Here is a 230,686-nt window from a genome sequence, read left to right on the forward strand (position 1 = left end):
CGAGGTGTAATGACACCGTATGCCAGTGATGACATTTGCGCGTTTACCAAAACATTGGGTACAGAAAAAGTTATTGTAATGGCCAATCTTAGAAATGCTGCCAAAACTTTTGTAATACCAGCTGGTTTTGCGGGTACTTATAAAGATGCTTATACAGGAACTACAGTAACTTTGACATCGGGAGCTACGCAATCGTTTGCAGCGTATCAATATATAGTTTTGACCAATACAAATGTCGCAGTTGTTGCTGTTACGGGAGTAGCGGTTAGTCCAACCACTGCCACAGTCGCTATTGGATCTACACAACAACTTAGTGCAACACTAATACCAGCTAATGCTACCAATCAATCCGTAACTTGGACTTCTAGCAATACAGCCGTTGCAAGTGTAAATGCTACTGGTTTAGTTACGGGAGTTGCCGCAGGAACAAGCACCATTACAGTAACCACTGCAGATGGAAATAAAACAGCCACCGCTGCAATAACTGTAGCAATAATTCCTGTAACCAGCGTAAGTGTTTCACCAGTATCGGCAAGTCTTTATGCAGGCAATACACAACAACTTACTGCAACGGTTGCACCCGCAAATGCTACCAATAAAGCAGTTACTTGGAGTTCAAGCAATACAGCCGTTGCCACAGTAAATGCTTCCGGATTGGTTACTGCAGTTGCAGCAGGAACGGCCAATATTACCGTGACCACGCAAAATGGAAGTAAAACTGCCGTTGCTTCAATTACTGTAAATGCCAATGTTACTTTTACAGTTAATTTCTATAAACCTACTGCTTGGGGAACAGGCATCAAAATATACTGGTGGAGCGCTCTGCCTACTGGAATATTAGCTGATGGTTCATGGCCGGGTGTTGCTATGACTGATGCCGGTAATGGTTGGTATAGTTATACTTTTACTAATGTAACCTCAACGAATCTAATTTTCAATGATGGAACCAATCAAACGGTCAATCTAAACAGAACTAAAACAGGTTGGTACATGAATGACATTTGGTACGATACCAATCCAGGAACAAATATAGCCGTTACCGGAGTTACCTTAGCTCCAACAACTGCAACTTTAACGGTGGGCGGAACACAACAATTGACACCAACAGTTGCTCCTGCAACAGCGACCAATAAAACAGTAAGCTACAGTTCTAGCAATACAGCAACCGCTTCTGTAAACGCTACAGGTTTGATAAGTGCTTTAGCTTCGGGTACTGCAACAATTACGGTAACTACTCAAGATGGATCGAAAATTGCAACTTGTACTTTAACTGTAAACACAGCAAATGTAGCTGTAACAGGAGTGTCGCTTAGTCCAACTACAGCAACATTAACCGCTGGTGCAACCCAACAATTGACACCAACAATTGCTCCTGTAACAGCTACCAATAAAACAGTAAGCTACAGTTCAAGCAATACAGCAATTGCGTCTGTGAACTCAACAGGCTTAGTAACAGCAATAGCGGCCGGAACTGGAACAATTACGGTAACTACTCAGGATGGCTCCAAAATTGCAACTTGTGCTGTTACGGTAAATGCAGCAAATGTAGCCGTAACTGGAGTAACACTTAGTCCAACAACTGCAACATTAACTGCAGGTGGAACCCAACAATTGGCACCAACAATTGCTCCTGTAACAGCTACCAATAAAACAGTAAGCTACAGTTCAAGCAATGCAACAATCGCGTCTGTGAACGCAACAGGATTAGTAACAGCAATAGCGGCGGGAACTGCTACAATTACAGTAACCTCTCAGGATGGGGCTAAAACAGCGACTTGTGTAGTGACCGTAAATGCAGCCACCGCAGGAACTTATTATACCATTAAAAACAGATGGAAAGGAACTTATCTTTATGATGCTGGAGCCAATGTAGGATATGGTGTAACCATAGTAGACAATAGTTACAAATGGCAAAAAATTGCAATCGACGCCACCTATTTTGTACTTAAAAATGTAGCCACAGGAGAATTAATGCATATTGAAAATCAAACAGGATCTGTACAATGTAATGGTAATGATTCGACTTGGTGGAGTGCTCAATGGTCTAGTGACTATATTGATGGTACTTGGATTAGAATCAGAAACAGATGGCAATCAGGAAACATCATTCATGTCGAAAATCAAACAGGAGCTGCACAATATGCAAATGCCCAAGACGGTTGGTTTAGTGCCCAATGGCAACTGGAAACCACTTCAACAGCCAAGTTGGGAACTTCCAAAATAAGTGTTCAGGCCGAAAACAGATCAACTTCGGTGACTATTTACCCAAATCCTTCTACAGACAATGAATTTTATATAGTAGTACCCGAATTGAACGCCAATGATTTGGCAACAGTAACAATAACAGATCTGAATGGTAGAGTTGTACATGTAACACTTATAAAAGGTCCAGCAAAAATCAATCACAATTTACCTTCGGGTTTGTACCTTGTGACAATTCGTTCGAACGAAATTAACGTTACCAAAAAACTGATTGTAAAATAATTTAATAATTAAAAAAGGAAAGGGTGTATGAAAATAATTTTCATACACCCTTTTTTATAAAATAAATTCGACGAATACATTTATGGAGAACTTCATTTACGAATTTAGTTTCCTTATGACAAAGGGTTAGGTACTAGATTAATCCCTATTTTCGGGATTGCCACTCGAGATAGAACATGCGAAGCAATCCCGATAGCTATCGGGATCCAAATACAAAATCCACATTACATTATGCCAACTGTCCTATTTGTACCTCGCCATTTATTAATCATAGTAAAAACTGGGTCGTTAATCTTTTATAGAAAAATTCACCTATTAAGCCAAACAGGATATTGATATAATTTTTAATGCTGTTGGAAGATGCAAAATATAAATGTTACATTAAGAAAAAGGACGCTGCCAAGTGGGAAGATTACATTATATCTTGATTTTTTCCCTCCAATCTATAACGCTAAAACTCGAGAATTTTCGCGCATAGAGTATTTAGGTTTATATCTGGTTTCAAAACCAAAAAATAATATTGATAAAGCAATGAATTCAGAAAATTTGCACAAGGCCGAGGTAATTTGTGCAAATAGGCTTAATGAATTGAACAAGCAGCAAATCTATACACCATTTGAACAAGAGCGGCTTCGTCTGCAGGAAATAGGAAAAAAATCATTCCTGCAGTATATAAAACAGACAGCAGAAATCAAGACTGGCAATAACGCTGAAATCTGGAAATATGCAATTATCCATTTTGAAAAGTTTCTTAAGAACGAGGACATATTAATGCAGGAAATTGATGTAACAGTTGTTGAGGATTTCAGGGAATACATTTTGAAGGCAAAATGTTTAAAGAAAAAAGGCCAGTTTTTGGCTCAAAACACTGCCCTATCCTATTTTAATAAGATCAAGGCCACCTTGCGAAAAGCTTACAAAAAAGGATTACTACAAACGGATGTTAATGCTGCGGTCGAAAGCATCAAGGAACAGGAGTCCCAAAGGAACTTCCTTACTATGGAAGAAGCTACAAGACTGTTTAGGACACCTTGTAAAAAGGAGATTGTAAAGCGTATAAGCTTTTTTTCTCTGCTAACAGGCATGCGTTATTCAGACATATCAAAACTTACATGGGAAGAAGTGCAATACAGTGCGGATGAAGGTTATTATATAAGATTTAAGCAGCAGAAAACTGACAGGCCCTTGACCCTTCCAATTTCTGAGGAAGCGCTTGAATTCTTAGGGGAACAAAGAATGGAGCATGGGAAAATTTTTTTAAATTTAAAAAAATGGGATTTTGACCGTTTGATACCCATTTGGATTAAAGATGCAGCTATTGAGAAGCATATTACTTTTCACTGTTTTCGACATACTTATGCAACACTGCAGATGGCAGCTGGTACCGACATTTTTACGGTATCAAAAATGCTGGGGCACAAAAATATAAAGACCACTCAGATATATACGAAAATCATCGACGAGAAAAAAAGAGAAACAACTAATAAAATTTCATTTAAATAATAAATTTTTAATACTGGTAAAAAAATAATTCTTGGCTTTGACTTTAAGGCGTTTATTTCAGTCGCTTTAAAGTCAAAGGGAGGTGTTATTTTGATGCATTATTATTCACGTAATGACTGAGGAATCTTTTTAGACTTGCGTTTTTTCGTCTAAAATAGGTTTCTCATAAGTCAAACCTCTAGAGATGTTAAAGCTACATCGTAACCGATTCATTTCAGAGCTCAACGTGTAAAATAACAAATACCGTCAAAAGACCACTCACCGCTCGTGAATTGCACACGCTCGAAAAGATCTGTATTACCAATCATAAGACTCCAAACTGTTCAGGACATCTCCGTCTTTCAGTGCTATATGTTTTACTTGCGAATTGAACACACATAGAGCCAAACATACTTGGTATCGAAGTTACTCATTATGGTTATATGAGTATTTATGCAATAAAACAGATGCTGGAACACCTGTCAATCCACCCGACTGAGTCGTATACAAATACTACAGAGCAATCAATTGGACTGGAGATGAATAACTTGGGTAGCAGGCTGGGTAAGGTCAACTCTACCATTCCAGATGAAGCAATGTCTATCTGAATTTTTACTATTTTGATTTACTATTATATTCCTGATCCGTTACAAGATCAAACCAAATTGTTTCTCCTTTTTCTCTTCCTGTTATGGCTATTTGAATAAAATTTGAATCGTTGCTGGCACCATGCCAATGGGGAATGTTAGCTGGACATTTTACAACATCTCCCTTTCTAACAACAATTTTTTGATTCCCTTTTTCCTGATAATACCCGATGCCCTCAAGTACCAGTATAATTTGTCCTGAAGGATGACTGTGCCATTTGGTTCTTGCCCCTGCCTCAAAGGTTACGTTTCCAACTGCATTTTGATTAATACTATCTGCCTGAACCAAATTATTCAACCATACATTACCTGAAAAATTAGCGTTAGTAACTTTATCTCCTTTTGGAAAAATCAGAATTGCATCTACTTTTTCAGTATCCGAATGCTGTACTTTACCATTATTACATGATATTAACCCAATAGTTATACAGGTAATAAAAGCAAATAGTATTCCTTTTTCAAAAATTATTTTCTTCATGTTTTTTTTATTAAAGATTGGATTGATAAAAACCCACCAATTTATTAACAGCTTGTGATACATATTCAGGTTTCCAATAGGTCTGTATATGAGTAGCTCCTTCAATAATAAAAAGTTCCTTACTTTTGGCGTTGACTGCTTTAGGAAATGCTTCATCTGTCATATATTTTGTATCCGCTTTGCTTCCGGCTATCATTAAAAGGGGTTGATTGATTAAATCCATATTTGTAGCAGCATCCCAAGTCATTAAGTCCATTAGGCTGCTCATTGTATATAAAAAAGTGGAATTTGGGTGTGCATGAGTTCTATAATAGTACTCATATCCTTCGCGATAAAGATCAGTTTTAGTCTTAGCGATTTCTTCATCTGTTATAGTCGCTACTCCTGCATAAATCATTTTTCCACCATTGGCCTCTTGAGCACGGGCATCTGACGCTTTCTTTAAACGTTCCTGCACAGTTGCTAATTGGGAATTCTGAAAGCCATTACGCCTTACCTCACCTGAATTAAACATACTCAGCGTTGCAACGGCTTTAAAGCGTTTATCACTCTGCACTGCTTTTAAAGTATAACCACCTCCGCCGCAAATACCTAAAACACCTAAACGGTTTACATCTACTCCTGCGTACTGAGTAATAAAATCGGCCATACCACGGATGTCTTCTATGCGGTTTGCAGGTTTATCAGTATGCCGAGGCTCTCCACCACTTGCACCTTGATAGGCTGCATCGGCAGTAATAGTGATATAGCCCGCCTCAGCCAAACGTTGCGAATACAATCCGGCTGTTTGTTCCTTAATACCACCGTTAGGGTGTGCTACCACTATAGTAGGATATTTTTTTGAAACATCATAATTTGCCGGTGTATAGACATTGGCAGCGATTTCACTTCCATTGAGTTTATACTTTACAGGATGAATATTTACTTTTCCTTTCTCATTTTTGGTTATGGCTCCGTCATATACCAGAGTAAAAGGATTTTGCTCATATCTCTTTTGGATAGATTGTGCATTTGCCATGTTTATAATTAGTATTGTTGTTACAATGAATGCTATTTTTTTCATCCTTATTATTTTAAATTTTACTTTTTGCTTTTGAGTACTTCGTTCAAAACTTCCTGGGCAGCAATTGCTTCTTTATTTCCGACTGATGATTTTATAACTCCTATAAACTCCTGCAGCTGATTTGGACTCAACCCAACATTCAGGCATATTTTTAGATGAGAATTCAGCATAGGCTCCACACCGCCAATACTGCTGAGAACCGATATTGTAATAAGTTCCCTTTCGGAATAGGTCAAAACATCACGCTCAAAAACATCAGCAAAAAGATGCTCTTTCAGAAAAACATCCATCTCGGGCGCAAATGCTAGATAGCCCGATTTTGGACCCTCTTGTGATACTCCTGTAAGTTCTGTCAAAATTACTTTTCCGCGCTCATATTTACTGTTTTCCTCTTTTATTATTGATGCTTCGGTTCCTACAACATCATTAATCCCTTTGGCTTTGCGTTCCTCCAACACAACCATAAAAGTCTGCAGCCCCCGAATACTGCGTGGAAAACCACAATAAGCATATAAATGCACCAAACTTTCCTTGATCTGGTTTATTGTCAATCCGGCATCCAGTCCGCTATTGAGTTCCGTTTTAAGTCTGGTTAAATCTCCTTTGGCTGTAACTGCAGCAATTCTTATGATAGCTTGTTGTTTTTTATTCAGGTTTTCAACAGCTTCCGTCTGTGCATTCACAGTCGAAACATTTGCGATTATGACTACTAACATTATTAATTTTGAGAGTGCCCTCATTCCGAGTTTCTTATTTAATTAAACTTAATTTTTTCAACCAATTTTGAATTTCTACATCAACCTGTTTTTCCTTTTCGCCTTCCATTACAAATAAAATTCCATCTCTTTCTATCCCACCTTTGGTAGAAAATCCCTCCACAACTGTGCTTTTAGGACAAAGCTCTTTTACAGTTTGAAAACTGCTTCCAATTCCATAACCCGCATTGGTATTAAATGGGACAATTGTTTTTCCTTCTAAATTGTATTGCTTCAAAAAACTTTTCATAGGTGGTGGCAATTGCATTCCCCAGGTTGGAAACCCCACAAATACAACATCGTACTTTTTAATATTGGCAATTTTTGTTTTAAGCGGAGGCAGATATCCCGTTTCGTTTTCTTTTGCAACCTGACTCACTATCATTTTGTAGTCTCGAGGATATGGTTTTTCCAATTCAAGCTCCACTAATGTACCCCCAACCTTTTTATGAATAATCTCTGCTACAACTTTGGTATTTTTAGTTCGTGACAAGTAAACAATCAATACATTTTTATCCGTTAGGGATTCATCATTATCTGGAATTGTCTCTTGCGCTTTACTACAGCTTGAAAACATACAAACAAGTAAAGTTGTGATAAACCAAAATGTCGTTAACTTCTTCATTTTATATCTAAAATTACTTATCCAGCCCTTTTTCATTCAACCATTTAGACATAAGATCGGCAATTTGAATATTATTCAAATCTGAAAAGGGAAAATGGGTATTTCCTTTAATTCCAATTTCAGGAAGATGAATTACAGTAACATCCCCACCATACTTATTTACCTTATCTCTCCACAATTTTGCCATTTCAAGACGAACCCTCCAGCCATCCTGTCCTGGATTTTTAATAGGATCAGAAGGGATGTTGTCACCATAATAGATAATGATTGGAATTTTGGTAAGTTTCATAAAATCTGCCATTGAAATTCCAGATGCTTCAAGCGTACCGCCTGCACTAGGTTTTGGAGCAGGGACTTCACCTTCGGGGAAAAGGAATCCGCTTCCGGGTTCATAAGAGACTATGGCCTTTACGTTTTGATTTTGAATAGCTGTTAGCCAACCCATCCCACCTGAATGAGAATGTGTAACAAGAATAGCGGGGCCTATTTTAGTAAATAATGCGGATACTGCACTCGTCATAATAGGTATTTCGATTGGTCCAATACTGGGCGTCATTGATCTGAAATATTGATTGAGTGTCGCTGGATCTTTAGCGAATTGAACACCTTCAAAATAATTGGGATAAATACCAATTCTAAAAGTCCCAAACCATTGCTGCTCATCCGGAGTAGCAGTTATTGTTGCTGTTACCGTACTGCGTCCGGCATCACCTCTTCTTGGCTGATCTATTACATACACACCGAAACCTCTTCTTAAAAATATATTTTGATATCCTTCACGTCCGTCCGGAGTTGTTTCCCATGTTTTGGAAAACTGACCGATTCCGTGCCACATGACCAAAGGGAATTTTCTCACGGTAACTGGAATTTGATAAAAAACATAGGCATGATCCCCTCGCAATGTCTGTCCGGCTGGTGTCGGGTTGTATGGATCAAAAGTACCCTGATTCTCAATTATTGTACCTCCAACAGTAAAACTTCCCTGTTGTTCTATAATTAATGGTTTTTGTTTTTCCTGTGCTAAAATGGAGCCACTGGCCAGCATCAATAATAGACAGACACTATTCCGATAACTATAAATTTTGTTTTTCATCTTACTTTCTTTATTTCTATATAAAAATACTATTTTTTCTCATCTGCCTGTTCCATAACATCGAGTCGTGCTTTCCTATTGTCATCAATAATGCCCGCCGATCCATCTTGCCCAAACTCGAAAACCTCATTCTTTTTTGTGTTGTAAATAGTCCATTGCGGCAAACCTTTCGCATTTGGATTTCCAGTTTTGGCGAAGTTGACCCAATAGGCATTCATTATTTTTGCAACTTCTTTGTCTTTTGGAGAAATTGCAGAGCCATTGCTTTCAATCAGATTATCAAACACATACGGAATCTCAGATCCGTGAGAAGCTCCATATTTCATCCTTTCTTTCATGGATAAAGGCACGTATGAGAATAGATACAAATAAGCAGGTGTTCCTTTATCTGAAAGAGTTCTTGCTATAAAGCGAGCCGGTTCTGCCCAAACTTTATCTGTGTTGACAAGTGTGAGCATCATGCCGAAATCGCCTTTACCATCAGTATCATAGGCCTTGGAAAATGCATCTTTATGATTGTCAAAAATCAAAAGCAACTCTTCCTTCGAGCCAGCATTCACAAAGCCTCCCGGTACTTCTGCACTATTCGAACCAATAATTAACGGAACTTTATGTTGCCTCCCCGCTTTGTAGGAACTCTCAGCTGTTTCGGTGACTAATCGTCCATCAAGAATAGGTCCCGAATAAGTTGGTATCCCATTAACAGTTTCTTGTCCATCGTCAACAATTTCAGAAGCACTTAGTGATCGCAATTTATTTAGTACTTCAGCATCCGTACCTTCAATACCATATCTTTTGGCAAAATTAATTCCGATACTTTCAGCGGAAACAGGATAATATGGGTCAGCATTTTCTTTGTCAATCGGTCGAGCTGTAAGTACTCCATCTCGGCCTCCTCCAGATTCAATAATTGCCTTTTGAAATAATCCCTTGGCTGAGGGAATAGTCATTAACGAATGTACCGATACCCCACCTGCGGACTCTCCGAAGATAGTTACGTTCTTTGGGTCTCCACCAAAAGCAGCAATATTTTTCTGAATCCATTCTAATGCAGCAATCTGATCCATATAGGCATAGCTTCCTTTAAATTCATTTGGATTCTCTTTGCTTAAAGCAGGAAATGCAAAAAAACCTAAACGACCCAAACGATAATTGATGGAAACAAGTATTACCTCTTGTTTTGCAAATGCAGTTCCTGAAAGACCTGCACCGCTCCCAAACACAAATGCCCCGCCATGAATCCATACCATAACAGGTAATTTTGATTTTTTTGTTGCTGTGGCTGACTTCCATATATTCAGAAACAAGCAATCTTCAGAGGAACTTTTAGACATACCAGAACCTCTGGGCCAACCAGCCTGTGGGCAGTCTGCACAAAATTTACTAGCATCTCGTACTTCTTTCCATGGTATTACTGGCTGCGGTGGACGCCAGCGATTTACACCAACAGGTGGCGCTGCATATGGGATACCTTTGAAAACAGAAACACCATTTTCAATTATTCCGCGAACGGTTCCTGAGGCTGTATGGACCTCTGTAGGATCGATAGTCTTTTGTTGTGCATTTAAGTATAAAGTCATACAGAGCAAAATAATGCTAGCAAATAGTTTTTTCATATTTTATAATTTAATTATGGAATGACAAGATTAACTTTTAGCCCTTACTGATAATCTGCTCATTTGCCTACTCTATCCTGTAATTGCTGAGGGTAACGAGCACCAATAATTTCTATATTTTTAAGTGCTGAGTCGATATTGTCCAATTCTTCTTTACTTAAATAAATTTCTACTCCTCCAATGTTTTCCTCTAAGCGATATAATTTAGTTGTACCAGGAATTGGTACAATACAAGGTTTTTGGGCCAGCAACCATGCTAAAGCAATTTGAGATGGCGGGCAATTTTTTCGACTGCAATTGATTTTACTAAATCTACTAATGTCTGATTGGCTTTTCTATTTTCTTCTGAAAATCTTGGTACAATATTTCGAAAATCCGAAGCTTCAAATTTTGTTTCTTCATTTATGGCTCCTGTCAAAAAACCTTTACCCAACGGACTAAAAGGCACAAATCCAATTCCCAGTTCTGCTAAAGTTGGGATAATTTCTTGTTCCGGTTCCCTATAGAATAATGAATATTCGCTTTGCAATGCTGCTACTGGCTGAACTTTATGGGCTCTGCGAATGGTTTCTACACCAGCTTCCGAAAGGCCAAAATGCTTTACCTTTCCCGCTTGGATCAGTTCCTTAACTGTTCCGGCAACTTCTTCGATAGGCACATTTGGGTCAACCCTATGCTGATAAAGCAAATCGATACAGTCTGTTTTCAATCTTTTTAGCGAAGCTTCAACCACTGCTTTTATCCTAGCCGGGCTGCTGTCTAAACCTTTGGTAGAATCCCCGTCCTGAAAGCCAAATTTGGTGGCAATGACTGCTTCTCTGCGAAATGGTTCCAATGCCTCTCCTACTATTTCTTCGTTTGTAAAGGGACCGTAGCATTCTGCTGTATCAAAAAAAGTGATGCCTTTTTCAAATGCCTCCCTGATTAGCGCAATGGCTTCTTTCTTTTCAGTCGGCTTGCCATATCCAAAGCTTAACCCCATACAGCCTAATCCTAATGCGGATACTTCAAGTCCGTTATTTCCTAAAATTCTCTTTTCCATTTTCTTAATTTTTTAAACATTTAGAATTACTTCTTTCACCGAACGTGAATCCAGTAGTACTGTAAATTTCTCCTGTTAGATTTGTTTATTACCTAATTTTCATTCGGATAAACATTTAATGTGGTGCGTCATTAGGAGTAAGTACTTTGGTAAATGATAATGATCCTAAGATCCATTTATTTTTCTCTTTTATATATACTTCAGTCACAATAAATGGATTGGTAACTTCATTACCTCCAACGACAGCTAGTAATGTAATTCTGTTTAGAAGTATAGCCGTATTCCCAATGATATTTACTGACACTTCATGAATATCTGCTTTCTTGTAATGAATTCCTCCACTTTTAATGACATTGATTTCTTGGGTTTTTCCCCAACTTCCTCCCATGTGGACAAAAACAGATTTATCATCAAACAAAGGTGTAAGTTTATCGACATTTTTATCAGCCATCCATTGCCATTTGTCTTTAGAGAGCTGAATAACTTCTTGTTCCTCTTTTGCATAATTTGGAACTATATTACTTGTTTTATTTTCTTGAGCTGATGAATATTGCACACTTGCCATTACAAACAGTCCTATAATAAACTTCTTCATATTATATAGTTTAGGGTTAAATTGTATTTAATAATTTTAATATTACTTCTTTAGCGGAGCTTCAATATCAGAAAAAGCTTGGACAAATGAAGGTAAACGCTCTCCCAAAATTGGAATAGCATCCAACTGTTTATTGAATTCCATTAATTCAGCGGCAGTAAATTTTACATTTTCAGCTCCAATATTTTCGATCATATGTGCCATCTGCGTAGTTCCTGGAATTGGCACAATCCAAGGCTTTTGAGCCAATAGCCAGGCCAACGCAATTTGGGCAGGCGTGGCTTGTTTTTGTTTACTCCATTTTTTTAATAAATCTACAAGTGCCAAATTTCTGGACAGATTCTCTGGTGAGAAACGAGTCTCATTGCCACGGATATCCCCTGCAGCAAAACGCGTATCAGCATCGATGGCTCCCGTTAGAAAACCAACTCCAAGCGGACTCCAAGGAACGAATCCTATACCTAATTCTTCGCAAAGCGGTATGATTTCCTTTTCCGGGCCACGACACAACATTGAATATTCATTTTGAATGGCCGTAATGGGATGAATTTTATGTGCTCTTCTTACGGTTTGAGATCCTGGCTCAGACAATCCGTAATGCAATATTTTACCTTCTTTTATCAAATCCTGAATAGCTCCAACTACATCTTCGATAGGAACTTGCGGGTCTACACGGTGCTGATACAATAAATCTATTCTGTCGGTACGAAGTCTTTTAAGCATTCCCTCCACTACTATTTTGATGTGTTCCGGACGGCTGTTCAATCCAGGCAATCGCTTACCTGTTTCCTGGTCAATATTCCATCCAAACTTCGTTTCGATTACTATTTTATTTCGAAAAGGGGCTACACCTTCTCCAAGAATTTTTTCCACTTCAAAAGGACCGTAAGCCTCGGCAGCATCAAATAGTGTTACTCCTTTATCAAATGCCGTCCGAATGATATTGAGCATTTCCGGGCGAGAGGGAACTGTAGTCTGGTAAGTTCGGCTCATGTTCTGAACACCCAGCCCTATACTGGAAACTTCAAGCGAGGTACCAAGTTTGCGCTTGCCAGGAACGGGCTGTAATAAGTTGTCATTATGAAAAGGTTTAATTTCCGAGTTTGAGGATAAAGCAAAAGAAGATAAAGGTACTAATGCACCTCCAGCAATTGCAAGTCCTGCAGTTTTTAATAGATTTCGACGATTCATAATTCAATTTTTAATTAGATAAAAGTTTTAATAATTATAAGTCCAGTTTTCTTTCACTCAACCATTTTGCCATATTTGGATCCCGGTGGTCAAAAAACAAACTTGCTTTTTTGTCCAGAGTCTGAATTTTCTTCATATCCTGTGCCGAAAGCATAAAATCAAAAACATTGAGATTCTCAAGCATTCTTTCTTTACGAACTGATTTTGGAATAGCAACAATATTTCTTTGAATCAACCAACGAAGAATAATTTGTGCAACACTTTTATCATGTTTATTGGCAATACCCATCAATAAATTATTGTCAAAAATGTTATTTTTCCCTTCAGCAAAAGGGCCCCAGGATTGAATTTGCACATGGTTCTGTTCTAAAAAATTTTGAGATGCGAGCTGTTGATGAAACGGATGCGTTTCGATCTGGTTAATCGCAGGTGTGAAACCACTATTTACAATAAGATCTATTAATCTATCGGGATGAAAATTGGCTACACCAATGGCTCTAATCTTTCCTTGTTCATGTAATTCTTGCATGGCCTTCCATGAACCAAATACATCGCCATACGGTTGATGAATCAGATACAAATCCAGATAATCCAGCTGCAACTTGTCTAAAGATTTTTGAAAAGCAGCCTTTGTTTGCTCATATCCCGCATCCTGTACCCAGAGCTTGGTTGTGATAAATAACTCTTCCCGGGCAATGCCACATTTTTTTATTGCATTTCCAACAGCAGTTTCATTTTGGTATGATGCAGCTGTATCTATTAAACGATACCCAGTTTCAACAGCATCCAGTACAGCTTGCTCACATTCCGCTGCATCTGGTATTTGAAAAACGCCGAAACCTAAAATTGGCATTTCAACACCATTATTTAATTTAATATTGAACATATTACAATCACTTTAAAGTTTTAAATTATTCTTTTACAGCAAATTTCAGAACTAAATACGAGGGCAATGGTATACGGATTACTGAATCTCCTACCAAGATTACTGATTATAAACAAACAGCTATTTAAACTAATCTTAAATACCTAAATTTGTGTAATAAACAACAAAAGACATGGAACAAGTATTTAACTTTGAGACCATTAACGACTACAACGTTTTTAACAATCATGAGACATTACATCCTTTAGTAAGTGTGATTGATTTTTCTAAAGCAAATCCAAGGACTGGTTCCAAAATGAACTTTGGGCTTTTTTGCATAGTTTTGAAACAAGTGAACTGTGGAGACCTAAAATATGGCCGTAATTATTACGATTATCAGGAAGGAACCTTAGTGTTTATTTCGCCAGGCCAGACAATTGACGTAGAAAACAAAACAGATTTTTATCAACCGATGGGGTATGGATTGGTTTTCCACCCTGACTTAATTCGGGGTACTTCGCTTGCAAAAAGTATTAATGATTACAATTTTTTCAGCTATAACACCAGTGAAGCTCTTCATTTATCCGAAAAAGAAAAACAGCTTGTCTTTGACTGCTTCGCAAAAATCGAAGCTGAATTAAAACAATCTATTGATAAGCACAGCAAAAAACTTATTGCTTCCAATATTGAGCTGTTTTTGAATTATTGTGAAAGATTCTATGACCGTCAATTTATCACCAGAGATACTACCAACAAAGGAATTCTTGAAAAATTCGAAGAATTGTTAAATGGTTACTTTTCTTCTGATAAACCTAATATTTTGGGATTGCCTTCTGTTGCTTATTACGCAGCAGAGCTTAATCTATCTGCCAACTATTTTGGAGACCTGATTAAGAAAGAAACAGGAAAATCTGCTCAGGAGTACATCCAAAATAAAATCATTGACGTGGCGAAAAATAAAATATTTGACTCCTCCAAAACAATTAATGAAGTCGCTTATGAACTGGGATTTAAATATCCGCAGCACTTTACTCGTTTCTTTAAACAGCATGTTGGTAATACACCTAATGAGTATAGGAGCTTGAATTGATTAAAGCACTTATACTATTTTACAAAAAGAAGGCAGTTTCAAATTAAAAACTGCCTTCTGCTTCTATAGTAGTATTAAACAATTATAAAGGGGTATAATTAAATTTTTTAAAAGTTACACTTCCCTTGCCAATTGAACAAAGAGCAATTCTAAGGCCTAAAAAGCCACTCAGCGCATTATGGTTATAAGAAGAAACTTCAGCTGAATTCTCTGTTTTAAGCCACTGCTTGCCATCAAGACTGTAGAACATATCCACATTATTGTTTATATTTTTAAGTCGAAGGTACACATGTCTTTTATGCACTTTTTTTTCTGTTTCAAATTGCCATCCCCTAAGATTTGACAATATGTTTTCCTGATCAGCCAAAATTCCCGAGTAGTAGCTTCCGTTATAGAAGAGTACCAGTCCACCTACTGCATTACCTTCAATTTCCATCTCTACGTCAGCAGTATAGGAATGACCTGAGGGTACACAAACTAAAGGTGAGCTGTCACCTACTCCGTTTCCTTTACCTTTAATTGTAAGACTGTTATTAGCTACTTTAAAACGAGAATTTTCTACCCCTTGAAAAAATTTCCATTGTGGCTTAAGAGTACTGCCGGAAAAGTCATCGCTTTGCGAAAAACGAGCCACTTCGGTTCCTATAGGTTTTGTAATGGGCTTATCAGTCTGGATAGTATCAGGTACTTTATACCATCCATCTTTAGTCCACTCCACTGGCTGTAAAAGAGTTTGGCGCCCTAAATTATAGAACCCTTTTTCATAGGCATGTAGCACCATCCACCATTTGCCGTTATAATCTTCAAATACCGTACTGTGACCTTTCGACCACCAGCGTTCATCGCTGCTTTGAGTCCTCACTACCGGATTGTACGGAGAATTTTCCCATGGACCGAATGGGGTTTTAGAACGTGCTGAAATAACCATATGACTTGTTGAAGGTCCTGCGGTGCCGCCCTCGGCGACAGTTAGGTAATAATAGTCGCCTCTTTTAAAGAGTTTTGGCCCTTCCATACAAAAACATTCAATAGACCATTCTCTTGGAATTGCCCAGCCATCATAAGCATGTTTTACTGCTCCGGTTGTTGCCAGACCATTTTTGCATAAACCAATATAATCACCATTGCTGAAATACAAAAAGCGGTCACCTTTGTCATCTGTAACATGACCAGGGTCAATATTGCCAATTTTAAGGTCTATGGGATCGCTCCAAGGGCCTGCAATATTATCAGCAGTAACTACAAAGTTGGTTTTATTGGCTGGGAAATAAATGTAATATTTGCTATTGTATTTTACCAGATCAGGCGCCCATACATCCCCAACATATTTTTGCAGTGCACTAACAACAGGTGTCCAATTGATTAAATCCTGTGAATGCCATATTGTAAGTCCTGGATAGTAATCAAAAGATGAATGTACTATGTAATAATCCTTGCCTTCTCTCAGTAAACTAGGATCTGGGTAATCCCCTCCGAAGATAGGATTTTGATAGGTTGACTTATTGGTTGATTGCGGCTGGTTTTGTGCTGAGATTTTAATTGCACAAAACAATATGATCATCAAAAATAATAACTTTTTTTTCATTGGTTAAAGTATATAGATAGAAACACAAATATACAATTTGCAGGTAACTTATAGTCTATTTAACCATAAGAATTCATACTGTAACTACATCTAATATTATCAATCAATAACTCCATCAGCAGCAGTTTAAGAAAAAATTTTAAACATCGATTTATAGATCTTGTCATAATTGATGAAATTTTCTGATCTATTAGCACTATTTCCTAATCTCTTCGCTGCTTCCCCCTCCTTTTTGTATTCAAAGAACCTGTATGCTTTTGTCTTATTTCAGGAGCAAAGGTAATTCCGTGTTCTTAACGCAATAGCAAGGCCGGGTCCTGCGGATTTGCCAAAAAATCTCCACCCCTCCGGGTTGTATTTTTTGTCAAAGCCTTGCCATTGCTAAACACTAACCTTTTTATGCTCATGAAACAAAACATAGCATACTCCGGCTCTTTAGACGAATAAAAAAAATGTCAGCAATGAAAAATAAAATATTAAAAATGGTAATGATGAAACAAAACAGCACCTCCTCTCATTGCCAAATAAATAAAATTTAAAAAAAATTAATTCACTAAAAAAAGAGAAATCATGAACATTATCGGAAGAGTGACAAAAGATGCGGAGGTACGCACATTGTCTAACAGCAAACAGGTAGTAAACTTTTCAGTAGCAACCAACGACAACTACCGAAATAAAGCGGGCGAACGTATAGAGCAGACAACCTACTTCGACTGCGCTTACTGGATTAGCCCAAAGGTGGCAGGTATACTCACCAAAGGCACTCTTGTGGAACTCACAGGTAGGGTTAGCGCAAGAGCGTGGACAGGCAATAATGGAGAAGCACACGCAGGTCTGAACTTCAACACCTCGCAAATCAAAACGCATGGCGGCGGTAAAAAATTGGAAACGGTACAGGCTACCACAGGAACAACTTCTGACAAGCCAGAGAACGACCTCCCATTTTAACAACTAGCATCAACCTTTTTTAAACTTTTAAATCATTATATCATGGCACATAATATCAATTTCAACGAGAAAACAGGAAACTATTCATTCTTTAGCGTAAACCAAAAAGCTTGGCACGGTTTGGGGCAGATTGTAGAGCAATACCCAACAAGTGAAGAAGCCATAAAACACGCAGGCTTAGACTATGAAGTCATCAAAACACCTTTATATACCAAAGGTTCGGGCATTATTGAAACGGCAAATGGTATAGAGATAGGCAGTAACGAACTGTACGTTCCCAACTACTTTGCTAATATCCGCACCGATAACAATGCCGTATTGGGTGTGGTAGGCAAAGATTATCACATCGTACAAAACCGTGAAGCGTTCAATTTCTTTGATGCTATTGTAGGCGGTGACGAGGGTATTCTCTACGAAACCGCAGGAGCATTGGGACAAGGCGAACGCATATTCATTACAGCCAAACTGCCCGATTATATCCGTGTGGGCAATGGCGATGATGTAACAGAAAAGTACATTTTCCTAACCACTTCGCACGATGGCAGCGGAAGCATAACAGCAGCCTTCACCCCTATCCGCATTGTTTGCCAAAATACCCTTAACGCCTCGCTTCGTAATATGAGCAACGTGGTACGCATCAAACATACTTCGGGAGCAAAACAGCATTTGGAAAATGCCCACAAACTTATGGGCTTGGCGGATACCTTAAGCACACAGTTAGAGGGAATATTTAATGAATGGACTAAGGTAAGAGTTACAGACAGAGAAGTAAAAAAGCTAATCCAATTAGCACTTTGCCCTAACAAGGAAACATTGGATTTGCTCAAAAAGGGTGCGGAAGATGAAGTTTCCACCGTGTTCAAAAATGTGGTGCAAGATGCCTTTGCATACGCTATGACAAGCGATACCCAACAAATGGACACAACCAAAGGCACATTGTTTGGGGCGTATAATGCTGTGACAGGCTACTACCAAAATGTACGCAGTTACAAGGATGATGAAGCCAAGTTGCAAAGTATTGTAATGGGTGGAACGGCTCAACTCAAATCACAGAAAGCATTTGAATTATGTACTGCCTTTTCAATAGACGGTGCGGAAATCTTAAATCTCAATTAATAATTACAGGCGACTGCCTGCACAGGTGGTCGCCTATTTAAAAATCGCAATCATGACAAAGGAAAATAAGGACAAAAACGAATTTGCAGACTACCTTTTTAACCAATTTGTAGAAGCAGAACGCAGAGACAAACAAGATTGGTCGCTGAATTATTGGAACGTTTTAAACCAATATGCAGAGATTGAGCTGTCTGAGGAGGAACACTCTGAAAAAAGATTATACGTATTTAAACTTGATATTATAATTAGGGAAGCTATGACAGGCTGGAACACACACCTATTGATACTGCGTGGAAAAGAAGCCGAGCAGGATTACAGGGAGAGAATGGAAAAATATGAAGAACGCTTACGTGCCATTGGACATGACGAAGCTACAATTAAACAAATGTTAGACTATAAAATCAAACTAAATTATGGAAACGACTAATTTTTTCAATCAGATAGCCCAAATGGGCATTACAGGAGATTTACAGCTAACTATTTCAAAGGGTATAGCAAACAACTTTATTGTTTCTATAATACTTTTAAATGAGCAATGTGGAGATAACGCAAAACAACTGATACCACCACTTAATCTTAGGGGAACGGCAGAAGAATTGGACGAGGGATTTTTTCAGCAGATAACAGCTCCTTTGCAAACCGCTTCAGGTTTAATGGTAAATATGGAAGCCTTTATGAAACAATTGGAAGAAGCTAAAAAGCAATCGGCAATGGAAAAGGAAAAAGGCGAAAAAGAGAAAAAGGAACAGGAAGCCAAAGACAAGAAATTTAAAGAGGGAATGGCAAAAGCGGATGAATTGGAAAAAGAAGGCAAATTCCGTGATGCGTGGATGAAAGTACCCGAAATGACGGAGTTCCCCGAAAAGGCTGACGAGATACGAAAACGCAAATCGGAACTATCAGACAAGTTTTCTTCAACAGGTCTGTTTGCAACAGAGCAACCTAATGTTTAATACAAAATCCAAGAGTTATGTTATTAGCAACACAGTTAGAAAGAGTATTTATACTTAAAGATAAAGGACAGGACATCAGACTGACCGACCCCGAACCAGGTTGGAGTGTGGAAGCGGTATTGAATTTTTACGCCAATACGTATCCCATACTAACCACGGCAAAAGTATCTGCCCCAATTATCCGTGATGATAGGATAGAATACAAATTGGAAAGCGTAATGGGGACAAAAGGTTAAACCAAAAATCAAAAACGATGAACTATGCAACGCAATATCCTATCGGGAACTATAAGCATACCCCAGCAGAAAATACAGCGGCAACTGCACCAGCAATTAAGCGAGTTCGCCCATTGGATGCAGAGAGCCAAAGATGCAAACGAGGTTCGGAAAGACAAACAGAAATCCGTACCAATAGCGATGCTACCAATGGTTTTCTAAAGTGTACGTTTCTGCCTAAACTGAAAGCAGTGCAATCCGTACAGGCTTGTAAGAGAACTGCAAAAACGGAGAGGGATTTTTACAAGTCCCTTTCACAACTTGCAGAACATTATGGCATCAATCCGTTACAAACACAGGATTATGGCTCCCCCTACAATATGGCTTTGGCTATGTGGGATGCTGAAACCAAATTAAAACAAATCAATGTAAATTGGGATAATTTACGTTTGGTACAGGATAGTAAGAAAACATTTTTCACAAGCGAAGAACGATACAGTACAGGCACAACCCTGTACTATATTCCAATTGTACCACTCTTTCAAATGCTCCATGACCCAAAGCGCAAAAAAAACGCTCAATTACTTGTTTCGGTTTGCAGTTATCTGTACCATATTGTTGACATACCCTATTACAGACAGGAAAACAGCTATCTGTATTGGATGTACGAAATGATGAACGATTGGATAGAACAAGATGATTATACAGATGAAACAGATAGCTATATTGCAGAGATTGCAAGAGCCGAATGGATAGGCGAACGAATAGAACAAAAACTGTTCAACCGTATCAATTTACAAGTTTTTGAACAGCGTTTAAACCATTTTAAAAGCAGTGATACATTCGACCAAGAGTGTCAAAAAGTGGCTTGCGATGCCCTTGCCCTTTATGCACAATATCCACACGAGAGCATTTTCCGAAACGCACCAAGACCCCAAGAAGACCCCTATAATGATGAAAACGACTCCGAAACCGTTGGAATGGAAAAATACATCTCCTTTATAGCAGATACCACAGGTTGGTTGTATGAGAGACTTGCCGACAGTATTAACAATGAGTTTAACGAGTATGGAGCAATGGAAGAACCAACCATTTGCAAATGCTTTGACGGAAGCAACATTACACAAACCAATCTTGATTTTGAGAACCGCCTGTTTGCTCTTTTGAACGAACTATGCACGCTACTGTATGACTATAAAACGACAAGAAAATGAACAATGTAAACGACATAACCGAGAATTTTGGAACGCTTTACCACCCAAAATCCGCATTGGTTTTTTACCAAACTAAAGAAACGAATACCGATATGTACGTGGAGCATTTTGATATGGACAAAAACGGAAATCCTATCAATGCCCATCCACTAACCGTAAATGAAGCTAAAATATTGGCGAAGGCTTTACAATCCGATAAAGAAAAAGATAAAGCCTTTTTAAAGCCAAAAGGGATTTTGCCGACCAATATACTGCATATCAATCCGAGCGAAAAAGGCACGGTACTTTGGTACACCAAAGCACAGGAACAACAATTATATTTTGTGAACGGTTTAGGAATACCCAACGGCAAAGCGTATGTACCGCCAATGCTTTGGTATGCCAGCAAAAACAGCCTTGCGGTATTTGCTCTTGCAACCGACAGAAGACCAACAGAAAATACAGTATTGTATTATGCTCCTTTCTTCAATATTTATGAAGATGGCAAAGTATGTATGGGAACTGTAAGCATAGATATTAAAAATTCCGCTTCTGTGGAGGAATTTGCAACTACTTGGGAAAACTACTTTTTCAACAGCTATTTTAGTCATTTATTAGTAAAACAAAATCCCATAAAAGGGAATTGCGTAAGCCTTTGGAAAAAACTGATTGAAACAAACGAAGTCTTTCCCAAAGATGTATTAAAAAAGAACAACAAAACCCTTAAAAATATTTTGTGATGAATACCGAGATACCAAAAGTACATTTTACAGACAATTATCTGATAAGTCCAACCAATCCCATTACCCTAAACCTAATCGGTGCAGGTGGCACAGGCTCAAAGGTTTTGACCGCTTTAATGGAAATGAACCATAGTTTAATCGAATTGGGACACGCAGGATTGAACGTCCGTTTGTGGGATGATGATATTGTGACTAATGCCAATTTAGGAAGACAGCGGTTTGCTGAAAGTGAAACAGGCCTGTACAAATCCATTGCCCTCATCAACCGTGCAAACCGCTTTTCAGGTACAAATTGGAAAGCCGAAACCGCAAAGTTTGAAAAGGACCGTTTGGGCAGAATACCCGAAAATGCACAGGCGACTTTATACATTACCTGCGTGGACAATGTACAGGCGAGGTTTGGTGTTGCTGAAATACTGAAAGAAATATGCAACCGCAGACACCACAGGGACATACCTAAATATTGGCTGGATTTTGGAAACAGCCAGCATACAGGGCAAGTGTTACTGTCTACCATAGGAAACATTCATCAACCCAATTCGGAGAAATACGAAACGGTGGCAAGCCTGCCAATGATTACGGAAGAATTTGGAGAAATATTGAAGCAGTCCGAACAGGACGACGACACGCCGAGCTGCAGTTTAGCGGAAGCATTGGAGAAACAGGATTTGTTTATCAATTCCTCTTTGACCCAAATGGGCTGTTCGCTTTTATGGAGCTTGTTTCGGCATGGTATGACACCGTACAGGGGATTTTTTCACAATCTGAAGGACTTTCGCACCCACCCCATAAAAGTCGCCTAATAGCCATAATCGGGCGCAAAAAGACACTCCCTCCTATGGTCGGGACAGTCTTTTTGCGTCAAATCAGTGCAACCACTTTGGTAAAATATATGTCAATCCATAAATTTCTCTAATATATTTTACCAAACAGGCTGCAATCTAATTTCAAAGGGATATTCATTATCCCTTTCGTTGTTTTAGAGGACTTCTTTTCTTTCCAAATCAGCGACCTAAGAAAAGAAGCAAAAGAACGCCGCTTGGTTAGAGTTGGATTTTAATCTTTTACTGTTTAAGGTTTTATTTCTTAAATTTATTAACCAAAAAAAGTTATATATGAATTACCAAATGTTCCTATGCCCATGACAGATAATTAGATTCTAAACATCTAAAAAATAATATTTTAGATGTTTTTATTAAAAGTAGGTATTTAGCTATTTACTATACATCTTTTAGCCAATTTTTTTTGCTAGTTTAAATATTAGCGGTACGCAGACTGCTCTGTTTTCGCTTCTTGCTGTTGTTTTTCCTTATCCTTTTCAGACTGCTCTGTTTTCACTTCTTGCTGTTGTTTTTCCTTATCCTTTTTCATCCTTGAATATGACCACAGCGTAAGAATAGCAAGTACAATTAAGCCATATGCAAGCCACTTACATATTCGTTCCAAAAAGCGGACAAACACAGATGCCTCAAAGCTCGAAAAACATTCCAAACTAGCCACATTACGTCTGTAAAACTTTCTGCGGCTTACCCAGTAGATAAGTCCTATACCTATAACAAGGGGTATAATACCCAGTAACAATTGAGAAGTAACTGCATCCATAATTATAAAGATTATAATCCAAGTAAATTAAAACAAAATCATCTTATGAGAAAAGTTGAAAATCAAAAAACCGACTTGCATAAATGCAGGTCGGTTTTCATTTATTCCATTGTAACTTTAGTCACTGCTGTTAAACTCAAAGCTCAACTGCTTTTCGTTCCCAAAATTATCCGAAATCCATACTTCAAAGGATTGGGAGACGGTGGATTTCGAAGTATAATACAACCTGAATTGTTTCGTTGGTAATTGGTACAAATCGTTGGGCAGATACGGCAGCTCATTATAATACTGCAAAGTCCCTTGTCCATCAAACTGAAAGTAGCGAAGATAGTATTGCGTGTTAGTATAACTATAGGTTGGTTCTATCTTTAGCCTGATCTCTAAGGTATTGCCATTGACAATTTCTTTAGGTATGGGCATCACCTTTACCTCAAAAGGGAAATCATTTTGTATTTCAAGTTCGTCTTTGCTGCAGGATGTAACGGAACTTATCAGGATTGCCAGCAATACATATATTCGCAGCAATCCTATTCTGAATTTATTGAAAAATGCTATCATTGTTTTATATTTTATAAGTTAATCCTTAATCCCAGACCTACTGAAGGCCGGAGCTGTTCCAGATCCGTACCACACAAAACTTTTGTGCGTCCTTGAAGAATCAGTACAAAATAGTCAGAAAGGTATGTTTCAAAAGACAGTCGTCCGCCTGCACCATAGATAAAATTGTCTTCAGTCAGTATTTTTGCCCCATCATACAACCAAGCTTCTCCACGGTTAATGCTTTCATAACCCACCACACCTGTTATAGCTAAATTCAGGCTAATGTTCTTACGGGCATCGCCCAGCAGGAAAAAACTGTAACCACCTTCTGCTGTGTAGGTTTCCCGTGGTAAGCGGAAGTCTTTGTACACATCATACTGCTTCGTATATTCCAAAGCCCAAACCTGATAATTACCGTTTTTAGCATTCACGGTCATACCCACATTGAGGTAGTAGTTCCTACCAAGATGGTCATCGGACAAGATTCCCGCGTTTACTTCCAGTCCTTTCTGATTAGGCAGCATGCGTTGCGCCTGGGTGATAGTCATGCCTATTAATGCAAACACCATCGTATAGATATACATTTTCATTTTTCTATTATTACTTTTAATAAATTATTAAAATTTCAGGTGCATATCGTTAATCAAACGAGCCTTTATCAAATCCGAATTTTCTATCTGTAGCGTTTGTTTTCTGCCACCGTTCTTCTCGAAAACCTCAATCAGTAACATCTTGTCATCGGCAATGGTAAATTGATCCAGCAGGAACACATTCTGCTCCGTTGTCTTTCCGCCAATCTCGCCCAGTGGCTTGTAAGTACGCAGTGGTATCATTGGTCTTTCCTGTATCACGGTTCGCTTAGCAATCTTTTTATCCACCACTTTGAAATTGATAAAATCAATCTGGAAAGGAACATTGGTACGGTTTGCGAGTTCGGTATGGAAATAATATTTACCATTATGGATATAAATTCCTTTCAGAATAAACTGTATGCCAAAACTTTTCGCCCCAATATGCTTTACAATGCGCTTATCATTTTTGTAAATGGTTTCCAATAACAAACCTGCCAGAGATGGTGAGTTATTTCCCAACTCTTCAAAAAGAACATCGTTTCCGCTGGCCTTGTCTATAGTTTTTTGCATCGCCTGCAAGTCATAACTTAACGTCTGTGGGCAGGAACTGTAATTCACATTGAAGCTGTAAAATCGGCCGTCATTTGTAATCACTGAAAAATTGGTTTCTGGTTCAAACTCCCTTACCAATGCTTTTACACGAAGTACATTTTCCGCATCTTCAGCTTTTCCCGCAATCAGGTATTCACTACCCAGATCCACATAGCGGATAGCGGTTGGGAAAATCAGATGCGAAGTCTTGTCATAAGTAACTTCCATACAGTAGGGTTCTATCTTGCCCAAAGCAAGAGGAGTTTTTGCGCTGTCTTGTGCAAAAGAGGATACGGCAAAGCCGATGATCAGGGCAAATGCCCACAAGGTTCTAAAATGATTTTTCATTGTTTAATTCTATTTATGTTTTACATTATTTTTTGGAGACAAGAAACAGTTGATGACCTGCCTTTAAGGTAACTTTCGGTGTCTTCACTTTTTTGGAGAAATAGCCCGAAATGCCCTGTACTAAACCACGGCTCAAATCAGCGGCAACCTGTTGTCCTGCTGATTGGGTAAGCATCAGGCTTGTTCCGGATTGCTGGCTCATATTCCCTGCCATTTCGCTAAGGGCATTCATTTCGGGCGAAAAAGGCACGTACAAACCCTGCTGACCGTCCAGATCATAAATAGTAATATCAACCGGGATGATGTTTCCGTTCAATTCTATGGAAGTTACCTGCATCTGTAAACGTCCTCCCTCAAGTTTTGCGTTAGCCGTTAAAATTGTTCCTTGGGGAATGGCCTGATTAGGCGTTTGGGCGGATTCCAGTAACCGCAATTGTACTCCGCTTTCACTGATAATAGTTTGTGTTTCCTGTACACAGGCTTTGATACTGTTTTTGGGTTGTACCACTTGCTCTAATGTACCAGCTGTATAAAAACGGCTGTTCTTGTTCTGGCCCCAATCAGCTAAAAAAACACTATCGCTAGGCTCACGATACAAGGCGGATATGGTGTTCTTTCTTGTAGTTGTGAATGCCACAAACTGCTCTTTTTGAGTAGAAGGTGAAGACTTAGAAACAGGACCATTGGCAGGCACTGCTTCTCCCCTATTTGTAACTGAAGGAAGATATTTTGCAGCCATCTGATAGGATTTCTCCATCATTTCCAATTGGTCATCTACCGTTACTTTGGCTGGATCATCTTTCTCAGCCAGTTTTCCCTTTACTTCTTCCAATTGCTTACGGAGTTCCTTCGTTTCAGAATTATCGTCCTTATAGAAAGAACCTAATGTGCTTTGCACGTTGCGGTAACTGTTCAAAGCGCGATTACTGTCTTTTTCAGATCTGTTGGCACTACTATAGCTTTCTTCCTCTTCAGGCAACTCGCCTCCCTCCTCTCCTTTTTCGTCTTCATTCCAGTAATCAGAAAGAGATGTGAGATCGTTCCGTTTTTCCTGATTCTTACGTTCCAGCATTTCCTCTTCGTATGCCTTACCCTTATCATCAGGCATTCCTGCACCCGTAGCCTGAGGCACGACTTCGTTCAGTCCGATTTTCTCGATTTCCTTTTTCTCGGAAGAGGGTTTAAAAATCAGGTACATACAGCAGAGGAACACAACACCCATCAAACCGAATATAAGAGGTTTTTTAAGCTTTTTGACTTTGTTCCTGGTACTGTCTTGCAAGACATCATCGATTGCTGATGGGTTACCTTCCGTTACCCGAACAACCGTTTTTTTGTTCTCATTTAATTTCATACATCTTATTTTTTAAAATTGTTGTTAATGTATCCTGCAATTTTGTAGGACTTTCATTTTTTTTGTGGATGGGGTTCTCGATATGCTCAATGCCTATATCGTTGCGGGACTTTGAAGTTTCATACCATACTTTGCCAATGATCCCCGCGGTAAGTAGCAGATAGCCCACAAAGAAGTACAGCAGGCATTGATGCTGTTTTTGTATGGGCAATACCCGCCAACGTTCATCCAGCTTGTCAAAGTACCTGTCCATAGTTGTTCTTAATTTTTTCATAGCCTTCTAATTTCTTTTTGTTATAGCTTGAAACGCTTTAGACTTTTTTCTGCCTCTTGCTTCGGCTCTTCACTAACCAAAGCGATTGAAGCAATTGCTTTGGGTACAGTTAGTATAGAAAGCTCTGTCAAAGTTGATTTTTTCATCAGTTGTCCGAAACCATCTTTTTTTGCTACCTCCATTCTGTTGAGAGAGAATTTGCCGTTCAGGTATTCTATCCACATATTGCATTCTACACGAGGCTTATCTTCTCCCGACCATTGCAGATAGCTTGTCAGCAACAATTCCTGCTTAGGCAAATTGTCGGCATCTTTTTGGCAACTTTCGAGGTATTCACAGATACTGTCTTTTAGGTTTCCGGGATACGCGCCCTGCGTGTGGAAATAACCGCTATATCCTTTTTCGGTAAGGGTTATAGCGAAGGTGTTTAAATCTGAAAATGTTTCCATACGATTATTTTTAGCGTTCGATAACTTCAATGTCCTTGTTTTCGACCACCGAAAATTTTTCTATATTAAAGCCCTGCGGGTTATTGTCCGAACGGACGGAATTGACCAGATAGCAGGAAGTAATCAGATTACGTTTGGTCACATTGCTGGAACGGATGATGAACTGTTTGGCATAGGTGCGGACCGCATAAGGATAGGTGTCAAAATTGCCGACCACACTATCCACTTCGATACGTTGCTGCACATTACCTGATATAATGCGGTTGTAGTATCCCTTTTCCGAAAGGTCTTTGTAATAATCAAAGGCACTTTTATCGGCAAGATTAAACGCCCGTCTCATATTACTTTCGATAGCATTCTTATCGGGAGCCAGCGTAAAGAACAATTCATGAAAGTGTCTTACGTGTTCCCTCGCTTCGACCGGACGGTTGATGGAGGCATCCTGTGCAAGTGCCAGCATCAATGATTTGCCATTGTCCAGCACATAGATCTTTTGGCGTTGTTCTTCTGCAAAGTGGTAGGATTGCCATACGGCATATGCTGCAACACTGGTGCAGAGAACAGCAAATACAAGGGCATACAACCTGATTTGGCGAAAACTGTTTTCGATATTTCTTAGCGTTTTAAATTCCATTTTTTCTGATTAATCGTTTTACATTATTTAAGTAGCTGACCTCCGATATTTCCTGCTGCAGAACCAACTCCGGCACCGGCAATATTTCCTGATTTCATTGCCGTTTGATTGACATTACGGGTAAAATTCCCTGCACCGCCAGCCTGAATAATCCAGCCTGTCACGGTTGGAACGGTAAAGTATCCGACAATGCCTATAATCATAAAGATGATATACACAGTGTTTGACGTGTCGGGAATGAATGTCGGATCAGACAACATGGCGATATCCCGTTCTAATATCAGGGATTGTATCCTTGCCAGCATGGAGCTGAACAAATCTGAAACAGGAAGCCACAAGTAAACACTTATGTATCGTGTGAACCACTGTGTGAGCGTGGACTGAAAGCCATCCCACACCGAAATGGCGAAGGCTATTGGTCCCAGTATGGAAAGGACAATCAGAAAAAACGTCCGTATGGTATCAATTACCAGTGCTGCCGCCTGAAAAAGTACTTCCAGCAGATTGCGGAACCATTCCTTCAACGCTTTCTCTATCCTGTATTCCTGCCTGTCCATATACATTCCTGCCATTGTTCCGATCTCGGAAGGCGACCAGCCGAGTTCGTCCAGTTTTTTGTCGAAGACCTCATCAGAAGCCAAATAGGCGGTTTCGGGATTTCTAACCATTGCTTCATATTCCAATTGGTCTTTTTGCTGCTGCAATTTATTCAGGTCCAGCACCTGGTCTTCGAGTATCGCATGAGTTCCCGTGACAACAGGGCTTAGTACTGCGTTGATGGTTCCCAACACGATAGTCGGAAAAAACATAATGCAAAGTCCCAAGGCAAATGGGCGTAATAATGGATACATATCTATAGGCTCAGCACGGCTTAAGGCCCCCCAAACCTTTAATGAAACATAGAACAGGGCACCCAAGCCAGCTAGGCCTTTCGCCACCGCCGCCATATCCCAGGCGAGCGGCATCATATCGTCATACAGCGAACGCAGGACTTCATGAAGGTTATTCCATTCCATGGCTTACCAGTATTTTTGGTTGGATGTCCCATAAAGTTCCAGCACTCTTTTGGAATCGTCTTTTTTCTTCGCTCTGAGGTAGCTGACCGAAATGTTCTTGTTGGTGTAATAGCGGACAAGGCTGTGGTACTCTTTTACCTCTTTATACACTCGGTCGATAATATCCATACGCTCTTTGTCATTTAATGAAAGCTTGGTAGAAGATACTATCTGCTTCAATTCCTTCAGCAGCTCCGTACTTTCATTTAGCAGTGCTGAATAACCATTGCCGATAGCTGCCAGTTCCTGAGGTGTGAAATTGGGATCATTCATCATCTTACCGAAATTGGTAACATACATCTCGGAAACATCACCTACCAGTAAGACCGTCTGCTGCACCTTGCGCGCATCTTTCACTAGATTATTGACCGCCTGAAGCTTGTCGTAATATTCTTTACCCTGTTTGTATACCTTCTCTACTTCCTTGAAATTTTTGATAACATTCGATACAGTGGATGAAGTCTGTACGATTTCATTGGCACTGTTCAGAATGCCCGAAGCCAGGTTAAAGGGATCGGTAACTACAAATTGAGCTTTTGCGGAGGGTGCGACAGCCAACATTACTGCTGCACACACCATTAAAATTAATTTTTTCATGATTTCTAATTTTTAATTGTTACTAACTATTGATTGGATTGGTCACGCCGAGCGATGGCGATGTGCTTTATGGCGAGTTCCACATTGCCGCCCAATTCTGCGGCAAGTTGCATGACTTCCATTTTTTCGGTTTCTTCAGTGGTATAGGCGAGATACTCTTCAATGCTGACTTCTGTGGCATATACCGCCGAATGGATTCCACCCAAGCCTATCCATACCTCCTTGTAAAGTCGCGAGGGATCGTTGTTCATATTAATGGAAAGCACCTGCGCCTTCTCCTTGTCTGTAAGTCCGAGCATAGCCTGTATATCATCAAACTTGTTCATGTACTTGCGCTGGTCCAGCAGAATTTTACAATCGGAATTGTTGATGATACTTTCCTTGACGATGGGCGACTGGATGATATCATCGACTTCCTGTGTTACCACGATGGCTTCACCGAAAAACTTCCTAACCGTTTTGAAGAGATACTTTATATATTCTGCCATTCCTTCCTTGGCAATCGCCTTCCAAGCCTCTTCAATAAGGATGAGTTTGCGGATACCCTTTAGCCTGCGCATCTTGTTGATGAACACCTCCATAATGATGATGGTCACGATAGGAAAAAGGATTTTGTGCTCTTTGATGGCATCAATTTCAAACACGATGAAGCGTTTGGAAAGCAGGTCTAACTGTTTATCGGAATTGAGTAAGTAATCGTACTCCCCTCCTTTATAGTACGGTTCCAGTACATTCAAAAAATTAGCGATGTCGAAGTCTTTTTCTCGTACCTTTTTTTCTTCCAATACTTTCCAGTAATCGATGAGTACATAATCATAAAAATCATTGAAGGAAGGCTGGGATTCAGCCTGTTTGATTCTTTCAATATAACCACTTACCGCATTGGACAATGCCACTTCTTCGGAACGGGTTGGTGGTTCATCATCCCTCTTCCATAGTGTCAGAATCAGTGTTTTGATACTTTCTCTTTTTTCTATATCATATACACCATCATCGGTATAAAAAGGATTAAAAGCAATGGGATTGTCTTCTGTGTAGGTGAAATAAACCCCATCTTCTCCTTTGGTTTTTCCTTTGATAAGTTCGCACAACCCTTGATACGAGTTACCGGTATCCACAAGCAGGACATGTGCACCTTGTTCATAGTATTGCCGAACCATGTGGTTGGTGAAAAAAGATTTACCACTCCCCGAAGGACCGAGTATAAACTTGTTTCGGTTGGTAATAATCCCTCGTTTCATAGGCAGGTCTGAAATGTCCAAATGGATGGGTTTTCCGGTTAGACGGTCTGCCATCTTAATACCAAATGGCGATGGCGAATTGTGATAGTTAGTTTCTTCGGTGAAGAAGCATAAAGCTGGTTCAATGAACGTATAAAAGCTTTCTTCACTTGGAAAATCTCCCGAATTTCCCGGTATACCCGCCCAGAAGAGTGTAGCCACATCGGTTGTATTATGACGGGGTTTGCATTCCATCAATGCCAAAGCACTACCGCTGTCGTTCTTTAGCTGTTTAAGCTCACCAGGATCATCCGACCAAGCCATGATGTTAAAGTGTGCCCTGATGGATGACAGTCCAAAACTGTGTGCTTCGTTCAGATAGAGTTCTATCCATTCTTTATTAATTTGATTGGCACGGCTGTAACGAGCCAGTGAGTGCATATTCCTTGCCGACTTCTCAAACTTTTCCAGGTTATCTTCGCTGTTATCCAAAAACAGATATTGGTTGTAAATGTGATTGCAGTTTAGTAACAATCCAACTGGAGCAGCGAACGACAAACGGCAATCGCTCCGGTCGGTAGATAGTTTTTCGTAACGGGTATCTGCTGATACTGCTGAGGGCAAGTCGTCCGTATCGGATAAGGTGTGCAGGCACAATCTTTTGTTGCCGACACGTACCTCTTCTCCTCCGAGTGCGATGTCCTGCATCGGTGTTCCGGCCTCCCTTGAAAGTGTAAGGTATTGTTCCAGTAGACCCTGCTTTTCTTCCGTGCCAATAATATCATCTTCGGTCAGGCGCTGCAGTTTTATAAAGCCACTGTCATTAATGATACGTTCAAACTGCGTTACCGCCTCCATAAAGCGCTGGATCGCTTCGGAATCCCTGATTTCCTTCGGTATCAATGTACCTTTGCAAAGCGAAGAGAAATTGCTTTGCATCCTCATGCGTTCTTTACTGGTTTTTGTCAGGAACAGGTAGCAATAATGGTTCAGGAAAGGACGTTCGTTAAAATGCTGCTGGTAGGATTTACCCAAAAAACTCAAACTATCCCCCGCAATGTCTGGGGCATAGTTTTCCTTGATGTACCAGTCTTGCTTATGGATTACTGTATAATCGGGCAAAGTCTTGATGGCTTTGTGCCAAGCGGAATGAATGGCTTCATATTCAGCGGATGCTACCGTGAACAGTTCGGGCAACCGCACTTCAAAACAAGCGGTGATGTCTGCATCTTTTGACAGAATACAATTATTTTCCACTGCCAGTAAAGGAAACTTATTTTCCAGCGTAGTGATCTTGGCTGCATTTCTCATACGGCATTCGATTTAGAGATGAACTTTAAATAACGATGTACCGGCTTGCGGCAGATGATGTATCGTGGGTGTCTTTTTCTTGCCCCTATTTTCATCAGCCCATGTTCCTCATACTTTTTGTTCAGTGAAAAGGTTTGCCATACAATCAGCGAAGCGCCGCCTGTTCCGAGGAACAGGCAGACATAGGAGTTTACGCCAGCTATATATAGTATCATGACTAGGATCAGTGTACCAAGCAGTCCGCCTGCGAAAATGAACAGGTATTGCGCTTTCAGTCCTTTAAATTCTACCGTCCTTCCGATGCCTTTGTTGATATTGTAATTCATAAGGCAAGGGATTAAAGGAAGAAGGAACGCAAAATGGTAGCCGCAACAATCAAGAAGATACAGGCACCAAACCAACTTGCTGCAGTCTTGCTTGTGTCGGGGTCACCACTGCTGAATTTTCCGTACACTTTAACACCTCCAATGAGACCTACCACGGCTCCAATAGCGTAGATGAGTTGTGTGGCAGGATCGAAATAGGACGTAACCATTTGAGTGGCTTCGGTGATACCAGCTGAACCGTCTCCTTGTGCGATCGCTCCCAAACCTGTCAGCATTACCATTGTTGCCAGCAGGGCTTTTTTTCTTTGTTTTTCCATGATTAAAACATATTAAATTGTTATGTCTTCCCGCACCTTGCGGGCTTCAGGGAACAAAGGTCTTATGGAAAAGGAGGTGTTATATCAAAGTGGCAGTGTGAGGAATAGTTTGGACACAAGTGGCATTTACAAATAACATTTTAATATCATAGTGCTCTAAAATAATTATGTAGCTAATGTGTTCACTGAGATCAACAAGCATTTAAATTTACACTTGATATGATTTTACATTCATTATCTTAGCGCGGTCAATAAATTTAATGATAATAAAAATGATGGGAATTATAGTTAAGTATTCGGAATTCTTTGGACAAGCCGCTCTTGCTGACTCGATCTCATTATTAAATTCTATACCAAAGGAAGAATTAATTACCACCTTTTCAGCTATTAGTGCACATTTGAATCCAATAAACGAAATCACAGCGTGACGACTCTAGAAAGACACAGTCGGTATGCATAAGAGTGATCTTTCTTGATACTAAAACTCTCTCCGCAATTCCTTTTGCGCCCAAATTCTTAGTCAGTACTCTCAATTTCCCGAAGAATATGCACTATTTACCAGGAGTGCTTGTCTCTATGCCATTTAAGAAGTATTGGCAAAAAATGATTTTACCTTAAAAACGCCTGAATATAATTTTGATTTACGTGAAAGGATTTTTAAATACCTTTTCGACCAAGTGCGCCACGATCTTGCCACGAAATAAAAACATCAATTTATAACTATGACAATTTGTTATAAATGAGTGCCATAGTTCTATTTTGAAATCAAATTTCAATAATTCTTTTTGATAAAAAAATAAAATAAACAGTCTTAACTTTTTTCTAGCAAAAAGGTATCTTTCCATTTATATTTATTATGATAACTGCAATTCTATGACTTCTATACTATTACTGGTTCCATTGATATATTCTGGAAATATCAGGAAACATTTAGATAAGGTTTTGTGTAATAAGTAAGCTTCAATAGCTTGTTAAAGGGAATAGGCTTGTAATGTTTTTCTTGCCCATTTTCCCCAGTCTTTCAAAGCATCCAAAAGTATTTTGTTTAGTCCTTTATTGTCAGTAGGTTTACCATTAATTGGCGGGGCTAAATCTTTGTCAGAAACTGGAATTTCTGTAACTTTTGTAGCAAACCATGTCATATTTTCGTGTGGCATAGCCAATCCCAAAATTGTTCCGGGTAATCCTGTAAAAGATTCTGGGCCACCAGCAAATGGAATTTGAATAGTGTAATAGGCAACAACATAAACAGAATCGAGAACTATAGCATTTGCTCTGCGGCATTCATAACCTGCAATTTCTCTTGTTTCATCGGTAATTTTCCAATCAATTTTGCGTAAACTGTCTTTAACTAAGTATAAATCATCGTAAACGTTTTTTTGGGTAATGCTGGTTTGGGTATCTAGATCTGTGGCGATAACATTTTTTAAATTAGCCATTGCATCGTCAGCAATCCAACTGTTGCTTGCTGATTGATTTGTTTCAACCCATTTGTATAAACTCTTGTTTTTTGAAAAACTGAGAATGCTTTTTGTAGTTTTAAATTGTGGATTGGTTTTTTTATAACTTTCAAAAGCAGCTTGATAATAACTATCAGTTTCTCCTTTTATTTTTTTTGTAATCAAAGCATACATATTCGATTTTTTCTCAAATTCGATTATGCCATTTTGTACAAAGTGGTTATTTTGTGCAAAAGTATTGCAGCTGGTCAATACAATTATTAAAATTAAGATGCGGTTTATTATTGTTTTCATGGTTTTAGTTTTGTTTAATTTCTCCTCCGCCCATTTTGCTGAAATCCCAGCTTACAGAGAACATAAAGTATCTTTGGATAGTGGTATAAGTACTTTGGTTGATATTTCCATTTAATGCAAAACGATTAAATCCTACATTTTGATTCAAAAGATCTCTTCCCGTTATAGAAACTCTTAAATTATCTGATTTTAAAAATTTTTTTGTGATAGAGGCATTCCAAATAAAACGTTCAAAAGTTTCCGGAATCACTTGCGTTTTTCCATTATATTGGTAATTACCATCTGTGCTGATTTCTAGTTTGAAAGGTAATTGTATACTGGACCAGAAATTTCCATTAAAACCCCAGCCATTACTATGACTATTTTCGTTGATGCTTGCATCAGCAACATTGTAAGTAGGTCCGAAGCTAGTATTAAAATTATATTTTTTTTCTTTATTCTTTGATAAGTTTAAATTAAAAGAATAAATTGAATTTTTAGTTTGATTCAGTTGTGTATTGATGTAATTATAGTTTAAATTTTTGTTGGCGCTTAAGCCAATTCCTGCTGTCATGTCTATGGCTTTGATTGTTTTGCCAAAATTACCGTTTAAATTATAACTTGTTGCAGCTTTGTTTTTTAGGTTTACAAATTGTGATATACTTTGTCCTCTATCATTTGTAACCACATTACTTATTATTGGATCTAGCGTGAAATTATACGATCCATTAACCGAAAAATATTGATTGCTAAGTACTTTATACGAATAATAATTTCCCCTAAAATTATTTTTAAAAGATGGATCTAAATTTGGATTACCCACAATCGTATTTAATTGGTTTTGATTATTTGCTATCGGCTGTATTTGATCTAGTGTCGGCTGATCGGTGTTTCCGTTATACGATAGACGCAGTACTTCTCTTTGTTTAAAATTATATTGATAGCTTATCTGAGGCATGTAGTTGACAAATTTTTGCTTAAAAGAACTATCTGTATAAACATCATATTGTTTAAAGTTTACACCGCTAAATTTAGAACCAAAAGAAAAAACAGTTTTATTTTTTTTGTAATTAAAAATCGCTCCAAGCTGGTTTATCGTTTGGTCTAATTCATAATTATTACTAAAGATGGGATCCAAAACATTATAATCGCCATTTGAAGACTGATTAAAAGATTTACGATCAGCTTTTCCGCTGCTAGCGCTGAATCCATAATTAAGAATTGCTGTTAGACTTTTGGATAGGGGTTCGGTATAGATTAAATTTGATTTAAAAGCTGTATTGCTAATATTATTGACTTTATTTTGATCGACTACTTTGGTACTATCTGGACTAATTACCGATGTTGTATAAAATTCAGCTCTAGAATTTAAATATCCATCACTTTTGCTATCTGTACTTGATTGGTTTAAATTAAGAGAAAATGTTCGGCCCGTTTTTTTAAGTCTTTTGGTTAATAAAAAATTCATATTGAATATTTTATCATCAACATCGTTTGTAGTTGTCTGTTTCGAATTATTCAATTGGTTACCTTGTTCGTCGGTACCTTTTCGCATTTCTGCATCACTTGAATTACTATTTTTAAATAATCCATCTACATTTAATTTTAAAGTTAAAGTAGTATCAATTTTAATTTCATAAGCGAGGTCAAGTTTATTTTTAGTCATGTTTTTCTCAAAAACCTTGTCTGCAGTATTATAAATACTGGTTGAACTTAAATTTTGCTGGTTAATATCAGTGCGATTTCCTGAAAGTTTGATATCGCCAATTTTATAATTTACATTGATAGACTCTTTATCGTTGTTCCATTTATTGTCAAAATGTATTCCGCCGGTTTGAGCTACTGGAATTCCTTCACCATTAAATTGTCCATCCCAACTTTCAAATTCATCATTTCCATTGTTTGAAAAATTAATACCGCCGTCATCAGTTACTTGATAACTGCTTTGGCCATATTTATCTTTATCTCCCCATCCTAATCCTACTTGTCCTGTGTTGCCTACGATGCCATAAGCTGCTATTTTTTTCTTATCCCAAAACTTATTAAACATGGCTTGCCCTTTGTAAAAATTATCAGTTCCTTCTCCTAGTTCTACTTTCCCGAAATGACCATTCTTTTTGTCTTCTTTAAGTTTAACATTTAGAGTTTTGGTTTTCTGACCATCATCAATTCCTGTAAAAGCGGCTTGGTCACTTTTTTTGTCGTACAATTGTACTTTATCAACCATGTCCGCACGTAAATTTTTTGTAACTAAAGTGGGATCATCACCAAAAAATTCTTCACCATCAACCAAAACTTTGGTTACAGTTTCGCCTTGAGCGGTAATTTTTCCGTCCTTATCAATTTGTATTCCTGGGAATTGTTTTATCAGATCTTCCACTTTTGCATTAGGTTCTATTTTAAATGCTTTTGGATCAAATTCTAACGTATCTCCTTTGATTTTCATGGCGGCTCTATTGCCTTTTATAATTACTTCGGATAGTAATCTTCCTTTATCAGCCAAATTAATTTTACCATAATCTTGGATTAACTTTGTGGAATCAACAGAAAATTGATCTACAAAATCAGCATATTTGGGATAAGTAACCAGTAAAATAAATTTACCGGCCTTAATATTATTCAACTCAAAATAACCATTTTCTTTGGCTCGGGTAAATTTTACTAAAATGGAATCTTGTGCTCTTAACAAAGAGACTGATGCATTCGTTAAAGTAGAATTGTTTATGGTATCTGTTACATATCCTTTAACTGTGCCTGATATTTGTGCCTGTAAAGTATTTGATAAAAAAAGAAAGCAACATAATGATAATAGAATTGTTTGTCTCATTAATTGGTTGTGGTTTTTTGAAAAGAGGCATTATAGTTCGATTCTATTTTTGAGAAATAGAAATAAAATGCTCTTGTTGTGTAATTTGTTTTTTAAGTATGCACGATTGTAGACTCTAAAATAGAAATTGAAATAGCACCCTTTGATACAGGATTGCTGAAGTATAGTGACATGATTTTATAAAATTCATAATTTTTTTTGCGAGGTTTTGATTGTTAGCGGTGTAAATTTTAACGATTTTAATTAATGATTGTTACTATAATAGTAAATATAAATATGGTTCAAAAATAGATAAAAATACTACAATATTAATAAAGACTTTACTTTTATTATCATGATTAATTATTTATTTTTAGAATCATTTTTTTGTAATATTTTCAATGTTAAGCTGATCTTAAATTCTTGAATGGAGGTTCATCTACGTTGATTACGATTTCGTCCTGATTATCTGCAGAGTGCTGCTGGAACTACTACTATTATAGTTGGCTATGTTTTTCCATTTGATCTATAAAATTACATAGTATGATAATGGACATCCAAACAAAAAGTAGAACTAAGGTAAAAAGTATATTTTTACTACAAAAAATAATGATCCTTGATGGAGTTCGAACCGAAATTGCCCTCAAATACTGACTTTGTGAAATAGAAAAAATTTCGAAAGGATTTTCGAAACATAAAAAAAGCCTGAGGATCTATGTTCTCAGGCTTTTGTTTTTTTATAGTGACCATGGAGAGATTTGAACCTATTAATTTTATTTACAACTTATTCACACAAAATCTCCAATATCAAAATCCTCCCAATCATTTTTCAGCAAAAAAGAAGAACCGGAATTAGTTTCAGAAGAAAGACAACCATCCAATAGCTCAGCTATTTTACGAGAAGCACTTTCCATAGAATTTTCCAGTAGGCTGAATAATTCGGTTCCCTGTATTTTCTGAACTATGGCAACCGCTGTTTCCTTTTGAGATGGCTCCAAATTTTCTTTTTGCAGCAACATCCCCACAGAGCTTAGTTCTTCAAAGGTAACCCCTTGGGCAAAACCGTTATTTCCATCAGATATTCCATACTTGTTCCATTCTTCTTCCTCTTCCTCAAAATCAGGTATATTTCCAAAAACTTCTTCCAGCTCTTCCTGCGGAATTTGCATATCAACATCTTCATCGTCGATTTCAAAATCAAAATTATCATTTTCCTGCTCCTGCTCTTTAATTAGGCTTTTAGTGACGCCCTTTGGCACTGATAGACTTCTCATAGGTTTGGGTTGCCCCATAATATCGGGTAGGTTCGGATTAATTTTTTCCTGCATTGTTTTTTCCTCCGCCCTTTTCATGATAACAATCTTATCCTGTAACAGCAAAACAATAATTAGGAGCAGGCATATAACGATTACTGTTTCCATAATTATAAGATAGGTTTGTATTTAGCGTTGTAACTTGTGGTAATCTGCTCTCCAAATTCCTGAAAATGATATTCGAGAAGATTGTCCAGGTAGGCGTAAATGGTAATCTTGTCCTCCCCTATTACCTGAACAATCCGAGAGAGTTTCTCATGAAAGTCCGGTCGGATATATACCGTTTTGCCATCACGGGCATTGGTGTCAGGCCTTTTGAAAAATATACTTTCGTAATCCTGATCATTTACTTTTTTGCCTTTGTTCCGTTCCTTCAATAAAGTCTTTTCCTGCAATGGTTTTATCGGAGTTTCGGGTTCTTCCTGTGGAAGTTGTAATCCCTCCTTCTTTATTCCCTCTACCATCAAATTCATCATTAACTCTTCGTTGATTTCTGGAATTGCTTTTTTCTTATTGTCTTTTTCCATGCTATTACAATTGAACGATTCTTAAAAATTCCGTCATGAACTGGTCTAAGCGGCAAGCATTCATCAACCGTTCATCGGGAGGTATTAAAGTTGACCGAAAAACAGTTTTGGCACCCGCTTCACTCTCCTTGCGGAAACGTGTGCTGTTCATAATCTGACATTGCATCAGACTTAAGCCCAACTCATCAATCAATTTATTATAAACATCGTACAGGGGCGAGCGTTCACGACCATCTACCTGATTCCAAAACAGATTAATGGTTTCAATGGAGGTTTCTCCTTTTTTCATAATAACATCCTTCATCAGCTGGGTAAAAATGAGCGTACTTTCCATAACTACACGATCAGCTACAATAGGCGTGAAAATATGGTGCATCCCCGCCAGAGCTTTCAAAATACCGGGAGTGTTTACTGTTCCCGGAAGGTCAAAAAAGATAAAATCAATTGGAACGGAATTGGATTCTAAAAAATCATGCGCAGCCTCCAATACACCTTCAGCTTTATGCTGAATGATCGGATAAGCTTTTTTGTTAATTGTCGTAAATTGTTTGAATGCCGCTCTTTTTAAAAACTCATTTTCCATCACCATAGCCAAATCACGAGTCTTCATTTTCATTAAACTATGTTGTGGAAAGTCGGCATCAAATACTGCGACATTGTAGCCCAAACGATAATGCAGCGTACTGGCCGCAAGAGCTGTAAAGGTGGTTTTGCCTACACCTCCCTTTTGGGAAGAAAAAGCAATGAATACTGTTTTGTGTTCTGTTTTCATTTTTAACTGTATTTAATTATTTACTTAGATCACTGCACATGTACATATTTATATACGATTGTTGATATGTATGTAATGCTTTAGAAAGCTATGCACCCATTCAAGCAGCTATTGCTCTGCTTGAATACTGACATATGTAGGTCTATCTTTAGATAGCTATACCTATAGCTTTGTATCATCAGACCTATCTATGTACAAACCCAAGTCTGTAAATTGGCACTTATGCAACTATGTAATTTTATAACCTCATCTGCATTTATCAACATCCATACGCTTGTATATACATAAGCGGTCGCATACCTAATTGAGGAATTACGTACCAACATAGTTACCTGATTACATCCGCTGGCAGATACAAAGAAATGCAGATATATACGTCCTTATATTAAGGTGGAACCCATTAGCCTTCATTGGCACAATTTGGCACTGGCACACAGTGCAGTACTCTTGTAAAGAGATATTTACTTTGCAATGTGATTTTTACTAATGAATTTATGCAAAAGCATTTCGAAAGATTAGGTTATAAAGTGAACGGCCCAAAGCCGTTTTTCCCTGCTTCATTTAATCCGTCCCGCAGGGCGGATTTTTGTGTTCGCCAGAACACGGCAAGTTGTGTTTTGAGGCACTCGAAACCGAGTTCGTGCCTCAAAACAACTTGCCCTGCTGGGGGCTGAAAACCCTTCCGAAGTCAGGCTTTTTTGCTGGAGTTAAAAATGGAATAATGATGAAAGAAAACAATATTAGAAAACAGAATAAAGGCGGACGAATACCAAAGAGTGATCCGAGTATTCACCGCCACGTTTTTCGTCTTACGGAAGAAGAGAATGCAAAATTTTTATCCCTTTTTGAAGCGTCGGGAATGACCAATAAAGCGAAATTCATCATTTGCGTACTGTTTGGAAAGGAGATTAAAACAATCAAAATTGACAAAGGGATGTTGGATTTTTATATGCGGTTGACTTCTTATCATAGTCAGTTCCGCTCCATTGGCGTGAATTACAACCAGATTGTAAAGCTATTGTACCGTAATTTTTCAGAAAAAAAGGCGGCCGCATACCTCTACAAATTGGAAAAACAGACGGCTGAATTGGCTGTATTGTGTCAAAAAATCATTCAGATCGCAGAAGAATTTGAAGCAAATCATTTGAAAAAATAGTATTGAAATGATAGCCAAAATCGGAAGAGGGAGCAATTTATATGGAGCTTTGGCTTACAATCAGCTCAAAGTGGAAAAAGAAAATGGACAAATTCTTTTTACAAACAGAATTATAGAAACACATCACGGGAATTATTCGGTTGCACAATTAGCCCAATCTTTCGAACCTTATCTGATAGCCAACCGTAATACTGAAAAGCCGACCTTGCATATTTCTCTCAATCCCGATCCCAAGGATAATATAAATGATGAAAAGTTCAAACTGATGGCCCAAGAGTATATGCAGGAGATGGGTTACGGAGAACAGCCTTTTGTAGTATTCAAACACACAGATATTGATCGCACCCATGTCCATATTGTATCGGTCTGCGTGGATGAAGATGGCAAAAAGATTTCGGATAAATTCGAAAAAAGACGATCTATGAGCGTATGTCGTGAACTTGAAAACAAATACGGACTGCAATCCGCTACGGAGAAAGGACATCGACAGAATGACAAGATTTTCCGTCCCATAAATTACCAAACAGGAGATATAAAAAGCCAGATTGCCTCGGTTGTCCGTTATCTGCCAAAATATTATCAGTTCCAGACTTTGGGTGAATACAATGCCTTGCTTTCCCTGTTCAATATTACCACTGAAAAAGTGGAGAGCGAGTTTCATGGAAAAATGCAGCACGGTTTATTATATATTCCTTTAAAAGAAAATGGAGAACGAGCCGGACATCCTCTCAAGGCATCCCTATTCGGTAAAGGTGCAGGACTGCCGGCTTTGGATTTGCATAGTGCGAAATGCAAAGAAACCTTAAAAGACAGCGGAGCAAAAACCATCCTTAAAACTGCCATTACTATTGCAGTGCAATCAACAGACAATGAAAAGGATTTTAAAAAGCTGTTAGCAGAACAGGGCATCAATACAGTAGTTCGTAAAAATGAAACAGGGCGCCTATATGGCATCACTTTTATTGACCATAATTCCAAAACAGTTTGGAACGGCTCCCGTTTGGGTGCAGCATTTGCCGCCAATCCTTTTAATGATTATTGGAACCATAACATTAAACCGTTTATAAAAGAATCTGAAGAACACCAGTCTAAATATTTTCAGCAAAACACTGCAAATGATCTACCGGCAGAAAAGCTCCACGAATTGTTCGACTTTCTGAATAAAGAAACCACCACTTTCAATTCAGAGGAAACTCATATCATAGAAAGCTTGGGAGGATTGTTCCCCGAAGCACTGGGCGAAGATTACGAGGAACAGTATTTTGCTAAAAAAATGAAGAAGAAAAGAAACCGCAAAAGAGATCACAAATAACAGACAGCCAAGTACTGCCACTGACCGCCATCAACTGCCGCTTTTCCAAAGACAGTCTTTCAGCCTTTATATTCACGCCCGAACATTAAATATTTTAAAATGCAGGGAGAAGACGATTTGAGAGGTTTAGCCAAGATAATGGCATTTATGAGGGCAGTAAGTATTCTTTTAATACTAATGCATCTTTATTGGTATTGCTATGGTTTCTTTTTGGAACGTGGTTGGACATTGAAAATTATCAATAAAATATTAAGTAATTTCCAACGGACCGCTGGTCTATTTTCACATACTCTTTACACAAAAGTTTTTTCAATACTATTGCTGGCCTTAAGCTGTCTGGGAAGCAAAGGCGTGAAAAATGAAAAAATAACCTGGTCTAAAATTTATGTGGCTTTAGGCATTGGCTTTGTGCTGTTTTTTCTAAACACTCCATTATTAAAACTAGCGCCGATTATAGGAACATTCTTTTATATCCTCACACTTGCTGTGGGATACATAGCCTTGCTGATGGCAGGCGTATGGATACACCGCCTGTTGAACCATAACCTCATGGATGATGTTTTCAACAGCGAGAACGAAAGTTTTATGCAGGAAACCATACTAATGGAAAATGAATATTCAGTTAACCTGCCCACCAAATTCTGGTACAATAAAAAACAACATAACGGTTGGATCAATATCGTCAATCCTTTCAGGGCAACGATTGTGTTGGGAACTCCTGGATCAGGCAAGAGCTATGCCATTGTAAACAACTACATCAAGCAACATATTGAAAAGGGTTTTTCGATGTACATCTACGATTTCAAGTTTGATGACCTTTCCACGATTGCCTACAACCATTTGCTAAAGCATGCGGACAACTATAAGGTAAAACCCAAATTTTATGTCATCAATTTTGACGACCCAAGAAAAAGCCATCGTTGCAATCCCCTCAATCCCGATTTCATGACGGATATTTCGGATGCTTACGAAGCGGCTTATACCATTATGCTCAACCTAAACAGGAGCTGGATACAGAAACAGGGAGATTTCTTTGTAGAAAGCCCGATTATCCTATTAGCGGCTATTATATGGTTTCTTAAAATCTATGAAAACGGCAAATACTGTACGTTTCCTCACGCCATTGAATTACTAAATAAAAAGTATTCCGACGTGTTTACTATTCTGACTTCCTATTCTGATCTGGAAAATTACCTATCCCCTTTTATGGATGCCTGGCAAGGCGGAGCGCAAGACCAGTTACAAGGGCAGATAGCCTCGGCAAAAATTCCTCTGTCAAGAATGATCTCACCGCAATTGTATTGGGTTATGACAGGCGATGATTTTTCATTGGACATCAATAATCCTAAAGAGCCTAAAATATTATGCGTAGGAAACAATCCAGATCGACAAAATATCTACTCTGCTGCGCTGGGATTGTACAATTCACGTATTGTAAAACTCATTAATAAAAAAGGACAGTTGAAAAGTTCGGTTATCATAGACGAGCTGCCTACTATTTACTTTCGTGGATTAGACAACCTGATTGCAACTGCCAGAAGTAATAAAGTGGCAGTATGTTTGGGCTTTCAGGATTATTCGCAATTAACCAGAGATTATGGAGATAAAGAGAGTAAAGTAATTCAAAATACGGTAGGTAATATTTTTAGTGGTCAGGTTGTTGGCGAAACTGCTAAAAACTTATCAGAGCGCTTCGGGAAAGTATTGCAGAAAAGACAGAGTATAAGCATCAACCGCAACGATACATCTACCTCAATATCTACTCAATTGGATAGCCTGATACCAGCTTCCAAAATATCCACATTGACACAAGGTGTTTTTGTCGGTGCTGTGTCGGACAATTTTGATGAACGTATTGAGCAGAAAATCTTCCATGCTGAAATTGTAGTGGATAATGAAAAGGTTGCTGCCGAAACCAAAGCCTATCACAAAATACCTGAAATTTTATCTTTTCTAGATGCGCAAGGTGATGATAAGATGAAGCATGAAATTGAAGCCAATTACAAACAGATCAAACATGAGGTTGTCTTAGTTATTGAAAGTGAATTGGAACGTATCAAGAATGACCCCGACTTACAACATTTGGTGCAAAAGGGATAATTAATAAAAAACATCCATAAATGTAATCTCTCATTTGTCTAAAGTGCAACATTCCTTTTAAAAAACACCAAAGATCTTTTTTGAGTATCTCAATTTTGATTTTTTTTCTTGTTTGTTCTGCTTTCAAGCTGCACATGGTCATAATCAAAAAGCTATTCTCTCGGTTAATTCTAACACAAAGTTCGGTTCATGGTTGCGGTTCGCTACAAAAAATTCCCCCATAAATGCCAGGTGTGCACCTGACTTTATTGCGTTGCTTTTTGCGCTCGCTTCCCATAAACCGGTATTGGTGCTATTATTAATCTTAAAATATAGTACCATGAAAAATTCAGCAAAATCTCCAAATTGGCAAATCGTTTCAGAAATTGAATTGAGCTACAAAACAAAAGTAAAAGCTGCCGATCGGCCGAAAATTACCTCTTCACTAGCTGCTTATAATATAGCACTGCAACTTTGGAATCAAAATACTTTAGAATACTTTGAAGAATTCAAAATCCTATTGCTAAACAACAGCAATAAAGTTCTTGGTGCCTATGAAGTTTCCTCAGGTGGCATCACAGGAACTGTGGTGGACATTAGAATTATATTCACCGCAGCCTTAAAAAGTAACGCTACAGGCATTATCATGATACACAATCATCCCTCAGGTACACTAATTGCCAGTCAAGCCGATATAGCAATTACCCAAAAGGTTAAGGAAGCTGGTAAACTATTGGAAATCGCTCTCTTAGACCACCTGATTATAACTCCGGAAAGTTATTTTTCCTTTGCAGATGATGGGGCTTTATAGCCTCATCATTTTTACTTCCAATACTAATTCCATGATGCTTGCCATTTCATTCAAATGCAACTGAATTTATGATAGGTTTCGTATATTTGAATCGAAAAAGGTATTGGTGACCCTCGTAATTTTCTAGTCTTATTATTTTATGAAAATAAATGAATTAACCAATTTTTTCCAATTCCAGACTTTATCTTTTAACCAAATAACACAATGACGAGAATACTATTTTTTTTAATGGTTCTTTTAAATTTCAACAGTTATTCCCAAGCAATAGTAAAAGAATTATATGAATATGATGTAAATGACAATTTAATTAAAAAAGATGAAAATTTAAAGTTTTGGCTAGATAATTTGAGCAATAACGTCTATTATGTCGGTCATAATTTTTCTCAAAGTTATAAGCATGATCAAACTTTCACTAAATTTAATTTAATTAAAAAAGGCACTAAAAATAGTGTCGAAAGTAAGGATACGATATTAATTACAATACCTAAGTCTCCTTTAAAACTTTCATTTCAAACAATTGAAAAGACTGCCAGAGGAAATGTCACTCAAGATATTTTAGTAGAATATAACTTGCCATTTTATTCATTTAATCATGGTGCGTTTGATCCAAATACTTTTCAATATAAAACTTTGGATTACTTTTTACTTGGATTAAAAGCATATCGAATAAACAATGGACAACTTATTGCCAATGTGCTAAATAGAATGGTGGATGATAATTACCAAAACAAAATGTCTAAATTTGACATTCTAATAAATGACATCAATAAAAGTAAAAAATACAATGTTCCCTTGCTGTTGGAAAAGGAACAAAATATTGAAGGTGTCATTTGGGCTCTTGGTAAAGTATCAAATGACATTCCAACATTAATGTATGATGTATACATCCATAACAAGAAGAGTGAAGAGAAATCTTGGGCCAATATGCAAGAGTTTTTTAATTTTAATAATGACAATATTAAAAAATATTTAAATGATCAAATAAATGATTATTTAATCCTAAAAATGGAAAAGCCTGAATTATTGTTATTTCCTAGGGATTGGATTAAGGAAAAGCAGAATGTTACCGCTCCAAAAAGCACGCCCAATAGTTTACATTTTAATAGAGTCACATTTAGAAAGAATCAATCTGAACATTGCTTTGAGATAACTTTTGAAATAACGAATGCAGAGCAAGTACAATGGTGTTTCGGATTTAAAGAAGGCTATGTTGCCAAGAAAGGAAAAACAGGAATAACAAAAGCCACACTGGAAAATCCTATATTGATTACTCCTGAAGAAGTTAAAATTTATGTTTACACAGATAGAATAAAAGGTGTGTTAACAGGCTCGGAATATGAAAAAATTGAACTTTTTAATTCCAAACTAAGTTTTAACTGATCTATATAGTTCAATAACTTAACTTAGATTTCAGTTTGGATCGACCAATCAAAACTGGATTATTTATTTGAATATTTAAATTTTTCAAATTCAAAAGAGCTTTCCGTTTTATCGTTCAATACAATATAGGCATCGAATTTCTTTCCGGATTTACTTTTCATTCCTTTAATGAGAGAAGTTCTCCCTTTTTTGACAAGACTTTCAATATCGGCTATACCAATTTGCACACCACACACATTTCGGAATTGAACCCAATTACAAACCTCATCAGGACATTTGACAATTTTATCCCTAATAATAAGTTGCCTATTTTTGCATTTGGGACATTCAAGCATGGCCAGATTTTCTTGTGCAATGGCAGTGTGCAACAATTCATTGGTAATGGATCTAGCATAGTTTTCCATTTCTTTTTGGAAAGTATCTGCATTGCTTTCGTTGTCTTCAATTTTCTGCAAAGTCAACTCCCATTGGGCGGTCATCGCTACATCCGCAATCTTTTTATCTTTAATAAGTTCATATACCTGCAATCCTTTTCCGGTAGGTATCAGGGATTTATTTTCCCTTTGAATATAGTTACGGCTAAACAGGGTTTCAATAATTGCGGCTCTTGTGGCAGGTGTACCAATACCTATATTTTGTAATGCTTTTCGCTCCTCTTTATTTTCAATCTCCTTTCCAGCGGTTTCCATAGCCGATAAAAGTCCTGCTTCGGTAAAAAGCACAGGTGCTTTGGTTTTCTTTTCTAGAATTAAGGCGTCCTTGATTTTCAACTCATCACCTTTTTTGAATTCAGGCAGTTCCTGAACAGATTCGGTGTCATCATCTGAGAAACTACCTTTGATAAAACGCCAGCCGGGTTCCAGTATCTTACATCCTTTGAGGGCAAAATCATAATGCAAAGCCTGTAAAGTAATATCGGTTATCTCTTTTGTACAAGCTTGTGAAATGGCTTCCAGTAATCGAAAGGCAATCATATTGTAAACGGCATTTTCCTTTGCAGGTAATGCCGAAGGAATTTTGTCCGTAATGAGCAGACCATGATGATCTGTAACACGAAGGTCATTCAGGATACGTTTATTGCAATACCCCCATTTCACTTTTGCTATTGCTTGCTTGAAATCTCCCATTTCCTGCAAAGCCCTAATAAGGTTAGGAATCTCTGTCCACATATCTTCAGGAATGTATTTACTACCAGTACGAGGATAGGTAATAAATTTCTTTTCATACAGGCTTTGGGCAATAGTCAAGGTTTCTTCAGCAGACAGGTTCAATTTTTTGTTGGCTTCTTTTTGCAAGCCTGTCAGATCAAACAACAAAGGCGGTTGTTCCGTCACAGTTTTGATTTCTACAGATGTAACTCTAGCGATATTGCCGTTTCTTGCGATAGACTTTAACGCACTTTCTGCCCCCTTTTTATCTTCCCATTTGTTTATGGAAAGGCTTTTAAAGTCCATGAACTCTTTTGTATGGGACAACTGCAGCTGCCAGTATTGCTGCACCGAAAAATTTTTGTTTTCCAAATAACGCCTGCATATTAAAGCAAGTGTAGGTGTCTGCACTCTTCCAAGCGAATAGATGCCGTTGCCTGCAGCAATGGAGAGTGCCTGCGAAGCATTGATACCCACTAGCCAGTCAGCTCGGCTCCTACCCTGCGCTGCCAGATATAATCCGTCAAAATCACTTCCGGGTTTCAGATTATCAAAGCCCAGTTTTATAGCTTTTTCGGTAAGCGAACTAATCCATAGACGCTCAAATGGTTTATTGCATTTTAAGTATTCGTAGATGTAACGAAATATGAGTTCGCCCTCACGTCCAGCATCGGTTGCCACAATAATTTTTTCACTACTGCCAATGACCTGTTCAATTACTCTCAGTTGCTTTAATGCACCTGAATCGACGGTATAGCCCTTGTCTTTTTTTACTTTGCGTACCGTCAGGAAAAAGGGATTGGGTAATATTGGCAGGGATGATTTCTGAAATCCGGAAATGCCATAATCTTCCGGCATACCCAACCCCACTAAATGTCCAAAAGCCCACGTAACAAAATAACCGTTACCAGTCAAATACCCATCCATTTTTTCGGAGGCTCCCAACAGGTTGGCTATTTCTCTGGCTACGCTTGGTTTTTCTGCAATAACTACTTTCATGGCACATTACATTTTACGTCCTTTGGATCTGGCAGGTTCTTTGGCTGGTTCCTGTTGCTCCTGCTGTTCCTTGCTATCGGGATTTTTTTGCCCTGATTTTAACGGCTCTTTGAGATTTTTGGTCGCTTCATTGGTTTTGCCGTCAGAATTGACCGCTGTCTGCGTTTTATGAGCTTCAGTGGGTTTTGCCTGTTCTTTGATTTTGTTCGGATTTTGGAAAGAGAAATCTGTTTTATTGGTTTCCTTGTTGAAAGTGATATACCCATTATATTCCTTCCCTTTCTTATCTACCAATCCACTGACATAGACAGTCTGTCCATCTTTGAACTTTTGGTATTGCTCGTTATCCAGCTCTTTGTCTCTAAATGTTTTCGGAGCTTCCTTAGATGGGTATTGCTGATTGTCTTGCCCCTTTTTATTAGAGTTACCCCTGTCAAAGAGGAACTCTACAAAACGTTTATCAGCATTGAATTGTACGGTAGCATCAAATGGGGTGCCATTCTTAGAGACCATCCCTTCTAAATAAAGTGGCTTGCCTTCTAGTAAGGTTTGCTTTTGCTCTTGATTCAGTTTTATGCCTTTGATTTCGTCAGGGATTTTGATGAAATCTGCTTTTAGTGCTACTAGCTCATTGGTCAGCCTATCCACGCTGACAATGGACGGAATACTCTCATCCGTTTTTGGATTGATTAGATTGACCACTCGACCCATATTGCCAGTCTGGAGTAGATTTTCTTTATCTTCTTTAGTGAACTCATGTCCGAAAAAAGGAAATTTCAGGTTAGGTTCTTTTCGGATACCATGAATTGCTACCACAACCGACCCATCATCATGTTGTTGCAAAGACAGCCGTGCATCCATACGGGTAACCGCTGTTCCTACATTAAAACTTACAGGTACAAGTTCATTGGTTTTAAACCCTCTCAATAAAGGATCAAGGAGATTCATCTTTTCCAGTTTTTCTTTGTTCAGTCCGAAATTATTCATTGTTTTCCAGTCAATTTGTTCTGATTTGTAGCGATACTCACTTGTTTCCGATGGTGTCTGTGTTGTTTTCATACTATTTTTATTTTCTTGTTTATAATCTTGTTGTGATTCCGTTTTAAGCTCGAATTGTTTCATCAGTTGTTCCACTTCGGGAGTTGGTTTATCGATCAGTTTTTGCATTTCCTTTGCCATATCAATAGCCAATGGTGCAGCAACTTTGAAAAAAGAAAAATTGGTAGGGTCCTTCAACTGGCTGAAGAAATTGGAGAAGAAGTTGGAAAAGAAATCACCCTGCTTATCCACACGCATAAACTGGTTTTGGTTTTTCTTTGTAGGGTCAATAGTTTCCAGCTTACCATTTTCGTCAATGTCCTTTACAGCCTGAATTTTATTTTTATTTTTATCCAGCACCAATAATATCTCGGATAATTGTTCAGGAGATCGTGGTTTATCTAAAGTTGGTTCGTTCATATTTTGAGATTTTTAAGTTTGACACCGAAATTAGAAGAGGCTTTCGCTTTTTTTCACTAATTGTCATTCATTGGCACCATTTATCATCCATTGGCTTTTCCTTTGGACATGGGAACAGTAAAACTTTCTCTGACGAACTGATGAACATCTGAAAGCTTATAATAAATTTTTCCACTAATTGTGTAATAGGGCAGCTTGCCAGAAGAGCGGTAACGCTGCAAGGATCGCGCACTTATCTTCAGCATCTGCAAAATATCCTGATTGTCCAGCAGCTCTTCTCCATCAATAATAGCAAGTTGGTTTTTATCTCCGTTTATTAATTCCATAAGGATATCAAACCGCTCCATGATTCGCTCCATCCAAGCCATAAATTCTATTCTATCCACATTCATAATCAATATTTTAGGTTCAATACGCAGTAGGTAGCAATTCGTTCAGGTAGTGGTACCTTTTAATATGCTTTTACAAAATTCAGTTGCTTTTGTTGGATTTTATCCCAATGGCTTTCGTAGTACTGAAAAAGTTTAACATTTAAAATTCGTAAAGCCTTGGTTTTACTAGAAAATAATTCTCTAAAAAATGAATGCACTTATGATTTCTGTTTAAGATTGATACTGGTCAGTCTATTTAGCGGTAATTATTGGGTTTATCTCAACAACCTTCGTAGTACGAAAAAAATTAACAATTAAAATTCATGAAAAATTTAATTTTTACTATGAATTATTCTTTTGATTGATTCTAGCATAAAAAAAGCAGTATATCCTTTTAAATGTGGATGTACTGCTTGTAGACTTTCGTAGTTACGACTTTACTCTTGGTCTTCTCTGGACATTTTTTGTTGTAGATTTAAGGTTAATTCTTCTAAAAATTTTGTCTTACTACTTTTACGGGCTTTGATTTCGGTGTAGGTTTTATAGATGTTATCTAATTTGATGTTGAAAAAATCTTCAAATGATGCTGTTATCGTATTAATATCTGCCGCACCATAATTAATCGCACCATTAGAAAACAAGGCATAAATTAATTCTGTTAAAGCTGTTTTTGGCCCTGTCCATAACAATACTTTGTGTTTTTTTTCTTCAAATATTTCAGAATCATCCACTTTCAGTCTTTTGAGTGCTTGCCGGATGTAATGAATGAATCGGTACATCGCTTTTACTTTTGCCCAAAGCATGTCTTGCGATGTTGAAAATTCCGGAAATTGGTAGTAATCGGTCATGGGGGTAAAGGGAAAATTATCCCGATGGTTTCTGGTAAAAAATTGATGGTCTAGGTAACAATATCCTTGTTCCATATAATGCACAAAATCGGCATTTCTGTAAAAGAATTTATTGATTTTCCGCAATTCTTTCTGAAGAAATTGAACTTTATAGGTTTTACCCGCCTTAGGCATTCTTAGTTCACAGGAACGTACTTCTGTAAAATAAATCAATAAACTCATAGGAACGGGCTTGATGTTTTTGAAAAAATCAATCTCTTCCGGAACAGTGTTAAAATCATTTTTATCCACTATCTCTTTCAAGTTCGTTAATGTTTTATTACACAATACAATTCCATTGCAAGCCTTATTTTGCATCGTTTCGTCTGCCTCTAAAATTTCATTGCAGATAGCATTAAATGATTCAATCGCTTTTTCAAACATTGTTTTCAATATTAGTTATCAATATGCTTTCATTCTTTTACAATTGATTTGTAATCATTTTGCAAAGTATTCATAAGTTCCATTGCATAATTATCTCTTGCCTGAACATAGGCTACTTTTGGAATTATCCGAGCTCCTAATTTTCTTTTTTCAAAGGAAGCAGACACGCCAAAGTCTATTTTTTGAAACTTCAGTGCATTGGCTCTTTTTATGGTTTGAAACAACAATTGCCTGTAGAGTTGGTATTCTTTTGCCCATTTATAATCCATCCCTATTAATTCCGGAACATAGGTGTGATTGTTGTTTTTGTAACAAAACATGATTCCGACAAATGAATTTTCGGAATCTGCTTTCAATGCTAATACTATGAACTCCCAGTTAGGATTTTCGTTCATGTTTTCAAAAATATCTTGAGTATATCGGAATGTATTAATAGCGTAATTATTATCTTTTACATTATTGTAGAGTTGGTATGCTCTTGCTATTTCCGATTTACTTAATTTATCCTTTATTGTAACATCAAAGTACTTCTCATAAGGTTCTATTTCTTTATTGAAATGTTTACGGGAACGAGATGATAGTCCATTTACAAACTCTTCATTAGAATTCCATGTTTGATTTTGCACTACACAGGATTCCGGCATATCTATTTTGAAATAACCCTGGTCCAATATCGTTTTGTTATATTTATTCTCTTCTTCAAAATCCCTTAACACCAACATATCAGCATTTAATATATTGTATTTTTCTTCTATATTATCCAATAAAAGTTTTATTGCTTTTTCGGCTAAAGGATGTTCTTGATTGATGAAACAATGTTTTCCTTCTGTAAATAGCGATCCCATACTGAATACTTTTGAGGTAAGGTATAAAGGATTGGTCTTTCTTATTTCTTCCAAATACTTAGATACCGATTCAGTTGCCAACATATCGTCTTTCCAAAGACCATAGGTAAAAAAGGTCATTAGGATTATATTGCCGGTGCTGTCTTTAATGATGTAATAGTAAAAATCCCATTGATTAGTTGGGTCTGGATGCTGGCTGAATGTTTTTTCTAAATAAAGCATTCCTTCCCAATCGAAAATATTTTGTTTCCCCATATATTGGTTCCATTCTGATTTTTCTATCTCCTGTATCGTATTTTTTTCTTCGATAAAAAGCTCCTGCTCTTTTGATTCTGAAATCTTTACAGTTTTTCTGCTCTCTATTCCAAAAGCCTGTTTGATTTTGTTTTCGGTATTATTTGTTTCTTCCAAAGCTTTGGGGAAGTGATATTCCATCGCTTCGGCTAAGGCAGTAATGTCCTGTTGTTGGTTGTGACTGGATAACGTTATTCTTATTCCCGTATTCTTGATTGGTACAGCGGGATAAATTCCTAAATTCAGAAAAAAACCTTCCTTGAATAATCGTTGAACAAAATTATAAGCCGTTGCGGGTGTACCCATTCCCAAAAAGAAAACTGGTGAATCATTTTTTGAAATTATTGGAAGGTCTCCCTTTGATAACAATTGGTTAAAATAGCCGATTTTATCAGCTAAGCCTTTTTGTTTCAATCCAATTTCAGGAGATAAATGGATGTCTGCAGAGGCGATTGCAGCTGCTACGGATGCAGGTTCTAACTGAGCAGAAAAGGTTAACGGTCCACCGAAATTTTTAATTTTTTCTCGCAGTTTTTGATTCTTGCAAAACACTGTTGCTCCGCTGGCTCCAAAGGTTTTACTTAGTGTGCTGACAATAATGCAATTTTCAGGTAGTTCATTGATAGCCTCAAAAATAAAGCCAGTTCCGTTTTTGCCTTTCCAACTCATCCCATGAACATCGTCAAAATAAAGGTTCAGTTGTGCATATTTTTGAGTCAAAGCCAATAATTCCGGAATTGGTGCATAATCACCGAACATGGAATATACACCATCAGCCATGTACCAAATTTTGTTGCATTTGGAGCTTAGTTGTTTAATTTTATCCTCCAACATGTCCAAATTACTATGTCTAATCATTTCAACTGGAATTCCTCGCAGTTTTAAAAGTTGACACGCATTTTGAACACTCCAGTGTACTTGATGGTCCATTATTACAGCATCTTCGTCTCTAATAAGTGTTGGGATAACTGCTAAATGCCCTAACGTGCTGTTCTTGGTTATAATGGGTGGAATACCATACATTTTTTCGATTTTACGCTCTAGTTCGCTGTATAGTGGATGTGAAATATAGGATTTTGAAAGGGGGAATTGCGTACCATAATTATGTATGGCAGCTATTGCTGCCTCTTTCAATCGTATATCTTGCTCGAGTCCCAAATACCCTGTTGTCCCAAAATGAAACATTCCTTTTCCCTTAATCTGGATTGTCCTGCCTGTTAAAACTTGGTCTTCTGCATATAAATGCAAAACACCTTCCTTTTTTGCCCCAGATAAAACCTCATCTACTGTATCGATGAAGTTGTTGTGTTTAATTTTTGCCATTTTATTGTTGTTTTAATCGTTGGTGAAAAATAGATTTATAAAAGTCATTATAAAAAATGAAAGTTATTTCATCTACTTCTTTAATACTCCCAAATTGACAAGTCATATTCCCGAATTGACAACAAATACTACAAAAAGCAACAAATAATCCCAAATCGACAACTGCACTATTAATAAATGTTTATATTTTTGTTAAATTATAACACTTTAATTCATAGAACATGATTGCAGCACATGATTTTTATGAGAATGACTATGCCCGGTTTTGGATTACCGATGGCATTCTCTTTTGTGAATATAAACCCAATACTACTATTGATCTGAAGGTAGCACAGTGTGTTGTATCCGATAGAATTGATTTTCAAAATGAAAGGTCTTACCCTATTTTGTGTGATATTCGAGGTATCGTTGCCACTGAGAAAGCTGGAAGAGATCATTTGGCACAATCGGGCTCCATATTGACACAAGCAGTAGCACTTATTGTACACGAAAAAATTTCATTAATTATTAGTACTTTTTATGTAGAGATAAGTAAACCTTCTGTACCTACACAAATTTTCACAACAGAAGACGAGGCTTTGCTTTATCTGAAAGTGTTTGTTTAAAATTTAGTTTATAGAAAGAGAAATTAAGAGTTGAACCTTATGAAAAAAGTATACAACGAAGAGCGTATTGTTACCATTCATCAAATGTTATTTGAGATGGCACGTGGTAATTTTAACAGTCGCATTCCCTTAAGTTCCAATGATGAAGAATTGGAAACGCTAGTTGTTTTAATTAATATGGTTGCGGAAGAAATGAAAGAGTCGATTTTTAATGTCGGCTATGTTAATGCCCATAAGACGCTTCAATTTATAGCTCAAAGTGCATTTGTTTTGGATGCCTCTTTTTTTATCAAAAGTTTTACTCCAGAAGTCACTTCCTTTTTAGGTTATTCGGAATCGGAGTTGATCAATTTGCCTTTATCAGGCATTATTACTGCAGCTTCTTTTGAACAACTTTACGACGAACTCGATGTAAATGTTTCATTGCCTACAACTATTGCATTGGATTTTACACCCAAAGAACATTTACCTGTTTCTGTTTCATGTACTATTGGAAAGTTAGTTAATAGTTCGGAAATCATATTAAATCTTGTTACTCCTACACGTCAAGATTCCTACAGGCCTTTAGCATACGAAAATGAAAACGAAAAACATAATAAAACCCGAAAGGCAGACGCCCTTTTGATTCAGAAACTTTATGACTATATATTAGCACATCTTGAAGAACCGTTGCCGTCTTTAAAAGTGCTTTCATCTGAATTTGGCACTAATGAACATAAATTAAAAGATGGATTCCGTCATTTTTTTAAGACCAGTATTTACCAGTTTTATAATGAGGAGCGTTTGAAAAGAGCTTATTTTATGATTGAGCATACAGGAATTCCTTTAAAGAATATTTCGGCCATGAATGGTTTTAACAATTATCCCAATTTTTCAAAATCCTTTAAAAAAAGATTTGGTTTTTCACCGTACGAATTGAAGCGCAATGAAACTGGTATAACATCTCTATTAGAAGATTAAATTTTAGTCTTTAAATTATAATCCGTTTTGGTTAAATTTTGCTCCCAATAAGACAAGTGTTTTGGTTTTTGAATTCAGAATTTTGCTTTGTAGAACTGAAATCTATAAAGCTATGAGATTGAATATCAAAATACAAAACCTGTTTATAGAGTGTACTGGTTTAATCTACATTATACTTTTTGTTTATGCAGCAGGTAGCAAAATATTAGATTTTCAAAACTTCCAGGCCCAGTTAGGACAATCCCCACTTTTAAGTCCATTTGCCGATTTAGTTTCTTATATCGTAATTTGTATCGAACTGATTATTGCTGTTTTATTGAGTATTCCCAGACTTAGATATTTTGCTTTATGGGCAGCAGTAGCCTTGATGGGTATGTTCACCACTTATATTGTCATCATACTCCATTTCAGTTATTTTGTTCCTTGTTCGTGTGGTGGCATCCTGGAGAAACTAGGATGGAAAGAACATCTGATTTTTAACATAGCGTTTTTGCTTTTGGCTATAGTCGCTATTCTAATGCAATCCTTCAGCAAACGTACTCTTGTTCGGCTATCGATTTTAGTTTTAGGAAGTGTTTTGGTCATTACAGCATTGTTTCTTTTTTCGGAAGACATCATGCAAAAAGAAAACCCTTTTATCAGACGATTTCCTCAAGCAACGGCGGCCAAAGTGGCAAGTATTGATTTGAGAAATTTATCGTACTACGTTGCCGGTACCGACAAAAACAAAATCTATTTAGCCAATCGTCTGGCTCCTCTTGAGGTTCTTGAAATAGATTCCAATTTAAAAAACAAAAAGAAATACACCATAGAGCTGGATCGTGAGAATTTCAATTTTAAGGCAGTAGAGATCCAGGTCTGCCCACCTTATTTCTATGTCACTGATGGAACGGTACCAGTCATTTACAGAGGTTTGATTTCCGAATGGAAAGCGTCAGTTATCATGGTGAATACATTTTATTTTTCAGACATTGTTTTCATCAATCCGGAGCACTGGGCTTTTCGGACGCAAAAATCGGATACCAAAGAAAACATCATCGGAATCGCCACCAGCTATGACAGTTTAAAAATCAAATACAGCCCACGGGTATTGCAAAAGCAAATGGACGGAATTTTTGACACCGATGGGACACTGCAATATAGCGCAACACTGCACAAATTAATTTACACCTACTATTACCGCAACCAATACAGTATTACCGACGAAAATCTTACCGTCGAGCACCGTGCCAATACCATTGATACCACGACCAAAGCAAAACTGAAGATTGTCAAAATAAAGCAATCGGGGGATATCAAATTGGCGGCACCACCGTATATGGTCAATCGTCATACAACAGTGCGGGGCAACTTACTTTTTGTCAATTCACAGTTAAGGGGCAAATATGAAGAGATTGATGTCTGGAAGTATGCCGCTGTAGTAGACGTTTATGATCTGTCAAAACGAATTTATCTTTTAAGCTTTTACGTGTATGATGAAGAAGCAGGGCGAATGAAAAACTTTTTCGCTGCCGACTCTGCCCTGTATGTCATTTCGGGGCACTATTTACTCAAATACGGTTACGGAAAAAGAATTCAGTCCAAAATTAAAGAACACAAACAATAACAAAAAGAGATACCGGCCGGTAACAGGAGTAACGATCGAAAACCTGTAGAAAAGAGTAGATCAAATTCTATTAATTTAAATTTTAGCATTATGAAAACAAGCATTTTAAGAGCGTTTGTGTTGCCTATGGCAGCATTTGCTCTAGCAAGTGCAGGTGCTGTAAGTACCAACACTTCAAATGTAAGCAAAGCCGATGTTTTGATTCCGGCTTTTATTCACAGTCCGACAGCGAACGACTGTCTGAAAGTTCCTGATGTGAATTGTAGCCCAGGTGCGGGACCCGCCTGTCTTAGCAGTGGCGTTACAGCTTATGGCGGAAGCCAAACCTCCTGTAACCAACAATTGCACCGCAATTAGGACCATCATTTTTCAATGAAAGGTAATGCAGTTTCTTTTTACGAAACTGCATTATTTTTTTTGCTTATTCCTTATTCTGCTGAAGTTTCTTTTGATATTGCTTTGGATTCAGCTTCCCCTTTCAGCCAATAATCAAACCATGCCATCATCCGTCTGCTGAGATCCTTTTGATTGTCCGCATTCTCCATTGAATGGTCTTCGTCAGGATAAATCAACATCTCGGTGGCAACCCCCAATTTTCGGAGTGCCAGATAATAGCTTATGCTTTGATTCCAGGGAATGATCCTATCATTTTTGCCTGCCCACAGCAGCAGGGGTGTTCTCACGTTTTCGGCATGCATAATCGGAGAGTTGCTGACGTAGGCTTCTTTGTCTTCATACAGTGATTTTCCGATGCGGAACTGCTGGTTTTCAAATCGCCACATATCGGTCTGAAAACTGCCATTCCTGCTGATATTAAAGTAATAGGAAATAATGTCACTCACTCCGGCTCCGGAAACGGCGGCTGCAAAAATGTTGGTCTGTGATAGAATAAAATTGGTTTCATACCCGCCGAAAGAATGCCCATACAGCCCTATTCTGTGTTTGTCCACCACACCCTTTTCGACAACGGCATGGACTCCGGCAGTTACACAAGCAACGGCCGAGCTTCCCGGATTGCCCATCTGATAAATGATATCGGGCAGCAATACCAAATAACCATTTAGCGTATAATTAGTGACATTAAAACCTTCGGGATTCAGCAAACTGGGATTGACATACTGGTACAGTTCATCGGACATCACATCATAGATGTGCACCACCATCGGGTATTTTTTTTCGGGATCATAATCGGAGGGATAAAACAGTGCTGCCTTTAATTTTTGCCCTTTGGCATTGCTGTAATAAAGCAATTCCGATTTCCCATAGGAATACCCCTTTTGCTTGCTGTTTGACTCAAACAGGACTTTGGAAACGGTCCCGTTCTTTTTCCGGAACTCCAGTCGTGGCGGCTGGTTAAAAGTTTGATTCCTGAAAATATAATTGCTGTTTTTGCTCTTTCGGATTTCATCGATTTTACTGGGGCCGTATACCAGCGGTTTTGCTCCCGTATGACTGTTGTAAATAAAATAGCCTGTTGACCAATCGTTAGTGTTTGTTGCTTCAAGCAGCAGGTCTTTTGAAAGGTTAAAAATGGTGGGTTTCCTTCCGTCAAAGTTGCCCTGCGATCGCCAGTCGTATTCCATGGGAGCGATCCTGTACACCACATTATTCTCCCGGCCCCTGGTCAGTCGGGTGCATTGTGAACCGTCGGTGGCCACCAGCCAGATATCATGGGCATCATACAATAAAACATTCCTGCCGTCACAGCTCCAGCCCGGATTGCCATAGGCTCCAAATTGGTGGGGAGCATCGGCCGTACTGCTATTGTCCCAGCGGGTGGTTGCAGTTTTAGTTAGGTTGGTATGTGTTTTTGCTTCTGGATCATAGAGCCACCAATTGCTCTCACGGTAGTAGAGTATTTTATTGCTGTACGGGTCAAATCCCATTTGGTTCAAATCAACAGTTTGCTTTTTCAGCAGCAGCTCTTTGGATCCGTCTTTTAGACGGGTCAGATAAAAATCGGCTTCCTCATAATATTTGGATTGCAGGCCATAGGCAAAGGTATTGTACGATAGTGCATAGTCCTGTTGCCCACTCAGCATCATTTGTGGCAAATCATCATTGTTGATTTGGAAACACGAGTTAATTTCAGGATACCACACCACCACTTTGGGGATGTCCCCCTCGGCCTGCTGCCGCTGCCGGTCTATGTACAGCCATCTGTCGGTACCTTTCCAGATTTCAGGTGTATTTGGATTTTTTATGGCCTCCTTCTTTTTGGTCACCCTAAAGAATACTTTTGTCCCGTCATCCGAAATAACAAATGGGATTCTTTTGAAAATTTCCATGGTCTTTGCTTCCACTTTGGCAGCATAGTCCAGAGAGAATACCTTTTTGTCGGCCATTCGGTAATAATTCACTACTGTAGCATTCGATACGGAATCTGTTTCCTTTAGGAAAGCCATCGCTTTGGATCCTTTATCCCACGTCAGGTTAAAAAAACGGGTATTGGTTGCCGTTGACACCAGCTTGCGCGAATACGGTGTAAAATGGATAATCCCCACTTCATGATGTCCCGACTGACTGCTGGCATACACCAGCGCCTCGCTGTTGGCATCCAAAACATATTCGGTGACCCCTGCTATGCTGTCAATGACGGTCCCGTTTGAATTCCGAACCTTCATCCCGCTTTTTTGTCCATATCCCTTATCGAAGGTGACAATATACTGCCCATCCTTTGCCAGTGCATACCGCCTGACCTGATGGTATACCGAAATTTTGCCTTTCCGCAGCTGCAGCACCTTCAATTGCGATTCCGGGGCTAGAAAAGCAAAGAGTTGCTCTCCCCCAAACTGCCCGTCAATCCCTTTTGGGAAAGCATAGCTTTTGCTTTGATCGGTCCGCTGCACAAATAGGGTATCGCTGTGGTTTTCATAGCGCATCGCATAACTCGCCCATTTTCCGTCGTCGGAAAGGGCGTTTACCTCCAGTGTTCCCCACCTCTGGTAATCATCCTCCGTTACTGGCTTCTTTTGTTGTGCCTGCCCAACATAAGGGCAGGACAGCAACAATAAAAGAAATGCCAACACCAGGCTCGAACATTCGAAGTCCATTTTTATTTTGAATAGCATCATAGCGTTTGGCATTAATTAATAGCCCGGATTTTGCGGATTCAAATTCGGATTGGAATTCAGTTCGAGCGCAGGCAAAGGCCATAGGGCATCGGTGGTATTCCATCCCACTTTGGATGTGGATAAAGTTTGATCCAGTTTTCCAGTTCGTTTCAAATCAAAAAAACGTTGCCCAAATTCAGTAAACAGTTCAAAGCGTCTTTGCTCCAGAATATCCGCTACAATCTCCACTTCAGTCACAGCGGTGGTTGGGGCAAGCCCGGCCGTGGTGCGAATCAGGTTCAGATCTTCCTTGGCACCGATCAGCTCGCCCTGATACGCCCTGGCTTCGGCGCGGATCAGGTATTGCTCCGCCAACCTCAACACTATGGAATATTCAACCGAACTTACAGTGGGATACTGCTCTTTGTATTTGGAGGCATGGTACCAGATCGAAACTCCGTCGGTCACTTCGGTGACCCAATGGGCTTTTCTCTGGTCACCCGCTTCAAAGGCATGCACCAATTCGGGTTGGAGTCCCACTATGTTGGGTGGCCCCGAAATAAAAATGTACAGGCTTCCCTCAATTGTATTACTGTCGGGAGTGTTGGGCATAAATTGCCAGATCGTGGTACTGCTGTCCTTAAGGAATATTTTATCCAGATCGCTCTCCCAGACATACAGTGGGTTATTGATCACGGCCGAAGCGGCATTAGAGGCTTCCGCATACAAGCCCATATACAGGTAAACGCGTGCCAACAGAGCACTGGCCGTACTGCGGTTGGGACGGATGCGTCCGGGCGCAACGTAATCTTCCGCCAGCAATCCAACCGCTTTGTTCAGGTCCGTTACAATCAGCCCATACACTTCGTTGACTGGCAGTCGGGTGACTTTGCTGTTCTGCGTGTAATCCGTCGTGGTGATATACGGTACGGCGCCATAGAGATTCACCAGATAAAAATGAAGCAAGGCCCTAACAAAAAGGGCTTCCCCCTGGAACTGATTTTTGTCCGCTGCCGCGATGGCAGTCGAATTTTCCAAACCCTCCATCACCGCATTGGCACTATAGATCTGGTTGTAGCTTTTGTTCCAGATATCGCCGACCCCCGATTCCCCGGCAAACAGCGAATTGGTATAAAAATAACTGGGGGAATAGGGATAGTAATAATCCAGTTCATCGGCGTAGAGTCCCAGACTGCACGAACCGCCGCTAGAACTGCCGTTCAGCACACCCCCATCCCTCATTTTGGCATACAGCCCCGCCATCGCGGCATTGACCGTTCCGGTATCTTCAAATACAGTCTGGGCGGTCAATTGCGAGGCGGGAAGGTCCACTTCGACAAAACTGTCACAGCTCCCCAGTGTCAAACAAAGGGCAAGCAGCAAGCGATTAGGGGTAGTCAAAGCTTTGGCACTTTTGCCAAGCCGCTTTTTAAAAACAGTACGTATCTTTATCATAACTATAGGTATTAAGGTTAAAAAGTAAGTGTTACCCCTGCCGTGACTACTTTTAGCGGAGGCAGGTAGGCAGTGTATTTAAATTCGGGATCACCTCCCTTATAGGGCGTGAAGGTCAGTAGGTTCTGCCCTAGTAGCGATAGCCTGCAATGCACCCCTTTGCTTGTTGGCAACGGCACATCATAACTCAACGCAATGTTTTTCAGGCGTATAAACGACGCATCCACAATGGATTCATTACTGTCCAGATAATTATAGTAGGCATTGACGGCCTCCCCATTCTCGCCCGACGTATTCATCTGATACGGAACCTGATCCCCCGGCTGCTGCCAGGCATGAACCATATCAGTATGCTGGTTGAAATTGCTGCCCCCCGGAACACTCGGATTGTAATCATAATTCTGTTGCTTGACAAACTGGAACAAAAAATCCAACTGCCAGTTGTGGTACTGCAGCTGATTTTGCAGGCCACCAAAATACTGCGGACTAAGATCTACAACCGTTTTTTTGTCATCCGCTGCCGTAATCATTCCGTCCCTATTGACGTCCTCCACCTCATAGAGTCCCGTTTGCGGGTTCACGCCATTGAACTGATACACCTTGACAATGCTGGTCGATTCCCCAATCACGTATTTGTTGGCATACGTTGAGCCCTCGAGTCCGGGAAAGGAAAGCAGCTTGTTCTCCAAAAAGGAGATATTGAAATTGGTGGACCATTTAAAACGATCGGTTTCTATGTTTAAAGTCCGCAGCGTAAATTCAAAACCCGAATTTTGCACCGTGGCATTCAGGTTGGCGTTGATCGAACTGAATCCTGTCGTCCCCGGCAGCGGGATCCCCACCAGCTGGTTGGAGGACCGGTTGCGGTACCACGCAGCAGTCAGGAAAATACGATCGGCAAAGAAACCCATATCGAGCGCGGCTTCGAGTTTTTGATTGGTTTCCCAACTGAAATCCGGATTGTACAGCCGTGTGGGGTCTACCCCAATCACGCCATTGTAGTTCAGTCCCGAAGAGGAATAGGTATCCATATATTGGTAATCGCCAATCTGGTCGTTGCCCGAACCCCCGTAACTGACCCGCAGTTTCCCAAAGCTCAAAAGCGTGCTTTCTTTCAGGAAATTTTCTCTGGAGAATAGCCATGCCGTACCAATAGCCCCAAAAGTGGCAAATTGTTTTCCGGGACCAAAACGGCTCGAACCGTCCCTCCTGCCGGTGAGATTGACGATGTATTTTTGGTTCAAGCTGTAATTAAGTCTCCCAAAAAAGGCTTGGTATTTATAGACCGTTTCATCGCTGGCAAAAATGGATTTCTGCGTGGCCGATGCCAGATCGGTAATCTGGCTGTTGCTGGCAAATCCCCTTCCAAACTGATAGAGTCGTGAGGTCGTTTGCTGTTGCGCTGTTGCACCCAGCAGGATATCAATTTTGCTGTTTTCAAAATCACGGTACCAGCGCAGCTGCGGTTCCACAATCCAGGATTGCCTTCCTGTCGTGTTCGCATACATCGCCGAGCGGTCACTGCCCAGATGATAGGCGGGATCGTACATGGTCGAAGGCAGCAAACGCTGTTCTGCATTGTTCAGGTCGGTAAGTCCTAGATTGGCCTTCAGCTCCCATTCAGGGGCAATCTGATAACTCAGCACGGTATTGGCGACCAGGTCATTGGTTTTGGCCGTGGTGATGCCGCGCAGTGCCGCCAGCGGATTCTGAAAGGTGCTGTTCTCAAAATTCAGGTTGCCATCGGCATCATATAGCGCGGGTGCATTGGGCGCCAGATTCCGCGCCGTACGGCTCACGTCCTCCTGTGGCTGTAAATTGTTTTGGGTGGTATACCCAGTCGAGAACGTAAGCTTAAACTTCTTGTCGGCAGTGCTGTGGTTCATGCTGAAACGCACCGTGGCCTTGTCGTACTTGAAATCCCCCGGCACTACCGTGGTTTCTGTATAGTAATTGCCACTTAATAGGTATTGGGTCAAATCCGACCCACCCGATACCGATGCCTGAGCATTGGTAATCACGGCAGTGCCGCCCAGCAGTTCCTGCTGCCAGTCGGTGTATCGGTTGGGGTCCCACGTCCCGTTGATGTCGTACGCCCAGTCAGGATAGGCCGTAACACCGTCATTGGCATAACCCTGTCTTCGCATCTCCAGATACTGCTGTGTATCCATCAGGTCGATCATTTTGGTGACTTTCCCAAACCCCGAAGAGGCCATAACCGTCACCGTGGTTTTTCCCGCCTTGCCTTTTTTGGTGGTCAGCAACACCACGCCATTGGCACCACGAGAGCCATAAATAGCGGTGGCATCGGCATCCTTGAGCACCTCGATACTTTCGATATCATTGGGATTGATGCTGTTCAGCGGACTTGTTGGCGTGGGCATCCCGTTGTTGGTATCACTGTATCCGATGGTTTCCGACGAAAAGGGCACCCCGTCAATAATATACAGCGGTTCGTTTCCTTCTGTCCGCAGGCTGTTCATCCCGCGTATGTTGACCTGAAAACCACTTCCAGGCGTTCCCGCATCCTGGGTGACGCTGACGCCCGCCATTCGTCCCTGCATCGTGGCTAGTATATTGGTCACGGGTTGTTTGTCGATATCTTTTGAAGTAATTTTGGAGATACTACCAGTACGCTCGCTGTTTTTTACCGAGTAGTAACCCGCATTGATCTTGACCTCCTGCAGTTTGGTGGTATTCTCCTGCAGGCTGATGTTGATGGTGCTTCGCCCCTGCACATACACCGTTTGGGTCCGGTATCCCATATAGGTAAAAACTAAAATAGCATCGGGCATTGCAGCAAACGAGTAATGACCACTATAATCCGACACAGCCGCAGTACCCGATTTTCCTTGTCTCGAAATGCTTACGCCGGCCAAAGGACTGTTACCATCGGTGACAACACCTTGTATTTGATGTTGTTGGGTTGTGGCAATGGGTATCCGAAGAAGATTTTTGGCTGTAACAGGTAAAAAAGACAGCATCGCTCCCATAAAAAACAAGAAACAAAAAGCCTTTCCACCCCTGGATAATGAAAAATTATTCATAATATTGGGTTGGTTAAGTGAAACGTTAGTTTTATTAGCTACGGTCCTCTATTCGTCCGCCAAGAAGAGTTAGAGGGCCATTTTTTTGTTAGTCAAAAGACTTAAGTCTTAAAGTCGAAAGTTTGATGGATGACTGAAAGAGTGGATGCAATTTTTTTATTTCATAGGCATTTTATTTAAAGGTTTATTAAATAGGAAAGCCAACTGCCGTTGCCTGTTGCAGCCAGACGGTGGCAGTGCCTTTCCCGACTAATTCAGTAAGCTAATTGTATTGCGAAACTTAAAAAGAAGCGTTGCTAAGAATAAAAGCTGGAGTTTTTACCTAAAATAAAAGGCATAAAAAAATGGCATGGGACTCAGCTTATTGACTTTGAGGTACTGGTATACCCTGCAACAATAAGTGAGCCCACGCCATAGGACGTGAGCATCTTACTTATTATCTCGTTGCAAAAATTACCAGTTTTCAAAGTCGAGATTCTAAGCGAATGCTTCAATATTTTGATATGAAGAATCGCAAATTTAATATTATTTGATAGTAATATCATGACAAATATATAAAAAATAAGAACATACATGTTGTTGTGTTGTTATTTTTTTCTGTGTCAATTTGAAATTGTTATGAAAGAGATAAAAAATAATGAATTATTGGCAGCAATGCGAAAGGTTTTTAAAGAACTGAGAGCTGAAACTAATTTATCACAGGGTGCAGTTGTTGCTGATATTTTTGATGCAAAGAATATAACAATTAATATGGCACGAATAGAAACTGGAGACGGAGATATTTCATCAAGTACAATATTTCTATTATGTGAATATTATAAAATAAGTATTTCAATTTTTTTTAAAAGAGTTGAAGAATTTGACAAAAAATTAAAAATAAATGACCAAAAATAAGATTTGACCTAAATCCAATACCACCCAAAAGATGCTGTAAAGCATCTTTTTTTGTTTTATAACAATTTTAAAATACTTATCAAATCGGGATTAAAAGTTGTCAATTCGGGAGTAATTGATTTAATGATAAAAGTGCAACTTTCTAGACGTTCTATATTTGAGGTATGGAATGGTATGAAATCATAGGGTTTGCTCTGTTGTGGCTTGTTGGACTTTACCTTAGAGGGAAGTTTTATGAGCGATTGAGGAATCGGTATTATAATGGGAGTTGGAGGAAAAGGAAATAGGGAGATTCTGTATGCATTTTTTAAATAAAATTCTTTTTTGTTTATTTAAATTTAAAAAAACACTGTAATAGTTTAGTATGTAATTCGCGAATTACACACTAAACTATTTTTTTGGGGACAGAAATTAATCGTGAAGAGCTTAATACTACCTAATCTACGAATTAATTTGAAGTGTTCAATTCCGGAATTGAACACTATATCATGCGATGTAAATCTAACATGATTCTTATTTTGAGTTTAAATCTATAGTGCTTAATCACTTTGTCTACTACAAATTATTTCTTTTTCTAAAAATCAATAAATTTCTTGTTTCAACTAGCTTTAAAAAACCAAAATTAACTAAAAAAGCATAAATTATAGGAAAATAAATATAATAGTCATGCAAATATCACCAAAAGTGGGTATTGTATGTTTAAATAAAATGTAGCAATTTAGCAAAAATATTTTGTTATAAAAATGTTAAAAACAAAAATTATCACAAATCATTATTCTTAATAACTTTACTAAAAATGAATAAATACTTTACTTTATTATTATTCTTATGCGGGATTTGGTGTCATTCCCAACAGTTATCATTTGGCTACGATAATGCAGGAAATCAAAAGAGCCGCAGTCTTTGTATAATAGGATGCATAGGTAAAAAAAGTGATGTTAAGCCTAAAGAGATAGAAGCGTTAGTTCCTGATGATTTGCAAAAATTCTTTCCTGAAGATGATATTTCTTATTATCCCAATCCAGTGCGAGAAGAGTTATACTTAAAATGGGAACTTGTCGATGGTAACCATGTCAAAGTTTTGCAAGTTTATAATTTTAATGGTCAGTTGTTAAGATCCTATTCACAATCAGATCAAAATAACTCACAAACAATTCCTTTTCAAATATACCCTGTAGGAGCCTACCTTATTGTTTTAGAATATAGTAGTGGAGATCAAAAAACTATTAAAATCATCAAACAATAATTTAGTATGAAGAAATTTTACTATACACTTACAATTTTCGCATATAGTTTATATATTACTGCACAAACAACTGCTCCGACTGGAACTTCCAATGAAGTTGGTATAACCGAAGGACAACTTTCTGTCTCGCTTTCTGGAGGTGCTACTTATGCTGTTCCTATAGCCGTGCCACCAGGTATTAATGGTATCGTTCCACAAGTTAGTTTAGTTTATAATAGCCAAGGCGGAAATGGTATGGCTGGATATGGCTGGAATATTTCAGGGGTATCAACAATTACAAGAATTTCTGCTACCAAGTTTCATGACGAGACTATTGATGCCGTCGATTTTAATAGTTTAGATCGTTTTGCATTTGACGGACAGCGATTGATTGCGAAAAGCGGCACTTATGGTGCAAATTTAACAACCTATGAAACAGAAAATTTTTCTAATATAAAAATTACTTCTTATGGTGTACACCCCAGCGGTGCAAATTATGGTCCAGCTTATTTTATAGTTGAATATCCTGATGGATCCAAAGCTCAATATGGTAATTCTACCGATTCTAGATCCATTACAGATTGGGCAATTATGTATTGGGAGAATCCGCAAGGAGTTCGTATAAGTTATAGTTATATATTGGCCAATAATAATTTGAGTATTGAATATATTAAATACGGCGCTACCACTACAAATACACCAATCAACCAAGTAAAATTTGTTTACAGACCAAGACAAAGACCTGAACAAGCTTATATTGGAGGGCAAAGTGTCATTAGAAATAATATACTAAGTGAAATCCAAGTAACTGGCAATGGTGGAGTTGGTTTTAGATATTATGTTCTGAAGCAGGATCCTACTTCTCTATTGTATGAAAGATTGACTAGTATTACCGAAAAAAGCAGTACGGGTATTAGTTATAATCCTACTGTTTTTACTTATGGTGTAGCAAATGATTCAATAACATACACCAATATATTTTCAAATACAAGTACGGAAGATATCTCTCTGTATAATAATGCAACTGTTTCCGGAGATTTTGACGGGGATGGTTCTATGGATTTTATATCATATCCAATTACTGGCACACAAACCAAATCGAAATTTAGACTTTATCCCAATCTAAATAATGGAGTGAATTCAAACACAAGTGTTTCATACACCAGTGGCCTATTTGAAGATATTTTTGCATCGTCTCTAATAAAAGGAGACATAAATACGGGTTATAAGTTAATGCAAAAGCAAGGTTGGACACTAATTAAAAAAAGTGGATTGGCTACTATATTTTCAAACTATAGTTCTGAAATAGCTAATCCAATTTATTTTCAATACGAAAAGAATTATCAATTTCCGCAAGCTGTATATGGATATCCAAAAGTTTGTGGGGATTATTCTACATGGACAAATGTTTATTATGATATTCCTAAAAGTTATGTAAATGGTGATTTTAATGGTGATGGATTAACAGATGTAACAGTTATAGAAAAAGAAATTAACTACAATCCCAGTAGCTGTAGTAGTTTTGGTATACGTAGTGGAGGAAATAGTTATTTTGTTAACTTGGACAAAAGGATAACAAACAATTCTGTTGTTTCGTCTGGAACTATTATAAGCTCTTCATTTAGTAAATTCATGGTTGCCGATTTTAATGGCGATGGTAAGTCTGATATTTTTGTTTTTGATACAGGAAAAGTACAAGTTTATTCATTAAATGATGCAAACCAATTTGTCTTGCTTACTACTAGGCAAGATTTAGAAATAACACTAAATGATAAAGTTATTCTAATTGGGGATTATAATGGTGATGGTAAGTCCGATTTTTTAATGCCAAAATATGCTTCAAAAAATGACGGTCATACAGAATGGTACAAATATACCTCAAACGGAATCGATTTTATAAAAGAAGAACAAAATTATCCAGGTACAACATATCCTCCAAATACAGCTAATTTTGTCTATAGATATATTCCCATGGATTATGATAATGATGGGAAAACAGATTTAATTTCACTTTCTAATTATTCTCCAAATGCACAAACAAACTATGGTTCTGCGCGGCTTGCTGTTAATTATAATAAAAATGGAACTTTTAATTATAACGAGACCCTAAATGTAACAACTGTAACAGCAGTTGATTTAGTCAATTTAGACCCTTATGCAATTCCGATTTTTTACAATTCGAATCAACCAAATAAGAAATTAGAAATAGCTTGTGTTCGAAAAAATGTAATTGTCTATTTTCAGTCGAAAAGGGATTTTAGTGTAGAATCTAACTTAAAAAGTATAACAACTGGTAATGGTGTCAAAGAAACTATTACTTACAGTCCTTTAGTCAAAGATCCCTGTACTTATAATTGTCATCCTCTATATTTAGCGAATGAGGGAATTGAAAATTATCCCAATGTAGACATATCAGTCGCACCAGGTTTTCAAGTTGTATCTATGTTAGAAAAAGAAAGTAATTCAGTCAAAAAAAAGCAATTATATGCTTATAATGGAGCTGTATCTAATATGGAAGGTTTGGGCTTTCAAGGATTTAGATCAACGATGAGTACTAATTGGCATGATGATACAAAAATAATTATATCAAATATTTCTAAATTTGATATGACCAAAAGAGGAGCCAATTCTGAGAACTATTCTGTTCTTTATTTATTCTCTCCTTCCAGTAGTTTTGCTCCGACAGATTTTATCTCAAAATCAATTCTTACCTATAATAGCGTTGCTGATGCTTTGCAAACTAACAAAGTTTTTAAACTGAAGAATATTTTTTCAGAGCAATTCAATGGCTTAGACAATACCAGTAGCGAAACAACACCATTATATGATTCTGATAATAATATTATTCAATCAACCACTAAAGTCAAAAATGGAGTAACAGTAGAACAGACCACTGTTACAAATTTAACCTATGACAAACAAACTACAGGTACGTATTATATAGGTCGGCTTATAAATAGAACCCAAAGTGTAACTGTAGCAGGTGATGTAATGACTAGTGAAGAAAAATACATTTACACCAATCATTTACTAACGCAAATAAAGAAAAGAGGCAATGATCTAAATGATTATATTACTGAGGACAATGTATATGATGCTTTTGGAAATATTATCAAAAAAACAATAACCGTTCCAGCCGTAGCTCCCAATCCAGCACCAGATCCACGAGTAACCAGTTACCAATACGACACTTCGGGTAGATTTCTAATCAAAAGCACCGATATTGAAGGACTGGCAACAAATTTCGTTTATAACACCAGTAGTGGTGTGCTAACTTCTGAAACCAATCCGTATGGATTGACAACTACTTATGGTTATGATGTTTGGTTCAAAAAAATAAAAAGTACTGATTATTTAACTAAAAGCAATACGTATACTTATGTCCGCAGTACCGAAAAAACAATTGTCACAACGACAGGTGACGATGGCAGCGGTAGTGAAGAGACTTTTGATGATTTGGGCAGAAAAATAAAATCTGGAGTTAAGAATATAAATGGTACGTTCTCATACGTTGATTACCTGTACGATATTTACGATAGGAATTACAAAACAAGTGAACCGTATTTTGGAGCAAGCGCAACCCAGTGGAATGAAACTTTATACGACAACTACGGCAGACCAACTCAGAGTACGTCTTTTACAGGAAAAAAGATAGATATTACATATGCAGGATTAACAACAACAGTAGACGACCACATTAAAACTAAGAAATCTACCAAAAACGCCATAGGCAACGTGATCACCATGATTGATACGCCAGGAGGCAAAATAGACTATACCTATTTTGCCAATGGAAATTTAAAAGAATCCAATTACGATACTGTAAAAACTACCATTACCCAAGATGGTTGGGGGCGAAAAACGACTCTGACTGATTCCTCAGCAGGGTTGTATTCCTATAAATACAATCTATTTGGTGAAACAACATCAGAAACTACACCAAACGGTATAACATCCTATAATTTAGATAAATTTGGAAAGTTAGAAAGTAAAACTATAACCGATCCCAATATTGGTGCAACCAATAGTACTACAGCATATACTTATGATGGCATAAGCAAATTGCTAATAAAAACAGAATTTAATGATATCATTTCGAATACTAAAATAACGACTGAATATATTTATGATACAAAGAAGCGTCTCTCAAAAGTTACAGAAACTAACTCGATGGGGCCTGTTTTTATAAAAGACATAAGCTACGATTCTTTTGGAAGGACAGATGTTACGAAAAACACAGCCACATTAGGCAGTAATAGTATCGTAGCAAATCAAAATTTTTACAAAAACGGATATTTATGGCAAATTAAAGACTCGCCAAACACAAAAGTATTATGGGAAACCAAAGATACAAACGCAAGAGGTCAGTTAACAAGTGCTGTGCTGGGCAATACGATGACTATAACCAATACGTATGATACTTATGGTTATGTAACCAAAATGCAACATGATCTGGGAACTACTAATGTGATGAAGTTGGAAACTGCCTTTGATGTCCAAAGAGGTAATTTGACAACTAGAAATAATAGTCTTTTTGGGTACAAAGAAGCTTTTCAATACGATAGTCAGGATAGGTTAATTAGTACTATTACAGACGATTCTTTTCTTAATAATACCTTTAGTACCACAGATACTGAAGGATATCAAACGGAAGGTGGAGCAATTATAAGTAGTTCTGGTGGCGCACTTCAAACACAAGCTACAGCTAGCGGGGCTACAGTAAAGAAAATACTACTTACAGGAGCGACAATAGGCGATAAAATAACCCTGAATTTTACTTTGCAAAAAATTCAGGGAACAGATGTTCTAAACGTCTACATTCAAGAACAAGACCCAAGCTCGGGAACAGTGGTTAAATACTTAAAAACAGTAGCAACTGGAGGAGCGATTAGTATAACCCATACGGTAACACAATACAGTATTCTAAACCTAAGAATAGAAAAAGCCAATACCACCGCTATAAACGTTTTTATTATAGACAATGTTACGGCTGCAAAACAATCTACAACGACACAAGACTATGATAATCGTGGAAGAATAACCAAAAATGATATTGGGACTTATAACTATAAGGATCCCGATGCCCAAAAAGCATACAGAAACACTTCTGTAACCTTGACACCAAATGCATTAACCTATTATCAGGGGAAACAAAACCAAAACATAACTTACAATACCTTCAAGAGTCCTATACAAATTGAGGATGTTGGAATTGACAAACTCAGTTTTGTTTATAACGATAACAACGATAGAAGTATAATGTACTATGGTGGTACACAAAATGATAAACTATTACGTAAGTATAGAAAATACTATTCTGCTGATGGCAGTATGGAGATTAAACAAGATATAACAACTGGAGGGCCTATAGAATTTGTAACTTATATAGGTGGAGACGCTTACACAGCTCCTCTACTGGTAAAAAGTGACGGTACAACCCAAAAATATTTATATTTGCATCGTGATTACCAAGGTTCGATACTTGCCATAACAGATCAAGCAGGAGCCGTTATAGAAAAACGCCTTTTTGATCCTTGGGGTAGTATTGTAAAAGTACAAAACGGAGCTGGAGTTGCTTTGGCTGGATTAACTGCTCTCGATAGAGGATATACTGGTCATGAGCATTTGCAGAGTGTTGGGTTAATCAACATGAATGGTCGTATCTATGACCCTAAATTACATCGTTTTTTACAACCAGATAATTATGTGCAGGAGCCGTTTAATACTCAGAACTATAACAGGTATGGGTATTGTTGGAATAATCCTTTAAAGTATGCGGATTATAGCGGAGAGTTTATATGGTTTGCTGTTATTATAGGTGCTGTTATTGGAGCCTATAGTGGGGGTGCAATGGCAAATAATGGAGAATATAATATAGGAAATTGGAATTTTAATTCAAGTAAAACATGGGGTAATATGCTAGGAGGTGCTATTGTTGGTGCTGTATCAGGATATATAGGAGGTACAATTGCTACTGCTGATATTCCCTTTGCAAACACTTTAGGTATCGCTAGTGCTTCACTAACAAATTCTATTGCTAGTAATGCTTATTCTGGAGGGCATACAGATATTTCTGTCGGATTTGGATTTGGAAGTTTTAATTTTAGTACAGGAGAATTTGGTTATCTTGGTAAAAAAGGTAATTCATTTATGGAAAATTTGGGTTATGGGTTAGGAGCTTTAGCGAATATTGCGGATATAAATCAAGTTATAAATAGTACAGAAGCAACTCTAAATACAGATAATAGTGATTTTATTTCTCATAGTTCCATTAAAGATAAAAATACAGGAAACTCTTTAATGTCTTATGGGCCAGATGACAATAAAGTTCCAAGTACAAAATTGGGGTTTGCTCTTAAACTTAGGAAAAGTACATCTGATTATCATCTTGCTGGAACACTACCAGTAGACGTTACTGTAAACAAGTATGCAGTAAATCTTGTTCGGACTTTAGGTAAAATATTACCATATCAAGGTGCAACAACAAATTGCGTTAATATGTCTTCATTATCTCTTTGGCTTAATGGTATACCTAATATTGGATTACACCCATATTTTTTATATGCTACAACATGGGCTTATACAGCAGGAATCAGACCAGATTTATTTTCATATTATCTTCAAAATCATTAAAAATGAAACTATTAATAATTACAGTACTGATGCTTTTTAATTCGTATAAAAGTGAAAGCCAAAGTTATTCAACTGACGATAAAAATCTATATATATTCGAATACTATCCTAAAATTTATGGACAAGCTATTCTATGTTTTCTTGAAACACAAGATGCAAATGCATTACAAATTTCTTTTAAAATTTACTATACAAAAGATAAAATTTGTAAAGTAATAAAAACCATAGGCAGTAGTGAATATAAGTATCAGAAAAAAGAAGATGGAAATGTTTATGTTTACGGGCTGAAAATGAATTGTTATAGTAGTAAAGATTTTAAAGATAAAAGAATTAATAACGATAATTTTTACAAGTTACTATCATCAAATTTTCTTGATATAAATAATAAAGATAGATTAGCAATCCTGAATAAATTTTTGAAATAAGAAATCAAAAAGTTAGATATGCAAATACCCCGTCGTGCTGTGTGAATGTCTCCGACTTCGCACCCGTTCCAATAATCCAAATAGTTAATCAGGCAAAAAAAATGTTTATTTGTAGTAAAAAACTATTGTATTTGAATAAAAAAAAGTATGTCAGACGGATAAAAATAAGAGATCTGTTGGCACGAGTAATTTTTACATTTTTCAAAAACATAATGATAATAAAATACACAATTAATCTAAATCCTATTTTAGAATATAGATTCTATGAAACACAAATTACTTTTTACTATACTTTTATATACATCGCTGGCTTTCTCCCAACAGGAAGCTAGTAATTGGTACTTTGGAGAAAATGCAGGAATTAAATTCCACGCTGATGGTTCTGTAACCCCACTTATAGATGGGCAATTGAATACTATAGAAGGTTGTGCCACATTGTCGGACAGTAATGGTGATTTAATGTTTTATACAGATGGAATAACAGTTTACAATAGGAAGCATCAAATTATGTTAAACGGCACTGGTCTGAAAGGACATACTTCAAGTACCCAGTCGGCAACAATAGTCCAAAAACCAGGTTCTTCTAATTTATTTTATCTTTTAACAATAGATGCCATTGCTGGAACAAATGGATTAATGTATAGCGAAATTGATATCACTCTTGATGGTGGTTTGGGAGGTATTACAGCAAATAAGAATATCCAGATATTAACTCCTCTTTGTGAAAAACTTTCTGTTGTAAAGCATGCAAATGGAATTGATTATTGGGTTGTTTCACATGGTTGGAAAAACAATACGTTTTATGCTCACCTACTATCTTCCTCTGGCATAAATTCAACTCCCGTAATTTCAAATTCAGGTATTGTGGTTGATGATTCGTCAATAAATAATGTAATGGGTTATATGAAAATATCACCCAATGGAAAAAAAATAGTTTTATGCCATTTTTTTTTAGATCAAACACAGCTATTTGATTTTGATACAACAACAGGTGTAATATCAAATCCCATCGATATAAACGATGGACACCAACCTTATGGAGCAGAATTTTCACCAAATAGTGAAGTGTTGTATGTTTCTCTTCAACTAAGTCGTGAAGTTTTCCAATATGATTTGAATGCATCAGACATAGCTTTAAGCCAAAATTTGATTGTAACTTCTCCTTATTATTTAGGTGCATTACAGTTAGGACCTAACAATAAAATTTATATAGCAAATTTTAACACTTCGAGCCTAGGTGTAATAAACAACCCTGACATTTTAGGGGTAGGTTGCGATTTGCAAACCGGTTTGGTGAATTTGGGAGGAAGAAATTCAGTCATTGGTTTACCTGCGTTTTGCCAATCTTATTTTAATCCTTCATTCACGGTCAAAAATGTGTGCCACGGCAATACCACTGAGTTTACTGTTAATTCATCCGAAAACATAACTTCAGCAACTTGGGATTTCGGAGACGGTACTACTTCAAACACTATTAATCCAACTCATGTATATGCAAATACAGGCACATACAGTGTCACGGTTACCGCAACAAATGCAAACGGTACCAGTTTTAAAACTAAAGAAATAACTATTTATCAAGTCCCAACCTCATCAAAACCTGCTGATATGTTGGTTTGCGACGACAATAATGACGGTTTATATACTTTTGATTTAACAACGCAAAATACAGCCATTTTAAACGGCCAGGATCCTAGTTTATTTAAAGTAAACTATTATGCTAGTAATGTGCTTATTGCTTCGCCAACAACATATACTAATTCATTAGCCTATCAACAGGAAACCATCACCGCCGAAGTCTCCAACAAAGCCAATGGCGAATGCAAAAGCACAACCACTTTCAATATTGACGTATTTGATACGCCTTTGCCCAATTTACCAACTGCTATTATAAATTTAACGAGTTGCGACAACACCAGTGTTGGAACTGATAGTGATGGAAAAGTTATTTTTGATTTAACGCAAAAAGCAACTACGATATTAAACGGTCAATCGACTACTCAGTTTTTGGTTTCGTATTTCAAAGATTTGGGATTCACACAACCCATTTTGACACCAACGACCTATCAAAATACCAATCCAACAGAAACCATTTTTGTAAAAGTGGCCAACAAAGACAATCCTAGTTGTACAGCGACTACTTCATTCCAAATTGAAGTTTTTGCTTTGCCAGTCATTACCAATGTAGTCGACTTGAAACAATGTGATGATGATATCGATGGTTTTAGTGTTTTTAATTTGGAGGAAGCCATCAGCAAAATAACGGCCAATACAACAGTTGAAAACATTGCTTTTTTCAAAACGGCATTAGATGCACAAAACAATACTAACCCAATTCTAAACCCAACGAACTATACCAATCAAACCGTCAGTATCGACAAAATATTTGTTAGAGTGTCTAATGCTAACGGCTGTTACAGAATTGCTCAACTGAACCTTATTATTTCAACCACGCAAATTCCATTGGATTTTATAGAAAATTTCACCCAATGCGATGATGCTATTTCCGGCACCAATACAGATGGAATTGCTTCATTTGATTTTAGTGGTGTAACCGCTAAAATACTTAAGATAATGCCTGTTGGACAACAATTGGATATTACCTACTATAGAAATTTAGCAGATGCACTGGCAGAGAAAAATAGCATTTCGGATATTTCAAATTACAGAAATATAGGGTATCCAAACACTCAAAACATTTACATCCGTGTCGATAGCAGACTGAATAACGATTGTTTGGGATTGGGAAATCACATTACACTCACCGTCGAACCCATTCCTATTGTACAGTCAATGAAACAAAACCATTGCGACGACAATCAGGATGGGCTATATGCTTTTGACACATCTGCAATTCAAACTAACTTGCTGAATGGATTGTCCAATGTCTCTGTTTCTTATTTCGACCAAAACAACAATCCATTGCCAAGTCCGTTGCCCAATCCATTTATAACAGGTTCTCAAACGCTAAAAGTGGTTGTAAAAAACAATACCGCCAACGCCTGTTCATTTGACACCACATTGCAGTTTATCGTAGACGATTTACCCGAGGCCTTTCCAATACCCACATCACGAACAACCGTTTGCGATGATGAAACAGATCCTGTTTTACAGGACGGTAAATTTGCTTTTGACACTTCCGGTTACCAAACTGCAATTCTGGGAGGACAGACGGGAATGACAGTCAATTATTTTGATGGGAATAACATTGCGCTATCCAGTCCGTTGCCGAATCCTTTTGTAACCGCTACACAAACTATAAAAGTGGAAGTGGTCAATCCAATAAATCCAACTTGCACGGCGACAATAGTAATTCCATTGGTTGTTAATCCAGTTCCGAAGATTCAATTAACAGGAGACGAACTGGTCTGCAGTGACTTGCCCACTTTTACCAAAATTATCAATGCGGGGCTACTGGACGAAAGTCAAAAAAATAATTTCACTTATACTTGGACACTCGATGGAAACCTCATTACAGGAGAAACGAATTATGATTTGACGGTCAATAAAAAAGGAATGTACAAAGTAGCAACAACCAATAGTCAGGGCTGTTCCAGAACAAGAACTATCACGGTAAACGCATCCGACAAAGCAACTGTAAAAGTAGACATTGTTGATTTGTCTTCAGAAAACAGCATAACCGTTTTGGCAACAGGTGCTGGCGACTATGTTTTTTCTCTGGATAATGAATATGGAGACTATCAAAACAACAATACATTTGTCAATGTTCCTGCGGGAATTCACACTGTTTTTGTAAAAGACCTGAATGGTTGCGGAATAGTTCCTCAGGAAGTCGCCCTTTTGGGAATTCCAACGTATTTCACGCCCAATCAGGACGGGTACAATGACACCTGGAACCTGAAAGGGGTAAATACAATTTTCAATGCAAAAACTACGGTTCGAATTTTTGATCGTTACGGAAAATTGATAAAAGAAATTAATCCAATGGGCGACGGTTGGGACGGTACATACATGGGTCAGCAAATGCCCGCCACAGATTATTGGTATTCGATTCAGCTACAGGATGGCAGGGCCTTCAAAGGGCATTTTGCATTGAAAAGATAGGGAATTTATAGCCACTTTAATTAATTAGATTTAGTTGATTCAATAGTTGAATTTTTTAATGCAAATTTATTTCTTAAAACCATCATATCCTCACTCACTTTTTTGTCTAATATCTTTGCATAATGCTGTGTGGTTTTTAAATTTTTATGACCTAGCATTTTGCTTACGCTTTCTATAGGAACACCATTTGTAAGGGTCACAGTCGTTGCAAAAGTATGTCGAGCAATGTGGAAAGTTAATTCTTTTTCAACATCACAAACAGTTGCTATCTCTTTTAAATATCCATTCATTTTTTGGTTGCTTAAAATTGGAAGTAATTTACCCTCATTGATACTCTGTGGATGGTTCTCATATTTATCGATAATCATTTGCGTCACTGGAAGGATTGGGATTTAAAGATAGAAAAAAGATTACAAAATACGATGTGAGAAAGATATTTAAATCCCGATGGCGGATAAGTATCTAAGCACGATAATCCGGATGGGGCGGATTTGTAATCCATGCGCACAAAGTAGATCAACAATCTAAAACACCCGAGGCTTTATCCGAACTGACGAAGTTGCCACTCGCAAGGATTTGCCCTCAAACGAAGGAAAGTAAAGAAGTAATCGATGCACACACAGTAATTAGACAACCCACTTCCCCCTCGTTCTCAAAATCAATCCAAAATTATTCTATTGATATTTTGTAAGGATTAATATGTATATTTGATTTTAAGAAAGGGTAATATAAACATTATATCCCTTTTTTTGGAGGATGTGTTTGACGAAGTCACACGTATATATTAGTTATGCCATTTTAGAAATCTCATTAAAAACAAGAACCTATGCCTGTTTTAGTTGATACACTTTTTAAAGAATTTAATTTGGAATATTCAAAGCCCTATAAATGGAATGAAAAGCTTGATGCAGATTTTAATGGTGTTTATATAATATCGACATCAAATAATCCAAAATTACCCAATCAAAGTAATATTGGATTTAACATCTGTAACAGAGCGTTTGAAACTTGGCTTATTGAAGCACCAGATTTAGAAATTGAAGGACAAAAGGTGACAGATATTGTTCAAGTTAAAGAATACTTGACAAAATTTTGGAATGTTAATGAAAACATACTTTATATCGGAGAATCAACTTCAAAAACGAATCCAATTAAGAAAAGAGTTAATCAATTTTATATTCATAAGGTCGGTCAAAAAGGTCCACATACTGGAGGTTATTGGATAAAGCTTCTAGCGTGTCTTGAAGATTTACATATATTTTTTGCGAAAAGTTCTAATCCAAGAGAAACAGAATTTAAAATGATAATGAAATATGTAGAATTAAGTTCCGGTAAAAGTTTTTTTGACCTTGAGAATTTAAGTAATTATTTTCCTTTTGCTAATTCAAAAGTTGACATATTGAAAAGTAATTCAATCAAAAATCATATAAACAAAAATACTAGAGCCAAAAAGAAAAACGGCGGATAACAGGTACAACGAATTTGGGCAATTGACTTAATGGAAATATAGTTTTGTATTTGGGAGATTTGGCAAATCCGAAGAATAGGCTTAATTTAGTACCAAACCCGCTGTAGTAGTGGGACATTAGCGGTAATCCGCCGCCCCCATAGTCCGCGTGCCTTACCTCCCGAAGCTAACGTCAAAAAGTGAAAAATGAAATGAATTATTAAAGAAAAACAATATATTAAAAATACTTGATTTTAAAAGCATTATAAAAACGTTAGTTAGAATTTTAAAAACTAAAAGAAAAATAAGATGTTTAACCAAATAATATCCCAGAAAAGTGGAAAAATCTATATTTATAAAACATCCGTCAAAATTATTAAGTGACCTTTACTCTAAAAAAAATTATCAAGGAGCAAATCCATTTGATGCAAAAATTTTATTTGTCGGAAGAGACCCAAATTGGGCAATTGATTTAGAAAGTAAAGAAATGTTCAATTTTGTTTCTGAATATCTAACTGATGGAATATCTTTTTGGAAAACGCACAATATTCATCACCCTTTTTTATTGCCAAATTATAAAGGTGATGGCAAACGATATCATAAAATTTTTTCTAAACTAAAAGTTGACAGTAATGAATCAAGTAAAATTTCTTTCGTAGAATTACTTGGTTTTCCTACCACAGGAATGGCTAAAAAAAATAATAAGATATTTTTAGAGTATTTAATTTCAGAAGAAAATCGAAATCACTTAATTGAGCTGAATAACTTATTAAACGATTTTGAAAAAACTATATTCATTGCTTGGGGACTGATAGAAGATTTTAAATTCTTAAACCGAAAAACTGGATTATTTAAAAAATTTGCTGAATTAGATAAAAGTGAAATGAATATAAGTGACTTAAATGAATTTGAAAATATTTATATTCATCGACATTTTTCCGATGCAATTAGTAATATAACGCTTGAGAAAATGGAAATAAAACTTAAACAGCAACTGCAAAAAACTACCGCTAACACACGCTACAAATAATTTGGGTTTTAGGCTTAATTTGAAATTGGTTTTGCATTTGGGTCCCGATAGCTATCGGGATTGGCAAATCCAAATAATGGGTTTAAATTAGTCCCAAACCCGTTGTAGTAAAGGGACGTTCTGCGCTACCTATTAACCGAAAGGGGACTATTAAAAAGTACCAGTTAATTAGAGCAAAAATTCATTAATACTAGTTTCAAATTTTTGGATATTTTAAATGAAGAGAAATGAAGCATATTTTATCAAAATGAGGAAAACCGTAAGATTGAATAATATCCAAGCTGTAAATTTGATTTTTGTACTTTCAAACTAATTTGAAATATATAAATAAAGTTTTACAGAAAATACCTCAAAACTCATTCAATATTTTTATAGGATATTTAGCCAAAAACAATTAGATTTACAATTCGTACTTGCAGTTGGAAACTTTTATAAAACAACAGAATGTACATAAAGTTAATAACACACAAAAATGGCATTCAACGAAGATTCTCGTGTTAAAATCCCTACTATACTCCATTTAACCCGTTTAGGATATAATTACATATCATTGAAAAATGCCGTTTGGGATGAAAACACAAACATTTTCAATACCGTTTTTATAGACAGTATTTCTAAAATCAATCCAACTATTGATTTATCCGACTGCCGCAGACTATTAGATGAAGTTTCTTTATTGCTCGATAATGAAGATTTGGGAAAAGCTTTTTATGAACGGATTACAGAAAAATCAGGTATTCGATTAATCGATTTCGAGAACTTTGACAACAACACTTTCAATATAGTAACAGAGCTGACTTGCAAAAAAGATGATGAAGAGTTTCGCCCAGATATTACACTTCTAATCAATGGAATGCCTTTGATTTTTATTGAAGTAAAAAAACCAAACAATCAAGATGGGATTTTAGCGGAGCACAAACGCATTCAAACTCGTTTTGAAAACAAGAAATTCAGAAAATTTGTCAACATCACACAATTAATGATTTTCTCCAATAATATGGAGTATGACAATAGTTCTCCGATGACAATTGAAGGGGCTTTTTATGCCACAGCATCATATCAAAAACCATCCTTTAATTATTTTCGAGAAGAAGATACTTTTGATTTGAATGCACTTCTGACTGAAATTGATGATGCCAATGAAACGGCTATTTTAAAAGACAATAACGTAGTTGGAATCAAAAATTCTCCGGAATTTATAACCAATAAAAATCCTGATACACCAACCAACAAAATCTGTACTTCTTTGTTCCAAAAGGAAAGGTTGCAGTTTATGCTTCAATATTCAATAGCTTATGTTAAAGGAAGTAAGGGCTTGCAAAAACACATTATGCGTTATCCACAGCTTTTTGCCACCAAAGCCATTGAAAAAAAGTTAGAAGAAGGGATCAAAAAAGGAATTATTTGGCATACACAAGGAAGCGGAAAAACAGCCCTAGCATATTACAATGTTAAATACTTGACGGATTATTTCCAAAATAAAAATGTTGTCCCAAAATTCTATTTTATTGTAGATCGATTGGATTTGCTAATTCAGGCTGGAAAGGAATTTAAAAGCAGAGGATTAGTGGTTCATAATATTAATTCAAGAGAAGAATTCGCAAAGGATATTAAATCGACTAGCGTTATTCATAATAACTTAGGAAAAGCTGAAATAACCGTTGTCAATATCCAAAAATTTCAAGACGACCCTGATGTGGTCCGGAATACCGATTATCAATTGAATATTCAGCGGGTGTATTTCCTAGATGAAGTACATCGTAGCTATAACCCAAAAGGGAGTTTCCTGGCAAACCTAAATGAATCGGATACCAATGCTATTAAAATTGGATTAACTGGAACTCCATTATTGGGAAACGATTACAATTCCAAAGCATTGTTTGGTGGTTACATTCACAAATATTATTACAATTCCTCTATTGCTGATGGATACACACTTCGATTAATTCGTGAGGAAATTGAAACGAGTTACAAACTGACAATGCAACAAGCATTAGAAGATATTGAAATTCTAAAAGGAAATGCCGACAAGAAAATCGTTTATGCACATCCGAAGTTTGTAGAACCAATGCTCGATTATATCGTTCAGGATTTTGAAAAAACGAGGATTGCAATGAATGATAATACCATTGGTGGACTGGTGGTTTGTGATTCATCCGAACAAGCTAAAATGTTGTTTGAAATATTCGAATCCAAATATTCGGAAAAAAAGACAAATAACGAAACGCTCTTGTTGGCTGCCGAACCTTCAGAAAGCTACGGAAGCAAAAAGAAAACAGAAAGTAAAGTAACTTCCGCAGCCGTGATTCTTCATGATGTGGGAACGAAACAAGAACGCAAAGATAAAGTCGAGGAATTCAAAGACGGTAAAATTGATTTCCTATTTGTGTATAATATGCTACTAACCGGTTTTGATGCGCCACGATTGAAGAAATTATACATTGGCCGGGTCATCAAGGCCCACAATTTATTGCAAACTTTAACACGTGTTAATAGAACTTACAAAGAGTTTAGATACGGTTACGTAGTAGATTTTGCCGACATTCAAAAAGAATTTGACAAGACCAACCAAGATTATTTCAACGAATTGCAGGAAGAATTGGGAGACGAAATGGTTCATTTTGAAAACCTATTCAAATCGGCAGAAGAAATTGATTTTGAAATCAAAGAAATCAAAGATGTCTTGTTTCCTTTTGATATTAAAAATGCGGAGATTTTTTCCCAGCAAATCACTCAAATCAATGACAGAAGTGAAATGTTGAAAATCACACGAGCTCTAAACAATGCAAAGTGTTTGTATAATTTGATTCGTTTATCTGGCAATTATGAAATGCTTGATGAATTAGATTTTCATAAACTTACTGTATTATCAAGAGAAGCCAATAACCATTTGGCTCTCATCAATACCAAAGAAGCATTAGAAAACAATGTAGATACTTCGAATTTGTTGAATATCGCTTTAGAAGACGTTTATTTTGCTTTTGTAAAAATTAAAGAAAGTGAAATGGTATTAGCAGATCAACTAAAAAACACCTTGCAAAAAACTAGAGAAATGTTGGGCGGTAATTTTGATAAAAATGATCCTGTGTTCATCTCGTTAAAAGAAGAATTGGAACGTCTTTTCAAAAAGAAAAATTTGAGCGAAGTGACAAAGGAAGAAATGGAACGCAACATTGCAGCATTAGAAAAAATATATGCCAAAGCCAGAGAACTGGAACGCAAAAACCTATTGATTAGAGCCAAGTATGATAACGATGAAAAATACGCTCGCTTGCACAAACGCTTAATGGAAAAAGATCCTTTGACCGACAGCGAAAGTAAATTGTTTGAAGCTTTGCAAGGACTAAAAAAAGAAATTGATTTGCATATTATTCAAAACTCAAAAATGCTCGAAAACGAAAGTTTTATTGAACGAATGATGATGCGATTGGTGATTGACCAATTCAAAAACAAACAACATATTCCGCTGGATGCTGCTGCGACAAAACGCATCAACGGAATGATAGTAAAAGAATACATGAACGAATTTTATGGAAGAGTGGCCTAAACCCTCTACATTTGCAATAACATATTAATTATATGACCACAACAAGACAGTTTGAAAAGCAAACCAAAGCACTAATCGATGATTTAAAAAGTGTTTGTGCCAACTATGGTTTGGGAAATGACGGAAACGAATTCAAAATTATCACGCAAGTATTTTTATATAAATTTCTGAACGACAAATTTGTTCACGAAGTAAAACAACTCGACGAAAAAGTTGCGAAAGCCGACAATTGGGAAGCAGTCCTAAGAGAATATAATAACAACGACTACGAAATGTTGATGATGCAAATGAGCGAAAGTACCGCTCGACTGCAACCCAAGCAATTTATTTCAAGCTTGTTCGAAAGACAAAACGAAGCCAACTTCTCTGACATATTTGACAATACTTTACTGGATATTGCCAAAGAAAACAGCGACTTGTTCTCGGTTTTGACTGATGGTGGCGAAAAAATTATATTGTTCGAAAACATCAGCAAGTATGTGACTGACAAACGGGACGATTTTTGCAGAGCCATTGTAAACAAACTTATCAACTTTAGTTTCGAGAATATCTTTCACGAAAAATTCGATTTCTATGCCACGATTTTCGAGTATTTAATAAGCGATTACAACACAAATAGTGGCGGTAAATATGCCGAATACTTCACGCCGCACGCCGTAGCCAAAATTATGGCACGTTGTTTAGTCAACGGAGAAGTGAGCAATGTGACTTGTTATGACCCAAGTGCGGGATCAGGAACGTTGTTGATGAACTTGGCACACCAGATTGGCGAAGAAAAGTGCACGGTTTATTCTCAGGATATTTCGCAAAAGTCTTCCAACTTGTTGCGACTGAATTTAATCCTAAACGATTTGGTACACTCGATTCCAAATATTGTAAAAGGGAATACTATTCTCGAACCGTATCATAAAGATAAAAATGGCAAACTACAACAGTTTGATTATATTGTCTCGAATCCTCCGTTCAAATTAGATTTTTCCGATTTTAGTGGGGAATTGGACACCAAAGAAAACCACAATCGCTTTTTTGCAGGAATACCTAATATTCCCAAAGCAAAGAAAGAAAGCATGTCTATTTACCTGATGTTTTTGCAACATATCATGTTTTCACTTTCTACCAAAGGAAAAGCAGCTATTGTAGTACCTACTGGATTTATAACCGCACAAAGTGGTATAGAACGCAAAATACGTGAGCAAATGGTAGAACGCAAAATGTTGCGTGGCGTGGTGAGTATGCCCTCTAATATTTTTGCCACAACTGGAACCAATGTTTCTATTTTGTTTTTGGATAAAGAAAACAGCAAAGGGGATATTGTCTTGATGGATGCCTCAAAACTGGGAACCACTGTAAAAGAAGGCAAGAACCAAAAAACACTTTTGTCGCCAGCAGAAGAAGATTATATCATTGACACCTTTAACCAACACGAAGCCAAGGAAGATTTCTCTGTGGTGGTTTCGTATGAGGATATCAAAGCAAAAAATTACTCTTTGAGCGCAGGTCAATATTTTGAAGTAAAAATTGAATATACTGATATCACTTCAAAGGAATTTGAAGACAAAATGAAAACTTTTGAAACCAATTTAAGCACCCTTTTTAACGAAAGTAAAGCTTTGGAAATCGAAATTCAGAATAATTTGAAAGGGTTGAGATATGAGTAATCGGAATGTAACAATAAAAAAAATTTGCAAATTAAATAGAGAAACTATTCGCTCTAATAACCAGCCAGATTATATAAATTATTTAGACACTGGAAATATTACAAGAAACAAAATAGATGAAATCAAAAATCTCATTAATGGAATTGATAAATTTCCAAGCAGAGCTCAAAGAAAAGTTCAAAAAAACACAATTATATATTCTACGGTAAGACCAGAACAAGAGCATTTTGGAATAATTGAAAATCCAATTGAAAATTTAATCGTATCAACAGGATTTACCACATTAGATATAATCGATGAAACCATTGATGCTAAATATCTATACTATTCTATAACAAATAAAAGCATTACAGATTATTTAAATACTATTGCAGCTAATAATGTTACTTCATATCCATCTTTAAATCCAAGTGATATTGGAGATTTGATTCTACAAATCCCTTCGAATAAAATTGAGCAACAAAAAATAGCCAAAGTTCTTTCGGATTTAGATGCGAAAATCGAATTAAACAATTCGATAAATGATAATTTATCGAAGAGAAATTAACTGTATTAATCTTGTATTTTTACCTGTCCATTCATCAACATTGGCAATAGCCAATCGCGAAGTGATGCTAGTTGTTGGTTTTCTAATTCTACAGAATCTTGTTTTCTGAATATTGGTTTTATCAAACTATTGAATGCTAATAATACTTCATTGGTTGGTAAAATAGTTTTTATTGTTTTCAATGTTGAAGTCGAAACTTCTTTAAATGTTGAACCTGATGAATTTGCTTCGATTTCTGGAATCAACGTCTGAATTGTAAAAAAAATGTATTCTGATGAGAAAATACTTTTTGGAACAAAAGATTTAAACCCTTGATTTGTTGTAACATTTGTTCGTGCTATTGCCAAATATCCAATAGGAGCTCTGGAACTTAATAGTATTGTTCCTGCTGGCATTATTTTCAATGATGCTTCTTTTAATCCACGTTTTGTTACATCGTATTCACCACGTGTTATATATTTTTTTTCCTTTATTATTAGATAAATCTTTTGGAGTTATCCATGGAGTACCTTCTCCATAACAAAAGTTATCATCAATTGCTTTTGAAGGCGTACTTCCTCCAATAATATCTCCAATTGAATCTAATGTTCCAACCTCCCAATCCACAGGAATATCTCTATTCAACTCGGCATTCCAAATCATTTTACCTCCTGAAGTTTTATACGGTTTTCCATTCGCATCTGGAAAATCAAACTGCACAAACCAATAATCATAAAGCGTTTTTGCTATTTGCTCTAAATTATCATTTATTTTATTGTTTAGTTGAATTTTTCTTTCAATATTCCATAAAATGGCAGAAACCGTGTTTTGAATAGCTAATGAAGGTAAATTTATTACAAGATTATAATAACTATCGAAGGTCATACTCGGGACACCAGTTCCTGTATTTAGGCTTTCTAAGTTTAATATTTTTAAATAATTATAAAGATAAAAAGGATTACACAATTGTGTATTGACTTCGGTATAATACAATGTATCAACCGTCCAAAATGGAACATTTGAAAACTGTATATTACTTAAAGACCCCTTCCGAGGAAGCAAAATACTTTCTTTTTCATAAATAGCTTTATTTCCAAAACGCATTATACCACCACTTCCTAAAATAGGAATATTTCCTTCTTTTAGATGTTTATGGTCTTTGCCGTTTTTTATTTTTATCAGGTCTTTTAGTTTGAGTAATTTCATCTTATCCTATAAATTTTCTATGAGAGTTTTTGACATTCGTTTGGTTTACCATTGCATAATGCATAGTGGTGTCTATTTTTACATGCCCGAGTAACTTTTGCACTTGTTCTATTGGCATACCTTTGTCAATTGCCATTGTTGCTAGTGTTCTCCTAAATTTGTGAGGATGTACCTTGTCAATTTGAGCCTTTTTGCCCAAGGTACGCAATCGCATTTCAACTCCTCCAATAGAAAGTCTGCCATTAGGCTTTGATAAAGAAACAAACAAAGCTTTATTATCATCTGTTCTCGTTTCAAGATACTTTCTCAGATGAATTTTTGTGCGTGCATCAAAATAAACCTCCCGTTCACTATTTCCTTTTCCAAAAACTACAATTTGTCTTTCGTGAAAATCGACATCGGAGCGGTTTATTTTTACCAATTCCCCTACCCGCATTCCGGTTGAAGTAAGCAATTCTATCATGGCTAAATCTCTGATTTCAGAACAATTATCCCTTAGTATTTCGAGCTGCTCATCGCTTAAAGTGTCTTTTATAAGACGGCCTGTTTTTACTTTATGAATACGCCTTACGGGACTTTTTAAAATATAATCTTCATCTTCTAACCAAGAAAAAAAACTGGAAAAAATTCGTCGCATGTTATCGATTGTTACCCTACTGGATTTTTTTAATTCCTGATATTCGGATAAGTAGGCTCTCAAATCGTTAGTAGAGATATATATAACTGATTTGTTTAATTTTTGGAGCAACTTTTCAATCGTATTGATGTAATATTTCAATGATTTATCGGAGCAACCTTCTACTTTTTTTGATGCAATAAAAAAAGACAATAGTTTATGGTTATTGGTTTTGTAGCATTTAATTTCAGTATCAACTTCAGTAACACACAGATTATCAAGACTCCTCATGAGAACTATATTTAATAATTCCATTTCCTGCTGGCTAATTATTTCTGACATTGCGGTTTTTATTTCCAAAATCAATTTCTCTTTCATGTGGTTTTATATTTTAAAATTATCAAACCGCAAATAAAGAGGAACAAAAGTAATCAATCAATAAGGTAAATGATAATTTATCGAATAGAAATTAACTGTATTAATCATGTAATTTCACCTGACCATTCATCAACATAGGCAACAACCAATCACGAAGCGAAGCGAGTTCTTGGTTTTCTTCTTCTAATTTTACTTTCTTTTCTAAAATTGGTTTTAGAATTTCATCTAATTTATTTATTAAATCAGTTGATGGAATTGTTATTCGGCTTTCTCTCAAATGGTCTTGTGTGATATGCCCCATGGTAGTTTTACGCAATTCAGCTTGCATTTTAAAATGTTGCAAATAATTTAGAAGTTCAAAATAATAATAGCTTTTGGGATATTTTTTAGATGTTACTTTGAATATATGTTGATTTAAAGCTCCAGGTCCTCCAGTCCATATTTTTACATCTAATGTTGCTGACCAGGAAAACAATATATCTCCATTATAAACAACCACTTTTTCAGGAATATTTAAACTTACAAACTCAGAATTTTCGGTAAAACCATCGCCCATTTCTCTAATTTTGATAACTCGATAAAAGTCTTCATTGTCTTTGGGTCGGAATTTTTGACACGCCAAACCATTTGTAAAGTTTGCAATATCTAATAACGTTTTCATCTCCCAACCCTTAGGGATTTCTCTATTCAGCTCGGTATTCCAAACCATTTTGCCTCCCGAAGTTTTATAAGGCTTTCCATTCCCGTCTGGAAAATCAAACTGCACAAACCAATAATCATAAAGCGTTTTTGCCATAAGCTCTAAATTATCATTTATTTTATACGTATAATTGAATATTACGATTGTGACATGTAATTAATCTATCATATTCTCGAAAGTATAATCTTATCTTTAACATAATGTTATACCCTACTCTTCAAGAGTTTCTTACCTCGAAACAATAATTCAATTTACGTCATTTCGGTAAGAACTATTTTACATCAATTATGACCAAATGAAACATTAGTTTTCTATTTTTGTTAAATGCTTTTGAAAAACCTACACAATACAATAAACACCATCCCCGATATTAAGTTAACCATCCAATCTGGAGGAAGTATTGAATTTGTAAAAACAGGAATTCTTCCAGAATTTTTAGTATTTCATTCCCCACACCTACACAGAACTTGGCGTTTAAAACTGAAAGAAGATAAGCGAAACGGTGTTTTGAAAGTAAATGGTCAAATAGCCTTTTATTACTTTTTCAACGATTTGGGTTGCAAAATGCAAAGTGTTTCAAACGGAGTTGTAACCGCTGAATGGGAAATTGAGGAGATTTTGATGGAGTTAAGGGATTAAGTAGAATAATGCAAAAACTCGCTTCTCTTCATGATTTGTCCCTCCTATTTTGAATGGTTTGGTAAGTGTGGAATAGATTAAAAATTGAGTTGAAAGGCTTTTATATTACAAAAATATACTATGAACCAAATCAAAAGAGAACACAAAATAGCGATAAAGAGATCGATAGAGAAGGAATTAGATTTCTAAGGCATTCTAGCACTTCTGCAAATAGTCGTAGAATATAGTGCTTCCAATTCAAAAATGATAAATGGAAAAATTTTGAATATTGTTATTTTACTTTAGTTAATAACTTTGATAAAAAAGAACAGGAATAATTCAAACAACCAGTAAAGTATTAATATAATTGAAAATAGTAATTTCATATGAGAACATCATTATTCATTTTAATTTTTATAATTATGGTTGGCTGTAAAAAAGAAACCAATTATGAAATTGCAGTAGAGTTTTTCAATAAGGGAGAATACAATAAAGCATCAATTTATCTTAATATAATAGATTCCAACGACGTTGATTTCCAAAATGCAAAAATAATAACGACATAGTTTGTCGTAGTGGCAATTTACTTTTACCTCAAATAAAAAATACAACATATGATATTAGCCGAATTTGCAGCCCAATTTAATTCAAAAAGCACAATTATTCTTTTGGAAGGAAAACGAAACGTTTTAGAATCGGATAAAGAAAAATTAATTCATTTAGGAAATCTTTTAGCAAGTCAATTGCCTTTGGCTATCTTTAGAAGTGGCAATGCCGATGGTGCCGATTTTTATTTCTCTCAAGGTGTTTTACAAGTTGATCCCAAGCGATTACAGGTCATAACACCTTATGTTAATCATCGCCAAAAACTGAATCAGGCGTATGAAACGATTTCTTTGGATCAAATCGATCTGGTAAACGAACCCAAAGTGGTTTATCAATCCAAAAACAACAAGAAAACAAAATCGCTGATAGATAAATATGTTGGCGGTGCAAAAGACCGTTTTTCGATAAAAGCCGCTTATATTATCCGTGACACAGTTAAAGTTACTGGGACTATTTCAGGAATTCCAGCCACTACCTTTGCTTTCTTTTATGATGATCCAAGTTATCCAAAAACGGGCGGAACAGGCCATACAATGGATATTTGCGATAAGAATAGTGTTCCATATCTTACCCAAGAAAATTGGGTAAATTGGATTTAAAATTGGTTGCAGAGAAAACCATGAATGCACGTTTCAAAGAAGTCTTTGATTGAAGTTTAAGAATATGAAAATAGAAAGAATTAAAGCGGAAATACTCAAAATATATCCAAAATGGAAAGAATTAGGTCATTGTTTTGATGATGATAAATATGCTGAAATGTACGAAGGTAGTGTTCGGGATTTGATTATCTCATATTGTGAAAGCAAAGGTTATGAAGTCGAAGGCTATCCGTTTCAAAAAAGAATATTGGGTGAAACTGATGACTATTATGATGAAGATTATTTTTGTTATGAGCGCAATTTAAAATACCTGGATATTTTAGCTTCAACTCATGATGGTATATTGGAATTAATGTATTTTTATAGCAAAACCTTTTGGCCAGACCAAGTAGGAACGCGGGAAGAGTATAGAAACTATATTTTGGAAAATATTAAGAGCAATAGTTACGACATAGAATTTTAGAAACTTAAATAGTTTAATTTAAAATTTAAAAATGTAGAATTAAAGTAAGATAACTTATAATACCTGTTAAATTCTTTAATTGTAGGTATTTAAGAATAAATTAGAATTAATAAATGAAAATTATCCTAACTTGAAACAAGAATTATTCATCAGAAATGCCATTCTTGAAATTTTTAATTCTGATAGAGAATTAGGATTAAAAGCTTTTGCAGAGCATCCTAGAGTTAATTTGACAAGGATAGATATGAGTATTGTAAATAATAGAATAAAGGAACAGCCCTTTAAAATTGAATTAAAATACCAATTTACAAAAGACTCCAAATACATATCAGACTATGGAAAAACTTTTGAGAAAGATTTTGTAAATAGTTTGTTAATAGAGAAAGTGAGATGTTTATCTTAATTACTGCAAATTGGGAAAGAAATGAGAAAAAGAAACATGATAATGAATGGGGAATAGTTTCTAATCTTAATAAATATTTATCAAACAAAAATGTATGGGCAAAATATTGAAAATGAATTAAATAAAATTAATGATTCACAACTTGAAAAATATAAAATAGAAATTGATAATCCTTATCCGACCGAATATTACTTATGTATTTTAAAGAAATCTAATTAATTCACTCAAATGGCTATAAAAGTCATAACGATATCAACAATCATAAATTAAAAATTATTCCCGATATTAAAGATAAAAACACAGAAAAACATCTGTTGCTAATGTTGACATCTTAACTGTTACAATTTTCCGAATAGCAGAAAAAATAATCTACGCAGATTAAAATAAAATGATGAAAGCAATCTTCGTTAGAGAGAAAAAGTAACAATTATATCAAACAATTTCCATTCACCCACACTAAACATACAAAACAGCAGAACAAAAAAAATTAACCAATATATTAATTTTAGACCGCCTTATTTTGTCGGACTAAACCACTACTTTAGCTAAAAATAAATAATTATTATGGCAAAAGTTGGATTTTACAAACGCTACTTATACATCGTCGACAGACTAAGATCAGTTCCAAGTAATTTTCAGGATTTACATGAACATGTAATGACTAAATTGAAAAATGATGATTTGTATACTAATTTAAAAAATACTAGTACATTTTTCGAATTTTCAGCTCGTACATTCGACAGAGATAAAAAGGATATTTTAGATTTGTTTGGCATTCTGGTCCAATACAATCGAAAGGACAAAGTCTATTATATCGATGAAGAAGAAATAGAAGACCAATCCGTAACCCGAATGATGGATGCTTTTTCGATCCATCACGCACTGCAAAAAGGAAATAAATTGTCTCCAAGTGTGTTTCTTGAAAAGCGAAAATCATTAGGAACCGAACATATTTATGGCATTATTCACGCCATACAAAATGGTTGTGTTTTACAATTTACGCATCAAAGCCATTGGAAGGAAAATAGTACCCAACGTGAAGTAAAACCAATCGCTATCAAAGAATCCCAACAACGATGGTATTTGGTCGCTTTGGACAAAAAAGATGACACTGTAAAAACTTTTGGTTTAGACCGAATCTCCAACTTAAAAATCACCGATACCAAATTCAAACCAATTGTTTATAATGTAGAAAAAGAGTTTCAACACGCTTTCGGAGTCGAAACTTATGAACCTGCCGAAAAAGTGGTTTTGCAATTTCCAAAACAACAAGGAAACTATATTAAAACTTTTCCGTTACACGAATCCCAACGCATTCTGGATGAAAACGAGAATATCGTCATATTGGAAATTTACATTCATACCACCAATGATATTAAAATGGAACTTTTGAAATACGGCAGTGATGTAAAAGTAATCTCTCCTATTTCACTTCAAAATGAAATCAAAAATAGAATTTCGGAAATGTCAAATCTTTATAAATAATTATGGAAAAAGAAGAATTTGTGCGCTTGTTTTCAAAACGCATTGATAAGCTAGAGTGTACTTTTAAGGAAAAATTCCCTAATGGAATAGATGATATATCAACAGCGTCTATTCCACTGGGGTTTCTGAATCGATTAGTAATTGATGGTAGATTATATAAGATAGAGATTTCAGCGATGAATATTACAAATTGTAATGAATAGCAATTAAATTTTTATGGATTCTTTTACAGCCCTAGATTTTGAAACAGCAACGGGTTATAGAAATAGCATTTGTCAGGTTGGATTGGTTAGAGTAGAAAACGGAATTATAGTCAAAGAAATTAACATACTAGTTCAGCCCCCCGATAATTATTATTGGAGCCGTTTCACGGAAATTCACGGAATTACCGCGAAAGACACTGCCAATGCTCTTACTTTTGCCCAAGTTTGGTGTCAAATCGCTCCTTATATCGAAAACCAAAATGTAATTGCTCACAATGGTTTTGGATTTGATTTTCCTGTATTGGATAAAACTCTTGAATACTATAATTTACCAACTCCTAACTATAATAAAATTTGTACTTATAGGATTTATAAGTCAAATTTAGCTACATTGTGCCGAAAATTTAACATTCCGCTGAATCATCACGACGCGTTGAGCGATGCTAAGGCATGTGCGGACTTGTATTTAATGAGTTTGTAAGTAATATGGAGTTTTTCATTTTTTTATAAAAACTCTTAACAAAAACATTGATAAATAAAAAACATGAATAAAGAAGAATTATGAACCTTTAATAACCTAAAAGATTCTATTGTGACTATATACAAGATATCTGATATAGAATAAATGAAAAACATTTATATTAAAAAACAACTAAATTAAAATGGAAAAATCAATAACAATACAAACTTCAGCAGAAGATTTTACAAACACATATAGTGGTGAATATTTTAATTATTTTCAAATACACATTTATAGTGTTCCCGAAATCATTTCGAACTATTACAATCCAGAGCTTTGCAGTAAAGAAATTATAAAAAGTACAGCAGAGAACCTGCTAAAAAAAATAAAGGATCGAAGCAGTACCAGATCAAATAAAATTACGATGTTTGAAAATAATGGCAAATATTTAATTTGTGAAGATCCCGAACTTTTTGATGAAGGTGAAGTATTATCTTTTGATATACAAAGATCGCTTTATGAATATGATTTTGACCTAGATATAAATAATATAGATGTTTATTTGGGAGATGTAAAAGTAGATGATTTTATTAAAAATGGTCTGATTACTATCGGTGCCGGTGATTTATATGAAGTGATTGAACCAATTGCGATAAATAAACGAGCAATGAATGACAGATATTTAGAAAGATGTGAAGAAGAAAGAAGCCTCAATTTCTCTGATCCAAAATTTAATCTGGAAATCTATAGAATCGAACGAGATTATAAACCAGTTTTGATTAATACATTTCAATTGCATAAACACGATTCAATGTACTTACCTGAATATTCCTCTTTAATTCAATCTAATGAACGGATTACTTTTTTAGTTAAAGATATCGCAACAGGAAAAATTATTGAAGGCAATCTGAATGAAGATATTGAAAGTTTAAAGGATCGTAAATGGCAAAAAAAGCATCCATCAATTATCGATGCAGATGACTTGCAAAGAATGGAACTAGATGATGACGATCCCGATTTTCTGAGTTGGGAGGACTATGTTGATAATGATGATGAAGTGGAAGAAGGCGATGAAGACTACCAACCCGGATTTTAAATAAAATAAAAACAAAAGGTGATAAATGTCAGGATAGGTTAATTATGCTTTATCTAAATTTAACATCAACCTTCTATAGAAATATTTGAAAAATAAAAAGGAGCATAATTATTTGGCTAAATTATGCAAAGAATACAGCATTTTGTTGAATCATTATGATGAGTTGAGTGATGCTAGGGCTTATTCGGAGTTGTATTGATGAGTCTACAAATAAATAATAAAAACATAAAAAATATACGTAAATGAATATAAAAGAATACTTTAAAAAAGGTCCTTTCATAATTCCTAATTATCAAAGAGGTTATAAATGGGGAGTTCCAAATAAAGATAAGGAATGTGCAGTTAGCATATTAATGGACAGTTTAATTAATGCTTACAGTAAATTACCTGAATATTATGTTCAGGGGGTTACAGTTTATAAAGAAGAAGATAAAGTAGTTTTAATTGACGGTCAACAGCGCACTACAACGTTCTATTTATTGTTAAAATATTTGAATTACCATCTTTTACCAAAAATCAACTATGATATTCGAAAAGATTCGGATTGGTTTTTAAAAAACTCAAAAATTAATTCTGACACAATAGAATATCTTGGAGACATCGAAATAGATGAAAACGCTCAAGATATTTTTTATTTTAAAAAAGCAATAGAAACCATACATTATAAATTAATATCTCACAATAGTGAAAAATTTAAAGAATATGTATTAGAAAAGGTCAAACTCTTTTTTATCGAAATAAACAAAGAAGATGCTACTAAGGTTTTCTCAATGATGAATGGTCAAAAAGCTATTATGAAAGATGCTGAATTAATAAAAGCATCACTTTTAACTAAAGCTTCTAGATTATCAAAAAGTGGAAACAACGAAATTTCATTAGCTGAAGAATGGGAAATAAATTCTTTGAGAAGTAGATATGCCCGTGAGTGGGACAAATGGCTGTATTGGTGGAACAAAAAAAGTGTTAAAGAATTTTATGGTGGCGGAAATAACCCAATGGGCCTGCTATTGGAGTATTTCCATTATTTAGAAGACTCAAATAAAGAATACAACTACAAGCATTTTAATGAGCTATTTTTTAAAGATCTTACAAATGCAAAACAGAATTATAAAGCTATCAGGGATTTGCAAAAAACATTTGAAGATTGGTTCAATGATTATAACTATTATAATTATTTAGGATTAATTTTCAAATCTGGGGGAAATAAAAAAGATGCTATTCTTTATTTCCTAAAAAGTAAATCTTCGATTGAAGATATTAAAGAATATGCTAAATGGTCATTAGTTGGTGCAACCCATAGAGAAATAACCAAATCGAATGAACTAGATGAAAAAGAAATTAATAAGGAGACAAAAGCATTCTATACCTTAAAAAATCTAAGTTCACAAGAAGTTTATAATAATTTCAATTATTTGGCATTAAAACAACTTTTAAGGCTAAATGTAGAACTTGATTGTAAACTCAGTAGAAAATTTGATTTTAACCTTTATGGATTAAAATCTTTAGAGCATATCTACCCGAAATCTTGGGAAAATGAAGAAAATTCCAAATTGAAATTTCCTGAATCTGACAAAGAAAAATACAGCGTACACTGTATAGGAAATTTAGTTTTATTGGACAGCAATACAAATTCAAGTTTTAGTAATAACTCTTTTGAAGATAAAAAGAAAGCATATTTCAATTTAGAAAATGTGAAATGGAGTTTGAAATTATTACATACGGTCGCTGTTTTTACCAAAAAGGAATGGAATGAAAATACAATTATTGAAAATCAAAAAGTATTTTTAACTGAGTTAGAAAAATATTATAACCTTCAAAATAATTAAGATGGAGAAATTAAAAAGTGGAGAAACTTATAAAATTACGGATTTATTTACAGACAAGCGACATATAATAATTCCTGATTTACAAAGAGATTATTGCTGGGGAGATAAAAAGCATGGAGACAATAATATTGAATTGGTAAGTGGTTTTTTAGATAGTTTATTTAGTATTTTTAAAGAGAATCAAAATAAGTCCATTAAATTAGGTATGATTTACGCTTATGAATACCCCAAAGATTCTGAACGGATTTATTTGTGTGATGGTCAACAAAGGATTACAACTTTATACCTATTGTTAGGAATGCTTTATAGAGAAACAAAAAACGAAGCTGTAAAAAAATGCTTGATATCCGAAATTGAGCTTCAAGACGATCAAGAACCGAGGTTACAATATGCTATAAGAGAATCGACATTGTATTTTCTTAGCGATTTAGTATGTAATTTCTTTTTAGAAAATAACGAGACGAAAGTTTTTGAAATTAAAAAACAAAGTTGGTATTTCAAAGAATATAATCTGGATCCTACCATACAAAGTATGCTTTTAGCTCTTGAAATAATCGAAAATAAATTAGGCCTTTTTGAGAACAAAAAATCACTTTCTGATTTTCTCTTAAATAATATAGAATTCTTCTATTTTGAGATGATTGACAGAGAAGCAGGAGAGGATATGTTTGTCGTAATCAATACAACTGGTGAGCCGTTAACTCCAACCGAAAGCATCAAACCTATATTAATTGGAAATATTGACAATTTACAGTCGCAAAAAAATGCAAGTGATCTGTGGGAAAAATGGGAAAAATGGTTTTGGAACAACAAATCAGCATCAGAACATGAAGCGGATCAAGGCTTAAATGCTTTCTTTGTTTATTATTGGCAAATTAAATTACTCCAAGAAAAACAGTGGAAAGGAAAAAACTCTTTTCCACTAAACCCGATTCAATTATTTTCAAAAAATTCAGAAATCGAATCAAACGAGGAAAGTAACACCGTAATATTAGTTGAAGAATTAAATAAAGCCAAATCTATTGATGAAATAGAAAAGTATTTTTTTGCTTATCAAAACTTATTTGAGGACTTTAAGAATGAGGATAATCAAAAAGTATTGAAAAGTATTAAATCTTTAGATTTCAAAAGCGCTAATTTTTTGAGAGAAATACCAATAAATATTATTCTTCCTCTCATCGAATTTAAAATCAAATATTCAGAAGAATCAATAAATTCATTTCTCAGAAGATTACGAAAAAATTATTTTGATGAACAGAGGAATGAACGAAAAGAAAATTATATCGATTGGAGACACTTGGTTCAGTTAGTTGATAAATCAAAAAATATTGATGATTTATTTTGTTTTACGGATGATTCTAATTTTAAAAATATTTCTAATGTTCCTAACAATATTAAAAATTGGTACAACATTGAAGAACAATTAAAATCAGAATTAAAAAAGGAAAACAAAGTAATAATTGAAAATATTGAAGACCATCAAGATTTTATGGGAGATTTGAGTTTTCTATTTCAAGTTTTTCTAAAAAAATATCTAGGCAATAAAAACGATTTTTCTAGTTTGAACGTTGATTTAAATGATATTCAATTATCAATTTTTGATTTTGAATATTTAAAAACAAAAAAAAGTATAGACATTGAATACTGTTTCAATTTATACAACGAATTAATTTCAAATAAATTATTAAGTGTTTTGGAAATAAGATTTAATAGACTTAATCATTTGTGGTCAGGTACATGGTCTTTAAGCAGAGAATATTTTCAATATGGAAGATGGCATAAAAAAAATAAAGAATTAATCTATCAAAATTGGTTTTACTTTGTTATGGGAGAATTATTAAATAATGAAATTACTATAGAATCATTACTTAAAGAATATTTAAAAACCATATTTTATCAGTCATCAAAAAAATTCTTTGAAACTGACTTATGTATTGAAAAAACAATTGATTTTGAACAATTTAAAATGAATTTAGAAAACAAATCTAATTCTGAAAATAACAACGGATTTTATCATTGGAATGGGTTTTTATGGTATTATTTATTAGCCATCAATGAACCTGAAAAAAACATTGATTTCGAAATAGTTTTTGATTTATTTGACAGAGAAAACAATTCTTTTAAATTAGGAAATCAGTTTATTTGGTCTAAAGGTTATTATGATAAAACAATTAAAACTTATGATTCTTTTGGAGATGTTAATTGGAATGAATGGAGAAAAATAGAAAAAAAAGAACCACACATAAAAGAAGATTTTATAAATAAGAGAGAACTGAAAATAAAAGAATTATTTGAAAGTTCACTTGTATAGCAATGCAACAAAACGACACTCCCATCTGAGTGTCGTTTTTTTTTATAGAAACATTTCCACAACGACATACTTTGGCTTTTGTCAATAATAATTTTACTTAAAGTAAAATTATGCAACATGAAAATAGACAATGAACTCGAACTAGATTACATTAGAATCATTCAAAAAACATTTTCCGAAAGAACAATATCCGAAGAAAGCAGAATCAAAAAAAGAAACCATCTCATAGAAAGTCAATTTGAATGGAAACCGAAAATCAAAGAGAAACTAATCCTTTTAAACGAAAAACTCCGCGAGGAAGAAAAACGAGTTTTCGGTCAATACCGATTGATTGAAAAGCAGTCAAAAGAAATGGTTAAAAACAAAACAATTGACGATTATGAAATCGATATTAAAGTGAGTTATTGGAAAAATAAGTATTATAAAAAATATTATCCATCCATTGAAGGCAATCCTTTTTTCTTTATTTCAATAGACGACTTTATGAGTCATCAGCTAGATGAAGCAGAATATGATCCTAGTCCAAATAACGAGCATCATGAAAACGCCCGCCTACCTGAAATCAGTCATTGTTATACCTTTCATAGCCTATACGATCATTGTCATGAATTAACCTGGTTCGACATTTACAATATCGACGAATTTTGGATGGAAATTAAGGTACACTATCAGTTTCTAAATGATCTGAATCCTCAAAACAAACTACCCAAAACAGAAACAGTGCCCCGCAAAACTATAAAAGACACATTGAATAAAAACTACCGTTTTGACAATCTTATCAAGGGAGAGTCCAATCATCTTGCCAGTTCTACCGGTTTATGGGTTACACGCAATTTAGCTAATCATTCATTCAATCCTTTGATTATTGTTGGAGGAATAGGATTTGGGAAAACCCATTTGGCGAATGCCATCGGAAATGAAGTCCAAAATTGTTATCCAGATAAAAATGTAAGATATGTTTCTACTTCCGATTTTATCCAAGAACATGTCGGGTCAATAAAAAAAAATAAACGCAATAAACTTAAAGAGCGTTGTTTATCGGCGGATTTGTTGATTATGGAAGATATTCAGCTTCTTTCCGGCAAATTCGGCACGCAGGAAATAATGATAGAAATAGTAAATCATTTTATCCAGAATGAAAAACAATTCATTTTAACTTCTGATAGGGCATTAATTGAAATGACCGATGTCAATCCACAATTACTCTCAAGTTTTAAAGGTGGTCTGATGGTTGAGCTCTCCCTGCCCAATTATGAGATGAGAATTGCAATATTAAAAAACATTTTTGCAAATGAAAATATAAAAATAACCGAAGAAATTATGGCATACATAGCCAAAAATATTGTTTTGAACACACGCGAAATTCAAGGGTTTTGCACTCGTTTGGTGGCTGATTCAAGCGTTAACAAGGAGAAAATAACTTTTGCATTAGCAAAGACATTAATCGAAAAACTAAAAAACTAATATGCACGCTGAAGTAATACTTATTGAAGTAAAAAATGCAGTCACTAAACAATGGGAATTTCTCCCAGATTCAAATTCTGCATTCGGGAACAACACTATGGGTATCCCGGAAAAAATAAACCAGAAGCTTAATATTTGTCATTGCAAACTATTTGATTGCTGTGGTTCGTATTTTCATGAATTGTTTTCTGCAATAGAAAAGAAAGCTAATACCTCATCCATTTTTAAAGGCTTACCGGTTGATGTTTCGAAAAAAACAGCTTTTCAACATAATATATGGTTCGAAGATATCAAAATGGGACAGGATGCTTCTTATCTATATTTACAGGATTTATTGGCATTTGATTATAACCAAACCATTGATAAAAAATCAGGATGGGAAGAAATTAGCGGCGTACATTGTACACAATCGTGGTCAAGAGTAATTAAAAATTCACATGATGAGAATCTTACATACAGAAAAGTACTTGGAGAAAAATTCTTTATTGATTTAGACTTTTTGCAAACCATTGGCAAGCATGATGAAGTAAGAATCGTTTATTGGTTTTGGGACAATACTAATAATGATCCTGAAATAGAAGATATCCTGAAGGACTGGACATCTTAGATTAATCTCAAAAGGCTTCTAGTTTATATAATTCTATCGGCAACAGCTTGCCTTTTTTTTATAAAAATAAATTTCGCCCGACACATTCTGGCATTGACTACTGATAAGTTTGTATATCTAGTAAATTAAGAATTAAAGAAAGATGACCACAAACGAAATTAAAATCATAGGAGTTGGCGGAGGTGGAATCAACGTTCTGCAGTCTATTGCAAAAGGTAACATCAAAAATATAGATTACATTGTTTGCAATACCGATGCCCAGTCTTTGGGAAATAGCCAAATACAACATAAACTACAGATAGGGACTGCAACGACAAAGGGGGCCGGAACTGAGGGAAATATTGAACTCGGAAGGCTTTCAGCAATAGAAAGTAAACAGCAAATTGAGCAGTTGTTTGATGAGAATTCGAAAGTGGCCATTTTTATTGCTGGCTTAGGAGGAGGAACCGGAACCGGAGCCATTCCACTCATGGTAAAGATTGCCAAAGACAAAGGGCTATTTACCATTGTAATCGTTTATACACCATTTACGTTTGAGGGCAAAAACCGTGATAAAATAGCAGAAGAAGGAATTGCAGAACTAGAAAAACAGGCTGATTTTACATTTGTCATACACAATAATAAAATTTTAAAAGCCTATGGTAATCTTGGTTTTAAAGCAAGTTTTGGCAAACCAGATAGAGCTATTGGACAATTAGTAAAATTGTTGATACCATCTGGCTCTTCAAAGATTGATAATATTGATTTGAAAATCATTACAAAAAAAATACAGCAAGGCCAATCTGTTTTCTTTGGATTTGCAGAAGCTCATGGGGAATACAGGGAGAAAAAAGCAATTGATGAAGCTTTGAAAAATGCTTTATCTGATAGAGAAAATATTTGTGGTGTCAAAAATATCTTTGTCAATTTTGGTAGTGGCACAACCGAAATCACTATTGATGAAATAGCTGAAATCAACGAAGTTATTCAGCACAATGTAGGAAGCAACGCCAATATAAACATGACGGTTGAAGAAGATATCACTCTCGGTGATTCTATTTCAGTGGCGATAATTGCTTCTTAATTGCGTTCAATACTTGAATCTTTTTTAGCAAAAAGTTCTTTGTTTTAATCACATAACACAATTAAAAGAAAGATTGCTTTGTAGAAAGAGATAGAACAAACGAGTTTTTTACAACGTAATCTATGAATCTACACAAAGCTTCTTTCTATACGACTTTCAATTTTTGGACTTATATTTTTTCTCTCTGTCGTCTCTTGGCAGAGTACCAAGATACTTTTGCTGTACTAATAATTTAAAAACACTATTTTATGGGACTTATGATTTCTAGGGGAAAGGAACTAATCCGAATTAACCCTGCCAACAGACAAAAATTGGAGTATTCAACCAATGAAGGTAGAAGCTGGATGCTTCGTCATTCTGGTTCCTCCAACGGAGATTTTATCGAACTAAATGACAACGGCAAAGAAATTCTGGCAACCACCACAAAGGGAATTTACTATTCCACTAACGACGGTAGAAGCTGGATGAGGAGAGGATAATCCAATATTCTTTTGAGAGAATATATTATTGTAATAAAGTCCAAATCGTCATAATATGCTATTGCGGCGGTTTGGCTTTTATATGATTTTTAAATAAATCATTGACCACCATAACTAGGACAGCATCACTATAATATTTAGTTTTATAAAGCCTATTTTTTCAAGCTGTAATTTCAATGCAAAATCTCAAAATCAATCTTCACGGGGAAAGTTGGACACTCACAAAATTCGAGTGCAGTGAGGCTGATTTAAACGAGTGCTTAAAAGTAGCGGGTAGAATGAAAATCCGATTAGTAGAAGCTTTATTAGATCCATTTTTCTATTACAATCTAAAAATAAATTCCATTCCATCGGTAGAGTATTTGCCAGGCAATAAAATTAGTGGCTTATTAAACTCTCCTAAAAACCAAATCGAAATAGTACTAGATGGCAAAAAGATAAAAAAACTTCACTTCAAAGATCTAAACCAAGAATTATTGCTTTTTCCATTGTACAATATCAATAAAACTGAAATTATAGAAGAGTACAGTCCGGGAATTTACGTAGAACAAAAAGCTATTGGGTTTATCGCCAGCTATGAAATAAAATTGGATAGCTTTGATATTGATAATTTACAATTCAATTTATTGCAATTCAACGACAAACAGTTATTGCAACAACCTATCTATCAAAATAAAAATTTCCGCTTTAGAAAAAAAGAAACATTGCTTATTTATCAAAATAGTTTTGAAATCCTTTAAACAAAAACAACAACTTCACGTTTACATATAACACGGGCAATTTAGAGATCACTCTCCAATCGTTGGCTTTGTTGCGTTTGCCTATTCCAGTCGTTCGACTGCAACAAACCTATTTTCTACCCAAACTTGCTTAAACGCTTTAATCTTGATTATTCATAACTTTTTCAAATCTAGCATAAAATGATTCATAAGCAAAACCTTATGGACCACCAAAAATGGTAAACCTCCAAAGTCATTTGATTTTGGAGGTTTTTTTATGGTTCGAAAAATTAACCAATATTTATATCAAATCCCTAAACACCTTAAATTAGTAGTGATGGAAGGTTCTTATAACGCAAGGTTACTTTGTTTTATTTGACATGATTTTATCATCATCGTCTAAATTTATTCACTTGTCTAATAAAAATATAGAAGTCAAGAAATAAGAATTTGAATTAGAGAAAACTTGCAATTAGTCATTCTCATATTTCCATTTCAATTTGAATCGGCTATAATCATATCACATATCAGTTACTAACCTATTTAGCAGTCTATTAATCAGCACCAGCTCCTAATACCTGCAAAACACCAACTATCCACATAATAGGTCTCCAAAGCACTATGAAACCTATAATTGACAATATTGAAAAAACAGACCAAAACCAAAAACCTCCTTCTTGGGTAAACACTGGAAACCATTTATGCAATAACATAAGGATACCAAATGGAATTCCAGCCAATACTACTACAAACCAAACAAGGCATTTTATAAAAAAAACGATAATATTTAACAATACTTGAAATAACATAATTTTAGATGTGTTGTGACTTACGTCCGATTAAAAATAATTTAGTACTTTAGCTTTTAGAATTTTAGGACGAAGTTTCATCTTCTAAAGCCGTCAATAAACCGGTTACTAATAATGACAGGCCAACACCTATGATGCCTCCTGTTTGCGGATTTTTACCCAAATGATTTGAAATTGCCATACCAACGGCAGCTCCAGAAGACAGAATCGTACTTAAACTACTAAAGTCCAGTTCTGTGTTTGATTTTTTAAATGGATTTTTCATAATGATTTGTTTTTAAAAGTTTATACTGCAATACTAAGTCAGCGGACTGTCAAATTGTGTCAGCCATAAATTATTTCTTAAAATAAAATGACTGACGTATTTTGTCAGTAGAACACAATACGTTTGTAATGTAAAAACAAGTCGTATGAAAGAAAATCAGAGTTTAAACTTAACCCAATTGCGAAGAATAATTCTATTGTTGGCTTATTTAAAACGGCATCCTTATAAAAGCAAAAATGAAATTTTAGATTATTTTGAAGATAATGATAAAGGTTTCAATGAACGTACTTTATACAGACTTAATGAAACATTGGCTAGAGATTTTGGGATAGAAATTGTATTTGATTATACTAATAATGGGTATTTCTTTGACGAAGAAAACAGCAGTAATCCAGACTCATTCTTGAGTTTATTAGAAATTCTCACGACAGCTGAACTTTTCTCTACCAATTTCAAAGAAAAAAACAATGCTTTATCTTTTGTAGAATTCGAGAACAAAGCCGCAATAGAATTCATTCCTAATTTTAAAATCGTTTTGGATGCAATTCAGCAACAATTGCCTATAACTTTCAATCACAATAGCTTTTATCATTTAAAAGAGGAAGAATACACCCTAAAACCCTATTTCCTAAAACAATATCAAAACCGTTGGTATGCCATTGGCGAAACTGAAAAAGGCTATCGTACTTTTGGAATTGACAGAATAGATAACATTTGTATTGGCACTAAAAAATTCAAACCAAAAACCGAAGAAGCCAAAGACAAATTCAGCCATGTGATAGGTTTGAACTACGTGGATCACATAATGGAAAAGATACATTTGTCATTTCATAGTTCGCAGAAACTTTATGTTCTCTCGCTTCCTTTGCATCATACACAAAAGCAAATCAACACGAATAAAGAAAATACTTTTGATATTGAATTGCGCATTCATCCTAATTTTGAATTCAGACAGCAGGTTTTGAAATATGGAAGCTTAGTTAAAGTATTGGAACCAAAATGGTTGGCGGATGAAATTAAAGGGGAGTTGAGAAAAGCGTTTGAGTGTTATTAATATTAAAACACCAAAAACAGTAATTTTTTATATTTTTTTTAAAATTAACCCAACTCCATTAATAACTAACACTTAATAAAAGCTAGACCTTGCATAAAAATAAAGTTTGATCTTTTAATTTTGCAGGCAAACATTATAAATCTGAAGTATTTGGCTTCAATCCTGCAATCATTTTTTTAATATTTGGAAGCATCTTGTCTATGTTTGAGTTCATCTCTTGACAAATTGTCTCAATATTTTTTGACAACTTCTTTTCTGTATCTTCTCTTCCCCAAATTGCGAGTGAAATTAAATTAGTTGGAAAATACCACCAACAATTTCTGCTTTCAAAGGTTATGTTATCTAAAAAGGTGTTATTATGATTATTTGCACTTAATGTATTTATTTTATTGCTAAAAAGACTATACATTTTTAAAGTTTTATTCACTTCATCAACAACTAGAAATCCTTTTGTTATGGTATCAAAAAAATCTTTTGATTCATTTTTTATTTGAGAAGATAAATCAGAACCATTAAAATAACCTGCTTTCTTTTTAATAATATCTACTTGTTTTTTATGAAATTTCTCAACTTCTTTTTGCATTATACTAATACATCGTTCAGGTAATCTTAAAGATATTGAATTCCAAAAATTTGAAAATATATTATCAATAAGCTCTTTCTTTCCAAATGTTTTTGAAAATGAGCCATCCCTTCTTATTTTTTCTTCGCTACAGACCTCTAAACAATCTACTTTATTTCCAAATTCATTTGACAAAACTTTTTTTAATTCATACAATTCCTCTTCTGTTACATTATCAGATTTGGTAAAGATTACTGTTACTTTATAATTTTCTTTGATAAATCTGTTCATTATTATTATTTCGAAATCTTCTATTCTATGCCCACTAGCTTGAATACAATAAAAAACAGAATGAAACCAATGTGTCGGGTCTGATGCAGTAGAACGCTTTATTAGTTCAGTATTTAATTCCCTTAACCATTGTTCTGCTTTGTCAGCTTCAATGCCCCAAGAATCAAAAACCGTAACAGGCAAACCCTGTAAATCAAATTCAAGAGAGTGGAAACCATTGGAAGTAACCGGTTTTCCCGTACCTGTTTGAAATTTATTGTTTCCAAAAAGGTAATTACCTAAAGTGCTTTTACCTACACCTGTTTTACCCATTAGGACAATGTTATATCTTGCCATATATTTTGTGCTTTTTTTAGATTTTTGAATTGTCTTTCATCAATTGTTTGAAAATTGGCATAATATTTTTTAGGTAATCTTCTAATTTTACTTCTTCCCCATTTATAGCAAATTTCAAAATAGTAAAACATATTTCAGAAACTGAGTAACCTATCGCGGCTGTAACTGAGGCTGCAACAGCTCCAGTAATTAGTCCACCAGCAACGGTGCCTACTCCAGGAATAAGTTTAAATAATTCCCCTACAATCCATTTTCCTCCTGTCGAAATTAATGAACCAATACTAACTGTTTTTAATAACGTTGGCATCAAATCTCCATAACCGTTCAAATCATACACATATAATATTCGAGCTACCATTCCTGCTTGACTAGCGAGTAAAATAGGTGCATCAGAAAATGGAATTGGAGAAAACCCAACAGCTGCATTTCCTGTTGTATGCTGCAAAATAATATTTCTAGCATTTTTTCTCTTCTCTTCTAAATTAACCTTCTGCGATTTAACAAATGCTAATTTGAGCGCTGGTTCTAAATTATCAGAAGACCATTTAATCAATTTTTCTAAATCAAGATACTTTGGTGTTACTTTTTCATTTGTTGTAACTTCAAAACAAGGAGTATTTGGTATCTCTTCAGCCAACAATTTCACTTCTTGTTCTGTCACTAAATCGCATTTAGTAAAAACTACGGCAATAGGAATATTGAGAGATTTAATTTTACTTATCAAATTCAAATCCCATTCAGTAACTCTATGACCAGATGCTTGAATATGATACCATACCAAATGAATTTGCTCATCTACATTATTACTTTTAGATGCAGAAGCAAATTCTACTATTTTATTAATAAATTCATCGTTTGAGCTTATACCACTTAATTCATACCCAACTGCATCGTAAAGAACAACAGCAGAGTTTTCTATTGCATATCTTATAATTTCTTGTGTAAATGGTTTTCCTATTCCAGTTTTAGCAATATCTGTTTTAAAAATTAAATTAGTTAAAGAACTCTTTCCTACACCTGTTCCTCCTAACAAAAGGATATTAGGCTTTTTAACAGACTGTTCAATTTTTTTTAATTCTTCATTTAATTTTTCTTGAAATGAATTTTCCATTTTTTTTATAATTATTAATTTATTTTTTCTAAATATACCACATCAAACTACCGTTTTATGTCAGTATAAAATTTATTTCGTAAAACTTCTTATTACTGCTTTAATCCCCTCATCCGCTTTTTTACAAAATATCCATAGTGAATTTATAATCAATTCCATTTTCAACGATGTTAGCAGGATTATCAATCAATCTTCTATTTTTCTTTTACCTTTAGATTTGTTTGAGAAAGTAAGGGTTACTCCTATGTTTTTAGTACAAATAACTATCAATACGGCAACTTCTAAAGCGATCATTCATCTCACCCTATTCTGTTCAAATCATCGATTTGTTCAAAAATAAATTCATTATGTACAGCAATTCTTCTGGAAAGGGTAACCAAATCTATAACAGACCAAACTCCCATGCCTCCTAAGGTAATCCAATACAAAAATTGAATTTTCCATTTGCCCAAATAAGCATAATGCAACCCAAAAAAGAACCACAATCGATAAGCGGTATCCAAAGATTTAATCTGTGATTCCAAATGATTTTTAATCATTTTTAAAATTAATTTAGTTCTAACTATTTCCTTTTTTCAAAAATAAAAATTAAATTTCTCCTAAATTACTTAACCTACGAAAGCCTCTTTTTGCAGAATGAACACATCATTCTAAGCCATAAACGAGAAATGCTCTTACCTAAAATAGATAAGAGCATTATTCGTTTAAGTCAAAAAAATTATACTTCTAAACAAATGGTAACGGTTGTTCCTTCATTTATTTTGTGCTGAATGACAATCGTATTCTCAAAAGTTCCATCTAACAAAGACAAACGTTCTTTTGCTAATGCTACACCCCTAGAATGATGTGTTTTTTGCTTGTTGGGCGTTACAAATCCAACACCATTATCCCAAATTTTACATTCTAAAATACCTTCAGTCACCATTGAAAATGAAATAATCAATTTTGGATCTGTGTGAGTGTAATCAAAAGCATGGACAAAAACATTCTCCACAAAAGGTTGTAGCAGCATTGTTGGGATTTCGAAAAAATCTATATCCACTTCTGGATCAATTTGAAATTCAAAAGTAATTCTATCGTCAAATCGCATGTTTTCAATGGTCATGTACAATTCTAGGTAAGCAATTTCATCTTCTAGCGTAATGGTTTGTTTTGAAGAATTCTCCAATGTTTTTCGCATTAATTTGGCAAACGCTCCAATGTAGCGCAATGAATTATCCACATCATTACTCATAATATAATCTTGAATTGCATTCATGGCATTAAACGTAAAATGAGGATTCATTTGGCTCAACAACGCTTCAAGTTTGGTTTCAGCTATACGTTTTTGTATGCTTGTCTTTTCCTTCTCTTTCTTTTTAGTAACCCAAATCCAGTAATAGCTCATTCCTATAATAAATAGAATAACAATAAGTATAAACCACCAAGTAAACCAGAAAGGGGGTGCAATACAAATTTTAAGAATATTGAAAACAGTTGAATTTCCTGCATTCATATCAAATACTTCTATTTCAAGATTGTATTTACCAAAAGGCAGATAGGGCAAAAACAAATTAGTTTTATCACTATACGGACTCCAGCGGTTTTTACTGTTAAGTCGATATCTGAACTTTAATTTATGTGGAAACGTTTGTCCGATGGGTATAAAGTCGATTGAAAAAGAATTATGTTCATAATCACATTTCAATTCCTTTGCATTGAAATTAAACCATTTGTAATTTGAAGTAGAAATAGGAATAGTATTGATTACAATTTTGCTGATATCAATTGAGGAAACTGTAATTTGCCTGGCAATAAGTTTTTTTAAATCAATCGTATAGTACCCCTTTTTGGTTCCTAACCATAGCTGTTCTTTGAAAATCTTGGAAGTCGTTACGGCACAATCTTTCAATCCTTGTTCCTGATCAATCAAACGAACGATACCGTCTTTATAAATATTGATTCCTTTTTCGGTTCCAATAAGCACGAAGTCTTTATAAGCTTCAAGAAATAAAATGGTGTTTCCAATAAGTTGTTTTTTGGCAATTGTTTTTATAATTTTAAAAGATTTACTGTCATCAACAATAAAGACATTCCCAAATTCGGCAGCTAATACCAGTTGCCCTTTATCATTTACGGTAATGTGTTTAAACTTTTTTTCCTTCCAAATTGCATCAGCCAAATACGATTGAAATTGATTATTTTTATAGACATACAAACCATTGAAAACAGACAAAAGATAAGTCTTGTCTTTGTGATTTAAGATTTTGACAATATATTGCGGCGTGTTCTTTTCGAATTTAGAATAATGACGACTCTTAAGACTATATACATCATCATAAACTCGTGTTCCTGCATAAGTTATCGTTTCAATGAACTTATCATTATAGGAAAAGCCAATTTTCAAACTATGTTTGGGTATATAACCAATAATTTCAGCGTCAGAATTAATTTCAAAAATCCCAATATTACTTCCTATCCAAAATGAATTCTTATGTTTTACCATTTCATAAAACTCAATTCCTTTCGCCGGAATAGTAAAATTTAATTTAAAATCCCTGGATTCAACACCTTGTATAGATTCTAAATTTTTATTGCTTTTTAAATAATCCAATTCAAAAATTTTAAAATCGGTAAGCGATACAGTCTTTGAAATTTTATCCTCTTCGTTTAAAAAAGAAACACCCTGATTGTGCAAAATGATTTTTTGATTCCCTATATTTTCAAAATCAATGATTGCTTTTTCATCAAACTTAGTATAATCAATCATTTTATCCATTCGTACTTCATAGATTCCCTTGTCATTTGCACCTACGTACAAAACGTCCTTAACAGAATCATATACTACATTTAACAATATCTTGGAATCAATCCCATAGCAATCAGAGACATCAATCATCTGGCTGTTATCGATTCTAAAAAGCCCTCCATCCGTATTATAAACCCCCCACGCAGCGGCAAAAATGGTATTCCTTTTATCTCTTGCAAATTGCCAAACAAACGATTTTCCAAATTTAGTAGAAGACAAATCTCCTTTTTTTATTTTTTCTATGTCATACTTATCAATAAAACCCTCATTACCACTATAAAGTGTGGTTCCAAACATTCCTAAACTATAGGAATTTTTATGTAAGACAACTGGCAAAATTTTAGGTATTCCTCCTGACTCATCTATTTTAAAAAGGCCTTTAAAATTGGAAGTGAAATAAACTTCTCCTTTATATTTCATAAATGAAATACATATAAAATCCTCCTCGTGTGGTGGCACTTTTGGGCTAATCAGTGTATTGGTTTTAATGTCAATTATGGATACGCCTTGCTCTGTACCAACATACATTTTATTTTTATAAGGAAAAACTTTTCGAGTTTTATCGGCTAACAATCCATCCTTCACAGTAAATACAGTAAATTTTTTTCCGTCAAATTTACTCACACCACCGCCATAACTGGCAAACCACATATTGCCGTCACTATCTTCCGAAATATCCCAACAACTGTTATGTCCTAATCCATCCGATTCATCAAGATTGGAAAAAGAACCATTCACCATACGGGAGACTCCATTTTCTGTACCAATCCACAAAACATTTTTAGAATCTATAAATAAAGCACGTACAGCATTATTGGGTAAACCATCTGTAGTTGAATAATTTCTGGAGGGAAAATATTGGCCGAATACAAAAAAAGGAATAAAAAAGAAAAATAAATAATAAAAAAAACTATTTCGTAATGGCATCTATAAGTTCCTTTTTATTCATAATTGCTTTAGATACTGGTATCAAATCACCGGTAATCAGTTCGAGTTGAGAATTGCTTGTCTTAAAACTTGAAATGTAATTGGTATTTACCAAATAGCTCCTATGCACTTTTATGAAAGACAGGTTTAGCAAAGATTCATAGGTTTCTTTAAACGATTTTGTGGTATAGTAATCCTTCTCAATTGTACTAACTATAGTGTTTTCACCATCTGCTTTACAAAATACAATACTGTTGGCTTGAACGATTTCGAAACCAGTTTTAGAAGGGAAAACAATTTTTTGTTTATCGGTAAATTGATTGTTTATATTTTCTATAAGCAACTTAAAACGATCAAAACTTACTTTTTTTAATTTATTGGCTTCAAATCGAGATATAGAAATTTTAAATTCGTCCAATCCTATTGGTTTAAGCAAAAAATCCAAAGCACTATTTCTGATAGCTTCTATGGCGTATTTTTGATGAGCTGTTGTGAAGATAATTTCAAATTTAATAGTATCAAAATAGTTAAATAGTTCAAAACCATTCTCTGGCTTCATATCGACATCCAAAAAAACAATATCAGGATTGTATTTTCTAATTGAAACTACGGCACTTTTAACAGAATTACATTCATCTACAACCTCAATGCGATCATTAAGCTCAAAACAATACTTTCTTAAAATATTTCGAGCACGAGTTTCGTCATCAACAATAATCACTTTTAATTTCATATCGGGGGAATTCAAATAATAAATGCGTGAAATTACTACAATATTTTAAATCATAAAGAATATTAGAATAGGAATTTAAACCTATTTTTTACGTTTTTTTTTATTTTTAAAGTGGAACCCATACGCTGTCATCATCTACTTTCCGCAACATATTTATTAAGCTAATTATTGTAACATAATGATATTGAAAGTTTAAAAAATACTCCTGCTTCCATGAGCGCTTTATTACTGTAAACAACACGGGCAATCAAGCGGTCTCTCTCCGGTCGTTTGCTTTGTTCCGCTAGGCTGTTCCAGTCGGTCGTCGGCCGAAAAAGCCTCCCGCCCTTCCTTCCACAGTCCACTCGTCAGCATAGCGTCGGCCAGCCCCGAAAATAGAGCAGGCCACCGCTACGCTTTCTCGCCCTCATCTTCACACACTCTCTTCCTGCGTTCGGCGGGGCTCCTACATCCACAATACCGCTTCATTCCGTTTCACTTCGCAAGCTACACTACACTGCATTCCAGCCGTATCATGTCTGTCGCCCCTGGTTGTTTCAGCGCTGGCGCTGTTCGCACACCATCGTGGTTGGCGCCACCCACTACAACTGCTTTTTCAATATCTATGAACACTATTGCAAAAACAAAACCTATTCCGCAATAATCCCGTTTTCATTTGTATTCGTAGCTCGCTTTTCCCTAAATCAAGTTACGCCCCACAGAAAAGCAGTGCTAATTTTTTAGTTACCCCGCTGTTTCACGATCATATCTGCTTCGTTTCGCTCCGAGCCTGCACTTAACGGCCGCGTTTACGGTAGCTGTTCGATTGCCACAACCCCGCTACTGCACTCCTCGAAAATAAAAACCTCCGCTAAAGTTACACTTATTATTTTTTGCGGTGTTTGGGGGGATAATTACCGATTGCATAAGAACTCCCCAAAAAAGTGCTAAACAACAGCAACAGCCTTCGAAAAAAAATAAAAATAGAAAGTAAAAGGTAAGTTCCGGTTTTATAAAAAACACAGGTTCATTACCTATAGTTTTTTTGAACATATTAGAATAATAAACTTTTCTGATTTAAAGTTAAAAACCGTTCTCTGTTTAAGAAAACGGCTTCTGAACTTGTCAAGCTCAACTAATAACTTTTAATTAAATTTAATTTCTAAACACTTTATCAGTACAGTGCCTGACTCATTTGAAATTTTGAACATATAAACTCCAATTGGCAAATTGGATATATCTAATATAGTTAATTTCTCTTTTAACTCTTTCGAAAAAAGAAAACGGCCCATAACATCAAAAATGCTCAATTGTAGATTCTCTAATAAGCTATTTTCAATTGTAACATTTTCAACTGTTGTTTTGGATGTAATTTGACAGAATCATTCATGTTAAAATGATCTGTTCCCAAAATGTCTTTTTTTAATGTGTCACAGTAAATGCATGGCTGTCTTCAGAAATGTTTTCAGCAGCATCTTTTGCTTTAACAGTAAATGAATAAGTTGTATTAGGACTTAATTCGGTAATGGTATAAGTTGTTTCGGTTATAGTCGCCAACTGAAGGTCGTCTTTATATATATAGTAAGTTATAATGCCTACACTTTTCTTTTTAACCGAGATAGCGCCTACATTTTCTGAAGCAGTCGCAAACTATAATTATTTCTTCTGTCTATTCCCAGATGGTAAGTAATACAGCCAGCTAAAACCTATAAAAAACAAAATTAAAGAGGCAATAAAAGCTGGAATCAATATTTCACGATTGTTTTCTAAAGCATTGTTCAATGAGGCGTACAACAACCAAATCTGAATGGTCACATTCAAAATTAATATAAATATTAAAGTCGAAAGAATGTTGTTCAACTTATTGGGATTCGCTTGGTTTTGACTGGTTCTAAAATTACTCATATTCTTATATTTTAGTTTTTATACTGCGTGTTCTTCGTGCTGAGACGCTTTTACGTAAATATCATTTTCCTTAAAAAACACATACAAACTCGGTAAGGCTCTTGGTGGCGGGCCTCCTAGAACATCCCCCGTTTTGGCGTCAAACGATCCTTCGTGACACGGACAATGAATGATTCCGGTGCCGGGTTTGTAAAAAACGGAACACGACAAGTGTGTGCATTTTTGCTCATAGGCCTTAAAATCTCCATTTTCGAGGTGAATCAAAATATAGGGAATGGTACTGCCCTCGATTACAAAAGCTCGGGTGCCACCAACTGGAATTTCACCTTTTTTACACACAAAATGCTCTCCCTTGACTTCTTCTTTGGGCAGTAAATAGGCTTTGGCGGCTACGAGTCCGCTACCAACCATTAATCCGCCCGAAACGAGTGTAAGGAATTTGGCAAAATCACGACGACTTACATTGGTCGCTTGTTGCTTAAGGATTGGAAAATCTTTCTTCCAATTTTTATTTAAATTATCTTCTTTTGACATTTATTTATGTTGTAAAAAGTTTGAGGTTTAAGGATTAAAGTTGTACCAAATCAATATATAATCAACTGCGTACTTCCTTTTGGCATCATAATATTGACTTTCGTGTTAACAGTTTCCTTACCAAAAATAAAAGTATTGATTGGCGTACTGTTAGGACGCATTTCTTCAATTTCGGTTCTTGTACCAAAAAACAAAGCACCGCTTGGGCAAACTGTAGCGCACATTGGTTTTTTACCAATACTGGTTCTGTCATAACACATCGTACACTTCATCATCAAGTCGTAGGACTCCTCTTTTTTGGGTACTCCAAACGGGCAGGCCATCACACAATTCGAACAGCCAATACATCTTTCGGTATTGGCGGTATGCACGATTCCATTTTCGTCTTTGGATATAGCATCCGCAGGACAAACATTCGCACATACAGGATCGTCGCAATGCATACAAACCTGCACGGTAGTTTGCACAGTAGAAGCCCTGTCCACATAATTCACGTGAATCAAGGATTCCTGACCGTTCGTCTCACATTCGGCGCAAGCCATTTCGCAGGCTTTACAGCCAATGCAACGCTGCATATCTACAAAAAATTCCTCGTTTTTATTGAAACTGGTGTAATTCATTTTTACTTTTTATAGATTAAACGCTTGCATAAGCTTTTGATTCTGTTGAAGGTGCCGCTATTTCCTTGAGCGGTTCCAAGTGGCAGGCGCATACCTTGAACTCCGGTATTTTGGAAATTGGGTCTAATGTTCCCGGTGTTAACTGATTCGCCGATTTTTTACCAGACCAGTGGTACGGGATAAAAACTGTGTCCTCCCTAATGGTTTCCACAATATTAGCAGGAAAAATTCCTTCTCCGCGTCGGGTGGAAACTTTTATTAATTCTCTTTGTTTGATTCCATATTGCTGTGCCAGTTTAGGATGAATTTCCAATAACGGTTCCGGATACTGGTCGACTAATTTACCGATTCTGCGGGTTTGTGTACCACTCAAATATTGAGACACCACACGGCCTGTTGTCAAAATCACAGGATAATCAGCATCGGTTACTTCGCCCGGAAGCTTGTACGGAGCGGGATTAAAATGTGCTCTCTCATCAGGTGTTTTAAACTTTTTGTCTTCCCATAATCTTGGTGTTCCGGGGTGACCTATTGTTGGACAAGGCCAAAAAACACCCATTTCGTCTTCAATTCTTTGGTATGTAATTCCGTAATAATCTGCCGTTCCTCCTTTAGAAGCCACACGCAGTTCGTTGAAAATAGCTTCGCTGTTTTCATACGTAAATTTATCTTCAACTCCCAAACGTTTAGCCAATTCCAGAATGATAGAGGTATCGGTTCTCGCGTCTCCGGGAGGTGTTACCGCTTGGCGAATTCGAATTACTCTTCCCTCTGCCGATGTGGTAGTTCCTTCTTCTTCTTCCTGTAATGAACCTGCCAAAACGATATCGGCATGGCGTGCCGTTTCATTCAAGAAAAAGTCAATACAAACATAATATTCTAATTTTTCCAAAGCTTCTCGAACGTAATTACTATTTGGCAAAGACACCAACGGATTAAAACAAATCGAAATCAATCCCTTAATTTCTCCACGATGAATGGCTTCGATGATTTCGTAAGCCGAAAGTCCTTTTCCTGGCATATCTTTCTCGTTGATTCCCCATACTTCTGAAATATACTTACGGTGTTCCGGATTTTCAATATCTCTATTTCCCGGCAATTGATCGCATTTATGGCCGTGTTCTCTACCGCCTTGCCCGTTACCTTGTCCCGTTATTGTTCCATATCCACAATACGGTCTACCAATTCTTCCTGTAGCCAAAACCAAGTTGATGCAACCCAAAACATTATCTACTCCTTTTGAGTGGTGTTCTATTCCACGGGCGTGAAGCAAGAAACTCGTTTTGGCCTTACCCCATAACTCGGCCGCTTCGCGTATTTTATTTCTGTCAATTCCAGTGACTTCCTCCGCCCATTCTAAGGTATAATCTTTTATTGCATCAATCGTTTCCTGAAAACCCGAAGTATAGTTATTGATAAAATCATGGTCCAGCATATTGTGATCCACCAAGTATTTCAGCATCGCTCCGTACAAAGCTGAGTCTGTCCCAGGACGTACGTCCAAATGAATATCGGCAGTTCGTGCCAGCGGAATCATTCTTGGATCAATTACTATAATTTTGGCACCGCGATCACGGGCTTTCCAAATCCAATGCGTTAATGTTGGAAATGTTTCACTGATATTGGCTCCAGCAACAATAATCACTTCGGCATATTCCAGATCCGAATAATTATTTGAAGCTCTATCAAGTCCAAATGCTTTTTTGTTACCCGCGCCGGCACTCACCATACACAAACGTCCATTGTAATCTAAGTTTTTAGTTTTTAGTGCCACACGAGCAAATTTACCAACAAGATAGCTTTTCTCATTAGTCAACGAAACCCCTGATAACATGGACATGGCATCATTCCCATATTTTTCTTGAATTCTTTTAATTTCCGAAACCGTTTTACTCATCGCTTCATCCCAAGAAGTTGGCACAAATCCTTGCCCTTCAATCCTTTTCAACGGAGTCATCAAACGATCAGGATGGTTATTTTGCAAGTAGCGTTGTACCCCTTTCGGACACAATCTTCCCTCATTAAAAGGAAATTCCATCCAAGGCTCAAACCCCACCACTTTATTTTCTTTCACCAACAATTGGATTCCGCATTGCATTCCACAGAAACAACAATGGGTCTTTACAGCCTCATCTGGTTCATCCCTGCCTACATAGCCATCCTTTGGCGCATAATTTAGAGTAGGTCCAAAATGTTTAATTATATTCTCTTCTGATACTGGTAATTTTGCCATTTTTTAATTTTTATACCTTAAAAAAATAAAGTTGCAATCTTAATTTCAATCCTTATTTCTGAGCTGTTTATTTTTTATCCAAATAAATTTCCACCTTCTAACCTAGCTTTCAAATGTGCTTGGGCTAGTCTTGATCTTTTTCCCTCAGGACTCAAATCCAGATGAGATGTTCCATCATCGTGGTTGAAATCAAAACCTAATTGTTCTGTTACAATTTTCAAATCTTTAATATGTAATTGGGTTGCGAATTCTTCCCCCGTATGAGGGCAAAGTGCCATTCCCATTTTCATTCCTTCTTTCTTGTAAATATGCGCTCCAATTTGTGCTGGTCTCTGTATAATGTGAAAGAATTTCCCGAACGGAATCCAAATCAAAAACATAATTACCGTTACAGCGTGTAAAACCGCCAAGAAATCAAACGCAAATCCTTTCATAAATTGATACGAATAGGTAAGACCTAAACCTGTTACCGAAATGGCAATCAATAAAATAAGGGGCAACAAATCGCCCTCAAAAGACTGAGTGGCAATCAATCCAGGATTGGTCAAACGACGTCTTAAATAATACAGTGATCCGAAAATAACCAGATACGAAGACCAGTTCAAGGCATGAAACGTCAAAAACGCAACAATAGAATCCAATCTAAAATCCATTACTTTAAATCCAAAAAAGTACGCTTCATATACCGAAATTGTATTGGGAGCCATTGCAAAATTAATCCAACCAAAAGTAAGAGGTATCGTAACCATAAAAGCCGAAGTACAACCCACCGCAATCATAAAATGCGCTATCCAACGGTATTTTCCTCTAGGATAAATAAACTTTTGAAAAGCAATATTCTCAACCGATTCTTTGGTGGCAAACCAAAAATGAGAAAACACTTTTCCAGTTACCAAATACGTTATACCGCGTTTAAAATAGATCCATGTCGGTGGTCTTTGCAACCAAACCGAATAACGATAAACAATTCCGAAGAAAGCAAATACCGTCCCAAATAAATAGGTCACCAATGCCGCATCAAAATTTTGCAGTTTTCTGGAACCGAAAAACACAAGGGCAATCATAAAGATTGAAAGCCCGGTCGCAATGAGTATTGCTTTGGTGTTATACGTTTTGTTTTTCATAAATTCAATTTAAAGGACACTTTTATTTTATTGTAAAATTAACAAAAGAAAAAACTAAGTTAAAATACTTTTCAAAACACAAATAGATCAAAACATGTTACAATAACTACTATATACATTGCAATTTAAGATATTTAACTGTCTTTATATTAATTATTCTAATGATTTTCAATACTTAACATTTAGCTCGGCTTCTCACAACCCTTACGGTTGTAAAACCACCAATTAATTGCTGTAGCTAATATTGCGAAAACAATCAAGCCTATAAAGAACTGATTAACTGTTCCATTTGCCGCAATATTATTTCCTATGAATATCGAAAAGATAAAAGGGCCAAAAGCAGCAATTGCAGCAGTCCATCCAATTACCCCAGCAGCCTGACGCTGATTCTCTGAAAATATGATAGGAAATTGTCTAAAAGTACCCGCATTACCGATTCCTGTAAAAAAGAATATTGCTAAAATTACACCTACAAAAAGCGGAAACTGATCCATACTCGTTGGTGAAACCAATCCTTGAGTAACCAAAATTATTGCTCCCACCAAAATCCCGATTCCGGTAATGGTTGTCAATATGGCTCCTCCTATTTTATCGGCCACAAAACCAAAAGCTACTCTACTAGCAGAACCAATCAATGGCCCATAAAAAGCATAAACCAATGGATCTGGAGCATCAGGAAAATCGCCATACAAATATTTAATCATCAATGGAAATGCTGCCGATAATCCTGCAAATGTTCCAAATGTCATCAAATAAGTAATTGTACAATACCAAGTATGCTTATTTTTAAAAATATCCATTTGCTCTTTTATTGAAGCTTGCATTGGAATGCTTCTTAAAAATAACCAACTGACAAGTGCCAAGCCCAAAAGAAATCCGGAATACCAAAATGCAGCGGATTGGATGTAGATGTTTATATTTTTAACCGCCTCATTGTCGGGACTAATTTTGTTTATTATTTTTTCGGCCAATTTAGGATTGGAGTTAGCAATCGCTCTCGATTTCACTTTCTGTGGCAATGCTGCAAAAATTTCGACATTTTCATTCGAGCCCGTTGCCGCAATAACCGAATCTAACACTGGTTTTTTCACATTGGCCAAAATATTATTCTGTGCTTTGGTATCCAAAGCTGCAAAAACTTCTTTTTGTTTTCCAATTGTTGAGTCTATAAAAACATTCTGTGTTTCTTTAGCATTTATACTTGTAAATACCGATGAAGCACCGTAGATACTAACACTCAAAATAAGCGGCGTAACAAATTGAGCTAAACTAACACCAAAATTCCCAATTCCTGCTTGGATTCCCAATGCTGTTCCTTTCAGCCTTTTTGGAAAAAACAAACTTGTGCTAGGCATAAAGGATGAAAAATCTCCACCACCAAAACCTGTGGCAAATGCCAAAAGAACAAAGACCCAAAAAGGAGTATTGGTGTCCATTACCGCAAATCCAACTCCAATTGCTGGAATTAATTTAAGTAAAGTTGCCACGGTTACTACGTGCCTTGTCCCAAAAATAGGCAAAATAAAGGTGTGTATAATTCTTAAAAATCCAGCAGCCAATCCAGGAATGGCAACCAGCCAAAAAAGCTGATCCTTAGAAAATGGAAAACCAAGACCTGGCAATTTCACTGCTATTACACTCATCATAAACCACGAGCCAAAAGACATTATTAATGACAAAGTCGTAATTATCAATGTTTTCCAAGCTATTTTACTACCTGTTTTTTTCCAGAAAATTTCATCTTCAGGATCCCATTTTTCTAACCATGTTTTCATATTGTGTGTATTTGAATTATTGTATTTTACAGTTCCTTAGCTACTAAGATACTAAGATTTCCTAAAATCGTTTAAAAACGTATTTAATTATTGATAAAACTAAAATTTAAAAACCTTTGTAAGTCAAAATCTTAGAATCTCAGACCCTTAGAGTCTGTTTTTTTTTAATGATTATGCTCGATGTCTTTTGTAAAAGTCGGCGATTTGATTCGTAGAATTTTGATAATCGTGCGGTGCATCCAAAGCAGGCAAAGAACGGAAATCACAAAAATGAAAATCCAGGAACTCGTCCAAAGTCCAGTGAAATTAAGAAGATATCCAAAGATAATTGGACCTACAAAGCCACCCAATCCACCTATTAGCCCGACCATTCCGCCTACAACACCTACTTCATTCGGAAAATATTCTGGAATGTGTTTGAAAACCGCCGCTTTACCAATTCCCCAAGAAATCCCGATAAGAATGACTAACACTAAGTAGACCCACATATTGGCTTCAAACTTAATCTGTGTGATTCCTTTGGCCAATAGCTCTTTCTTTTTTACCTCTTGATTTTGCTGTACGACAATTTCTTGCCATGATTTTTTAACGGGAAGAATCGATTTTACTTCTTTTTCCGAAACCACTTTGGTATTTACACTTTGGACTTTCCCATCAATTTTAATTTCGGAAGCCGATATCTCAGTAATCATACCACTTTCTGCCGCAAGCACTCCAGGACCTGCAGTAAAGATTTCCATTTTCGGGAACATCAATAAAAAGCTGATTATTATAGAAGATCCCAATACCCAATACATCACTTTTCGGGCACCAAATTTATCGGATAAATACCCTCCGAAAGCTCTAATTACACCAGATGGCAAACTAAACATTGTTGCAAACATACCTCCCATAACTAACGAGGTTTGATACACATTCATAAAATTAGGAAGTAACCATTGAGAATAAGCAACAAAACAACCAAAAACTAAAAAGTAATAGGCTCCAAAACGCCAAACTCTAATCGATTTTAATGGTATTAAAAGTGTTTTTAAATCTTTTGAATCCCCTAAAGGTTTTTTATTTTTAGCAAATACAACATAGATAATACCAATTACAACCAATACAACAGCATAGGTTATTGGCAACATTTTCCAACCATTGATAGGATCATTTTTTGAAAAATCATTCAATAAAGTTGGCGCTACAAAAGTGGTAATGGCTGCACCTGCATTTCCCATTCCAAAAATACCCAATGCTCTTCCTTGCCAATTTTGTGGATACCAAACTGATGTGTATCCAATTCCAACAGCAAAACTTGTCCCAACCAAACCGAATAGAAAACTCAGAACTGCAAAACTCCAAAATGAATTAGCCAATGGCAATATAAAAAGAGGAATAGAACAAAGTAACAATAAAGCAGAAAAAACTATTTTACCACCATATTTGTCAGTCATAATACCGATTGGTAATCTGAAAATTGCGCCAGACAAAATAGGAATCCCTAATAACCAACCTACTTCAACTACTGACCAATTAAATATTCCTTTATCAACCAAAAAAGTGACCAAAACACCATTTAAAGTCCAGCAAGCAAAACAAATAGAAAAAGCTAAAGTATTAAGAAATAAAATTTTGTGAGATTGGTATAAGTTGCTCATATTTTAATTTTTCTATTATTAATGCAATTCCTTTTAAAATAAATTTACTAATTAAAAAAAGACAAAAAAGTCCTTTATTATGTATATCAAAAATAACACCTTTATAAAAAACAAAATATGATATTTATCAGTTGGCAGTAATAAGCATATCCACTCCTAAATATTTCGTTGGTTGTCCAAAAAATCAATAGAATGAAATCCTCTTTGAGTACCAAAATGATTAGTTGTCTTGTCTTTTTAAATACCCTCATTTTTTTATTAAATTAAAAAACTAAAATGTTTTGAACAGATTTATGTGCATAATTCAATTAAGCTAAATTTTAAAACTCTTTTAATAAAATCTGATTCTCTAAGTACTTTTCTGCCCGGTCACAGTTCATCACAAACAAAAGAAAACTATCTGAAAAATACTTTTCGGATAGCTTCTTTTGTTGGCATAAAATTAATAAATTATTTAAAAGAAAAAATCTGCGGATTCACATTCACCATCACCCATGCCCAGTTATTGGTATGATCTACGTCACCGCCTTTTAATCTCTGCAGAGTATCTGTTCCAAACATTTGAGAGTACCCTCCGGAAACCGTTACATATTTTTGAACAGCATAACTAGCTGTAAAATCAACTTCTGTTCCTAGGTAATTGTTCATTTCATTTTTGTTTGCATCTAACACTGTATTGGCAGCATTAAAAATATGAGGCATTAAATTAAACTGCCATTTTGTTGTAGAATATCCAAATTTTAAAAAGGCATCTTGCAAACCAACAGTATTTTTATAATTTCCTACATAGAAATAATCCATCAACCCATTAAATCCATGATTGGTTCCAAATAATGGGTAGAATGATTTTACATCAGTACTGGTACTCTTTTGGCTTTTTCCTGATAAAAATTCATACCCTAAACCTGCTTTAAATTTGTCTGTTACTGCATAATTGAAATTCAAAGCTGCATCATAAGCACTTACATTAAATGTATTGCTTTTTCCTGTTTGTCCATAAATCCAAAGATTTGCATCCCATTTTGTTCCCTTACTATTTAGATAAGTTCCAAAAGTTTGCATATAATCTACTTTCAATTCTGGAAGTGGGGTTGGAATTGGGGTTGCTAATTTATTTTCATAACCTGTGTTTAAGAACAACAAACTCATGTTTATTTTACTTAATTCTGTATGGTACCAAGCATATTGCATTGCTTTGTAATTTTGAACAATATATGGAGTAGCAAGATCTGATTCGGCATTTGCATTGTAAGCTACTGCTAAGTCTAATTGGCTCTTTTTATGTTTGTATGTCACTAACGCAGCATCGTGACTTTGTCCTTGTTGCAACCAGTCGATTTCTCCAAAAATACGTTGGTTATCATATGAGATTACTTGGCGACCTAGTCGAGCACTCCATGTTTTATCAAAATTGTATTGCACCCAAGCTTCAAATAATTCAATTCCATTAACATCCGATTTGGCTGTGGTTTGAACATCTCCCCAAACTCTAATATTTTGCATCGTAAGTTTAGTAACAAATTTTTCTTGCTTGAAATTAAAATTCAAACGTGTCCTTTCCGATATAAATTGACCTGGTGTTTCTCCAAAAGGAATTGGCGCTTTATACCCATTTCTAAATTCGTAACGGGGTCTGATTTGTAAATTTGCGTCAAATTCTTGAGCATTAACTCCTATGCTTACCATTATTATAAATGATAAACTGATTTTTTTAAGTAAGTTCATTGGTATTTAATTTAGTTTAACTTTTCAGCTTCTTCAGTTATTTTTTGAATGGTTTCATCCGAGTTTACTCCTAATCCTTCTTGTTGATAAACTAATTCACCCTCGACATTAAAAACACTTATAATATTGGAATGAGAAAACTCTAAAGGTGCAATTTTCTTGTAATTTACAGCCAAAACTGCCGCAAACTCTCTTGTATTTTCTTCGGTAGACCTCAAAAACTCCCATTGTTCGCCATCCATTTTACTGGCAATAGCAAATTCTTTCAAACGTTTTGGGGTATCCACTTCGGGATTAATACTCACTAATACCAATTTGACATGTTCTTTGATATTCTCTGGTAAACGGGATTCGATATTTCTCATATCAGCCACCAACCGAGGACAAGCCGATTTACAAGAAGTATAAATCATGACCATTACCAGCACTTTTCCTCTCAAATCTTTCATTTCAATATTTTGACCGTTTTGATTGGTCCATTTCGAAGGCAAATTGTAAATTGATAAATCCGAAATAGGTTTATCTTTCACCACAGTTTCTTTTTTATGGCATCCTTGAATAGCAAAAAAAAGTATCAGAATAGGGAAAACAAGAATATATGACCATCTTATTTTAAGCGTTCTTTTTTGGTTTAGGACTAAATTTGATTTCATTGTATTTGATTTTGGTAGAGTTTCGAAAGCTATTATTTATCTTTAGCACATCGAAAACCTAAATTTTTTGTAGTATAATTTGCTTTGAGACTTCCTCTAAACGCATAGCGCATAAAAGCGGCATAATTCATCAAATCGGTTGCATTTACGGAACCGCTTCCGCAAAAAAGATTGGTATCGGTGTCTTTGTCTTTCCTGGATTCGCCTGAAAGAAAGATACTGTTGAAGTCTGCTGTCCATTCCCAAACCAAACCATGCATATCATAGACACCCCAATAATTTTTGAAGGTATGGCCTACTGGATTCGAATAGGTTTTTGGTTTTTCGTACCACGATAAAATATACCGATTGAATTGTTCTTTGTTACGGGCATCAGTACGTTTTTCATCGGCCATAGCCACATATTCCCACTCGTCCATTGTTGGCAAACGTTTCCCTTCACACTCGCAATATTTTTTGGCAGCAAACCAAGAAACATTAGTTATTGGAGCGTTACTCAAATTAGTGGTTCCATAATTGAAATCACTCGCCCATTGGGTTAAATAACTTTTATCAGCATACAATCCTTTCATTTTAGATCGGCTGTATTCTGGATACTTTTTTACAAAAGCAAGATATTGGGCATTGGTCACAGGATAGACATCCAAGTTAAACGGAGCTACTTTAACCGGTTTTTTGGTAGTAGCACCATACAGGGGAACAAAAGTCCCCCCGCCTATTGGTACCATTTGAACTTCTTGAGCACAAAGAGTAATTCCTACAATCAATGAAAAGGAAGCTACTATATTTTTCAGTTGAAACATGGGGGACTCTTTTTGCTTAGTTTTATATTATTTTCTTTGGGCTTTTACCATTGCTACTGTCACTGATTTCTTGCTATTTCCCCAGCTGGCGTATACATAGGTAAGTACATCAGCAATTTGTTGATCACTCAAAGCTTGAGGAGGCATAGCTGTAGTGTATTTTTTTCCATTTACAGTTATAGGAGCATTTGACCCTTTGATTACCTGCTTAATGGCTCGGTTCACATCGGCATTTAAATAATCTGATTTTGCCAATGGAGGAAAAGCACCTGGAATTCCTGCTCCAGTAGCTTGATGACAAGCAATACAGGTTTTGGCATAAACCCCTTTCCCTTTGTTTGCATCTTGGCTAAAACCGTGTAGACTTAATCCAATTAATGCTATTCCTAAAATGTATTTTTTCATGATTTTTAAATATTTAGTTAATGATTATTATTTTCTTTGAGCTTTTACCATTGCTGGTGTTACGACAGTTTTATTATTGCCCCAGCTACTGTAAACATAAGTCAATACATCAGCAATTTCATCATCAGTTAGATTTTGACTTGGCATTACACTGTTTATTTTTTTGCCATTTACAGTAATCTCACCACTTAATCCTCTAATTACTGCTTGAATTGCGCGTTTTGGATCAGCATTCAAATAATCTGATTTCGCCAATGGTGGAAAAGCATTTGGCACCCCTTGCCCTTCAGACTGGTGACAAGCGAAACAAGTTGTTCCAAATATTCCTTTTCCTGATTTAATTTGTTCAGGTAATGTTTTGGCGACAGTAGATTTGGCTTCTTTTTTCCCTTCAGGCATATTTTGAATATTTCCACCCTCAGGCAAATAAATCCCTTCTTGGGTAGTTCCAGAATAGATTTTCTTATTTTCTTCACCAGTTACTTTCAGCATTCCCAAAGCTCCTTTGTTGAATGCTCTAAAAATAGAGTGATCCACCAAAATAAATGTTCCTGGTACATCAACTTTAAACTCTACAATAGCCGATCCTCCTGCTGGAATCAAAGTTGTTTGAACGTTTGTATTAATTGCATCGCCTCCCTCAATATGCACTTTATCAAATATTTCACCAATCACATGGAAAGAGGAAACCAAATTTGGTCCACCATTACCCATATAAATACGAACGGTTTCTCCCACTTTGGCGGTAAGCGCATTATCACCTGCTATGCTACCTACTTTTCCATTGAAAACTACATAATCGGGTTCTTCTTTTAAAGCTTTGTTCATATCAAAAGGCTGGACTCCTTGCTCGCCATAGCTTCCTTTGGTATAGAAATCCCCTTGCATCACGTAAAATTCTTTGTCAACTGGAGGCAAACCACCTTCTGGTTCTACAAGAATTAATCCATACATTCCATTTGCGATGTGCATCCCAACTGGTGCTGTTGCACAATGGTACACATACAATCCTGGATTTAAAACTTTGAAATTAAATACTTTTTCGTGTCCAGGTGCTACAATCGAAGAAGCCGCTCCACCACCTTGTCCTGTTACGGCATGCAAATCGATATTGTGTGGCAATTTATTATCGGGATGATTTTTTAAGTGAAATTCAATTTCGTCTCCCACCCTTGTTCTAATAAAACTTCCGGGCACTGATCCTCCAAAAGTCCAATAGATGTATTTTGTCCCATCAACCATTTCACCTTCTTGTTCTTTGATTTCCATGTTAACTACCAAACGCATTGCTGGTCTGTCACCAACAGGTTTTGGAACCATTGGCGGAGCAGTCAGTTCGGCTTCTTTTTGCCCTTCTACTTTTATTTTTTCGTAATAATCAACACCATGCTTTTCTTCTTTTTTGTCACAAGAAAAGAAACTAACGGCCGCAAATAGTGCAAAAACAATAAGTTTGTTGGACTTGCTGAAATTGGATGGTTTTTTCATAATTTTATAGTTTTAGAAAAGGTTTTCAATTAAGGATAAGTTTGTCTTTTATTATGCTGTAAAATTAAAAGATGAATTTTGATTAAATAATGATAAATATCATGTTTTTAACTTTTTTTTAAGAATCTTATTTTACCAAATTAATTAAGAAGTTAAGATTCTAAGTAACTAGGATTATAAGTTGAAAAAAAGTTCACAGCCCTTTTCTAACCACTTTCACATTTTACCAATTCCATAGATTAACTGCGCATAATTTTTAGATTATCTTCATAATCTTAAAGACCTAGAATCTTAGACACTTAGTAACTATTTAATCCCATATAATCAAAACCACAATCAATCCTAAAGTTATTGTTAAGCTGATTTTCCAAAACAAATGGGCCTTTTTCAATTCCATAAATTGAAAAGCAACCAATAAAAATTTAAAAGCGGCCAAAACCATTATCAAAGGGGCAATAAAAGCAGAGACTGAAAAAGAAATTGCTATATAAGAAGTTACTATTGTGATAGTTAATAACAAAATAAAGATTAAAAGTAGTGAATTTTTCATTGCTAAAAGAATAAATAAAGTGTAGGAAACAAAAGCAGCCAAATCAAATCGCACATATGCCAAAAAGCAGCACAGGCTTCAATATCTTCAATAGTAGTGTCTGAATTTTTCTTTTTCATTCCGTAATTTGTCCAAGCCAAAATCACCAATCCCATAATCACGTGAATTACGTGAAATCCTGTCAATAGCCAATAAAAAGTGTAAAACATATTGGTGTCTAATGTAATTCCGCTTTCTATTTTATGGTAATATTCTGCACTTTTGAGTGCCAAGAATAAAAAACCTCCCAACATTGCCAACTTAAAGAATAATGAGGATTTCTGAATCTCCTTTTCTTTGAAATGATCTACTGCATTGGCCATAAAAAAACCACTTGTCAATAAGAAAACGGTATTTATTGCACCAAAAGCGGTATTGAGTTGCAATCTAGATTGATGAAACAAGGCTGTTTGTTCGCTTCCGTAATACACAAATGCAACCAAGGCCATCCCGAAAGTAATGAGTTCGAGAAAAATGATAATCCACATCAGGATTCCTCCTGGTGGATAATAGATGTTTTTGTAATTTATTTTAAGGGTACTCATAATTGTTTTTTGTTTATTCCCAATCCAGCAAACGCTTTTCGCCTTCAATTTTTTTGATGTCTGTAATATCCTGAGACATTTCGATCACACCTTTGTAGTTTTTATTGGCATCCCTAACTGCGAAATAGCGAATGTAAATCAGGCGTTCTTTATAGTTAATCCAAAACGAAGATTCATTTTGAGTTCCTTTTCTAAATTCATCCAAAATTTTAAGAACGGTTCCCACACTTTTTGGAGGATGGCAAAATTTCACTTCACGACCAATGATTCCAGCACTTCTAGGAAAGACTCGTTCTTCTCCTCTGTTGTAAAAAATAACTTTGTCATTTTCATCGACATAAGTCAAATCCAAAGGCATTGTTTTGAAAAGCAGATTCACTTGCTCCACTGTCATATACCCTTCATCGTAATGGGATGTATTTTCTAATGAAAAAGACAAATCTCTTTGAGTGAAATCTTGACTTGGGTGTATATATTCCAATTTGGGGAAAGGAGGAGGTGTTTGTGCTAACATCCATCCTATTTCCTCTTCGCCTTTTCGCATTTCTATCCAATCACTTTCGGTTAGGATTTCTATTGCGTTTGGAAATAAAACATTTTCTTCAACTCCCAACAATCGATAAATTCCGTCGACCAAAAAAGGAGTATTGGTTTCAATTCTTTCGGGATTAATCATTTTAATATAATACTGAATCAAACGAAATTGCTCTCGCAAATTGTCGTGAAACGACCACATTCCCTGTGAAGGTCCAACCCAGCCTTTTTTCTCCAAAAAAGGAAAAAGCTGATTTTCTTTTCGGGCAAACCGTTTCTCTATCGTCATTAACTGATTGAATATATTGGTGTATTTTGGCAAATCTATCAACGGATTAACTGCTTTAATTTCTTCTAAAAGTGAAGTGATTAATTCTTTTTCTTGAAAATAAATCCAAACGGGATGTCCTTCTGGCAATGCTGCGGTATTGTTAATTGTCTCTGTCATTTTAATTAAATTTTATTTTGAACTATTTTCTTTTTTCCTTAAAGTATTTTTAAAACCATTGAGAGATTAAGAAAATTAAGCTTTGATTCAATATTTAAACTTTGACTTAATGCGACTTAATACCTTGATGGTTCAATAAAAAAATGGTTATTATATTCTTATTTCTGGTGTTTAATCTTTTCGTATAGTTTCACTAAAGATTGTAACAACTCAACAGGAGTGGTCAAAATTTGATAGTGATTTTGTCCGAACATTTGTGGCAGATAATATTTCGCTTCGGCTTCAATGGCCAATGCGTAGGAATTAATGTTTCTAGAATTAAGTTCACGAAGAGCCTGCTTTACATCATTAACCCCATATTTTCCTTCATATTTATCGTAGTCGTTTGGTTTTCCGTCAGAGATTAAAATTACCCATTTGTTTTTGGTACTTCGTTTGTCGAGACGTGTACCAGCGTGCCGCAAAGCAGCTCCAATTCTAGTATAACCGCTTGGTTCAATAGCTCCAATTTTATGTTTTGCAATATTCCAACTTTCATCAAAATCCTTAACCGTTAAATACGTCGAGTAATTTCTAGTTTTGGAATAAAAACTATCAATAGAAAAATCAATATTGAATTCGTTTAAAATTTCTCCAAACAAAATGGAAACCTCTTTTTCTACATCAATTACTCGATTCCCTGCGGCATATCCATCACTGGAAAGACTAATATCCAACAGAATTAGAATCGACAAATCCTTTTCCTTTTTTCGGTTCGAAATATAAATTTTATCCGAAGGCGTTCTTCGAGAATGCACATCTACATACAAATCGGTAATGGCGTCAATATCAAATTCATCACCTTGAGTTTGTCTTTTTTGTTGTTGCATTTTATTATTGACATTGGTCAACATTTTGCGCAAGCCCATTAAAGTAGAGGCATTCTTTTGCAATGTTTTTTTATAATAATCGTTATCTGTTTTTAACTGTGATTTTGGATATACTTTGCAAAAATTTTCTTTGTAGCTGTTTTTGCTAAAATCCCATTCATCGTAACTGTGATGAAAACCTTTGTCATCGACAGAAGCACTTTCGGAAATTGTCGTATTTTCCATAAAATCAGCTTGATATACGGAATGTGACGTATCATCCACTCGAACGGTGTATTTCATGTTCAATTCTTCCAATGCGCCTTGATGGTCTTCGAGTTCATCAGACCCATCAAAATCACGCCAGTTTCCGTTGAATTCTTCGGCAGTTTCCACTTTTTCAAAATTATGTAGCATTACATAATCTTCTTGTTGCTTTTTGTCGAGTTCGACTGTGATCACTTCCTCAACGGCTTTTGCTTTCAGCGTGGTTAAAGGTTGAATTTCGTTTGGCTTTTTGGTCTTATCCGAGAAGTTATGCAACACATTTTCGCTTTCGATTGCCACTTCGTTTTTCATCCATTTGCCAAACAGCCAAGAAAAATCAGGGCCATTTTTAGCAGTTGCTTTTTGGATAAAATGATTTTTGGCATTCGCCAAGAACTGTCTGTCAATCGAAAATTCTCCGAACAAAACGGAAAGAATTCCATCGGATGTTTCCAATGCTTTTTGTTGGGAAAGAACTAAAGTTGGTTCTGTTTCTTCTAGTGCCCAATTGTAATTTAAACGTTGTTGTACACTTAAAAACAAAATTCTAAAATGATAAAAAGTAAGATTCTCTTCCAGCGTAGGGAATTCAGCAAACGAAATTGGGAGAAAAAAGCTATTGTTTTTGTATCCCCCTTCTCTCTCGGCAGGAAATATTTCGATAGGATTTCCTGTTATGGCTCTAGCCAAAATAGTCAAGCGCGATTTAATTTCGCTCAAAAAAACTGTTCTTGCTTCAATTTCGGGATTTGTTTTTTTTCTGCTTTTTAAATGCTTGAAAAACTTCCCAACTAAGTATTCATCTATCTCGAAACCCATTTTTTTTAGTTTTCAGTTTTCAGTCTCAGTACAAACTGATAACTGATAACTTTTTTCTTATATCATCAAATTGCATAAATCTTTCAGCGCTTCTAATGTTTGCAAATCGTCTGTCAATGGTTCAACTACTGCTACGTGAACCGACAGTCTTTTTGGCAATCCGCTGTGAATAATTTTTGCGGCATCTACCAAAAGTCGTGTTGAAACGGTTTCGGTCAATCCTAATTCGGTAAGATTTCTAATCTTGTTACCAATAGCGACTAGTTTTTTGGCAGTTTCGCTGTCAATATTGGTTTCGTTAACTAAAATTTCAGTTTCAATTTTCGGCTCGGGATAATCAAAAGAAACGGCAATAAATCGCTGACGGGTGGAAGGTTTTAGTTCTTTAAAACCTCTTTGATAGCCAGGATTAAAAGAAGCAACCAGCATAAAATCATCGTGCGCTTTAATCGTTTCTCCCAATTTATCAATGAACAGTACACGACGGTGATCGGTCAAGGAATGAATCGCTACAATTACATCGGGACGGGCTTCGGCTACTTCATCTAGATAGATAATTGCTCCTTCTTTTACGGCAGTGGTCAAAGGCCCGTCAAGCCAAACGGTTTCGGCTCCTTTGATGATGAATCGACCAATTAAATCGGTTGAAGAAGTTTCTTCATGACAACTGATGGTAATGAGTTTTTTATCCAATTGATGTGCCATATACTCCACGAAACGAGATTTTCCCGTTCCAGTCGGGCCTTTCAGCAAAAAAGGGATTTTATTTTTATAGGAATGTTCAAAGACTTCGACTTCTTTGCCTACAGTGTGATAGTATGGTGTGTTTAGTGACATTACTATGGTATTTTAATAATAAAAAAACAGAACGCGATACCTATTATTTTTCTGGAAATACAAGTTTAAAAAACCATTGGTAAAGCGTTCTGATTAAAAAAAAGTGAATTAGTAAACTATTTTATATCTAAAGCTTCATCGGTTGGTCGCCCGTATTTTATAAAATCATAAATAAACAAAGCAATTCCGGTGGTAAACATTGTGGCGCAAATCAATAATACCACAAAGTGAATACTGATTTCGTTTTGTACAACCATGAATTCCATTTTCATTTTTCTTTCCAAATACACTTGCACTACTCCCGCTACTCCAAAAGCAACTGTCATTCCCAACATTCCGATATTGGACAGCCAAAAAGCGGCCATCCCTGTTGCGCTTTGATATCTTTTTCGGCCCGTTAAATTGGGTAAAGCATAACTTATTATTGCTAAAACAATCATCGCATACGCGCCCCAGAACGCATAATGTCCGTGCATAGCAGTGACCAAAGTTCCGTGAGTGTAAAGATTAGTTTGTGGCAAAGTATGAGCAAAACCCAGTAAGCCTGCACCTATAAAAGAAACGATAGAAGAACCAATTGTCCAAAATAAAGCGATTTTGTTGGGATGGCTTTTTTCGCCTTTGCGATACATATTCACAGCAAACAAAGCCATTGCCAAGAAAGCTAAAGGTTCCAATGCAGAGAAAATACCACCTACGATTAACCAAATTTTGTTTACTCCTATATAATAATAATGGTGTCCTGTTCCCAAAACTCCAGAAAGGAATGTTAATCCAACGATTACATACAGCCATTTTTCGATCACTTCTCTATCTACACCCGTCAATTTAATTAATAAATACGAAAGAATACCTCCCATAATTAGTTCCCAAACACCTTCAACCCACAAGTGAACTACCCACCAACGGAAGAATGAATCCATTACCTGACTGTCAAACCAAATCATTCCTGGCAAATACAGCAAAGCCGCAAACAATAATCCCATTGACAATACCAGGGCTGTTGTGGTTTGGCGTTTTCCTTTGAAAAGTGTTCCTAAAATCAATCCTAAAAAAAGCAGTACATTGATTACTACAAGAAAATCCAATTCTCTTGGAATTTCTAGAAATTTTCTTCCTTCCCAGTGGTTGAAGTGGAAACCTACAATGGCTACAACGCCGACAACGGCGAGTGAAATTAATTGTACATATGCCCATTTTACGCTTATCAGTTCGCGTTGTGCTTCTTCGGGGATGATGTAATAGGCTGCTCCCATAAAACCAGTCAACAACCATACTACCAACAAATTGGTATGTACCGCTCTTGCAACATTAAAAGGAACAATATCATGCAATCCCTGCATTCCTATTCGGTCAAAGCCCATGATAAAACCATAGATAATTTGCAAAGAGAACAATAACATGCACAGTGCAAAAAACCAATAGGCTACTTTTTGTGATTTATATTTCATATCTTTTATGTTTAATTATTTGCTTTGGCTAAAGGGGAGACGATACGGTCAAACCCATTCAAATCAATTTTTCCGATCCATTTAAAGTAAGCAACAACTGCATCAGCATCTTTTTCGCTCATATTGTAGGCTACCATTTTTCGCCCGTTTGGTGCCCAAGGTATTGGCGACATCAATACGGCCTTGACATAGCCTTCGCCTCTACGGTCAATAACTTTTGTCAGTTCTGGAGCATAATAGCCTCCTTCTCCCAAAATGGTATGACACCCCATGCAATTGTTGTGTTCCCAAATTTCTTTTCCTCTCACTACTTGCTTGTTTATTGCCTTGTAGTTGGTTTGATCATTTCTGGGCATAAACGAATATACGGTCAATCCTATAAAGATTAAAAAGGTGACCAATGTTCCTCCCAGAAAAAATGCTCGTGCTTGTGATTTTGAAAGCATAATAATCTGTTTTTTGTTAGTTAATAAATTACATTTTTAAATAAAGGATAGTTTTGTCTTTTATTTAAATGCAAATATAAAGGATAATTTTATCTTTTATTATGATAAATGTCATTTTTTTTAATTTTCGTATAAAAAATGACACCCAATACTTAAACCCATGAAAATAGTGCATCAAGCTTATTTTATATTTTTGTAAAAAGTTTTCAACAGCAGAATGTCCTTAACGAGCGCATAAAATATGATAAAAATCATGTTCTACCTTTTTAAATAATCATAAAATTATAAAGTCAAAAAAAGAAGATTCCTAAATCTCATTCTTTTAGTTTTTAATCATTTACATAAAACAAAAAATAATATATTTAATTAAGGATAAATTTGTCTTTTATTGAAATAATAACTATTTTTGTACTCTAATCTTAATTAAAAAAAACAGTATTATGGAAAATTTAGAGAAAATTACAATAGGTGAATATGTTGCAAAAGATTTTAGAACCGCAGCTTTATTTTCAAAATATAGCATTGATTTTTGCTGCAATGGCAACAGAAGCATTGAAGAAGCTTGTCAGAAAAAAGCAGTCAATCCTGATGTTTTATTAGGGGAAATTGAAAATATTTTAGCATCAAAAAGCGATTCAGGAATCGATTTTAATGCGTGGCCAATCGATTTATTGGCCGATTATATTGAGAAAACGCATCACCGTTATGTAGTTGAAAAAACACCTGTTTTGCTTCAGTTTTTAGATAAATTAAGCAAAGTGCATGGGGCAAATCACCCTGAATTGTTAGAGATAAATGAGCTCTTTAAAGGTTGCGCCGAAGAATTGGCACATCATATGAAAAAAGAAGAAATGATTTTGTTTCCTTTTGTAAAGAGCATGGTTCATGCCGTTATCTCGGATGAATTAATTGAGCAGCCACATTTTGGAACAATAGAAAACCCTATTGCCATGATGATGCACGAACACGATGCAGAAGGAGAACGTTTTAGAAAAATAGCAGAGTTAAGTAATAATTACACACCGCCAGCTGACGGTTGCAATACCTATAAAGTAACATTTGCCATGCTGCAAGAATTTGAGGCCGATTTGCACAAACACATCCATTTGGAAAATAATATTTTATTCCCAAAAGCAACCAAGCTCGAAAAGGAATTTTCGGCACAATCATAAACTTATATTAAACAAAAAAAATCAACAACTATGGAGAATTTGTAATAAAGCGAAATTGGAAATACAAGCATTTTGAAAGTTTTAAAATAAAAGATGCAATTGAGAAGAGTTTCAAAAGTTTTTCCATAGTTGTAATAATAGTATTCTTGAAAGTATTGTCATTCAATTAGAAAGACAAGAAAAATGGCTGTTGAAGTGATTCAGAATTTAATAGGAAACATTTTCTCCAAAATAAATACTTCGATGCGAAGGGCGCTTTTATGTTACTTGACCACACCATAAAAATATAGCATGAACCGCTTGTTGTACAGTTTCGAGTTTGTGTGTCTTATTCAACGAAGATTTCAATGGTGAGCGAGGTAGGGAGCAAATAGCCTTCCCCTTTTTAGCAAAACATTGGGTCAATTGGTATTTTTATCCTTTTGTGGATAGAACTCTAACAATAGAAAAAATAGGACATTCATTCGAAGAATTAGGAATCAAAAATCTTTCAACAAAGAAAATTAACTTACATTTTAGAGGATAATTATGAAAAGGAGCTGGATTTTAGTATGTTTTGTCAATTTTTTTATTGCTTCATTGATGGGATTATTACTTCGTTGGATATATATTGTTCCTATTCCGGGAATTAATTTTCAATTTTTAATGCATGGTCATTCTCATGTAGCCATGCTAGGCTGGGTATATTTAATGTTGTATTGCTTAATTTTTCATTTTTATGTTCCAAAAGAGGCACAACAAAAACCCGTTTATAACCGATTATTTTGGGTAACGGAACTTGCTGTAGTGGGTATGATGATTGATTTTCCTGCCCAAGGATATGCCTTTGCTTCTATTCTCTTTTCAACTTTACATATTTTTTGCAGTTACTATTTCTGTTATTTGATGTGGAAAGATACCAAACCAAGCACATTTCCAGAAAAAAAAATGTTGAACACTGCACTGTTTTTTATGGTTTTCTCTACACTCGGAGTTTGGTGTTTGGGTCCTGCTGTTGGAATTATGGGAAAAGAAAGTCCATTTTACCAAATCGCCATTCAGTTTTTTCTTCATTTCCAATTTAATGGTTGGTTTTTGTTTGCAGTTTTGGCTTTGTTTTTCAAACAATCCAAACTAAATATCGACGATAAAAAATTTCGTTTGTTTTATAATTTATTCGTCAGCTCGACAGTATTGACATTGGCTTTGCCGGTGAGCTGGTCGTTGCCGAATCCAATTTTTTATTGGATAAATGCTGTTGGAGTTGTTCTTCAATTGTGTTTGGCAATCGTTTTTATACAGTTAATTCGATCTCAATTTCAAACTTTCTTTGCTCCGCTTTCTTCATTGGAAAAAACGGTTTACCGATTTGCCCTGTTTTCATTGGCTTTAAAAATCATCATTCAGTTGGTGGTTTTAGTTCCTGAACTGGCGCAGGTTTCGCATCAGATTCGGAATTTTGTCATTGGATATATTCACTTGACTATGTTGGGAATTATCACTGGTTTCCTGTTTGGATTTGCGTTGCAAAATGATTTCATAAATTCGAAAAACACGATTCAGAAATTGGGAATCTATATTTTTTTACTGGGATTTGTGGCAACCGAAATCCTTTTGTTTCTTCAGGGCATTTGGCTGTTTTTGAATAAAGGTTCATTCCCCGATTATTATCAAAATTTATTTTGGGCGAGTATCTTTTTGCCTGCCGGACTTTTGCTGATGACGATTGGCATTTTTAAACTAAAATCAAAAATTATATGAACCACCATTTATTATTAATCATTCATCTTTTGTGTGCCACGATTTGGGTAGGCGGTCATTTATTGCTCGTCTTAGGTCATTTGCCTCAGGCGCTCAGGGAGAAAAATCAAAATATAATCCTCGACTATGAACGAAAGTACGAGCCGGTGGGAATGACTGCATTGGTTTTGCTGGTAGTCACAGGAATTATGATGGCTTATAAATATGGCGTGAGCATTGAATATTGGTTTCATTTTGCAACACCAATCGAAAAAGTGGTGTCTACCAAATTGCTGTTGCTTTTGCTAACCGTACTTTTTGCTTTGAGCGCCCAATTCCGAGTATTGCCAAAACTTAAAAACAGTCCCATTAAATTGCCTGAAATGACTTTTCATATTATATCTGTCACCTTGATTGGTGTTTTGATGCTGATTTTTGGGTCTTTTGTGCGTTTTGGAGGGTTTTGATTTTGTCACTTGCCTCTAGAAAATGAATGAATATCAAAAATGGCTTTAGCCAAAAAAGAATGCAATTTTGGCTAAAGCCATTAAAATGTAATTTCTAAATTTTATTCCTCCAGTTGAAGATGGAGGCAAGTCAAAACAGGAATAATTTAAAATTTTGACTCAAAAAAACCTAAACCTTTACTCCTATTACTATGGAGAATAAAAGTAATTTCTTAAATTTGTAAAAAACCGATTATTTTTTCTAAAACCTGCGAATACGGCATTCGAGCCACAATTTTCATTGCCTCACAATCTTGTCAAAACAAAAGAGCGGGACTTAGGGACATTGCCAAAAAAATTGATTCCCCAGAAGCTTTTACGGCCAAAATTCTTCAAATTTTATCCAAAAACAACATTATAAATTCCATAAAAGGCGTAGGTGGCGGATTTGATATTCCTCGAGAAACGATGAAAGATATCAAATTGGCTCAAATAGTAAATGCCCTTGAAGGAGACCGAGTATTTACGGGTTGTGGATTGGGACTAACTCATTGTTCTGAAGACCATCCTTGCCCAATGCACGAAAAATTTAAATCCATTCGAAACGAATTGGCTTACATGCTTGAGAATACAAATCTGGAGGAATTGGCTTTAGGAATAAAGACTGGTGATACTTTTTTACGATATTAACTGAGAACAATCCACAAAAATATACATCGGTGCCGTATTATCCTTATATGTATAGATGCTTAAGTCGCAAATAATTATCTTAACCTAATGACAGATAGAAATATTTTTCAGAGATGCTGTTTCGCTTTATTGATATACAATACACTACGAACCTTTTTTTCTATTGCTAATATAAATCTAATTTTATTATCTAAAATAAAATATTTCGCAGTTCTATTTTAACTATTTAATAATAACCCACAATCCATAGAGAATCGAAATGGCACTGTCCTTGAAATCATGTCACGTTAATAGGAATACTCAGTAAACGTTCCAAATCCTCTACAAAAAAGTTCGACATTTGTCGGGGATAGGTTAATGGACAGAGCAGTTCGATCCAACATTTTTTCCTTAATGGATTAGATTTCTTATAGTCCTGTAACTAATAATCATTAGAAATTATAAGCCAAACTCCCCCTTTAAAAGACATCTTTTAACTCCAATGTTGGCAATAAATACTTTTACATGAGATTTTAATAATAAATCACCATGAAGCCATTTACTTTTGACCAAATACCTGTAATGATGAACAAGATTCATGATAAATTGGAGCATTTGGAAAAACTTATTTTAAGAATCTCTACTATAAAAGAAGATAAGGAAGATATTCTAAATATTGAAGAAGCCTCTAAACTTTTAAACCTATCGGTATCAACTATCTATAGTAAAGTAAGTAGGAGAGAAATTCCAGTTAATAAACAAGGTAAACGTATTTATTTCTACAGACATGAATTAATGCAATGGATTAAGTCAGGTCGGGTAAAAACTTATCTAGAAATTCAAAATGATATTGAGAAAAGGTCAAAAATCTAATATTTAGATTTTTAACCTTTTTTACTTTTTAACCTATCTGTCTAAGTACTCTAATCATACATCACTTAGCCTTTTTTATGTCAGTGATATCATTTATATTCAAAGTTTATAACTATTTTTGTGAAAACAACTCCCATGAGTTATGTTATCTTGATAAGGATACCTTTGTTTTATTTTGCGATAGTTTGCTTAAAATTGTACCATAATTGTACCACTGAAAGTGGAAACCCTTTTAAAGTAAAGAAACTTATTTTCTGTATCGGGAAGTAACCATATCTTTCAATTTAATGGTAAACAATCCTTCAGTATTTATTTTTTTTCAAAATAAAGATAATTCGTAGTATTGCTTCCATCACGTAATCTTATTTTCGAATTATTAAATTCAAACAATTTCCAATTATTATTCAATTTACTGAGCAATTCTGTACTGAAATCTATTTTTAATTCCGTAACGCCATCTTGAATTTTAGTTTCCCAATTCCCAGTTTCCAAAATCGCTCCTTTAGTGGCAACTACAGTTTTATCACTTTTAAATACAAATGAATAACCACTATATGAGGAAGTCTTCTCTGAATCATCAAAAAAATAGGGTATTTCCCAAGAACCTTTTGTTATTGTTTCTACAAAATCAAGTGCCACAATGTTATTTTCTGGGCAGTAATCTATGGCATATTTTATAGCATTTTCAAAATCTAAATTATTCGTAATTGATCGCGTTTGATTGTTATAATCCACTATTGAAATTGGATAATTTAATGAAATATACTGACTGTCGTTCAAATTTTTAATAAAATTGAAAAATGCCTGATCACTAATAATCGAAACCGAACTCCCTACTTGATTTGCGCTATTATAAATATTAATCGTTATAGGATAATTGATATTTAGTCCATTTATTTTTGATAAAAGATCAGGATAACGATTCCAATAATCGATTAAGGAATCAAAATCAGCTTCATTCGGAATTAGCTTTTCGTAGTAATTATAGTAAATCATTGTAACCGGAAAATCTATTTTCACAATATCATCATCGGAAGTATTTGCATTGATATTATCTGTTACTTTTTGATAATCGTCGGTTGTATTAACTGCAATTTTCACATTATTAACAACAACCGTATAAGGAAGTTTTATAGTACAGTAATTGGACTTATCGATTACATTGTCCTGCACTGTTTTCACCATAGCAACTCTTTGCAGATATGAAGTAAGAGGAGAAGTATTATTGACTGTTTCCTGAGTATTATAATCTTGCTTCTCCATTTCACTTTGACAGGAAAGTAAAAACAAGCAAGTTACAATTGATAAATATTTTTTTAAAGCAAACATATTTATATTTTTACAAAGATAATAAAATTAAAAGAAACTGTTTTTAATAAATTCGTAACCAAGGTTTCACTTTTATTTCTAAACTCTTAATTATCAAAAGAAAAATAACATTTCATGCATCTATAAAACAATCAGCTTTACTTTTACCCTACTTAAACTAAAAATAAATACTTTTGCTAAGTACAAATTGAAAATCTAAATGCCAAACAAAACCAAATCAAACACTTGTGACGAAATAATCTTTTCGTCTTTTTTTAAAAGTCAGATAAAAGCACTTAGAAATTTTCTTTTTTACAAATTTGGCAATATAAACCAGGCAGAAGATTTAGCTCAGGAAGCATTTATAAAACTTTGGCAAAACTGTGCTTCGGTTCCAATGGAAAAAGCAAAATCATATATATATACAATTGCAAATAATAGCAGTCTCAACGAAATTGCACATCAAAAAGTTGTTTTAAAATATGAAAAAAACTTCACTGGTTTGGATAAAACAAATGAAAATCCAGAATATCTTTTGGAAGAAAAACAATTTAAAATCAAACTTTTGAAAGCTATTGAGAACTTAAACGAAAAGCAACGCATTGCCTTTTTGATGCATCGAATTGATGGAAAAAAATACAGCGAAATTGCTTTGGTTTTAAATATTAGTATAAAGGCAGTAGAAAAGCGGATTCATTTGGCTTTGCTAAGCTTACGCAAGGAAATTGAGTTATGAAAGTAGGGTAAATTTAGTCGCAGTTGTTTTAATGATATAATACCAGTATAATGAAAAAAGATCGCTTATTAGCAAAATGGCTCAACAATGATTTGTCGGAAGATGAAGTGGCTGAATTTAAAGCAAGTCCCGATTTCGAAAAATACCAAAAAATTAAAAATTATACGGAACATTTGGAGGTAGCTGATTTGGATGAAAACGCAATGTTATCAAACATACTTAAGCAGAAAAAAACGACTCCAAAAATAGTGCCTTTATACAAAAAATGGATGTTTCGAGTTGCAGCCGTCTTTGTCCTTGCACTTGGAATTACCTTTTTGTTGAAAAATTTTGTACCCCAAACACAAATAGCCAATTTTGGAGAAAAAACAACTTTTTCATTGCCTGATAATTCTGAAGTGGTGCTAAATTCCGGCTCTGAAATAAACTATAAAAAATGGAACTGGGATAACAACAGACGTCTTGAACTAAAAGGAGAAGCGTATTTCAGGGTATCCAAAGGCAGACGGTTTGAAGTACAGACCAATCTTGGAAAAGTAACGGTTTTAGGAACTCAATTTAATGTGAAAGCCAGAAAAAACAGATTTGATGTAGTGTGTTATGAAGGACGTGTAAAGGTAAATTATGCAAATACTCAAATACTGTTGACTCACGGACAAAGCGTTAGTTTTGAAAACGGAAAACAAGTGAACATGAGGGTGAATTCATTGAAACCAGAATGGACAGAAAATCAAATTTGTTTTTATAAAGAAAATATCAGGGCCATATTAGACGAAGTAGAAAGGCAATACAATGTTACAATCGAATTAAATACGAAAGACACAAACTCCCTATTTACAGGAAAATTACCAAGTAAAGATTTGGATGTAGCCTTACAAATCATTAATACTACCTATCATTTAAAAGGAATAAAAGTCGCAAAAAATAAAATAATTTTTGACAAAAAATAAATGTTGCGCCCAAAACAATTTCATTTTTTGTTTTTTATATTTTTTCTTGTCTTGAATCTATCTGCTCAAGACAAAAGAACAGTCATGCCTTTTAAAAAAATAATACTTGAAATTGAAGAACAACATGATGTTACTTTTAATTACACTGAAGATAATATAGCAGGCTTACTAATAATTCCTCCAAAAAAATCACTTACCCTAGATCAAAAACTGCTATATCTGGCAAAAGAAACCAATTTATCTTTTGAAAACTTAGGAGATAAATTCATTAATATCTATAAAAAAGATAATGAATCCAAAATAATATGTGCATACGTTTTTTCCAGTTCAGATAAAAAGCCTATTGAAGACGCAAATATCAATTTTATTAATAAAACGCTGATTACAACTGATTCAAACGGTTATTTTGAGTTTAAAAAAAATGATGCCACTATATTTTCGGTTAGTCACATTGGCTTTATAACCAAAAGAATTGAAGTAGATAATCAAGACTCCAAAGATTGTCTCCAAATACTATTAGAACCTGAAATTACAGAGCTTGAAGAAATTAAAACCAATGCTATTTTGGCTTCAGGAATTTCAAAAAACAAAGATGGAGCATTTCAAATTAAGCCTAAAAAATTTGGTATTCTTCCGGGACTAATAGAACCCGATGTCTTGCAAACGATGCAACAAATACCCGGTGTAAACAGCATAGACGAAAGTGTTTCGAGCATCAATGTACGTGGCGGTACAAACGATCAGAATTTATTTTTATGGAACGGAATACGAATATACCAAACGGGACATTTTTTTGGTTTAATATCGGTTTTCAATCCCTATTTGGCACATACCATTTCTATTTATAAAAATGGAAGTTCTGCATTTTACGGAGAAAGTGTATCCAGTGTTGTAGCAATTTCTTCTACTCCTGAAACAACAGAAAAAAACTATTTTAGTGCAGGAATAAATATGATTAATGCTGATATTTATACGAAATACAATCTTTCGAAAAACAATTATATCGAACTTTCGGTGCGCAAATCCATTACTGATTTTGTAGAAACTCCAACTTATAAAGAATATTTTAATAAAGTATTTCAAAACACTACCATCACCGATTTTTCACAAAACCAGAATGTCAATTATCAAAGCGATAAAAAATTTGGTTTCTACGATGCTACTCTTAAATATTTTCAAAAAGTAGGTCTTAAAGATCTATTGATACTAGACCTGATCACCATAAAAGACAATTTACAAGTTTTTCAAAGTGCAACTGCAAATAACATAAACAAATCGGAAAACAATATTTTGCGCCAACAAAATTATGGCGCAAATTTGTCTTGGATAAGAAACTGGAATAACTTCAATACAACTAAAATTAACATTTATAGTTCTTCCTATGGACTTTTGGCCGACCAAAAAAACACCTTTGGAAATCAAATTGTCATTCAGGAAAACATTGTTAACAATAATGGAATTAATTTAGAGAATAACCATATTATTACATCAAAATTTAGTTTTAACGATGGGTATCAATTTAACGAAATAGGTATTACTAATTTAGAGCAGGTAAGTAATCCTGATTTCTATCGAAAAGTTAAAAATGTCCTTAGAACACAAGCATTAATTTTAGAAGGAAAATACAATGACACACTTTCGAGAATTTATTTGAAAGCAGGAACCCGAATTAATTATATTCAAAAGTTTGAAAAATATATTGTAGAACCCAGAATACAATTTAGTTATGGTGTCACTAAAAATCTAAATTTAGAACTGCTAGGCGAGCTAAAAAGTCAAAATTCCCAACAAATCATTGATTTGCAAAAAGATTATTTTGGCATTGAAAAAAGACGTTGGGTTCTCTCAAACAACACAACAATCCCTATTCAAAGAAGCAAACAAATTTCATTAAATATATTCTATAAAAAGAATAATTGGCTGTTGGATATAGAAAATTTTTATAAAAAAGTAGCAGGAATTACAACTTCCAGCCAAGGTTTTCAGAATCAGTTAGAATTTATTCGAACAAATGGCGATTATCAAGTTTTGGGAACAGAGATACTAGTTCAGAAAAAAATAAATCACTTTCTGACTTGGTTGAGTTATACCTATAATAAAAATAATTATTATTTCTACAATTATGAATATCCAAGATTCCCAAATAATTTTGAGTTAATTCATACTTTATCCTGTGCCGCAATTTATGAGAAAAACGATTTCAAAATAGCTTTAGGAACAAAATTATCTTCAGGAAGGCCTACAACCTCACCCCACAGTTCTCAAATTGATCCTTCAAATCCTGTTCTGATTTATAACAAGCCGAATAACACCAATTTAAATATATTTTCACAAGTCAATTTTTCTTCCACTTACCAATGGGAAACTACAAATAGAACCCAATATAAGTTGGGGCTATCTGTATTAAATATCCTAAATAGAAAAAATGAAATCAATGAATATTACAGAATAAGTTCTTTAACAAATTCTATAGAGGAAGTTGAAACATTCGCACTGCAAAGAACTTTAAACATGAGCTTTAGAGTTTCATTTTAATTCTATTTCTACAAGGTTTCAAAAAAATTATTACTCTTTTTTTAATTTTTTTCATAAAATAACAATTCTTTGGTAGGGTAATCTGCATCAAAGCTGTTTTACTATTGAATCCTATTAAAAGGATAAAATGATTCCTTATTAACCCAATAAATTAATTGACTATGAAAAAATTTAAAGCAGCCTGTTCAGTGTTAGTTATAGCTTTTGCAATGATGTCATGTAGCGGAGGTAGTGATGATCCAGTGACTCCTCCAGTGACACCCCCAACAGATGGAGGTGGTGGCTCAACAGTAACCAATCCAACTTATACGGCAAATATTAAAGCAATTATTGATGGAAATTGTATATCCTGCCATGGTCCAGGAGGAGAACAAAGCGATCATCCACTTCTAACGTATGCACAAGTAAGTGCCAGATCTTCGGATATAAAAGAAAGAATAGCAAAACCGGCCGGAGACCCTATGGTGATGCCTAAAGGCGGAAAATTGTCACAAGCTAATATTGATTTGATTAATAAATGGATTACCAACGGTATGCCTAATTAGAGCCACGTATCAAAAAAGGAAAAAAGAAATGAGTAAAAAAGCCAAATTAATTATTTTAATACCTATCATAATTGGGTTGTTTGGCTTTTTCGCCTATAATTATGTCATGTATGGCGGTGCCCGAAATTTGACAACCGAAGAAACCATTTTTGCAGTTACTTCTTCATCCATTAGCTCAGAATTTATCACAAACATTGAAAAAGCAAATGAAAAATACCTTGAAAAAGCAATAACGATAAAAGGAAAAATCACTGCATCTAATACAAACAATGTTATCCTGGACGGGGTTATTATTTGCAGTTGTAACAATCAGGAATTACCAATTAAAACAGAAGAAATAGTAACCGTAAAAGGGAGGGTCGTTGGTTATGATGATTTGATGGGGGAATTAAAATTGGATCAATGTTTTGTAATCAAAAATTAAATTAAATGAATGTAAAATTAATATTTTTCTTATTATTTGGACTTTTGGTTGCAAGCCACGCCTCTGCTCAGGATGATTTGTTAAAGGAATTGGATACCGTAAAATCCAAAGAAAAACAAGTTGCAGTTGCAGCTTTCAAAGGGCTTCAGATTTGCAATATGCAATCGACAAAGTTAGCTGGTAAAGGTGAATGGTATGTGCTGATTTCACACCGCTTTGGCGATTTGACTGAAGGTTTAGACAATTTTTTTGGACTGGATGATGCTTATACAAAATTAGGTGCAATTTATGGGGTTACGAATTGGCTGTCCATCGGACTGTCAAGACAAACCAATAATAAAATTTACGAATTAACGGCTAAATATAGATTTAAAAGCCAAGAAATAGATGGGTTTCCAGTCACGATTGTGGGCTACAATACTATGGATATTAATTCCAATTTAAGCACGGATATCTACCCGGGATTAAAACCCTATAATCGTCTGGCTTATAGCACCCAATTATTAATTTCAAGAAAATTTACTGATAAGTTCTCTGCCGAATTAACACCAATTTATATTCATAAAAACCTATATGATCAAACTACCGAAAAGGAGAATCAATTTACATTAGGAATGGGAGGAAGATATAAATTGACGAAAAGATTAAGTGTGAATTTTGAATATGCGCCTCGAATAGATGCTCCTGAAAATATTGTTTACCATGATTTGCTTTCGCTGGGTTTGGATATTGATACAGGAGGGCATATTTTTCAGTTGGTATTCTCCAATTGTCAGACAATGAATGATGTTTATGTGTTTACTGATGCTACTGGAAAATGGAATGGGGGGAGTCTGTATTTTGGATTTAACTTGTATAGAGTTTTTTAAAATTAATAAAATATACAGATGAAAAAAAAGCAACTATTCTTGATATTATTATGCGGTGCATTCGTTGTTTCCTGCGAGTCAAACACTTATGATGAGATAAGCAAACAAACTGAAAATCCTACTTACGAAGCGGATGTAGAGCATATTATGCATCATAATTGCCTTAGTTGCCATTATGGAACGAATCAATATCCTAATCTGGAAACCTATGATGGCGTGAAAAATGCTTGCATTAATGTTAATTTAGTTTGTAGAATCGAATCGGAAAAATGTGGGGAAAGAATGCCGCAAGGAGGAAAATTGCCACAATCGGATATTGATTTGATAAAACTCTGGGTGGCTAACGGATTTGTGGAAAAATAAACTAAAATGATAAAAAAAACAGCATTCTTGATAATGTGTTTTTTTGTGGGAAACATAATTTTCTCCCAAAAAATGATGACACGAACCGGGCAAATAAAATTTGAGGCCTCTGAACCTTCCTTTGAGCCTGTTGCAGCCGAAAGTAATTCGGTTTCTGCAGTTCTAGATGGATCGAATGGTGAATTTGCTGTATTGGCTTTAATAAAGACTTTCAAGTTTAAAGTTCCTTTGATGGAAGAACATTTTAATGAAAATTATTTGGAGTCTTCCAAATATCCAAAAGCAACTTTTAAAGGTAAAATTATAAATTTTGATGCCTCAAAATTGACTACTTCCGAAAAATACGATTTAGAAGGCGATTTGACCATACATGGTGTAACCAAAAAGATTAAAACAAAAATCACATTAGTTTCAAAAGATGGAAAATTATATGTGACCAATAGTTTTAACGTAAAAGCTCATGATTTTGATATAAAAATACCCAGTATTGTGAAGAGTAAAGTATCGGACGATGTAAATGTTGTCTTTGATTTTATTCTTGATAAAAAGTAATCTTTTCAAAATCATATTATTCAAATCATAAGGCAAGCATATTTTTTTAAGTGACAATTGCATAATTGGAATGACATTTTAAAAAACATGCCCAACCAGCAATTTGTAATACACATATTTAAATAATAGCAAAATTTAACAATTGACTTTTCAACCTTTATATAACCTTAAAAATATTTAATTATGAAATCTGTATTTAATTTTTCAGTAATCTTATTATTGCTTTTTATTGGAGTTTCTTGCTCCAATAGTGATGACAATCCTACCCCTACACCAACTCCGATAATTGTTACCTTCAACGCTACTTTGGATGGTGCAAGTGAAGTCCCGGCAAATGCTTCAACTGCAACAGGAACCGCAACATTGAGTTATAATAAAACTACAAAAATCTTCACACTCAATCTAACCTATTCCGGATTAACACCAACCATGGGTCATATCCACGTTGGAGCGGTAGGTGTTAGCGGCTCTGTTGTATTTCCTTTTTCCAACTTGATGTCACCTTTTAGTTATACAAGTGCTGCCTTGACTACTGCACAAGAGGCTGATCTTTTGGCTAATAATTACTATGTAAACTTACATACTGCTACTTTTCCTGGAGGGGAAATCAGAGGCCAACTAACTACCTCAAATCCTGGTGGAACTGGCGGAGGCACTTACTAACACTTCTTCACCGTATAAAAAGCAAAGCCTTACTAATTTAATAGAAAGGCTTTGTTTTTTTTAAGACAACTAGTGAGCTAATTTTCGGATTGAAAAATAGCAACCCAAACCATTGGAAAGTATACTATCACAAAAAAATAAAATGCTATAAATTATATTATAGCATTTTATTTTTTTTATACATCAGTTGCCTAAAATCAGATTAGTAAATACAAGTTGTTAGAATACTATTTTTATTTTCGCAATTCAATGGCATAACGGTTAACATCGGCGCTCCCAAAATAAATAGTATTGTTAGCCACCTCATTTTTTCAATTCCATTACCCACATTCTCATCGCAGGAATCGCAGTTTTCTTCGAAGTATCAAACCCTTCCTCGGTTATAACATTTTTTGCTGATGCAAAACCGGCAGTTCTTTCGTTATACTTTTTAAAATCAATTTCTTTTTCAGAATTGCTTGTATTCATAACACACATTATGGTTTGATTTTCATCGTATCTGAAATAAACATACAAACCATCTACAGGAACATAGTGCATCATTTTTCCCGTCTTAAGCGCCGAAGCATTTTTCCTGAAATTGCCGAGTTTACGTACTAAGTCCTGCGTTGATTTTTCATCGTCGGTCATTCCTTTTCCTGTAAAGGCATTTTTGGAATCTTCTTTCCAACCACCAGGGAAGTCAGAACGCACCAGTCCATCGGGATTTTTAAATCCTTTCATCAATACTTCAGATCCATAATACAATTGTGGAATTCCTCTACAAGTTAACAACCACTGAAAACCCATTTTCTGCTTTTCGACATTCTCTCCTACTACGGAGAAAAAACGTGGTTCATCATGATTATCCAATAAGAGCACTTTCTGCATTGGATTCTTACTCAAATAATCACTGCTCAATGTATAGTACAATCTGTTCACGCCTTCTTTCCAACCAAAAGGCTCAGTCAAAGCAGGTATAATTCCGTAATACAAACTCTGGAAATCTACTACAGATGGTAAGTTGCTTTTGAAACTAACATCCATATTATTTTGCTCAAAATACGCCTGATTGGCCACACCATGAACCATGATTTCTCCAAATATACTTATCTTAGGAAACTCATCCATTATGGCTTTATTACAGCGATTCGCAAAATCCAAATCATTATAAGTATAAGTGTCAAGGCGAACTCCATCAATACCAAATTTTTCAATATGCCAAATACAATTTTGAATAATAAAATTGGCCATAAATGGATTACCTTGATTGATATCGGGCATTATCTTGTCAAACCAACCATCACTCATTCTTTTTTTATCTGATTTTGCACCATACGGATCAAACAGAGGGATTTCTCTATAATTGGTTTGAGTATAAGTTGGCCAACGATGTACCCAATCATTGGCAGGCGGATCCAGTTCTAAAAAATGGAAAGAGCCAATATGATTGTAAACCGCATCAAAAATAAGCTTCATGCCTCTTTTATGTAATTGATCACTCAACTTCTCATACAAAGCATCGTCACCATATCTTTTATCAATTTTATAATGATTCGTGATGGCATATCCGTGTTCAGTTCTTTTCTCCATATCATTTTCCATAATTGGAGTAAACCATAATGTGGTAACGCCAAGCCCTTGAACATAATCCAGATTATTCAATACTCCCTGTAAATCGCCTCCATGACGATCAAACATTTCGTTTCGGTTAAGGGACTGATCTCTCATTCCTTTTACCTTGTCATTTGTTACATCGCCATTACTGAAACGATCCACCATAATTAGATCTATAAAATCACTAGAAGTAACCCCTTGGGCATATTCTGTTCCATTGCCTGATCTTCGATTATAAAGTGGCCATTTTATTTTTTGCTTTCCAACTTTTTGATTCAATTCAATAGTTACATCTCCAGCGACTGTCTCGGGTGCAATAACAATATCTACGGCAATATATTTTTGGTTTGGAAATGAATGCGTTTTGACTACAGTTATTCCTGGATAGTTTATACTTACTTTATCCGAAGCAAACGAATCATCAGTACTTCGAATCAGTAATTGGATAGAATTAGTCTTCATGCCTGTCCACCAATTTGTGGGATAGACCTCAATATTTTTGGCATTTGCTACCAAAGAAAAACCAAATAATAGCATTAAAATTAAAGCTGATTTCTTCATAATTATTGTTTAAGGTTTAAATAGTTTGCGAAAGATATTTTACTTTTCATTTATCTTAAAGTGTCTTATTTAAACAACCTGATTTGTGTTGCAAACAACATTTTAAAGTCTCATGTCATTTAAATACAAAAAAATGTTTTCTGCAACAGATCAATTTTAATTCTAAAACAAAACACTTAGCTTTACATTTCAGAAAACAAATTCGGTAATGAATGATTCAGTTATGTATTCCGGGAGTACATCCCAAAAAATAAAAATGTATACTATCTATTGGTTGGGATACATCTTGTTGTTCAGTTTAATTCAAGGTTTGCCTACAGCCGATTTTTGGAGAGCCTTATCCAATGAATGCTATAGTGTACTTCCTAAAATATTGTTTGTTTTACTTATTGTCGAAGTAGCCATGCCGCTTTTATTCTTCAAAAAAAAGAGAGCCCTTTTCATTTTAATTTATGTGCTTTCAATACTTTTCTTTGCTTTTATTCAGCGGTTAATTGATAATTACATTATAATAGCTTTTAATTTAACCGAATGGAAAATCGAACCATTATTTTCAGCTCCCGCATATTTGTATAATGTGATTAAACTACAGTTTGTTATTACTATCCCTTTGGCAATAAAATTAGTATATTATCTTGCTGAAGAGAAAAACAGGGTTCAAGCAATCCTGTCCGAGAAGCTGGAAGCTGAATTATTTTCATTGCGAAATCAGTTTCATCCTCATTTTTTATTTAATGTTCTCAATAGCTTGTACTCCAAAATCTTGAGTAAATCAGATGATTCTGCTGACATTGTACTTCAAATTTCAGATTTTCTTAGATATTCTGTTTATGATGTGAATTCCAGACACATTCCTTTGGAAAAAGAAATTGAATATCTAAAAAACTACATTTCGTTGCAACAATTGCGATTTGATAACCGACTTGAACTGAGTTTTAGTACCAATGGAATTTGTAAAAATCAATTTATCGAACCATTTTTAATCCTTCCATTTATTGAAAATAGTTTCAAATATTGCTTAGACGATGTCAATTCCCAAGCATGGATTACCATTTCTATTTCAGCTTCAGAAGATTGGTTGACAATTAAAATTGAGAATAGCTTACCGCCAGACTTTTCGAAAAACAGAAATATCGAAAATCAATACAGCGGAGTCGGGATCGCTAATGTGAAAAGAAGATTGGAATTGCTTTATCCAAATCAGCATAATTTGATCATCAAAAATGAAGAAGATTCGTTTTTTGTTTCTTTAAAAATAAAAATAAATGACACCCACTAGAATCAATTGTATCATTATAGAAGATGAACTTCCAGCATCCATATTACTTGAAATGCATATAGCCAAATTTGATTTTTTGGATTTGAAAGGAAAGTTCATGAGTACAAACAATGCTGTGAATCTTTTGAAGACCCAAAAAATAGATTTGCTTTTTTTGGATATAAATTTACCTGGAAAATCGGGTATAGAATTTGCAAAATCATTGCCAAATGATATTGGAATCATTTTCACAACCGCCAATCCACAATATGCTGTAGAAGGATTTGAATTGGAAGCGATTGATTATTTATTAAAACCCATTTCATTCGATCGTTTCTCGAAAGCTATACAGAAATATTGCAAAATTCAGAAAACAAATCAGGAATTCGAGCAACTTTCTAAAGCAGAAACGGAACGTCCCTTTGTATTTGTAAAATGCGAAAGAAAAAAACTTAAATTATATCTCGACGAAATTGATTATTTTGAATCGCAAGGCAATTATCTCTTAATTCATACTGAAAAAGATTGCTTTAAAACACATCAATCCATTACGGAAATGATTGAGAAATTACCCGAAGGCTTTTTTTGCAGAATCCATCGTTCTTTTCTCATTACACTGAAAAAAGTTTCTCAATTCAACAGTCGTTCAGTAACTATTAAAAATAAGGTTTTACCCATCGGACGATTATACGCTTCAAAAACGAATGTTTTATTGCAATCTATTTTGATAAATCATTGCTGATTTTTGAGATTTAAAAACATATGAGTGAAAAGTACGTTTGATAGCGACTGAACTTTAATTATTATTTGCGCATTTCGTCAAAAAATGGAGTTGTTTTTTCCTCTACGCATTTAGCCGCGTATAAATACATAGCCGCACTCCAAGTTTGCCAATTTTGACCTTTGGGTTCACCGTCCTGCGCTTTTATCCATTCATTAAAACCAAATTCCATATTTGCTTCATTTATATAATTGGAGGATTTTTCGTTATTGTTGGCCGCTGATTCAGTCAATAGATTCGTTTTTTTCAAACATTCCGTTAATATTATTAATTTCTGTTCTGCCAATGCAAATCTTTTTGCCGCCACTAATGCTGCAACATAAAAACCACATATAAATGGCCAAATACCACCATTATGATAATCACCCGGATTATTAAATTCAGAATATCTATCGTGCCAATCAGGATCATTTGGATTGGTATAAGGAAAAAAATTTGGAGGCAAATCAACTGCCAATAATCCTTTATTTTTCATTTCTTCACATTCGGTCTCTATCCAAGAAATCATTTCATCAGCTCTTTTTGGCGAGGCAATTCCCGATAAAATAGCAATACAATTCCCTAACAAATCAAAACGTTCACTACTATACACTTTATAGGCCCAAAAAGCATAATACGGTTTGTGTTTCAATACCAAACCTTCATGTACATGATGATGAATCACACCTCCCGTAATGGTAAAACGTTTCATTTCATGGTATAGATTATCTGCCCTTTTAGATTGATTTAAAATTTTTAAAAAACTATAGGTCAAAGTATTCACAAACAATCCGTATCCGAGTACCCATTGCTCGTCTCGCCAGTCGCTAGTGGGTTGTTGGGCTACTAAATACATATCGGATGGACTTTGATATTCCATCCAAACTAATGCTTTTTGAACAGCTTCTTTTAAAAAATCAGGTTCGTTAATTATTTGTCTGTATATACCCACTCCCAATAAAAACAAGGGTGTTGTATCACTCGCTCCCCTGTCATCAGAATCATGAACCAGAGAGGGAATATGTCCTCTTTCAGATTGGTTTATTGCCAAAGTTTCCAAAACCTTCCGAATGCTATTTACTAACAGTTCATTTCCAGAAACGACAATTCCGAGAATCGAAATCAACAAATCTCTGGTGTAGGGCTCTGGATACCCCCAGCCCGCAGTTCGAGGTAGCCCATGAAATGGACCATGCATGTTGTGCAAAAGCACTTCAAGAGCTGCTTTTTTGGCTGTATTTATTGCTGAAGTATGTTGAGAATTTATCATCACAATTTATTTTAGACCTAATTTATCATTCATTATAGCTATAAATTTTTTGGCAACAATTCTATAATCAAAGTTTTCGACTACTCTTTTCCTGCCTTCTTTTCCCATTTTTTTCCTTAATTCGGCATCATTCATCAAGGTTAATAATCCACTGGCAATATCTTGAACATTGGCGCGATAATCAACGGTTCGAGGCTCATTAAATATAACTTTATAATTGTTTTCAAATCCTGATTCATCACCAAGAATAACTTCATTCACCACAATTTTTTTGGCAACATTGGCTAAAAATGCGGTTTTGCCATCAATCAAAGTGTCTAACATTCCCATAGCTTTAATACCAATGACCGGTTTTTCACATGCTCCTGCTTCTACTTGTGGCATTCCAAATCCTTCTAATCGAGAGGGAGCCGCATAAATATCGCAGGCACCAATGAGGTAAGGCATGAAATTTCGAGAAATAGTGTTGGTTGTATAGGTAATGTTTTTTTCTATACCCAAATTGGATGCGATCTGTAGATCTTCAAGATTTTGGGACTTTGTTCTTTGTTGAGGCCAAACTTTACAAACATATTTCCAATCAGGTGCTTTAGTGTCAATAATAGATAAGGCTTGCATAACTTCCTGAGCCCCTTTGGATGCGGCATCTCCACCAACCGTTAAAATCATTAATTGATCTGGAGAAATACCCAAAGATTCACGAACGTCCAGAATTTTGGGATCGTTTTTATCGTAAGCTTTAAAAGAATCGGTATCGCAACCCACAGGCAAAACTTCAATTTTATCTCCATTGATACCGTCCCTAACATACATTTCTTTTACCCAATGCGATGTGACCAATATTAATGGAAGTTCATTTAAAACTTCCTGATAATTAGCAATATAACCATCAGCAACCAACCATGGAACTGGCTGAATTCCATATCGTTGTGGATGTAAAATCAACTGTGGCGTGTGACCCCAGTAACCAATACCTACCACTACATCGGGTTCAAACCAGCGATAATACCATTCTTTTTCTTGTGCTGAATCAAAGTGAACTGCATGGGCGTCAACACCCAATTCTAACAAACCTTTGTATAAAAGATCTCCTTGAGTTGCAAGCCCACCTGGCGACGGCGGATAATCATAAAGCACTAATACTTTCATCTAAATTAATTTTATTAAATTATTTATTCAAAAATTGAATCGCATCATCTGAGTTATTGAAAATCCAAAATGCCTCAACTTTTGGTGTTGTTTTTGCTTCCCAACTGTTTTCCTCGAAGCCGTATGTCTCGGTTATTAGCTTATATTTTTTAATCCATATCTCGTTTTTGAGCGTTTCAAAGTAAGAGGCCTTTTCAATTGCTCTTGGAAAATATTTTTTTTCCCCATCTTCATAGGCAAAAGCCCAAAGTGCATCAGCATAAATTTTGCCTTCACTCCAAAGCATAATAACAGCTCTACTCACTTCCTCGTGACGTAAATGTTTTGTGTATTCCCCTTTCGGACTATGTGTTATTATTAAATCAAAATGTTTTTGGGGCAATAAATCCAATAGGTGTTGTTCGACTTCAATTGTCTCCAAAGATCTTTGTTCAGGACCATCATCAAGATTTCCCATTATTCCTTGTGCATTAAGAATTTTTAAAACCTTGCAAAATTTAGAGGAGCGGTCTTCATCATTTTTTCTACAAAGACAAATAATAAAATAGTTCCAATAAGGATTACTCAAGATTGTTCCTCCTGCCCAAAGGATTTCATCATCAGGATGTGCAACTATTATGAGTACTGATCTATTTAATTTAGCATCCATTTTTTCAAAATTATTTTTTAACTACCTGATTAATGTTAGTGATTACTATTGTTTAATCTTTGTCTGTTGTTAATAATTTTAACTTCATTAAAAGCACTAGAAATGTAATGATTTTTTTTATTTTTTTGTATCAATTTAATCAATAAAATTTTCATAAATAACTGATTTTCAATCTACATATCCTTTTGTGTAAAAACAAGAAAGCAAAAGAAATGAATGAACCATCCTAAATTTAAATTCGACTTTACAATTTGTTTTCACAATATTCTATTATGAATAAAGTACCTAAAATCAAAAACCAATAAATCTGCAAAAAGCCTGTACTACTAATACTTCAAAGAACGAATCGTACCATTTTCAAAACGACTTTCTATCATTTCTTCAAAAACATAATAGATATATCGGGAAAAGTCGATATATTTGCCTTATGAATTATGTAGAACTATTTAAGGCATTATCTAACAAGTCCAGATTACAAATGCTGGAATGGTTAAAAGAGCCTGAACTAAATTTCCCAGAACAGTTAGTTGCTGGTTTTGAGCATGGTGTTTGCGTAGGACAAATTCAGGCCAAAGCGGGACTAACCCAATCCACTGTTTCAGAATATTTGTCAATTCTTCAGCGTGCCGGATTCATAGAATCTAAGCGTGTTGGACAATGGACCTATTACAAACGCAACGAAAAAGCATTTACTGCATTGAGCGAATTAATTGAATCTAATTTATAAAATAGTATGAACACAAATAGTTTATTTACGCCCTTCAACTTGAAGACGCTAAATCTTAAAAATAGAATAGTAATGGCGCCAATGACGCGTTCATTTTCTCCAAATGGAGTACCTACAGATAAAGTGGCTGCTTATTATCAAAAAAGAGCCGAAGGCAAAGTTGGATTAATATTATCGGAAGGGACTGTTATTAATAGACCTTCGTCATCAAATGATGCCAATGTTCCTCACTTTTATGGAGACCAATCATTAGCTGGATGGAAAAAAGTAATTGATGGCGTTCATGCTGTCGGCGGCCAGATGGGACCACAAATATGGCATATGGGAATTATGGACAATCACCATTCGGGTTGGGTCCCTCCTGTTCCTTTTGAAGGTCCATCAGGATTAAACAGACCTGGTTTTAGTAATGGCAATACAATGACCATAAAAGACATTGAAGACACCATAGTAGCTTTTGGACAAGCTGCCGCTGATGCCAAGAGATTAGGATTTGATTGTATCGAAATCCATGGCGCCCACGATTATCTAATAGACCAATTTTTCTGGGACGCAACAAATCAGCGTACCGATGTTTATGGCGGAAAAAGTCTAGCGGAACGTACTCGTTTTGCGGTTGAAGTCATCAAAGAAATCAGAAAACAAGTAGGTGAAGATTTTGCCGTTATTATGCGAATTTCTCAATTCAAACCCGCTGATTATAATTTCAAACTAGCGAAAACCCCTCAAGAAATGGAAGCTTGGCTTACCCCATTAATAGATGCTGGCGTAGATATTTTACATTGTTCACAGCGTCGTTTTTGGGAACCTGAATTTGAAGAGAATGACCTTAACTTTGCAGGATGGGCAAAAAAAATAACAGGTAAACCAACAATTACTGTTGGCTCAGTAGGACTTTCTAGTGATTTCTTTGGAGCATTTGCTGGCGAAAGTTCACAGCCAACCTCTTTAGATGAACTCATAAGACGTTTAGACAGAGGAGATTTTGACCTTGTAGCGGTAGGACGACCTCTTTTAGCCGACCCAAATTGGGTAGCCAAGATAGAATCAGGAAAAATGGATCAACTGATAGGCTTTAGTAAAGAAGCTTTGGGTGAATTGGTATTATAATAAATTTGTAGAGGGTAATAATCTATTAAAAGAGTTAAAAACAGAAAGGAATTTTAACAATTTCTTTCTGTTTTTTTTACACTTAAACCTAAACAAGACATTAAAGACCTGATAACTATTTTTGCAACTAATTATCTCCCAAAGTCATCTTGCAAACGAACAATATCCTCTTCATCTGAAGAGTTTTCTGGGTCTGTATGCTCCCAAATCTCAGCAACTACTCCCCAAGATTCCAATCCAATTAAGCGATGACGTTCTCCTTTGTCCATTTGTATAAAAGTGCCAGGTGCAAGCTCTTGAATTTCTCCTTCTTCATCTGTCATACTGGTCTTCACACCTACTAAACCAGATAGTATTTCCCAGATTTCCGCTCTGCGAAAATGATATTGCCATGACAAACGTTTATGAGGAGCCACAACCAAAATCTTTGGACTTAACTTATTGGTAATTGTAATCGCTTCCATCTCCAAATGTGGAAAAAATTTTGCTACAAAAGCACCCGCCTGACTTTCATCAATTACAAAAAAACCTCCCCATGGTCTGGTTTGATCTTCTTGAACGACTGAGAAATTTTCTTTTTTTAATGCTGCTGCAATTTGCTCAAAAACGGCAATTTTATCTAAATTATTTGAGATATTTAAATTCATTTTTTTAGTTTTATTTTTAAAGTAAATGTTCTATTCGAAATTAAAGTTTGTTAATTCTAATTTCTGTAAATAATAAAATCATTGGTTTTTAATTGGGTACTGCCCATTAAAATTTGCCCTCCTTTTGGAAGGCTTATTTTCTTTTCCGAACCAAAGTTAATCAGGACCGTAATTTGGTCTCCTTCAAAAGATCGGGTAAATAGAATTTGATCTTCTTTATAGTCAAGCCTATCATACTTACCATATTGCAAGACTTTTTCATTATTTCTTAAGGCAATCAACTTTTTGTAGCGATTAAGAATTGAATTTTCTTTGGTTAATAACTCTAAAACATTATTTTTTTGGTAATCAGAATTGGTTTTAATCCAAGTTTTCTCTTTTGAAAATCCTGCAAAAGCATTTCCATTCCACTGCATTGGACTACGCGATTTATCCCGATTGTGTTCATTCCCTTCCTTGAGTGCCTCATCGGGATTATTACCTTTGGCAAGGGTCAATTCATAATGCGTTTTCCCTTGAATATCGACCATTTCTTCAAGATTTTTAACAATGATATTGTGCATTCCTATTTCTTCGCCATAGTACACAAAAGGAACTCCTTTGGCGGTAAGCATCAAAGCCGCCAGTGCCAAAGCTCTGTTGGGACTTCCATCAGCCAATCGATCGATCATTCGAGGCATATCATGGCTTCCAAAAAACAAAGTTGGATAATTACTCATGTTTTTCTCCATGCTTTGCAACTCATCAAAAATACGTTTTGATGAAAATGTTTTGATGCTTCCAAAGTTGAAATTAAAAACCACATCCAACAAATCCTGTGATTGGTATTGTTTCAGGACTTCTATTTTGTCGCTACCAATTTCTCCAACAATAAAACGATTATTATACTCGTTCACAGTCGATTTTATGATTCGCATCGCGTCTTTCACGCCTTTTTGGTCGATGTCGTTTTTGTGATCTTGCACACCCTCTTTCATAGGATTGTCTGTCGTAATTCCGTCAGTGTTCAAAAAATTGATAACATCCAGTCGAAATCCATCTACACCGGCATCCAACCAAAAGCGAAGTACTTTTTGAACCTCAGCCACCACTTTTGGATTTGCCCAATTGAGATCGGCCATTCTTACATCAAACTTATGATAATAAAATTGATCCGTCAAAGTGTCTTTTTGCCAAGCAGTTCCTCCGAAAAAAGATTCCCAATTGTTGGGTTTATCTTTCCAGATATAATAATCACGATAAGGATTGTCTTTTGATTTTCGAGATTCCTGAAACCACTTACAATCGGTGGAAGTGTGATTCAAAACCATGTCCATTATCACTTTGATTCCTCTTTTGTGTGCTTCCTTCAAGAAAACCTCAAAATCGGATTTATTGCCATAAGTGGGATCAACTTTATAATAATTGGCAATATCATAGCCATTATCCACTTTTGGCGAAGTGAGAAAAGGAGTCAACCAAATGCCCTTTATACCTAGCGATTGCAAGTAATCTAACTTCACAGTCATTCCTTTAAAATCACCATAGCCATCACCGTTGCTATCGGCATAACTCGGCATATAGATTTGGTAAAAAACAGATTCTTTCCACCATTTCTTTTCTGTGTTCTGTGCTTTTAAAGAACCCGACTCAAACATAAAGAAAGAAAGGAGCACGATAATTATTAATTTAGATTGCATACACAACACTTTTAATTTTTCAGTTGAAAATTGTAATCCACCACGACACCATTTACCAACATTTTCGAGCCCGAGTAAGTGATTTTTCCATTAGCAGGAACGACTACAATTACAGCTGAATTTAATGCCCCAATTTTAATATTTGCGGAAGCAGAAACGTTTTTTGCAACAAAAGTTCCAGAAACGGTATTGTATAAATTCACTTTTTTATCTTTCCCAATTTTTAATGAAACCGTTTTGTCCGTCGTATATGGGTTGTAATACAAGAACGAAGGATAGGCTTTGTCATGGAAAAAATCGGTTGCTAGCAAATTCAATTGCAAAATTCCTTCTACATTGGTCGTCTTGATAATACTACCAAAGATTCCCACATGAGCACTACCATAAACACTCAATTGTGATTCTTCTGGATTTTTGCCCGGTACCCAAAGCGGTCCGTCTCCTTGTGCAACAGGAGCTGGCACATAATCATATTTATCGTAATTCGATTTTTTAATCATTCCTTCATAGGCTATTACTCCTTTTCCTGCTTCGGCTAATTGTGGAATTGTTTCATGCTCATCCGGCATGTATTTTGGATAAAAATAACGAGATGCATTTGCTGCATTCAACATCCATTTCCCGATAGCCGAGGCATACGATTGGTTGTATCGCACCATTGGTACCAACGGCCAAGCCATATCATAGGTATTCATCAAAAAACCATAACCACCATGATCCACAGTGCTTCCTACAATACCTGAAATATCAAACCCATTCCAGTTTCCAACCAATACGCCCCAACCTTCACGGCATACAGCGGTTCCATCAAAAGTCCAGCCCAACATTTTATCGGTATCATAATGAGTTCCTTCTATGGCATTCATTTTTGCCGATAAATAGGCTCCAAATGGCATTAATAATTCATAGGTTGGATTTATTTTTTGCGATTCTAAAGCTGCCATGGCACTTTTTGCACCTTTTAAATATTTTGGATCTCCAAACTTTTTATAGGCGGAGTATAAAACCCATGCATGTCCGGCTGCGGCATCTGGTTGTGCACAAATGGTGTTTTTCATGGGTTGCATTTTGGCATAATCAAAATAGGAATAATCATAATTCCCATTCAAAACTACATCGGCCTCATAGAATTTATCAGCAATTTTTCTAGCAATTTTTTCCAATCCAGGTTCGTTTGGATATTTGTCATATATCGCATAAAACAATAAATTTGGATACACATCATACCACCAATCTCGTCCATACCCACCTCCCAATAAAGCTACTTCGGGGCATGTATTATTCATCATAATATCCCAACTGGTTTCGCTGTTGAAATAATTTTTGGTCATGCCAACATAATTCAGTTTCTGCTGATTTGTTTTGTCAATCCCAACCAAACTAGCGCCCAATGTGGCTCCCATAGTGGCCAGAGCCTCATGAAACATTCCTTTATTGTTCGTTCCTTGACGTACATCTGCCATAGCTGTATATAATCCCACCACTTCTTGCGGGTAATTTTTTCGGCTATTGTCTTTCCATACTAAAGGCCAATATTTGCCTTTTGCATTAAAATCGAAAACTGTTTTATCAAAATCAAGCGCCAGTTTTTTATAATCAATGATTTCCAAATGAGCAGGAACATTAGGCATTTGTTCTACACGAGCTATCTTTTTTTGTACTGTTTGTGCTTCTATGCTGAGGCTGAAAAATAATAGCCCTGCAATAGCAATTTTAAAATAAGTTTTCATCAATTAAATTTTAGAATAAAGATTAACGATTTTTAAACAATATGTTCTGCCACATGATCCAGAACTTTTAGGTCAATAGGTTCCTCTTTTTCTGGAGAAAGAATATTCCCTTCGGCAATTATTTTTTTACTGATATAAATAGAACACAATTGCAAAAGCGCAATAATACCAATGGCATAACGCAAGGCAAAATCTTCGGAAAGGGCATAATATAAAACCAAAAATGTTCCCGCTCCACAAAGTCTACCAACATACAAACCCGCTTCATGATTTAATATATAAGTGAATTCCCCTCTCTTTTCGATATGGGAAACAATATCAATAACTCTCAACTGAATCGGAAAATAAGCTAGATCCATTAAGGGTTTAGCTATTAACAATAACAATAAGAATATAATAACACCTGTTTTATTATAAAAGAATCCATTCAAACAAGCACCCAGAGCAAAAAGTATCAATCCTACCGCAAATATTTTTATTCTGTCGGAAGGTTTAGAAAAACGGCCAATAAGGTAGATAACGATGGCGGCTAATATTGCTCCTATCGATTGTGCATTACCCAATGCGCCTTCTTCTCCCAATAATTTAAAGATAAGCATAGCCGGAGCGGTTACCAAAAATCCTTGTGCCAATCCTTTGAAGGTAGCCAAAGATAAAAGCTTATACCACAAGGGATGAAACTTGAAAAAGATATATTGTTTCTGTGCCGGGTTTTCAAATTTACCCCTAAAACAAACAATTGAAGCCACAATTGTAATAAGAAAAACAACTCCCGTAATGATAATATAGGCACTATGTTTTTCTGCTTCTCCAGTTTTGGATTGAATAAACCAACCTATAGTGGCTGGGATTACAATGGCAATTATGGTATAGAAAAAAGTCTCCAAACCATAATAATAGTTGCGATTTTTGTCATTTGTAATAGCTAATGCCAAATAATCTCTATTGGACCAATACAAACCGAACGACATTCCCATGATGATTCCCGCGATTCCGATTCCGGTTAAATCCAATATCTTGAACGACATCATGATAATCATGGCAACACCGCTAAGCATCATTCCTGTTGAATATAATTTTCGAATGTTAAAATGTTTCAACAAAAACCCATTTAGTAAAAAGGTAAGCGGAATCCCTGTATAAATTGCCAATTGGTAAATAACAACTTTGGAAGTGTCATTGGAGTTTCTCATGATATAGGCCGCCACGAAAATATCAATTACAGGCAACACCAAAGCATACACCAAATTGGTAAAAATTAAGATCCGAAAATTACGGGTCTGACTTTGAAAATGATCAATTTCGGTTTGGATTTTTTTAAACATTGTTAAATTTTAAAAGTGAATAGATTTCTTCGATTGAAAATTTAGCGCCACACACAAATTCATCCGAAGCGCCATAATAAATGGTAATGGTGTCTCCATCCGGTTCTACAATGTGACCATTTGTGAATACTACATTTCCAAAGAAACCGCTGACTTCGTATTCTTCTGTTGGCACCATAATTGGCAATTCCGTTTGGGCAATTACTTTTGAAGGATCTTTTAAATCCATTAAAAAAGCCCCCAAACAATACTGATGATTTTCGTTGGCTCCATGATAAATGGATAGCCATCCCTTTTCTGTTTTTATAGGAGCTGCACCCGCACCAACTCTTTTGCTGTCCCAAAGCCCTTTTCTAGTTTTGATAATGCATTTGTGGTTTCCCCAGTGCAATCCGTCTGGAGATGACGTAATCCAGATATAATTTCCACCAATTTCCACACTACTCGGACGGTGAAGGGCATAGAACATCCCGTTGATTTTTTCTTCAAAAATGGCGCAATCTTTATTGTGAGCCGGCAATATCATACCGTGTTTCTCGAATGTTTTCCAATCGGTAGTGGTACGCAAACCTACGCCAACCCCATTGTCCGAAACAGAAGTGAAAGTCAAATAGTATTTTCCTTCAATCAAAGCTACTCTACAATCTTCTATTCCAAAAGCTTCCAAAATTCCTTCGCCTACCAATAATGGATAGCCTTCTGGCTCATAAAAATTGATACCATCTTCGCTACACAACAAACGTAAATGAGAAAGCGTAGTCAAATAATCAACCCCTTTGTAATTAATTATTCTTGCATCAGAAGCATCCAATTCTGGTGCATTTGTTGGAATTTCAATAATTTCGGTGCCAGTTTCGGTAAGAATAGGAAAAGAAATCACACCTTCTTTTTGTTCGGGTCTTTCGGCAACTCTTACTAGTAGCCAAGTTTTACCTTCGTATTGAAACACACCTGGATTCAACAAACAAGTAATTTGTAAGCCATCGATGCTCGCTGGTAAATCTTTGGGTGATAATAAAGGGTTTTGTTCGAATCGTTTTGCTATGTCTATCATTATCTTCAATTTTAGTTCTTAATTTTCAACATCTTAATTTTTAAAGTCCGGATCCATTTTTGCCGTTCTTTTTCCTGCTACCTCATCTGCCATTAGAATAAATACATTCCAACACAAACCTCGTGTTGAAGGCCACCATGAATCGGTTGTTGTCCACTTTGTTGGAATAAATTCTTTGCTGTAAGGCCATTCGGGATTTAAATTAATTTCGGCCCAAGCTCTGTTTTCCATTAACTTTTCGGCTTTTTTCCAACCATGTTTTACTCCCACAACATAAGCGCTATACTCAGCTCGAAACCAACTCCCTCCATTGTAATAAATGCCATCATTCGCACCGCCTACATAATTTGATTTTCCAAATTCGTCAAATGGCTGGTACTCTGTATTAATATAATCATATCCCTTTTTATCCTTTGTTAATCGGATGCAAATTGGTGCGGTTGTACCATATTCTGGATGCGGAGAATTAGCAACTTTATTGAGGATTGGCATTTGATTTAAATGATTAATAACCATCTCGTCCGTTAAAATGGGTTTGTTGAACAGCCATAAAGAAAAGAATTCTGGCTCCAAATCCGTCAAGGAGATAATATCCGGAAAATCTTTATCAAACAACAGATGTTTTCTTTTTACATCATAAAAATTTCGATACTCTTTTTCAGCTTTTTCAATATATTCATCTGCAATAGGAAACCCTAATTCTTTAATTGTTCTAAGCGCGATAACTAGCATTCCTTGATTGACAGCCAATTTATCCGTTTTTGGTTCATAAGTTCTGACATCAACCTGACTCATGCTAAAATGGGATTTACAAATACCATCCTTATCATCATCAAATTCATTTAAAACGAAATTTACGGCTTTTTTTATTTTATCTTCTGGTAATACTACTCCAAAACGTCTTTTATTCATCATAGCCCAAACAAGCCATTCAATAGTTGCTTCATTATCCTTCGCTTCAATCGTTCCCATATAAGGAGTGATAATGGTGGCAATAGCACCATTTTTATTTTGTGTTTTTGCCCATTGATTCCAGATACTAAGGTTCAATTCTTTGTTATAACTTGAAACAATAGAGAAAAAAGAATCTCGATTGTACATATCCGGAGAATAGTTCATGTTGGGAACATTGAAAGGGGCAAAATCATCTATAGACGTAATCCAAGTCAACATGTTGAAATTGGCATACAGCATTTTGTCAATCGGAGAACCCTCAAAACCTTTTGCTTCAGCAAGACGTATTTGGGAAGAGACTACAAAATCATGATGATTTTTCCAAGGTTCAACAAAAACAAACGTTGTTTTTGTATTTATTTCACCCATATTCATTTTGTCGTATGGTTCTTTTTGCGGTTGATGAGCCACAATTTGCAAATTTTTTATTTGGAGTTCACATTCTTTGGCATCTTGCGCACCAACAAATAACGAAACACTATCATTTTCTATATAAGGCACCAAAATACTCCCTTTAAAAAGAGTCCACTCCTTTTCACTAGTAGGGAATTTGTCAATATATTTTACCCCGTCTTCTAATTCAACTGTTTTTTTACCATTTTTAATTCTAAAAATTTTTAGCGACACAGCGGCTGTTCCTTTCGAAAGAAAAGAAATAGTATATATATTTTGATTTTTGAAAGGTGCAATAATTTCAAAGCCAGAACGATTATTTTCTTTAAAATTAAGAGAAAAAATACTGTCTTTCTTTTCAATTTTGACTTCCCCAAATTTTTTAAATTGATCGTTGATTTTTAATTTTACTTCTTTTCCGGCATCTAAATTGTACATCTCTCCAAAGGTTTGTTTGATGTACTCTTGATTTCCGGCTCTTTCCTCAACAGAGGCAACAGAAACCAAAGCAGGATCTGGCAATTTTCTCATTCCTACAAAACCACCACCATGACCGTTAAAACGACGACGGGTGGTTCGTGTATAATGATTTTTGTATCCAGCATCCATCAAGAATCCAACCAATTGGTTATCGGGAGTTACAAATCCAGCCGCAGGAAACATTTCGTGAACGAAACCACCAGGAAAATTATCGTGTTCAAAAGTCACATATCTTGACGGTTTTTGAGCAGGCTTTGCAGTTTCTTCAATTGTAAAATACAAAGTAGGCATCCCTGTTTGAAGTAAATCAATGGTTTTTTTGACAACGTTACCACTAATTACCTGATACGTTACAGTTATCGATACATTCAAATCAAACTCTGATACGTAGGTTTCCCTTGTTAATTGAATGTAATTTTTATCAACAGTATAACTTGATCCTTTCCATGCTTCTATTGTTGCATTCTCACTTAAATCAAGATTCGCCATTTTAAGCGAAAACTCTTCGGTGTTATGAACAAGCAATTGACTACCGTTATAAATATCAACATTAAATCCGTGCTCTTTATCACCTACAACTTTTAAATTAATATTTTGACTCCACGATAGTGTTCCTATAAAACAAAATAGTGAAACAAAAAGAGCCCTACTGTATTCTTTCATTTTTTTTATAGAATTAATTATTTTTTTTATCTATACTTATTTTTAACATTTGATCCGAAATCAAATATAACCCCATGCACGATGTTAGGAACCCCATGCATGGGGTTATTAAACTATTTTAAGTTAAAACCTAATAACCAGGATTTTGAGTTAACAACCCTGCTGATGAAGCAATTTCCGATTGAGGAATTGGATACAACATATGTTTATCTAGGAATACTTTCCCATGGGCAGTCATTACTTGTTTAGCAATACCCCATCTTTTCAAATCAGCTATTCTTTGATTTTCAAAACCAAGTTCAGCTCTTCTTTCAGAAATCAACCAATTTTTTATTTCTGTTTTACTTGTAGATAATGGTCTGTCTGCTAGTGTTCCTGCTGGTGCAAAAGTTCCGTTTACAGTAATTGTGTTTCTTGCTCTTGTTCTAATTTTATTGATATAGACTACTGCACCCGAATAATCACCCGTCTCATTAAGCGCTTCCGCTTTCCAAAGCAGTACATCGGCCATACGGATATACACTTTGTTACTCGGAGAATCATCAAATCCTTTGTTAGTGCCATCTATACTACCTAATATTTTATTTACTCTTTGATCTGCTGTATTTACAGTATAATCTTTTCTAGGGTCATTAGGTTCAAACGAATTCATGAAATCGGTAGTGGGAGCAAAAAATCCCCATCCAGCTAATGCACAATGACCATTTCCTCTTGGAGGAACAGCATTACTTTGATGATCAAAAGAAAAAATAACTTCATTGTCAGCGTATTCCTTTTGACTGCTGAAATTATCAAAATAATTGTCATTCAAACTATATGTACTTTCTAATTCCGTAGCCAAAGTAATTACCGTTGACCAATCATTATTGTATAATGCTGTTTTTGCCAAGAGCGCAGTTACAGCGCCTTTAGAAACTCTCCATTTTTCAGTGTCAGAACTGAATTTTGAATTAGGCAAAAGTGTTTTTGCTTTCTCTAAATCGGTTTTAATTTGACTCCAAACAGTTTCTTTCGGTGCTCTAACCGCTAAATCGAAAGCATCTTGATATGTTTTTACGGGGGCTAAAATTAAAGGTACATCTCCAAAATTAGTTACCAGTGAGAAATAATATAATGATCGTAAAAAATAGACTTCACCTAATAATTGGTTTTTTCTGTCGGTAGAAATTCCTGTGATCGTTTCAATTTCTGGGTTCAAAAGAAAACCTAAAGCAGTATTAGTTCTTTTTATTCCTTCATAATTGTATTTCCAAATACCATTAGCCCCTCCGTTGGTCGAGGTAAAAGTATAATTATCGACCTCGTCCATCCATGCTTGGTCAGAATCGGAAATCCATTTTTTTTGCATATCATCTGATGCAATGTCTTGCATGATTATATCATTATTGGAAACAAGTCCATCGTCCCAATTCCATGTTCCCATTACGTTCAGCGTATTAGACAACATTAAATAAGAAGAACTAACAGAATTCTCTACCGCAGTAATAGTAGGTGTTGCAGTTATTTGGTCTGCAGTTACTAAACCTACAGGCTCTATTTCTAATTGATTTTCACAACTTGTAAACGCTACAAGTCCAATTAGGAGTGTTGATATATATATATATTTCATAATCGCTTTTTTATAAATTTAATTTTAATCCAAAAATGAAGGACTTAGATTGTGGGTAGGTTCCCATATCAATCAAACTTGTAGACTCAGGATCTAGTCCTGTATATTTTGTAACAGTCCATAAATTTTGACCCGATAAATAAATCCTCATATTCGCCGACCCAAGAACTTCAGGATCAAAAGTATACCCTATTTCTAAATTTTTCAATCTCAAATAAGAAGCATCTTCAACAAAAGCGCTAGACATCTGTCCTCCTCCATTAGCGTTAAATGTTACTCTCGGAATTGTGTTACTCGTTCCTTCTCCATTCCAAGCATCCAAAATCATTTCACTAGAATTAAGAGGCATTTTAATACTGTAGGCGGTAACTTGTCTTGAATTATTATAACGATCTACCCCTTCAACTCCTTGAAAAAGGAAGGATACATCAAAGTTTTTATAACTTCCGTTAAAAGATAATCCATAAGAAATTTCTGGAATCGGATTGCCTATAAATGTTTTATCATCGGCATTGATTTGACCATCATTATTTAGATCTTTAAACTTCATGTCGCCAGGGACTACTCCGTTTGTATTACTATATAATTGTGTATTGATTTCAGCCAAATTTTGATAGATTCCATCAAACTCATAACCATAATAAGAGTTTATTGGTTGTCCAACAGTAGTCCGAGTATTTGATTGTAAATTATCAAGATAAGAGATGTATTGTTGCAATGCCTTAACTCTATTGGTCAGCGTAAAAACATTTCCATTTATACCGTATTTAAAAGCATGGTCGTTATTTTGAAAATCAAATGCAAATTCTAAACCTTTATTATTAACAATACCAGCATTGACATACGTTGGGTCGATAACACCTACGGTAGCAGCCGGCAAGCCTACTGTTAATAAAATATCATTGGTAGTTTTGTCAAAATAATCTACAGTAAATGTCAACTTGTTTTTCAGAATACTCAAATCCAAACCAACATCGGTTTGCGTAGTAGTTTCCCATTTTAGATCCGGATTTCCATAACGTATAATTTTAACATTTCCATCTGTTTGTGTAACAAGTGTTTGATAGGCGTTGTTTGGGATCTCTTGATTCCCAGATTGTCCCCAACTGGCTCTTAGTTTCAAGTTTGAAATCCAATCTGCCTTTTCCATGAATTTTTCCTTAGACATTACCCAACCTCCAGAAACCGAAGGGAAATAACCCCATTTATTATTGGGACCAAAACGTGAAGAACCATCGGCTCTTAAAGTTCCTGAAGCAAAATATTTATTGTCAAACCCGTAATTGATCGATCCAAAGAAAGAAACTAGTGCCCAGCTACTGGCACTTCCGCCAGCATAGTTTTTTGAATTTAGTTCTCCATAATCCAAATATCTAAACGGATCCTCAGTATTAACATAATTTTGTCTAGCCCCACCTATGTTTTCACTGTTATTCGTAATGGTTTCAGTACCCAGTAATGCATTGATACTGTGTTTCTCATCGATAGTCTTTACGTAATTAAAAGTGTTGCTAAAGGTAAAAGTCATATCTTGCCCCATACTTTCATTAAGAGAAGAGGGTCTATTTATCCTTCCCAAAGTTGGATATAAAGGGTCTCCCCCATCATTATCTCCGAAGTTCTGACTGAATTTTTTATCATGGGCAAAAGTAATATCAGCACCAAAACTACTTCTAAATTTCAATGACTTATCACTCAAAAAACTATACTCTCCATAAACGTTCCCAAAAGTTCGAAAGGCACTGATTTTATTATCTATAAAATTAACAGCTGCCATTGGGTTGTATGCAGAGTCATAATCATGACTCCACCCATTAACACTATCAGGGCCTAAATAAAATGGCAAATCAGTATAAGGGTTTTCTACAGAATAGGTTGGATCATTAACATCTTTATAAACACCAAAAATGGCAGGTCTAAACATAGCATAACGAATTATTCCCATATCATCGCCGCTAGAAGCTAATTTATCTCTGATGCTATTGGTAATCTGTATATTTGTCCCTACTTTTAAGCGATCTGAAAAATTAGAATTTATATTAGCTCTAAAATTAAGACGTTGGTATTTATCATGGTCACCCTCAACAATACCGTTTTGTCCAAAATAACCTCCGGAGATCAAATATTGTGTAGTTTCATTACCTCCACTGGCCGAAAGTTGAAAATTAGTCGTTTGTCCTGTCGTAAATAATTCGTCTAACCAATCAGTATTTGCTAATGGTATTCCGTTTACGGATCCTGCAGTTTTAGCGGCTTGATATGGGCTTATGGCATTTGCAGCATTGCCAGTTGTATTGTGCCAAGCACGATCCACTACTGTTAAATATTGATCCGCATCAAGTAGCTTAGGAAGATTTGTTGCATAGTTTATACCAGTATAATACTCGGCATTAATATTCGATTTCCCTTTTATTCCATTTTTGGTGGTAATAACAATTACTCCTCCAGCAGCACGAGAACCATAAATGGCAGTAGCAGCAGCATCTTTCAAAACAGTCATCGATTTTACATCAGATTGGTTCAAAAAATTTATATCTCGAGTCGAAACACCATCAACAACATACAAAACTTCGTTGTTCCCAAGAGTCCCTACTCCTCTTATACGAATCTCTAGGCCATCTCCTGGCTGACCCGAACTTGAGGTTACAGAAACACCTGAAACTTGTCCTTGCAAAGCTTGCGCCACATCGGCAACTTTTGTTTTTGATAGTTCACTCATATTAACTTGTGCAACGGCACCCGTTATTGTAGATTTTTTTTGACTGGTGTACCCAACCACAACTACTTCATTTAATTTTTGCGAATCACTTGTCAATACCACATTAACAACTTTGCTCCCATTACTAGGAACTTCTTTCGTTTGATAGCCAATAAAACTAAATATCAAAACGGCGTCAGAATTAACATTGCTAATCGTATAGTTTCCGTCAAAATCAGTTATGGCGCTTGCAGCCGTTTCTTTTACAACAACATTTACCCCAGGTAGTGGGCCACTATTATCCGAAACATTACCTTTTATCGATTGAGCATGTATAATGCTCCCTGATAATAATATTCCAAAAAGGAATAAATTATAAATAAAATTTTTCTTCATCATATGGAAGTGTTAAATTGATTACTAATCTGAGTTAAATTTTTCATGTCAATAAAATTTAGGTTAATTAAATGCATTAATCATTTTTTTAAACAATCAAAAAACGATTTCGTAAATTTATCTTGTAGACACAAAAAAAGGTGTACACTATTTCATCAAAAGTGTACACCTTTTTAAAAAGTATTGATTTTCAGTATTTTAAAACTAAATTTATTACTTTCCTTTGTATTTTAATTGATAATTTTTAGGAGTTGTATTATACATTTTATTAAACTCACGGTAAAAATAAGAACGGTTATTAAATCCCGATTGGTAACATACCTCCGATACTGTAAGTACATTTTTACGAAGAAGTTCCGCAGCATATTTTAATCGCACAGTCCGTATTAAATCTGCCGGTGTAAAACCAAAAATCTGCTTAATTTTTCGATACAATTGTGAATTACTAATGCCTAATTCCTTTTCTATTAATAAACTTTGAAGATTTTCATTATCAATATTAGTGCGAATCAATTCAATCACCTTTTTTACAAAATCTTTTTCATCCTTGTTAATCGGAAGTGTAGCCAGATTTTCTGAAAGCGTATCTTGTGTAAAATGTTTTAGTATTAGTTCTTTTTCTTCAAGAAGCTTTTGTATACGTATTAATAAATGGTCTGGATAGAAAGGTTTTGGAATATAAGAATTGGCACCACTTTCCAGTCCTTCAATTCTATGAATAACCGAATCTTTTGCAGTAAGCATTATAAACGGAATATGACAGGTTTTTATATCCTGCTTGACTTTTTTACAAAGTTCAACTCCATCCATCATCGGCATCATTACATCGCTAATAATAATATCTGGCATCTCCTTTTCAAGAATCTCGATCGCTTCCAAACCATTATAAGCAGGCATAATTTTATACTTTTCGCCTAATAAATCTTCTAGGAACAAATGGATTTCTTTCTCGTCCTCCACTAACAAAATTGTTTTACGATTGTCTTGAATATCCAGAAGTGAAACAATTTTATTCGGCGTATCATCAGACTTGTTTGGAATCTCTTCAAGAATATTTTTAAGATGTTGGGAAATCAAAATTGGACTGACTTCTACATCCAATTCTTTTTCGGTAAAAGACTCTTCACTGCAAGGAATCAGAACGGTAAAAGTGGTCTGTTCATTAGCAATACTCGAAACCAGAATTTCTCCTCTCAATACAGAAACCAGTTTTTTAATATAGGCCAACCCAATACCGGTTCTAAACAAATCGTTCTCTGGAGCTTTATTGGTATCCGACAGAAAAAATCGATCAAATAACGAGTCTAATTTCTCCTTCGGAATTCCGCTTCCTGTATTTACAATAGTTATGTTCAAGATTTTGGAATTATCCTGAAGCGCAAACTTAACATCAATTTTTCCATTTATTGGAGTGTATTTGAATGCATTTGACATCAAGTTGAACACTATTTTTTCAATCTTATCTTTGTCAAACCAACCCGGCAATGCAGATGGAATATCAAGCTTATAATCAATCATTTTATCCAATGCCCATTCATCAAACAATTCAGCAATTTGCTCTACCAAGCTAACAAGATCAAACTCTCTTGCCGTAATCTCCAGATAATCGTACTCAGCTTTTCGAAACTCCAATAATTGTTGGGTCAAAAACAATAACCTTGACGAATTGCGTTGAATCATATGCAAGAACTTTTGATTACGCTCGCTGAGATTTGCCGTTTCTGCTAGTTTTTGTACTGGCCCGACTATCAAAGTCAGAGGAGTCTGAAATTCATGTGCAATATTGGTAAAAAAGGTAAGCCTGTTTTCGTGAAGTTCTTCTTCTCTTTTTCGGAAGAGAATATTTTGGCTCAATGACTGACGTTTTTTATAATAGCTTAATACAAAAAGTATAAAAAGTGCCGTTAGTATCATATAAATAACAAGCGCAAGATTGGATTGCCAAAATACAGGTTTTACTCTTATATCAATGGCATGAACAGGTTTACTCCAAACTCCATCACTATTGGACCATTTGATCCACAACGAATAATAGCCTTGTGGAACGTTTGTAAAGGAGATAATTCTTCGATTATTAATGCTGTTCCACTCCTTATCAAAATGCTTCAGTTGATAGGCATATTGACACTTTTCACTGTTGACATAAGTCAAAGCTGCCAATTCAATGTCAAAAAAGTTTTGATCATGATCCAACACAATAGAAGGATTTGTCTTAGAATCTGGAGCTATCACCAATCCCTGATAATACGGAATAGGCTGATTTTGACCACTAATTTTATCAATTAAAATATCTGGAATTACAGAAGATTCTATTATTTTTTGAGGTAAAAAATAGTTAAATCCTTTTATACCTCCCATAAAAACAAAATCCGATTTCTGGTCTTGATAAAATGCACCGTCTGCAAATTCATTATTCTGAAGACCTTCGTTTTTGGTGTAATTAATAAACTTAGACTCATTAAGATTGAAATTGGACAAGCCAAAATTGGTGCTTATCCATAGATTCGATTTTTTATCGGTAACTATTCCATGAATGGTATTATTTGGCAATCCTTCTTTGACAGTAAAACTTCGAAACACAGCTTCCCCATTTGTTTTTAAATCTTCCAATAAGTTCAAACCAAAACTCGTTCCTATCCAAAGTCGGTTGTTTGCATCAGTCTGCAAACACAAAATATCATTATTGGAGAGACTTTTGGGATCATTCTTAATATTTTTATAGGTGCTAAACTCTCCCGATTCTTTATCAAAAAGATTAAGACCACCCAAGCGGGTTCCTATCCAAAGTTGTTGGTCATTCCTGGAAACTATAGAAAAAATAATATTACTGCTGAGTGATTTTGCATTGTTACTCGCAACGTATCTTTTGATTTCGGTTACTTTTAATTGATCTCCTGAACGCAAAATTTTACAGCGAATCATTCCATAGCCATTAGTACCAAGCCATATAAATCCTTTTTTATCCTGAAAAATGGAATAGACAGACTTAAAATAATCACATTTTTCATTCCCTTTAATAGCAGACCAATTAATAAGTTTAGATTTTTTTAAGTCAAACACAGTTACTCCATTACCATCAGTACCAATAAAAACAAGATTATCTTGCCCTTCGCATAAAGCAAATACTGCATTATTAATTGGACTGTTACTTTCGTTAAAGTTCTGATATTGTATCGCTTTGTCGGGATTCAAATAGAAATTTGATGCAAAACGAAATAGTCCTTTCCCTTTTGTACCCACCCAAAAAGAATTTCCATCCACTTCCAAAAATGCCCTAATAATTCCACCGTCCAGCTGAGGAACCTGTGCTTTTGAAATTAAATTAAAAGCTTTTTTCAGCGGATATATTTTAAATAAACCATCTCCATCAGTTCCCGTCCAAAGCACATTTTCGCTTCCTTGTATTAATGTGGTTATTTTTTGGCTTTTGAGGTATTTCAACCAGGGTTTGGAAACCATATTGCCGTAACTGTCAATAATAAAATAACCTGATTTACCCGATAGCACAATTCCTTCCGGAATATGTCCAATAATATTGTCAATATTTTGGGTCGGCAGGATTTGATTTTTATTGTCGGATAAAGAATGTAACACAGCATTTCCAGTAGTTGATACAATACAGACATATTTATTGGAAATCACTTCAAATGTGTGAATGTTTTTTGAAATCAATTTGATTTTTGAAATTATCTTTTTCCCGTCATTGACCGTTTTAACAGATAAAGCATAAAGTTCATTGTTCTCAAACAGTACCAACAATTCTCCGTTTGGAGAAAATTCCATTTTTTTGACCGCTTTGGCAGAAAGATTTTTGACATTGAGCAATTGAAAAACAGTTCCGTCAAAATAACCGATTCCCCAATCTTTTACTGCACAAAATACTTTTTTGGAAGCATCCAATGCCATATTAAACTCAGACTCAGACAAGGGTGGTTTGTTTTCTCTGGAAAAATAAAAACGCTGGAATGCATCTGTTTTTTTATTGTATCGATTAATTCCATGAATTGTCAATATCCAAATCTGCCCCGAATTATCTTCGGCTATTTTGAGGATTACCTGATTACTAAGACTATTTTCATTATCCTGTTCCGGTCTGAAAATCTTGAAACTATTTCCGTCATATCGATTCAATCCATCCCAGGTCCCGATCCAAAGTAAATTCTCAGAATCCTGAAAAATGGTATTAACAGAACTATTGGACAATCCCTTGGTATTATCCAATTGCTCCAACGAATATTTTAAATCAGAAATCTTGGATGAATCTAAAAGTGATATATGATTAATAGTCTCAGTACTTTTAGTAAATTCCTTATTCAGAGACGAAAGATTTTCTTTTTGATTGCAGGCTATAAAACCTCCAAAAATAAAGATGAAGAATACAATTTTAATTTTCAATTTAATAAATTTTACAAGTTTTGTGTTATTTAAAATTAGCAGTAGCTTTATTTCTATACTATCAATAATTATTTAAACATTCACTTTTGGAAATGTTTTTTCAATTTCAAAAATTTGAAGGGGGTAGGATTTGTTAAGAAGTGTTTGTTTTTTTAAGCAAATTGAAATCAAATGTACAAAAAAAGCAAGCTCAAAATAATTGTTAACTATCGGGTTTTGCAATGCTATACCAAAACCGAATAATCTTCTTTCGCTTTACTTGCAATTTCAATCCAAAAAACAGATATCTTATTCAAAATAAATTTAATCAAACAACTTCTCAATGCATTGGTTTTAATTTCATACGTGACTTACAATTCCGCTTTACTATACATAAAGACAGTCTATTCCAAAGATTTAAACAATTAAATACTTTGACGGAAATTACCAGAAAAAAATAACCATTAATTTATGCTTAAGTAAAAAAACACCAATATTGTTCTTTTTAATTACTTATATTTGCGCCGTTTTAAAACTGAACAAATTCAATCTAGAAGTAGTTGCAATTCAAGAGTTATAGGACCTAAAACCAATTTATAAATTAAAACCAAATATGTATTTGGCCCACTTTTTAACCGCTTTAATTCCTCCAATGAATCCATTTAAAACCGTTTTATACGCATATTTAATTTTACTTTCAGGGAACACTGTTTTTTCGCAAGAATTAGAAAACAATACCACACAACAAAGTTCCAATCTACCGCTATTAGAGAATACAGTAGCATATGCCAATCCGAAAAATGACAATATATTAAACAGTTTTAACTACAATTCATTATCGCAAATTGACACTACTCATGCAAACAAAAATACAATAGCGTATCCTCCAGCATTTAAAGACTACAGAAGATTAGCCTATGATACCGGAATGTACGTAGGAGCTACTGTTATCGCATTTGGAATTCTGTATGCCATGCCAGAAAGTGCAACCAATTGGGATAAACAAGCCATGAAAGAAAATGGTTTTGCGTATAAATGGAAACAAAATGTAAAAGCGGGTCCAGTTTGGGACGAAGATGATTGGGTTTTAAATTATGTGACCCATCCCTATTCAGGTGCGGTTTATTATATGACTGCACGAAGTAGTGGTTTTAATATTTTTGAATCCTTTTTATATTCGGCCTTTATGTCTACTTTTTTCTGGGAATATGGTATCGAAGCTTTTGCCGAAATTCCTTCAAAACAAGACTTAATAGTAACTCCTGTAATAGGCTCGGCAGTAGGCGAATGTTTTTTCTATGCTAAAAAAAGTATTATAAAGCATGATCGAAGAGTATTAAAATCTCGTTTTTTAGGATACACCACCTTATTTGTTATCGACCCATTTAATACTTTATTGGATAGTTTTGGCTATAAAGAAAAACAAAAAACACAACTGAATGTAGCTCCTATAGGTTTTGATAAAGGAACAAATAAAACTGTTTGGGGACTTAATTTTAGTATGCAGTTTTAATAAATAAGATTTTACAAGATACTGTATATCAAATTATTAAATCAATTCTTTCATTAATAAACAAAAATGTTAAAGTTTTAAATAAAGAAAAAAATAAATTCTTTTTTAACAATCGCAAATAGAATTATTTATTACTTTTATTTCATGCTAATCAATAAAATACATTAAAACAATGTTAGTTATTAGTTCAGATTAGCACGACTTCTTTCACTGATTTATTAACCTAAAAAATGATTTTTTTTGAGTAAAATTGAAATTATTGTCGCTTTTGTTTTTATGGTTTTAAATTATATAATTATTTCAAAAACTATTTTAAAATACAAGCAGATAAATAAAACATTTGCCAAAATTGTAACCGATAGAAAGTAGCACCTAGGGTTAAACAAAAAATTTTACAATCAACAACTTTGTTTCAAAAGAATTAAGCTTCAAAGAATTGTTTCAAGAAAGTAAATTTTCAATATATATAGACAACCAATGGTTTTAATGTGAAATTGTTTCTTTACAAAATAAGCAGACTATTATTTATAGACAATCCATTTACAAGGAGATTTACACTACAGTAATACTAGTATCAATATACAATTAGTATTTAATAAAAGTGCTTAAATATACTTTTAAATTGTAAGAAAGTTAATTTATTTTTGTTTAAATCTATAAGGTAAAAACAAAAATAAAGAGAGAAAGGCTAATCAAAATGACTAGCCTTTCTTTTTTTTTATTCCTTAACCAAGTAGATTCCATCATCTCTAATCTCGATTAGTTTTTCTTTGTATAAAGCTCCGATGGCTTTTTTGAATGTTTTTTTACTCATCTTCAAAACGGTCTTAATATCTTCGGGATGCGAATTATCCGTTAGTCGTAAAAAACCTCTACTGGCTCTTAATTCGTCTAGAATCTTTTCAGCATTGGGTTCTATACTCTGATATCCTTGAATCTGTAGCGAAACATCAATCTTATTATCAGGTCTGACATTCTTGATATAACCGCGCATACGATCTCCTGTTCGAATAGCATCATCATACACCTCGTCTTTGTATAACAGTCCTTTATATTGCTCGTTGATAATAACGTTGATTCCCAATTCGGTAATATGCGAAACGATCAAATCTACTTCTTCCCCTTTTTCAACAGTAAGATGGTCATTTTTTAAAAACTGATTTAATTTGCTGGAAGCTACCAAACGATTGGTTTTTTCATCCATATAAAGATACACCAAATAGCGCTTTCCTTTCTCCATAGGACGTGCTTGCTCCTTGAACGGAACAAGTATGTCTTTCTCCATTCCCCAATCCATAAAAGCACCAATTTGATTGGTATAATTTACGCGTAAAAGCGCAAACTCATTCAACAAAATATAAGGCTCAAGAGTTGTAGCAACTGGGCGTTCTTCGTGATCCAAATAGACAAAAACAATAAGCTCCTCGCCTATTTCAAATTCGTTTGGTACGTATTTATTGGGTAAAAGTATATCGTGTATTCCTTCTGGATCTTTTTCTGGATTTCCTAAAAACAAACCCACTTTGGTATCACGCAATATTGTTAGCGTATTGTATTTTCCTATTTCAATCATTTTGTAAAGATTCTGAGTTGCTAAACAACCAATTTTAAAGTGCAAAGGTACGAAGTTTGAAAATGGGAATTCGAAAAAATAATTTCATAAAAAAACGCCCACTTAGGACGTTTTCTATTTATTGAAAGTATTTACTTAATTGTATACACTTTGCTTCCCAAAATAAACAGCTAATAAATAATATACAACTGCTCTGTATTTATTTCTGTTTGACTTACCATATTGCTCCAATACGGCATTAATTCCTACATCTAGTGCTGAACCACTTGATAATCCTAATTTCTTGATTAAAAAATTATTTTTTATTGTATCTAATTCAGCTTGTTGACTTCCAGCAACTACTGAAGAATCTGGATTATATATTGACGGGCCACAACCTATTGTCACTTTTGTCAATAAGTCCATATCAGGACTAATACCGCATTTGTCTTTCAAATCGGCTGCATATTTTACAATTAATACATCTCTTGCACTCATAAAAATATATTTAAAGATTTGTTTGTTTTTATAACCTACTCAAATTTAGCAATTTATTATTTATGTGTGCGATTTTTATTCATTATTTTTTCATAAAATTTTAATTATTTGATAAAAAACTGATTCAAATAAAAAGAATCATTCCTACAGAATGGACGAGCTAAATACTACAACTATATCAATTCCTTGAAATACTGCAATAGAACAGTATTATTTTCTAAAGTTGGTGTAAAAACTTCCAAAATACTTGGTCGGTCATTTTGGGCATACAATGAATCTAATCCTTCGAATAAACTCATCTCATCATTTGCAGCGGCATAATCCAAGCCATACATTTTTGCCAAATGTTCTGCTGTTAAGTTATGAGAAGTTTCAAAAAAAGTATTAAAAACAGGCGTTTCATTATGTCCTGGTAAAATTCTAAAAATTCCTCCGCCTCCATTATTTATTAAAATGATTTTAAAGTTTTTCGGAATGTAATTGTTCCAAAGCGCATTGCTGTCGTACAAAAATCCAATATCTCCAGTTATAAAAACCGTTTGCTTGGCGTTGGCGGCAGCTGCACCAATAGCAGTAGAAGTACTGCCGTCTATTCCGCTGGTACCTCGATTGCAATACACTTCGATGGATGGGTCTATGGGAATTAATTGGGCATAACGAATAGCCGAACTATTACTGATTTGCAATTGACTATTTTGAGGCAAAGTAGTAATTACTTTTTCGAATACTTTAAAATCAGTAAAAGGGATTTTAGACAGATAAATTTCGTGTTTCTCTTTGCGTATGCCTTTAATTACATTTAAATTCGAGAAATAATTACTTTCAATTGTTTCTGTCAAAGGTAAAAAAGCATTGAAAAAAGCATTCGGTTCAATTTCAAAATGATGTGTCAAACAACCAAATGTGTCATACGCTCTTAAAGAATCAATATGCCAATGGTATTTCGGCTGATACTTTCTTAGGAACGCTTTAATACGTTTGGAGACAACCATTCCTCCAAAAGTAATTAGAATTTCTGGTCGAAAATCTTCAAAATCTTCTGCTGAAAAAGGTGTAATTATGGTATCGATGTTACTTATAAAACTGGAATGATGCACATTTGAAGTGTTTTCGGTCATTACCACAACCGATTCATCATTGGCAAAAGCTTCAATAGTTGAATCAGCGATAGCATGAGGGTCGTTTACACCTATCAATATCAATTTTCGGGAAGATTTGTTCCAAATGTTGGCGTATTGTTGTAATTCTTTGATATCAATCGTCTGTGGTTCTTTTGGGGAAGCGAAGACAAGACTATTGACACTTAGCTCTGAAACCGTTTCGTACAAAGGTTCTTCAAATGGCGCGTTGATGTGCACTGGTCCTTTTTGGTCAATAGCGGTGTTAATGGCTTCGTTAATTTTTCTATCATTCTCTTCAGAAACTGTTTCCAACAAATTGGCATTGTACAGCGAATGGTTGGCAAATACATTTTCCTGACGAATGGTTTGACCATCGCCAATGTCAATCTTGCTCTGCGGTCGGTCTGCCGAAATCACAATTAATGGAATCTGGCTGTAGAATGCTTCTGCAAAAGCAGGATAATAGTTCAACAAAGCCGATCCAGAAGTACAAACAAGAACGGTGGGTTTACCAGTTTGCTGGGCTATTCCTAAGGCAAAAAAGGCTGCAGCACGCTCGTCGGCAATGCTATAACATTGAAAAGCAGGATTACTGGCAAAACCTATTGTAAGGGGGGCATTTCTTGAACCCGGAGATATGATAATGTTGATTATTTCTTTGGCTAAAAAAATTTGAAGTATACTTTGTGCTAAAGGTATTTTGGGGTAAGTCATTTAAAAGATTTAAAAGTTTAAAGTTTAAAAGTTTAAAAACAAAACTTCTAAAAAGTGTTTTGCAAAGTTACAAAGTTGCCAAGGGTTTTCCATTCATTTCGGGCTATTTTTCTTAAATTTGAAATCAATAAATAGCTACAGATGAAAATCAAATTAAGACCCTACCAAACCGAGGATACGCAAGCCATATTGGATATTATCAATTATAATATTCTAAACTCAACGGCTTTATATGATTACAACATTCGAACTTACGAACAGCAAAAGGCAATATTGGAAGAAAAAATCAACAAACATTTTCCTGTAATTGTTGCAAAACAGGATGGTAAAGTGGTTGGTTTTGGGATGTATAGTGAATTTCGATTTAGAGAAGCCTATAAATACACCGTAGAACATTCTGTTTATGTCGATAAAGAACATCATGGAAAAGGAATTGGAAAATTATTATTATATGAATTGATACAATTGGCCAAAAACCAAAAATTACACACTATGATTGCTGTAATCGATGCCGAAAACCAAAGCAGTGTCGATTTTCATGAAAAATTTGGATTTAAAACCGTTGGAATCATCAAAGAATCTGGTTATAAATTTGATCGTTGGTTGCATTCGGTTTTTATGCAATTGATTTTGGAGTGAAATAAAGTCAGAAACAGTAAAGTCTTGTTGTTGCCAATTTGACTTTATGACTTTATAAACTTACGACTTATAACTTTATAGTATCTTTGCATCTTTTACAAATACTATGAGCTTTACCCTCCTTTCTTCACCCTTACAAGGATTTACCGATTTTAGATTTCGAAATGCCATCAACAAATACTTCGGTGGTATTGACACCTATTACTCCCCATACATTCGTCTGAACGGTAAATTGGTTATAAAATCATCTTACGAAAGAGATTTGCTTCCTGAAAACAACATTGGCCTTGAAGTTATTCCGCAAATTATAACCAATGACGCAGACGAATTTATATTTGTTGCTAAATATGTCAAAGAATTAGGATATAAGGAATTGAACTGGAATTTGGGTTGTCCTTACCCTATGGTTACAAAATCCGGTATGGGTTCCGGTCTTATCAGCAATACCGAAAAAATCAATCATATTCTAGAAAGAGTCCATAATGAAACCGACATTATTGTGTCTATGAAAATGCGTTTGGGCTATGATACTAGCGAAGAAATTCTGGACCTCTTACCCATTTTAGACAATTACCCAATAAAAAACATTGCCATACACGCGCGTATAGGGAAACAACTGTATAAAGGTGGCGTACATCTGGATGCGTTTCAACAATGCATTGACAACACCAAACACAAATTGTATTACAACGGTGATATTACTTCGGTGTCTAAATTCCACGAAATGCAAGAACGCTTTCCAACTATTGACCATTGGATGATTGGTAGAGGATTAATCTCAGATCCTTTTTTGCCGAGCATGATTAAAAGCGATGCTTCCGATTATCCAAAAAATAAAATGGAATTGTTTAGTGATTTTCACGACACTTTATATCAAGGTTATAGCGAATCATTATCGGGATCAACTCATATACTTTTGAAGATGCATCATTTATGGGAATATTTTTCGGTTATATTTTCAAATCCGCATAAAGTTCATAAAAACATTAAAAAGTCCAAAAGCATCAAAAATTACGAAGCTACGGTTAAGGAAGTTATTGCTAAAGAAAAGTAGAATAGTTATGTTTTTCTGAGCCATATTAAGATGAATAAGTTCATTTAAGTCCATAAAAAAAGAGCTTGCATTACAAACTCTTTTTTTCTAAACTGATTTACTAAATACTTTCTAAAATTACGCTTTAATCCAATTCACAATTTCTGGATCCGTTGGTAACGTTTTTGGCGAAATTACTTTTACTAATTCCCCTTTTTCGTTGATAAGGTATTTTTGAAAATTCCATTGTACTTCAGAATCCTCCAAACCATTTTTAGATTTCTTGGTCAAAAACTGATAAACGGCACACATATCATCTCCTTTTACAGAGACCTTGTCCATCATAGGGAATGTAACTCCATAGTTTTGCTGACAGAAAGTCGCGATTTCTGCATTAGTTCCCGGTTCTTGCGAAGCAAAATTATTCGCAGGAAAACCTACTATCACAAAACCTTTAGCCGAATATTCTTTATACAAAGCTTCTAAATCCTTGTACTGCGGAGTCAAACCACATTTTGAAGCCGTATTGACAATCATAACTTTTTTGCCTTTTAGTGTGGCAAAATCAAAAGTCTTACCATATAAATCTTCGACTTTAAATTGATAAATGGTTTGTTTCACTTGAGCTTGAATTTGAATACTTAAAAAGAACATCGCGCAGATTGCTACTACTAATTTTTTCATGATTTATTTTTTTTATAAAATTAAGAAATTATTTGCGTTATCATCTTTTTTTTTACCTGAACAAAAGTTAATTAAAACAGAAAGAACAACCTATCAATTGTACACTTTAGCAAGCTCAAATTTTGGAGCTGTGTAAAAACAAAAAGATTCTACTTTTCAGTTGAATCTTTTTAACTTTCCATTAAGTCTATTGACCAAAACTGTTGCAGTGGTAGTTAAAGGATGTTACTTTATTTAAACGTTATTGGTATCGAATAGAATAATTTTACATATTTATTATGCTCTTTTGCAGGATTCCAAGTCGGGGATGAGTAAATAACTCTAATTGCTTCGGCATCTAAAAAGCGGTTCACACTTTTAGCAATTTTTATATCTTCAACTTCACCCAAAGTGTTTACATAAAATTCAATTACAACTGTGCCGTGACTATCATTGGCTTCAAGCGGATATCTAACATTTTTTAAGACCCATCTGGTAAAATTATTTGCATCACCCCCCTGAAAACTTGCTAAGTGCTCAGCACTAGAAATATCAATTTCCTTTCCTTCATCATCAAAAAACTTATAATTAATTCTTTTATTTTTGATGTAGTTTTCATTAGCACAGATCTTTCCAGTTTCAGAATACCAAATCCAATTTCCATTTTTTTTACCTTGCACATATTCACCTTCTGATTCTAAAGTTCCATTTTCTAGATAGTTTTTCCATTTTCCATTTTGTTTATTCTTTAGGTAATTTCCTTCTGATTTAACATTACCATTTTCAAAAAAGTATTTAAAAAAACCTTCCCTAAAAGTACCTTTCTTGTTTGTATAAGTTCCAGTCATTTGGATACTGCCATTTTTATAATAATCGTTTGCTACATAAATTTTATCTGAAATAAAAAATTTCCTGCTAAAAGAGGCATTCTCAATGTTTTTTATTTCTTTCCAATTTTGATCGTAAAATGTAGTAATAGTGTCTTGTGCTACAGAATATTGAATAATAAAGATAGCAATTAGTAAGTGTAATTTCTTTTGATGCATTATTTTGTTTTTAGTTGTAATACCATATAACTTAAATACTCGTTACTTTCTAGCGAATATATACCAAAAATAGAGTAGATTATTGCTATAGGTTGGCGGTTTTGAAGCAAATATAGATATAATGTTTTTATTACAAATCACCAAAAGGGTTTTTATTTGTAGACTATTTTTCGTACTAACTAGCCGCACCAATTTTGGCATGTTACCGCTGATAGATCTCAATATTTATTGATAACGTAATCGGTTGAACTATCTACTAACACAGCTCAATGGCACTTTAATTATAAAAAAGTATAATTTAATTATTTAAAAGGTATCATTCAATAATTCGAAAAATAGAGAGTTAATATACAAATAATAGAGCGACACTCTACCATTTGCAGACTACACCAAAAACAAAAACCTGGTAACTAATTACCAGGTTTAAGAATACTGTTTTCTCAGAAAAAACAATATTAATTCAAAATAAAAAACACATTAAAATACAAATAACCAAACTCAATCTTAACAATTACAACTTTTATTTTTGAATTTATTTTAAGCTTGAACTAACTTTTTTAGGCTATTGTAAACCGCAAGTTCAACATCGGCATGTTCTTTTGAATTGCATTGCTCCAATAAATTATTCAGCACAGTAGCATCAACATTTTGTTTCTTATCCATTTTAAGCAGCAATTGTTCTGATAAACTACTTAAATTTTTTGAAATAGGTAAAAGTGGTTGAATTAGTGGGGCATTTAGACTTAATTGAATTAAATCTGAATTCATTTTAATCCATTTATTTAAATAATTAGTAACTAATAATTGATTCTCAATGGATTTATTATTTAAATAAGAATCAACTGCTGTATTAAACCCCAAAGCATCAAATGCATCGGGCGTACAAGCGTCTGCAAACAAAGTAAATGGTGAATAGGTCTGATATTCTGTACCTTGAGCATTTCTTGAATATTTTTTAAGCGGCTCACATATATTGGACAAATCCTCTAAAGCTTCATTTTTCTGATTGTTACTGATGTTTCTCAATAAGGCTTCTTTACTTTTAAGATGGGTTAAGCCCAGTTCCTCAAGTCTAAATGAAACGGTTTTCAATCTTTTACGCAAACTTACTATATCAGTAATATTTTCATTCGACCATAATCTTTCGGCAATTGCAGCAGTCCTTGGCCAAATTCTGGAATCAATAGTAGAAGGAGTTACCAATTCTGACCACAGCGTGGCTTCGCCTCCCAAAATTCTTGCTTTTTCTACTTCAGTTAGCACCACATTTTTGGGCATTGGATCTACTGTATAATGATCTTCTACTCCAAACATTAAATCAATATAATACCCATTGGACAAAACGGTTTTGTACCCTCCCTTTACGGCGTCAACAAGCGATTTTCCAGCAGGAACACCCTCATTGGTCCCTTTCCAGGAATGTATTATGGCGTCTTGCGACATGTTTTTGGTCATTATTTCTTCCCAGCCCATTAACTCTTTATTGTGTTTTTTGAGCATCGGAATCAGTTGCATCGTAAAATAGGTTTGCAATTCGTGATTGTTTACCAGATTGTGTTTCTTTTTGAATTCCTGAATTTTTGGGTTAGCATCCCAATCTTTACCCTCGTTTTCATCCCCACCTATGTGAAAAAATTTCCCGGGAAAGAGCGGACAAACTTCGTCAAAAAATTCGCTAATCAACTGATAGGTCTTAGGATTTGAAGGGTCTAATGTTGGAGAAAAAATTCCTGAATTTCGTTCTAATGAGTAGGATTGAATTTGAGTAAATTTTTGCTCTTTTTCGCCAGAATTCACATTCAAAGTGACCACTTTGCTCCCAATTTCTGGATACGCCGTAAGTATTGCCGATCCATGTCCGGGCATATCTATTTCGGGAACTACCAGAATGCCCCTATCAGCCGCATATTGAACAATATTTTTTATTTCTTCCTGCGTATAATAATTTCCATCCGATGCCATCTGAATTAGTTTCGGGTGTTTTTTCATTTCGATTCTCCAGCCTTGATCGTCTACCAAATGCCAATGAAAAACGTTCATTTTTACCGCAGCCATACCATCCAGATTTCTCTTAATGACATCAACAGGCATAAAATGTCTTGCCCCGTCAATCATCAAACCTCTCCAAGTAAATCTAGGAAAATCAGAAATTTTTGAAATTGGAAAATAAAAAGAATCTTTATTGTTTTGTAGCAATTGCACTAGTGTTTCGAGTGCATGCAAAGCACCCAAATCGGTAGTTGCATTTATCGTGATTTTATTCTTTGCAATGTCCAGCAAGTAACTTTCGTCTTCATACAATTCTATTTTTCCGCTGCGAACACAATTAATTTGCAATTCGGCATCAGGAACTTCATTCAATCCAGTTACAAATCCTTGATAAAAAAACATTCCTGTTCGTCCATCCAGTCGTCTCAAAAAACGGGTAGCCCCACTAAAAATTCTTTGATTTGGTGCCCCTGTAATATTGACTTTAAAATTTTTGGTCAAAGCAAAACTACCCTCCGTTACAGTTATATTTTGAGGCCAGGGCATTACATCTAATTGCTCCTTATTGATTTGGGCAGTAGTGATAAAAGAGGCAAATAGAAAAATTATTACGTATTTCATTTTTTGTGCTGGAAGGTAAATTAATATCTAATTTTAGAATAATGGGCAATAGAAAGTAGAACTAAATTCAAAATTTAATGCTAATTCACGTCAATTATGAATTTAGTTCCTGCATTCTCAAACAAAAGTATTTTTAGTACTCAAATCGTTTAAAAGCTTCAATAGCTTCATATTCGGCAAGGCCTAAATTATCGTACAATTTGGCCGTGTTTTTATTCCTATCCTCGGCTCTTACCCAAAATTCCCTTGAGTCATTTCCTTGAAACATTACCCTGTCTTTTTGAGATTGGTGGTACAAAATGGCTTGTCTTTTCAATAATACTTCATCTGGACTTAATGGAACTGCCATGTCAATTTCATGAATATCCCATTCGTGCCAAGCACCTCTATACAACCATAACCAACAATCGTTCATGTACGGTTTCGATTTTAATTCCTTTAAAGCTGCAAATATGGCATTCAGACAAACTTCATGAGTTCCGTGAGGATCGGCAAGATCACCTGCGGCAAAAACCTGATGCGGTTTAATGCGTTCAATAATTTCTTTTACAATTGCAACATCTTCAGGACCCAGTGGTTTTTTTTGAACTACCCCCGTTTCGTAGAATGGAAGGTCCAGAAAATGAGTGTTTTCATCTTTTAAACCAATGTATCGGGTAGCGGCATAGGATTCACGTCTTCTAATCAATCCTTTTAATTTGCGGACTTCGACAGAATCACTTTGTCCTTGTGTTTTTGAGTTTATAAAATCAATAACCGATTGAAAATTAATTCCGGTCTCATCTCCACCAACAAAATCATTACAAACTTCGGCAAATTTCAAAGCTTCATCATCTGTTACTGCAATATTTCCAGAGGTTTGATAAACAACGTGTACATCATGTCCTTGCTTAATTAATTTGGCAAATGTTCCTCCCATCGAAATCACATCATCATCTGGATGCGGGCTAAAAAGTATAACCCTTTTCTTGGCAGGCGTAGATCGCTCCGGTCTGTTGGAATCATCTGTATTTGGTTTTCCTCCCGGCCATCCTGTTATGGTATGTTGCAATACATTGAACATGTTAATATTCAGGTCATAAGAAGAACTTCCAGCAGCCAAAAGATCCGACATTCCGTTGTTGTTGTAATCTCTATCCGTCAATTTAAGAATCGATTGATTGGTATGTTGACAAAGCCAGACAATGGCCTTGTTTTTTAATTCTTGTGTCCAGATACACTCTCCTACCAACCAAGGTGTCTCTAATCTTGTCAGTCCTGATGCTGCACCTTCGTCTAAAACAAATGTGGTGTTTTTATGGTTTTGCAAGAAGGTTGCAGGAACCTCAGAGCTTATTTCGCCTTGAATTGTTCTTTTTATTATAGAAGCTTTATTTTGCCCCCAAGCCATCAAAACGATTCTTTTGGATCTTAGAATTGTTGAAACTCCCATCGTAATAGCCCTTTTAGGAACATTTCCAATTCCGTTAAAATCGCCGGAAGCATCCACTTTTGTGATATGGTCTAAAGTAATAATTCTTGTTCCGGAATTAATATGCGAACCAGGTTCGTTGAATCCAACGTGACCAGTACGACCAATTCCAAGCAGTTGAAAATCAAGCCCACCAGCATTTTTAATATTCATTTCGTAGTCAACACAAAACTGGTTCAAATCTTCCAGAGCCACAGTCCCATCAGGAATATTAATATTTTCGGGCTTTATATCAACATGATTAAATAGATGTTGGTGCATGAAGAAATGATAACTTTGGTTACTCTCTTTGGGCATTGGATAATACTCATCTAGATTGAAAGTCACAACATTTTCGAAACTAAGCCCTTCTTCTTTATGCATTCGAACCAATTCTTGATACACTTTTATAGGAGAAGAACCTGTGGCCAATCCTAAAACGCAAGGTTTGTTTTTTTCTTGTTTGGATCGAATTAAGTCTGCAATTTCTTGCGCAACAATTACAGATGCATCCGTAGAATTTTTAAAAATTACATTATGTATTTTTTCAAAACGGGTATCTTCAAACTGTCCTGCTGTCTTAAAGCTTATGTCATTTACCCTGGCTGATGTAGTTCTCATGTTGTATTTTTTTAATGTATTTTTTGTTTTCCATTAAAGATAACAAATGTTTTAATTCTTTTGTTTATCAAATCTTTAAAAGAAAAGTATTGTTTGTTTTAATATTTTTTTAAGTGCAAACAGAAAGAAATTAGCGTCCTTGACTTATAGCTTTATAATAATTCGTTTGCTTTATATGGTAATTTTTATTTTTAATAAAAAGAAATTTCAATTTTAATAGACTCCTAAAACAAAGTTTAAATACTTTACAAATCAGAGTGAATGGTTATTCAACCTTTATAGACTTAAAAATTCTTGCAACATCATTTTCAATTCTTAAAACTTTATTAGTACCAGACAGGGTTTCCCCTGTCTGGCATAATAAAAATAACTGTAATTGTATTTACTTTTAGAAATTAGGTCCAGTAGTATCCCACCAAAGTCTAGTTCCACCATTGTCTGGCCCACCAAGTTCAGCAAGGCCGGTTTTAACTCCTTCAGGGTTACCTGCTTTTTCAGAATCGACAAAGTTTATTCTTCGCATTCCGTATTGAGTCGTAACTGTACCCGCGCTTGCATTTACAAGAACTGGCAACAACATTGGGTAGCCTGTTCTTCTATATTCAGACCAAGCCTCTTGCCCTTCTGGGAAATTAGCAATCCATTTTTGAGTAATAATTTTTTGCAATTTTACTTCATTTGTAGCAGCACCATCACTCCAAGAAACTGTAACAAGATTTACAGCGTTACCATTATTAGCAGCATTAGTCGGATCTACATAATTTTTAGCCACATTTGTATTGGTTAGATAATTACTAACTCCCGAAACACCATGTTGTTCAAAAGATTGTGTAATTCCTGTTTCATAAAGTCCTTGAGCAGTCCCTCCCATATTCCATCCTCTCAACGCTCCTTCAGCTCTCAAGAAATAAACTTCGGCAGTTGTCATCCATACCGTGGTCTTAATATTTACAGAAGAAAACCCGACGTGATCTGATTTATCAACAATTGTAATACCAGTACGTATCCCTTTATAAGTGCCAGGATATTCAGAAGATGTTAAGAAAAATGCTGATAATCTAGGATCTTGATATCCGCCCATGATAGATTCCATATCTGCAGACATTTTTATATCTCCCCAACCTTGGCTTATATCTGAAATTGGATTACTGTAGTTTTTAGCTTCAAGAGTAAAGATGTCGGCTTTGGTAGATAAAACACCAAACTCATGATTAACGGCACTTTCTGCTTCTGTTTTAGCTTTTGCTGGGTCAATTTTCACTATTCTCATTGCTAATCTAAGACGCAAAGAATTTGCATACTTTACCCATTTTGTATAATCGCCATGATACGATGAAACATCAGTTGTTGCAAACAAAGATGATTTTCCTGCTGCTGCATTAGCTTTGGCAATAGGTGTCAAACCTTTAATAGCTGTATCTAAATCAGCAAACATTTGATCATAAACTAATTTTTGTGAATCATAAGGAAAAACCGTTGTATCTGGTTTTCCGAAAGAAGAATACACACATGGACCATAAATATCCGTAATTCTATGCATTGCTTCAACTTTGATAATCAATGATAAGTCATAAAATTCTGGATATCTAGCTTCTGCTTGTTGCTTAACTTTCAAAGCGCTCGCCATAACCTGTCTATAAGCATTATCCCAAGCTTGGTTATTCCATCCATTATTCAATTTATATTGTGGATTATTTCCGTTGGCAAAACCTGATCCGGTAGCCATATAACCAGACCATATATCACCTTGCAGGTTTTGTTGAATTTGATAGGGCCAAGCAGTAAGAACAAATACATTGGCAAACATTGGCGAAAATGGTGCTTTGATTGTATTATAATCTTGCTCAAGTTGTTCATTTGAAGCTCCTTGAGGGTTTGAATTTATATTCTCAAAATCTGAGGTACAACTTACTGCAGAGAGCAATGTAATACAGATAGCGGCTGATTTTATATTTTTTAATGTCATGATGTTTTTATTAGAAAGTTACATTTAAATTAAGACCTACACTTTTTGTAGATGGCATACCATAGATATCAACACCCTGTAATCCTTCACCTGTACTTAGAGCAATATTTGGATCAAATGGTGCTTTTTTGTATATAAAGAATAAATTTCTGGCAATTAAAGATAAACTAGCTGATTGTATAAATTTAAGTTTTGAAGTATTGAATGAATATCCTAATGATAATTCTCTTAGGCTCACGTTTGTTGCATCATAAACATATTCTCCAGTTGCTTTATCTCTACCACCAACAGACTGATAATATTTTTGCGCATCCATTTTTCCTCCATTTGCAGTGTATGGAGTTCCATCTGCATTAACAGCATCTATAGCTACGCCACCATTGTTTCTTGCATCACCTGTAGCTTTAGACACACCTGCAAAGTCATTCATAGATTCAGTCAAACTCATTACCTCTCCACCAAATCTGCCATCAATAAGGAAATTCAGATTGAAAGAACCAAATTTAAAACTATTTTGAAAACCAAGCATATAATCAGGATTTGCATTTCCTACTTCTTCAAAATCAGTAAGCTGTATGTCTCCAGTATTACTCAATTGAATTTTTCCTGCTGCATTTCTCAATATATTTTTACCTTCTATAACCCCAAAAGCCTGTCCTTCGTTTATTACATATCTGTAGCTGTTAGATCCTGCCTCTGTCAAAATAATAGTTCCTCCTAAATCTATAGGAATCCCAGTAACAACATTATGGTTGTGCGAATAATTTATTGCCGCATCCCAGGTAAATTTGTCTTTTTCAATAATTCTACCATTCAATACAATTTCAACACCATTATTATTAATATTTCCTCCATTAAAGGCATAATTAGTGTATCCAGAAGGATCTACTGCTGGCGCAGGAACTGTAAGAATTTGGTTTTTAGTGTCCGAATTGTAATACGTAAATTCAAATCCAAGTCTGTTATCAAACATTCTCCATTCAGTTCCAAATTCATAAGAACTTTGCAATTCTGGTTTTAATGAAGTAAGAGGTCTTGGTCCAATTATTGGAGCTATAAGAATACCTCCAACAACTGTTGATTCGGGTGATGTTACATAAGCGGAAACGTCATTACCTACTTGTGCCCATGACCCTCTAACTTTACCATAACTAATCCACTCCGGCATAGTCGCCATTTCGCTAATAATTCCCGAAAGACCAAAAGAAGGATAGAAATATGAATTCGTATCTGTATTTACTAACGTAGATGACCAGTCATTTCTTCCCGTTACGTCAAGAAACAAATAATCTTTGTACCCCAAAGTAGCTGTAGCAAAAACAGATTGAATTTCTTTATTACCACCAGAAATTTGTTGGTTTTCTGCATTATTTACAAAATTCCCTAAAGTAAACCAGTTGGCATAAACTAATCCTCCACTTCCTCTGCCTGAATTTAACACAGTAGATTCTGAAAATGATTTTGTAAAACTTGTTCCAAGAATAGCATTAAAACTAAAATCTGGATTAAAATCTGTATTGAATTTAGCTAAAAAGTCACCATAATTTTGAGTTCCAACATTATTAACATTAACATAAGTTCCATTTATATTTGAAAGCGAAGCTGCTGAAGTTGCATATATTTTTTTATCAAAACTTGTTTCAAGGCGATTATAACTATATCTTGTAGATAATGTTAACCAATCATTGACTTGATAATCTAAACTAAGTCTTCCTTTAAAGAAATTATCTTTATTAATAGATGCATTTTTATTGATTAACCAGTATGGATTTTGAGAAGTTTCATTTGGTGTATTTACCCAATTTTGAGCCATCAAATTTCTTGCGGGATCAAAAACCTCATAATTCTGTTGGTAATAATCAAGGCCTTTACCTCCTCTTGGCATACCATAAACTCCTGTTAGTGGATTAAAATATAAACCATTGACTGGTCTATTGTTGATGGTTTGAGAAATATAATTTGCATTGGCTGCAACAGTAAGTTTGTTATCTAGGAATGTATTAATTTGATTAATACCAAAATTATTTTTATTCAATTTATTTCCTTCAATAATACCAGAAGCAGTAGTATTAGCATATGTTAAAGTTGTGAAAGAATTTTCACTGCCCGTTGTAAATCCTAAAGAAGAAATTTGAGTTACACCTGTTTGAAAAAATTCATTAACGTCATCATTTGTAGCTCCTTTTGTATAAGTCCCGTCAGCATTTTTACCCCAAGTAACTTCTGTATTTGGAGAAGTTGAGGCAATGTATTGATTTTGGAATTTTGGCAAGTAAGCAGCATTGTCCATTGAAGTTGTAGAAGTAAAATTAAAACTTGATTTTCCTTCACTTCCTTTTTTGGAAGTTAACAGAATAACGCCATTTGCGCCTAAACTACCATACAAGGCCGAGGCTGATGCCCCTTTTAGGACAGTCATTCCATTGTAATCATCAGGATTTAAAAGTGATACTACATCACCTCCATCTGTATTTCCACCTGCTAAACTACCAAAAGTTTCATTAGGTTGTGTTGCACCAGAACTCATTAAAGGCACACCGTCTATTACATACAATGGTTGATTGTTTGTAAGTGAAGCATTCCCCCTAATGACAACTTTTGTAGAACCTCCAGTACCCGAAGCACTTCTGGTTACTGCTACACCTGCAATTTTACCAGCGACAGTATTCATTAAATTTACGTCTTTTACACGTACCAACTCAGCTTCTTTAATCTCTTGTACCGTAGAGGTCACAGATTTTTTAGATTTTTTAATACCAAGTGAAGTTACAACTACTTCTGTCAAAGCCGTAGAAGTTTGCGCTTTCAATTGTACATCGATGTTTGAAGATTCTCCCACTATTACAGTTTGAGAGTCATAGCCTACATATGAAATTATCAAAGTTGCACCGGATTTTGCATCAATTGAAAATTTACCATCAAAATCGGTAGAAGTACCTTTTGGCTCCCCTTTTACGTTAACATTTGCTCCCGCTACTGGCGCACCAGTGGCATCTGAAACAAAACCCTTGATATTTTTTACCTGTGCAAGTGTCACTTGCGTCGTAAAAATAATCATAACAAGTAAGAAAATTTTTTTCATTTTTAAATTATTTTTGTTAGTTATGCCGTAAATTTATTCTTAAGGTAGTGTTAAAAAAAATAAATTATACCAACAGCATTATTTTTTAAACCAACGACGTGTTTCAATCAACAATGTGTTTTTCGAAAACGTTTTCATTAATATAATATATACCTTAATGACATTTTTATAGAATTTTATTCATGGAAAAGCTTTTTTTAATAACAAATTGATTATTTATGCAAAATAAAACCAAAACACATTACTTTTTGGTGTTTACCCCTATCATTATTTGTAAATATAAAAGTCCAAAATGAAAAAAATAAATTTCGATATAAAACTTCAAAATCACATTTGGTTTTGGGGAATCTATTTTCTGCTTAATTTTTTGCGTTGGGGTGCTTATTTTAATGATTACAGTTATTCTTTCAAATCAAACTTAATTGAATTTGCACTACATATTCCATTAGTATATTTCAATTTATTGATACTCATTCCTATGTTTGTATTGCAGTCGAAATATTTTAAATATACAATTTCTTTATTGGCGAGTTTGAGTGTCGTTTATTTATTGAAAACCGGTCTGACCTATTTTATTATTTCAAAAAATATTTGGCCAGAAGCCAATCGGGATTACAAACCATTCGAAATAAATCATATTGTAGCGGTTTGTATAGGGGAACTGTATGTTCTTGCTGTTGCATCGTCTATGTATTTAATGCTGACATGGCTTAGGGAGAGAGACAGAAACAAAGCCATAATGGAGAATCAGAATAAAATTAAATTAAAATATTTAAAAAATCAGATACAGCCTCACTTCTTTTTTAATACTTTAAACAACCTCTACGCTTTATCATTAGAATCATCTGATAAAGTTCCTGATGTAATTATCAAACTTTCTAATTTAATGGAATATGTTTTGTACGATATTGAGGGTACCAAATTTGTCCCTTTAATAAAAGAAATCGATTATATTCAAAATTATATTGAAATAGAGAAACTCCGATTTGAAAACGTTGAAGTGACCATCAATTTGGAATCGGATATTGATACAATAAAAATCCCTCCTTTATTATTTATTTCATTAATAGAAAATGCCTTTAAACATGGTGGAATTAATAATGACAAACTCAAAATAAAAATTAATTTCAGAGTTACAAACTCAAAACTTGAATTTGAAATAATAAATAATTTTGTAATTTCACAGCCATTAAAACACAAAAAAGGTATTGGCTTATCAAATACCAAAAAAAGATTAAAATTAATTTATAAAAACAATTTTACCATAAATCAAAATATAAAATTTAATTTTTATATAATCACAATTCAAATACCTTTATATAATGAAGATTAAGTGTGTATTAATTGACGATGAACCATTGGCTATAAAAGTATTACTCAATTATTTTGAGAATTTTTCAGACTTTGAAGTTATTGGCACATTTAATAATTCATTAGAAGGATTAGAATTCATTAATACAAATAGTGTTGACGCTGTTTTCTTAGACATTAATATGCCTATGATGACAGGATTTGAATTAATAAGTCTTCTTGAAAATAAAACTCGAATTGTTATTACAACCGCCTTTAGAGAATTTGCTGCCGAAAGTTATGACTTAGAAGTATTAGATTATTTAGTAAAACCTATTCCACTGCCGCGCTTTATAAAATGTATACATAAAATTGAAGCCGAATTCAATTTGAAAAACAACATTAAAGTCGAAAATCACCGTGTAGAACCCCATATTTTTATCAAAGTTGATAAAAAAATGGTCAAAATAAATATTGATGAGATTCTTTTTATCGAAGGAATGAAAGAATACATCAAAGTTGTCACTCCCGAAAAAACATATATTACTCACAAATCATTAACTTCATTGACTGAAGAATTGCCTGCTGACCGTTTTATGCGCATTCATAAATCCTATACCATTGCATTAAACAAAGTAAAATCAATCGAAGGAAACCGAATTCAAATCCTATCCTATACTATACCCATTGGTCGAAATTACAGTAAAGAAGTAAAAAGCAAAATTCTGGAATAATTTCTAGACGAAAAATCATTTTTATTTAGAGAAATCATCACAAAATAGCCATTTGTTGAAGAAATAGTGTTGTTTATATAAAAGTGAAAAACTTTACATGATAAAATTTTTTTTTGATATTCTTAACAAATATATTTACAGTCTTGCAGCATCAAAAAATTAATAATTAACCAAAAAAATTAAATTTTTAAATTATGAGTTCAGAAAATTCACAAACCAAATGGGGTCAATTTATCCCCTTAGTTATCGTATTCTTCTTTTGGGGATTTGTAGCTGCAAGTAACGACATTTTAATCCCTGTTTTCAAAAAAGCTTTTGATTTAACCCAAGGTCAAAGTCAGTTTGTTTCCATCGCTTTTTATATTTCTTATACCGTTGGTTCCTTAATATATATGGGGATTTCTCTATTGATTAAACAAGATATAGTTAATAAAATCGGGTATAAAAATGGACTCGCTTTGGGATTGGTAATTTCTGCTCTTGGAACTTTATTATTTTATCCAGCGGCTAATACCGGATCTTATCCGTTAATGTTGGCTGGTTTATTTACGGTTGGATTAGGTTTTTCTCTGCAGCAAACCGTTGCAAATCCATTGGCAATTGCACTGGGACCAATAAAAACAGGCGTACAACGATTGACTTTAGCAGGTGGTATAAATAATTTGGGAACTACAATTGGACCACTAATTGTGAGTTTTGCTATTTTTGGAGCTGCATCAACTGGAAATACTGACATGAGTATCGAAAGTGTTAAAATTCCTTATTTAGTATTAGGCTTAGCGTTTCTGCTTGTGGCTGTTTTATTAAAATTTTCTTCATTACCAGAACATCCGGAAACAATAGTAGAAACAGTAGAAGATGCAACATCTTCAAAAAAATCGGCATTGCAATACCCTCAATTGATTATGGGAATGATTGCCATTTTCCTTTATGTGGGTGTCGAAGTTTCTACAGCAAGTAATTTACCAGCTTATATGGAAACTAAATTGGGTTTTGCCATTGGCGATATTGCTCCATATATTTCATTGTATTGGGCAAGTTTAATGATTGGTCGTTGGACTGGAGCTGTTGAAGCTTTTACCGATAATATGTCTACCCAAAAAATTCTGCGATTTATTGCTCCATACTTGGCGTTTGGCGTTTTCTTGCTTGTAAATGCAATAGCAAAACATGATCTGACTCCTTTCTACATTTACGGGTTAATTATTTTGGTATTAATTGCTGCCGATATGGCCAGTAAAGGAAATCCTGCCAGAATGTTGCTTATATTTTCAACATTGGGAGCTATTGCCCTTTTTATTGGAATTTCAACCTCGGGTATGATAAGTGTCTACGCATTCACAAGTGTTGGTTTGTTTTGTAGTACACTTTGGCCATGTATTTTCACTTTAGCAGTAAGCGGATTAGGAAAACACACTAGCCAAGGAAGCAGCTTCTTAATCATGATGATTATGGGTGGTGGAATTGTAAGCTGGGCACAAGGATTTGTTTCTGATAGCATTGGTATTCAAAGCAGCTATATTGTTGGTGTTTTATGTTTTGCATATTTGGCATTTTATGCTTGGAAAGTAAGCGGAATTTTAAGAAATCAAGGAATCGATTTTGATAAAAAAATAGCTGGAGGACATTAGAAAGAATTCAGTTTTCAGATTACAGTATTCAGTAAAATGAGTACAAATAAAAATCCCATTTTGCAATTATTGTGCAAAATGGGATTTTTATTTATGAAAATAGGTTTCTTTTGCCAAAATTCAATTCAATGAGAATCGGATATTTAATTTTTAATTGACCCAAGTCTAAAATATTAAAATCTCAGCTATTTTGAACAGAAACAAAAAAAGTCTCATTACGTTATGAAATGAGACTTTTTTAATGCTATTTCCAGACTGAATACTGCAGTCTGAAATCTGTATTCTTTTTTACTTGTTTCCTTTTTCGAAATCAGCAACAAATTGAGCCAAACCAATATCTGTTAATGGGTGCTTCAACAAACCATAAATTGCAGAAAGTGGTCCAGTCATTACATCAGCTCCAATTTTGGCACAATTTACAATATGCATAGTGTGACGAACAGAAGCTGCAAGAATTTGAGTTTCATACCCGTAATTATCATAAATCAAACGAATTTCTTCAATAAGCGCCAATCCATCTGTAGAAACATCATCCAAACGTCCAATAAAAGGAGAAACATAAGTAGCTCCAGCTTTAGCAGCCAATAAAGCCTGACCAGCAGAGAATACTAAAGTTACATTTGTTTTTATTCCTTTATCAGAGAAATATTTGGCAGCCATCACACCTTCTTTAGTCATTGGCAATTTTACCACGATTTGTTCGTGTAAATCAGCCAATTCTTCACCTTCTTTAATCATTCCATCGTAATCCAGCGCATTTACTTCGGCACTTACATCACCTTCAACCAAATTACAGATATCAACATAATGTTTCAAAATGTTGTTTTTTCCTGTAATTCCTTCTTTTGCCATCAAAGATGGATTTGTTGTAACTCCGTCTAAAACGCCTAATGCTTGTGCTTCTTTAATTTGAGCTAAATTAGCTGTATCAATAAAAAATTTCATAATATATTTAATTTAATTGTGTGTTTAAAAAATTCGGTGCAAAATTACGAAATCAATATCAATATCAATTGCAATTTCAAAAATCAATTCCAAATTAAATAGTATTAATCGAATTGAACTTGTTATTCCCTTCTTTTTTAAAGTTTATAATGATTCATTAGCATTTTTTCATACACTTTATCCGGAAGAATTCTTTTCAAGACAATTGAAAATTTTTGCATAAAAGCTCCAACTTTATAATGAATTTTTGGATTTGTATTTTGAATTATGGAGTAAACCGCTTCGGCCATTTGATTGGGATTACTGCCACTATCCACATGCTGATCCATTTCTTTGAGTGTGTTACCGTATTGCAATTCATAAGCCGAACCTTTGATTACAGGTGCATGAAAACGTCCTGCAGCTATATTGGTTGCAAAATCACCAGGTGCAATATTGGTAATTTGAACTCCAAACGATTTCACTTCCATACGCAACGCTTCGGTGATTAATTCCAAAGCACCTTTTGAAGCCGAATAAACACTGCGATAAGGCAAGCCCATATAACCAGCTATTGAAGTAATATTTATAACCAATCCCGATTGTTGTGATCGCATTTGTGGCAAAACAGCTTTCATCACTTCAATTGGTCCGAAGAAATTGGTTTCAAAATTATTTTTAATTTCTTCCATTGGAATTTCTTCCAAAGGACCAGTGATTCCGACTCCCGCATTATTAATCACAACATCCAGTCTTCCTGAAGTTGCTATAACTTTAGCGACAGCCGAATGAATAGAAACAACATTTCTAACATCTAAAGCAATAAGAGGAAAAACCGAATTGAGAACAACATCTGGGTTCCTACTGGTTCCATATACCACGAATCCTTTATGATGCAAAAACTCACCGATAGATTTTCCAATTCCCGAAGACCCGCCTGTAATCAATACTACTTTATTCATTATCTATAAATTATGATTGGGGTAAAAATAAAAAAATCCTCCCGAAGGAAGACTACTTTTTGAATTTTATTAAAAATGGCAAGCGACCTACATCGCACCGCTCAACCACGTACCCTTGCTATGTTCCCATCCTGGGGGAGTCTGCAGGAGCTGGTCGTGTAGGACTTGCCGGTGCAAATATACAATCTTTTTATATCTTTGCAAGAGCTTTGTACCTTAAAATTATCGTTGTATATTGGCTTTTTAAAATATTAAAACTATGAAAAACTATAACTTCCTATTTATCATTTTATTAGGAATCACATTAGCAAATTGCGGAAACACAAAAAAAGGTGAAAATTCTATATTTACCTTCGATAATGCCAATTACAAAGCACAATACATAGCTGATGATGCTATTTCTTTGGGTATTTTAAATCCAAATAATAAAGAAATTGACAGTATTATCTATTATGTGAACGATATAAAAGTAGGTTATAAAAAAGGAAACGAAAAACTAAACTTTCCGTTAAAGAATCAAAAATTAGGCTATCAATACGTAAAAGCATTAGTTTATTTTGGAGGTGAAAACTCTGAAGCAACCGCAAGAATAGAATTGGTTTCGAATGTGCAACCTAAATTATTAAAATATAAAATCGTAAATACTTTTCCTCACGATACCACTTCTTTTACGGAAGGTTTAGAATTTTATAAAGACACTTTATATGAAAGTACAGGACTAAATGAAAAATCACATTTATTAAAAACTGATTACAAAACTGGAAAAATAATTAAAAGTTTTAAATTGGAGGATAAGTATTTTGGTGAAGGAATTACTTTTATCAATAATCAGTTATTTCAATTGACTTGGCAAAACAAGGTTGGTTTTATATACAATCCCGACACTTGGAAAGTAGAAAAAACTTTTACTTATGATAAAGATATTGAAGGATGGGGATTGACAAATGATGGCACTTACATTTACCAAACTGATAAAACAGAAAAAATTTGGAAGATGGATCCAAAAACCCAGAAAATGATTGACTACATCAATGTATACTCGGGAGAATCTAAAATTAAATCAATAAATGAATTGGAATGGATTGATGGAAAAATCTATACCAATGTTTGGCAAAAAGATGCCATAGCTGTAGTAAATCCAAAAACTGGGGCTGTAGAAGGAATTTTGGATATGTCAGGTTTACGAAAATTTTTAAAAGTCACACCAGATGATGTCCTAAACGGAATTGCCTACAATCCAAAAACAAAGACCATTTTTGTAACTGGTAAAAATTGGAATAAAATGTTCGAAATAACCGTTTCTGAATAAGCAAATAAATGACAACATTAATTGTTAATATAAAGGAGCTACTCCAAATTCGAGATAATACCGTTTTAAAAGTTTCTGGAGCAGAAATGGCTGTTTTACCAACCATAAAAAATGCTTTTTTACTTATAAAAGGCGATTTGATTGCCGATTTTGGTTCTATGGATGATTTATCAAAAATTACTGTAGACAAAACGATTGATGCTTCCGGAAAAATAGTTCTTCCGTCTTGGTGTGACAGTCATACACATATCGTATACGCAGGAAATCGCGAACAGGAATTTGTGGATCGAATTAATGGAATGACCTACGAAGAAATCGCCAATCGTGGCGGTGGAATATTAAATTCAGCAAAAAAACTAAACGAAACCTCAGAAGGCGACATTTATAACCAATCGAAAGCACGTCTTGAGGAAGTGATGCGATTGGGAACTGGAGCAGTAGAAATTAAATCAGGTTACGGACTCACAGTTGACGGAGAACTTAAAATGCTTCGTGTTATTCAACAGCTATCACAAAACTACCCAATAACAATAAAAGCCACTTTTCTCGGCGCACACGCCTTCCCTACCCTTTTTAAAGAAAACAAACAAGGTTATATAGATTGTATTATTAACGAAATGCTTCCTGAAATTGCCAAAAACAAATTGGCCGATTTTATTGATGTATTTTGTGAAACTGGTTATTTTTCAGTCGAAGAAACCGAACAGATTATGGCAGCAGGAATTCAATTTGGCTTAAAGCCAAAAATCCATGTCAATCAATTCAATTCAATTGGAGGGATTCTATCGGGCGTAAAATATAATGCGCTTTCGGTAGATCATCTTGAAATCATGACCACTGAAGACATCGAATCCTTAAAAAATACTGAAACAATGCCAGTAGCTTTACCTTCGTGTTCCTATTTTTTGAGTATTCCTTACACACCAGCACGCGAAATGTTAGACGCAGGACTTCCTTTGGCGTTAGCAACCGATTACAACCCAGGTTCTACTCCGTCGGGAAATATGAATTTTGTAGTGGCCACTGCTTGCATCAAAATGAAAATGACTCCCGAAGAAGCTATCAATGCTGCAACGATTAACGGTGCTTATGCTATGGGAATTTCAAACACTCATGGAAGTATTTCTATTGGTAAAAAAGCCAACCTTATCATTACAAAAGAAATTCCTTCCTATTATCAATTGCCTTATGCATTTGGTAGTAATTTAATAGACACTGTCATTTTAAACGGGAAAAATTATTAATAAAAAAAGCGATACTCAATAGAATATCGCTTTTTTATAAAATTAAGTATTTGGCCTATCTCAAAGAAAAATTTGTTGTAGAAACCAATTGATCTTTATCAAATACATTTACAGTATACAATCCTTTTACAAAGTCTTTACCAGCTAAGTCTTGCGAAACCTGAACCGTTTTATTTTCATATTTCACACTTGAAACAAAACTGTAGACCAAGTTTTTATCTCCAAAAGTAATTGTTTTTGCATCACCCAAAACATTATTTTTGCTATCAATAACTTGTACATAATAATCTTTATCGCCAGATTTAGCTATAGAGTTTTCAGCAATCGTAAAGCTTATTTTTAACACATTCGCTCTGCTTGCTTTATCTGTAGCAATTTCTTTTCCTGAACTTCTTAGTTTATAAGCAGCTGTTTGTAAGTTCAAAATTGATAATTTAGATCCTTTTTCAACAGTTTTAGCCAAATCTTCATTTTGACCAACTAATACTTCATTGAATTTTTGAGCTTGGCCCAAGACAACTACTGTACTATCGCGTTGAACTGTCAATGTAGTATTTTGCTTTTTCAAACCTTCATTTTCAGTCATTAATTCTTTCATATGTCCTTGCAATGAACTAACTTGATTTCTGTATTTAGAAACATCCCCACTAGTTTTTTTCAGATCATCCATTAATTTTACAACTTTGTCTCTTTCTTGAATTAATTCTTCCGACATAGAAGTGTTTTCAGCAATGGCAGCATCATATGTTGCTTTAAGGTCTTGTAAATCTTTCATAACAGATTCTTTCTCAGAACCCACTTTAGTGATTTCAGTATGAACCTCTTCAACCTCAGAAGATATTTTAAAAATATAAACTAAACTCCCTACTAATAAAATAGCTAAAACTGCTATTACAGCTTTTAGACTTGAATTGTTTTTTTGATTTTCCATGTTAAAATATAATTGTTTTTACAAATTTAATAATATATATAACGCAACTTAGTACAATTATATTATTTTTGAGAAATATATTTTTATGGAAAAACTTATCACATTCAGTATTAATGACCTGGCCAAAATCACAAATCACCGAAGTGGTGAAATTAAATTTGGCGAAAAAATGCTTACAATCCCAAAGGATACCGATCCTATTCACTTTATAAAATCAAGCGAAGCTAAATATGTTCTATTTGGAATTCCCGAAGATATTGGAGTTAGAGCCAATTATGGAAGACCTGGAGCAGCATCTGCGTGGGAAAGTGCCATAAAAAGTATTGCCAATATCCAACACAATCGTTTTTCAAAGGGAAGCCAGATCATTATATTGGGGCAACTCGATGTAAAACAAGAAATGAAAGAGGTGGAAAATCTTGATTTTAATGATGTAGATGACCGATCCAAATTAAGCCAATTGGTCGAAAAAATTGACAAAGAAGTTTCCCATATCATATGTAAAATCATTCAGTCGGGTAAAATACCAATTGTCATAGGCGGAGGTCACAATAATTCGTATGGAAATATAAAAGGTGCCGCTCTTGCAAAAGGGAAAGCAATAAACGCTATCAACTTTGATGCTCATTCTGATTTTAGAATTCTAGAAGGTCGTCATAGTGGAAATGGTTTTTCTTATGCTTTTGAAGAAGGCTTTTTGAAGAAATATTTTATTTTTGGTTTGCACGAGAATTACACTTCAAAAAGCGTCTTGGATATCATAAAAAAAATTGAAGACCGAGTACGTTACAATACGTATGATAGCGTAAACATTAGAAAAGAAAAAAATTTCAATCAAGAAATGATTACTGCTCTGGAATTCATAAAATATGACCCTTATGGAATAGAAATTGATTTAGACGCTATTCCGAACATCGCCAGCAGCGCCATGACTTTAAGTGGCTTTTCAATTGAAGAACTTCGTCAGTTTGTTTCCTTTTTTGCAAAAAACAAAAACGCTGCCTATTTGCACATTTGTGAAGGAGCCCCTGACCTGGGTGAAGAAAAAAACAATCATTTAATTGGCAAACTCATTGGCTATTTGGTTACAGATTTCATGAAATCGCACAATGCAATCGTACTAGAAAACGTAATTTAAACCCCTCCAAACTTCAAATAAATTAGCATCAAAAATAATAACACTATCTTTGTAGCCATATCTATGTTCATAATACAAGATATTTAATACAAAATATATGTTATTCGAAGATTTATCACTTTCAAAAAGTATACAAAAAGCCGTATTTGAAGAAGGCTACATCAATGCAACACCAATACAAGAAAAAGCTATTCCACTAGTTTTAGCCGAAAGAGATTTAATAGGTTGTGCACAAACAGGAACTGGAAAAACAGCCGCTTTTGCAATTCCTATTATACATCAATTGCACCGTATTGTTGGTTCATCCAAAAAGGCAAAAGTAATTCGTGCCCTTGTGGTGACTCCTACACGAGAATTGGCAGTTCAAATTGGTCAAAGTTTTGATACTTATGGAAAATACACAAATTTGACGCAACTTACTTTATTTGGGGGTGTTTCCCAAAATCCTCAAGTTGATGCTTTAAAAAACGGAGTAGATATTCTTATTGCAACACCAGGACGCCTATTGGACTTACACAAGCAAGGCTTTATTGATTTAGACCATTTGCATACTTTAGTCTTGGATGAAGCCGATCAAATGCTTGATATGGGTTTTGTTAATGATGTAAAAAAAATTGTAAAACTTACACCAAAGAACAGACAAACCCTTTTCTTTTCGGCAACAATGCCAATGGCCATTAGAGAATTGGCAGAAATGTTTCTTACAGACCCTGAAACCGTTACTGTTTCTCCTGTTTCATCTACCGCAGAAAATGTCGAGCAACGTGTTTACTTTGTCGATAAAACCGAAAAAAGAAACTTATTATACCATCTGATAAAAAATGAAAATTTATCAAATGTATTGGTCTTCTCAAGAACAAAACATGGGGCTGACAATGTGGTAAAAGCATTGAGAAAAAATAGCATTGCAGCGGAAGCCATACATGGTGACAAATCCCAAAATGCAAGACAACGTGTACTTGATGCGTTTAAAAACAAAGAAATTGGAGTACTTGTGGCAACAGATATTGCTGCAAGAGGTATTGATATTGATCAATTGCCATTTGTAATCAATTTTGATTTACCTAATATTCCAGAAACCTACGTACATCGCATCGGTAGAACCGGTCGCGCTGGTAATGGCGGTATTGCAATTTCTTTTTGTAGCAAAGACGAACACGACTATTGGAAAGATATTCAAAAGCTAATAAAAGTAGATGTTCAAACCATAAATGACCATCCTTACCCATGGCATTCCGGAAGTCCTGCAACTGCATCTTCAGCCCAGAAAAATTCAAATAGAAGTGGTGGAGCGCACAAATCCAGAAAATCGGACGCATCGAAACAAAACAAAAAGCGTTGGTATTAAGTAATTTTAATACCTTTAAATATATTGTAAAAGAACACTTCTTAACTTTAGGTTAAATAGTTTTTTTTGTTAACATGATAATTATCAGTTAATTAAACACTTATTTTAAGTAAATTTAATATCAAAATTTTTAACTTTAAAAAATCAAATTATGGAAACATTAGTTAAAAGAGACGGCATGTTCCCGTCTGTTGTAAGTAAGTTGGTAAACCCACTATTTGAAGATTTTTTTACAAGAGATATTTCAGATTGGGCAGACAGAAGTATTTCAGCAATAGGGGTTAATTTACCATCTGTAAACTTAAAAGAAACTGACACAAAACTTGAAATTGAACTAGCTGCTCCTGGTTTAAAAAAAGAAGACTTCAAAATTGAAGTTGACAATAATGTACTAGTGATTTCTACAGAAAAAGAAGAAAAAAAAGAATCCAGTAAAAAAGATGATTACGTTCGAAAAGAATTCAATTATCAATCCTTTTACAGATCTTTCAATCTTCCCGATTATGCGGATGAAAACAAGATAGAAGCCACATATAAAGATGGTATTCTTGATGTTTGTATTAATAAAAAACCTGGTGATAGAAAAAAAACTTTAAAATCAATTTCTATTAAATAAAAAAAAGAAACTTAAAAAATTAAAAATAAATCCTTATTTCAATTGCTGCATTAAATTGCCAGAATTGAAATAAGGGTTTACTATTTATCATTATATCAAAAAAATTGTTAAACCAGACTTTTTATTTTTAATATTTGACAATTAATAATTTTAAATAATTGGACTGGTTCAAAAGGTTTTACAATAATATCATTCATTCCGGCTGTCAATGCTTCATCCGTTATTTCGTTTTTATCAAAGGCAGTTAATGCAATAATTGGCGTTTCTATACCTTTTTGTCTAATCCTTTTTGAAGTTTCAAAACCATTAATTAATGGCATATTAATATCCATCAAAATTATATCGAAAGACTCTTTTTCAAGTATATCCAAAGCTGCAAAACCATCATCTACAACTACACATGAATAATTATTTTTTTCAATCGTTTTTTTGGTTATAAGCTGATTGATATGATTGTCTTCCACAACCAAAACTTTGAATACTTGACTAGATGTTAAATCTACCTGAATATTATTTATAATTTCATTTGTTCTTTTTATATCATGTTCAAAATTAATAACAAAGCTAAAAGTAGTGCCAATCCCCAAATCACTTTCTACAACAATATCACTACCAAATAATTCCAATAACCTTTTTACAATTGACAACCCAAGTCCTGTTCCTTGATAATCTACTTCTTTTCTACCAACTTGTACAAATTTATCGAAAATTTTATCTTGATCATCCAAAGCAATTCCGATACCATTGTCCTGAACCTTAATTTCTATAGAGTGTACTTTGCCTTCCTGTTTCAATTGTGTTGCAATCAATTTGACTTCTCCGTTTTTAGTGAATTTTAAAGCATTACTAACCAAATTCATCAAAACCTGAGCAAATCTAAGTTTGTCTCCAATTAAACTTTCCGGAATTAATGAATCAACATCAACAATTATTTTATTATTGTTTTTTTGAGTAATAAAAGATAAAGCTTTTTTAATCATATTCAATTCATCAAGCATATTGAAAGTTAAATTATCCAAGACAATTTTGTTTTCTTCAATTTTATTGATTTGAAGTATATCATTGACTAATGACAAAAGGTAGCGTGCAGAGAATTTTAAAGAATTAAGATGTGGGCTAGATGCCAGTTCTTTGTGTTCTTCAAGCAGCAAATCAGTAATACCAACAACACCATATAATGGAGTTCTCAATTCATGACTGATTGTAGAAACAAATTGTGTTTTTAAAATTGCTGATTCTTGTGCTTTTTTATTTGCTATGATTAATTCAGCATTTGCAAGCATTAAATCTGAATTGGATTTTAATCTAAATCTATTGTTTTTGATTAGTGAATTGAGAAAAAGTAATAAAACAAATATTGCGATTATAAAAAGTAAAACAATAATTCTTGATTTTTTTAAACTTTGGTACTGCAAATCTTTTTCATTTTCTATCTTATCAATTGTTCTTTTGTATTCATCCAATTCAAAATTTATTCCTTCAACATTTGCCTTTTCTAATTTTTCTTCAGCATAAATCTCTTCTGTAAGATTATTATAAAGATCCAGATTTTCGTAAGCTTTTTTATAATCCTTGCACTTTAACAAAAACTTTGAATATTCTAAATACGAATAGGACAAATCGGATTTTTCATCTAATTTTTTCCCAAGGCGAATGGCTTCTTGAAAATAAAATTCAGCTTTTTTTTCCTCATTTTTATAATTGTAATACATGCCATTAAGCATATTTAGTACAACAACTATATTATCGTTATAGTTTTTTGCATAATAGGAATTGATTATTTTTAAATTTCCTTCTCCTTCTTTAAACTTGCCAATATCGAAAAAGGCCCAAGCAATATTCAGATTTGTAAAAGCTATTTGAGCTGAGTCGGATATTTTCTTACTATATTCAAGTGCTTTTTTATAATAAAGAATCCCCTTTTCATATTTCTTTTTTTCAAAGCAATACATGTTTCCAAGATTATTATTAATCCTTTGTTTTATAGTATCATTTTGTGTTAGATTGGCATAAATTAAGGCTTTGTTGTAGTAAAAAATAGCCTTATCAAATTCAATTAATTCATTATAATTGGCTGCAACATTATTATAATTTTCAGCTATTAGCACATTGTCGTTTATAGCTATAGATTGGCGTAGCGCCATCCTTGAAATCAATAAAGATTTTTCAAAGTCTCCAGATTCCCGAAGATTTGTCCCTTGAATTGTTAATTTATCAATTTCTTTTTTACTTGGTGATTGTGTTTGACTTCTTATTACACTACCGAAAAAATTAAACCATAAAATAAGTAATAGAAATATTCTTATTGGGGGCATAAGTAATAGTTATTTCTTCAAATATACATCATAATCCATAGATAAATCACATTCTATTTGGAATATTTTGCAAATATAACATTCAGTTCTAAAAATAAAAAAAGCAGTTACTTTTCGTTTACAACTGCTTTTTTTAGTCTAAAATATATTATTTAATTTGTATTTATAAAATAAAAATTATTTCAAAACACTTTCGTTCTCCTCTTCCCATTTTCCAACAACCGATGTAGCAAGTGCATTTCCCAAAACATTTGTTGCACTTCTAAACATGTCACAGAAATGATCAATCGGCAATATTAAAGCAATTCCCTCAATAGGAATTTTAAACATACCACAAGTTGCCGCAACCACTACTAAACTGGCTCTTGGCACTCCTGCAATTCCTTTACTGGTCAGCATTAAAACAAAAAGCATTGTAAATTGCGTTGGATAATCTAAATGTATTCCATACGCCTGAGCGATAAAAATAGCGGCAAAAGTCATATACATCATACTTCCGTCTAGGTTAAATGAATACCCAAGCGGCAACATAAAAGAAACTATTTTATCTTTTACTCCAAAACGTTCCAATTCTTCTGTAAGCTTAGGAAAAACTGCCTCAGAACTTGTAGTTCCAAATGCGATAATCAAGGGGCTTACAATATGCTGCAATAATGTTTTAATTCTTTTTCCTAAGAAAATATAACCCACAAAAATTAAAACTACCCAAAGTGTACCAATTCCTACCAAAAAGGATCCGAAAAATTTAAAATATGTAATCGCTAATTCTTGAAAATCTCTCACGGCAAATACTCCTGCAATAGCGCCAAAAACCCCAATTGGCGCAAATTTCATTACAAAATTTACCATTTTCAAAACAATATGGGAGGTTCTGTCCAGAAAATCAATTACTGGTTTTGCATGATCTCCAATAGATGCCGCAGCCAATCCAAAGAAAATAGAAAAAATTACAATCTGCAAAATTTCGTTTGTTGCCAATGCCTCAAAAAGACTTTTGGGAACTATGTGTTCTATAAAATTTTCAAAAGATAAATTTTGGGTTTTTGCAGTTACATCTGTAACAGTTGCCAAATCGACATTTGATAAATTTAATCCAACCCCAGGCTGCAATAAATTCACATAAAACATCCCTATCAATAATGAAATGAAAGAAGCTGTAAAAAACCAACCTAAAGCTCTTCCTCCAATTCTACCAACCGCTTTTATATCTCCCAGTTTGGCAATTCCTACCACTAAAGTTGTAAAAACCAATGGTGCAATTATCATTTGCACTAACCTAATAAAGATAGTTGCAAGCATTTTTATTTTATTGCTGAATTCTTGGGCCGTATCTACTGATGTCGAATTGTGAATAATAACACCCAAAACTGCTCCTAAGAGCATCGCAATAAGAATTTGTCCCGTAAGACCTTTAAAAAAAGATGGTTTTTTGGTTATTGTAGTAGTCATTAAATTAATTTCAAGGTTAAATCTCAATATTTAGCTCGTCAAAATACCGAGTATGCTTTTTAATTATAGATAGGTTTTATTCAAAAGATAAAAATCTGCAAGAACAATTGCCGCCATCGCTTCTACAATAGGAACTGCGCGAGGAACAACACAAGGATCATGGCGTCCTTTTCCTGTCATTTCGGTTATATTTCCTTTATTGTCTAATGATTCTTGTTTTTGCATTATAGTGGCTACTGGTTTGAAAGCTACACGGAAATAAATATCCATTCCGTTGCTTATTCCACCTTGTATTCCTCCAGAAAGATTGGTTTGCGTAGTACCGTCAGGATTGTATAAATCATTGTGTTCGCTCCCTTTCATTTTAACGCCTTCAAAACCACTTCCAAATTCAAAACCTTTTACGGCATTTATGGACAACATTGCTTTTCCAAGTTCTGCATGCAATTTATCAAAAACGGGTTCTCCCAAGCCAATAGGCACATTTTGAATAACACAAGTTACAGTACCTCCAACGGTATCGCCCTCTTTACGGATTTGTTTGATATAATCTTCCATTGTCGCAGCCATCGCTTCGTCGGGACAACGTACTGGATTGCTTTCGATTTTAGAAAAATCCAATTCCTGATATGGTTTTTCCAAAAAAATTGGTCCAACAGAAGAAACGTAAGCGTTTATTTTAATTTCGGGCAGCATTTGTTTTGCAATAGCACCCGCCACTACTCTACTGGCCGTTTCACGGGCAGAACTGCGGCCTCCGCCTCGATAATCACGCACGCCATATTTTTTTTCATACACAAAATCGGCATGACTTGGTCTGTAATTATCTTTTATGTGGGAGTAATCATCCGATTTTTGATTGGTATTTGGTATTATAAAACCTATCGGGGTTCCAGTTGTTTTACCTTCAAAAATTCCAGATAAAAACTGTACATCATCTGGTTCTTTGCGTTGTGTAACGATTGCAGACTGACCTGGTTTTCTTCGCGCCATTTCCAATTGAATTGCCTCCAGATCCAGTTGAATTCCTGAGGGGCAACCATCAATAATACCGCCCAAAGCTTCTCCGTGTGATTCTCCAAAAGTGGTTATTCTATATAGTGTTCCGTAACTATTTCCTGCCATTGTATTTAATTTTAAGCAAATGTAAGTTTTAAGAAGTAAACAAAAAACATTAAATTAGTAATATTTCACAATAGTTCAGCACCACATCTGCCAAAATCCTCAATAATTAGTTGATCTCAGGCTGCCTATTCTTGGCAACTCTATTATAGATAATATAATCATTGTACTTTGCTGCACTGCTAGTTTCCCAGATTGCAAACCCAATGGCGGTGTATCTTGTCAATGTTGCATAAATTGAATTGCCTTGCATAATCCGGTTTTCCTGCAGGGAATTGCGTTCCCAAATTTTATCATTTTGCTCGTGTATCAGCTGTTCAAAGTCGTGGCACAATGCCTGTATAGTGTCTAGCATAGCAGTTGTGATTCCGGTCTTCAGCAGTTCCGACAACTGTATTTTGCCTACCTGCACCACCACTTTTGCGGTAATCAACAAGTCCGAATCTGGTTTTCTCACAAGCGCTTTGGTACCAAACTGCTTGTATCTGGCACTGTGTGAGTCAAAAGCCAATTCAATATGTTTCATCACATTACGGATGGCGGTTCTTAATTCCTCTGCTTTACTGTTTTTAGACTGAGTTACAACCATCTTACTGCTTTTGGCTTCAATATCGGTAATGCTGTCGGCAAAATCATTGATGTCTTTTTCAAATTCCGCTATCATTGTTTCTGTAATACCAAAAGTCGCAAAAGCTGTTTTATCCCGTCGCATAAAACTTATTTTTTCTTTTCCTTTCTGTATCAAATGTGCATCCGAAAAATTATAAGCTCTCACCAAATTCTTTTTTTCCATAGCAATTAGTTGTTTCAGTTTGTAGAATAAAAATCACAATGCGATACATTAAATGTCTTTCTCTTAAAATGGAAGAAAATCCTAACTTTTCAAAAGTACAAATTTTTTGGAAATAGCAAAAAGGGATTTAAAAGTATCCAAAATACTGTCAGAAATACTAAATTAATAGTCAGAAGCAACAAAGTCACGGTCAGAAGTAGTAAAGTCGAAGTCAGAAGTAGTGATTTTGTCGTCCGCAGTAGCAAAGTAAGTTACTTTGTTACTGCGGACTCAAACTTTAGCACTGCGGACAGCCAATTATGAGCTTCCGTCCCTAATTTTGAATCTTCTAATGCCTTGTAGTGATTTGAGAAAGCCAAAAAGCACTTAAATAATTAAAAATCTCTTCTTGTAGGATTGTAATTATTATTACTTATTTTTGAAAAAAAGGAAAACGTAACGAGCATTAAACAAAGCCAACCGAATTAGGGTGTATTTTGAGGATTGCGTCAGACCTATTTATAAGTTAGCCGTCATATTATGAAAAAACTGCTTAAAACAACCTTTTTACTATCATTTCTAATTCTTTTTATGAATTGTGGAAAGAAAATAGATGAAGAAGAATTTGAAAAAAATGTGTTGACAGAAGTATTTCCGAAAATAGTTGACTCAATTTGTGTTGATAGCAGAAAAATGGATCCTCCACCGAAATTCGGAATTGAAACTTGGAAAAATGGAAATATAATAAAAGTTGACACTTCAAAAGCTACAAATAAAGAAAGAATTGCTTATCATAATTGGAAGAAAGAGCAAAAAAGAGTTGACAATGATACCTCTAAAATAATAATTGGTTTTGACCAATACTTATTAAACTTTGGAGAAAGAAGAGTGAATATTGAATCAAAATTATTGAATTCTAATTTCAGTAATTTTAAATTTGACTATTCAAAAATCAAACTAAATAATAAATTTAAAATAAAAAATATCACTGAATTTCCAAAAGCAGAAAAGCTATTATTAGCTCATAAAGTTTTGTTATATGAGCAAAAATATAATTTTGTGTTTTCGGGTTTTCTCGAAATTTTAAGAATAAAATTCGACAAAAACAAAAAAGGTGGAGTTTTAGAAGCTAGTTTTGCTTATTGCGGAAGATGCGGAAGTGGATATCGAATTTATATTAAAGAAATTAACGGAAAGTGGATAATCGAAAAAATGGAAGACACTTGGATTTCGTAGAAAATACGCCGGCTAACACACGCTACAAGCAATTTGGGCATTTGGCTTAATGGAAAAATTGGTTTGTATTTGGGATGATTTGGCAAATCCGAAAATAGGGCTTAATTTAGTCCCAGCCTACGTGTAGCGCGGGGACGTTGGCAGTCATTGCAGAAAAAAATCGCAGAAAAACAGATGAGAAAACTATATTCATTTATCTTATTAATTTTGACATTAGCATCTTTTGGACAAGATATTGAACGAAAAAATCGTTATTTATTTTGGACTTATCATCAAAGAAATGTGAATACTAATGGATTTTCATTAGGTATTGGTTCATTTGGCGAATCAATGAATAGTTATACAAACGGTTTGAAAATTGAATTAATAGGAATGGGAATTTTACTTCCTTTAATTCCTAAAAGTCCAATTGCAGACAATGAAATTGAATATAAAAAGTTAATGATAAGCCCAATTTCAGAAAGAGTAAATGGAATCGTTATTTCTGGCGCAGGAAATGTGTGTGATTGCACAACAAATGGAATAAACATTGGTCTTATTGGCCACGCAAATAGAAAATTAAACGGAATTTCAATTGCAGGAGTTATGAACATTGCTCAAGAAAGTAATGGAATTCAAATTTCAGCGTTTAACGAAAGTTTTAAAATGAATGGTTTACAAGTTGGTTTAACAAATTACAGTTACAACACAAATGGTTTTCAAATTGCATTAATGAATACATCGAAAAATCTAAAAGGAATACAAATTGGACTTTGGAATGTAAATCAAAAAAGGAAATTTCCGTTGATTAATTGGAATTTTGAAAACTGAATTAAATAAAGCAACGACCTGCTAACACACGCTACCAGCAATTTGGGGATTTGGCTTAATGGAAAATGGTTTTGTATTTGGGATGATTTACTTCGTCAATTCGCTATCGCTCGAGTGGCAAATCCGAAGAATGGCTTAATTTAGTCCCAAACCCGCTTCAGTACCAGAATGACAATAAAAAATCCATTCTTTATATCGAATGGATCTTTTGCACCTACTATCAATCTTTAGATTTAATCAAACTTACTTGTATTTATTTATCGCTTTTAGATACAAAGCTTCATAAATAGGCAGAATGTTTTTGATGTCAAAATTTTCTGCAACATGCAATGCATTCTTTTTGAATTCGGCAAGAACTGTATCATCCTTTAAAATTTTCAAAGCATTTTGTGCCATTTCAGTAATCTCTCCTACATCACTCAAATAACCAGATACTCCATCCAAATTCACTTCAGGCAGACCACCAGAATTGCTTGATATCACAGGAACTCCACAGGCCATAGCTTCGAGTGCTGCCAATCCGAAACTTTCAGTTTCTGATGGCAAAAGGAATAAATCCGTAAGACATAATATTCGATCAATTTCGTTACTGTTCCCAAAGAATATCACTTTGTCCTGAATGCCAAATTTTCTGCACATTCTTTCGGCTTTTTCTTTTTCGGGTCCATCACCTACCATCATTAATTTGGAAGGAATTTCTTTTTGAATTTTATAAAATATTTTAATAATATCTGGAATTCGTTTTACTTTTCTAAAATTACTGATATGTGTAATTATCCTTTCATTTGAATTGGCCATAACCGAACGACTGCAAGGCACAGTAAAATCATTCTTGTTTTTATCCAATTCAATAAAATTTGGAATTACTTGAATTTCATTTTTTATATTGAATAATTTCAGGGTATCGTCTTTGAGGCTTTGGGAAACCGAAGTCACATAATCTGATTTATTGATGCTAAAGGTTACTGCGGGTTTGTAAAAAGGATGATTACCCACCAAAGTAATGTCGGTTCCATGAAGCGTAGTTACCATCGGGATGTCAATCCCTTCATCTTTCAGCATTTGCTTGGCCATGTAACCGGCATACGCATGAGGAATAGCATAATGTACATGCAATAATTCTATTTTGTACAATTTAACCATATCTACCAATTTGCTGGATAAGGCCAATTCATAGGGCTGAAAATGAAAAAGAGGATATTCTGGAACAATTACTTCGTGATAATGCACATTGGGATTTAACAATGCCAAGCGTACGGGTTGACTATACGTTATAAAATGAATTTCGTGACCTCTTCTGGCTAATTCTAGACCTAATTCTGTAGCAACTACACCACTTCCGCCAAATGTTGGATAACAAACTATTGCTATTTTCATGTATAGATAATATTTAAATTTTGGAAACATGGTATCGCCATATTGTATTGTTTTATTACAACAAACTTGTTGTTAATGGCGATTTCATGTATATTTTTTAAGTGGAACGAAATTAAGGAGATTCGATGTGGATTATTATAAAAAAAAAGTTAAAATTTAACTATTTAAAGTTCATTCTCTGAATCCGAACTGCATTCAAAATGGCCACTAACGCCACTCCTACATCCGCAAAAACAGCTTCCCACATCGTAGCCAAACCTCCTGCGCCAAGAATTAAAACAACGGCTTTTACAACAAATGCCATAGTTATATTTTGCCAGACAATCCTTTTGGTTTGTTTTCCGATATTGATGGCTGTGTAAATTTTTGAAGGCTGATCATTTTGAATAACAATATCAGCCGTTTCGATAGTTGCATCACTTCCTAATCCGCCCATTGCAATTCCCGCATCAGCAAGCGCAATAACAGGAGCGTCATTTACACCATCACCGACAAAAGCTACCTTTAGATTTTGTGATTTTAATGTTTCTACCTGTTCTGCTTTATTTTCGGGTAACAAATCTCCATAAGCCGAATCGATATTCAGTTCTTTTGCAACAGCATCAACAACAGCTTGCTTATCACCAGAAAGCATTACCGTTTTGACATTTATTTTATGCAAACTTTGAATTGCCGTTTTGGCATCTTCTTTTATTTCATCAGCAATTAAAAAATAACCCGAATACACTTTATTAATGGCTACAACTATAATGGTAAAAGGCGACTTATCCAGTTCCAAATCATAATTAATATTGAATCGTTTCATCAGTTTTACATTTCCAACTATTATTTCGATATCATTTATTTTACCTTTCAATCCGTGTCCCGCTATTTCCTCTACGTCGGTAATTTTTAAAGTTGCATCCAACGCTTTTGCATATTGCACAATTGCTGTGCCAACAGGATGCGTAGATTTCGATTCTAATGCTGCAGTATGCTGTACCAAATCATCTTCTGAAATACCTACAACTACTACTTTTTGAACTGTAAAAACGCCTTTGGTCAATGTTCCTGTTTTGTCTAGCACCACTACCTGAACAGCTGCCATTATATCCAGAAAATTAGACCCTTTGAATAGAATTCCGTTTTTACTTGCCGCTCCAATTCCACCAAAATATCCCAAAGGAATAGAAATAACCAAAGCACAAGGGCAGGAAATTACCAAGAAAACCAAAGCACGATACAACCAATCACTGAACACATAATGCGCAACAAAAAACATTGGCACTAAACAAATTGCCAGCGCCAGATAGACCACAATTGGTGTATAAAGTTTGGCAAACTTTCGAATAAACAATTCGGTTGGTGCTTTTTTGGCTGTTGCTTCCTGCACCATCTCAAGAATTTTCGAGAGTTTACTATCGGTGTATGCAGTTGTAACTTCGACTTCAACAACTGTGTTTAGATTTATCATTCCTGCCAAAACACTTTCATTTTTCTTCTTGCTATCTGGCTTGCTTTCACCTGTTAAAGCAGCAGTATTGAAAGTGGCGCTTTCAGAAAGTAGTTTTCCGTCTAACGCTAATTTTTCTCCCGGTTTCAATTGAATAATTTCTCCAATACTAATTTCTGAAGCTTTTTTTGAAATGGTATTTTCTCCATCCATTACTGTTGCGGTATCAGGTCTTTGGTCTAATAACAATTTTATATTGGACTTAGCCCTTTTTACTGCAAGTCCTTGAAAATTCTCACCAATACCATAAAATAGCATTACGGCAACACCTTCCGGATATTGACCAATCGCAAACGCGCCTAAAGTGGCTATTACCATCAATGAAAATTCCGAAAAAAATTCTCCGTTTTTAATACTTTCAAAAGTTTCTTTTAAAACAGGTAAACCAACCGGAATGTAAGCAACAATATACCAGCCAATTCGAATCCAACCGGTAAACCACGTTTGAGGAAAATAATTATCCAAAGCAATTCCAATCAACAATAAACAAAAAGAAATTACAGATGGAAAGAACATTTGAAAATAGCTTTCATCTCCGTGTGAATGATCATGATCGTGATCGTGGCCATCTGAATCCGAATGTGAATGTTCATCGTGAGTCGAACAGCAACTATCCAATTTATCTATTTTTATATTTTTGTCCTCTTTAAATTTATTATTCATTTTTTTATTTTATATAAAATTACAACATAACAGTCAATACTACAGCCACTAAAATCACTGATTATTCTTCTCCACTTCCTTTAGTTAATTCTGACAATAAATAGTATGCTCCTTTTATCACCGCTTTTGCATTATCTGGAACGTTATCAATTACCTTAACTTCGGTAAAGCCCAAATCCGAAGTGCCAATAGTCACTTTTATTTGTTGAAACGTATTTTTACCTGTTGAAACAAAAATATAATGGTCGTTACCATTATTCACTATAGCTTCTGTGGGTAGTACCGTTGTGCTGTTATTATCAATTTTTACTCTTGCCTCTACATACATTCCTGGCAACAGCGTTTCGGTAGTTTCATTTATTTTGGCGTGCACCAATACCGCCTGTTCGTTTGGTTCAAATGCTTTGTTGATGGCGTAGATTTTGGCTGGATGGGTGTGCGAAACATCATTCGCATCACTAAAAGTAATTGATTGGCCAATTTTTATTTTGTGAATGTCTTTTTCAAAAACTTTTAAATCCAAATGCAAAAAACGATTGTCAATGATTTCAAACAATACTGCATTGGCATCGGCATATTTACCCATACTTAAATTAATATGCTGAATATATCCGCTTATTGGTGCCGAAATAGCAATACTTGAAGCAATATTTTTTGAGGTTAGCTTACCTGCATTTATTCCTAATTGCATCAATTTAGAACGCAAAGTTTCTTTTTTGGCCTGAGCAATCTGTAATTCTCTTTGAGCCTGCTGGTAGGTTTTACCGGCATTTATATTATCATCCCTCAACTCCTTTTGGCGTTGGTATTCCTTCTCCAAATAATTGAGGTTGGCATTGTTTTCTAAATAATCCTGTTGTAATTGAATCACTTCAGTATTAACAATGGTTGCCAACGTTTTTCCTGCTGCCACAAACTCTCCTTCTTGAACCAAAATATTTTTAACAACACCTCCGGCCAAGATGCTTACCTGTGCTTGATATTGTGGTGGCAGTGATAATTTTCCATTTATTTTTAAGGTTGTGGTTAGGTTTTTCTGTTCAAAATCACCTAACTGTAAGTCTATTGCTTTTATTTGAGCATCTGTAAAAGTCACAACGTTTTTTTCTACTACTGTTTCCTTTGAATCATTACTTATTGGTTCTTCCTCTTTATTGTTTTTGCAGGAGATCAGAGCTAAGACTAAAAAGAATAAGATTGCTATATTATTTTTCATTGCTGCATTTTATTTGTTTAATAAATATTGAATGTTGATTATCGTCTGATTGTAATTGTTCATTGCAGTCAGATAATCGTTTTTGATTTTGCTGGCATCTTTCAGATTTTGGGCATATTCTATATAACCAATATCTCCAGATTTATAGAGCCGCTGTGCAGAATTAACAATCATTTCTGCCATTGGAATTCCCTCGGTTTTATAATAATGGAGTTTTTCCAAATACTGCTTTTCAAATTGATATTGTTGCAAATAAATGGTTATCAATTCCTGTTGCGATTTCTCCAATTCCTTTTTAGCAATTTCGGTTTCCAATTTTGCCACTTGCGTTTTTGCTTCAATTCCATTTCTGAATAATGGAATATTAATTCCTACACTTCCATAATAAAAGGGAGTTACCCTGTCTAAGCTCTGTGCATTGACCCCCAAATTAAAAGAAGGATTTGCTTTTGCCTTTTCAGCATTTATAGTTAATTCCTTGGCTATAATTTGCTGTTGCAAATACTGTAAAATAGGATGATTTTTGACTAAAGTACTATCACTTAAATTGATTTCGGGCAAAGCTTCGTACTTAACCGGCGCCTGATATTCAAGGTTATTTCGGGTCCACTTTTGCAATTCTGCCAAATAAAAAGATACTTGAGAGCTGACCTCGGCCAATTGCATTTTTAAATCTTTATGTTGCAATGCGGCATTTATTTTTTCGAGTTTATTGCTTTCACCAACCTGAAATTTTTTGTCGGCATATTTTTCATAATCTGCAAAAATAGAGTCGATTTCGACTAATAAATTATATTGTTGAACATTGTAAATCCAATAGAAATAAGCACTTGAAACATTTTTAATCAATTCATTTTTAGTAACAGCTTCAAATGATTTGGCAACAGTTACATTTTGATTCAGAAGGTTTCGATCGGCTTTATTCGATAATTTAAAACTTTGTGCAACTCCTACGTTATAGTCAAACAATTTACTGTTCACTTGACCTAAATTGCTATTAATATTAAATGGGTCCAGAATCGAAGCCGTTTTTGTTAATGCCTGTTGTTGCTCTGTTTGTAAAGAAGCCTGTTGTATGGTTGAATAATTTTTGGTTGCCAGATCCAATGCATTTTGCAAAGTAAAAGTTTGCGCATTAGCATTAAAAGAATAACAACTAAAAAGCAGAACAACGATTGATGCAATTTTTGGATTTACTTTTATTTTTTTTGATGACATCATTAAATAATATAAAACAGGTAAAACAAATAAAGTCAGTAACGTTGATGTTAATAAACCACCAATCACTACAGTTGCCAAAGGTTTTTGCACTTCGGCACCCGCACTTGTGCTTAATGCCATTGGTAGAAAGCCAAATGACGCGACAGTTGCCGTTGCCAAAATCGGACGCAAACGTGCACTACTTCCTTTGTAGATGCGTTGCAATAAATTGTCCTCTCCTTCTTCTTTTAACTGATTGTAATAACTGATTAATACAATTCCATTAAGAACAGCAACACCAAAAAGTGCTATAAAACCAACTCCCGCCGAAATACTAAAATTCATCCCACGGCTCCACAAAGCAAATACCCCACCTATTGAAGCCAAAGGAATTGCAGAGAAAATTATAGTAGCTTCTTTGAGAGAACGGAACGACAAAAAGAGCAAAAAGAAAATAAGCAAAAGCGCTACAGGAACAGCCAATAGCAATCGCCCTTTGGCCTCTTGAAGATTTTGAAATTGTCCTCCATATTTTATAAAATATCCTTCTGGCAATTTTAGCTTGGCATCTAGTTTTTTTTGTATTTCCAACACTACACTTTCTACATCTCGACCGCGTACATTGGCTTCAATAACGATTCTTCGTTGCGCTTCTTCACGGCTTATTTGTGATGGTGCTGTTTTAAAACTGATTTCAGCCACTTCATTCAACGGAATTTGATTCCCTTTTGGTGTTGGAATCAATAAAGATTTTAAAGCATCAATGTCGGTATTTTCATCTTTAGGGATGCGAACTACCAAGTCAAATTTACGTTCCCCTTCGTACACAACACCCGTTGTACCACCTGCATAAGCTGTGTTCAGAATTCGGTTGACTTCGGCAATATTCAAACCATATTGCGCGATTTTGTTTCGGTTGTATTTTACGACCAATTGTGGCATTCCTGTAACTTGCTCTACTTTGATATCGGTCAAACCCCTAATTCCGCTGATAATTGGAACCGTTTTATTAGCTTCTGAAAAAAGTTTATTCAAATCATCCCCAAATATTTTTATGGCAATATCTGATTTTACGCCAGCAATCAGTTCATTAAAACGCATCTGGATGGGTTGTTCAAAAGATAAATTACAGCCCGGAATCTGACTTAATTTTTCATTCATTTTCTCGGCCAAATCTTCTTTATTATCGGCTGTTGTCCATTCTTTTTTATCTTTTAAAACCATTATCAAATCGGCACTTTCAATAGGCATGGGATCAGTTGGTATTTCGCTACTACCTATTTTGCTGACAGTTTCTTTTACTTCAGGAAATTCTTTTAAAAGCCTTTCTAATTGGGTTCCCACTTCAATAGTTTGAGGCAAACTGCTACCCTGCCTTATCGTATAATTTGCAGCAAAATCGCCTTCGTCTAATTCAGGAATAAACTCTCCTCCCAATGAATTAAAAATAAAAATTGAGGCTATGAATAAAAAAATTGCAATACCAATAACTTCAAATTTTCGTCTTAGTGCAATAACTAAAACCAGTTGATACCAATTGTTTAATTTATTGATAAATCTGTCAGTAAAATTGGGTTCATTACTAATCTTTTTACTTAAAAAAAGACTACTTGCCCAAGGTACATATGTGAGTGAGAGCAGTAAAGCACCAACTATAGCAAAACTTACCGTTTGAGCCATTGGCATAAACATTTTCCCCTCTACACCGCTTAAAACAAATAATGGAATGTAAACAATCAGGATTATAATTTGTCCAAAAATGGCAGAGCTCATTATTTTTGATGAACTTTTTATTACTTCGTGATCCATTTTATTTTGAGAAAGCATATTATTCTTATAATGTTTCGAAAAAATATGCAAAGTAGCTTCGACAACAATTACGGCTCCATCAACTATTAAACCAAAATCTAAAGCACCCATACTCATTAAATTGGCACTCAATCCAAAGAGATTCATTATAATTATTGCAAAAAGCATTGCCAAAGGAATAACCAAAGCAACAATTAAACCAGCTCGCAAACTGCCTAAAAACAAAACTAAAACCAATATCACAATTAATGCACCTTCCAATAAATTGGTGGAAACCGTACTAATCGTTTTCTCGATGAGTTTTGTTCTATCAACAAAAACATCAATTTTTACGCCTTTCGGCAAAGATTTTTCAATTGATTGTATTCTTTCTTTTACACGCTCAATGACTTTAACTGCATTCTCCCCTTTTTGCATTAGAACAACTCCTCCAACAGTTTCTCCTTTTCCGTTTCTGGTCATTGCTCCGTAACGGGGTGCAAAACCAAATTTAACTTCGGCAATGTCTTTTATCAAAATAGGAACACCCGAATTGTTTTTTACAACAATATTATTAATATCATCGATGTTTTGGATTATTCCTTCACCTCGAATAAAATAAATATTGGGACCTTTGTCAATATAGCTTCCACCTGTGTTTTCATTGTTATTTTGCAAAGCATCAAAAACATCGATAAGTGTAAGATTGTTGGCTGCCAATCGTTCTGGTTTTACCGAAACTTCATACTGTTTTAGTTTTCCGCCAAAACTGCTCACATCTACTACTCCAATAGTCCCTAGTAATTGACGTCTTACAATCCAATCTTGAATTGTTCTTAATTCTGTTAGATTATATTTTTCTTCATAACCTTTTTCAGGAACCAATACATATTGAAAAATTTCTCCAAGTCCTGTAGTTGGAGGTAATAATTCTGGCTGCCCATATTGCTTCGGAATATTATCCGCTGCCATTTTTATTTTTTCATCAACCCGTTGGCGGGCTATATTAACGGGTACATTGTCTTTGAAAACAATTGTAATAACAGATAAACCTGAACGGCTTGTACTGCGCAATTCAACCATATCCGACAATGACTTAAATTCAGTTTCTAATGGATAGGTAATAAATTGCTCTACTTCTTGAGTAGCGAGGTTTGGTGCATTTGTTATTACCTGCACTTGATTATTGGTCACATCCGGCAATGCATCAACACTTAATTGTGTGAATGAATAAACGCCAAACATCACAAATATTGCTAGCAAAACTCCTGTAATCAACTTGTTGTTTACTGAAAATGTAATAATTTTTTGTATCATTTTTTTAATATAATGAATGAGAAATCAGACCAAAAAAGGTCCACTTTTTTCTGTGGAAAAGCCACAACTCTCTAACCCAATCTTTAATACTAATTGGAATCAGGTTTCATTATACTATTTGAGGCGGTTGCCAAATACTTCCGAAGAAATTGGAAGCAAAAATTGATTTGTATTCAGGAATTTTATTTTCTATTGTCTTTTTGATAAAAATAAAATCAAGACTACAAATAGTATTATCGAAGGCAAAAACATGAGAACTGCAACAATTGCATATACAAAATGGAGAACAAGCGTCGTAATCCTGATAATGTTCTGAACTACTTTTTTCCACGAGAGTTTGTGAAAAATCATTACCTTCCATATCTGCACATGGCAAACAGGAAAGTACTAGAAACATAATTGATAATATAGTGCTAGTCCATTTCACAAAAACAAAAATACGTTTTATAATTAAAACTCAATACTTTTAAACTTAACACTTAAACGTTTAATTCCTTAAATAAATTACTCCCAAAGCTTTTTCTGGTGAGGAGTTCTTTTTTTATTAATCCACTTATTCAATTTATAACACAAAAAAGCAGAACCACTACCTACGATGGCACCTGCTAAAACATCTGTCGGATAATGTACACCAAGATACATTCGGGAGTATCCTACCGCGCCTGCCCACAAGAAAGACGGAGCAATTACATACCATTTTGGATACGCCATACTCAATGATGTCGCTGTTGCAAAAGCAGATGAAGTATGGGCTGAAGGAAAAGAATAACTGCTCTCTTCGGTAACATTATCGATTTCCGGGTAAGTTTCGTAAGGTCTGTCTCTTTTTGTAATGTTTTTTAAAGCGAAAGAAATAAATGCTGAAGCAGCCAATGTTTCTCCTATAAAAATTGCTTTTTTCTTTGTAGCGCTGTCTTTTTCTATTATTCCAACTGCATAAATAATAATAGGTGTCCCTATACTAACAGGCATGGCACTATTACTAATCCCAACCATTGTTGATTCGAGATTTGTATTTCTATTTAGATTTATTTTTTTTAAAAGATCAATATCTGAATTTTGGGCATTTAAAATTGAAAAACAAAAAAAGAAAACAAAAAGGAAAAATATTTTTGACATATTGTCTTTGTGAATTGGTTTAAAAAAATCGGCTGTGCCAACTGTCTATAGCGGGAACTTCCCATGATTCATTAAACTCTTCAATGTTGTTGACCAAATTATTAAAGACAATAGTATTTTCCGTAACCGCTTTATCTTTAACCATTTTCTTGAAATCAATCAATGTTTTGTGTGCAATGTGTTCGCCTAATTTGAAGGTAACATTCATTTTATCCAATAAATCGACATTGTATTTTTTTTCCAAACCTTGAATAAATTCAACTGATGAATCGATAGAACAACCCGTTGCTGCCTGAACATCTTGATTTACAGCCAGAATAATAAACCGATTGTATTTCATTAAATAGGAGGATTCCAAGCTAGTCCCATGAGCAGCCCATTCGTTAAGAAATGCTTGCAAATCAGTTTCGATTTCAGAAAATTCGGCATCCGAAAATTTTCTATTCGATTGATAAATCCAAATTCTGGATTCTTCGGGTAAATTTTCAAAAGGAACGTACATGTTGTAATAATTTTAATCCCGATAAGCTATCGGAAGCAGATTTATAATTTTAGACTTAATAACTTCTTTATATTCTTTTAGTTTAAAAAGACGAAACATAACCAAATCCTACTTGTTTTCCATCGTAATAAGGAATAAACGCAGATTTTCGGTTTGGATTACTTTTTGATGCAAATAATTTATTCACAGTTGGAAACAACCAATATCCAGCTTTTGCACTTAATATACCTATTCCAGCTCCTGCAGCAACATCTGTAAGCCAATGGCGGTTATTATACATTCTAAATGCTCCGGTAAAAGTTGCTATTGCATATCCTGAAACTCCGTACCAAATAGAAACATCTTTGTATTCTTGATACAAAAACTCTGCTCCCATAAAAGCCGTAGCTGTATGACCTGAAGGAAAAGAATTATTACTTGTTCCATCTGGTCTTTCTACTTTTGTTATAGACTTTAAACCAGTGACGGTTACAGTCATAATCAAAAAGGAAGTAGCAAGAATGATAGATTTATCTTTAAAATTGTTTTTCCCTTTTACACCAAAAGCTCCCAAAGCATAAACCGAAACAGCAGGAACATATTGTGTAAAATCATCAATTGTTATTTGCTTATCGATGTGTTCAACCACTTCTTCACTGATTTCTGAATTAAAATCTTTAATTTGATCGCTATTAATACCAATCAAACCAAATCCTATTAGAGCACCAGGAATAATTAACTGTTTGGGATTAAACTTTAATTCTTGTACTTTTTTTGTAACACTTAATGTATCTGGCGATTTAATTGTATCTAATGTTTGAGCACAAAGGGAACTACTTATAAGTAACCAAAAGATAAAAATAAATTTTATAAAAGACATATTCGTTTCTATAAATCTTGGGCATTTGCAATCAATTCGGCTATATCCATTACTTTGATATCTCCTTCTCTTTCTTTATTTTTAACACCATCTGTTAACATGGTATTACAAAATGGACAACCTGCTGCAATAATATCAGGTTTTGTATCAAGAGCATCTTCTGTTCTTTCAACATTAATTTCTTTAATACCTGGTTCTGCATCTTTAAACATTTGAGCACCTCCTGCTCCACAACATAGACCATTGGCTTTAGAACGTTTCATTTCAAGTAATTCAACATCCAATTTCTGGATTAAGTCTCTTGGTGCTTCATATACATTGTTGGCTCTGCCCAAATAACATGGATCATGAAAAGTTATACGTTTCCCTTTGAATTGACCACCTTCGATAGTCAGACGTCCTGAATCTAACAATGATTTAAGGAATTCTGTATGATGTACTACTTCATAATGCCCTCCCAATTCTGGGTATTCATTTTTTAAAGTATTAAAACAATGTGGGCAAGCAGTAACTATTTTTTTTGCTTCATATGCATTCAGCACTTCAATATTCATCATGGCCTGCATTTGAAACAAAAATTCATTTCCGGCTCTTTTTGCTGGATCTCCAGTACAACTTTCTTCTGTGCCGAGAACTGCAAAAGAAACATTCGCTCGGTTCAATATTCGCACAAATGCTTTAGTGATTTTTTTTGCTCTATCATCAAAACTTCCTGCACAACCTACCCAAAATAAAACTTCTGGTTGTTTTCCTTGAGCTAGCATTTCGGCCATTGTTGGCACAATTAAATTTTCTGACATTTCTTTTTGTTTAATCGTTGATTTCTAATTTGTTAAATCGTTTAATTATTTAATCGTTGATTTGTAAATCGGTTAAACAAATAACCAATTAAACAGTTAAACTATTAGTCGTTTTTCCAGTTCAATCGGTCTTGTTGACTGTATTGCCAAGGAGCTCCATTATTTTCAATATTAGTCATCATCGCATTTAGAGACATTGGAGCAGCACTTTGTTCCATTACCAAATAACGTCTCATATCCATAATGATTGAAAGCGGGCTAATATTTACAGGACATTCCTCTACACAAGCGTTACATGACGTGCATGCCCACAACTCTTCGGGAGTAATATAATCGTTTAATAAAGATTTGTTGTCCGGTACAAAAACACCTTTGTTGGCATCAATATTTTTCCCAACTTCTTCAAGACGATCTCTAGTATCCATCATAATTTTACGAGGAGACAATTTTTTTCCGGTTTGACTTGCTGGACAAGAAGAAGTACAACGACCACATTCGGTACAGGTATATGCATTCAACAATTGAACCCAATTTAAATCTTGAATATCACTAGCTCCAAATTTACTAGGAACTGCATCTTCTGAAACTGGCGCCGCCGCAAAAGGGTCTGCGTTTGGATCCATCATCAATTTTACTTCGGCTGTAACTGAAGCTAAATTATCAAATTGCCCTTGTGGAGTAAGATTAGCAAAATAAGTATTTGGGAAAGCCAATAAAATATGCAAGTGCTTCGAAAAATACAAATAATTCATAAAAATCAAAATTCCAACAATGTGCAACCACCAGAATCCCTCATTAAGAAGCATAACTAACTCATTTGACATTCCGTTGAAAACCGGAGCAATAAATTGGCTAACTGGAAAAGATCCCGCTTTTATAAAATGAGAAAATCCGCCTGGAACATTTTGCAAATGCAAATCGGTAGCATTCATTAATAAAAACAAAGTCATCAAAACAACTTCAAAGTACAAGATATAATTAGCATCGTTTTTTGGGCTTCCATCCAAGTCAGAACTTATGAATCGTTTTAGTTTAATGATATTTCTTCTAATCCAAAATGTAAAAACTGCAATTAGAACAAGAAAAGCTAGAATTTCGAAAGATCCTATTAAAACATCGTAAACAATTCCAAGAGGTGCGAAAATTCTATGAGTACCAAATAACCCATCAATAATAATTTCTAATAATTCGATATTAATAATTACAAACCCAACATAAACTATAATATGCAGTATACCAGCAACAGGCCTTTTTACCATTTTGGATTGTCCAAGAGCAATCATTGCCATATTTCTCCAACGTGCTTTTGCATTATCTTTACGATTTACTGCCACACCTAAATTAATATTGCGGATAATTTTTTTTACATTCGAATAAAAATATCCGAAACCAATAATCAATACTATGGCAAATAACACATTACTTAGATAACCCATAAATAGTTGTTTTTTTTTATTTTGTTATAGAATCTTTTGGAGCAACATAAGGTTTGTTTTTCTTTCCAAAAACAGACACATTTACATAACGCGTAGGATTTAATCTCACATCTTGTAGAAGTAATTCCAATTCTTTAGACGTTTTTTCTAAGTTATTATAAAGGGCGTCGTCTTTGATTAATTTGCCCATGGTTCCTTTTCCAGAATCAAGTCCTTTCATTAAACCATCGACTTTGCTTAATGTAGCATTCAAATTTCGAACTGTTTTTCCCAAATCTGCTTTATTCAAAGAATCTGAAATTTTAGAAAAATCACTTGAGACTTTATTAAAATTGGATACAACTCCTTTTAATTGTCCTTTATTTTCGTCCAAAATAGCATTTGCGTTCAAAGAAACTTTATGAAATTGCTCCATAGTTTCACTTAATTCAGCAAGAGTCTTTTTTAAATCGGCTTGACCTTTTGCGTCTAAAACTGTATTCAACCCAGAAATTAATTGATCGGCACTTGTCATTAGCTTTTCAACTTTAACCATCACCGGAGATAATTTATCACCTAATGAATCTGTCAAACTTGGTTGGATTGTCCCCACTAAATAACTATTGTTTTCAGCCAAGACCTTATCATTATAATTAGGATGAATTGCAACTTGTTTTCCTCCAATTAAACTAGCTTCATAAATTACTGCTGTACTGGTTTTGGAAATTGGAAAATCAGTATTCAATTGTAATTCAACCAATAAACTTCCATTCTCTTTAATAGTAATAGTTTTAACTTTCCCTATAACCAACCCATTGATAGTAATTGGAGCTGATGGCGCTAGCCCCTCAACATTGGCATATTCAACATAAAATGTTTTATAACTGTTAAAAAGGTCTTTGCCTTTTAAAAAACTATATCCCCAAATGAACAATAAAATGGATGTAATAACTAAAATAGCAGTTTTTATTTCTCTTGTAATTTTCAAAATTTTTTTATTTTTATTTGCGCAAATTTAATATAAAATATTTGACTTGTAATTAATTATTTAATTGCTTCTTGCATGCTTATTTTCTTTCCGTTTTTGAAAGCAATTAAGAAAGCTGAATCATAGCCTTTAGACTTGGCGTCATTCAAATGATTTTTTGCTTCACTATAATCAGTTGTTTCACCATATAGATATTTATAAATTTTATCTTCATAAACTTTAGAAACATTTTTCAACCCTTTAAAATTTTTAGAATCTAATGCTATATTTTTTTTACTTGCTGACAGTTGAACTTTATAGATTGCCCCTAAAGTATCTTTTTTAATTATAGTCTTATCAATTTCTTGTGTATCAGAACTTTTTATTGGATTCTCTTTAAGAATTTGCGAAGGTTTTTCGCCAAATGTTTCTGCTCCTCCATCACCAAAATATTCATTTTTATAACTTATAATGGCATCAGCAATCGCTCTGGCAATATCATTTTGTCCTTGTTCAGAATTTAAAACTTCACCTTCAACAGTATTTGAAACAAAACCAGTTTCTATCAAAACTCTAGGCATATAGGCTTTATGTAATACCATATAAGGAGCTTGTTTTACACCTCCCTGTCTTATTTTTTTCCCTAATAAAGCAAAAGCGTCTTCTACCTTGCTTGCCAATGAAATACTGTTTTCCAAATATTCTTCTTGCATCAAGGTCATTCCAATCATGGTTTCAGGTGAATTTGGATCAAAACCTTCGTATTTCTGTTTATAATCTTTCTCTAAAGTGATAACAGAGTTCTCTTTCTTTGCTGCTTCAAGATTGGAAGCTACTTTGGTCATACCCATTACATAAGTTTCTGTACCATCAGCAGCTAAGTTTCTATTGGCATTACAATGTATAGAAACAAAAATTGTTGCATCAGCTCTGTTTGCAATATTTGCCCGCTCAACCAAATCAACGAATACATCTGTTTTTCGGGTATAAATCACATCGATTTTGGGATAGGATTCCAGAATTTTGCCCACTTTTAAAACTATGGCCAAAGCAATGTTTTTTTCGATACGACCGCTATATACGGCACCAAAATCATGATCTCCATGTCCTGCATCTAAGGCTACTCTAAAATAATTAGATTGACTGTAGGTTTCAAAAGACAATAATGCTAGCAATATAGATAATGAAACTTTAAATTTATTTGACATATACCTTGAATAGTTAATTTAATTATAAGACTTCCGTTATAAATTTCTCAATTGATTATTTTTGACAAAAATTTATATGTAATTTTGGCTCGCGAATAAATAGCCTTCATTATACAAAAATAGCATTTAAACCTTTGCATACAAACTTATTTAATATCGTTTTACTATCAATTTTCCTAACATTAGGATCTAGTAATTTATATTCACAAGATATAAAAAAGAAACAAACCACCATACCTTCTAACAAACAAGTAGTTACTCCCATTACGGTTAAAGATAGCATGAAAAATCCTATTGCTTCTACTCAAAATGATACCGTTCGTTTAGACACTATCAAAGTAAAGAAAAAGATTCTTGATGGTAAAGTAAAATACAAATCTGTCGATTATGCAAAGATCGATCAAAAGAAAAAACTCATCACATTATATGACAAAGCCGAATTATACTACCAAGATGTAGAATTAAAATCCGGAATTATTGTTATGGATTATGAAAAAAATGAAGTGTATGCCGGTCGAATCAAAGATTCGTTGGGAAATTACACTCAATATCCAAACTTTAAACAAGGTGCAAATGTTGTCGAACCGGATTCCATTCGATTTAATTTTAAAACAAAAAAAGCATTAATATGGAATTCCAGGTCAGAGCAAGGCGATTTTAAAATTAAAGCAGCCATTACCAAAAAAGAAAATGACTCGGTTTATTTCTTAAAAGGTGCTCGATTTACTACTGCGAAAGATATTGATAATCCTGAGTATTATTTTACAACCAATAAAGTAAAATTTGTTCCCGGAAAAAAAATAGTCACAGGAGTTACCAATATGGTCATTGAAGGAGTTCCCACGCCTCTATTTCTTCCCTTTGCTTATTTTCCTCTTTCGAAAGAAACGAGCACTTCAGGTATTATTTTACCTTCGTATAACGACTCA

190 protein-coding genes, 1 other RNA gene and 2 pseudogenes (2 of these 193 only partly in view) are annotated in these 230,686 nt (G+C 34.8%); 80 read left to right on the forward strand and 113 right to left on the reverse strand.

The genetic code is table 11. The features are described from left to right. Positions 1 to 2,484, forward strand: partial view of an Ig-like domain-containing protein gene (locus tag OLM57_RS14155; RefSeq protein ID WP_264564337.1) — the 3' portion only. Its footprint begins 1,164 nt before the window's first position; 2,484 of the gene's 3,648 nt are visible here — the last part of the coding sequence; its start codon lies beyond the left edge, outside the window; the stop codon is at positions 2,482 to 2,484. Positions 2,485 to 2,844: 360 nt separating this feature from the next. After that, positions 2,845 to 3,987 (forward strand): tyrosine-type recombinase/integrase, encoded by a 1,143-nt coding sequence (locus OLM57_RS14160; protein WP_264564338.1) that lies wholly within the window; start codon positions 2,845 to 2,847, stop codon positions 3,985 to 3,987. Between the two features lie 594 nt (positions 3,988 to 4,581). Here OLM57_RS14160 and OLM57_RS14165 read toward each other — a convergent pair. From OLM57_RS14165 to OLM57_RS14210, 10 genes and pseudogenes are all read right to left on the reverse strand, one after another. Then, positions 4,582 to 5,091 carry a cupin domain-containing protein gene (locus OLM57_RS14165; protein WP_264564339.1) on the reverse strand — a complete coding sequence of 170 codons (510 nt, stop codon included), beginning with the start codon at positions 5,089 to 5,091 and terminating at the stop codon, positions 4,582 to 4,584. 10 nt (positions 5,092 to 5,101) lie between these two features. Continuing rightward, complete coding sequence (locus OLM57_RS14170; RefSeq protein WP_264564340.1) at positions 5,102 to 6,154, reverse strand: alpha/beta hydrolase; 1,053 nt, start codon at positions 6,152 to 6,154, stop codon at positions 5,102 to 5,104. Between the two features lie 17 nt (positions 6,155 to 6,171). Further along, a complete protein-coding gene (locus OLM57_RS14175) occupies positions 6,172 to 6,870 on the reverse strand; it encodes a carboxymuconolactone decarboxylase family protein (protein ID WP_264564341.1) in 699 nt (232 codons plus the stop codon). A 34-nt stretch (positions 6,871 to 6,904) separates the two neighbouring features. Beyond that, positions 6,905 to 7,534, reverse strand: a complete 630-nt coding sequence (locus tag OLM57_RS14180) for a flavodoxin (RefSeq protein WP_264564342.1) — start codon at positions 7,532 to 7,534, stop codon at positions 6,905 to 6,907. Positions 7,535 to 7,547: 13 nt separating this feature from the next. Beyond that, a complete protein-coding gene (locus tag OLM57_RS14185; protein ID WP_264564343.1) occupies positions 7,548 to 8,627 on the reverse strand; it encodes an alpha/beta hydrolase in 1,080 nt (359 codons plus the stop codon). Between the two features lie 29 nt (positions 8,628 to 8,656). After that, positions 8,657 to 10,243 carry a carboxylesterase/lipase family protein gene (locus tag OLM57_RS14190; RefSeq protein WP_264564344.1) on the reverse strand — a complete coding sequence of 529 codons (1,587 nt, stop codon included), beginning with the start codon at positions 10,241 to 10,243 and terminating at the stop codon, positions 8,657 to 8,659. Positions 10,244 to 10,302: 59 nt separating this feature from the next. Beyond that, a pseudogene (locus OLM57_RS14195) lies at positions 10,303 to 11,285 on the reverse strand (aldo/keto reductase). Between the two features lie 115 nt (positions 11,286 to 11,400). Beyond that, positions 11,401 to 11,880: a nuclear transport factor 2 family protein gene (locus tag OLM57_RS14200; RefSeq protein WP_264564345.1), complete on the reverse strand. Its 480-nt coding sequence runs from the start codon at positions 11,878 to 11,880 to the stop codon at positions 11,401 to 11,403. 42 nt (positions 11,881 to 11,922) lie between these two features. Next, entirely contained in the window at positions 11,923 to 13,071 is a 1,149-nt protein-coding gene (locus tag OLM57_RS14205; protein ID WP_264564346.1) for an aldo/keto reductase, read from the reverse strand. Positions 13,072 to 13,105: 34 nt separating this feature from the next. Next, positions 13,106 to 13,957: an aldo/keto reductase gene (locus tag OLM57_RS14210; RefSeq protein ID WP_264564347.1), complete on the reverse strand. Its 852-nt coding sequence runs from the start codon at positions 13,955 to 13,957 to the stop codon at positions 13,106 to 13,108. A 172-nt stretch (positions 13,958 to 14,129) separates the two neighbouring features. Between OLM57_RS14210 and OLM57_RS14215 the strand changes: the two genes are divergently transcribed. Then, the gene (locus OLM57_RS14215) at positions 14,130 to 15,026 is read left to right on the forward strand and encodes a helix-turn-helix domain-containing protein (RefSeq protein WP_264564348.1); all 897 of its coding nucleotides are present in this window, start codon (positions 14,130 to 14,132) and stop codon (positions 15,024 to 15,026) included. An 82-nt stretch (positions 15,027 to 15,108) separates the two neighbouring features. Here OLM57_RS14215 and OLM57_RS14220 read toward each other — a convergent pair whose 3' ends face one another. Beyond that, positions 15,109 to 16,611, reverse strand: coding sequence for a family 43 glycosylhydrolase (locus OLM57_RS14220; protein ID WP_264564349.1), 1,503 nt, complete (start codon positions 16,609 to 16,611; stop codon positions 15,109 to 15,111). Between the two features lie 570 nt (positions 16,612 to 17,181). Here OLM57_RS14220 and OLM57_RS14225 point away from each other — a divergent pair. The 8 genes from OLM57_RS14225 to OLM57_RS14260 are packed head-to-tail and all read left to right on the forward strand — an operon-like array spanning position 17,182 to position 22,582. After that, complete coding sequence (locus OLM57_RS14225) at positions 17,182 to 17,559, forward strand: single-stranded DNA-binding protein (RefSeq protein ID WP_264564350.1); 378 nt, start codon at positions 17,182 to 17,184, stop codon at positions 17,557 to 17,559. A 42-nt stretch (positions 17,560 to 17,601) separates the two neighbouring features. Continuing rightward, the gene (locus tag OLM57_RS14230) at positions 17,602 to 18,675 is read left to right on the forward strand and encodes a DUF932 domain-containing protein (protein WP_264564351.1); all 1,074 of its coding nucleotides are present in this window, start codon (positions 17,602 to 17,604) and stop codon (positions 18,673 to 18,675) included. 52 nt (positions 18,676 to 18,727) lie between these two features. Continuing rightward, positions 18,728 to 19,102: a hypothetical protein gene (locus OLM57_RS14235; RefSeq protein ID WP_219317163.1), complete on the forward strand. Its 375-nt coding sequence runs from the start codon at positions 18,728 to 18,730 to the stop codon at positions 19,100 to 19,102. After that, a complete protein-coding gene (locus OLM57_RS14240; protein ID WP_264564352.1) occupies positions 19,089 to 19,628 on the forward strand; it encodes a PRTRC system protein E in 540 nt (179 codons plus the stop codon). Before OLM57_RS14235 ends, OLM57_RS14240 begins: the two co-directional genes overlap by 14 nt. A gap of 17 nt (positions 19,629 to 19,645) precedes the next feature. Next, entirely contained in the window at positions 19,646 to 19,864 is a 219-nt protein-coding gene (locus OLM57_RS14245; RefSeq protein ID WP_264564353.1) for a PRTRC system protein C, read from the forward strand. 17 nt (positions 19,865 to 19,881) lie between these two features. Continuing rightward, positions 19,882 to 21,057 carry a hypothetical protein gene (locus OLM57_RS14250; protein WP_264564354.1) on the forward strand — a complete coding sequence of 392 codons (1,176 nt, stop codon included), beginning with the start codon at positions 19,882 to 19,884 and terminating at the stop codon, positions 21,055 to 21,057. Then, positions 21,054 to 21,776: a PRTRC system protein B gene (locus OLM57_RS14255; protein WP_264564355.1), complete on the forward strand. Its 723-nt coding sequence runs from the start codon at positions 21,054 to 21,056 to the stop codon at positions 21,774 to 21,776. The genes OLM57_RS14250 and OLM57_RS14255 overlap by 4 nt, the downstream gene beginning before the upstream one ends. Beyond that, positions 21,776 to 22,582: a PRTRC system ThiF family protein gene (locus tag OLM57_RS14260; protein WP_264564356.1), complete on the forward strand. Its 807-nt coding sequence runs from the start codon at positions 21,776 to 21,778 to the stop codon at positions 22,580 to 22,582. Before OLM57_RS14255 ends, OLM57_RS14260 begins: the two co-directional genes overlap by 1 nt. A gap of 457 nt (positions 22,583 to 23,039) precedes the next feature. Here the strand turns inward: OLM57_RS14260 and OLM57_RS14265 are convergent, their stop codons facing one another. The 13 genes from OLM57_RS14265 to OLM57_RS14325 all read right to left on the reverse strand — a co-directional run bounded on the left by OLM57_RS14265 (position 23,040) and on the right by OLM57_RS14325 (position 32,969). Then, positions 23,040 to 23,381, reverse strand: coding sequence for a molybdenum ABC transporter permease (locus tag OLM57_RS14265; protein WP_264564357.1), 342 nt, complete (start codon positions 23,379 to 23,381; stop codon positions 23,040 to 23,042). Between the two features lie 117 nt (positions 23,382 to 23,498). Next, entirely contained in the window at positions 23,499 to 23,939 is a 441-nt protein-coding gene (locus OLM57_RS14270; protein WP_264564358.1) for a DUF3872 domain-containing protein, read from the reverse strand. 11 nt (positions 23,940 to 23,950) lie between these two features. Further along, positions 23,951 to 24,511, reverse strand: coding sequence for a conjugal transfer protein TraO (locus OLM57_RS14275; protein ID WP_264564359.1), 561 nt, complete (start codon positions 24,509 to 24,511; stop codon positions 23,951 to 23,953). A 27-nt stretch (positions 24,512 to 24,538) separates the two neighbouring features. Next, positions 24,539 to 25,432, reverse strand: a complete 894-nt coding sequence (gene traN / locus OLM57_RS14280; RefSeq protein WP_264564360.1) for a conjugative transposon protein TraN — start codon at positions 25,430 to 25,432, stop codon at positions 24,539 to 24,541. Between the two features lie 25 nt (positions 25,433 to 25,457). After that, positions 25,458 to 26,786, reverse strand: coding sequence for a conjugative transposon protein TraM (gene traM / locus OLM57_RS14285; RefSeq protein WP_264564361.1), 1,329 nt, complete (start codon positions 26,784 to 26,786; stop codon positions 25,458 to 25,460). Beyond that, positions 26,773 to 27,060 carry a nitrogen regulatory IIA protein gene (locus tag OLM57_RS14290; protein ID WP_264564362.1) on the reverse strand — a complete coding sequence of 96 codons (288 nt, stop codon included), beginning with the start codon at positions 27,058 to 27,060 and terminating at the stop codon, positions 26,773 to 26,775. The genes traM and OLM57_RS14290 overlap by 14 nt, the downstream gene beginning before the upstream one ends. Positions 27,061 to 27,080: 20 nt before the next feature. Continuing rightward, the gene (locus OLM57_RS14295) at positions 27,081 to 27,509 is read right to left on the reverse strand and encodes a hypothetical protein (protein WP_264564363.1); all 429 of its coding nucleotides are present in this window, start codon (positions 27,507 to 27,509) and stop codon (positions 27,081 to 27,083) included. A gap of 10 nt (positions 27,510 to 27,519) precedes the next feature. Further along, positions 27,520 to 28,143, reverse strand: a complete 624-nt coding sequence (gene traK / locus OLM57_RS14300; protein ID WP_264564364.1) for a conjugative transposon protein TraK — start codon at positions 28,141 to 28,143, stop codon at positions 27,520 to 27,522. Between the two features lie 23 nt (positions 28,144 to 28,166). After that, positions 28,167 to 29,159, reverse strand: a complete 993-nt coding sequence (traJ, locus tag OLM57_RS14305; protein WP_264564365.1) for a conjugative transposon protein TraJ — start codon at positions 29,157 to 29,159, stop codon at positions 28,167 to 28,169. Positions 29,160 to 29,162: 3 nt separating this feature from the next. Next, positions 29,163 to 29,795, reverse strand: coding sequence for a DUF4141 domain-containing protein (locus OLM57_RS14310; RefSeq protein ID WP_264564366.1), 633 nt, complete (start codon positions 29,793 to 29,795; stop codon positions 29,163 to 29,165). 26 nt (positions 29,796 to 29,821) lie between these two features. After that, positions 29,822 to 32,326 (reverse strand): TraG family conjugative transposon ATPase, encoded by a 2,505-nt coding sequence (locus OLM57_RS14315; RefSeq protein ID WP_264564367.1) that lies wholly within the window; start codon positions 32,324 to 32,326, stop codon positions 29,822 to 29,824. Continuing rightward, positions 32,323 to 32,652, reverse strand: a complete 330-nt coding sequence (locus OLM57_RS14320) for a DUF4133 domain-containing protein (protein ID WP_264564368.1) — start codon at positions 32,650 to 32,652, stop codon at positions 32,323 to 32,325. Before OLM57_RS14320 ends, OLM57_RS14315 begins: the two co-directional genes overlap by 4 nt. An 11-nt stretch (positions 32,653 to 32,663) precedes the next feature. Next, complete coding sequence (locus tag OLM57_RS14325; protein ID WP_413614328.1) at positions 32,664 to 32,969, reverse strand: DUF4134 domain-containing protein; 306 nt, start codon at positions 32,967 to 32,969, stop codon at positions 32,664 to 32,666. A 272-nt stretch (positions 32,970 to 33,241) separates the two neighbouring features. Between OLM57_RS14325 and OLM57_RS14330 the strand changes: the two genes are divergently transcribed. Next, complete coding sequence (locus OLM57_RS14330; RefSeq protein ID WP_264564370.1) at positions 33,242 to 33,397, forward strand: hypothetical protein; 156 nt, start codon at positions 33,242 to 33,244, stop codon at positions 33,395 to 33,397. Between the two features lie 543 nt (positions 33,398 to 33,940). On the opposite strand, the gene OLM57_RS14335 is transcribed toward OLM57_RS14330, so the two are convergent. The 5 genes from OLM57_RS14335 to OLM57_RS14355 all read right to left on the reverse strand — a co-directional run bounded on the left by OLM57_RS14335 (position 33,941) and on the right by OLM57_RS14355 (position 40,120). Beyond that, positions 33,941 to 34,723, reverse strand: coding sequence for a GLPGLI family protein (locus tag OLM57_RS14335; protein WP_264564371.1), 783 nt, complete (start codon positions 34,721 to 34,723; stop codon positions 33,941 to 33,943). A 4-nt stretch (positions 34,724 to 34,727) separates the two neighbouring features. Further along, on the reverse strand, positions 34,728 to 37,529 hold the full coding sequence (locus OLM57_RS14340) for an outer membrane beta-barrel family protein (RefSeq protein WP_264564372.1): 2,802 nt from the start codon (positions 37,527 to 37,529) through the stop codon (positions 34,728 to 34,730). A gap of 767 nt (positions 37,530 to 38,296) precedes the next feature. Then, positions 38,297 to 38,929 carry a conjugal transfer protein TraD gene (locus OLM57_RS14345; protein ID WP_264564373.1) on the reverse strand — a complete coding sequence of 211 codons (633 nt, stop codon included), beginning with the start codon at positions 38,927 to 38,929 and terminating at the stop codon, positions 38,297 to 38,299. Between the two features lie 2 nt (positions 38,930 to 38,931). After that, positions 38,932 to 39,348: a DUF3408 domain-containing protein gene (locus tag OLM57_RS14350; protein WP_264564374.1), complete on the reverse strand. Its 417-nt coding sequence runs from the start codon at positions 39,346 to 39,348 to the stop codon at positions 38,932 to 38,934. A gap of 4 nt (positions 39,349 to 39,352) precedes the next feature. Then, positions 39,353 to 40,120 carry a ParA family protein gene (locus OLM57_RS14355; RefSeq protein WP_264564375.1) on the reverse strand — a complete coding sequence of 256 codons (768 nt, stop codon included), beginning with the start codon at positions 40,118 to 40,120 and terminating at the stop codon, positions 39,353 to 39,355. Positions 40,121 to 40,844: 724 nt separating this feature from the next. On the opposite strand from OLM57_RS14355, the gene mobA reads away from it, so the two are divergent. From mobA to OLM57_RS14380, 5 genes are all read left to right on the forward strand, one after another. Then, positions 40,845 to 41,276, forward strand: a complete 432-nt coding sequence (gene mobA / locus OLM57_RS14360) for a conjugal transfer protein MobA (protein ID WP_264566915.1) — start codon at positions 40,845 to 40,847, stop codon at positions 41,274 to 41,276. Between the two features lie 7 nt (positions 41,277 to 41,283). After that, positions 41,284 to 42,588, forward strand: coding sequence for a relaxase/mobilization nuclease domain-containing protein (locus OLM57_RS14365; RefSeq protein WP_264564376.1), 1,305 nt, complete (start codon positions 41,284 to 41,286; stop codon positions 42,586 to 42,588). 99 nt (positions 42,589 to 42,687) lie between these two features. Next, on the forward strand, positions 42,688 to 44,688 hold the full coding sequence (gene mobC, locus OLM57_RS14370; protein WP_264564377.1) for a conjugal transfer protein MobC: 2,001 nt from the start codon (positions 42,688 to 42,690) through the stop codon (positions 44,686 to 44,688). A gap of 319 nt (positions 44,689 to 45,007) precedes the next feature. Then, positions 45,008 to 45,478 carry a JAB domain-containing protein gene (locus tag OLM57_RS14375; protein WP_264564378.1) on the forward strand — a complete coding sequence of 157 codons (471 nt, stop codon included), beginning with the start codon at positions 45,008 to 45,010 and terminating at the stop codon, positions 45,476 to 45,478. A gap of 204 nt (positions 45,479 to 45,682) precedes the next feature. Continuing rightward, the gene (locus OLM57_RS14380; RefSeq protein ID WP_264564379.1) at positions 45,683 to 46,858 is read left to right on the forward strand and encodes a hypothetical protein; all 1,176 of its coding nucleotides are present in this window, start codon (positions 45,683 to 45,685) and stop codon (positions 46,856 to 46,858) included. A 59-nt stretch (positions 46,859 to 46,917) separates the two neighbouring features. On the opposite strand, the gene OLM57_RS14385 is transcribed toward OLM57_RS14380, so the two are convergent. The 5 genes from OLM57_RS14385 to OLM57_RS14405 all read right to left on the reverse strand — a co-directional run bounded on the left by OLM57_RS14385 (position 46,918) and on the right by OLM57_RS14405 (position 54,567). After that, entirely contained in the window at positions 46,918 to 49,005 is a 2,088-nt protein-coding gene (locus tag OLM57_RS14385; RefSeq protein ID WP_264564380.1) for a type IA DNA topoisomerase, read from the reverse strand. Between the two features lie 6 nt (positions 49,006 to 49,011). Continuing rightward, entirely contained in the window at positions 49,012 to 50,463 is a 1,452-nt protein-coding gene (locus OLM57_RS14390) for a DUF3945 domain-containing protein (protein WP_264564381.1), read from the reverse strand. 83 nt (positions 50,464 to 50,546) lie between these two features. After that, entirely contained in the window at positions 50,547 to 50,855 is a 309-nt protein-coding gene (locus OLM57_RS14395; protein ID WP_264564382.1) for a helix-turn-helix domain-containing protein, read from the reverse strand. A 416-nt stretch (positions 50,856 to 51,271) separates the two neighbouring features. Continuing rightward, positions 51,272 to 52,105, reverse strand: a complete 834-nt coding sequence (locus OLM57_RS14400) for an RteC domain-containing protein (RefSeq protein WP_264564383.1) — start codon at positions 52,103 to 52,105, stop codon at positions 51,272 to 51,274. Between the two features lie 29 nt (positions 52,106 to 52,134). Beyond that, the gene (locus OLM57_RS14405; RefSeq protein ID WP_264564384.1) at positions 52,135 to 54,567 is read right to left on the reverse strand and encodes a bifunctional aminotransferase class I/II-fold pyridoxal phosphate-dependent enzyme/GNAT family N-acetyltransferase; all 2,433 of its coding nucleotides are present in this window, start codon (positions 54,565 to 54,567) and stop codon (positions 52,135 to 52,137) included. A 221-nt stretch (positions 54,568 to 54,788) separates the two neighbouring features. Here OLM57_RS14405 and OLM57_RS14410 point away from each other — a divergent pair, with 221 nt between their 5' ends. The 4 genes from OLM57_RS14410 (at position 54,789) to OLM57_RS14425 (ending at position 58,095) form a co-directional block, all read left to right on the forward strand. Beyond that, on the forward strand, positions 54,789 to 55,172 hold the full coding sequence (locus OLM57_RS14410) for a hypothetical protein (protein WP_264564385.1): 384 nt from the start codon (positions 54,789 to 54,791) through the stop codon (positions 55,170 to 55,172). 39 nt (positions 55,173 to 55,211) lie between these two features. After that, the gene (locus OLM57_RS14415; protein ID WP_264564386.1) at positions 55,212 to 56,132 is read left to right on the forward strand and encodes a helix-turn-helix domain-containing protein; all 921 of its coding nucleotides are present in this window, start codon (positions 55,212 to 55,214) and stop codon (positions 56,130 to 56,132) included. Between the two features lie 112 nt (positions 56,133 to 56,244). Further along, entirely contained in the window at positions 56,245 to 57,738 is a 1,494-nt protein-coding gene (locus OLM57_RS14420) for a DoxX family protein (protein WP_264564387.1), read from the forward strand. A 90-nt stretch (positions 57,739 to 57,828) separates the two neighbouring features. Then, positions 57,829 to 58,095 (forward strand): DUF6520 family protein, encoded by a 267-nt coding sequence (locus tag OLM57_RS14425; protein WP_264564388.1) that lies wholly within the window; start codon positions 57,829 to 57,831, stop codon positions 58,093 to 58,095. A gap of 71 nt (positions 58,096 to 58,166) precedes the next feature. Here OLM57_RS14425 and OLM57_RS14430 read toward each other — a convergent pair whose 3' ends face one another. The 3 genes from OLM57_RS14430 to OLM57_RS14440 are packed head-to-tail and all read right to left on the reverse strand — an operon-like array spanning position 58,167 to position 65,293. Then, positions 58,167 to 60,812: an alpha/beta hydrolase family protein gene (locus tag OLM57_RS14430; protein ID WP_264564389.1), complete on the reverse strand. Its 2,646-nt coding sequence runs from the start codon at positions 60,810 to 60,812 to the stop codon at positions 58,167 to 58,169. Positions 60,813 to 60,827: 15 nt separating this feature from the next. Then, positions 60,828 to 62,246, reverse strand: coding sequence for a RagB/SusD family nutrient uptake outer membrane protein (locus OLM57_RS14435; RefSeq protein WP_264564390.1), 1,419 nt, complete (start codon positions 62,244 to 62,246; stop codon positions 60,828 to 60,830). Positions 62,247 to 62,263: 17 nt separating this feature from the next. Next, positions 62,264 to 65,293, reverse strand: coding sequence for a SusC/RagA family TonB-linked outer membrane protein (locus OLM57_RS14440; protein ID WP_264564391.1), 3,030 nt, complete (start codon positions 65,291 to 65,293; stop codon positions 62,264 to 62,266). 618 nt (positions 65,294 to 65,911) lie between these two features. On the opposite strand from OLM57_RS14440, the gene OLM57_RS14445 reads away from it, so the two are divergent. The 5 genes from OLM57_RS14445 to OLM57_RS14465 all read left to right on the forward strand — a co-directional run bounded on the left by OLM57_RS14445 (position 65,912) and on the right by OLM57_RS14465 (position 78,535). Continuing rightward, a complete protein-coding gene (locus tag OLM57_RS14445) occupies positions 65,912 to 66,187 on the forward strand; it encodes a helix-turn-helix domain-containing protein (protein WP_264564392.1) in 276 nt (91 codons plus the stop codon). A gap of 796 nt (positions 66,188 to 66,983) precedes the next feature. After that, the gene (locus tag OLM57_RS14450; RefSeq protein WP_264564393.1) at positions 66,984 to 67,433 is read left to right on the forward strand and encodes a T9SS type A sorting domain-containing protein; all 450 of its coding nucleotides are present in this window, start codon (positions 66,984 to 66,986) and stop codon (positions 67,431 to 67,433) included. 6 nt (positions 67,434 to 67,439) lie between these two features. Further along, positions 67,440 to 74,045, forward strand: coding sequence for an RHS repeat-associated core domain-containing protein (locus OLM57_RS14455; RefSeq protein WP_264564394.1), 6,606 nt, complete (start codon positions 67,440 to 67,442; stop codon positions 74,043 to 74,045). Positions 74,046 to 74,047: 2 nt separating this feature from the next. Beyond that, on the forward strand, positions 74,048 to 74,470 hold the full coding sequence (locus tag OLM57_RS14460) for a hypothetical protein (RefSeq protein ID WP_264564395.1): 423 nt from the start codon (positions 74,048 to 74,050) through the stop codon (positions 74,468 to 74,470). Between the two features lie 264 nt (positions 74,471 to 74,734). Then, entirely contained in the window at positions 74,735 to 78,535 is a 3,801-nt protein-coding gene (locus tag OLM57_RS14465) for a T9SS type B sorting domain-containing protein (RefSeq protein ID WP_264564396.1), read from the forward strand. 20 nt (positions 78,536 to 78,555) lie between these two features. On the opposite strand, the gene OLM57_RS14470 is transcribed toward OLM57_RS14465, so the two are convergent. Beyond that, a complete protein-coding gene (locus OLM57_RS14470; RefSeq protein ID WP_413614329.1) occupies positions 78,556 to 78,903 on the reverse strand; it encodes a site-specific integrase in 348 nt (115 codons plus the stop codon). Positions 78,904 to 79,361: 458 nt separating this feature from the next. Between OLM57_RS14470 and OLM57_RS14475 the strand changes: the two genes are divergently transcribed. From OLM57_RS14475 to OLM57_RS14495, 5 genes are all read left to right on the forward strand, one after another. Further along, positions 79,362 to 80,003, forward strand: coding sequence for a hypothetical protein (locus OLM57_RS14475; protein ID WP_264564397.1), 642 nt, complete (start codon positions 79,362 to 79,364; stop codon positions 80,001 to 80,003). A gap of 316 nt (positions 80,004 to 80,319) precedes the next feature. Next, the gene (locus tag OLM57_RS14480; RefSeq protein ID WP_264564398.1) at positions 80,320 to 81,012 is read left to right on the forward strand and encodes a CCDC90 family protein; all 693 of its coding nucleotides are present in this window, start codon (positions 80,320 to 80,322) and stop codon (positions 81,010 to 81,012) included. A gap of 472 nt (positions 81,013 to 81,484) precedes the next feature. After that, a complete protein-coding gene (locus OLM57_RS14485; protein WP_264564399.1) occupies positions 81,485 to 84,559 on the forward strand; it encodes a type I restriction endonuclease subunit R in 3,075 nt (1,024 codons plus the stop codon). A 32-nt stretch (positions 84,560 to 84,591) separates the two neighbouring features. After that, entirely contained in the window at positions 84,592 to 86,217 is a 1,626-nt protein-coding gene (locus OLM57_RS14490) for a class I SAM-dependent DNA methyltransferase (protein WP_264564400.1), read from the forward strand. Then, positions 86,210 to 86,764: a restriction endonuclease subunit S gene (locus OLM57_RS14495; protein ID WP_264564402.1), complete on the forward strand. Its 555-nt coding sequence runs from the start codon at positions 86,210 to 86,212 to the stop codon at positions 86,762 to 86,764. The genes OLM57_RS14490 and OLM57_RS14495 overlap by 8 nt, the downstream gene beginning before the upstream one ends. A gap of 5 nt (positions 86,765 to 86,769) precedes the next feature. Here the strand turns inward: OLM57_RS14495 and OLM57_RS14500 are convergent, their stop codons facing one another. From OLM57_RS14500 to OLM57_RS14515, 4 genes are all read right to left on the reverse strand, one after another. Further along, positions 86,770 to 87,168: a restriction endonuclease subunit S gene (locus OLM57_RS14500; protein WP_264564404.1), complete on the reverse strand. Its 399-nt coding sequence runs from the start codon at positions 87,166 to 87,168 to the stop codon at positions 86,770 to 86,772. A 37-nt stretch (positions 87,169 to 87,205) separates the two neighbouring features. Beyond that, complete coding sequence (locus tag OLM57_RS14505) at positions 87,206 to 87,949, reverse strand: restriction endonuclease subunit S (protein ID WP_264564405.1); 744 nt, start codon at positions 87,947 to 87,949, stop codon at positions 87,206 to 87,208. A gap of 1 nt (position 87,950) precedes the next feature. Further along, entirely contained in the window at positions 87,951 to 88,943 is a 993-nt protein-coding gene (xerA, locus tag OLM57_RS14510; RefSeq protein ID WP_264564406.1) for a site-specific tyrosine recombinase/integron integrase, read from the reverse strand. A gap of 100 nt (positions 88,944 to 89,043) precedes the next feature. Then, positions 89,044 to 89,739 carry a restriction endonuclease subunit S gene (locus OLM57_RS14515; protein ID WP_264564407.1) on the reverse strand — a complete coding sequence of 232 codons (696 nt, stop codon included), beginning with the start codon at positions 89,737 to 89,739 and terminating at the stop codon, positions 89,044 to 89,046. Positions 89,740 to 89,973: 234 nt separating this feature from the next. On the opposite strand from OLM57_RS14515, the gene OLM57_RS14520 reads away from it, so the two are divergent. From OLM57_RS14520 to OLM57_RS14595, 16 genes are all read left to right on the forward strand, one after another. Continuing rightward, entirely contained in the window at positions 89,974 to 90,282 is a 309-nt protein-coding gene (locus tag OLM57_RS14520; protein WP_264564408.1) for a hypothetical protein, read from the forward strand. A gap of 365 nt (positions 90,283 to 90,647) precedes the next feature. Further along, a complete protein-coding gene (locus OLM57_RS14525; RefSeq protein ID WP_264564409.1) occupies positions 90,648 to 90,827 on the forward strand; it encodes a hypothetical protein in 180 nt (59 codons plus the stop codon). Between the two features lie 48 nt (positions 90,828 to 90,875). Continuing rightward, complete coding sequence (locus tag OLM57_RS14530; RefSeq protein WP_264564410.1) at positions 90,876 to 91,466, forward strand: hypothetical protein; 591 nt, start codon at positions 90,876 to 90,878, stop codon at positions 91,464 to 91,466. A gap of 64 nt (positions 91,467 to 91,530) precedes the next feature. After that, on the forward strand, positions 91,531 to 91,929 hold the full coding sequence (locus OLM57_RS14535; protein WP_264564411.1) for a hypothetical protein: 399 nt from the start codon (positions 91,531 to 91,533) through the stop codon (positions 91,927 to 91,929). 130 nt (positions 91,930 to 92,059) lie between these two features. Beyond that, positions 92,060 to 92,332 carry a hypothetical protein gene (locus tag OLM57_RS14540; protein WP_264564412.1) on the forward strand — a complete coding sequence of 91 codons (273 nt, stop codon included), beginning with the start codon at positions 92,060 to 92,062 and terminating at the stop codon, positions 92,330 to 92,332. A gap of 564 nt (positions 92,333 to 92,896) precedes the next feature. Further along, on the forward strand, positions 92,897 to 93,817 hold the full coding sequence (locus tag OLM57_RS14545; RefSeq protein WP_264564413.1) for a helix-turn-helix transcriptional regulator: 921 nt from the start codon (positions 92,897 to 92,899) through the stop codon (positions 93,815 to 93,817). Between the two features lie 2 nt (positions 93,818 to 93,819). After that, the gene (locus tag OLM57_RS14550; protein WP_264564414.1) at positions 93,820 to 94,020 is read left to right on the forward strand and encodes a hypothetical protein; all 201 of its coding nucleotides are present in this window, start codon (positions 93,820 to 93,822) and stop codon (positions 94,018 to 94,020) included. Between the two features lie 13 nt (positions 94,021 to 94,033). Continuing rightward, the gene (locus OLM57_RS14555; RefSeq protein WP_264564415.1) at positions 94,034 to 94,501 is read left to right on the forward strand and encodes a 3'-5' exonuclease; all 468 of its coding nucleotides are present in this window, start codon (positions 94,034 to 94,036) and stop codon (positions 94,499 to 94,501) included. Between the two features lie 181 nt (positions 94,502 to 94,682). After that, a complete protein-coding gene (locus OLM57_RS14560; RefSeq protein ID WP_264564416.1) occupies positions 94,683 to 95,576 on the forward strand; it encodes a hypothetical protein in 894 nt (297 codons plus the stop codon). Positions 95,577 to 95,818: 242 nt separating this feature from the next. Then, the gene (locus OLM57_RS14565) at positions 95,819 to 97,402 is read left to right on the forward strand and encodes a DUF262 domain-containing protein (protein ID WP_264564417.1); all 1,584 of its coding nucleotides are present in this window, start codon (positions 95,819 to 95,821) and stop codon (positions 97,400 to 97,402) included. A 1-nt stretch (position 97,403) separates the two neighbouring features. Beyond that, a complete protein-coding gene (locus OLM57_RS14570; protein ID WP_264564418.1) occupies positions 97,404 to 99,713 on the forward strand; it encodes a DUF262 domain-containing protein in 2,310 nt (769 codons plus the stop codon). 117 nt (positions 99,714 to 99,830) lie between these two features. Beyond that, a complete protein-coding gene (locus tag OLM57_RS14575; protein WP_264564419.1) occupies positions 99,831 to 101,177 on the forward strand; it encodes a DnaA ATPase domain-containing protein in 1,347 nt (448 codons plus the stop codon). Position 101,178: 1 nt separating this feature from the next. Continuing rightward, positions 101,179 to 101,784, forward strand: a complete 606-nt coding sequence (locus OLM57_RS14580; protein WP_264564420.1) for a hypothetical protein — start codon at positions 101,179 to 101,181, stop codon at positions 101,782 to 101,784. 142 nt (positions 101,785 to 101,926) lie between these two features. Beyond that, entirely contained in the window at positions 101,927 to 102,847 is a 921-nt protein-coding gene (locus tag OLM57_RS14585; RefSeq protein ID WP_264564421.1) for a hypothetical protein, read from the forward strand. 248 nt (positions 102,848 to 103,095) lie between these two features. Then, on the forward strand, positions 103,096 to 103,326 hold the full coding sequence (locus OLM57_RS14590) for a hypothetical protein (RefSeq protein WP_264564422.1): 231 nt from the start codon (positions 103,096 to 103,098) through the stop codon (positions 103,324 to 103,326). Positions 103,327 to 103,502: 176 nt separating this feature from the next. Next, positions 103,503 to 104,066: a hypothetical protein gene (locus OLM57_RS14595; RefSeq protein ID WP_264564423.1), complete on the forward strand. Its 564-nt coding sequence runs from the start codon at positions 103,503 to 103,505 to the stop codon at positions 104,064 to 104,066. A gap of 533 nt (positions 104,067 to 104,599) precedes the next feature. On the opposite strand, the gene OLM57_RS14600 is transcribed toward OLM57_RS14595, so the two are convergent. After that, the gene (locus OLM57_RS14600; RefSeq protein WP_264564424.1) at positions 104,600 to 104,854 is read right to left on the reverse strand and encodes a hypothetical protein; all 255 of its coding nucleotides are present in this window, start codon (positions 104,852 to 104,854) and stop codon (positions 104,600 to 104,602) included. A gap of 64 nt (positions 104,855 to 104,918) precedes the next feature. Further along, positions 104,919 to 105,119 (reverse strand): hypothetical protein, encoded by a 201-nt coding sequence (locus OLM57_RS14605; RefSeq protein WP_264564425.1) that lies wholly within the window; start codon positions 105,117 to 105,119, stop codon positions 104,919 to 104,921. 145 nt (positions 105,120 to 105,264) lie between these two features. On the opposite strand from OLM57_RS14605, the gene OLM57_RS14610 reads away from it, so the two are divergent. Further along, positions 105,265 to 106,173 carry a helix-turn-helix transcriptional regulator gene (locus OLM57_RS14610; RefSeq protein ID WP_264564426.1) on the forward strand — a complete coding sequence of 303 codons (909 nt, stop codon included), beginning with the start codon at positions 105,265 to 105,267 and terminating at the stop codon, positions 106,171 to 106,173. A 133-nt stretch (positions 106,174 to 106,306) separates the two neighbouring features. Here OLM57_RS14610 and OLM57_RS14615 read toward each other — a convergent pair whose 3' ends face one another. The 26 genes and pseudogenes from OLM57_RS14615 to OLM57_RS14735 all read right to left on the reverse strand — a co-directional run bounded on the left by OLM57_RS14615 (position 106,307) and on the right by OLM57_RS14735 (position 134,589). Further along, positions 106,307 to 107,362 carry a GTPase domain-containing protein gene (locus tag OLM57_RS14615; RefSeq protein ID WP_264564427.1) on the reverse strand — a complete coding sequence of 352 codons (1,056 nt, stop codon included), beginning with the start codon at positions 107,360 to 107,362 and terminating at the stop codon, positions 106,307 to 106,309. 16 nt (positions 107,363 to 107,378) lie between these two features. Beyond that, positions 107,379 to 108,473, reverse strand: a complete 1,095-nt coding sequence (locus tag OLM57_RS14620) for a YcjF family protein (RefSeq protein WP_264564428.1) — start codon at positions 108,471 to 108,473, stop codon at positions 107,379 to 107,381. A gap of 299 nt (positions 108,474 to 108,772) precedes the next feature. Next, entirely contained in the window at positions 108,773 to 109,012 is a 240-nt protein-coding gene (locus OLM57_RS14625) for a TM2 domain-containing protein (RefSeq protein WP_264564429.1), read from the reverse strand. A 179-nt stretch (positions 109,013 to 109,191) separates the two neighbouring features. Next, positions 109,192 to 112,188 carry a histidine kinase gene (locus OLM57_RS14630; RefSeq protein WP_264564430.1) on the reverse strand — a complete coding sequence of 999 codons (2,997 nt, stop codon included), beginning with the start codon at positions 112,186 to 112,188 and terminating at the stop codon, positions 109,192 to 109,194. After that, positions 112,172 to 112,921, reverse strand: a complete 750-nt coding sequence (locus tag OLM57_RS14635; protein ID WP_264564431.1) for a LytR/AlgR family response regulator transcription factor — start codon at positions 112,919 to 112,921, stop codon at positions 112,172 to 112,174. The genes OLM57_RS14630 and OLM57_RS14635 overlap by 17 nt, the downstream gene beginning before the upstream one ends. 1,124 nt (positions 112,922 to 114,045) lie before the next feature. Next, positions 114,046 to 114,210: a T9SS type A sorting domain-containing protein gene (locus OLM57_RS18715; RefSeq protein WP_413614330.1), complete on the reverse strand. Its 165-nt coding sequence runs from the start codon at positions 114,208 to 114,210 to the stop codon at positions 114,046 to 114,048. Between the two features lie 112 nt (positions 114,211 to 114,322). Further along, positions 114,323 to 114,520 carry a fibronectin type III domain-containing protein gene (locus OLM57_RS14640; protein ID WP_413614353.1) on the reverse strand — a complete coding sequence of 66 codons (198 nt, stop codon included), beginning with the start codon at positions 114,518 to 114,520 and terminating at the stop codon, positions 114,323 to 114,325. Positions 114,521 to 114,556: 36 nt separating this feature from the next. Beyond that, the gene (locus OLM57_RS14645; protein WP_264564433.1) at positions 114,557 to 114,805 is read right to left on the reverse strand and encodes a DUF6755 family protein; all 249 of its coding nucleotides are present in this window, start codon (positions 114,803 to 114,805) and stop codon (positions 114,557 to 114,559) included. An 18-nt stretch (positions 114,806 to 114,823) separates the two neighbouring features. Then, the gene (locus tag OLM57_RS14650) at positions 114,824 to 115,339 is read right to left on the reverse strand and encodes a ubiquinol-cytochrome c reductase iron-sulfur subunit (RefSeq protein WP_264564434.1); all 516 of its coding nucleotides are present in this window, start codon (positions 115,337 to 115,339) and stop codon (positions 114,824 to 114,826) included. 50 nt (positions 115,340 to 115,389) lie between these two features. Then, on the reverse strand, positions 115,390 to 115,959 hold the full coding sequence (locus OLM57_RS14655) for a 4Fe-4S dicluster domain-containing protein (protein WP_264564435.1): 570 nt from the start codon (positions 115,957 to 115,959) through the stop codon (positions 115,390 to 115,392). A gap of 16 nt (positions 115,960 to 115,975) precedes the next feature. Then, positions 115,976 to 118,192, reverse strand: coding sequence for a molybdopterin oxidoreductase family protein (locus OLM57_RS14660; protein WP_264564436.1), 2,217 nt, complete (start codon positions 118,190 to 118,192; stop codon positions 115,976 to 115,978). A gap of 74 nt (positions 118,193 to 118,266) precedes the next feature. Beyond that, positions 118,267 to 119,316: an MFS transporter gene (locus OLM57_RS14665; protein ID WP_264564437.1), complete on the reverse strand. Its 1,050-nt coding sequence runs from the start codon at positions 119,314 to 119,316 to the stop codon at positions 118,267 to 118,269. A 182-nt stretch (positions 119,317 to 119,498) separates the two neighbouring features. Beyond that, positions 119,499 to 121,091, reverse strand: coding sequence for an MFS transporter (locus OLM57_RS14670; RefSeq protein WP_264564438.1), 1,593 nt, complete (start codon positions 121,089 to 121,091; stop codon positions 119,499 to 119,501). A gap of 164 nt (positions 121,092 to 121,255) precedes the next feature. Then, complete coding sequence (locus tag OLM57_RS14675) at positions 121,256 to 122,731, reverse strand: MFS transporter (RefSeq protein ID WP_264564439.1); 1,476 nt, start codon at positions 122,729 to 122,731, stop codon at positions 121,256 to 121,258. A gap of 450 nt (positions 122,732 to 123,181) precedes the next feature. Next, complete coding sequence (locus OLM57_RS14680; RefSeq protein ID WP_264564440.1) at positions 123,182 to 124,456, reverse strand: alginate export family protein; 1,275 nt, start codon at positions 124,454 to 124,456, stop codon at positions 123,182 to 123,184. 11 nt (positions 124,457 to 124,467) lie between these two features. Then, positions 124,468 to 125,109 carry an SCO family protein gene (locus OLM57_RS14685; protein WP_264564441.1) on the reverse strand — a complete coding sequence of 214 codons (642 nt, stop codon included), beginning with the start codon at positions 125,107 to 125,109 and terminating at the stop codon, positions 124,468 to 124,470. A gap of 32 nt (positions 125,110 to 125,141) precedes the next feature. After that, positions 125,142 to 125,912 carry a formylglycine-generating enzyme family protein gene (locus OLM57_RS14690; RefSeq protein ID WP_264564442.1) on the reverse strand — a complete coding sequence of 257 codons (771 nt, stop codon included), beginning with the start codon at positions 125,910 to 125,912 and terminating at the stop codon, positions 125,142 to 125,144. A gap of 27 nt (positions 125,913 to 125,939) precedes the next feature. Further along, a pseudogene (locus tag OLM57_RS14695) lies at positions 125,940 to 126,260 on the reverse strand (c-type cytochrome); the annotation flags it as partial. An 84-nt stretch (positions 126,261 to 126,344) separates the two neighbouring features. Next, positions 126,345 to 127,805 (reverse strand): copper-containing nitrite reductase, encoded by a 1,461-nt coding sequence (gene nirK, locus OLM57_RS14700; RefSeq protein WP_264564443.1) that lies wholly within the window; start codon positions 127,803 to 127,805, stop codon positions 126,345 to 126,347. A 310-nt stretch (positions 127,806 to 128,115) separates the two neighbouring features. Beyond that, a complete protein-coding gene (locus OLM57_RS14705; RefSeq protein WP_264564444.1) occupies positions 128,116 to 128,355 on the reverse strand; it encodes a cytochrome C oxidase subunit IV family protein in 240 nt (79 codons plus the stop codon). 2 nt (positions 128,356 to 128,357) lie between these two features. Further along, positions 128,358 to 128,939, reverse strand: a complete 582-nt coding sequence (locus tag OLM57_RS14710; RefSeq protein ID WP_264564445.1) for a cytochrome c oxidase subunit 3 — start codon at positions 128,937 to 128,939, stop codon at positions 128,358 to 128,360. A gap of 13 nt (positions 128,940 to 128,952) precedes the next feature. Further along, a complete protein-coding gene (locus tag OLM57_RS14715; RefSeq protein WP_264564446.1) occupies positions 128,953 to 129,921 on the reverse strand; it encodes a DUF438 domain-containing protein in 969 nt (322 codons plus the stop codon). A 158-nt stretch (positions 129,922 to 130,079) separates the two neighbouring features. Further along, positions 130,080 to 131,855, reverse strand: coding sequence for a nitric oxide reductase activation protein NorD (locus tag OLM57_RS14720; RefSeq protein ID WP_264564447.1), 1,776 nt, complete (start codon positions 131,853 to 131,855; stop codon positions 130,080 to 130,082). Positions 131,856 to 131,912: 57 nt separating this feature from the next. Beyond that, complete coding sequence (locus OLM57_RS14725) at positions 131,913 to 132,692, reverse strand: CbbQ/NirQ/NorQ/GpvN family protein (protein WP_264564448.1); 780 nt, start codon at positions 132,690 to 132,692, stop codon at positions 131,913 to 131,915. Between the two features lie 116 nt (positions 132,693 to 132,808). Then, entirely contained in the window at positions 132,809 to 134,143 is a 1,335-nt protein-coding gene (locus tag OLM57_RS14730) for a cbb3-type cytochrome c oxidase subunit I (protein ID WP_264564449.1), read from the reverse strand. An 11-nt stretch (positions 134,144 to 134,154) separates the two neighbouring features. Then, positions 134,155 to 134,589: a c-type cytochrome gene (locus OLM57_RS14735; RefSeq protein WP_264564450.1), complete on the reverse strand. Its 435-nt coding sequence runs from the start codon at positions 134,587 to 134,589 to the stop codon at positions 134,155 to 134,157. A 440-nt stretch (positions 134,590 to 135,029) separates the two neighbouring features. On the opposite strand from OLM57_RS14735, the gene ric reads away from it, so the two are divergent. The 5 genes from ric to OLM57_RS14760 all read left to right on the forward strand — a co-directional run bounded on the left by ric (position 135,030) and on the right by OLM57_RS14760 (position 139,468). Beyond that, the gene (gene ric, locus OLM57_RS14740; protein WP_264564451.1) at positions 135,030 to 135,761 is read left to right on the forward strand and encodes an iron-sulfur cluster repair di-iron protein; all 732 of its coding nucleotides are present in this window, start codon (positions 135,030 to 135,032) and stop codon (positions 135,759 to 135,761) included. A gap of 528 nt (positions 135,762 to 136,289) precedes the next feature. Next, complete coding sequence (locus OLM57_RS14745) at positions 136,290 to 137,501, forward strand: hypothetical protein (protein ID WP_264564452.1); 1,212 nt, start codon at positions 136,290 to 136,292, stop codon at positions 137,499 to 137,501. Further along, the gene (locus tag OLM57_RS14750) at positions 137,498 to 137,947 is read left to right on the forward strand and encodes a CopD family protein (RefSeq protein ID WP_264564453.1); all 450 of its coding nucleotides are present in this window, start codon (positions 137,498 to 137,500) and stop codon (positions 137,945 to 137,947) included. The genes OLM57_RS14745 and OLM57_RS14750 overlap by 4 nt, the downstream gene beginning before the upstream one ends. Positions 137,948 to 138,181: 234 nt before the next feature. Then, entirely contained in the window at positions 138,182 to 138,616 is a 435-nt protein-coding gene (locus tag OLM57_RS14755; RefSeq protein WP_264566916.1) for an RrF2 family transcriptional regulator, read from the forward strand. A gap of 528 nt (positions 138,617 to 139,144) precedes the next feature. Beyond that, positions 139,145 to 139,468, forward strand: coding sequence for a helix-turn-helix domain-containing protein (locus OLM57_RS14760; RefSeq protein WP_264564454.1), 324 nt, complete (start codon positions 139,145 to 139,147; stop codon positions 139,466 to 139,468). A 309-nt stretch (positions 139,469 to 139,777) separates the two neighbouring features. Here OLM57_RS14760 and OLM57_RS14765 read toward each other — a convergent pair whose 3' ends face one another. Next, complete coding sequence (locus tag OLM57_RS14765; protein WP_264564455.1) at positions 139,778 to 140,797, reverse strand: hypothetical protein; 1,020 nt, start codon at positions 140,795 to 140,797, stop codon at positions 139,778 to 139,780. Positions 140,798 to 140,996: 199 nt separating this feature from the next. Here OLM57_RS14765 and OLM57_RS14770 point away from each other — a divergent pair, with 199 nt between their 5' ends. The 9 genes from OLM57_RS14770 to OLM57_RS14810 all read left to right on the forward strand — a co-directional run bounded on the left by OLM57_RS14770 (position 140,997) and on the right by OLM57_RS14810 (position 148,413). Beyond that, positions 140,997 to 141,512: an RNA polymerase sigma factor gene (locus OLM57_RS14770; RefSeq protein WP_264564456.1), complete on the forward strand. Its 516-nt coding sequence runs from the start codon at positions 140,997 to 140,999 to the stop codon at positions 141,510 to 141,512. A gap of 50 nt (positions 141,513 to 141,562) precedes the next feature. Then, positions 141,563 to 142,462, forward strand: a complete 900-nt coding sequence (locus tag OLM57_RS14775) for a FecR family protein (protein ID WP_264564457.1) — start codon at positions 141,563 to 141,565, stop codon at positions 142,460 to 142,462. Positions 142,463 to 142,546: 84 nt separating this feature from the next. Further along, positions 142,547 to 144,997, forward strand: a complete 2,451-nt coding sequence (locus OLM57_RS14780; RefSeq protein WP_264564458.1) for a TonB-dependent receptor — start codon at positions 142,547 to 142,549, stop codon at positions 144,995 to 144,997. Positions 144,998 to 145,158: 161 nt separating this feature from the next. Further along, positions 145,159 to 145,542 (forward strand): c-type cytochrome, encoded by a 384-nt coding sequence (locus OLM57_RS14785; RefSeq protein ID WP_264564459.1) that lies wholly within the window; start codon positions 145,159 to 145,161, stop codon positions 145,540 to 145,542. Positions 145,543 to 145,570: 28 nt separating this feature from the next. Further along, on the forward strand, positions 145,571 to 145,966 hold the full coding sequence (locus OLM57_RS14790) for an OB-fold protein (protein ID WP_264564460.1): 396 nt from the start codon (positions 145,571 to 145,573) through the stop codon (positions 145,964 to 145,966). 5 nt (positions 145,967 to 145,971) lie between these two features. Beyond that, positions 145,972 to 146,835, forward strand: a complete 864-nt coding sequence (locus OLM57_RS14795; RefSeq protein ID WP_264564461.1) for a DUF5777 family beta-barrel protein — start codon at positions 145,972 to 145,974, stop codon at positions 146,833 to 146,835. Positions 146,836 to 146,853: 18 nt separating this feature from the next. Next, positions 146,854 to 147,198 (forward strand): hypothetical protein, encoded by a 345-nt coding sequence (locus OLM57_RS14800; protein WP_264564462.1) that lies wholly within the window; start codon positions 146,854 to 146,856, stop codon positions 147,196 to 147,198. 72 nt (positions 147,199 to 147,270) lie between these two features. Next, entirely contained in the window at positions 147,271 to 147,750 is a 480-nt protein-coding gene (locus tag OLM57_RS14805) for a YceI family protein (RefSeq protein ID WP_264564463.1), read from the forward strand. Positions 147,751 to 147,933: 183 nt separating this feature from the next. Next, positions 147,934 to 148,413, forward strand: coding sequence for a CHRD domain-containing protein (locus OLM57_RS14810; RefSeq protein ID WP_264564464.1), 480 nt, complete (start codon positions 147,934 to 147,936; stop codon positions 148,411 to 148,413). 303 nt (positions 148,414 to 148,716) lie between these two features. Here OLM57_RS14810 and OLM57_RS14815 read toward each other — a convergent pair whose 3' ends face one another. Further along, entirely contained in the window at positions 148,717 to 150,570 is a 1,854-nt protein-coding gene (locus OLM57_RS14815; protein ID WP_264564465.1) for an alpha-amylase family glycosyl hydrolase, read from the reverse strand. Between the two features lie 208 nt (positions 150,571 to 150,778). On the opposite strand from OLM57_RS14815, the gene OLM57_RS14820 reads away from it, so the two are divergent. After that, entirely contained in the window at positions 150,779 to 151,849 is a 1,071-nt protein-coding gene (locus OLM57_RS14820) for a sensor histidine kinase (RefSeq protein WP_264564466.1), read from the forward strand. Next, positions 151,836 to 152,570 (forward strand): LytR/AlgR family response regulator transcription factor, encoded by a 735-nt coding sequence (locus OLM57_RS14825; RefSeq protein WP_264564467.1) that lies wholly within the window; start codon positions 151,836 to 151,838, stop codon positions 152,568 to 152,570. The genes OLM57_RS14820 and OLM57_RS14825 overlap by 14 nt, the downstream gene beginning before the upstream one ends. 61 nt (positions 152,571 to 152,631) lie before the next feature. Here OLM57_RS14825 and OLM57_RS14830 read toward each other — a convergent pair whose 3' ends face one another. Genes OLM57_RS14830 through OLM57_RS14840 form a run of 3 tightly spaced genes read right to left on the reverse strand, consistent with a single transcriptional unit; the run spans position 152,632 to position 155,656 of the window. Further along, positions 152,632 to 153,858 (reverse strand): glycoside hydrolase 100 family protein, encoded by a 1,227-nt coding sequence (locus tag OLM57_RS14830; protein WP_264564468.1) that lies wholly within the window; start codon positions 153,856 to 153,858, stop codon positions 152,632 to 152,634. A 6-nt stretch (positions 153,859 to 153,864) separates the two neighbouring features. Beyond that, entirely contained in the window at positions 153,865 to 155,007 is a 1,143-nt protein-coding gene (locus OLM57_RS14835) for a glycosyltransferase family 4 protein (protein WP_264564469.1), read from the reverse strand. A 19-nt stretch (positions 155,008 to 155,026) separates the two neighbouring features. Then, entirely contained in the window at positions 155,027 to 155,656 is a 630-nt protein-coding gene (locus OLM57_RS14840) for a PIG-L family deacetylase (protein ID WP_264564470.1), read from the reverse strand. Between the two features lie 427 nt (positions 155,657 to 156,083). On the opposite strand from OLM57_RS14840, the gene OLM57_RS14845 reads away from it, so the two are divergent. Both OLM57_RS14845 and OLM57_RS14850 read left to right on the forward strand, forming a co-directional pair. Then, positions 156,084 to 156,383, forward strand: coding sequence for an ArsR/SmtB family transcription factor (locus OLM57_RS14845; RefSeq protein ID WP_264564471.1), 300 nt, complete (start codon positions 156,084 to 156,086; stop codon positions 156,381 to 156,383). A 6-nt stretch (positions 156,384 to 156,389) separates the two neighbouring features. After that, positions 156,390 to 157,493: an NADH:flavin oxidoreductase gene (locus tag OLM57_RS14850; RefSeq protein WP_264564472.1), complete on the forward strand. Its 1,104-nt coding sequence runs from the start codon at positions 156,390 to 156,392 to the stop codon at positions 157,491 to 157,493. 131 nt (positions 157,494 to 157,624) lie between these two features. Here OLM57_RS14850 and OLM57_RS14855 read toward each other — a convergent pair whose 3' ends face one another. From OLM57_RS14855 to OLM57_RS14895, 9 genes are all read right to left on the reverse strand, one after another. Further along, positions 157,625 to 158,140: a phosphoheptose isomerase gene (locus tag OLM57_RS14855; protein ID WP_264564473.1), complete on the reverse strand. Its 516-nt coding sequence runs from the start codon at positions 158,138 to 158,140 to the stop codon at positions 157,625 to 157,627. A 56-nt stretch (positions 158,141 to 158,196) separates the two neighbouring features. After that, positions 158,197 to 159,819, reverse strand: coding sequence for an alpha-amylase family glycosyl hydrolase (locus OLM57_RS14860; RefSeq protein ID WP_264564474.1), 1,623 nt, complete (start codon positions 159,817 to 159,819; stop codon positions 158,197 to 158,199). Positions 159,820 to 159,830: 11 nt separating this feature from the next. Beyond that, entirely contained in the window at positions 159,831 to 161,549 is a 1,719-nt protein-coding gene (locus OLM57_RS14865) for a hypothetical protein (RefSeq protein WP_264564475.1), read from the reverse strand. Between the two features lie 32 nt (positions 161,550 to 161,581). After that, entirely contained in the window at positions 161,582 to 162,874 is a 1,293-nt protein-coding gene (locus OLM57_RS14870; RefSeq protein WP_264564476.1) for an MFS transporter, read from the reverse strand. After that, the gene (locus tag OLM57_RS14875; RefSeq protein WP_264564477.1) at positions 162,867 to 163,928 is read right to left on the reverse strand and encodes a glycoside hydrolase family 130 protein; all 1,062 of its coding nucleotides are present in this window, start codon (positions 163,926 to 163,928) and stop codon (positions 162,867 to 162,869) included. Before OLM57_RS14875 ends, OLM57_RS14870 begins: the two co-directional genes overlap by 8 nt. Positions 163,929 to 163,961: 33 nt before the next feature. Further along, a complete protein-coding gene (locus OLM57_RS14880; protein WP_264564478.1) occupies positions 163,962 to 166,418 on the reverse strand; it encodes a hypothetical protein in 2,457 nt (818 codons plus the stop codon). A gap of 130 nt (positions 166,419 to 166,548) precedes the next feature. Continuing rightward, on the reverse strand, positions 166,549 to 168,027 hold the full coding sequence (locus OLM57_RS14885) for a RagB/SusD family nutrient uptake outer membrane protein (RefSeq protein WP_264564479.1): 1,479 nt from the start codon (positions 168,025 to 168,027) through the stop codon (positions 166,549 to 166,551). Positions 168,028 to 168,037: 10 nt separating this feature from the next. After that, positions 168,038 to 171,124, reverse strand: coding sequence for a SusC/RagA family TonB-linked outer membrane protein (locus OLM57_RS14890; protein WP_264564480.1), 3,087 nt, complete (start codon positions 171,122 to 171,124; stop codon positions 168,038 to 168,040). Between the two features lie 210 nt (positions 171,125 to 171,334). Continuing rightward, on the reverse strand, positions 171,335 to 175,516 hold the full coding sequence (locus OLM57_RS14895; RefSeq protein WP_264564481.1) for a two-component regulator propeller domain-containing protein: 4,182 nt from the start codon (positions 175,514 to 175,516) through the stop codon (positions 171,335 to 171,337). A gap of 631 nt (positions 175,517 to 176,147) precedes the next feature. Here OLM57_RS14895 and OLM57_RS14900 point away from each other — a divergent pair. Next, positions 176,148 to 177,008 carry a DUF3943 domain-containing protein gene (locus tag OLM57_RS14900; protein WP_264564482.1) on the forward strand — a complete coding sequence of 287 codons (861 nt, stop codon included), beginning with the start codon at positions 176,148 to 176,150 and terminating at the stop codon, positions 177,006 to 177,008. Positions 177,009 to 177,726: 718 nt separating this feature from the next. Here OLM57_RS14900 and OLM57_RS14905 read toward each other — a convergent pair. The 3 genes from OLM57_RS14905 to menD all read right to left on the reverse strand — a co-directional run bounded on the left by OLM57_RS14905 (position 177,727) and on the right by menD (position 180,893). Continuing rightward, entirely contained in the window at positions 177,727 to 178,581 is an 855-nt protein-coding gene (locus OLM57_RS14905) for a S1 RNA-binding domain-containing protein (protein ID WP_264564483.1), read from the reverse strand. A 135-nt stretch (positions 178,582 to 178,716) separates the two neighbouring features. Further along, complete coding sequence (locus OLM57_RS14910; RefSeq protein WP_264564484.1) at positions 178,717 to 179,058, reverse strand: DUF2853 family protein; 342 nt, start codon at positions 179,056 to 179,058, stop codon at positions 178,717 to 178,719. Positions 179,059 to 179,231: 173 nt separating this feature from the next. Continuing rightward, the gene (gene menD, locus OLM57_RS14915) at positions 179,232 to 180,893 is read right to left on the reverse strand and encodes a 2-succinyl-5-enolpyruvyl-6-hydroxy-3-cyclohexene-1-carboxylic-acid synthase (RefSeq protein WP_264564485.1); all 1,662 of its coding nucleotides are present in this window, start codon (positions 180,891 to 180,893) and stop codon (positions 179,232 to 179,234) included. Between the two features lie 141 nt (positions 180,894 to 181,034). Here menD and OLM57_RS14920 point away from each other — a divergent pair, with 141 nt between their 5' ends. Together OLM57_RS14920 and OLM57_RS14925 are read left to right on the forward strand one after the other, a co-directional pair. Beyond that, the gene (locus tag OLM57_RS14920; RefSeq protein ID WP_264564486.1) at positions 181,035 to 181,532 is read left to right on the forward strand and encodes a GNAT family N-acetyltransferase; all 498 of its coding nucleotides are present in this window, start codon (positions 181,035 to 181,037) and stop codon (positions 181,530 to 181,532) included. 106 nt (positions 181,533 to 181,638) lie between these two features. Beyond that, positions 181,639 to 182,586, forward strand: a complete 948-nt coding sequence (locus OLM57_RS14925; RefSeq protein ID WP_264564487.1) for a tRNA-dihydrouridine synthase family protein — start codon at positions 181,639 to 181,641, stop codon at positions 182,584 to 182,586. A gap of 117 nt (positions 182,587 to 182,703) precedes the next feature. Here the strand turns inward: OLM57_RS14925 and OLM57_RS14930 are convergent, their stop codons facing one another. The 6 genes from OLM57_RS14930 to OLM57_RS14955 all read right to left on the reverse strand — a co-directional run bounded on the left by OLM57_RS14930 (position 182,704) and on the right by OLM57_RS14955 (position 194,003). Next, positions 182,704 to 183,219, reverse strand: a complete 516-nt coding sequence (locus OLM57_RS14930) for a glutathione peroxidase (RefSeq protein ID WP_264566917.1) — start codon at positions 183,217 to 183,219, stop codon at positions 182,704 to 182,706. 260 nt (positions 183,220 to 183,479) lie between these two features. Beyond that, on the reverse strand, positions 183,480 to 184,274 hold the full coding sequence (locus OLM57_RS14935) for an energy transducer TonB (RefSeq protein WP_264564488.1): 795 nt from the start codon (positions 184,272 to 184,274) through the stop codon (positions 183,480 to 183,482). Between the two features lie 537 nt (positions 184,275 to 184,811). Beyond that, positions 184,812 to 186,884, reverse strand: a complete 2,073-nt coding sequence (locus tag OLM57_RS14940; protein ID WP_264564489.1) for a beta-N-acetylhexosaminidase — start codon at positions 186,882 to 186,884, stop codon at positions 184,812 to 184,814. Between the two features lie 133 nt (positions 186,885 to 187,017). Beyond that, entirely contained in the window at positions 187,018 to 188,955 is a 1,938-nt protein-coding gene (nagB, locus tag OLM57_RS14945; RefSeq protein WP_264564490.1) for a glucosamine-6-phosphate deaminase, read from the reverse strand. 388 nt (positions 188,956 to 189,343) lie between these two features. Further along, entirely contained in the window at positions 189,344 to 190,921 is a 1,578-nt protein-coding gene (locus OLM57_RS14950; RefSeq protein ID WP_264564491.1) for a RagB/SusD family nutrient uptake outer membrane protein, read from the reverse strand. A 10-nt stretch (positions 190,922 to 190,931) separates the two neighbouring features. Continuing rightward, the gene (locus OLM57_RS14955) at positions 190,932 to 194,003 is read right to left on the reverse strand and encodes a SusC/RagA family TonB-linked outer membrane protein (protein ID WP_264564492.1); all 3,072 of its coding nucleotides are present in this window, start codon (positions 194,001 to 194,003) and stop codon (positions 190,932 to 190,934) included. Positions 194,004 to 194,295: 292 nt separating this feature from the next. On the opposite strand from OLM57_RS14955, the gene OLM57_RS14960 reads away from it, so the two are divergent. From OLM57_RS14960 to OLM57_RS14970, 3 genes are all read left to right on the forward strand, one after another. Next, complete coding sequence (locus OLM57_RS14960; protein WP_264564493.1) at positions 194,296 to 195,336, forward strand: sensor histidine kinase; 1,041 nt, start codon at positions 194,296 to 194,298, stop codon at positions 195,334 to 195,336. After that, positions 195,326 to 196,027 (forward strand): LytR/AlgR family response regulator transcription factor, encoded by a 702-nt coding sequence (locus OLM57_RS14965; RefSeq protein WP_264564494.1) that lies wholly within the window; start codon positions 195,326 to 195,328, stop codon positions 196,025 to 196,027. Before OLM57_RS14960 ends, OLM57_RS14965 begins: the two co-directional genes overlap by 11 nt. A gap of 194 nt (positions 196,028 to 196,221) precedes the next feature. Further along, entirely contained in the window at positions 196,222 to 197,658 is a 1,437-nt protein-coding gene (locus OLM57_RS14970) for an MFS transporter (protein ID WP_264564495.1), read from the forward strand. Between the two features lie 288 nt (positions 197,659 to 197,946). Here OLM57_RS14970 and fsa read toward each other — a convergent pair whose 3' ends face one another. The 3 genes from fsa to ffs form a co-directional block, all read right to left on the reverse strand. Then, a complete protein-coding gene (gene fsa, locus OLM57_RS14975; protein ID WP_264564496.1) occupies positions 197,947 to 198,603 on the reverse strand; it encodes a fructose-6-phosphate aldolase in 657 nt (218 codons plus the stop codon). Between the two features lie 137 nt (positions 198,604 to 198,740). Then, positions 198,741 to 199,544: an SDR family oxidoreductase gene (locus OLM57_RS14980; protein ID WP_264564497.1), complete on the reverse strand. Its 804-nt coding sequence runs from the start codon at positions 199,542 to 199,544 to the stop codon at positions 198,741 to 198,743. A gap of 73 nt (positions 199,545 to 199,617) precedes the next feature. After that, positions 199,618 to 199,715: signal recognition particle sRNA small type (gene ffs, locus OLM57_RS14985), an RNA gene on the reverse strand. Between the two features lie 88 nt (positions 199,716 to 199,803). On the opposite strand from ffs, the gene OLM57_RS14990 reads away from it, so the two are divergent. Then, entirely contained in the window at positions 199,804 to 200,853 is a 1,050-nt protein-coding gene (locus OLM57_RS14990; RefSeq protein ID WP_264564498.1) for a glutaminyl-peptide cyclotransferase, read from the forward strand. An 8-nt stretch (positions 200,854 to 200,861) separates the two neighbouring features. After that, positions 200,862 to 202,097: an imidazolonepropionase gene (gene hutI, locus OLM57_RS14995; RefSeq protein ID WP_264564499.1), complete on the forward strand. Its 1,236-nt coding sequence runs from the start codon at positions 200,862 to 200,864 to the stop codon at positions 202,095 to 202,097. Between the two features lie 55 nt (positions 202,098 to 202,152). Here hutI and OLM57_RS15000 read toward each other — a convergent pair whose 3' ends face one another. Then, positions 202,153 to 203,028: a hypothetical protein gene (locus OLM57_RS15000; RefSeq protein ID WP_264564500.1), complete on the reverse strand. Its 876-nt coding sequence runs from the start codon at positions 203,026 to 203,028 to the stop codon at positions 202,153 to 202,155. Positions 203,029 to 203,113: 85 nt separating this feature from the next. Here OLM57_RS15000 and OLM57_RS15005 point away from each other — a divergent pair, with 85 nt between their 5' ends. The 3 genes from OLM57_RS15005 (at position 203,114) to OLM57_RS15015 (ending at position 206,130) form a co-directional block, all read left to right on the forward strand. Beyond that, positions 203,114 to 204,166 (forward strand): formimidoylglutamase, encoded by a 1,053-nt coding sequence (locus tag OLM57_RS15005; RefSeq protein WP_264564501.1) that lies wholly within the window; start codon positions 203,114 to 203,116, stop codon positions 204,164 to 204,166. A gap of 97 nt (positions 204,167 to 204,263) precedes the next feature. Continuing rightward, positions 204,264 to 205,514 carry a DEAD/DEAH box helicase gene (locus OLM57_RS15010; RefSeq protein WP_264564502.1) on the forward strand — a complete coding sequence of 417 codons (1,251 nt, stop codon included), beginning with the start codon at positions 204,264 to 204,266 and terminating at the stop codon, positions 205,512 to 205,514. 151 nt (positions 205,515 to 205,665) lie between these two features. After that, positions 205,666 to 206,130, forward strand: coding sequence for an Hsp20/alpha crystallin family protein (locus OLM57_RS15015; RefSeq protein ID WP_264564503.1), 465 nt, complete (start codon positions 205,666 to 205,668; stop codon positions 206,128 to 206,130). Positions 206,131 to 206,237: 107 nt separating this feature from the next. On the opposite strand, the gene OLM57_RS15020 is transcribed toward OLM57_RS15015, so the two are convergent. The 4 genes from OLM57_RS15020 to OLM57_RS15035 form a co-directional block, all read right to left on the reverse strand. Beyond that, positions 206,238 to 208,445: a response regulator gene (locus OLM57_RS15020; protein WP_264564504.1), complete on the reverse strand. Its 2,208-nt coding sequence runs from the start codon at positions 208,443 to 208,445 to the stop codon at positions 206,238 to 206,240. A gap of 177 nt (positions 208,446 to 208,622) precedes the next feature. Continuing rightward, complete coding sequence (locus tag OLM57_RS15025; RefSeq protein ID WP_264564505.1) at positions 208,623 to 209,894, reverse strand: dicarboxylate/amino acid:cation symporter; 1,272 nt, start codon at positions 209,892 to 209,894, stop codon at positions 208,623 to 208,625. Between the two features lie 63 nt (positions 209,895 to 209,957). Next, a complete protein-coding gene (gene aroC / locus OLM57_RS15030; protein ID WP_264564506.1) occupies positions 209,958 to 211,019 on the reverse strand; it encodes a chorismate synthase in 1,062 nt (353 codons plus the stop codon). A gap of 106 nt (positions 211,020 to 211,125) precedes the next feature. Next, positions 211,126 to 211,809 (reverse strand): hypothetical protein, encoded by a 684-nt coding sequence (locus OLM57_RS15035; protein ID WP_264564507.1) that lies wholly within the window; start codon positions 211,807 to 211,809, stop codon positions 211,126 to 211,128. 519 nt (positions 211,810 to 212,328) lie between these two features. Between OLM57_RS15035 and OLM57_RS15040 the strand changes: the two genes are divergently transcribed. Then, the gene (locus OLM57_RS15040) at positions 212,329 to 213,024 is read left to right on the forward strand and encodes a hypothetical protein (RefSeq protein ID WP_264564508.1); all 696 of its coding nucleotides are present in this window, start codon (positions 212,329 to 212,331) and stop codon (positions 213,022 to 213,024) included. A 174-nt stretch (positions 213,025 to 213,198) separates the two neighbouring features. Beyond that, positions 213,199 to 213,834, forward strand: a complete 636-nt coding sequence (locus tag OLM57_RS15045) for an LA_2272 family surface repeat-containing protein (RefSeq protein WP_264564509.1) — start codon at positions 213,199 to 213,201, stop codon at positions 213,832 to 213,834. A 243-nt stretch (positions 213,835 to 214,077) separates the two neighbouring features. On the opposite strand, the gene bshA is transcribed toward OLM57_RS15045, so the two are convergent. The 12 genes from bshA to OLM57_RS15105 form a co-directional block, all read right to left on the reverse strand. Next, positions 214,078 to 215,211 carry an N-acetyl-alpha-D-glucosaminyl L-malate synthase BshA gene (bshA, locus tag OLM57_RS15050; protein WP_264564510.1) on the reverse strand — a complete coding sequence of 378 codons (1,134 nt, stop codon included), beginning with the start codon at positions 215,209 to 215,211 and terminating at the stop codon, positions 214,078 to 214,080. A 160-nt stretch (positions 215,212 to 215,371) separates the two neighbouring features. After that, a complete protein-coding gene (locus OLM57_RS15055) occupies positions 215,372 to 217,366 on the reverse strand; it encodes a heavy metal translocating P-type ATPase (protein WP_264564511.1) in 1,995 nt (664 codons plus the stop codon). 61 nt (positions 217,367 to 217,427) lie between these two features. Next, the gene (locus OLM57_RS15060; RefSeq protein WP_264564512.1) at positions 217,428 to 218,582 is read right to left on the reverse strand and encodes an efflux RND transporter periplasmic adaptor subunit; all 1,155 of its coding nucleotides are present in this window, start codon (positions 218,580 to 218,582) and stop codon (positions 217,428 to 217,430) included. 9 nt (positions 218,583 to 218,591) lie between these two features. After that, a complete protein-coding gene (locus OLM57_RS15065; RefSeq protein WP_264564513.1) occupies positions 218,592 to 222,887 on the reverse strand; it encodes a CusA/CzcA family heavy metal efflux RND transporter in 4,296 nt (1,431 codons plus the stop codon). A 109-nt stretch (positions 222,888 to 222,996) separates the two neighbouring features. Beyond that, complete coding sequence (locus OLM57_RS15070; protein WP_264564514.1) at positions 222,997 to 223,284, reverse strand: DUF6660 family protein; 288 nt, start codon at positions 223,282 to 223,284, stop codon at positions 222,997 to 222,999. Positions 223,285 to 223,391: 107 nt separating this feature from the next. Beyond that, positions 223,392 to 224,006 (reverse strand): phosphatase PAP2 family protein, encoded by a 615-nt coding sequence (locus OLM57_RS15075; RefSeq protein ID WP_264564515.1) that lies wholly within the window; start codon positions 224,004 to 224,006, stop codon positions 223,392 to 223,394. Between the two features lie 19 nt (positions 224,007 to 224,025). After that, a complete protein-coding gene (locus OLM57_RS15080) occupies positions 224,026 to 224,508 on the reverse strand; it encodes an ABC transporter ATPase (protein ID WP_264564516.1) in 483 nt (160 codons plus the stop codon). A gap of 82 nt (positions 224,509 to 224,590) precedes the next feature. Continuing rightward, complete coding sequence (locus tag OLM57_RS15085) at positions 224,591 to 225,367, reverse strand: phosphatase PAP2 family protein (RefSeq protein ID WP_264564517.1); 777 nt, start codon at positions 225,365 to 225,367, stop codon at positions 224,591 to 224,593. A gap of 8 nt (positions 225,368 to 225,375) precedes the next feature. After that, on the reverse strand, positions 225,376 to 226,167 hold the full coding sequence (locus OLM57_RS15090; protein WP_264564518.1) for a (Fe-S)-binding protein: 792 nt from the start codon (positions 226,165 to 226,167) through the stop codon (positions 225,376 to 225,378). Positions 226,168 to 226,271: 104 nt separating this feature from the next. Next, positions 226,272 to 227,603, reverse strand: a complete 1,332-nt coding sequence (locus OLM57_RS15095) for a (Fe-S)-binding protein (protein ID WP_264564519.1) — start codon at positions 227,601 to 227,603, stop codon at positions 226,272 to 226,274. A gap of 16 nt (positions 227,604 to 227,619) precedes the next feature. Next, the gene (locus OLM57_RS15100; protein ID WP_264564520.1) at positions 227,620 to 228,570 is read right to left on the reverse strand and encodes an MlaD family protein; all 951 of its coding nucleotides are present in this window, start codon (positions 228,568 to 228,570) and stop codon (positions 227,620 to 227,622) included. Positions 228,571 to 228,626: 56 nt separating this feature from the next. Then, complete coding sequence (locus OLM57_RS15105; RefSeq protein ID WP_264564521.1) at positions 228,627 to 229,757, reverse strand: N-acetylmuramoyl-L-alanine amidase family protein; 1,131 nt, start codon at positions 229,755 to 229,757, stop codon at positions 228,627 to 228,629. A 134-nt stretch (positions 229,758 to 229,891) separates the two neighbouring features. Between OLM57_RS15105 and OLM57_RS15110 the strand changes: the two genes are divergently transcribed. Then, a protein-coding gene (locus OLM57_RS15110) for a putative LPS assembly protein LptD (RefSeq protein ID WP_264564522.1) crosses the window boundary here: on the forward strand, positions 229,892 to 230,686 show its 5' end (the start). The gene runs 1,878 nt beyond the window's last position; 795 of the gene's 2,673 nt are visible here — the first part of the coding sequence; the start codon lies at positions 229,892 to 229,894; the stop codon falls past the right edge of the window.

Origin of the sequence: Flavobacterium sp. N3904 (assembly GCF_025947305.1) — a bacterium.
Lineage (GTDB): Bacteria > Bacteroidota > Bacteroidia > Flavobacteriales > Flavobacteriaceae > Flavobacterium.

Excerpts from the sequence above, each read along its gene's own strand:
- OLM57_RS14160 (WP_264564338.1), top strand. The coding sequence starts at position 2,845 with ATGCAAAATATAAATGTTACATTAAGAAAAAGGACGCTGCCAAGTGGG.
- OLM57_RS14165 (WP_264564339.1), bottom strand. The coding sequence starts at position 5,091 with ATGAAGAAAATAATTTTTGAAAAAGGAATACTATTTGCTTTTATTACC.
- OLM57_RS14170 (WP_264564340.1), bottom strand. The coding sequence starts at position 6,154 with ATGAAAAAAATAGCATTCATTGTAACAACAATACTAATTATAAACATG.
- OLM57_RS14175 (WP_264564341.1), bottom strand. The coding sequence starts at position 6,870 with ATGTTAGTAGTCATAATCGCAAATGTTTCGACTGTGAATGCACAGACG.
- OLM57_RS14180 (WP_264564342.1), bottom strand. The coding sequence starts at position 7,534 with ATGAAGAAGTTAACGACATTTTGGTTTATCACAACTTTACTTGTTTGT.
- OLM57_RS14185 (WP_264564343.1), bottom strand. The coding sequence starts at position 8,627 with ATGAAAAACAAAATTTATAGTTATCGGAATAGTGTCTGTCTATTATTG.
- OLM57_RS14190 (WP_264564344.1), bottom strand. The coding sequence starts at position 10,243 with ATGAAAAAACTATTTGCTAGCATTATTTTGCTCTGTATGACTTTATAC.
- OLM57_RS14200 (WP_264564345.1), bottom strand. The coding sequence starts at position 11,880 with ATGAAGAAGTTTATTATAGGACTGTTTGTAATGGCAAGTGTGCAATAT.
- OLM57_RS14205 (WP_264564346.1), bottom strand. The coding sequence starts at position 13,071 with ATGAATCGTCGAAATCTATTAAAAACTGCAGGACTTGCAATTGCTGGA.
- OLM57_RS14210 (WP_264564347.1), bottom strand. The coding sequence starts at position 13,957 with ATGTTCAATATTAAATTAAATAATGGTGTTGAAATGCCAATTTTAGGT.
- OLM57_RS14215 (WP_264564348.1), top strand. The coding sequence starts at position 14,130 with ATGGAACAAGTATTTAACTTTGAGACCATTAACGACTACAACGTTTTT.
- OLM57_RS14220 (WP_264564349.1), bottom strand. The coding sequence starts at position 16,611 with ATGAAAAAAAAGTTATTATTTTTGATGATCATATTGTTTTGTGCAATT.
- OLM57_RS14225 (WP_264564350.1), top strand. The coding sequence starts at position 17,182 with ATGAACATTATCGGAAGAGTGACAAAAGATGCGGAGGTACGCACATTG.
- OLM57_RS14230 (WP_264564351.1), top strand. The coding sequence starts at position 17,602 with ATGGCACATAATATCAATTTCAACGAGAAAACAGGAAACTATTCATTC.
- OLM57_RS14235 (WP_219317163.1), top strand. The coding sequence starts at position 18,728 with ATGACAAAGGAAAATAAGGACAAAAACGAATTTGCAGACTACCTTTTT.
- OLM57_RS14240 (WP_264564352.1), top strand. The coding sequence starts at position 19,089 with ATGGAAACGACTAATTTTTTCAATCAGATAGCCCAAATGGGCATTACA.
- OLM57_RS14245 (WP_264564353.1), top strand. The coding sequence starts at position 19,646 with ATGTTATTAGCAACACAGTTAGAAAGAGTATTTATACTTAAAGATAAA.
- OLM57_RS14250 (WP_264564354.1), top strand. The coding sequence starts at position 19,882 with ATGAACTATGCAACGCAATATCCTATCGGGAACTATAAGCATACCCCA.
- OLM57_RS14255 (WP_264564355.1), top strand. The coding sequence starts at position 21,054 with ATGAACAATGTAAACGACATAACCGAGAATTTTGGAACGCTTTACCAC.
- OLM57_RS14260 (WP_264564356.1), top strand. The coding sequence starts at position 21,776 with ATGAATACCGAGATACCAAAAGTACATTTTACAGACAATTATCTGATA.
- OLM57_RS14265 (WP_264564357.1), bottom strand. The coding sequence starts at position 23,381 with ATGGATGCAGTTACTTCTCAATTGTTACTGGGTATTATACCCCTTGTT.
- OLM57_RS14270 (WP_264564358.1), bottom strand. The coding sequence starts at position 23,939 with ATGATAGCATTTTTCAATAAATTCAGAATAGGATTGCTGCGAATATAT.
- OLM57_RS14275 (WP_264564359.1), bottom strand. The coding sequence starts at position 24,511 with ATGAAAATGTATATCTATACGATGGTGTTTGCATTAATAGGCATGACT.
- traN (WP_264564360.1), bottom strand. The coding sequence starts at position 25,432 with ATGAAAAATCATTTTAGAACCTTGTGGGCATTTGCCCTGATCATCGGC.
- traM (WP_264564361.1), bottom strand. The coding sequence starts at position 26,786 with ATGAAATTAAATGAGAACAAAAAAACGGTTGTTCGGGTAACGGAAGGT.
- OLM57_RS14290 (WP_264564362.1), bottom strand. The coding sequence starts at position 27,060 with ATGAAAAAATTAAGAACAACTATGGACAGGTACTTTGACAAGCTGGAT.
- OLM57_RS14295 (WP_264564363.1), bottom strand. The coding sequence starts at position 27,509 with ATGGAAACATTTTCAGATTTAAACACCTTCGCTATAACCCTTACCGAA.
- traK (WP_264564364.1), bottom strand. The coding sequence starts at position 28,143 with ATGGAATTTAAAACGCTAAGAAATATCGAAAACAGTTTTCGCCAAATC.
- traJ (WP_264564365.1), bottom strand. The coding sequence starts at position 29,159 with ATGGAATGGAATAACCTTCATGAAGTCCTGCGTTCGCTGTATGACGAT.
- OLM57_RS14310 (WP_264564366.1), bottom strand. The coding sequence starts at position 29,795 with ATGAAAAAATTAATTTTAATGGTGTGTGCAGCAGTAATGTTGGCTGTC.
- OLM57_RS14315 (WP_264564367.1), bottom strand. The coding sequence starts at position 32,326 with ATGAGAAATGCAGCCAAGATCACTACGCTGGAAAATAAGTTTCCTTTA.
- OLM57_RS14320 (WP_264564368.1), bottom strand. The coding sequence starts at position 32,652 with ATGAATTACAATATCAACAAAGGCATCGGAAGGACGGTAGAATTTAAA.
- OLM57_RS14325 (WP_413614328.1), bottom strand. The coding sequence starts at position 32,969 with ATGGAAAAACAAAGAAAAAAAGCCCTGCTGGCAACAATGGTAATGCTG.
- OLM57_RS14330 (WP_264564370.1), top strand. The coding sequence starts at position 33,242 with ATGATGGGAATTATAGTTAAGTATTCGGAATTCTTTGGACAAGCCGCT.
- OLM57_RS14335 (WP_264564371.1), bottom strand. The coding sequence starts at position 34,723 with ATGAAAACAATAATAAACCGCATCTTAATTTTAATAATTGTATTGACC.
- OLM57_RS14340 (WP_264564372.1), bottom strand. The coding sequence starts at position 37,529 with ATGAGACAAACAATTCTATTATCATTATGTTGCTTTCTTTTTTTATCA.
- OLM57_RS14345 (WP_264564373.1), bottom strand. The coding sequence starts at position 38,929 with ATGGAAACAGTAATCGTTATATGCCTGCTCCTAATTATTGTTTTGCTG.
- OLM57_RS14350 (WP_264564374.1), bottom strand. The coding sequence starts at position 39,348 with ATGGAAAAAGACAATAAGAAAAAAGCAATTCCAGAAATCAACGAAGAG.
- OLM57_RS14355 (WP_264564375.1), bottom strand. The coding sequence starts at position 40,120 with ATGAAAACAGAACACAAAACAGTATTCATTGCTTTTTCTTCCCAAAAG.
- mobA (WP_264566915.1), top strand. The coding sequence starts at position 40,845 with ATGAAAGAAAACAATATTAGAAAACAGAATAAAGGCGGACGAATACCA.
- OLM57_RS14365 (WP_264564376.1), top strand. The coding sequence starts at position 41,284 with ATGATAGCCAAAATCGGAAGAGGGAGCAATTTATATGGAGCTTTGGCT.
- mobC (WP_264564377.1), top strand. The coding sequence starts at position 42,688 with ATGCAGGGAGAAGACGATTTGAGAGGTTTAGCCAAGATAATGGCATTT.
- OLM57_RS14375 (WP_264564378.1), top strand. The coding sequence starts at position 45,008 with ATGAAAAATTCAGCAAAATCTCCAAATTGGCAAATCGTTTCAGAAATT.
- OLM57_RS14380 (WP_264564379.1), top strand. The coding sequence starts at position 45,683 with ATGACGAGAATACTATTTTTTTTAATGGTTCTTTTAAATTTCAACAGT.
- OLM57_RS14385 (WP_264564380.1), bottom strand. The coding sequence starts at position 49,005 with ATGAAAGTAGTTATTGCAGAAAAACCAAGCGTAGCCAGAGAAATAGCC.
- OLM57_RS14390 (WP_264564381.1), bottom strand. The coding sequence starts at position 50,463 with ATGAACGAACCAACTTTAGATAAACCACGATCTCCTGAACAATTATCC.
- OLM57_RS14395 (WP_264564382.1), bottom strand. The coding sequence starts at position 50,855 with ATGAATGTGGATAGAATAGAATTTATGGCTTGGATGGAGCGAATCATG.
- OLM57_RS14400 (WP_264564383.1), bottom strand. The coding sequence starts at position 52,105 with ATGTTTGAAAAAGCGATTGAATCATTTAATGCTATCTGCAATGAAATT.
- OLM57_RS14405 (WP_264564384.1), bottom strand. The coding sequence starts at position 54,567 with ATGGCAAAAATTAAACACAACAACTTCATCGATACAGTAGATGAGGTT.
- OLM57_RS14410 (WP_264564385.1), top strand. The coding sequence starts at position 54,789 with ATGATTGCAGCACATGATTTTTATGAGAATGACTATGCCCGGTTTTGG.
- OLM57_RS14415 (WP_264564386.1), top strand. The coding sequence starts at position 55,212 with ATGAAAAAAGTATACAACGAAGAGCGTATTGTTACCATTCATCAAATG.
- OLM57_RS14420 (WP_264564387.1), top strand. The coding sequence starts at position 56,245 with ATGAGATTGAATATCAAAATACAAAACCTGTTTATAGAGTGTACTGGT.
- OLM57_RS14425 (WP_264564388.1), top strand. The coding sequence starts at position 57,829 with ATGAAAACAAGCATTTTAAGAGCGTTTGTGTTGCCTATGGCAGCATTT.
- OLM57_RS14430 (WP_264564389.1), bottom strand. The coding sequence starts at position 60,812 with ATGATGCTATTCAAAATAAAAATGGACTTCGAATGTTCGAGCCTGGTG.
- OLM57_RS14435 (WP_264564390.1), bottom strand. The coding sequence starts at position 62,246 with ATGATAAAGATACGTACTGTTTTTAAAAAGCGGCTTGGCAAAAGTGCC.
- OLM57_RS14440 (WP_264564391.1), bottom strand. The coding sequence starts at position 65,293 with ATGAATAATTTTTCATTATCCAGGGGTGGAAAGGCTTTTTGTTTCTTG.
- OLM57_RS14445 (WP_264564392.1), top strand. The coding sequence starts at position 65,912 with ATGAAAGAGATAAAAAATAATGAATTATTGGCAGCAATGCGAAAGGTT.
- OLM57_RS14450 (WP_264564393.1), top strand. The coding sequence starts at position 66,984 with ATGAATAAATACTTTACTTTATTATTATTCTTATGCGGGATTTGGTGT.
- OLM57_RS14455 (WP_264564394.1), top strand. The coding sequence starts at position 67,440 with ATGAAGAAATTTTACTATACACTTACAATTTTCGCATATAGTTTATAT.
- OLM57_RS14460 (WP_264564395.1), top strand. The coding sequence starts at position 74,048 with ATGAAACTATTAATAATTACAGTACTGATGCTTTTTAATTCGTATAAA.
- OLM57_RS14465 (WP_264564396.1), top strand. The coding sequence starts at position 74,735 with ATGAAACACAAATTACTTTTTACTATACTTTTATATACATCGCTGGCT.
- OLM57_RS14470 (WP_413614329.1), bottom strand. The coding sequence starts at position 78,903 with ATGATTATCGATAAATATGAGAACCATCCACAGAGTATCAATGAGGGT.
- OLM57_RS14475 (WP_264564397.1), top strand. The coding sequence starts at position 79,362 with ATGCCTGTTTTAGTTGATACACTTTTTAAAGAATTTAATTTGGAATAT.
- OLM57_RS14485 (WP_264564399.1), top strand. The coding sequence starts at position 81,485 with ATGGCATTCAACGAAGATTCTCGTGTTAAAATCCCTACTATACTCCAT.
- OLM57_RS14490 (WP_264564400.1), top strand. The coding sequence starts at position 84,592 with ATGACCACAACAAGACAGTTTGAAAAGCAAACCAAAGCACTAATCGAT.
- OLM57_RS14495 (WP_264564402.1), top strand. The coding sequence starts at position 86,210 with ATGAGTAATCGGAATGTAACAATAAAAAAAATTTGCAAATTAAATAGA.
- OLM57_RS14505 (WP_264564405.1), bottom strand. The coding sequence starts at position 87,949 with ATGAAATTACTCAAACTAAAAGACCTGATAAAAATAAAAAACGGCAAA.
- xerA (WP_264564406.1), bottom strand. The coding sequence starts at position 88,943 with ATGAAAGAGAAATTGATTTTGGAAATAAAAACCGCAATGTCAGAAATA.
- OLM57_RS14515 (WP_264564407.1), bottom strand. The coding sequence starts at position 89,739 with ATGGCAAAAACGCTTTATGATTATTGGTTTGTGCAGTTTGATTTTCCA.
- OLM57_RS14525 (WP_264564409.1), top strand. The coding sequence starts at position 90,648 with ATGAGAACATCATTATTCATTTTAATTTTTATAATTATGGTTGGCTGT.
- OLM57_RS14530 (WP_264564410.1), top strand. The coding sequence starts at position 90,876 with ATGATATTAGCCGAATTTGCAGCCCAATTTAATTCAAAAAGCACAATT.
- OLM57_RS14535 (WP_264564411.1), top strand. The coding sequence starts at position 91,531 with ATGAAAATAGAAAGAATTAAAGCGGAAATACTCAAAATATATCCAAAA.
- OLM57_RS14545 (WP_264564413.1), top strand. The coding sequence starts at position 92,897 with ATGGCAAAAGTTGGATTTTACAAACGCTACTTATACATCGTCGACAGA.
- OLM57_RS14550 (WP_264564414.1), top strand. The coding sequence starts at position 93,820 with ATGGAAAAAGAAGAATTTGTGCGCTTGTTTTCAAAACGCATTGATAAG.
- OLM57_RS14555 (WP_264564415.1), top strand. The coding sequence starts at position 94,034 with ATGGATTCTTTTACAGCCCTAGATTTTGAAACAGCAACGGGTTATAGA.
- OLM57_RS14560 (WP_264564416.1), top strand. The coding sequence starts at position 94,683 with ATGGAAAAATCAATAACAATACAAACTTCAGCAGAAGATTTTACAAAC.
- OLM57_RS14565 (WP_264564417.1), top strand. The coding sequence starts at position 95,819 with ATGAATATAAAAGAATACTTTAAAAAAGGTCCTTTCATAATTCCTAAT.
- OLM57_RS14570 (WP_264564418.1), top strand. The coding sequence starts at position 97,404 with ATGGAGAAATTAAAAAGTGGAGAAACTTATAAAATTACGGATTTATTT.
- OLM57_RS14575 (WP_264564419.1), top strand. The coding sequence starts at position 99,831 with ATGAAAATAGACAATGAACTCGAACTAGATTACATTAGAATCATTCAA.
- OLM57_RS14580 (WP_264564420.1), top strand. The coding sequence starts at position 101,179 with ATGCACGCTGAAGTAATACTTATTGAAGTAAAAAATGCAGTCACTAAA.
- OLM57_RS14585 (WP_264564421.1), top strand. The coding sequence starts at position 101,927 with ATGACCACAAACGAAATTAAAATCATAGGAGTTGGCGGAGGTGGAATC.
- OLM57_RS14590 (WP_264564422.1), top strand. The coding sequence starts at position 103,096 with ATGGGACTTATGATTTCTAGGGGAAAGGAACTAATCCGAATTAACCCT.
- OLM57_RS14595 (WP_264564423.1), top strand. The coding sequence starts at position 103,503 with ATGCAAAATCTCAAAATCAATCTTCACGGGGAAAGTTGGACACTCACA.
- OLM57_RS14600 (WP_264564424.1), bottom strand. The coding sequence starts at position 104,854 with ATGTTATTTCAAGTATTGTTAAATATTATCGTTTTTTTTATAAAATGC.
- OLM57_RS14605 (WP_264564425.1), bottom strand. The coding sequence starts at position 105,119 with ATGAAAAATCCATTTAAAAAATCAAACACAGAACTGGACTTTAGTAGT.
- OLM57_RS14610 (WP_264564426.1), top strand. The coding sequence starts at position 105,265 with ATGAAAGAAAATCAGAGTTTAAACTTAACCCAATTGCGAAGAATAATT.
- OLM57_RS14615 (WP_264564427.1), bottom strand. The coding sequence starts at position 107,362 with ATGGCAAGATATAACATTGTCCTAATGGGTAAAACAGGTGTAGGTAAA.
- OLM57_RS14620 (WP_264564428.1), bottom strand. The coding sequence starts at position 108,473 with ATGGAAAATTCATTTCAAGAAAAATTAAATGAAGAATTAAAAAAAATT.
- OLM57_RS14625 (WP_264564429.1), bottom strand. The coding sequence starts at position 109,012 with ATGATTAAAAATCATTTGGAATCACAGATTAAATCTTTGGATACCGCT.
- OLM57_RS14630 (WP_264564430.1), bottom strand. The coding sequence starts at position 112,188 with ATGCCATTACGAAATAGTTTTTTTTATTATTTATTTTTCTTTTTTATT.
- OLM57_RS14635 (WP_264564431.1), bottom strand. The coding sequence starts at position 112,921 with ATGAAATTAAAAGTGATTATTGTTGATGACGAAACTCGTGCTCGAAAT.
- OLM57_RS14645 (WP_264564433.1), bottom strand. The coding sequence starts at position 114,805 with ATGAGTAATTTTAGAACCAGTCAAAACCAAGCGAATCCCAATAAGTTG.
- OLM57_RS14650 (WP_264564434.1), bottom strand. The coding sequence starts at position 115,339 with ATGTCAAAAGAAGATAATTTAAATAAAAATTGGAAGAAAGATTTTCCA.
- OLM57_RS14655 (WP_264564435.1), bottom strand. The coding sequence starts at position 115,959 with ATGAATTACACCAGTTTCAATAAAAACGAGGAATTTTTTGTAGATATG.
- OLM57_RS14660 (WP_264564436.1), bottom strand. The coding sequence starts at position 118,192 with ATGGCAAAATTACCAGTATCAGAAGAGAATATAATTAAACATTTTGGA.
- OLM57_RS14665 (WP_264564437.1), bottom strand. The coding sequence starts at position 119,316 with ATGAAAAACAAAACGTATAACACCAAAGCAATACTCATTGCGACCGGG.
- OLM57_RS14670 (WP_264564438.1), bottom strand. The coding sequence starts at position 121,091 with ATGAAAACATGGTTAGAAAAATGGGATCCTGAAGATGAAATTTTCTGG.
- OLM57_RS14675 (WP_264564439.1), bottom strand. The coding sequence starts at position 122,731 with ATGAGCAACTTATACCAATCTCACAAAATTTTATTTCTTAATACTTTA.
- OLM57_RS14680 (WP_264564440.1), bottom strand. The coding sequence starts at position 124,456 with ATGAACTTACTTAAAAAAATCAGTTTATCATTTATAATAATGGTAAGC.
- OLM57_RS14685 (WP_264564441.1), bottom strand. The coding sequence starts at position 125,109 with ATGAAATCAAATTTAGTCCTAAACCAAAAAAGAACGCTTAAAATAAGA.
- OLM57_RS14690 (WP_264564442.1), bottom strand. The coding sequence starts at position 125,912 with ATGTTTCAACTGAAAAATATAGTAGCTTCCTTTTCATTGATTGTAGGA.
- nirK (WP_264564443.1), bottom strand. The coding sequence starts at position 127,805 with ATGAAAAAACCATCCAATTTCAGCAAGTCCAACAAACTTATTGTTTTT.
- OLM57_RS14705 (WP_264564444.1), bottom strand. The coding sequence starts at position 128,355 with ATGAAAAATTCACTACTTTTAATCTTTATTTTGTTATTAACTATCACA.
- OLM57_RS14710 (WP_264564445.1), bottom strand. The coding sequence starts at position 128,939 with ATGAGTACCCTTAAAATAAATTACAAAAACATCTATTATCCACCAGGA.
- OLM57_RS14715 (WP_264564446.1), bottom strand. The coding sequence starts at position 129,921 with ATGACAGAGACAATTAACAATACCGCAGCATTGCCAGAAGGACATCCC.
- OLM57_RS14720 (WP_264564447.1), bottom strand. The coding sequence starts at position 131,855 with ATGGGTTTCGAGATAGATGAATACTTAGTTGGGAAGTTTTTCAAGCAT.
- OLM57_RS14725 (WP_264564448.1), bottom strand. The coding sequence starts at position 132,692 with ATGTCACTAAACACACCATACTATCACACTGTAGGCAAAGAAGTCGAA.
- OLM57_RS14730 (WP_264564449.1), bottom strand. The coding sequence starts at position 134,143 with ATGAAATATAAATCACAAAAAGTAGCCTATTGGTTTTTTGCACTGTGC.
- OLM57_RS14735 (WP_264564450.1), bottom strand. The coding sequence starts at position 134,589 with ATGCTTTCAAAATCACAAGCACGAGCATTTTTTCTGGGAGGAACATTG.
- ric (WP_264564451.1), top strand. The coding sequence starts at position 135,030 with ATGGAAAATTTAGAGAAAATTACAATAGGTGAATATGTTGCAAAAGAT.
- OLM57_RS14745 (WP_264564452.1), top strand. The coding sequence starts at position 136,290 with ATGAAAAGGAGCTGGATTTTAGTATGTTTTGTCAATTTTTTTATTGCT.
- OLM57_RS14750 (WP_264564453.1), top strand. The coding sequence starts at position 137,498 with ATGAACCACCATTTATTATTAATCATTCATCTTTTGTGTGCCACGATT.
- OLM57_RS14760 (WP_264564454.1), top strand. The coding sequence starts at position 139,145 with ATGAAGCCATTTACTTTTGACCAAATACCTGTAATGATGAACAAGATT.
- OLM57_RS14765 (WP_264564455.1), bottom strand. The coding sequence starts at position 140,797 with ATGTTTGCTTTAAAAAAATATTTATCAATTGTAACTTGCTTGTTTTTA.
- OLM57_RS14770 (WP_264564456.1), top strand. The coding sequence starts at position 140,997 with ATGCCAAACAAAACCAAATCAAACACTTGTGACGAAATAATCTTTTCG.
- OLM57_RS14775 (WP_264564457.1), top strand. The coding sequence starts at position 141,563 with ATGAAAAAAGATCGCTTATTAGCAAAATGGCTCAACAATGATTTGTCG.
- OLM57_RS14780 (WP_264564458.1), top strand. The coding sequence starts at position 142,547 with ATGCCTTTTAAAAAAATAATACTTGAAATTGAAGAACAACATGATGTT.
- OLM57_RS14785 (WP_264564459.1), top strand. The coding sequence starts at position 145,159 with ATGAAAAAATTTAAAGCAGCCTGTTCAGTGTTAGTTATAGCTTTTGCA.
- OLM57_RS14790 (WP_264564460.1), top strand. The coding sequence starts at position 145,571 with ATGAGTAAAAAAGCCAAATTAATTATTTTAATACCTATCATAATTGGG.
- OLM57_RS14795 (WP_264564461.1), top strand. The coding sequence starts at position 145,972 with ATGAATGTAAAATTAATATTTTTCTTATTATTTGGACTTTTGGTTGCA.
- OLM57_RS14800 (WP_264564462.1), top strand. The coding sequence starts at position 146,854 with ATGAAAAAAAAGCAACTATTCTTGATATTATTATGCGGTGCATTCGTT.
- OLM57_RS14805 (WP_264564463.1), top strand. The coding sequence starts at position 147,271 with ATGATGACACGAACCGGGCAAATAAAATTTGAGGCCTCTGAACCTTCC.
- OLM57_RS14810 (WP_264564464.1), top strand. The coding sequence starts at position 147,934 with ATGAAATCTGTATTTAATTTTTCAGTAATCTTATTATTGCTTTTTATT.
- OLM57_RS14815 (WP_264564465.1), bottom strand. The coding sequence starts at position 150,570 with ATGAAGAAATCAGCTTTAATTTTAATGCTATTATTTGGTTTTTCTTTG.
- OLM57_RS14820 (WP_264564466.1), top strand. The coding sequence starts at position 150,779 with ATGAATGATTCAGTTATGTATTCCGGGAGTACATCCCAAAAAATAAAA.
- OLM57_RS14825 (WP_264564467.1), top strand. The coding sequence starts at position 151,836 with ATGACACCCACTAGAATCAATTGTATCATTATAGAAGATGAACTTCCA.
- OLM57_RS14830 (WP_264564468.1), bottom strand. The coding sequence starts at position 153,858 with ATGATAAATTCTCAACATACTTCAGCAATAAATACAGCCAAAAAAGCA.
- OLM57_RS14835 (WP_264564469.1), bottom strand. The coding sequence starts at position 155,007 with ATGAAAGTATTAGTGCTTTATGATTATCCGCCGTCGCCAGGTGGGCTT.
- OLM57_RS14840 (WP_264564470.1), bottom strand. The coding sequence starts at position 155,656 with ATGGATGCTAAATTAAATAGATCAGTACTCATAATAGTTGCACATCCT.
- OLM57_RS14845 (WP_264564471.1), top strand. The coding sequence starts at position 156,084 with ATGAATTATGTAGAACTATTTAAGGCATTATCTAACAAGTCCAGATTA.
- OLM57_RS14850 (WP_264564472.1), top strand. The coding sequence starts at position 156,390 with ATGAACACAAATAGTTTATTTACGCCCTTCAACTTGAAGACGCTAAAT.
- OLM57_RS14855 (WP_264564473.1), bottom strand. The coding sequence starts at position 158,140 with ATGAATTTAAATATCTCAAATAATTTAGATAAAATTGCCGTTTTTGAG.
- OLM57_RS14860 (WP_264564474.1), bottom strand. The coding sequence starts at position 159,819 with ATGCAATCTAAATTAATAATTATCGTGCTCCTTTCTTTCTTTATGTTT.
- OLM57_RS14865 (WP_264564475.1), bottom strand. The coding sequence starts at position 161,549 with ATGAAAACTTATTTTAAAATTGCTATTGCAGGGCTATTATTTTTCAGC.
- OLM57_RS14870 (WP_264564476.1), bottom strand. The coding sequence starts at position 162,874 with ATGTTTAAAAAAATCCAAACCGAAATTGATCATTTTCAAAGTCAGACC.
- OLM57_RS14875 (WP_264564477.1), bottom strand. The coding sequence starts at position 163,928 with ATGATAGACATAGCAAAACGATTCGAACAAAACCCTTTATTATCACCC.
- OLM57_RS14880 (WP_264564478.1), bottom strand. The coding sequence starts at position 166,418 with ATGAAAGAATACAGTAGGGCTCTTTTTGTTTCACTATTTTGTTTTATA.
- OLM57_RS14885 (WP_264564479.1), bottom strand. The coding sequence starts at position 168,027 with ATGAAATATATATATATATCAACACTCCTAATTGGACTTGTAGCGTTT.
- OLM57_RS14890 (WP_264564480.1), bottom strand. The coding sequence starts at position 171,124 with ATGATGAAGAAAAATTTTATTTATAATTTATTCCTTTTTGGAATATTA.
- OLM57_RS14900 (WP_264564482.1), top strand. The coding sequence starts at position 176,148 with ATGAATCCATTTAAAACCGTTTTATACGCATATTTAATTTTACTTTCA.
- OLM57_RS14905 (WP_264564483.1), bottom strand. The coding sequence starts at position 178,581 with ATGATTGAAATAGGAAAATACAATACGCTAACAATATTGCGTGATACC.
- OLM57_RS14910 (WP_264564484.1), bottom strand. The coding sequence starts at position 179,058 with ATGAGTGCAAGAGATGTATTAATTGTAAAATATGCAGCCGATTTGAAA.
- menD (WP_264564485.1), bottom strand. The coding sequence starts at position 180,893 with ATGACTTACCCCAAAATACCTTTAGCACAAAGTATACTTCAAATTTTT.
- OLM57_RS14920 (WP_264564486.1), top strand. The coding sequence starts at position 181,035 with ATGAAAATCAAATTAAGACCCTACCAAACCGAGGATACGCAAGCCATA.
- OLM57_RS14925 (WP_264564487.1), top strand. The coding sequence starts at position 181,639 with ATGAGCTTTACCCTCCTTTCTTCACCCTTACAAGGATTTACCGATTTT.
- OLM57_RS14930 (WP_264566917.1), bottom strand. The coding sequence starts at position 183,219 with ATGTTCTTTTTAAGTATTCAAATTCAAGCTCAAGTGAAACAAACCATT.
- OLM57_RS14935 (WP_264564488.1), bottom strand. The coding sequence starts at position 184,274 with ATGCATCAAAAGAAATTACACTTACTAATTGCTATCTTTATTATTCAA.
- OLM57_RS14940 (WP_264564489.1), bottom strand. The coding sequence starts at position 186,884 with ATGAAATACGTAATAATTTTTCTATTTGCCTCTTTTATCACTACTGCC.
- nagB (WP_264564490.1), bottom strand. The coding sequence starts at position 188,955 with ATGAGAACTACATCAGCCAGGGTAAATGACATAAGCTTTAAGACAGCA.
- OLM57_RS14950 (WP_264564491.1), bottom strand. The coding sequence starts at position 190,921 with ATGACATTAAAAAATATAAAATCAGCCGCTATCTGTATTACATTGCTC.
- OLM57_RS14955 (WP_264564492.1), bottom strand. The coding sequence starts at position 194,003 with ATGAAAAAAATTTTCTTACTTGTTATGATTATTTTTACGACGCAAGTG.
- OLM57_RS14960 (WP_264564493.1), top strand. The coding sequence starts at position 194,296 with ATGAAAAAAATAAATTTCGATATAAAACTTCAAAATCACATTTGGTTT.
- OLM57_RS14965 (WP_264564494.1), top strand. The coding sequence starts at position 195,326 with ATGAAGATTAAGTGTGTATTAATTGACGATGAACCATTGGCTATAAAA.
- OLM57_RS14970 (WP_264564495.1), top strand. The coding sequence starts at position 196,222 with ATGAGTTCAGAAAATTCACAAACCAAATGGGGTCAATTTATCCCCTTA.
- fsa (WP_264564496.1), bottom strand. The coding sequence starts at position 198,603 with ATGAAATTTTTTATTGATACAGCTAATTTAGCTCAAATTAAAGAAGCA.
- OLM57_RS14980 (WP_264564497.1), bottom strand. The coding sequence starts at position 199,544 with ATGAATAAAGTAGTATTGATTACAGGCGGGTCTTCGGGAATTGGAAAA.
- OLM57_RS14990 (WP_264564498.1), top strand. The coding sequence starts at position 199,804 with ATGAAAAACTATAACTTCCTATTTATCATTTTATTAGGAATCACATTA.
- hutI (WP_264564499.1), top strand. The coding sequence starts at position 200,862 with ATGACAACATTAATTGTTAATATAAAGGAGCTACTCCAAATTCGAGAT.
- OLM57_RS15000 (WP_264564500.1), bottom strand. The coding sequence starts at position 203,028 with ATGGAAAATCAAAAAAACAATTCAAGTCTAAAAGCTGTAATAGCAGTT.
- OLM57_RS15005 (WP_264564501.1), top strand. The coding sequence starts at position 203,114 with ATGGAAAAACTTATCACATTCAGTATTAATGACCTGGCCAAAATCACA.
- OLM57_RS15010 (WP_264564502.1), top strand. The coding sequence starts at position 204,264 with ATGTTATTCGAAGATTTATCACTTTCAAAAAGTATACAAAAAGCCGTA.
- OLM57_RS15015 (WP_264564503.1), top strand. The coding sequence starts at position 205,666 with ATGGAAACATTAGTTAAAAGAGACGGCATGTTCCCGTCTGTTGTAAGT.
- OLM57_RS15020 (WP_264564504.1), bottom strand. The coding sequence starts at position 208,445 with ATGCCCCCAATAAGAATATTTCTATTACTTATTTTATGGTTTAATTTT.
- OLM57_RS15025 (WP_264564505.1), bottom strand. The coding sequence starts at position 209,894 with ATGACTACTACAATAACCAAAAAACCATCTTTTTTTAAAGGTCTTACG.
- aroC (WP_264564506.1), bottom strand. The coding sequence starts at position 211,019 with ATGGCAGGAAATAGTTACGGAACACTATATAGAATAACCACTTTTGGA.
- OLM57_RS15035 (WP_264564507.1), bottom strand. The coding sequence starts at position 211,809 with ATGGAAAAAAAGAATTTGGTGAGAGCTTATAATTTTTCGGATGCACAT.
- OLM57_RS15040 (WP_264564508.1), top strand. The coding sequence starts at position 212,329 with ATGAAAAAACTGCTTAAAACAACCTTTTTACTATCATTTCTAATTCTT.
- OLM57_RS15045 (WP_264564509.1), top strand. The coding sequence starts at position 213,199 with ATGAGAAAACTATATTCATTTATCTTATTAATTTTGACATTAGCATCT.
- bshA (WP_264564510.1), bottom strand. The coding sequence starts at position 215,211 with ATGAAAATAGCAATAGTTTGTTATCCAACATTTGGCGGAAGTGGTGTA.
- OLM57_RS15055 (WP_264564511.1), bottom strand. The coding sequence starts at position 217,366 with ATGAATAATAAATTTAAAGAGGACAAAAATATAAAAATAGATAAATTG.
- OLM57_RS15060 (WP_264564512.1), bottom strand. The coding sequence starts at position 218,582 with ATGAAAAATAATATAGCAATCTTATTCTTTTTAGTCTTAGCTCTGATC.
- OLM57_RS15065 (WP_264564513.1), bottom strand. The coding sequence starts at position 222,887 with ATGATACAAAAAATTATTACATTTTCAGTAAACAACAAGTTGATTACA.
- OLM57_RS15070 (WP_264564514.1), bottom strand. The coding sequence starts at position 223,284 with ATGTTTCTAGTACTTTCCTGTTTGCCATGTGCAGATATGGAAGGTAAT.
- OLM57_RS15075 (WP_264564515.1), bottom strand. The coding sequence starts at position 224,006 with ATGTCAAAAATATTTTTCCTTTTTGTTTTCTTTTTTTGTTTTTCAATT.
- OLM57_RS15080 (WP_264564516.1), bottom strand. The coding sequence starts at position 224,508 with ATGTACGTTCCTTTTGAAAATTTACCCGAAGAATCCAGAATTTGGATT.
- OLM57_RS15085 (WP_264564517.1), bottom strand. The coding sequence starts at position 225,367 with ATGTCTTTTATAAAATTTATTTTTATCTTTTGGTTACTTATAAGTAGT.
- OLM57_RS15090 (WP_264564518.1), bottom strand. The coding sequence starts at position 226,167 with ATGTCAGAAAATTTAATTGTGCCAACAATGGCCGAAATGCTAGCTCAA.
- OLM57_RS15095 (WP_264564519.1), bottom strand. The coding sequence starts at position 227,603 with ATGGGTTATCTAAGTAATGTGTTATTTGCCATAGTATTGATTATTGGT.
- OLM57_RS15105 (WP_264564521.1), bottom strand. The coding sequence starts at position 229,757 with ATGTCAAATAAATTTAAAGTTTCATTATCTATATTGCTAGCATTATTG.